The sequence below is a fragment of the Geothrix terrae genome, from assembly GCF_022808775.1.
GTDB lineage: Bacteria > Acidobacteriota > Holophagae > Holophagales > Holophagaceae > Geothrix > Geothrix terrae.
In genome coordinates, this window is the sequence record NZ_JAKZLA010000009.1 from 1 (window position 1) to 167,804 (window position 167,804).

At 64.3% G+C, this 167,804-nt stretch carries 142 protein-coding genes, 36 tRNA genes and 1 pseudogene; 80 read left to right on the forward strand and 99 right to left on the reverse strand.

The features are described 5' to 3' along the window. Positions 1-95 precede the first annotated feature (95 nt). The 3 genes and pseudogenes from groEL to MLE42_RS14760 form a co-directional block, all read right to left on the reverse strand. A pseudogene (gene groEL / locus MLE42_RS14750) lies at positions 96-272 on the reverse strand (chaperonin GroEL); the annotation flags it as partial. A 168-nt stretch (positions 273-440) separates the two neighbouring features. Further along, positions 441-2,066, reverse strand: coding sequence for a chaperonin GroEL (gene groL, locus MLE42_RS14755; protein ID WP_243288641.1), 1,626 nt, complete (start codon positions 2,064-2,066; stop codon positions 441-443). Positions 2,067-2,151: 85 nt separating this feature from the next. Then, positions 2,152-2,439, reverse strand: a complete 288-nt coding sequence (locus tag MLE42_RS14760; protein WP_026852886.1) for a co-chaperone GroES — start codon at positions 2,437-2,439, stop codon at positions 2,152-2,154. Positions 2,440-2,651: 212 nt separating this feature from the next. Here MLE42_RS14760 and MLE42_RS14765 point away from each other — a divergent pair, with 212 nt between their 5' ends. From MLE42_RS14765 to MLE42_RS14800, 8 genes are all read left to right on the forward strand, one after another. After that, on the forward strand, positions 2,652-3,350 hold the full coding sequence (locus tag MLE42_RS14765; RefSeq protein ID WP_243288642.1) for a zinc ribbon domain-containing protein: 699 nt from the start codon (positions 2,652-2,654) through the stop codon (positions 3,348-3,350). Then, the gene (locus tag MLE42_RS14770) at positions 3,347-4,018 is read left to right on the forward strand and encodes a YggS family pyridoxal phosphate-dependent enzyme (protein ID WP_243288643.1); all 672 of its coding nucleotides are present in this window, start codon (positions 3,347-3,349) and stop codon (positions 4,016-4,018) included. The genes MLE42_RS14765 and MLE42_RS14770 overlap by 4 nt, the downstream gene beginning before the upstream one ends. Before the next feature lie 77 nt (positions 4,019-4,095). Next, on the forward strand, positions 4,096-4,518 hold the full coding sequence (locus MLE42_RS14775; RefSeq protein ID WP_243288644.1) for an SRPBCC family protein: 423 nt from the start codon (positions 4,096-4,098) through the stop codon (positions 4,516-4,518). 162 nt (positions 4,519-4,680) lie between these two features. After that, complete coding sequence (locus tag MLE42_RS14780; RefSeq protein ID WP_243288645.1) at positions 4,681-6,111, forward strand: DUF4139 domain-containing protein; 1,431 nt, start codon at positions 4,681-4,683, stop codon at positions 6,109-6,111. Between the two features lie 50 nt (positions 6,112-6,161). Next, the gene (locus MLE42_RS14785) at positions 6,162-6,926 is read left to right on the forward strand and encodes a DUF58 domain-containing protein (RefSeq protein ID WP_243288646.1); all 765 of its coding nucleotides are present in this window, start codon (positions 6,162-6,164) and stop codon (positions 6,924-6,926) included. An 86-nt stretch (positions 6,927-7,012) separates the two neighbouring features. Next, a complete protein-coding gene (locus MLE42_RS14790; protein WP_243288647.1) occupies positions 7,013-7,759 on the forward strand; it encodes a hypothetical protein in 747 nt (248 codons plus the stop codon). Next, a complete protein-coding gene (locus MLE42_RS14795; protein WP_243288648.1) occupies positions 7,756-8,712 on the forward strand; it encodes a VWA domain-containing protein in 957 nt (318 codons plus the stop codon). Before MLE42_RS14790 ends, MLE42_RS14795 begins: the two co-directional genes overlap by 4 nt. After that, entirely contained in the window at positions 8,709-10,241 is a 1,533-nt protein-coding gene (locus MLE42_RS14800; RefSeq protein WP_243288649.1) for a vWA domain-containing protein, read from the forward strand. The genes MLE42_RS14795 and MLE42_RS14800 overlap by 4 nt, the downstream gene beginning before the upstream one ends. A 74-nt stretch (positions 10,242-10,315) precedes the next feature. Here MLE42_RS14800 and MLE42_RS14805 read toward each other — a convergent pair whose 3' ends face one another. Continuing rightward, entirely contained in the window at positions 10,316-10,723 is a 408-nt protein-coding gene (locus MLE42_RS14805) for a thioredoxin family protein (RefSeq protein WP_243288650.1), read from the reverse strand. A gap of 168 nt (positions 10,724-10,891) precedes the next feature. Between MLE42_RS14805 and MLE42_RS14810 the strand changes: the two genes are divergently transcribed. Then, positions 10,892-11,239: a hypothetical protein gene (locus MLE42_RS14810; protein WP_243288651.1), complete on the forward strand. Its 348-nt coding sequence runs from the start codon at positions 10,892-10,894 to the stop codon at positions 11,237-11,239. A 231-nt stretch (positions 11,240-11,470) separates the two neighbouring features. Beyond that, positions 11,471-11,863 carry an acyl-CoA thioesterase gene (locus MLE42_RS14815; RefSeq protein ID WP_243288652.1) on the forward strand — a complete coding sequence of 131 codons (393 nt, stop codon included), beginning with the start codon at positions 11,471-11,473 and terminating at the stop codon, positions 11,861-11,863. Here the strand turns inward: MLE42_RS14815 and MLE42_RS14820 are convergent. Continuing rightward, positions 11,851-12,495: a GAF domain-containing protein gene (locus MLE42_RS14820; RefSeq protein ID WP_243288777.1), complete on the reverse strand. Its 645-nt coding sequence runs from the start codon at positions 12,493-12,495 to the stop codon at positions 11,851-11,853. The two genes, MLE42_RS14815 and MLE42_RS14820, sit on opposite strands and share 13 nt — an antisense overlap. 56 nt (positions 12,496-12,551) lie before the next feature. Here MLE42_RS14820 and cysS point away from each other — a divergent pair, with 56 nt between their 5' ends. Beyond that, positions 12,552-13,994: a cysteine--tRNA ligase gene (cysS, locus tag MLE42_RS14825; RefSeq protein WP_275975954.1), complete on the forward strand. Its 1,443-nt coding sequence runs from the start codon at positions 12,552-12,554 to the stop codon at positions 13,992-13,994. A 60-nt stretch (positions 13,995-14,054) separates the two neighbouring features. Here the strand turns inward: cysS and MLE42_RS14830 are convergent, their stop codons facing one another. After that, positions 14,055-15,053, reverse strand: coding sequence for a PstS family phosphate ABC transporter substrate-binding protein (locus MLE42_RS14830; RefSeq protein ID WP_243288654.1), 999 nt, complete (start codon positions 15,051-15,053; stop codon positions 14,055-14,057). A gap of 312 nt (positions 15,054-15,365) precedes the next feature. Between MLE42_RS14830 and MLE42_RS14835 the strand changes: the two genes are divergently transcribed. Then, on the forward strand, positions 15,366-15,722 hold the full coding sequence (locus MLE42_RS14835; protein ID WP_243288655.1) for a cytochrome c3 family protein: 357 nt from the start codon (positions 15,366-15,368) through the stop codon (positions 15,720-15,722). Here the strand turns inward: MLE42_RS14835 and MLE42_RS14840 are convergent. After that, the gene (locus MLE42_RS14840; RefSeq protein WP_243288656.1) at positions 15,709-16,713 is read right to left on the reverse strand and encodes a glycosyltransferase family 9 protein; all 1,005 of its coding nucleotides are present in this window, start codon (positions 16,711-16,713) and stop codon (positions 15,709-15,711) included. The genes MLE42_RS14835 and MLE42_RS14840 overlap by 14 nt on opposite strands. A 38-nt stretch (positions 16,714-16,751) precedes the next feature. Between MLE42_RS14840 and MLE42_RS14845 the strand changes: the two genes are divergently transcribed. From MLE42_RS14845 to MLE42_RS14865, 5 genes are all read left to right on the forward strand, one after another. Beyond that, entirely contained in the window at positions 16,752-17,573 is an 822-nt protein-coding gene (locus tag MLE42_RS14845; RefSeq protein WP_243288657.1) for a hypothetical protein, read from the forward strand. A 151-nt stretch (positions 17,574-17,724) separates the two neighbouring features. Next, the gene (locus MLE42_RS14850; protein ID WP_243288658.1) at positions 17,725-18,612 is read left to right on the forward strand and encodes a hypothetical protein; all 888 of its coding nucleotides are present in this window, start codon (positions 17,725-17,727) and stop codon (positions 18,610-18,612) included. A gap of 29 nt (positions 18,613-18,641) precedes the next feature. Continuing rightward, positions 18,642-20,942, forward strand: coding sequence for a ribonuclease R family protein (locus MLE42_RS14855; protein ID WP_243288659.1), 2,301 nt, complete (start codon positions 18,642-18,644; stop codon positions 20,940-20,942). Beyond that, positions 20,939-21,433 carry a crossover junction endodeoxyribonuclease RuvC gene (gene ruvC / locus MLE42_RS14860; protein WP_243288660.1) on the forward strand — a complete coding sequence of 165 codons (495 nt, stop codon included), beginning with the start codon at positions 20,939-20,941 and terminating at the stop codon, positions 21,431-21,433. Before MLE42_RS14855 ends, ruvC begins: the two co-directional genes overlap by 4 nt. A 166-nt stretch (positions 21,434-21,599) precedes the next feature. Beyond that, a complete protein-coding gene (locus MLE42_RS14865) occupies positions 21,600-21,800 on the forward strand; it encodes a hypothetical protein (RefSeq protein WP_243288661.1) in 201 nt (66 codons plus the stop codon). A 59-nt stretch (positions 21,801-21,859) separates the two neighbouring features. Here MLE42_RS14865 and MLE42_RS14870 read toward each other — a convergent pair whose 3' ends face one another. The 4 genes from MLE42_RS14870 to MLE42_RS14885 all read right to left on the reverse strand — a co-directional run bounded on the left by MLE42_RS14870 (position 21,860) and on the right by MLE42_RS14885 (position 28,146). Beyond that, entirely contained in the window at positions 21,860-23,596 is a 1,737-nt protein-coding gene (locus MLE42_RS14870; protein ID WP_243288662.1) for a transglycosylase SLT domain-containing protein, read from the reverse strand. Next, on the reverse strand, positions 23,596-23,967 hold the full coding sequence (locus MLE42_RS14875) for a BlaI/MecI/CopY family transcriptional regulator (protein ID WP_243288663.1): 372 nt from the start codon (positions 23,965-23,967) through the stop codon (positions 23,596-23,598). Before MLE42_RS14875 ends, MLE42_RS14870 begins: the two co-directional genes overlap by 1 nt. A 334-nt stretch (positions 23,968-24,301) precedes the next feature. Further along, positions 24,302-26,032: an NAD-dependent malic enzyme gene (locus MLE42_RS14880; RefSeq protein ID WP_243288664.1), complete on the reverse strand. Its 1,731-nt coding sequence runs from the start codon at positions 26,030-26,032 to the stop codon at positions 24,302-24,304. 119 nt (positions 26,033-26,151) lie between these two features. Then, entirely contained in the window at positions 26,152-28,146 is a 1,995-nt protein-coding gene (locus tag MLE42_RS14885; RefSeq protein ID WP_243288665.1) for a thioredoxin domain-containing protein, read from the reverse strand. 103 nt (positions 28,147-28,249) lie between these two features. Between MLE42_RS14885 and ffh the strand changes: the two genes are divergently transcribed. The 6 genes from ffh (at position 28,250) to MLE42_RS14915 (ending at position 32,791) form a co-directional block, all read left to right on the forward strand. Further along, positions 28,250-29,608: a signal recognition particle protein gene (ffh, locus tag MLE42_RS14890; RefSeq protein ID WP_243288666.1), complete on the forward strand. Its 1,359-nt coding sequence runs from the start codon at positions 28,250-28,252 to the stop codon at positions 29,606-29,608. A 73-nt stretch (positions 29,609-29,681) separates the two neighbouring features. Continuing rightward, positions 29,682-31,130 (forward strand): tetratricopeptide repeat protein, encoded by a 1,449-nt coding sequence (locus tag MLE42_RS14895; RefSeq protein ID WP_243288667.1) that lies wholly within the window; start codon positions 29,682-29,684, stop codon positions 31,128-31,130. Positions 31,131-31,187: 57 nt separating this feature from the next. After that, entirely contained in the window at positions 31,188-31,430 is a 243-nt protein-coding gene (gene rpsP / locus MLE42_RS14900; RefSeq protein ID WP_243288668.1) for a 30S ribosomal protein S16, read from the forward strand. 60 nt (positions 31,431-31,490) lie between these two features. Further along, on the forward strand, positions 31,491-31,739 hold the full coding sequence (locus tag MLE42_RS14905; protein WP_243288669.1) for a KH domain-containing protein: 249 nt from the start codon (positions 31,491-31,493) through the stop codon (positions 31,737-31,739). A gap of 4 nt (positions 31,740-31,743) precedes the next feature. Further along, on the forward strand, positions 31,744-32,289 hold the full coding sequence (locus MLE42_RS14910) for a ribosome maturation factor RimM (RefSeq protein ID WP_243288670.1): 546 nt from the start codon (positions 31,744-31,746) through the stop codon (positions 32,287-32,289). A 16-nt stretch (positions 32,290-32,305) separates the two neighbouring features. After that, a complete protein-coding gene (locus tag MLE42_RS14915; RefSeq protein WP_243288671.1) occupies positions 32,306-32,791 on the forward strand; it encodes a DUF4442 domain-containing protein in 486 nt (161 codons plus the stop codon). On the opposite strand, the gene MLE42_RS14920 is transcribed toward MLE42_RS14915, so the two are convergent. The 3 genes from MLE42_RS14920 to MLE42_RS14930 are packed head-to-tail and all read right to left on the reverse strand — an operon-like array spanning position 32,788 to position 35,755. Further along, the gene (locus tag MLE42_RS14920) at positions 32,788-33,396 is read right to left on the reverse strand and encodes a MarC family protein (RefSeq protein WP_243288672.1); all 609 of its coding nucleotides are present in this window, start codon (positions 33,394-33,396) and stop codon (positions 32,788-32,790) included. The two genes, MLE42_RS14915 and MLE42_RS14920, sit on opposite strands and share 4 nt — an antisense overlap. Before the next feature lie 3 nt (positions 33,397-33,399). Next, complete coding sequence (sppA, locus tag MLE42_RS14925) at positions 33,400-35,172, reverse strand: signal peptide peptidase SppA (protein WP_243288673.1); 1,773 nt, start codon at positions 35,170-35,172, stop codon at positions 33,400-33,402. Positions 35,173-35,209: 37 nt separating this feature from the next. Further along, positions 35,210-35,755, reverse strand: a complete 546-nt coding sequence (locus MLE42_RS14930) for an NADPH-dependent FMN reductase (RefSeq protein ID WP_243288674.1) — start codon at positions 35,753-35,755, stop codon at positions 35,210-35,212. A 93-nt stretch (positions 35,756-35,848) separates the two neighbouring features. Between MLE42_RS14930 and MLE42_RS14935 the strand changes: the two genes are divergently transcribed. The 12 genes from MLE42_RS14935 (at position 35,849) to MLE42_RS14990 (ending at position 50,030) form a co-directional block, all read left to right on the forward strand. Further along, on the forward strand, positions 35,849-36,256 hold the full coding sequence (locus tag MLE42_RS14935) for a BrxA/BrxB family bacilliredoxin (protein WP_275975955.1): 408 nt from the start codon (positions 35,849-35,851) through the stop codon (positions 36,254-36,256). A gap of 43 nt (positions 36,257-36,299) precedes the next feature. Beyond that, positions 36,300-37,418: a CaiB/BaiF CoA transferase family protein gene (locus tag MLE42_RS14940; RefSeq protein ID WP_243288676.1), complete on the forward strand. Its 1,119-nt coding sequence runs from the start codon at positions 36,300-36,302 to the stop codon at positions 37,416-37,418. Continuing rightward, entirely contained in the window at positions 37,415-37,822 is a 408-nt protein-coding gene (locus MLE42_RS14945) for a DciA family protein (RefSeq protein ID WP_243288677.1), read from the forward strand. The genes MLE42_RS14940 and MLE42_RS14945 overlap by 4 nt, the downstream gene beginning before the upstream one ends. 46 nt (positions 37,823-37,868) lie before the next feature. Then, positions 37,869-37,945: transfer RNA gene (locus MLE42_RS14950), tRNA-Pro, on the forward strand. A 387-nt stretch (positions 37,946-38,332) separates the two neighbouring features. Next, positions 38,333-38,659: a divalent-cation tolerance protein CutA gene (gene cutA / locus MLE42_RS14955; protein ID WP_243288678.1), complete on the forward strand. Its 327-nt coding sequence runs from the start codon at positions 38,333-38,335 to the stop codon at positions 38,657-38,659. A 30-nt stretch (positions 38,660-38,689) separates the two neighbouring features. Beyond that, positions 38,690-39,670, forward strand: a complete 981-nt coding sequence (glpX, locus tag MLE42_RS14960) for a class II fructose-bisphosphatase (protein WP_243288679.1) — start codon at positions 38,690-38,692, stop codon at positions 39,668-39,670. Positions 39,671-39,686: 16 nt separating this feature from the next. Beyond that, a complete protein-coding gene (locus MLE42_RS14965; RefSeq protein WP_243288680.1) occupies positions 39,687-40,151 on the forward strand; it encodes a DUF4442 domain-containing protein in 465 nt (154 codons plus the stop codon). 29 nt (positions 40,152-40,180) lie between these two features. After that, entirely contained in the window at positions 40,181-42,205 is a 2,025-nt protein-coding gene (locus MLE42_RS14970) for a M13 family metallopeptidase (RefSeq protein WP_243288681.1), read from the forward strand. A 51-nt stretch (positions 42,206-42,256) separates the two neighbouring features. Further along, entirely contained in the window at positions 42,257-44,263 is a 2,007-nt protein-coding gene (locus MLE42_RS14975) for a M13 family metallopeptidase (protein WP_243288682.1), read from the forward strand. A 35-nt stretch (positions 44,264-44,298) separates the two neighbouring features. Next, a complete protein-coding gene (locus tag MLE42_RS14980) occupies positions 44,299-45,948 on the forward strand; it encodes a dipeptidase (protein WP_243288683.1) in 1,650 nt (549 codons plus the stop codon). Positions 45,949-46,067: 119 nt separating this feature from the next. Continuing rightward, entirely contained in the window at positions 46,068-47,846 is a 1,779-nt protein-coding gene (locus MLE42_RS14985; RefSeq protein WP_243288684.1) for a M1 family metallopeptidase, read from the forward strand. Between the two features lie 138 nt (positions 47,847-47,984). Further along, the gene (locus tag MLE42_RS14990) at positions 47,985-50,030 is read left to right on the forward strand and encodes an OPT family oligopeptide transporter (RefSeq protein ID WP_243288685.1); all 2,046 of its coding nucleotides are present in this window, start codon (positions 47,985-47,987) and stop codon (positions 50,028-50,030) included. 147 nt (positions 50,031-50,177) lie between these two features. On the opposite strand, the gene MLE42_RS14995 is transcribed toward MLE42_RS14990, so the two are convergent. The 3 genes from MLE42_RS14995 to MLE42_RS15005 are packed head-to-tail and all read right to left on the reverse strand — an operon-like array spanning position 50,178 to position 53,156. Beyond that, positions 50,178-50,954, reverse strand: a complete 777-nt coding sequence (locus MLE42_RS14995) for an inositol monophosphatase family protein (protein ID WP_243288686.1) — start codon at positions 50,952-50,954, stop codon at positions 50,178-50,180. 55 nt (positions 50,955-51,009) lie between these two features. After that, entirely contained in the window at positions 51,010-52,491 is a 1,482-nt protein-coding gene (locus MLE42_RS15000; RefSeq protein WP_243288687.1) for an SDR family oxidoreductase, read from the reverse strand. After that, entirely contained in the window at positions 52,488-53,156 is a 669-nt protein-coding gene (locus MLE42_RS15005; RefSeq protein ID WP_243288688.1) for an adenine nucleotide alpha hydrolase, read from the reverse strand. Before MLE42_RS15005 ends, MLE42_RS15000 begins: the two co-directional genes overlap by 4 nt. Positions 53,157-53,227: 71 nt before the next feature. Between MLE42_RS15005 and MLE42_RS15010 the strand changes: the two genes are divergently transcribed. The 5 genes from MLE42_RS15010 to MLE42_RS15030 all read left to right on the forward strand — a co-directional run bounded on the left by MLE42_RS15010 (position 53,228) and on the right by MLE42_RS15030 (position 58,522). Further along, entirely contained in the window at positions 53,228-53,770 is a 543-nt protein-coding gene (locus tag MLE42_RS15010; protein ID WP_243288689.1) for a NifU family protein, read from the forward strand. A 178-nt stretch (positions 53,771-53,948) separates the two neighbouring features. Then, positions 53,949-54,950, forward strand: coding sequence for a GAF domain-containing protein (locus tag MLE42_RS15015; RefSeq protein ID WP_243288690.1), 1,002 nt, complete (start codon positions 53,949-53,951; stop codon positions 54,948-54,950). A 186-nt stretch (positions 54,951-55,136) separates the two neighbouring features. After that, positions 55,137-57,104, forward strand: a complete 1,968-nt coding sequence (locus MLE42_RS15020) for an alpha-ketoacid dehydrogenase subunit alpha/beta (RefSeq protein WP_420843104.1) — start codon at positions 55,137-55,139, stop codon at positions 57,102-57,104. A 129-nt stretch (positions 57,105-57,233) separates the two neighbouring features. After that, a complete protein-coding gene (locus MLE42_RS15025) occupies positions 57,234-58,088 on the forward strand; it encodes an MBL fold metallo-hydrolase (protein ID WP_243288692.1) in 855 nt (284 codons plus the stop codon). A 140-nt stretch (positions 58,089-58,228) separates the two neighbouring features. Then, positions 58,229-58,522, forward strand: coding sequence for a hypothetical protein (locus MLE42_RS15030; protein WP_243288693.1), 294 nt, complete (start codon positions 58,229-58,231; stop codon positions 58,520-58,522). Here MLE42_RS15030 and MLE42_RS15035 read toward each other — a convergent pair. Both MLE42_RS15035 and MLE42_RS15040 read right to left on the reverse strand, forming a co-directional pair. Beyond that, positions 58,512-62,048 (reverse strand): serine/threonine-protein kinase, encoded by a 3,537-nt coding sequence (locus MLE42_RS15035; RefSeq protein WP_275975950.1) that lies wholly within the window; start codon positions 62,046-62,048, stop codon positions 58,512-58,514. The two genes, MLE42_RS15030 and MLE42_RS15035, sit on opposite strands and share 11 nt — an antisense overlap. 169 nt (positions 62,049-62,217) lie before the next feature. After that, a complete protein-coding gene (locus MLE42_RS15040; RefSeq protein ID WP_243288694.1) occupies positions 62,218-62,589 on the reverse strand; it encodes a response regulator in 372 nt (123 codons plus the stop codon). A 235-nt stretch (positions 62,590-62,824) separates the two neighbouring features. On the opposite strand from MLE42_RS15040, the gene MLE42_RS15045 reads away from it, so the two are divergent. The 5 genes from MLE42_RS15045 (at position 62,825) to MLE42_RS15065 (ending at position 66,913) form a co-directional block, all read left to right on the forward strand. Then, the gene (locus MLE42_RS15045) at positions 62,825-63,589 is read left to right on the forward strand and encodes a TetR/AcrR family transcriptional regulator (protein ID WP_243288695.1); all 765 of its coding nucleotides are present in this window, start codon (positions 62,825-62,827) and stop codon (positions 63,587-63,589) included. Between the two features lie 96 nt (positions 63,590-63,685). Then, positions 63,686-64,129: an ExbD/TolR family protein gene (locus MLE42_RS15050; protein WP_243288696.1), complete on the forward strand. Its 444-nt coding sequence runs from the start codon at positions 63,686-63,688 to the stop codon at positions 64,127-64,129. Beyond that, positions 64,126-64,941 carry a cell envelope integrity protein TolA gene (tolA, locus tag MLE42_RS15055; protein WP_243288697.1) on the forward strand — a complete coding sequence of 272 codons (816 nt, stop codon included), beginning with the start codon at positions 64,126-64,128 and terminating at the stop codon, positions 64,939-64,941. The genes MLE42_RS15050 and tolA overlap by 4 nt, the downstream gene beginning before the upstream one ends. Before the next feature lie 125 nt (positions 64,942-65,066). Then, entirely contained in the window at positions 65,067-65,627 is a 561-nt protein-coding gene (locus MLE42_RS15060) for a hypothetical protein (RefSeq protein WP_243288698.1), read from the forward strand. A 68-nt stretch (positions 65,628-65,695) separates the two neighbouring features. Further along, positions 65,696-66,913, forward strand: a complete 1,218-nt coding sequence (locus MLE42_RS15065) for a hypothetical protein (protein WP_243288699.1) — start codon at positions 65,696-65,698, stop codon at positions 66,911-66,913. Here the strand turns inward: MLE42_RS15065 and MLE42_RS15070 are convergent. Next, positions 66,900-67,415, reverse strand: coding sequence for a hypothetical protein (locus MLE42_RS15070; protein WP_243288700.1), 516 nt, complete (start codon positions 67,413-67,415; stop codon positions 66,900-66,902). The genes MLE42_RS15065 and MLE42_RS15070 overlap by 14 nt on opposite strands. A 220-nt stretch (positions 67,416-67,635) precedes the next feature. Between MLE42_RS15070 and MLE42_RS15075 the strand changes: the two genes are divergently transcribed. Next, a complete protein-coding gene (locus MLE42_RS15075; protein WP_243288701.1) occupies positions 67,636-68,079 on the forward strand; it encodes a cupin domain-containing protein in 444 nt (147 codons plus the stop codon). A 24-nt stretch (positions 68,080-68,103) separates the two neighbouring features. Here the strand turns inward: MLE42_RS15075 and MLE42_RS15080 are convergent, their stop codons facing one another. From MLE42_RS15080 to MLE42_RS15115, 8 genes are all read right to left on the reverse strand, one after another. Further along, positions 68,104-68,628, reverse strand: a complete 525-nt coding sequence (locus tag MLE42_RS15080; protein WP_243288702.1) for a dihydrofolate reductase family protein — start codon at positions 68,626-68,628, stop codon at positions 68,104-68,106. Positions 68,629-68,721: 93 nt separating this feature from the next. Beyond that, positions 68,722-69,327, reverse strand: coding sequence for a TlpA family protein disulfide reductase (locus MLE42_RS15085; RefSeq protein ID WP_243288703.1), 606 nt, complete (start codon positions 69,325-69,327; stop codon positions 68,722-68,724). A 133-nt stretch (positions 69,328-69,460) separates the two neighbouring features. Continuing rightward, positions 69,461-69,946 carry a hypothetical protein gene (locus MLE42_RS15090; protein WP_243288704.1) on the reverse strand — a complete coding sequence of 162 codons (486 nt, stop codon included), beginning with the start codon at positions 69,944-69,946 and terminating at the stop codon, positions 69,461-69,463. 52 nt (positions 69,947-69,998) lie between these two features. Continuing rightward, entirely contained in the window at positions 69,999-70,859 is an 861-nt protein-coding gene (locus tag MLE42_RS15095; RefSeq protein WP_243288705.1) for a hypothetical protein, read from the reverse strand. Between the two features lie 140 nt (positions 70,860-70,999). Next, on the reverse strand, positions 71,000-71,437 hold the full coding sequence (locus MLE42_RS15100) for a hypothetical protein (protein WP_243288706.1): 438 nt from the start codon (positions 71,435-71,437) through the stop codon (positions 71,000-71,002). Positions 71,438-71,600: 163 nt separating this feature from the next. Then, positions 71,601-71,975, reverse strand: a complete 375-nt coding sequence (locus MLE42_RS15105) for an energy transducer TonB (RefSeq protein WP_243288707.1) — start codon at positions 71,973-71,975, stop codon at positions 71,601-71,603. Between the two features lie 251 nt (positions 71,976-72,226). Beyond that, positions 72,227-73,372 carry a lipid-A-disaccharide synthase gene (gene lpxB / locus MLE42_RS15110; RefSeq protein ID WP_243288708.1) on the reverse strand — a complete coding sequence of 382 codons (1,146 nt, stop codon included), beginning with the start codon at positions 73,370-73,372 and terminating at the stop codon, positions 72,227-72,229. Further along, positions 73,369-74,055 (reverse strand): hypothetical protein, encoded by a 687-nt coding sequence (locus tag MLE42_RS15115; RefSeq protein ID WP_243288709.1) that lies wholly within the window; start codon positions 74,053-74,055, stop codon positions 73,369-73,371. Before MLE42_RS15115 ends, lpxB begins: the two co-directional genes overlap by 4 nt. 28 nt (positions 74,056-74,083) lie before the next feature. Between MLE42_RS15115 and MLE42_RS15120 the strand changes: the two genes are divergently transcribed. The 5 genes from MLE42_RS15120 (at position 74,084) to MLE42_RS15140 (ending at position 76,795) form a co-directional block, all read left to right on the forward strand. Beyond that, entirely contained in the window at positions 74,084-74,446 is a 363-nt protein-coding gene (locus MLE42_RS15120) for a DUF2203 family protein (RefSeq protein WP_243288710.1), read from the forward strand. A 4-nt stretch (positions 74,447-74,450) separates the two neighbouring features. Continuing rightward, positions 74,451-74,813, forward strand: a complete 363-nt coding sequence (locus tag MLE42_RS15125) for an MGMT family protein (protein WP_243288711.1) — start codon at positions 74,451-74,453, stop codon at positions 74,811-74,813. Between the two features lie 31 nt (positions 74,814-74,844). Continuing rightward, positions 74,845-75,081: a phosphoribosylformylglycinamidine synthase subunit PurS gene (purS, locus tag MLE42_RS15130; protein WP_243288712.1), complete on the forward strand. Its 237-nt coding sequence runs from the start codon at positions 74,845-74,847 to the stop codon at positions 75,079-75,081. Then, positions 75,081-75,779, forward strand: a complete 699-nt coding sequence (purQ, locus tag MLE42_RS15135; protein ID WP_243288713.1) for a phosphoribosylformylglycinamidine synthase subunit PurQ — start codon at positions 75,081-75,083, stop codon at positions 75,777-75,779. The genes purS and purQ overlap by 1 nt, the downstream gene beginning before the upstream one ends. Positions 75,780-75,937: 158 nt before the next feature. Further along, positions 75,938-76,795, forward strand: coding sequence for an AraC family transcriptional regulator (locus MLE42_RS15140; RefSeq protein WP_243288714.1), 858 nt, complete (start codon positions 75,938-75,940; stop codon positions 76,793-76,795). A 106-nt stretch (positions 76,796-76,901) separates the two neighbouring features. Here MLE42_RS15140 and MLE42_RS15145 read toward each other — a convergent pair whose 3' ends face one another. The 3 genes from MLE42_RS15145 to MLE42_RS15155 all read right to left on the reverse strand — a co-directional run bounded on the left by MLE42_RS15145 (position 76,902) and on the right by MLE42_RS15155 (position 79,471). Beyond that, positions 76,902-77,258: a hypothetical protein gene (locus MLE42_RS15145; RefSeq protein ID WP_243288715.1), complete on the reverse strand. Its 357-nt coding sequence runs from the start codon at positions 77,256-77,258 to the stop codon at positions 76,902-76,904. A 37-nt stretch (positions 77,259-77,295) separates the two neighbouring features. Then, on the reverse strand, positions 77,296-77,775 hold the full coding sequence (locus MLE42_RS15150; protein WP_243288716.1) for an Ada metal-binding domain-containing protein: 480 nt from the start codon (positions 77,773-77,775) through the stop codon (positions 77,296-77,298). Between the two features lie 85 nt (positions 77,776-77,860). Then, entirely contained in the window at positions 77,861-79,471 is a 1,611-nt protein-coding gene (locus tag MLE42_RS15155; protein WP_243288717.1) for an amidase, read from the reverse strand. A 126-nt stretch (positions 79,472-79,597) separates the two neighbouring features. Between MLE42_RS15155 and MLE42_RS15160 the strand changes: the two genes are divergently transcribed. Next, positions 79,598-79,792, forward strand: coding sequence for a hypothetical protein (locus tag MLE42_RS15160; protein ID WP_243288718.1), 195 nt, complete (start codon positions 79,598-79,600; stop codon positions 79,790-79,792). Between the two features lie 90 nt (positions 79,793-79,882). Continuing rightward, on the forward strand, positions 79,883-80,071 hold the full coding sequence (locus tag MLE42_RS15165; protein ID WP_243288719.1) for a hypothetical protein: 189 nt from the start codon (positions 79,883-79,885) through the stop codon (positions 80,069-80,071). 25 nt (positions 80,072-80,096) lie between these two features. Here the strand turns inward: MLE42_RS15165 and MLE42_RS15170 are convergent, their stop codons facing one another. Together MLE42_RS15170 and purL are read right to left on the reverse strand one after the other, a co-directional pair. Beyond that, positions 80,097-80,600 (reverse strand): hypothetical protein, encoded by a 504-nt coding sequence (locus tag MLE42_RS15170; RefSeq protein WP_243288720.1) that lies wholly within the window; start codon positions 80,598-80,600, stop codon positions 80,097-80,099. A gap of 47 nt (positions 80,601-80,647) precedes the next feature. After that, a complete protein-coding gene (gene purL / locus MLE42_RS15175; protein ID WP_243288721.1) occupies positions 80,648-82,972 on the reverse strand; it encodes a phosphoribosylformylglycinamidine synthase subunit PurL in 2,325 nt (774 codons plus the stop codon). 139 nt (positions 82,973-83,111) lie between these two features. On the opposite strand from purL, the gene MLE42_RS15180 reads away from it, so the two are divergent. After that, positions 83,112-84,779 (forward strand): B12-binding domain-containing radical SAM protein, encoded by a 1,668-nt coding sequence (locus MLE42_RS15180; protein WP_243288722.1) that lies wholly within the window; start codon positions 83,112-83,114, stop codon positions 84,777-84,779. Here MLE42_RS15180 and pnuC read toward each other — a convergent pair. From pnuC to pyrF, 3 genes are read right to left on the reverse strand one after another with little or no spacing between them, the layout of a single operon-like run. After that, entirely contained in the window at positions 84,760-85,368 is a 609-nt protein-coding gene (gene pnuC, locus MLE42_RS15185) for a nicotinamide riboside transporter PnuC (RefSeq protein WP_243288723.1), read from the reverse strand. The two genes, MLE42_RS15180 and pnuC, sit on opposite strands and share 20 nt — an antisense overlap. After that, on the reverse strand, positions 85,368-85,910 hold the full coding sequence (locus MLE42_RS15190; protein WP_243288724.1) for a hypothetical protein: 543 nt from the start codon (positions 85,908-85,910) through the stop codon (positions 85,368-85,370). Before MLE42_RS15190 ends, pnuC begins: the two co-directional genes overlap by 1 nt. Beyond that, positions 85,910-86,635, reverse strand: coding sequence for an orotidine-5'-phosphate decarboxylase (gene pyrF, locus MLE42_RS15195; RefSeq protein WP_243288725.1), 726 nt, complete (start codon positions 86,633-86,635; stop codon positions 85,910-85,912). The genes MLE42_RS15190 and pyrF overlap by 1 nt, the downstream gene beginning before the upstream one ends. Positions 86,636-86,685: 50 nt before the next feature. Between pyrF and MLE42_RS15200 the strand changes: the two genes are divergently transcribed. Further along, positions 86,686-87,645 (forward strand): hypothetical protein, encoded by a 960-nt coding sequence (locus tag MLE42_RS15200; RefSeq protein WP_243288726.1) that lies wholly within the window; start codon positions 86,686-86,688, stop codon positions 87,643-87,645. 18 nt (positions 87,646-87,663) lie between these two features. Here the strand turns inward: MLE42_RS15200 and MLE42_RS15205 are convergent, their stop codons facing one another. Further along, positions 87,664-89,610: a M1 family metallopeptidase gene (locus tag MLE42_RS15205; RefSeq protein WP_243288727.1), complete on the reverse strand. Its 1,947-nt coding sequence runs from the start codon at positions 89,608-89,610 to the stop codon at positions 87,664-87,666. A gap of 92 nt (positions 89,611-89,702) precedes the next feature. Here MLE42_RS15205 and MLE42_RS15210 point away from each other — a divergent pair. Further along, positions 89,703-89,779, forward strand: a tRNA-Met gene (locus tag MLE42_RS15210). A gap of 69 nt (positions 89,780-89,848) precedes the next feature. On the opposite strand, the gene MLE42_RS15215 is transcribed toward MLE42_RS15210, so the two are convergent. From MLE42_RS15215 to MLE42_RS15225, 3 genes are read right to left on the reverse strand one after another with little or no spacing between them, the layout of a single operon-like run. Continuing rightward, positions 89,849-90,388, reverse strand: coding sequence for a hypothetical protein (locus MLE42_RS15215; protein ID WP_243288728.1), 540 nt, complete (start codon positions 90,386-90,388; stop codon positions 89,849-89,851). After that, positions 90,382-91,674, reverse strand: a complete 1,293-nt coding sequence (locus MLE42_RS15220; protein ID WP_243288729.1) for a recombinase family protein — start codon at positions 91,672-91,674, stop codon at positions 90,382-90,384. Before MLE42_RS15220 ends, MLE42_RS15215 begins: the two co-directional genes overlap by 7 nt. After that, positions 91,661-92,197, reverse strand: coding sequence for a DUF2924 domain-containing protein (locus tag MLE42_RS15225; protein ID WP_243288730.1), 537 nt, complete (start codon positions 92,195-92,197; stop codon positions 91,661-91,663). The genes MLE42_RS15220 and MLE42_RS15225 overlap by 14 nt, the downstream gene beginning before the upstream one ends. A 1,373-nt stretch (positions 92,198-93,570) precedes the next feature. On the opposite strand from MLE42_RS15225, the gene MLE42_RS16235 reads away from it, so the two are divergent. Next, positions 93,571-93,702: a hypothetical protein gene (locus tag MLE42_RS16235; protein WP_275975951.1), complete on the forward strand. Its 132-nt coding sequence runs from the start codon at positions 93,571-93,573 to the stop codon at positions 93,700-93,702. 37 nt (positions 93,703-93,739) lie between these two features. Here MLE42_RS16235 and MLE42_RS15230 read toward each other — a convergent pair whose 3' ends face one another. Next, positions 93,740-94,057: a hypothetical protein gene (locus MLE42_RS15230; protein ID WP_243288731.1), complete on the reverse strand. Its 318-nt coding sequence runs from the start codon at positions 94,055-94,057 to the stop codon at positions 93,740-93,742. Between the two features lie 219 nt (positions 94,058-94,276). On the opposite strand from MLE42_RS15230, the gene MLE42_RS15235 reads away from it, so the two are divergent. From MLE42_RS15235 to MLE42_RS15260, 7 genes are all read left to right on the forward strand, one after another. After that, positions 94,277-95,266: a hypothetical protein gene (locus MLE42_RS15235; RefSeq protein WP_243288732.1), complete on the forward strand. Its 990-nt coding sequence runs from the start codon at positions 94,277-94,279 to the stop codon at positions 95,264-95,266. 643 nt (positions 95,267-95,909) lie between these two features. Beyond that, complete coding sequence (locus MLE42_RS15240) at positions 95,910-96,209, forward strand: hypothetical protein (protein WP_243288733.1); 300 nt, start codon at positions 95,910-95,912, stop codon at positions 96,207-96,209. A gap of 966 nt (positions 96,210-97,175) precedes the next feature. Further along, the gene (locus MLE42_RS15245; protein WP_243288734.1) at positions 97,176-97,487 is read left to right on the forward strand and encodes a hypothetical protein; all 312 of its coding nucleotides are present in this window, start codon (positions 97,176-97,178) and stop codon (positions 97,485-97,487) included. Between the two features lie 590 nt (positions 97,488-98,077). Then, the gene (locus MLE42_RS15250) at positions 98,078-98,701 is read left to right on the forward strand and encodes a hypothetical protein (RefSeq protein WP_243288735.1); all 624 of its coding nucleotides are present in this window, start codon (positions 98,078-98,080) and stop codon (positions 98,699-98,701) included. A 127-nt stretch (positions 98,702-98,828) separates the two neighbouring features. Further along, on the forward strand, positions 98,829-99,419 hold the full coding sequence (locus tag MLE42_RS15255) for a hypothetical protein (RefSeq protein ID WP_243288736.1): 591 nt from the start codon (positions 98,829-98,831) through the stop codon (positions 99,417-99,419). A gap of 181 nt (positions 99,420-99,600) precedes the next feature. After that, positions 99,601-99,933: a DUF4160 domain-containing protein gene (locus MLE42_RS16405; protein WP_420843105.1), complete on the forward strand. Its 333-nt coding sequence runs from the start codon at positions 99,601-99,603 to the stop codon at positions 99,931-99,933. A gap of 349 nt (positions 99,934-100,282) precedes the next feature. Next, the gene (locus tag MLE42_RS15260) at positions 100,283-100,564 is read left to right on the forward strand and encodes a hypothetical protein (RefSeq protein ID WP_243288737.1); all 282 of its coding nucleotides are present in this window, start codon (positions 100,283-100,285) and stop codon (positions 100,562-100,564) included. A gap of 236 nt (positions 100,565-100,800) precedes the next feature. On the opposite strand, the gene terL (MLE42_RS15265) is transcribed toward MLE42_RS15260, so the two are convergent. The 10 genes from terL (MLE42_RS15265) to MLE42_RS15310 all read right to left on the reverse strand — a co-directional run bounded on the left by terL (MLE42_RS15265) (position 100,801) and on the right by MLE42_RS15310 (position 116,502). Further along, positions 100,801-102,321 (reverse strand): phage terminase large subunit, encoded by a 1,521-nt coding sequence (gene terL / locus MLE42_RS15265; protein WP_243288738.1) that lies wholly within the window; start codon positions 102,319-102,321, stop codon positions 100,801-100,803. Positions 102,322-102,326: 5 nt separating this feature from the next. Beyond that, entirely contained in the window at positions 102,327-102,731 is a 405-nt protein-coding gene (locus MLE42_RS15270) for a DUF5681 domain-containing protein (protein WP_243288739.1), read from the reverse strand. Continuing rightward, positions 102,724-104,052, reverse strand: coding sequence for a site-specific DNA-methyltransferase (locus MLE42_RS15275; RefSeq protein ID WP_243288740.1), 1,329 nt, complete (start codon positions 104,050-104,052; stop codon positions 102,724-102,726). The genes MLE42_RS15270 and MLE42_RS15275 overlap by 8 nt, the downstream gene beginning before the upstream one ends. 678 nt (positions 104,053-104,730) lie before the next feature. Then, positions 104,731-105,627: a DUF3187 family protein gene (locus MLE42_RS15280; RefSeq protein WP_243288741.1), complete on the reverse strand. Its 897-nt coding sequence runs from the start codon at positions 105,625-105,627 to the stop codon at positions 104,731-104,733. 711 nt (positions 105,628-106,338) lie between these two features. Continuing rightward, positions 106,339-106,926 (reverse strand): outer membrane beta-barrel protein, encoded by a 588-nt coding sequence (locus MLE42_RS15285; protein ID WP_243288742.1) that lies wholly within the window; start codon positions 106,924-106,926, stop codon positions 106,339-106,341. A 167-nt stretch (positions 106,927-107,093) separates the two neighbouring features. Next, positions 107,094-107,828: a TetR/AcrR family transcriptional regulator gene (locus MLE42_RS15290; RefSeq protein ID WP_243288743.1), complete on the reverse strand. Its 735-nt coding sequence runs from the start codon at positions 107,826-107,828 to the stop codon at positions 107,094-107,096. Continuing rightward, positions 107,825-112,255 carry an efflux RND transporter permease subunit gene (locus tag MLE42_RS15295; RefSeq protein WP_275975952.1) on the reverse strand — a complete coding sequence of 1,477 codons (4,431 nt, stop codon included), beginning with the start codon at positions 112,253-112,255 and terminating at the stop codon, positions 107,825-107,827. Before MLE42_RS15295 ends, MLE42_RS15290 begins: the two co-directional genes overlap by 4 nt. A gap of 2 nt (positions 112,256-112,257) precedes the next feature. Beyond that, the gene (locus tag MLE42_RS15300; RefSeq protein ID WP_243288744.1) at positions 112,258-113,337 is read right to left on the reverse strand and encodes an efflux RND transporter periplasmic adaptor subunit; all 1,080 of its coding nucleotides are present in this window, start codon (positions 113,335-113,337) and stop codon (positions 112,258-112,260) included. Between the two features lie 25 nt (positions 113,338-113,362). Next, positions 113,363-113,647, reverse strand: coding sequence for an STAS domain-containing protein (locus MLE42_RS15305; protein ID WP_243288745.1), 285 nt, complete (start codon positions 113,645-113,647; stop codon positions 113,363-113,365). Positions 113,648-114,828: 1,181 nt separating this feature from the next. Beyond that, the gene (locus MLE42_RS15310) at positions 114,829-116,502 is read right to left on the reverse strand and encodes a sigma 54-interacting transcriptional regulator (protein ID WP_243288746.1); all 1,674 of its coding nucleotides are present in this window, start codon (positions 116,500-116,502) and stop codon (positions 114,829-114,831) included. Between the two features lie 332 nt (positions 116,503-116,834). Between MLE42_RS15310 and MLE42_RS15315 the strand changes: the two genes are divergently transcribed. The 8 genes from MLE42_RS15315 (at position 116,835) to dsr1 (ending at position 134,157) form a co-directional block, all read left to right on the forward strand. Continuing rightward, entirely contained in the window at positions 116,835-118,211 is a 1,377-nt protein-coding gene (locus tag MLE42_RS15315) for an outer membrane beta-barrel protein (RefSeq protein ID WP_243288747.1), read from the forward strand. An 844-nt stretch (positions 118,212-119,055) separates the two neighbouring features. Then, positions 119,056-119,838, forward strand: a complete 783-nt coding sequence (locus MLE42_RS15320) for a hypothetical protein (RefSeq protein ID WP_243288748.1) — start codon at positions 119,056-119,058, stop codon at positions 119,836-119,838. Positions 119,839-119,867: 29 nt separating this feature from the next. Further along, positions 119,868-121,238 (forward strand): cyclic nucleotide-binding domain-containing protein, encoded by a 1,371-nt coding sequence (locus MLE42_RS15325; RefSeq protein WP_243288749.1) that lies wholly within the window; start codon positions 119,868-119,870, stop codon positions 121,236-121,238. 6 nt (positions 121,239-121,244) lie between these two features. Further along, complete coding sequence (locus tag MLE42_RS15330) at positions 121,245-123,905, forward strand: patatin-like phospholipase family protein (RefSeq protein ID WP_243288750.1); 2,661 nt, start codon at positions 121,245-121,247, stop codon at positions 123,903-123,905. A 1,148-nt stretch (positions 123,906-125,053) separates the two neighbouring features. Further along, positions 125,054-127,414 (forward strand): EcoAI/FtnUII family type I restriction enzme subunit R, encoded by a 2,361-nt coding sequence (gene hsdR / locus MLE42_RS15335; RefSeq protein WP_243288751.1) that lies wholly within the window; start codon positions 125,054-125,056, stop codon positions 127,412-127,414. After that, positions 127,404-129,173 (forward strand): type I restriction-modification system subunit M, encoded by a 1,770-nt coding sequence (locus MLE42_RS15340; RefSeq protein ID WP_243288752.1) that lies wholly within the window; start codon positions 127,404-127,406, stop codon positions 129,171-129,173. Before hsdR ends, MLE42_RS15340 begins: the two co-directional genes overlap by 11 nt. Further along, complete coding sequence (locus MLE42_RS15345) at positions 129,170-130,339, forward strand: restriction endonuclease subunit S domain-containing protein (RefSeq protein WP_243288753.1); 1,170 nt, start codon at positions 129,170-129,172, stop codon at positions 130,337-130,339. The genes MLE42_RS15340 and MLE42_RS15345 overlap by 4 nt, the downstream gene beginning before the upstream one ends. A 2-nt stretch (positions 130,340-130,341) precedes the next feature. Then, a complete protein-coding gene (gene dsr1, locus MLE42_RS15350; RefSeq protein ID WP_243288754.1) occupies positions 130,342-134,157 on the forward strand; it encodes an anti-phage defense-associated sirtuin Dsr1 in 3,816 nt (1,271 codons plus the stop codon). 345 nt (positions 134,158-134,502) lie between these two features. On the opposite strand, the gene MLE42_RS15355 is transcribed toward dsr1, so the two are convergent. Together MLE42_RS15355 and MLE42_RS15360 are read right to left on the reverse strand one after the other, a co-directional pair. Continuing rightward, positions 134,503-135,801 carry a recombinase family protein gene (locus tag MLE42_RS15355; protein ID WP_243288755.1) on the reverse strand — a complete coding sequence of 433 codons (1,299 nt, stop codon included), beginning with the start codon at positions 135,799-135,801 and terminating at the stop codon, positions 134,503-134,505. Then, on the reverse strand, positions 135,788-136,324 hold the full coding sequence (locus MLE42_RS15360) for a DUF2924 domain-containing protein (RefSeq protein WP_243288756.1): 537 nt from the start codon (positions 136,322-136,324) through the stop codon (positions 135,788-135,790). Before MLE42_RS15360 ends, MLE42_RS15355 begins: the two co-directional genes overlap by 14 nt. A 37-nt stretch (positions 136,325-136,361) precedes the next feature. Here MLE42_RS15360 and MLE42_RS15365 point away from each other — a divergent pair, with 37 nt between their 5' ends. The 4 genes from MLE42_RS15365 to terL (MLE42_RS15380) all read left to right on the forward strand — a co-directional run bounded on the left by MLE42_RS15365 (position 136,362) and on the right by terL (MLE42_RS15380) (position 140,690). Next, positions 136,362-137,204 (forward strand): hypothetical protein, encoded by an 843-nt coding sequence (locus tag MLE42_RS15365; RefSeq protein ID WP_243288757.1) that lies wholly within the window; start codon positions 136,362-136,364, stop codon positions 137,202-137,204. An 82-nt stretch (positions 137,205-137,286) separates the two neighbouring features. Then, entirely contained in the window at positions 137,287-138,627 is a 1,341-nt protein-coding gene (locus tag MLE42_RS15370; RefSeq protein ID WP_243288758.1) for a site-specific DNA-methyltransferase, read from the forward strand. Continuing rightward, positions 138,620-139,042 carry a DUF5681 domain-containing protein gene (locus MLE42_RS15375; RefSeq protein WP_243288759.1) on the forward strand — a complete coding sequence of 141 codons (423 nt, stop codon included), beginning with the start codon at positions 138,620-138,622 and terminating at the stop codon, positions 139,040-139,042. Before MLE42_RS15370 ends, MLE42_RS15375 begins: the two co-directional genes overlap by 8 nt. A gap of 79 nt (positions 139,043-139,121) precedes the next feature. Continuing rightward, positions 139,122-140,690, forward strand: coding sequence for a phage terminase large subunit (terL, locus tag MLE42_RS15380; RefSeq protein WP_243288760.1), 1,569 nt, complete (start codon positions 139,122-139,124; stop codon positions 140,688-140,690). A 45-nt stretch (positions 140,691-140,735) separates the two neighbouring features. Here the strand turns inward: terL (MLE42_RS15380) and MLE42_RS15385 are convergent, their stop codons facing one another. Next, entirely contained in the window at positions 140,736-141,695 is a 960-nt protein-coding gene (locus tag MLE42_RS15385) for a protein NO VEIN domain-containing protein (RefSeq protein ID WP_243288761.1), read from the reverse strand. A 301-nt stretch (positions 141,696-141,996) separates the two neighbouring features. On the opposite strand from MLE42_RS15385, the gene MLE42_RS15390 reads away from it, so the two are divergent. Beyond that, positions 141,997-143,013: a ParA family protein gene (locus MLE42_RS15390; RefSeq protein WP_243288762.1), complete on the forward strand. Its 1,017-nt coding sequence runs from the start codon at positions 141,997-141,999 to the stop codon at positions 143,011-143,013. Continuing rightward, positions 143,013-143,882 (forward strand): SIR2 family protein, encoded by an 870-nt coding sequence (locus tag MLE42_RS15395; RefSeq protein WP_243288763.1) that lies wholly within the window; start codon positions 143,013-143,015, stop codon positions 143,880-143,882. Before MLE42_RS15390 ends, MLE42_RS15395 begins: the two co-directional genes overlap by 1 nt. Positions 143,883-144,010: 128 nt before the next feature. On the opposite strand, the gene MLE42_RS15400 is transcribed toward MLE42_RS15395, so the two are convergent. Then, positions 144,011-145,078, reverse strand: a complete 1,068-nt coding sequence (locus tag MLE42_RS15400) for an HNH endonuclease (protein WP_243288764.1) — start codon at positions 145,076-145,078, stop codon at positions 144,011-144,013. A gap of 195 nt (positions 145,079-145,273) precedes the next feature. Between MLE42_RS15400 and MLE42_RS15405 the strand changes: the two genes are divergently transcribed. Continuing rightward, the gene (locus MLE42_RS15405; protein WP_243288765.1) at positions 145,274-146,527 is read left to right on the forward strand and encodes an endonuclease NucS domain-containing protein; all 1,254 of its coding nucleotides are present in this window, start codon (positions 145,274-145,276) and stop codon (positions 146,525-146,527) included. Positions 146,528-146,698: 171 nt separating this feature from the next. Here the strand turns inward: MLE42_RS15405 and MLE42_RS15410 are convergent, their stop codons facing one another. From MLE42_RS15410 to MLE42_RS15420, 3 genes are all read right to left on the reverse strand, one after another. Next, a complete protein-coding gene (locus MLE42_RS15410) occupies positions 146,699-147,463 on the reverse strand; it encodes a hypothetical protein (protein WP_243288766.1) in 765 nt (254 codons plus the stop codon). Then, positions 147,460-148,794 carry a hypothetical protein gene (locus MLE42_RS15415; protein WP_243288767.1) on the reverse strand — a complete coding sequence of 445 codons (1,335 nt, stop codon included), beginning with the start codon at positions 148,792-148,794 and terminating at the stop codon, positions 147,460-147,462. The genes MLE42_RS15410 and MLE42_RS15415 overlap by 4 nt, the downstream gene beginning before the upstream one ends. A 1,641-nt stretch (positions 148,795-150,435) precedes the next feature. Further along, positions 150,436-151,935: a transglutaminase domain-containing protein gene (locus tag MLE42_RS15420; protein WP_243288768.1), complete on the reverse strand. Its 1,500-nt coding sequence runs from the start codon at positions 151,933-151,935 to the stop codon at positions 150,436-150,438. Between the two features lie 1,771 nt (positions 151,936-153,706). Here MLE42_RS15420 and MLE42_RS15425 point away from each other — a divergent pair. Then, on the forward strand, positions 153,707-154,105 hold the full coding sequence (locus tag MLE42_RS15425; protein WP_243288769.1) for a hypothetical protein: 399 nt from the start codon (positions 153,707-153,709) through the stop codon (positions 154,103-154,105). A gap of 337 nt (positions 154,106-154,442) precedes the next feature. On the opposite strand, the gene MLE42_RS15430 is transcribed toward MLE42_RS15425, so the two are convergent. The 41 genes from MLE42_RS15430 to MLE42_RS15630 form a co-directional block, all read right to left on the reverse strand. Next, complete coding sequence (locus tag MLE42_RS15430) at positions 154,443-155,450, reverse strand: endonuclease/exonuclease/phosphatase family protein (protein WP_243288770.1); 1,008 nt, start codon at positions 155,448-155,450, stop codon at positions 154,443-154,445. 277 nt (positions 155,451-155,727) lie between these two features. Next, complete coding sequence (locus tag MLE42_RS15435) at positions 155,728-156,597, reverse strand: GIY-YIG nuclease family protein (protein ID WP_243288771.1); 870 nt, start codon at positions 156,595-156,597, stop codon at positions 155,728-155,730. A gap of 164 nt (positions 156,598-156,761) precedes the next feature. Further along, positions 156,762-157,265, reverse strand: coding sequence for an HNH endonuclease (locus MLE42_RS15440; protein ID WP_243288772.1), 504 nt, complete (start codon positions 157,263-157,265; stop codon positions 156,762-156,764). Positions 157,266-157,277: 12 nt separating this feature from the next. Then, a tRNA-Leu gene (locus MLE42_RS15445) sits at positions 157,278-157,355 on the reverse strand. Between the two features lie 2 nt (positions 157,356-157,357). Then, positions 157,358-157,431 (reverse strand) — tRNA-Thr (locus MLE42_RS15450). Between the two features lie 33 nt (positions 157,432-157,464). Beyond that, a tRNA-Thr gene (locus MLE42_RS15455) sits at positions 157,465-157,540 on the reverse strand. An 84-nt stretch (positions 157,541-157,624) separates the two neighbouring features. Then, positions 157,625-157,698, reverse strand: a tRNA-Gly gene (locus MLE42_RS15460). A gap of 49 nt (positions 157,699-157,747) precedes the next feature. Next, positions 157,748-158,839, reverse strand: coding sequence for a slipin family protein (locus MLE42_RS15465; protein WP_243288773.1), 1,092 nt, complete (start codon positions 158,837-158,839; stop codon positions 157,748-157,750). Between the two features lie 472 nt (positions 158,840-159,311). Continuing rightward, positions 159,312-160,478, reverse strand: a complete 1,167-nt coding sequence (locus tag MLE42_RS15470) for an RtcB family protein (RefSeq protein WP_243288774.1) — start codon at positions 160,476-160,478, stop codon at positions 159,312-159,314. A gap of 89 nt (positions 160,479-160,567) precedes the next feature. Next, positions 160,568-160,644, reverse strand: a tRNA-Pro gene (locus tag MLE42_RS15475). A 3-nt stretch (positions 160,645-160,647) separates the two neighbouring features. Further along, positions 160,648-160,723 (reverse strand) — tRNA-Lys (locus MLE42_RS15480). Positions 160,724-160,729: 6 nt separating this feature from the next. Then, positions 160,730-160,805 (reverse strand) — tRNA-Glu (locus tag MLE42_RS15485). A gap of 1 nt (position 160,806) precedes the next feature. Then, positions 160,807-160,881, reverse strand: a tRNA-Val gene (locus MLE42_RS15490). 4 nt (positions 160,882-160,885) lie between these two features. After that, a tRNA-Val gene (locus tag MLE42_RS15495) sits at positions 160,886-160,960 on the reverse strand. A gap of 1 nt (position 160,961) precedes the next feature. Continuing rightward, positions 160,962-161,039, reverse strand: a tRNA-Pro gene (locus MLE42_RS15500). A gap of 3 nt (positions 161,040-161,042) precedes the next feature. Next, positions 161,043-161,118: transfer RNA gene (locus MLE42_RS15505), tRNA-Thr, on the reverse strand. A gap of 2 nt (positions 161,119-161,120) precedes the next feature. Continuing rightward, positions 161,121-161,197, reverse strand: a tRNA-Arg gene (locus MLE42_RS15510). Between the two features lies 1 nt (position 161,198). Then, positions 161,199-161,272, reverse strand: a tRNA-Arg gene (locus MLE42_RS15515). A 1-nt stretch (position 161,273) separates the two neighbouring features. Further along, positions 161,274-161,352, reverse strand: a tRNA-Phe gene (locus MLE42_RS15520). Positions 161,353-161,356: 4 nt separating this feature from the next. Next, a tRNA-His gene (locus tag MLE42_RS15525) sits at positions 161,357-161,430 on the reverse strand. Between the two features lie 28 nt (positions 161,431-161,458). Then, positions 161,459-161,533, reverse strand: a tRNA-Asn gene (locus MLE42_RS15530). Between the two features lie 49 nt (positions 161,534-161,582). Further along, a tRNA-Arg gene (locus MLE42_RS15535) sits at positions 161,583-161,659 on the reverse strand. Between the two features lie 11 nt (positions 161,660-161,670). Further along, positions 161,671-161,742, reverse strand: a tRNA-Arg gene (locus MLE42_RS15540). A 1-nt stretch (position 161,743) separates the two neighbouring features. Further along, positions 161,744-161,837, reverse strand: a tRNA-Ser gene (locus MLE42_RS15545). A gap of 86 nt (positions 161,838-161,923) precedes the next feature. Beyond that, positions 161,924-162,001: transfer RNA gene (locus tag MLE42_RS15550), tRNA-Ile, on the reverse strand. An 81-nt stretch (positions 162,002-162,082) separates the two neighbouring features. Then, positions 162,083-162,176 (reverse strand) — tRNA-Ser (locus tag MLE42_RS15555). Positions 162,177-162,271: 95 nt separating this feature from the next. After that, a tRNA-Leu gene (locus MLE42_RS15560) sits at positions 162,272-162,350 on the reverse strand. 42 nt (positions 162,351-162,392) lie between these two features. Next, positions 162,393-162,466: transfer RNA gene (locus MLE42_RS15565), tRNA-Leu, on the reverse strand. A gap of 6 nt (positions 162,467-162,472) precedes the next feature. Then, positions 162,473-162,548: transfer RNA gene (locus MLE42_RS15570), tRNA-Lys, on the reverse strand. Between the two features lie 8 nt (positions 162,549-162,556). Then, positions 162,557-162,630, reverse strand: a tRNA-Gly gene (locus MLE42_RS15575). Between the two features lie 2 nt (positions 162,631-162,632). Further along, a tRNA-Pro gene (locus MLE42_RS15580) sits at positions 162,633-162,707 on the reverse strand. 2 nt (positions 162,708-162,709) lie between these two features. Continuing rightward, positions 162,710-162,794 (reverse strand) — tRNA-Tyr (locus tag MLE42_RS15585). 4 nt (positions 162,795-162,798) lie between these two features. Beyond that, positions 162,799-162,875, reverse strand: a tRNA-Leu gene (locus MLE42_RS15590). An 8-nt stretch (positions 162,876-162,883) separates the two neighbouring features. Continuing rightward, positions 162,884-162,958, reverse strand: a tRNA-Glu gene (locus tag MLE42_RS15595). A 5-nt stretch (positions 162,959-162,963) separates the two neighbouring features. Beyond that, positions 162,964-163,039 (reverse strand) — tRNA-Ala (locus MLE42_RS15600). A 5-nt stretch (positions 163,040-163,044) separates the two neighbouring features. After that, positions 163,045-163,123 (reverse strand) — tRNA-Asp (locus MLE42_RS15605). A 216-nt stretch (positions 163,124-163,339) separates the two neighbouring features. Further along, a tRNA-Ser gene (locus MLE42_RS15610) sits at positions 163,340-163,432 on the reverse strand. Positions 163,433-163,442: 10 nt separating this feature from the next. After that, a tRNA-Gln gene (locus MLE42_RS15615) sits at positions 163,443-163,516 on the reverse strand. An 11-nt stretch (positions 163,517-163,527) separates the two neighbouring features. Continuing rightward, positions 163,528-163,603 (reverse strand) — tRNA-Gln (locus MLE42_RS15620). A 543-nt stretch (positions 163,604-164,146) separates the two neighbouring features. After that, positions 164,147-164,650 carry a DUF5681 domain-containing protein gene (locus tag MLE42_RS15625; RefSeq protein ID WP_243288775.1) on the reverse strand — a complete coding sequence of 168 codons (504 nt, stop codon included), beginning with the start codon at positions 164,648-164,650 and terminating at the stop codon, positions 164,147-164,149. 884 nt (positions 164,651-165,534) lie between these two features. Further along, positions 165,535-167,804, reverse strand: a 2,270-nt coding sequence (locus tag MLE42_RS15630) for a formylglycine-generating enzyme family protein (protein ID WP_243288776.1), incomplete at its 5' end; no start/stop codon positions are given.

Sequence of the window (167,804 nt, forward strand, 5' to 3'; positions counted from 1 at the left end):
CGTCGGAGAAGCCCTCCAAGCTCTCATCTCTCCCTGCATCACCAAAAAGGCCCCGCAACCGCGGGGCCTTTCCACGAACCGCAAGTCGCGGCTGATCAATACATGTCTTCCATGCCGCCCATGCCGGGGCCCGCGGGGGCGGGCGCCTTGGGCTCGGGGAGCTCAGTGATGATGGCTTCGGTGGTCAGCATCATGGCGGCCACGGAGGCGGCGTTCCGCAGGGCGGACTTGGTCACCTTGGCGGGATCGACCACGCCGAACTTCACCATGTCGCGACCATGTGGGTCGCGAAGCAGGCTCCAGTGGAGCCTGCGAAGCGGGGCCCCACAGGGAGCGAATCACCACCGTCGGAGAAGCCCTCCAAGCTCTCATCTCTCCCTGCATCACCAAAAAGGCCCCGCAACCGCGGGGCCTTTCCACGAACCGCAAGTCGCGGCTGATCAATACATGTCTTCCATGCCGCCCATGCCGGGGCCCGCGGGGGCGGGCGCCTTGGGCTCGGGGAGCTCAGTGATGATGGCTTCGGTGGTCAGCATCATGGCGGCCACGGAGGCGGCGTTCCGCAGGGCGGACTTGGTCACCTTGGCGGGATCGACCACGCCGAACTTCACCATGTCGCCGTACTCGTTGGTGGCGGCATTGTAGCCGTAGTTGTCCTTGCCCTCGCGGACGGTGTTCACGACCACGGAGCCTTCGACGCCGGCGTTGTTGGCGATCTGGCGGAGGGGCTCCTCCAGGGACTTGCGGACGATCTCGACGCCGGTGGCCTGGTCACCCGTGGCCTTCAGTGCGGTGAGCTTGGGCAGGCTGCGGAGCAGCGCGACGCCTCCGCCGGCCACGATGCCATCCTCGACGGCGGCCTTGGTGGCGTGCATGGCGTCTTCCACGCGGGCCTTCTTCTCCTTCATCTCGGTCTCGGAAGCCGCGCCCACCTTGATGACGGCGACGCCGCCCACGAGCTTGGCCAGGCGCTCCTGCAGCTTCTCCTTGTCGTAGTCGCTGGTGGAGACCTCGACCTGGGCACGGATCTGCTTCACGCGGCCCTGGATGGCCTCGCTGGCGCCGGCGCCCTCGACGATGGTGGTGTTCTCCTTGTCGATGACGATCTTCTTGGCGCTGCCGAGGTCAGCCAGCGTGAGGTTCTCGAGCTTGAGGCCCAGGTCCTCGCTGATGGCCTTGCCGCCGGTCAGGATGGCGATGTCCTCGAGCATGGCCTTGCGACGGTCGCCGAAGCCGGGGGCCTTCACGGCGGCCACGTTCAGGGTGCCGCGGATCTTGTTCACCACGAGGGTGGCCAGCGCTTCGCCATCCACGTCCTCGGCGATGATCAGCAGGGGGCGGCGGCTGTTGACAACCTGCTCCAGCAGAGGCAGGAGGTCACGCATGTTGGAGACCTTCTTCTCGTAGGCGAGGATGTAGGGGTTCTCCAGCTCGACCTTCATCTGGTCGGGGTTGGTCACGAAGTAGGGGCTGAGGTAGCCGCGATCGAACTGCATGCCCTCGACCACCGTCAGCTCGGTGTCGCGGCCCTTGGCCTCTTCCACCGTGATGACGCCATCCTTGCCGACCTTCGCCATGGCTTCCGCGATGATCTTGCCGATCTCGGCGTCGCCGTTGGCGGAGATGGTGCCGACCTGGGCGATGGCATTGCCCTCCACGGGCTTCTTGATCTCATCGATGGCGGCCACGACGGTGTCGACGGCGAGGTCGATGCCCTTCTTGATCTCCATGGTGTTGGCGCCGCTCACGACGGCCTTGATGCCTTCGCGGTAGATGGCGCGGGCCAGCACGGTGGCGGTGGTGGTGCCGTCACCGGCGATGTCGGAGGTCTTGGAGGCGACCTCGCGCACCAGCTGGGCGCCCATGTTCTCGTGCTTGTCCTTGAGCTCCACTTCCTTGGCGACGGTGACGCCGTCCTTGGTCATGAGCGGGGAGCCGAACTTCTTCTCAATGAGGACGTTGCGGCCCTTGGGGCCGAGGGTGACCTGCACCGCGTCGGCGAGCTTGTTCACGCCGCGCAGGATCGCCTGGCGGGCATCTTCGGCATAGATGATGGACTTGGCCATGTGTGTCTCCAGATTGGAAAAGGTTGGAATCGGATCGGAATCAGGCTGTCGGCCATCAGCTGATAGCTGAGAGCCGAGGGCCCCGTTAGCCGACGATCGCGAGGATCTCGTCTTCGCGCACGATCACGTGGTCGACGCCGTCGATCTTCACTTCCGTGCCGCTGTACTTGCCGATCAGCACCTTCTGGCCGGCCTTCACGGACATCGGATTGCGAGTGCCGTTCTCGTTGATCTTGCCCTCGCCGACAGCCACCACCTCGGCCTCCATGGGCTTCTCCTTGGCGGTGTCGGGGATGATGATGCCGCCCTTGACGGTCTCGGCGGCGTCGACGCGCTTCAGCACGACGCGGTCGGAAAGAGGCTTGATGGCCATGGGACCTCCTTGGAAAGAAGAGAAAGAAACGAATGGGACTGTTAGCACTCAGCCACAGCGAGTGCCAAGTCTGTCATCGGCCCACGACCTGGTCAAGCAGGATCTTCCCGAATTGTCCAAAATTTTAGTGTATTCAATTCATATTTTCTTCTATCAAATGTCAGATATCCAAATGCGAACCAGGAGCCTCGGCAGGGTGTAGCCTCAATTTCATGGAACACCTCGCCATCCTGCGCGACCTGCAAGCCACCCTGGACTATCTTCGGACCATTGAGCGCGACCTGTCGGCCCTGCCTCCTGATCTGGCGGTCCTGGACACTCGGCTCAAAGCCATCGAGAAGCAGACGGCGGAAAAGACCAAGGCCCTGGATTCGGCCCGGATCCACATCCAGGTGAAGACCAAGGAATTGGCCCAAGCCCAGAAGGAAGAAGACCGGGCCCGCGCCGCCGTGAAGACCACCAGCCAGAAGGTGCAGTACGCGGCAGCCATCCGCGAGCTGGACGAGAAAGAGCGGCTGAAGGCCTCCATCGCCAAGCCCCTGAAGGCCCTGGAGACCGAGGCGAAGGCCCTGGAGCAGGCCCTGGAGGCTCTGGAAGCCGAGCGGGCCACCCTCAAGGTGAAGTTCGACGAGCTCCACTCGGTGTTCCTGGGCGAGCATGCCAACCAGGTGGAGGGACGCAAGCAGCTCCAGACCAAGCAGGCGCAACTGGAAGCGAAGCTCTCGGCTCCGGAGGTCACGCGCTTCCATCGGCTCGCCGGCGCCCGTCAGGGACGGGTGGTGGTGCCCGTGGAGAACGGCGCCTGCACCGGCTGCCACGTCAAGCTGCGCGGCCCCTTCCTCTTCCAGCTGAAGGAGGCCAAGGGTCCCGTGGCCTGCGAATCCTGCCAGCGGATTCTCTTCCTGCCGTGAGCCTGGCGGACCGGGTCGAGGCCCTGCAGGCCCGCATCACCCGCGCCTGCGAGGCTGGGAGCCGGGATCCCGGAAGCATCGAACTCCTGCCCGTGTCGAAGAAGCAGCCGCTCGCGCTGATCCAGGAGGCCGCCGCCCTCGGTTTCACGCGGTTCGGCGAGAACTACGTGCAGGAAGGCGCCGACAAGGCTGTGGTCCTGCCCGATCTGGCCTTCATCCTCCTCGGCCCGCTCCAGCGCAACAAGGTCAGGCCCGCCCTCCAGCACTTCGCGGAAATCCAGAGCCTGGACCGCCCCGAGCTGGCGGAACGCCTGCGCCGGCTGGCGGAGGAGCTCCAGGTGGTGCGCCCCGTCTGGATCCAGGTGGACCTCTGGAACGAAGCCACCAAGCTCGGCGGCTGCGCCGAGGCGGATCTGCCCGCCTTGATCGGGGCCCTGGGCGACGATCCCCGCTTGCCCCTGCGCGGGCTCATGGCCATCCCCCCGCCGGAAGACGACGGCGCCTTCGCCCAGCTTGCGGCCCTGCGGGACCGGCTGCAGCAGGATCTGGGCCGGCCCCTGCGCCTCAGCATGGGCATGAGCGCCGACCTGGAGGCGGCCATCGCCGCGGGATCGGACCAGATCCGCATCGGCACTGCGTTCTTCGGCGAGCGGGTGTACGCCCGGTGAGCCATCCTGTCCGGAGGTAGGGCCTCGCGGCCCTGCCCGCTTCGTGGTTCGATGATTCCTTCGTCCCCGGAGTCCCCATGACCACGATCAAGACCGCCACGGCCTCGCTGCCCGTCTCCGCTGAAGCGCTGTACGCCTTCCTCTCGGACCTGTCGAAGCACCGCGCCTTCCTGGAACCGGCCGCCATGAACTTCCAGGGGGAAGCCGACCGGCACAGCTACGTCATCGAGGTCATGGGCATGAAGATGCCCCAGGAGCTGGTGGTGAAGGAGCGTGTGCCCGGCCAGCGGGTGGTGCTGGTGCCCGGCGCGAAGAAGATGTTCGACCACGAGCTGCGCTTCGAGATCGTCCCGGCCGGCGAAGGCTGCACCCTGCGCCTGGTGGACGAGGCCGACATCCCCATGATGATGGCCATGATGGGCGCCGAGAAGCTCCTCCAGGCCCAGCTGGACAGCGGCCTGGCCCGCATCCAGGAGCTGGCGGCCAGCGGAACCCTTTAAACACCCGCAGAGGATGCGGAGGATGAGCCTTTGCCTTCTCCGTATCCTCCGCTTCCTCAGCGATCTCCGCGAAAGTTTTTATCTTTCCCGTGAAAGGCGCCTCTGTCTCGCGACATCACCAGGTATCGTGCCCTAGCCCGGCACCCATCTCCTGGAGGTCCCATGCGCCCCACCCTGCTGCTTGCCGCCCTGCCCTCGCTCCTGATCGCCCAGGAGTCCGTCACCACGCTGAAGGACCAGAAGGCCCTGGCGGTGACCATCTACAACGACAACCTGGCCCTGGTGAAGGACACCCGGGAGGTGCGGCTGGGGAAGGGCGAGTCCCGCCTGGCCTTCCAGGAGGTGTCGGCCCAGATCCGGCCCGAGACGGCGTTGCTGCGGAACCTCACCCACCCGAAGGACTTCTGGGTGGCCGAGCAGAACTTCGACTTCGACCTGCTCACGCCCCAGAAGCTGCTGGAGAAGTATGTGGGCGAGAAGGTGACCGTGGTGCGCGGCGTGCCCAACGAATCCGGCGCGGGGGCGAGGGAGGTCCGCGAGGAGGCCACGGTGCTGGCCACCAACAATGGCACGGTGCTCCAGTTCGCGGACCGCATCGAGACCAGCGTGCCCGGCCGCCTCGTCTTCCCCAAGGTGCCCGGCACCCTGCGGGCCCGGCCCACGCTGGTGATCAGCCTCAACAGCGGCGTCGACCGGGAGCAGAAGCTGGAGCTGAGCTACCTCACGGGTGGCCTCTCCTGGCGGGCCGACTACGTGGCCAACCTGGCGCCGGACGAGAAGACCCTCGACCTCAGCGGCTGGGTGACCCTCACCAATCAGAGCGGCGCAGCCTACCCCAACGCCACGCTCCAGCTGGTGGCGGGGGATGTGAATCGGGTCCAGCAGCGTCCGGAGCGTGCCTATGCCGCCGTGGAAGTCCTGGCCAGGGCCGCTCCCGCCCCGCCGAAGATGGCCGAGGAGAGCCTCTTCGAGTACCACCTCTACACCCTGGACCGCCCCACCACCCTGGCGGTGAACCAGACCAAGCAGGTGGCCCTGCTCAGCGCCAGCGCCGTGCCCGTTCGCAAGGAGTACCTGCTCCAGGGGCAGACCTACTACTACACCGGCAGCTACGGCGACCTGGGCGACAAGCAGAAGGTGGGCGTGTTTGTCGAGTTCGACAACAAGGAAGCCAGCCGCCTGGGCATGCCGCTCCCCAAGGGCATCGTCCGCGTCTACAAGCGGGATAGCGAGGGCCGCGCGCAGTTCGTGGGCGAGGACAGCGTGGACCACACCCCGAAGAACGAATTGGTCCGCCTGAAGCTGGGCGATGCCTTCGACGTCACGGCGAGGCGCAAGCAGACCGACTACAAGAGCCTGGGCCGGCAGGGGAAATACGGCTTCGTCCACGAGTCCGCCTTCGAGATCGAGCTGAAGAACGCCAAGAAGGAGCCCATCACCGTTACCGTGCTGGAGCCCATGCCAGGCGACTGGGAGGTGCTCCAGAGCAGCCACCCCTGCACCAAGGCCGCCGCCGGCACCGGAAAGTTCCAGGTGGCCGTCCCGGCAGAAGGCAAGGCCACGCTGACCTATCGGGTGCGGGTGAAGTGGTAGGCCGAAGAGGGGCATGAACGCGACGCGATCCTCGGCCATACTGAACCCCCATGCCCCTCCCCGCCCGCTTCCTCGCCCGCCTGCGACGCCTGCCTCTGCGCCTCCGCGGGCGGCTGGGCGGCGGCACCGAGGGCCTGCATCCTTCGAAGCTCAAGGGCGCCGGACTCACCTTCGTGGAGAACCGGCCCTACGTGCCCGGGGACGACCCGCGCTTCATCAACTGGCCCCTGACTGCCCGCACGGGCGAGCCGATCATGAAGCGCTTCGAGAGCAGCCGCGACCTGGTGCTCTGGCTGGTGGTGGATCCCTCGCCCTCCATGTTCCTGGGTGATCCCGTTTCGCCGCTGCGCTGGGCCCTGGAGCTCTGCGGCGCCGCCTTCGCCACCCTCCAGGCCACCGGCGACCGCCTGGGCCTCATCGTCCCCGGCGACGGCCGCACCCCGGCCCTGCGCATCGCACCCAAGCGGGGCCGCATCCACGGCCTGCGCATCCTGGAGACCCTGGCCGAGCGCGGCCCCTCCATTCCCACGGAGGCCGCCTGGCGCGAGGCCCTGGGCCACTGGGGTGAGCATGGCAAGGGGCACCGCCTCTGGCTCTTCAGCAACGGCGCGGGCCTGCAGGGCCTGGCGCCCCTCCTGAAGCCCCTGGCCACGCGGCACCGGCTGGTCTGGTTCCAGCCGGAGACGCCCGAGGGGCCCAAGGCCCCGACCTGGCCCGACCCGGGCTTCTCCCCTGCCATCGAGCGGCAGCGCTGGAACCTCCTGGAGGATCCCATCGTGAAGCTGAACGCCTGGCTGCGGGCGGGGGGGGCCTAGGCATGGGTGGTTCCGTCCATCGCCCGTCCTGGTTCGGAATCCGCGCGCGGATTCCGGGATATCAAAAGATCACATGCTTGATGGCGATGGGCCTCTGGGCCGGGGCCGCGCCCGCCTGGAAGGCGCCGGGTCAATTGAAGCTCGGGGAGTTGCAGGTGCTGGAGCTGCGGGAGGAGGATCCTGCGGCGCCCGCCCCGCCGCGGCCCACGGTGGAGGATCGCCTGGGGCCCCTGCGCCTGCGTTCCATGGAGCCCCTGCCGGACGGGCGCGGCTGGCGCTTCCAGGTGCAGGCCCTGGAGCCGGGGCTGGCGGTGATCCCCGCCCTGGACCTGGGCAATGGCCAGCGGGCTCCGGAGCTGCGGCTGGACGTGCCCCGCACCATCCCCTACGGCGGGCCCTGGGTGGGCTTCGGCGGCGGGAACGAGGATCTCCTGCCGGCCATCCCCTTTCCCTGGGCCTGGGCCAGCCTCCTGCTGCTGCCCCCGCTCGCGCTGGCCTTCTGGGCCATCCGCCGCTGGCGGAAGGGCTCGGCCAAGCGCCGCCTGCACCACGCGGCCCAGGTCTTCCGCCGGCACTGGCCGCCGGCCCAGCGGGACCGCACCGCCCTCGACGCCGCCCACGCCTTGGGCCGCGACCTGCTGGCCGCCCGCTTCGGGGACGCCGCCCGCGCCTGGGGTCCCGCGGAGTTCCAGGCCCGCAACCTGGGCCCCTGGGACCAGTGGACCAGGAGCCTGGATGCGGCCCGCTTCGGCCGGACCGAACCGCCCTTCCCGGCCCCGGAGCCGCTGGTGGCCGCCCTGGATGCCCGCGGCGACCAGAAGGGAGACGCATGATCGCCCTGCGCCAGCCCCTCCTTCTGCTGGTGGCCGTGCCCCTGCTGGTCTGGGCCTGGCGAGTGGTCTACCGCTGGGGCATCCCCTCGTCGCGACCCTCCAGCGCCCTGGCGCGCCTCAGCTCCCACTGGCTGCCGCCGGTGTTGGCCCTGGCCCTGGGCCTGGCCGCGGCGGGTCCCGAGTGGCGCCGACCCGTGCGGGGCGAGGCCCCCGTGGTGGACTTCGCCGTGGTGCTGGACGGCAGCAGCAGCATGAAGATCCTCGACCGGCCGGACGAGGACCGCTGGCACGCGGCCCGCCGGACCCTGGCCCAGTTCGTCCAGCGCCGGCCCGATGACCGCTTCGCCCTCATCCTCTTCAGCGCCCATCCGGTGACCCTGAGCCCCCTCACCGCCGACCACACGCGCCTGCTCCGCATGCTGGCCCGCCTCGACCTCGACAGCCGCGACGACGGCACGGCCATCGGCTCCGCCCTCATGACCGCCGTGCGGCGCCTGGAGGACAGCCCCGCCCGCAGCCGGGTGATCCTCCTCATCACGGACGGCGTGCAGAACCGCGGCCGGGTGACGCCCGTGGAGGCCGCGGAAGAGGCCCAGCGCAACGGCATCCGCATCCACGCGGTGGCCATCGGCACCGACGGCGAGAGCCTGGTGCCCCTCGAGGGCGGCGGCTTCGCCCGCCTCCGCGTGGAGGTGGACCATGCCACCCTGAAGCAGGTGGCGCACCTCACCGGTGGCGAGTCCTTCAGCGCCGAGGATCCCGGCGGCCTGGCCCGCAGCCTCGCCTCTGTCGACCAGCTGGAGAAGACGCTCCTGCCCGTGGATCAGCCCACGGAAGGCGAGCCCCTGGCGCGCTGGTTCCTCCTGGCGGCGGCCCTCCTGGCGCTGCCCCTGGCCGCGGACCTCGCCTTCAAGCGCGGCAAGCCGCGGCCCGCCTGGGTGGAGGGACCATGAACCTGCCCTTCGCCCTACCCTTCACTCACCCTTGGTTTCTGGCGCCCTTCGGCGCCGCGGCGGCCGTGGCCCTCGCCCTCGCCCTGCGCGCCCACCTGCGGCCGGGCCTGGGCGTGCAGGTCGTGGGCCAGCGCCCGCTCTGGCAGGGCCTGGGCATGGCGTTGATGCTGGCGGGCCTGGGGCTCGGCCTGGCGGAACCCCGCTGGGGCCTGCCGGAGTTCCCGAGGCTGACCGTGCACGTGGTGCTGGACGCCAGCCGGTCCATGACCGTGCCCGATGCGGGGGGCCGCTCGCGCTGGGACGCCGCCGTGGCCGCCCTGGACCGCATCTGGTCCCAGCCCCAGGCCGGCCTGCGCTGGAGCCTGGATCTGCTCACCGGCGACGACATCCCCCTCCAGCCCCCTGGCGAGGACCGCACCCTGCTCCGCGAGGCGCTGCGGGCCGTGGTGCCCGGCGAGGTGGGCTCTCCCGGCACCAGCCTGGGCCGGGGCCTGCCCCAGGTGGCCGCCCAGGCCGACCGGGACACGCCCGCCGTGATCCTCCTGCTCAGCGACGGCGAGGAGACCTGGGAAGCCCCCGAAGCGGCCATGGACCGCGCTGTCGAAACCTTGAAGAAGGCGAAGCTCCCGGTTTGCGTGCTGGCCTTCGGCGACGGCCAGCCCCACGCCGTGCCTGCCAAGCCCAGCCCAGAGGGCCAGCCTCCGGCCCAACCCACCTCGGCGGAACCCGCCGTGAGCACGGCCCATCCGGAGTTCCTGGCCCGCCTGGCCCAGGCCACCGGGGGCCAGGTGTTCACGAACGGCGAGACGGCCGCCGCGGGGCTCCAGTCCCTCGCCGCCGGCAAGCTGCCCCTGCCCGCCCGGCGTTCCCTCCAGCCCGCCCATCCCGAGGTGGGTGCCTGGCTGGCCCTGGCGGGACTGGCCCTCTGGCTGGCCTTCGCCGGCAAGCCCATGGCCCGGTGGCGGCCCGCCCTGCTCTTCCTGCTGGCCCTGGCCGCGCCCCTCCGCGCCCAGTCCGGGAAGGCCTGGGCGCCCCCCAGCGTGAAGGCCTGGTTCGCCCAGCGGGCCCTGGAGAACGGGGATCTGCCCGGGGCCCGCCGGTGGCGTCCGGACGACGCCAAGCCATCTCATGTGCTCTTGGCCGCCCAGATCGACCTGAGGACCGGCCTTCCCGAAGATGCCCTGAAGGCGCTGTCTCCCCTGGTGGGCCAGGGAGCCCCGCGACCCCTGCCGCCCTGGCGCACACCCGCCCTGCTCCTGGCTGCCCGGGCGCACTGGTCGGCCAACCGCCCCGCCGAGGCCCGGGCCCTGCTGGAACGCCTGCTGCTGGAGCATCCGGGCCAGCCGGACGCCATCCACGATCTGCAGACTCTGGTGAAGGACGCCACGCCGCCACCGCCCAATCCGAAGACCCCTCCGCCGCCCCCGCCGCCCCGTCCCAGCATGGGCGCCCAGCAGGACGAGCTGGAGGGCATCAAGCAACGCCTGCCCAAGCCCCCGAAGACCCCGGGAGGCGTGAAGGATTTGTAAGGCTGTCAGCTCTCAGCTAATGAAACGGCGGCCCGTAGGCCGCCGTGCTTTGACCGATGGCTGACAGCTGATAGCTACTTCTGTCCCAGCCAGGCCGCGAACTCGGCGCCGGTGCGGAAGGCGCCCACCTGGCGGCGGACCTCCTTGCCGTTGGCGTCGAGGATCACCATGGTCGGGAAGGCTTCGAGGCCGAACTTGTCGGCCAGCTTCTTCCCCTCGGGCAGGGGGGTGCGGTCCCGCTTCTCCACGAGGGCGGAGAAGGGCACCACCTTGGCGAGGGCGGCCTGGCCCTCGGCGCTGGGGAAGACGCTCTTCTGGAGGTACTGGCAGGGCGGGCACCACTCGGTCCAGAGGTCCATGAAGATGACCTTCTTTTCGGCCTTGGCGCGCTTGAGGGCGGCCTGGTAGTCGTGCTCCCACTTCACGGGTCCCTGGGCCACCAGGGGCGCGGCGATGAGCAGGAGGGCGGCGAGAGCTTTCATGCTGGAACTCCGGAGAGAGGGCGGATGCACCGCACAGGACGTTGGATGGAGCCAACCGGGCTTCCGTTCCATCTCCCAGGATACCCGGGCTAATCCGGCGGGTCAGAACCCCGTAATCCCAGGTGAATCGGCGAGTGCCGAACCCCTTTCCTTCCAAGGAGGCCGCCCATGCGCGCCGTCATGATCCCGCTGGCCCTGGCGGCCAGCCTCAGTCTTCCTCTGGCCGCGCAGACCGCGCGGTTCCTCAAGGTGGACATCGTCTCCAAATCCTTCCAGCACCATGCCAGGCACAAGGACATGGACGGCCCCACCGAGGTGCATGTCCGCATGCCCATCAGCCTGGCGAGCGGCATCCTCGACATGGCCGGACAGGGTGAGATCAAGATCAACGGAGAGACGAAGAAGGGCATGAAGCCCGAACAGCTCCAGAAGCTGTTGGCCGACGCCAAGCCGGGCGACCTGCTCCTGGAAGTCACCACGGACAAGGGCGATCACATCCGCGTCACCATCGAGTAGCCGGGAGCCCCTCCGTGCATCTCAAGGCCCCGCCAGGCGGGGCCTCTTTGTGTCCGCTGGAGCCGTGGAATCGCTGACCGAACTCCGAGTGCGCTATGCCGAGACGGATGCCATGGGCATCGTCCACCACGGGGCCCCATCCGCGATCGCAAGCGCAGCGCCGCGGGAGCGGGAGGACAGCGCGGGGCGCTGTCCGATATGGGGGTAGTCAGAGTGGTGGATAATCCAGCCATGGAATCGCTGACCGAACTCCGAGTGCGCTATGCCGAGACGGATGCCATGGGCATCGTCCACCACGCGACCTACCCGGTGTGGATGGAGCTGGGCCGCAGCGATTTCCTGCGGGAGCTGGGCCAGAGCTATGCGGATTGGGAGGCCCGGGGCGTGCGCCTGGTGGTCAACGAGATCCGCGTCCGCTTCCGCTCGCCGGCGCGCTATGACGAGCTGGTGCAGGTCCACACCTTCCTCCGCGAGGCTGGCCGGCGCCGCGTGGTGTTCGGCTACCGCATTCAGCGGGACGGGACGTTGCTGGCCGAGGGCGAGAGCACCCACCTGGTGGCCGGCTCGGACAACCGGGCCCGGGTGCTTCCGGATGATCTCCTGGAGCTGATTCAGCGCCCCTGAAGCTCCGTCTGCAGGCACAGGCAATTGGACATCAGGGCCGCCAGGGCATCCATGACCCCCCGCCGGCTCTCGCTGAAGGCATCGGTCTGGAAGCTCTGGAAGCTCACCAGACCCACAGGCCGCCCGCCCGTTCCCAGCGGGATGCCGTACCAGGAATGGGGGATGAGGCCCGTGGCCTGTTCCGCGGCGGTCAGCAGGCTTCCGGCCGCCTGCCCCTCCTCCATGGTCCGGATGTAGATGGCCCGGTGGCCGGAGAGCACACGTTCGGACAGCCCCGCCCGTTCGGAGAGCCGGCGCGAGGGATGCTGCCGGACGCGCCCGCCTTCGTGGTAGAGCACGAAGTCCAGCTGATCGTGGTCCCAATCCGCGAGGGCCACGTAGAAGCAGGCCAGGCCCAGGGGCTTGAAGCAGACCTCCATGAGGGCCTCCCCCAGCTCGCGGGGGGAAAGGCCGGGGCGAAGGCGCTTCGCGGCGCCCAGGAGGAGATCCCGATCCTCGTCCAGATGCCGCACCAGCTCCTGGGTCTCCTCCATGCGGTTCCGGAGCGCCCGGTTCTCCTCCTCAAGCTGACGCAGCCGCTCCTCCCGTCCCACCGACGCGAGGTCCCTGGTCTTTCCGCCGAAGAAACCCATGGGGCACACGAAGCCTTCAGAAGAACCGATAAAGATGGTTACCTAGTGCCATGAAGATGCGGCGGCCGATCTCCCTTTTCAACACCCTGACCCGAAAGATCGAACCCGTGGTGCCTGTGGTGCCTGGGTCACTCTCGTTGTACACCTGCGGTCCCACGGTCTACAACTACGCACATATTGGAAATTTACGGACGTTCCTCTTCCAGGACCTGCTCAAGCGGACCTTCCAGGCCGCTGGCCATGAGGTCCGCCACTGCATGAACATCACGGATGTCGAAGACAAGATCATCCGGGATTCCCAGGGTGGCCTGCCCGCGGACGCCTCCAACGAGGCCCGCCACAGGGCCATGACGGCCCTCACCGAGCGCTTCACGGCCATCTTCTTGGAGGACCTGGACACCCTCCGCATCCGGAAGGCGGACTTCCTGCCCCGGGCCACCGCCTACATCCCCCAGATGATCCGCCTGGTGCAGGACCTCGAAGCCAAGGGCCTGGCCTATGCCCGTGAAGGCAGCGTCTACTACCGCATCGCCGGCCTGCCCCAGTACGGCTGCCTGGCCCACCTGGACCGGGAGGGCATGCAGGCGGGCGCCTCCGTGGACGCCGACGAATACGAACGGGACTCCGTCACCGACTTCGTCCTGTGGAAGGCCGCCAAGCCCGGCGAGCCCTCCTGGGACAGCCCCTGGGGGCCCGGCCGGCCCGGCTGGCACATCGAGTGCTCGGCCATGGGCATGGAGCTGCTGGGCGAGCGGGTGGACATCCACAGCGGGGGCGTTGATCTGATCTTCCCCCACCACGAGAACGAGATCGCCCAGAGCGAGGGCTGCCTGGGCCACCGCTGGGTGAACCACTGGGTCCACGGCGAGTTCCTGCTGGTGGAAGGCCAGAAGATGTCCAAGAGCCTCGGGAACTTCTTCACCCTGCGCGACCTCATCGCCAAGGGCGTGGACCCCATCGCCCTGCGCTACGCCATCCAGAGCAACCACTACCGCAAGGTGCTGAACTTCAGCTTCGAGGGCCTGCGCGCCGCCGATAACTCCCTCAAGCGCATCCGGGCCTTCCGCAAGCGCATGGAGGGCGAGGGCCAGGCCGGCGGTGGCCCCTGGGCGGAAGCCATCGATCCCATGACCCGCCTGGACCAGGCGCGTGAAGCCTTCTGGGCGGCCATGGCCGACGACCTCAACACCCCCGAGGCCCTGGCGGCCATCTTCACCCTCATCAGCGACTTCAACGCCCAGGACGACCACGTGGCCCTCACCCGTGAGGAGCGCGGCGCCGTGCTGGCCTTCCTAGACGAGGCCGATGCCATCTTCGCCGCCTGGCCTCACGAGGAGGCCAGCCTCGACGCCGAGGTGGAGGCGCTCATTGAGGCCCGGAAGGCCGCCAAGGCCGCGAAGAACTGGGCCGAAGCCGACCGCGTCCGCGACCAGCTCAAGGCCATGGGCATCGTGCTGGAAGACCGCAAGGACGGAACGGTCGGTTGGCGGAAGGGGTAGTCCTTCCCCACGCAGAAAGGCCCTCGTGCCTGGGCACGAGGGCCTTTCTGCGCGACGGTCTCAGCGGCTGAGGCGCTTCAACGCGATCTGGATGAATTCCGGGGGGCCGGGGAGGAGGCCGGAATCCGCCACGGCGTTCTGGCCCTCCTGGGTCAAGAGGAAGTGGATCACCTCGTTGACGGCGGGTGGGAGGGGCTGGCCGGGGGTCCGGTTCAGGTAGGCGTAGAAGAGCCGGGGCATGGGGTACTTGCTGGTGGTGACCGCCTCCTGGTTCGGGAAGCGGGCGTCTTCGATGTGGTAGGGCGTCACCGGCAGCACCTTGTTGGCGAAGTACCAGGAGGCCATGGTGCCGAAGGCGATGCCCGCCCGGTCGGTCATGACCGCCTCGGCCAGCGCCGAGGAATCGCCGCGTTCCTGGATGCCGGGCCGGTACTCGCCCTTGAGCATGGCCTGGGTGGCGAAGGAGGTGCGGGTGTTCGTCCCCTCGGCCCGCGCATAGGCGACGATGGGCATCTTGGCCCACTCCCCCTTGACTCCGAGGTCACCCCAGGTGAGGGCCGGCGCCTTGCCGCCGCCGAGGCGGGTCCGGGAGTAGATGGCGTCCAGCTGCTCCATGGTGATGGAAGTGATCGGATTGGCCTTGTTGACGAAGACGATGTTCGCGTCCAGGCAGACGGGGATGCGCATGGGCATGTAGCCGAACTTCGTCTGGAAGGCCTTGGTCTCTTCAGGCGTGAACTCGCGGTCGGCGAGGATGAGCAGGGCGGTGCCGTCCTGGAAGTCCTTGACCGCCTCCTTCGTGAGCTTCGACCGGTAGATCAGATTGGCTTCGGGATGGAACTTCCGGAAACCGGCGGACCATTCGTCGCCGAGATCCATGAGCTCGTCCGCCCCCGGCAGGTCGATGGGGCCTTTCACCGCGGCCTGGGCCTGGTAGCGGGGAATCGAGACGGGCACCTTCGCCCGGGTCTGGGCCGTCTGGGCCTTGAGCCCAGTGAAACAGCACATCCCCAGTGCCACGGCCATGCCCGCGACGAGGTAGGTGTGATTCCCTCTCATATGGACCCCTTGTTGAATCAGGCATTCCGACCGGGATCCCCCCCTGCCGGTCCCCTGAGTGTTCCCTGGTTAACTACCAATGACCTGGAAAGATGCCGCCATAAATGCCCTTTAGGTCGCCATCGTACACCCGAACCCCAATCCCCCCGGTCCCCACATGGAAACGTGACCCGGATCACGCCGGAGGCAAAAACGCCCTCCAGGTCTGCATCTACGGAACCGCCCTGGATTCTGTCCTCTGGATCGGGATCCAGCCTCCGGTAGACTGCTCGTGAATCTGGCGGCCCCGCCCCGCCGGCCCGAGGGATCGCCATGGCACTTGCCCGTTGTCTAGCCAGTCTGCTCTGCGGCCTGCTCATGGCGGCTCCGATGTCGGCCCAGGATCCAGCCACCCACAAGCTGCCGGAGCACCATGCGAAGGCGGGCGTCCACTGCTTCGACTGCCACCACGAGGAGAAGCCCACCAAGAAGGCCGTGGCTTCCGATTCGTGCATGACCTGCCACGGCGACTACCCCGCCATGAAGGCCATGACCAAGGACGTGAAGCCCAACCCCCACGATTCGCACCTGGGCGAGATTCCCTGTACGGAATGCCACCGCCAGCACCAGGCTCCCAAGGTGAAGTGCCTGGAATGCCACGAGGGCAAGTTCAAGTTCAATATCCGCTGAGGTTTCCCGGCGGTTCCAGGAGGGCTGCGCGCACCACCTCCGGGGCCAGTTCCTCCAGGCACTGGCGCCGCTGGCAAGCGCGCTCCCGGCACGGGGAGCAGCTGATGCCTGTGCGGAGCACGCGTCCGGCACCCACGGGCAGGCCGGCCACCACGGGGTCGCTGGAGCCGTAGAGGCCCAGGGCCGGCACGCCCAGGACGACCGCCAGGTGCAGGAGGCCCGTGTCCGGCGCCACCACCCGATCCGCCTGCCGCAGGGCCGCCGCCAGCTGCCAGAAGCCCAGGCGGGGCAGGGATGGAACTCCTGTCTCTCCAGGCAGCCAGCCGCGGAGGTCCTCCTCCTCGGGGCCCAGGGACCACCGCAGGTCCCACCGGTCCTTCAGCATCCGGGCGAGGGTGATCCAGTGGCGCAGGGGCCAGCGCTTGATGGCGCCGCGGCGGGAGGCGCCGGGCACCAGCACGGCCCGGGGTCTGGTCCCTTCCGACCAGGCCTCGCCAGGATCCGGCAGATCCACCGCCTGGAGCACGGGCCTGAAGCGGCCCAGGCCCGGAACGCCCCGGTCCCGCCCGAAGGCCTCGGCCAGCCCCAGGGCCTGGTCGTACCGGGTCTGACGGCGGAAAGGAAGCGGATGAGTCTGGAGCGATCCCCCGAACTCTTTGGTGACGCCATCGCCCCAGCGCTCGGGGATGGCCGCCAGCTTCGGGATGAGGGCCGCCTTGAGGATGCCGTGGAAATCCAGGCTGGCTTCGGCATCCCGCACCAGGCCTGCCACGCGCCGCAGCTCCGGCAGGGCCGACAGGGGGTTCGAGAGACGCTTCCGGCGCACGATCACTGGTTCCAGCCAGGGGAGCGGTTCCAGCAGGAACGCGTGGCGGTCCTCCACCACGGCCCGGAAGCGCGCTCCGGGGAAGGCCTCCTGGAGGTTGGCCCAGGCCGGCATCACCCGGAGGATGTCGCCGAGGGCGGAGAGGCGGAGCAGGACCAGATCCATGTCCCCATGCTACCTGCGGCTTTCGTTACGCTGGTGGCATGAAGCCCTTCGCCATGGACCAGTCCAAGAATCCCCCGGCCCTCAACGGGTTGGACCGCCTGCTCCGCCGCTTCGGCAGGAGCGCCTACATGGTGGCGGTCCTGCTGATGTACGCCCTCGTCTCCACGGCGCTGGGCCTCGCCTTGGCGCCGGCCCTGTGGGCCTGGGCCCAGGTCCATCCGGGATTGCAGAGGCTCCCCGGCGTCCTGCCCTGGGTGGCCCAGGGGATTGTCCTGGCCGTCTGCTTCTTCATCTTCGGCCTGACCCTGCTGGTGGTGGTACCCCTCTACAACTGGCTGCTACCCACCCGGGTGAAGCCCTTCAAGGGCGGCTACTACACCTTGCATGCGGTGCCCTGGTTCCTCCACAACGGGCTCTTCTACCTGGTGCGCTACACCTTCCTGCCCTTCGTGACCCTCACGCCCTTCGGGGTGTGGTTCCTCAAGGCCATGGGCATGAAGGTCGGGCGCCATGCCTTCATCAACACGGAATACATCAGCGACCCCCAGCTCATCACCATCGGCGACGACGCGGCCCTCGGCGGCAGCGTGCGCCTCTGCGCCCATTACGGCGGCGCCGGGAATCTGGTCATCGCCCCCGTAACCGTCGGAAACCGCGCCACCCTCGGCCTGGCCTGCTGTGTCATGGGCGACGTGGTCATCGGCGACGACGCCACCATCCTGCCCGAGAGCGTGGTGTTGCCGGGAAGCCGGGTGGGGGCGGGGGAGACCTGGGGCGGTGTCCCCGCGCGGAGGATCGAGCGCGAGGACATGGCGAGGATCAAGGCCGAGATCCGGGGCCTGCCTGAAACCACCAGGTGACACCGCCTGCGGTCTCCGATGCTCACCGCTCGCCGGGTGCCCGAAGCTTTGGGATAAGCCGAGATAAAAGGCAGGCTAGTCAAAGCTGGACCATGGAACCACAATGGACGTTTTCCCCCGGGGGACGCCCCCTCAACTTTGGGTCATGCTGATGCGTACATTCGCCCTTCTTCCTGCCCTGCTCCTCCCCGCCGCCCTGATCGCCCAGGCGCCCGCCGCGTCCCTCGGGGACCGGCTGAAGGCAGAACGCCCGGCCGTGGACAAGCTGGTGGCGGACCTCCAGTACCCCGAGGCCATGAAGCGGGCCGAGAGCCTCCTTCCCGCCACCAAGCCCGCGTTCGACAAGACCAACAACCAGACCATGGTCCAGAGTGCCGTGACCTACATGGACCTCGGCCAGGCCTACCGGATGGCCGTGGAGACCGCAGACGCGGCCGGCTACTGGGAAAAGGCCCTGGAATACGCGAAGACCGCCAAGGCCCTGGCCGTTGAAAGCTACGAGGCGATCAAGGAGCCCTTCGGCCAGACCGTCACCTACTACACCCAGGCCGGCGCCCGGGCCAAGCAGGTGCTCGAGGAGAACGACGCCCGCATCAAGGAGCTGAAGGGGAAGAGCGTCCTCGATCCCGGCGAGCGCCAGGAGCTGGACCTCGCTCTGGGGGTGGAGAAGGAACAGGCGGATGACGCCAAGTGGGTGAAGTTCTTCCAGACCTATCTCGACGTCACCAAGCGCGAGACCGAGGCCTATGATCCCCTGGTGAAGGTCATGGAGGAGAAGCTCAAGGGCGAGGCCAACCAGGTGGAGGAGTACAAGGCCGGCAAGGGCGACAAGCTCAAGTGGGTCGAGGCCGTGGTCTCCAGCCCGGCCTACCTCGAAGCCCAGGGCGACAAGGCTGGCAAGGCGCGCTTCCTGTACCGCCTGTCCGTCGTGGACCCCGAGAGCAAGAAGGTCCAGCACCAGCTCGACGTCCTGTTCGGGAAGGCCCCGGCCACGCCCGTGAAGCCCGCCAAGCCCGTCAAAAAGGGAAAGAAGGGCTGAACCCCTCCTGGGCCTTGTACCCTGAGGACATGGCCCGCCGTTCCGCCTCCCGCATCCCCGTCCGTCCCCCGGCCCGCACGCCCGATCGGCGGGAAGCCCCGAAAGCCCCGCGGCCTGCCGCGGGGCTTCGTCCGTACGAAACCTTCGAGGCCACCTTCCTGGGCCATCCCGAAGGCGCCGGAGGGTTCCTGCGGCTGGCCGGAATGCCCAAGGGCCCGGGCATGGATCTCCTCGTGGACTGGCGGGATGCCCACGGCGCGATCCATGGCGACAGGGTCCTGGCCGAAATCTGCGGCGAAGGCTGGGATGGGCGCCTCAAGGCCCGGGTGCTGGAGGTCCGGGGCCGCGGCGAGATCCCCCTGCCCGGCACGCTCCAGAAGCAGCCCTGGGGCTGGCGCGTGGTGCCTCTGGAACCGCGGCTCTCCCAGATCATCTCCGTGCCGCCCACGGACCTGGCCGAGGACGGCGAGCTGGTCAGCGTTCGGCTGGATCCCGATCCCGAGGCCAAGCAGCTGCGCGGCACCGTGGTGGCCCGCCTCGGGAAGAAGACCGACCTGAAGATCGAGAACAAGCTCACGGCGGCCCTCTTCAACCTGCGCACGGCCTTCCCGGACGCCGTGATGAAGGAGCTGGCGCCCTTCCCCACGGCCATCCCCACCGAGTGGACCCAGGGGCGGGAGGACCTGCGGGAGACGCTCACCTGCACCGTGGACCCGCCCACCGCGAAGGACTTCGACGACGCCATCAGCCTGGAGGCGCTCCCCAGATCCGAGGGCGGCGGCTGGCTCCTGGGCGTCCACATCGCGGACGTGAGCCACTACGTCGCCGAGGGGGGGCCCCTGGACGAGGAGGCCCGGCTGCGGGGCACCTCCGTCTACTTCCCGGACGAGGCCATCCCGATGATTCCGGACCGCCTCAGCGGCGATCTGTGCAGCCTGCGCGAAGGCGTGGACCGGCTGACCATGACGGCCTGGATGACCATCTCGCCCGAGCTTGACGTGGTGGAGACGCGCCTCTCCGAGAGCGTCATCCGCAGCGCGAGGCGCCTCACCTACGACGAGGTGAAGGAGGCCAGCATCGATCTCTCGACGCGGAAGCGCGCCGACCTGGGCGAGGATCTCTGCGCCCTGCTGGACGAGTCCCTGGTGCTGTCGCGGCGGCTCACGGAGGCCCGCCTGGGCCGGGGCGCCATGAACCTGGACACCGAGGAGGCCGAGTTCATCTTCGACGCGGAGGGCCGCCCCGTGGACGCCCGCCGCTATCCGCGCCACGACGCCCACCGCATGATCGAGGAGTTCATGCTGCTGGCGAACGAGACCGTGGCCCAGTTCTTCACGCGGAAGAAGGTTCCCACCATCTACCGCATCCACGACGAGCCCGACCCGCTGAAGCTGGAGATCTTCGCGGAGGTGGCGCGCACCTTCGGGCTGCTGAAGCCCAAGGAGACGCCCACGCCGGAACACCTCAACGCCATGCTCGACAAGATCCGCGGCGGCCCCCTGGAGGCCATGATCAACACCCTGCTGCTGCGCAGCCTCAAGCGGGCCGAGTACAGCGCCGAGAACATCGGCCACTCCGGCCTGGCGCTCCAGGACTACCTGCACTTCACCAGCCCCATCCGCCGCTACCCGGACCTCATCGTCCACCGGCTGCTGCGCAAGGTGCTTCGCGGCGAGCGCCTGCCCGAGTCCCTCCAGAGCCACCTGGCCGTGCTGGCCAAGGGCGCCAGCGACGCCGAGCAGAAGGCCACCGAGGCCGAGCGCGAGAACGACAAGTGGAAGGCCTGCCTGCTGATGAAGTCCCGCATCGGGCAGCGCTTCAGGGGCCGCATCCAGGGCTTCTCCGCCAAGGTGGTGTTCATCACCCTCGACGCCCCTTTCGTGGAGGTGGGCGTGCCCCTGGCGGCCCTGGGCGGCGGCTTCTGGATCGACGAGCACCGCACCAAGGCCACGGGCCTTCGCGGGTCCGTGGTGCTCACCATCGGCGATGCCGTGGAGGTGGAGCTCACGGCCGTGGACGAGGATCTGCGACGCATCAGCGCCTGGATGACCGAAGCCAAGGCCCAGGACGCCCACGGCAAGGCCTTCACCTTCGTGCCGACGCTCGCGGCGCCTGCGACGCTGCGAGAAGGGGACTTCGAAAAACCGAGGCGGGGAGGCGGGGGCCGGGCGAAGGAGCCCAGGGCGCGCCACGAGGCGCCGAAGGGCCGGCCACCGAAAAAGGCCCGGGCGGGTGGGAAGGCCCGCGAGGTGGGCGGGAAGCGCCGGGAAGCGAGCCCCAAGCCTCCGAAAGGCAGCGTCCTGGGCACCGGCAAGCGGAAGGGTCGATGATCGTCGCGCCCTCCCCCGTGCGCTGCCTGGGCGTGGACCCGGGCTCCCTGGCCTGCGGCTGGGCGGTGGTGGAGCGCTTCGGTTCGCGGCTGACCTTGGTGGAGGCGGGCGTCATCCGCAGCCCCCGGGGCGCGGATTTCGATCAGCGGGCCCTGCGCATCCACGAGCGCCTGGCGGAGGCCATCGCGGCCCACGGGCCGGGCTTCATGGCCGTGGAGTCCCCCTTCGTGGAGAAGAACGCCGCCACCGCCCTGAAGCTGGGCCAGATCCGGGGTGGCATCCTGCTGACGGCTGCGCTCCACGGCCTGCCCGTGGGCGACTACAACCCCATGCAGGTGAAGAAGGCCGTCAGCGGCTACGGCTGGGCGGACAAGACCCAGGTGGGGAAGATGGTCATGACCCTGCTGAACCTGCGGGAGCCGCTGGCCGCCGATGCGGCCGACGCCGCCGCCGTGGCCATCGGCCATCTCCTGGCCACCCGGCGGGTCTGATCCGCCCCGTTGACAACCTGAATGTCATGTTTTTCAAGGGCTTCCGGAATTGTCATGGCGACCATGACAAAAATGTTCGTAACTCGTGACATTTCTTGTGATGTCTATCACTAGCATTGGGAATCATCAAAGACGATGATGATGTCCAGCAAGCAGTGGAGTGGCCATGCACATGGATGCCAGCGTTCGACAGCACAACCCCGCCTTCTGGACCACCGCCGAGCGGCTGCACGAGGTCTTCAACCAGCTCGAATCCAAGATGAGCGCCTCCCCGCGCGGCCTCGCCGTCCTCCGCCAGGTCCAGGCCCTCGAAGCCGAACTCGAGGCCGAGGTCATGCACCGCAGCCATCGGACCTTCGCGGCCTAAGACCGATTTCGATGCAGAACGGCCCGGCGATGCCGGGCCGTTCTGCGTACGGGAAAGCCTTATGGCTTCTTCATCTGGAAGGTGAAGGTCTTCCAGGGGCCATCCAGCGGCACATGCGTCTCGCCCGACCAGCCCGAGTCCGGATCCTCACAGCGGATCACCAAGTGCGCCCCGGCTTCTGAAGTGTCCAAGACCACGTTCGGCCTGGATTCGATCCAGACCTCCGGTCTGGTGCTGATTCCTCCCTGCGGAAGGCCGATGTGGATGGTCCCGAGCACGCGATCAGCTTCGGATCGGACCTCCGTGAGGAGGCCCCCCCTGTGGCTGGCGCGCAGCGTGAGGATCACCCGCCCCTTGGCGCCGCGAAGCACCCCTTGGACTTCGCCCTCGGCCAGCGGAGCCTCCGGCTGCACGGCCTTCGCGGCCAGCACATCCATCACCAGCGCCCGGTAGCGGGTGGCCTCCTCGGTGATGCGCCCCTCGTCCAGGGCCTTTTCGCCGCAGTTGTAGGCGGCCACCGCCTTCTGGACGTCCCCCTGGTAGCGGTCCAGCAGGAAGCGCAGGTACTTCGCGCCGGCCGCCATGATCTGGGCGGGATCGTCCAGGTCCATCGCGCCGTATTTCCGGGCTGTCTCGGGCATGACCTGGAGCAACCCCGTGGCGCCCCGGGGGCTCTTGGCCTTGGCGTTGAAGCCGCTCTCCACCCAGGCCATGCTGCGGAGCAGCTGGGGATCCAGGCCCTCGCGGACCGCCAGGGCATCCAATTGGGCGATCGCCGCGGCCGGAGCCCCGATGGGTGGGAACGCCGGAGCCGCCGCCCGCAGGGCGAGCGCCAGGCCGGGGATCAGCAGGAGGGCCAGGGTGCCTCCGAGGGGGCCCCTGACAGGTTTCGGAGAGAGCAGACGCTCGATGCGCGTGAGCAGATGTCCTCCTCGGGCCGCGAGGGCCGGGAACAACAGGTGGGGAAAGGGTCGCTGGAGGTCGTCCAGCGCGTTGAGGGCCAAGGCCAGGCGCCGCGGATCGCCGAGCATCTCGGCCGCCAGGTCATCGGAGAGCTCTTCGCGTTCAGCCCGGATCCTGGCCGAAATCCACCAGACGGCGGGATGGAAGAAGAGGAGGGTCTCCGCGATGCCCTGGAGGAGGTTGGCCAGGTAGTCCAGGCGGCGCACGTGAGCCAATTCATGGGCCAGGAGGGCCTCAAGGTAGCCAGGCGGGAGGCCCGTGAGCAGGGTCGCCGGCAGGAGCACCACTGGCTTCCAGAGCCCGAGGGCCACGGGCGATTGGCCCTGCCCTACCAGGAGAAGCCGGACCTTGCGCAGGATTCCCAGGCGTCGGGCCAGATCATCGAGCCTGCCCTGCCAGTCGCGGGGGGCCGGGACGCCCCTCCGCTTCCAGCCCAGGCTGAGGGCATACCCGCCACCCAGGCGAACGGCCATGAGACTCGCTCCCACCGCCCAGAGAACCACCAGGAGGGGCAGACGGGGCTGGAGCGCGGCCTCCAGCCGCACCAGCAGGGGTCTGGAGGCCCTGTCCGCCCGGGGCAGGAACGCGGCCGGGCCGCCTTGCGCGACTTCGGCCACCTGGATCGAACTGGCCCCCAGCGGGGCCGCACGGTGGAAGTGCCAGGCCGTGGCCGCAGGCAGCCCCAAACAGAGAGCCAGGATCAGGCCATTCATGGCGTGCCGGGCGCGACCTCGGAAAACGAGCCCGCCCAGGGCCGCCAAGGCCGCCAGCAGGCCGTCCTCCCAGAGGGCGTGGACGAGGGCCCATCCCAGGAGCTGCACGACGGCGGCCATCACTCCTCCTTGCCCAGCAGCTCGCGGATGCGGGCCTTTTCTTCGGGACTGACGGGGCCGGAGCGGAGAGCCGCCAGCACCAGCGCGGCGGCGGACCCCCCGAAGAGGCGTTCGGTCAGGTCGGCCACCAGGCCCCCCTCCATGGCCGCCCGGCTGTGAGCCGGGGCGTAGACATGGCTGCGCTGCCGCTCGTCCCGGGTCACCAGGCCCTTGTCCAGCATCACCTGGAGCATCCGCAGGACGCCGGTGTAGGCGTACTCCTCCGTGAGGTTCAGGCGGGCATGCACCTCCTTCACGGTGGACGGCCCCAGGTCCCAGAGGACTCGCAGGAACTTGAGCTCCACGTCGGTCGGCTTGATCGGTCGCTTCATGGGGATCCTACACAAGATAGTGTAGACCATTTTGTGTAGATTCATCCCGTTGTCAAGGACCGCCCGGAGACGAAACGCCGTTGGGCCAGGGAAAGTGCAAGCCCGGCGTTGCCGGGCTTGCACGCGGGGGCCCGGGGGGATGCGCGCCAGCGCGGAACCCCCGGACAACAAAAGGGCACCCCGAAGGGTGCCCAATTGTCTCGGCCACTAGGATCACGGGCCGGAAGGGGCTGGCGTGAACGGTCGCCCCGTGGGAGGAAAGAGAAACTCTTCCCGACTCACAGGCTAGGCCGGCCTCCACCCCTCTCAAGGGGAAAAACTGTCCCGGCAGCCATCAGTCGATCAGGCCCGGCGCGCCGGCCCGGTAGGTGGTGTAGTGCGGCTCCCACTGGGCCTTGGTGACGATGGACTCCAGCTGGTCGTCGTCGAGCAGACGGCCGAGGCCGGCATTCCTGGCCTCGATGCCCACGGCCTTGGCCACGGCGGCGGAGACCTGGCGGATGTCCTTCATCTCCGGCAGCAACAGGCCGGTGGCTTCCTGCGCCGGCGTCACGAAGGTGCTGATGGCCTTGCTGGCCGCCAGGAACATGCTGTCCGTAATCCGGGTGGCCTTGCAGACCAGGGCGCCGAGGCCCACGCCCGGGAAGATATACATGTTGTTGCACTGGGAGGCCTGGAGGGTGCGGCCCTTCCAGTCCACGGGCGCGAAGGGGCTGCCCGTGGCCACCAGACCCTTGCCGTCCGTGGCCTTCCAGACCGCCTCCGGCGAGCATTCGCACTTGTGGGTGGGGTTCGAGAGCGCCAGCACGATGGGCCGTTCGGAATGCCTGGCGGTCTCCGCCAGGATGGCGTCGTCGAAGAGGTTCGGCTGGGCGGTGACGCCGATGAGCACCGTGGGATGCGCGTTGCGCACCACGTCCCGGAGACCGATGCGGGAGGGTTCGTCCAGCTTCCAGCCCTCCACGGCGGACCGGCACTGGGCCAGCGGCAGCTGCGGGCCCTCCAGCAGCGGATCGCCTTCGATGAGCAGGCCCTGCATGTCCACGGCGTAGATGCGCTTGCGGGCCTCCTCATCCGAGAGTCCTTCCGCCTTCAGCGCGGCGCGGATATTCATGGCGATGCCGGTGCCGGCCTGGCCCATCCCCACGATGACGTAACGCTCGTCCTGGAAGCGGCTCTTCTTGATGCGCATGGCCGTCATCAGCGCCGCCAGGGCCGTCGAGCCCGTGCCCTGGATGTCGTCATTGAAAGAGAGGATCCGCTCGCGGTACCGGTCCAGGTTCTTGAAGGCCGTGTGCTTGGCGAAGTCCTCCCACTGGAGCAGGGCGCCGGGGAAGTTGCGCTTCACGCCGAGGACGAACTTCTCGACGAGTTCCTCGTACTCCGCGCCACGGAGCCGGGGCTTGCGGATGCCCAGGTAGAGCGGATCCTCCAGCAGCCGGGGGTTGTTGGTGCCCACATCCAGCGTGACGGGCAGGCAGACACCCGGGTGGACGCCGCCGGCGGCCACGTAGAGGCTCACCTTGCCCACCGGGATGCCCATGCCGTCCGAACCCAGGTCCCCCAGGCCCAGGATGCGCTCGCCATCCGTCACCACGATGAGGTTCACCTGGGGCTGGGAGAGCCCGTGGAAGATCTGGTCGATGTTCCCGATGTTCTCCGGCGTGATGTAGATGCCCCGGTAGCGCCGCTGGATGTGGCTCAGCTGGAGGCAGGCCTGGCCGACGGTGGGCGTGTAGACGATGGGCACCATCTCGTCCAGATGGTCCACCAGAAGGCGGTAGAAGAGGACCTCGTTCCGGTCCAGGAGGCCCGACAGGTAGATGTACTTCTCCAGGTCGTCGGTCTTGCGCAGGAACGCCTCGTAGGTCCGGTCCAGCTGGGATTCCAGGGTGGAGATGCCGGGCCGCAGCATGCCGTCCAGGCCCAGCCCCAGGCGCTCCTCCTTGGTGAACGCCGAGGCCTTGTTCAGATGCGGATTGTTCAGCAGCTGCCGGCCCCGGACGTAGACCTCGTAATATTCCTCGCCCGTCAGCGGGTCGATCTTCAGCGTGAAGGTCTTCATGGCAGCCCCTATATCACATGATCGCGCGAACGCGCCGGCATCCCGTGGATACTCACGCGAATGACCACCCCAGTGTAGCCAATCCACCCCAGGGCAAGGGGTCACATCCGGAAGGCCGGTCAGTGGAGGAGTGAGGCCAATTCCACCGGTGATGTCACAGGCCGGGCGCAGGTGCGGCCCCGGCAGACGAAGGCGAAGGGGCCCTCCTTGGAGGCGGCGCGTTCCTCATGCAGGGGGAGGAGCTGATCCTCCGACACAGACAGGACCCGCCCGGGCAGGTGGCAGCGATGGACCTCAGCCAACAAGGCCTGCACCGCGGAGCTCCGCGGGTTGCCGGAGATGGCCACCTCCACCGGCTCGCGCAGCGCCAGGTCGAACACGCCGAGCATTCCCAGGAAAGCCCGGGGCGCCCGTCGCATCCAGGGCGCGAAGCAGCGGAGCGCGCCCTCGGCGGCCTGCCGGAAGTCCTCCCGCTGGAGGTGGCGTGACAATCGCAGCAGGGCCCGCGCCGCCAGCGTGTTGCCTCCCGGGATGGCGTTGTCGAACCCCGGCTTCAGGCGGAAGAGGAGGTCCGCCTGATCCGCCTCTGTGCTGAAGAAGCCGCCGTCGGCCTGATCCTGGAACCGCGCCAGCAGCCCCTCGGCCAGCGATTCCGCCCAGCGCAGCCAGGCGGGGTCGAAACCCGCTTCATAGAGGTCCACCAGCCCTTCCACCACGGCGGCGCTGTCCTCCAGGAAACCCGGGGTGTGGGCCTGCCCTCGCCGCCAGACGCGCAGCAGATGCCCGTCCCGCCAGAGTTCCCGGCGCAGGAAGGCGGCGCAAGCCGTGGCCGTCTCGAGGTAGCGGGCCTCGCCCAGGACCTGGAAGCCCCGGGCCAGGGCAGAGAGCGCCAGCCCGTTCCAGGAGGCCAGCACCTTGTCGTCCTTGCCTGGACGCACGCGGCGGTCGCGCCAGAGGCGCAGCTTCTCGCGCAAAGCCCGGTCCTCGGCCTCCGGCAGCCGCGCGCTGGCCGGGCAGGAGAACCGGTGGACCACGCTGCGGCCATGCTCGAAGGTGCCGCCCTCCGTGATGCCGAAGACCGCGCAGAAGCGCGGGCCATCCACCTCACCCAGGGCTTCGCGGACCTCGGCGGGCGTGAAGACGTAGAACTTCCCCTCCTCGCCCTCGCTGTCCGCATCCTCGCTGGAGTGGAAGCCGCCGGCGGGATCGCGGAGTTCCCGGAGCAGGTAGTCCAGCGTGTCGCGGGCCACCTGGCCGTAGCGGGGCTCCCCCGTGGCCTGGAAAGCCTCCAGGTAGGCGCAGGCAAGCTGGGCGTTGTCGTACAGCATCTTCTCGAAGTGGGGAACCAGCCACTGGCCGTCCACGCTGTAGCGGGCGAAGCCGCCGCCCAGGTGATCGTACATGCCGCCCTCCCACATGGCGTCCAGCGTGCGCAGGGCCATGGTCCGGTCCTCCGCCGCGCCCCGGGCCAGGATCAGTTCCACGGCCATGGACTGGGGGAACTTGGGAGCCGGGCCGAAGCCGCCCCAGCGGGGGTCGAACGCGGCCCGCAGCTGGGCCAGGGCCTCGTCGAGCACCGCCTCGCCCGGAAGCTCCGCGCCTGATTCCACCCCCGCCTGCCGCCGCAGCTCCGTCGTCAGGCGGCCCGCCTGTCCCACCACGCCCGCCCGGTCCTCCCGCCACGCCTCGGCGATGCGCCGCAGCAGGGGGACGAATCCCGGCATGCCGCCCCGGGGTTCCGGCGGGAAGTAGGTGCCCCCGTAGAAGGGCTCCAGATCCGGCGTGAGCCAGACGCTCATGGGCCAGCCTCCCCGGCCGGTCATCGCCTGCACGGCGTCCATGTAGAGATCGTCCAGATCGGGCCGCTCCTCCCGGTCCACCTTGATGCTCACGAAGTGGGCGTTGAGCACCTCGGCCACGGCCGGGTTCTCGAAGCTCTCCCGCTCCATGACGTGGCACCAGTGGCAGGCGCTGTAGCCGATGCTGAGGAAGATGGGTTTCTCTTCGGCCCGGGCCTTGGCCAAGGCCTCCTCTCCCCAGGGAAACCAGTCCACAGGGTTGTGGGCGTGCTGGAGCAGATAGGGGCTCAGGCTTCCAGCGAGATGATTGGACATATCCGGCTCCCCCGGACCGGATTATGCCCGAGGAAGCCTTTCACGACAGGGAAATGCCCGGCCACACCGGTAGAATGGAATTTTCGTGCCGCTCCGGAGTCCCATGTTCGACAGCCTCACCCAGAAACTCAGCCAGGCGATGAAGGCCCTCCGGGGCCAGTCGAAGCTGACGGAAGCCAACCTCGAAGCCGTGCTGCGCGAAGTGCGCATGGCGCTGCTGGAGGCCGATGTCCACGTGAGCGTGGCCCGCACCTTCCTCCAGCGGGTGAAGGAGAAGGCCCTCGGCGCCGAGGTCATGCAGGGCCTCAACCCCGCCCAGGCCTTCATCGACATCGTCCACCGCGAGCTGGTGGAGATCATGGGCGGCCAGGCGCCCGAGCACCCCATCGCCTTCGCTTCGAAGCCGCCGACGGTGGTGATGATGGTAGGCCTCCAGGGCGCCGGCAAGACCACCACCTGCGGCAAGCTGGCGGTCTTCCTCAAGAAGCTGGGCCGCTCGCCCCTGCTGGTGCCTGCGGACGTCTACCGCCCCGCCGCCATCGAGCAGCTGCACGTGGTGGCCAAGGATGCCGGCGTGCCCTCCTTCCGCACGGAGGAGAAGGATCCCGTGGCCATCTGCGCCGCGGCCCTGGCCGAAGCGAAGCTCAAGGGCTGGGACACGGTCATCCTCGACACCGCGGGTCGCCTGCACCTGGACGACGTCCTCATGGACGAGCTGGTCCGCATCAAGGGCTCGGTCTCCCCGGACGAGATCCTCTTCGTGGCCGACGCCATGACGGGCCAGGACGCGGTCCGCAGCGCCACGGCCTTCCACGAGAAGCTGGGCATCACAGGCGTAGTGCTCACCAAGACCGACGGCGACACCCGCGGCGGCGCGGCCTTCAGCATCAAGCAGGCCACCGGCCAGCCCCTGAAGTTCGTGGGCGAAGGCGAGAAGCTGGAGGACTTCCAGCGCTTCCACCCGGACCGCATGGCCCAGCGCATCCTCGGCATGGGCGATGTCCTCAGCCTCATCGAGCACGCCAAGGACAAGATCGACGAGAAGGAAGCCGAGGTCATGGCCAAGCGCCTGGCCAAGAACCAGTTCACCCTGGAAGACATGCGCAAGCAGTTCCAGCAGGTCCAGAAGCTGGGCTCCATGAACAAGATCCTGGGCATGCTGCCGGGCCTGGGGCAGATGAAGGACCAGCTCGCGAGCGTGGCCACGGACAAGCGCATCAAGCACCTGGAGGCCATCATCAATTCCATGACCCCCGCCGAGCGCGCCAACCACAACCTGCTGGACGGCAAGCGCAAACGCCGCATCGCCGCGGGCTGCGGCCGCCCCGTGAGCGAGATCAACCAGCTCATCAAGCAGTACGTGGAGACGAAGAAGATGATGGGCCAGATGAACGATCCCAAGTTCATGGCCCGCATGCAGCGCATGGCCAAAATGGGCGGTGGGCCGAACCTTCCCTTCTAGCCCTCCCTTCAAGCCTTCCCTTCCAGAGGTCCACCTGGTGCTTCCCCGGCCCCTGACGTCCGCAAGAACCTGGATGGTCTTCGGGGTGGTCCTGGCTGTCTGCCTGACCGGGGCATGGCTGTGGCGGTCCAACACCCACTCCGCGGGGGCGCGGCGGGTGCTCATCATCAGCTCCGAGCCTTCCCAGCAGACCGAGGTGGACCTTGGTCTCGAAACCTTGATCTCGGACCACTTCGAAGTGCTGGCGGGGATCACGGTCACCCACGCCGCGGCCGTCCCCGCCCCGTCGGACCTGCGGAAACTTCCGTCCGATCTCGCCCTGTTCCGCTTCCACGGACGCCGGGACGGCCAGCGGCTGGCCCTGACCACCCAGTGGACCACCCCCGCGGACCTGCTGGCGGGTCGCCCCTGGCGCCGGGACGCCCAGCCCCCCATGGATCCGGCCCAGGCCATGGAGACCTGGGTGGCACGGTGGCCCCTGGACCGGCGCCACCGCTTCCGGGCCGAACTCTACCCCCGGGACCCCGGGCGGTTCTGGCAGCTCCTGCAGGCCATGGCCATCCGGGACGACCGGGAAGCCACGAGCCAGCTGCCCGCCACCCAGGCCCTGGCCGAAGCCGAACCCATGTGCGCCACGGCCTGGACCACGCTGGGAGATCACCTCTACCGCAGCCTGTGGGTGGACCCCGCCGAGGCCGGCATCGGCCTCAATTCCCGCACCCACAGGGCGTTCCAGCGAGCCGTGGAGCTGGTCCCGGGCCACCCCCGCGCCACCTTCCTCTGGTCCCTGATGCTCACGGACACCGGAAACCAGGATGTGGCCCTGCGGGTCCTCGGCGAGGCCATGCGCCTGCGCCCGGAGGTTCCAGACATCTTCCTCGGCCTCACCTACGCCGGCCGAACCTCGGGCCTGCTGGCCGGAGCCCGGTCGGCCATGATCCGACGGCAGGAGCTCCTCACCCCCTTGTCCCCCGCCTCCTCCTGGACCGTCGAGACCACCAACCTCTACATCGGTGACTGGTCGGCCTTCGAGCAGGACGTGCAGCAAGCGAGGACCCTGCGCGAGGATTCAGGCGTCCTGTTCTACCTGGGCTACCTGGCCCTGCTGAAGGGCGACCGCAAGACGGCCCTCGGGCGCATGAAGGACGCCGAGACGGCGGGGGGGTTCAGCCCCTTCCAGGACCTCGCCCGGGTCTACCGCGCCCTGCTGGAGGGGCGGACCGCGGACGGCCTGGCCGAGCTCCGGCGGATCGATGATGTCCGCGGGAAGCTCCGCATTCCCGACGGGGAACTGACCTTCAAGCATGCGGAGGCCTATTCGCTCCTCGGCGATTCGGATCGGGCCGTGGATTGCGCCACGCGGGCCTTCGTCCAGGGGTTCAGCTGCGCCCGCTGGTACGAGTCCTCTCCCTTCCTCGAGAAGATGCGGACCCACCCCCGCTGGCCGACCCTCCGGCGGAACGTCCGGGAACGCCAGGCCGTCATGGAAGGCAGCTTCCCGCCCTCAAGCTTCGAGCCCTGAATTAGCGCTTGGGAACGGTGGAATTCCGCGATACACTCTCCTGCTCAGGGAGTGCCCATGCTTTCGATCCGACTTGCTCGCAATGGTGCCAAGAAGCGCCCGTTCTACCACATCGTCGTCTCCGAGAATGACCGCATCCCCACCGGCCGCGCCGTGGAGGTGCTGGGCTTCGTGAACCCCATCGCCGGCTCGGGCGAAGAGGTCCGCATCGACGCCGAGAAGGCCAAGTCCTGGCTCCAGAAGGGCGCCCAGCCCTCCAAGACCGTCCTCGATCTGTTCAAGAAGAACCAGATCCTGTAGCCGGTTTCCGTTCCCCGAAAGCCGGGCCAGGGTCCGGCTTTCTTTGTTCGTGGAGCGCCCATGAATCCCGAAGCCTTCCTGCGCGACGTGCTGACCCCCCTGCTGGACCATCCGGAAGCCCTCCGGGTCGAGGTCAGCGGCGAGGGGCGGAAGCGTGATGTGCTGGTCTTCGCGGACCCCAGGGATCGCGGGCGCATCATCGGCAAGCACGGGCGCATGATCTCGGCGCTGCGCACCCTCTGCAAGGTCGCGGGCGAGAAGGCGGACCTGGTGGTGAACCTCGAACTGGATGACGAGGACGAGGCGTAGCGCCATGCTGCTGGCAGGTCATCTGGCCAAGGTCCAGGGGCTCAAGGGCGAGTTCCTCTTCCACGCCGTCATGGACGAGCCGGAGCGGCTGGACGGCATGGCCGGACTGGTGCTGGCGCCGCCTCAGATGGACCTTGAGCATGACGAGGCGGCCGCCCCGGCGCGGCCCGTGAAACTGCGGGGCTTCCGGTGGCACCAGGACCGCCCCTGCCTCGCCTTCGCCGAGGTGCCCGACCGCACCGCCGCCGAAGCCCTCAAGGGCTGGGCCCTGTGGATGCCTGAAGCGGCCGCGACCCTGGAGGAAGGCGAGAGCTTCCGGCACCAGTGGATCGGCTGCGAGGTCTTCATCGGGGGACGCAAGGTGGGCGAGGTGCTGCGCCTGGATCCCGGCCCGGCCGGCTACGACATGGTGGTGATGCGGGACCTGCGGCCCGGCCGCACGGGCCAGCGCGACATCCCCTACATCAAGGCCTGGTGGACCCTGGACCTGCCGAACCGCCGCCTGGACCTGGATCCCCCGGAAGGCCTGCTGGACGTGAACCAGGTCTGAGCCTGACAATCGGAGGATGTCCCCCCGATTCGAACGCATGAAACAGACCTTCGGCATGCGCCTGTTCGGGTGGCTGAAGATCCCCCTTCTGGCCTCGGTGCGCCCCAGCGTCGTCGAGCTGACGGACACGCGCTGCGTGGTGCGGATCCCGCTCCGCCGGTGGACGAGAAACCACCTGGGCTCCATGTACTTCGGCGCCCTGGCCATCGGCGCGGACTGCGCCGGGGGGCTGCTGGCCATGGACCAGATCAAGCGGTCCGGCCAGGCGGTATCCCTCGTCTTCAAGGCCTTCCAGGCCACCTTCCTCAAGCGCCCCGAGTCCGATGTCTACTTCATCTGCGAGGAGGGCGCCGCCATCCGCGACCAGGTGCGCCGCGCCCTGGCCTCCGAGGAGCGCCTCACGGAGCCCATGCACATCCAGGCGGCGGTGAAGCTGCCGGACGGTTCCTTCGAGCCCGTGGCGGAATTCGCGCTGGAGCTGAGCCTCAAGCGGAAAGCCTAGGCCGCGCGCAGCTGCAGCACGAACTTCTGGATGCCCGCCAGCAGCATCTCGATGGCGATGGCCGTCAGCACCAGGCCCATGAGCCGCTCGAAAGCCAGGGTGACCTTCTCCCCCAGGAACGCGGCGATCTTCTCCGCGAACCCGAGCACCACCGCCGAGATGGCCATGGCCACGGACAGGGCGCCCAGCCATTCCCAGAGCCGATGGGGTTCGCGGCTCACCAGCAGCAGCACCGTGGCGATGGCCGATGGCCCGGCGATGAAGGGGATGGCCAGCGGCACGAGGAAGGGCTCCCCGTGCACGGGGAGATCCGCCGGGCCCTCCGAGTGGGGGAACACCATCTTCAGCGCGATGAGGAAGAGGATCACGCCGCCGGCGATGCCCAGCGACGTGTCCGTCAGGTGCATGAGGCGCAGCACCTTCTGGCCGAAGAGCGCGAAGAAGAGCAGGATGGCGAAGGCGAACAGCACCTCGCGGATGATGATCCGCTGGCGCCGGGCCGGATCCACCTGGCGCAACAGCCCGATGAAGACCGGGATGTTGCCCAGGGGATCGGTCACCAGCACCAGCAGGACGATGGCCGAGACGAAGGAGGCCGAGTCCACGGGCTATTTCAGCTCGAGTTCGAAGGGCAGCCGGGCGTAGACGCCCTGCGGGTCGTTCAGGGCGGTCAGGAGGTCCAGCTGGTGGCGGAAGGAATCCACCAGCCCATCCACCGGGCCGGGCTTGGCGAGCTTCCTGGGCTTGCCGCCCAGGTTCTTCAGGATCTCCCGGAGGGTGTCCGGCTCCCGCTCGGGCCCCACGACCTGGTAGTCGTCACCCGCCTTGATCCGGCCGGCCGCGTACTTCACCGCCGCATCCAGGCCGCCGACCTCGTCCACCAGGCCCAGCTTCACGGCCTCCTGGCCGGACCACACGCGGCCCTGGGCGATCTCGTGGACCGCCTCCTTCTTCATCTTGCGGCTGTCGGCCACCTTGGCCACGAACTGCTCGTAGATGCGGTCCACCAGGCCCTGGATGCGGGCCAGCTCCAGGTCGTTCTTGGGCCGGGCCAGGGTCATGGGGTTGGCCAGCTTGGCCGTCTGCACGCTGTCCCAGGTGATGCCGTGGTCGTTGGCCAGCTTCTTCACGTTGGGCAGCAGGCCGAAGACGCCGATGGAGCCCGTGATGGTGCTGGGCTCCGCGAAGATGCGGTCTCCGTAGGTGCTGATCCAGTAGCCGCCGGAGGCCGCCAGGTGGCCCATGGAGACCACCAGGGGCTTCACCTTCTTGGTGAGGATGACCTCGCGCTGGATGAGCTCGGAGGCCGCCGCGCTGCCGCCGGGGCTGTTCACGCGGAGGACCACCGCCTTGATGCGGTCGTCCAGGCGCAGCTTGCGGAGTTCGCGGCTGAGGCGCTCGCCTCCCACCTGGTTGGCCTTGCCTTCGCCATCCACGATCTCGCCTTCGGCCACGACCACGGCGATGCGGGTCCTGCCGGTCTTCGCTTCCCCGGGGATGCCCGCATAGGTGGCCAGGGCGATCTGGGGGAAGTCCTTGTCCTTGGGCTGCTTCCCGGCCAGTTTCTTCAGCTCGTCCAGCACCTCGTCATAGGCGGCGACGCGGTCCACCAGGCCCAGCTTCTTGGCTTCATCGGCCTCCACAAGCCCCTTCTCGTCGGCAATGGTCTGGAGATCGTCGGGCGACTTCTTGCGGTCCTTGGCCACCGTCGTCTTCCACTCGCCCCAGATGTCCTCCAGCAGCTTCTGCACCTGCTCGCGGTTGGGTTCGCTCATGCGGTCGGTGATGAAGGGCTCCACCGCGCTCTTGTACTTGCCCACGCGGGTGACCTGCACCTCCACGCCGTACTTCTTGAAGGCCTCGCCGAAGAACATGGGCTCGCTGGCCAGGCCGTTCACCTCCATCTCGCCGAAGGGGTTGATGAACACCGTGCTGGCGCCCGCGGCCAGGTAGTAGTCCCGCTTGCTCCAGCCCTGGTTGTAGGCCAGCACGGGCTTCTTCGCCTTGAAGCGCTGGATCGCCTCCCTCAGCTCCCGGAGCTGGGCGGGGCCGGCCCCCTGAAGGTTGCCCGTGAGGAACAGCGCCGTGATGCGGCTGTCGGAGGCGGCCCGGTCCAGGGCCTCAATGGCCGCCGGCAGGGACTGGGCATGCCCACCCCCGCCGCCCAGGGCTTCGCTGAGCGCCTCGCTGGGCTCGGGCTCGCGGTCCGCGTCGGACAGGCTGGTGTCCAGGTCGAACACCAGCACGGCCTTGCTGGGCACCACGGGCTTCCCGGAGGAGCCGAGGGCTGCCAGGACGCCCAGGAACAGGACGAAGGCCAGCGCACCGGCCACCATCAGGGCCAGCAGGGCGGCGAAGAAAGTCTTGAAGAAATCCTTCATGGCGGCTCCGGAGAGGACAGTTCAGGATCGCACGAACTCACTCGGGGTGAAGCCGGGCCGCCAGGGCCAGGAACCCCGCCAGTGTCTTCGAGACGGAGGCGGCGGTGCGGGGATCGGTCGGGGCGCCGTGTTCATCGAGCTGCTGGTCCGCGTGCGGGACCGTGATCGCGCCGGGGTAGGCCAGCGCCCCCATGTTCGCCAGCGTCGCCCGCCACGCCACCAGGCCACGGGCCCCGCCGAAGGCACCCGGGCTCGCGGCGCACAGCAGCACCGGCAGCCCCTGCCAGGGACTGGGGGCCATGGTGCTGAGCCAGTCCACGGCATTCTTCAGGTGGCCTGGGATGCCCGAGTTGTACTCCGGCGAGACGATCACCAGGCCCTGGGCCTTGGTGAGGGCGCTGTGCAGCTCCCGGAGATCCGCCGTCGGCGCCTCCCCTTCTTCGTAGAGCGGGAGGCGGAGCGCAGGCCCGGCGAAGCTGGAAACCTCGTGGCCGTGAGCTTCCAGGTCGGCCGCCAGGTGATTCAGGAATCGGGTGTTCAGGGATGCGGGACGCAGGCTTCCACCCAGCAGGACCAGTCGCATGAGACCTCCGGAAATGTGATCTGGATCAATCTTGACTTGATAGGTAAACTTTTAGAACCCCTGGAGGCTGTGGTGTCGAACTACCCGGAATACATGGTCGCTCCGATGCGCGAGGAACTGGTCCAAGTGGGTTTCCGCCAGCTTCTGACGCCGGCGCAGGTGGACGAGGCCCTGCAGCTGCCCGGCACGACCCTCCTGCTGGTGAACAGTGTCTGTGGCTGCGCGGCGGCCGGGGCCCGGCCGGGCGTGACCGAGGCCCTCCGGACCCAGGGCCTGCACTTCGATCACCTGGTCACGGTCTTCGCCGGCATGGAGAAGGAAGCCACGGCCCAGGCCCGCGAGTACTTCGAGGGCGCCATGCCCACGAGCCCCCAGGCCGCCATCTTCAAGGACGGGCAGCTGGTCCACCTCATGCAGCGCCAGGATTTCCTGGGCCACGAGCCCGGGGACATCGCGGCCACGCTGGTCGCGGCCTACCGCCGCACCGTGGCCGCCAGCTGATCGCGGCCGGACACATGAAGTAGGCTGGGGATCGGAGAACCCGATGCCCAAGCCCTTGTCCCACATCAGGATCGTGGATCTGTCCTGCGTGCTCGCAGGCCCCTTCTCGACCCAGCTGCTGGCGGATTTCGGGGCGGAGGTCCAGAAGCTGGAGCCCCCGGGCGGGGACCCTTCGCGGGGCTGGGGACCACCCTTCGAGCATGGCGAATCCGGCGAGAGTGCCTACTTCCGCTGCGCCAACCGCGGCAAGCGCAGTCGGGCCATCGATCTCCACACGGAGGACGGCAGGGCCGCCCTCTTCGAGTTGCTGAAGGACGCGGACGTGCTGGTGGAGAACTTCCGCGCCGATTCCGCGGATCGCCTGGGGCTCGGCTGGAAGCGCCTCCATGCCAGGTTTCCCAAGCTCATCCTGGCCTCGGTCCGCGGGTTCGCCTCGGATGTCACGGCCTCCCGCCGGGCCGGGTACGACTTCATCATCCAGGCCGAGAGCGGGTGGATGGCCATCACCGGCGAGCCGGAGGGCCGCCCCATGAAGATGGGCGTGGCCCTGGTGGATGTGCTGGCGGGCCTCTACTGCGCCAATGGCATCCAGGCGGCCCTCCTCCACCGCGAGCGCACCGGCGAGGCCCTCCACATCGAGGTGCCGCTCATGGAGGCGGCCCTCGCGGGCCTGGTGAACGTCGGGGCCGGCGCCCTCATGACCTGCAAGACCCCGCAGCGCTGGGGCAACGCCCATCCCCAGATCGTGCCCTACCAGACCTTCCGCTGTTCCGATGGCGACGTGGCCATCGCCGTGGGCAGCGACCGCCAGTTCGAGGTGCTGGCCATGTGGCTGGGCCTGGACCTGGACGCGCGGCCCGAGTGGCGGCAGAACCGGGGCCGCGTGAAGGACCGGGAGGCGCTGGTGGCCCTCATCGAGGCCCGCACGCTGGCCAGCACCGTGGACCGGGTGCTGGCCTTCTGCGAACCCAACGCCATCCCCGCCAGCCGCATCCGGACCGTGGACGAGGTGCTGTTCCGCCAGGGCGGCGAGCTCCACAACCTGCTCCAGCCCCTGTTCGAAGCCGAGACCAACGCCATGGTCCCCACCCTGGCCTCGCCCGTGCTGCTCAACGGCGAGCGGGCCTGCGCCCCCCTGCCCCCGCCCCGCTGGAAGCCATGAGCGCCGACCGCCGCCGCACCCCCCGTCTGGTGCCCCTGGGCGCCCGCCAGCCCGATCAGAAGGCCCTGGCGCGCCTGCGCGCCGCCTGGGCCTTCGTGGTGGGCCCCGCCCTGGCGGATCGCACCCGTCCCCTCCGGGTGGAGCGGAACGTGCTCGTGATGGGCTGCTGGGAGCTGACCCGGATCGGCCCTCTGCGAGAGGCCACCACCGCCGTATGGCCCCAGATCCGCGATCGCATCCAGCGGGCCCTGAACCTCAGCCTGACCGGCCTCCAGATCACCCCCTGCGACCCACCCGTGGAAGCCCCCGCCCAGCCGGAGGATCCCGATCCCCTCCGCCGCGCCCTGCACCTCCTCGAAGCCCGCCGCCGGGAGCGCATCCGCCTCGGCCTGGAGTCCGACTAGGCAGACTGGACGCCTCGTTCCATTTCCAGTACAGTCAAACCTTCGTCGGGGCGTGGCTCAGCCTGGTAGAGCGCTCGGTTCGGGACCGAGAGGTCGGAGGTTCGAATCCTCTCGCCCCGACCAGATAGGCAAAGGGGGTGCCCGCAGGCACCCCCTTTGCCTATCTGGATGAAACGAAAGGAGGATTCGAACCTCCGAGTGGGATTTCGAAGGCGCCACTAGATGTGGCGCCGGAGAAAGACCGGCGGCTGGCGCAGCCAGACGCGTTCGAATCCGGGGCCCGGGTGGGTCGAAACCTCGGAAGGGTAAGCGGCCAACTTCCGAGTGGGCTTTCTCTGGCGGCGGCTCCCAACCGATGGTCCCCCAACGGACATCGCCCCCGACCTCCGAACCGCTGTGGTCAGACCGCGCGGAAGCCGCCACGACCCAAGCCAGGCGTTCGTGATCAACGGCGCCCCTGCCGGCACGATACAATGGCGGGTTCCGCCCGCCGGGCGGGGAGTCCACCCGATGAGCGACGCCTGCACCATCATGACCACCTGCGGCAGCGAGGAGACAGCTCTGACCATCGCCGCGGCCCTGGTGGATCAGGCCTATGCCGCCTGCGTGAACATCGTCCCCAGCATCAAGAGCTACTACTACTTCAAGGGCGAAACCCACCTCGACGAAGAGGTGATGCTCATCATCAAGACCACCAGGGAATTCTTCCCCCAGGTGTCGGAAGTGATTTCGGACCTCCACACCTACGAAGTCCCGGAGATCCTGATGTTTCCCGTGGAAGCCGGGTCCGAGGGCTTCCTCGACTGGATCCATCAGAGCGTGAACCGGCTCGCCTGAGCCCATCCGACCAGCCTCCCGGAGCCCCCCATGGAACAGACCCTGTCCCTCGAATTCCTGCGCGTGGTCGAACAGGCCGCCATTGCCTGCGCCTCCTCCGTCGGCCACGGCCGGCGGAAGTACAGCGACCAGCTCGCAGTGGAAGCCATGCGCCACGCCATGGAGACCGTCCGCATGGACGGCACCATCGTCATCGGCGAGGGCGAGCGGGACGAGGCACCCATGCTCTTCATCGGCGAGAAAGTGGGCATGGGGGCGGACATGGATGGGGACCACCCGGCGGTGGACATCGCCGTGGACCCCCTGGAAGGCACGAACCTCTGCGCCACCGGCGCCCCCAACGCCATCGCCGTGCTGGCGGCCACGGAAAAGGGCGGCCTGCTGCACGCGCCGGACCTCTACATGGAGAAGCTGGTCGTGGGTCCGGCCGCCAAGGGCAAGGTGAGCCTCAACGCGCCCGTGCAGGAGAACCTGGAGATCATCGCGAAGTCCCTAGACCGCAAGGTCGAGGAGATCACCGTCACCGTCCTCGACCGGGAGCGCCACGCCCAGCTCATCGCCGACATCCGCAAGGCCGGCGCCCGCATCCAGCTCATCGGCGACGGCGACCTCAGCGCCGCCATCAGCGCCGCCGTCAGCGGCACGGGCATTCACGCGGTCATGGGCACCGGCGGGGCCCCGGAGGGCGTGCTCTCCGCCGCCGCCCTCAAGTGCCTCAACGGCGAGATCCAGGGCCGCCTCAAGGTGGACACCAACACCGCCAGCCGCGAGAAGGCCGAGGCCATGGGCGTGGACTTCGACCGCATCTACTTCACGGACGACCTCTGCCCCGGCAAGCAGATCGTGTTCGCGGCCTGCGGCGTCACCCACGGGAACCTCCTGAAGGGCGTGCTCCACTTCGGTCACGGCGTCCGCACCCAGAGCCTGGTGCTCACCTACCAGGACCGGAAGGTGCACTTCATCGACACCGTGCACATGAAGGAAGGCGAGAAGGTCACGGTCCGCTTCTAGCCTCCTCCGGAATCTCTTGCGCGAATCCCTCCGCACCCGCCTCTTCCGCTGGGTCTTCAACTTCTGGCCCTGCTACCGGGGCACGGGGGCCCGGGTGGCCTTCATCGCCTCGGACTGGTCCGAGGTCCGCGTGCGCCTGCCCCTCTCCTGGCGGACCCGGAACTACGTGAGCACCATCTTCGGCGGCAGCCTCTACGCCGGAGCGGATCCCATCTACATGCTCATGCTGATCCACCGGCTCGGACCGGAGTACGTGGTGTGGGACAAGGCCGCCTCCATCCGCTTCCGCAAGCCGGGCCGCAGCGCCCTCTTCGCCACCTTCCGGATCGACGAGGCCGAGCTGGCCGAGATCCGCCACCTCCTCCGGGATCAGCCCAAGGTGGACCGCACCTACCCCGTGGAATGGCGGGATGCGGAAGGCACCATCCATGCTGAACTGAAGAAAGTGGTTCACATATCACTTCGGAATCCTTCCTGGTAGGCTTTTAGCCTCAACTTACGAGGTTATTCATGGCTTCCTCCCTGCGCGCCTCCCTCGGCCTTTGCCTGGGCCTTGCGGCCTTCTCCCTGGTGGCCCAGCCCAAGCCCGGCGTCGATCCGGCCAACCTGGACACCACCGTGAAGCCCTGCGACGACTTCTACCGGTTCGCCAACGGCGGCTGGCTCAAGTCCCACAGCCTGCCGGCGGACAAGTCCCGCTACGGCGCCATGGAAGAGCTGAGCGAACGCAACCGCGCCATCCTCCATAAGATCCTGAACGAGACCAGCACGAAGACCACCTGGGCCAAGGGCAGCGTCCAGCAGAAGGTGGGCGATTTCTACGCCTCGGGCATGAACGAGGGCGCCATCGAGGCGCGCGGCCTGGCACCCATGAAGCCGATCTTCGCCACCATCGACGGCCTCAAGGACACGAAGCAGCTCCCCGCCCTGCTGGCGAAGCTGCACGCCCAGGGCCTGCCCGGCGGCTTCGGCTTCTTCGTGCGGCAGGACGCCAAAGCCTCCACCCAGTACCTGGGCTACCTGGGCCAGGGCGGCACGGGTCTGCCCGACCGCGACTACTACCTGAAGGATGACGCCCGCAGCCGGGACATCCGCGCCAAGTACGAGGCCCACATCGCCAAGATGCTGGAGTTGACCGGCGACGCGCCGGACCTCGCCCGGGTCCGCGCCAAGGTCGTGCTGGATCTGGAGACCCGCCTGGCCCAGGCCCAGTGGACCCGCGTGGAGCTGCGGAACCCCCAGAAGACCTACAACAAGCGCACCCTCGACCAGGTGGCGACCGAAGCCCCCGGCTTCGACTGGAAGGCCTATTTCGCGGCCCGCGGCGTGAAGCTCGCCGACCTGAACCTCAGCCAGCCCTCCTTCTTCCAGGCCTTCGGCAAGCTGGCCTCCGAGGTGCCTGCCCCCCAGTGGCGCACCTACCTGCGCTGGCATGCCCTCAGCGCCACCGCCAACCTGCTGCCCAAGGCCTTCGGCGAAGAGGCCTTCGCCTTCCACGGCAAGGTCCTGAACGGCACGCCCGAGCGGGAGCCCCGCGCCAAGCGCATCGAGGCCATGACGGACGGCACCCTGGGCGAGGCCCTGGGCCAGCTCTACGTGAAGGTGGCCTTCCCCCCCGAATCCAAGAAGAAGGTCCTGGAGCTGGTGGAGAACCTCCGCGTCGCCCTGCGGGAGCGCATCACGAACCTGGACTGGATGAGCCCCGAGACCAAGCAGCAGGCCCTCACGAAGCTCAATGCCTTCGGCGTGAAGATCGGCTACCCGGACAAGTGGAAGACCTACGCCTTCGACGTGAAGCGGGACGACTTCTTCGGCAACGTGCGCCGTGCCGCCGCCTTCCGCGTCCAGGAGAACCTCAAGAAGCTCGGCAAGCCCATCGACCGCACGGAGTGGGGCATGACGCCGCCCACCGTGAACGCCTACTACAGCCCCACCATGAACGAGATCGTGTTCCCGGCGGGCATCCTCCAGCCGCCCTTCTTCGACGCCAAGGCTGACGACGCGGTGAACTACGGCGCCCTGGGCTACGTCATCGGCCACGAGATGACCCACGGCTTCGACGACAGCGGGAGCCAGTTCGACGCGGAAGGCAACCTCAAGAACTGGTGGACCGAGGCGGACAAGAAGGCCTATCAGTCCCGCACGGACCTGGTGGTGAAGCAGTACGACGCCTACGAGCCCATCAAGGGTGAGCACGTCAACGGCAAGCTCACCTTGGGCGAGAACATCGCCGACATCGGCGGTCTCAAGATCGCCTTCGCGGCCTACCAGAACAGCCTCAAGGGCAAGCCCGCCCCGGCGTCCATCGACGGCTTCACCGGCCCCCAGCGCTTCTTCCTGGGCGCCGCGGCCGTGTGGCGCAACCACATCCGCGAGGCCGCCCTCTCCGTGCGCCTCAAGACCGATCCCCACAGCCCCGGCCGGGAGCGCGTGATCGGCCCCCTGTCCAACCTGCCGGAGTTCTACGACGCCTTCGGCTGCACCGATGGCCAGCCCATGAAGCGGGACGTCAAGGTGCGGCCGGCCATCTGGTGATCCATGCTCCGGAATGCCGCGCATTCCGGAGATAGAAAATAAGGGAATGGTATGAAGAACCGCTCTGTACTGCTCGTATTGGCGCTGATGGCGCCACTCTCGGCCCAACTGCCCTACAAGGGCTTCAACCCGGCGAACCTCGACCCCACCGTGAAGCCCTGCCAGGACTTCTTCCAGTACGCCGTGGGCGGCTGGGCCAAGCGCACGACCATCCCCGCCGAATACGAGCGCTACGGCGTGGACCAGGAGATCGACACCCGGACCCACCAGATCCTGCGGGAGATCATGGAATCCGCGGCGGCCGCCAAGGCCGCCCCGGGTTCCGAGACCCGGAAGGTCGGGGACTTCTATGCCAGCGGGATGGACGAGGCGGGCATCGAGGCCGCGGGGCTCAAGCCCCTGGCTCCGCTGTTCGCGCGCATCGACGGCGTGAAGGACGCGGCCTCCCTGGTGGCCGTGCTGGCGGACCTGCACCGGCTGGGCGCCTTCGCGGGCTTCTATTTCGGCGTCGAGCAGGACGACAAGGAGAGCAGCCGCTATTCCATGGTGCTCGCCCAGGACGGCCTCGGCCTTCCGGACCGGGATTACTACCTGAAGGACGACCCCAAGTCGAAAGAGCTCCTCGCCGCCTACCGCGCCTATGTCGCGAAGATGATGGCCATGGCCGGCTTTCAGGCCGGGGATGCCGACCGCATCCTCGACCTGGAGACGCGCCTCGCCAAGGCCAGCATGACCCGGGTGGAGCAGCGGGATCCCAACGCCGTCTACCACGCCATGACGCCCGCCCAGCTCAAGGCTGCCGCGCCCGGGTTCCCCACGGAGCTCTACCTGAAGGCCCTGGCAGCTCCTGCGCCGGACCGCTTCGTGGTGCGCCAGCCCGCCTTCATGGCCGAGCTGGGCCGCATGATCCAGGAGGTCCCCGCCGACCAGTGGCGCACGTACCTGCGCTGGACGCTTCTCAACGACGCCGCCCCGGGCCTGCCCAAGGCCTTCGAGCAGGCCTCCTTCGCCTTCTACGGCACAAAGCTCCAGGGCACCACCGCCCAGCATCCCCGCTGGAAGCGCGTGATGTCCGCCGCGGACCGCGGCCTGGGCGAGGCCCTGGGCAAGCTCTACGTCCAGCGCGCCTTCCCTGCCAGCAGCAAGGCCAAGGTGCTGGAGATGGTGGAGAACCTCCGCACGGCCCTGAAGACCCGCATCGACGGCCTCGCGTGGATGAGCGGCCCGACCAAGGCCAAGGCCCGTCAGAAGCTGGCCGCCATGCGGGTGAAGATCGGCTATCCGGATGTCTGGCGCGACTACACCCGGCTCGAAGTCAAGCGGCAGCCGTACGTGCTCAACCTCCTGGAGACCCGCCGCTTCGAGTTCCAGCGGCGCCTCGCGAAGCTCGGCGGCCCCATCGACCGCAACGAGTGGAGCATGACGCCGCAGACCAACAACGCCTACTACAGCCCCACCATGAATGAGATCGTCTTCCCGGCGGGCATCCTCCAGCCCCCCTACTTCGACGCGACGGCCGACGACGCGGTGAACTACGGGAACATCGGCGCCACCATCGGCCACGAGATGACCCACGGCTTCGACGACGAAGGCCGCCAGTTCGACGCCGACGGCAACCTCAAGAGCTGGTGGACCCCCGAGGACGAGAAGGCCTACAACGAACGCGCCGAGCTGGTGGTGAAGCAGTTCGATGCCTTCGAGCCCCTGCCCGGTCTCCACCTCAACGGGAAGCTCACCCTGGGCGAGAACATCGCCGACCTGGGCGGCCTCAAGATCGCGTGGGACGCCTGGAAGCTGAGCCAGAAGGGTAAACCTCCCGTGGGCAAAATCGGCGGCTTCACGCCTGGTCAGCGGTTCTTCCTGGGCTACGCCGAGACCTGGCGCACCCTCACGCGCGAGGAGGCCTTGCGCCTCCGGACCGTGACCGATCCCCACAGCCCGGCGAAGTTCCGCGTGAATGGCCCGCTCTCCAACCTGCCGGAGTTCTACGAGGCCTTCGGCTGCCAGGACGGCGACCCCATGAAACGGCCCGAGAAGGACCGGCCGGCCATCTGGTAGCATCGCCCTTTCGTCCCGATTTCCAAAGGATCTCCATGCGCATCCGCCCCCTCGTCCTCCTTGCCACCCTCCTGACCGCCGGCGCGGCCCTGGACGCCTGCACCAACCTGCTCGTGACCAAGGGCGCGACCAAGGATGGGTCGACGATGATCACCTATGCCGCCGACAGCCACACGCTCTATGGCGAGCTCTACTTCAAGCCCGGCGGCAAGCACAGCCCCGGCGAGGTGCGCGTGATCCGGGAGTGGGACAGCGGCTTCACCTTCGACACGGGCAAGGTCCTCGGCAGCATCCCCGAAGCCCCCGTGACCTACACCCGTGTCGGCAACATGAACGAGCACCAGGTCACCATCGCCGAGACCACCTTCGGCGGCCGCAAGGAGCTGCAGGTCCCCAGCGGCATCATCGACTACGGCAGCCTCATCTACATCGGCCTGGAGCGCGCGAAGACCGCCCGCGAGGCCATCCAGGTGATGACCACCCTCGCCGAGCAGTACGGCTACGCCTCCGAGGGCGAGAGCTTCTCCATCGCAGATCCCAACGAAGTCTGGATCCTCGAGATGATCGGCAAGGGCAAGGGGCAGACGGGCGCCCTCTGGGTGGCCTACCACCTGCCGGACGGCACCATCAGCGCCCACGCCAACCAGTCCCGCATCCGCCAGTTCCCCCTGAACGACCCCAGCACCGCCATCTACAGCAAGGACCTCATCCCCTTCGCCCGCGAGAAGGGCTACTTCAAGGGGGCGGACAAGGACTTCAGCTTCGCCGACACCTACGCGCCCCTCACCTTCGGGGCCCTGCGCGCCTGCGAGGCCCGCGTGTGGAGCCTGTTCCGCCGCGCCGCGCCCAGCCAGAACCTCTCCATCGACTACGTCAAGGCCGTGAAGGGCGCCAAGCCCATGCCGCTCTTCATCAAGCCCGACCAAAAACTGAGCGTGCATGACGTCATGCAGCTCATGCGCGACCACTTCGAGGGCACCGAGTTCGACATGACCAAGGACGTGGGCGCCGGTCCCTACAAGCTGCCCTACCGCTGGCGACCCATGACCTGGAAGGTGGACGGCCAGGAGTACCTCCACGAGCGCGCCATCAGCACCCAGCAGACCGGCTTCTCCTTCGTGAGCCAGGCCCGCGGCTGGATGCCCGGTCCCGTGGGCGGTGTCCTCTGGTTCGGCGTGGACGACACCTACACCACGGTCTACCAGCCCATCTCCTGCGCCATCACGGCGCCCCCCAAGGCCTTCGCCATCGGCACGGGCAACTTCGATTCCTTCAGCTGGGACAGCGCGTTCTGGACTTTCAACTTCGTCAGCAACTACACCTACACCCGCTGGAGCGACATGATCGTGGACGTCCAGAAGGTGCAGCAGGAGCTCGAAGGCCGCTATCTGGCCGACCAGGCGGAGGTGGACCGCAAGGCCCTGGAACTCTACAAGCAGGATCCCGCCCAGGCCCAGGCCTACCTCACCCAGCGCGCCGCCGCCAACTCCGAGGAACTGATGGGCCGCTGGAAAAAGCTGGGCGAATCCCTCATCTGGAAGTACCTGGACGGCAACGTCCGCAACGGGAAGGGCGAGGTCACCCATCCCAAGGCCCCCGAGGACTGGCTTCGCTGCATCGTCAAGGACCACGGCGACACCATCAAGATGCGGAAGGTGGAGGGGTTGGCGCCGGACGAGGAATAGGCCCGGAAGGTCTGAAAACCTGCAATTTTCAGCTAGGAGGCCCCGCTCGCGGGGCCTCCTAGTTGTGACGCTTGCCAATCCATACCCCGTGGGATGATGGCCGGTCTCCCGAGGTCCCCATGCACCGCCCTGATCCGCATTCCCACTACGATGCTGCCCAACCGAAGGCCCGGCGGCTTCGCCTGAAGCTGGAGGTGGACTTCGCCGCCAAGCGCATCGCTGGGGAGGTCGTGCTGGAGTTCGGCGGCCCGGTGTCGGGCCCGCTGGACCTGGACACCAAGGGGCTGGAGATCCTCGCGGTGGACGCGCCGGGCAAGGGGTCCCTCCCCTGGGAGCTGGGGGAAGCCGATCCCATCCTGGGCAGCCGCCTGCGGGTGACGGCGCCCGCGGGCACGCAGGAGGTGGCCATCCGCTACCGGACGGCCCCAGACGCCATGGCCCTCCAGTGGCTGGATCCGCAGCAGACCGAGGGCAAGGTGGCGCCCTACCTCTTCAGCCAGTGTCAGCAGATCCACGCCCGCACCATGGTGCCCTGCCAGGACACGCCCATCGCGCGCGTCTCCTACCAGGCGGAAGTCACCGTGCCGGAGGGTCTCACGGCCGTGATGTCCGCGGGCCCGGACGGCGATGAGGCCACCGGCGATGGCCGCCACGTCTTCCGCTTCACCATGCCCCAGCCCATCCCCAGCTACCTGCTGGCCCTGGCCGTGGGGCGCCTGGAGTCCCGCGACCTGAGCCCCCGCAGCCGCGTGTGGGCGGAGCCCGAGACGGTGGAAGCCGCCGCCTGGGAGTTCGCGGGCGTGGAGGAGATGATCGTCAAGGCCGAGGGCCTCTTCGGGCCCTATCCCTGGGACCGCTACGACATGCTCGTGCTGCCGCCTTCCTTCCCCTACGGCGGCATGGAGAACCCCCGCATGACCTTCCTCACGCCCACCCTGCTGGCGGGGGACCGCAGCCTGGTGGACGTGGTGGCCCATGAGCTGGCCCACAGCTGGACCGGCAACCTCGTCACCAACGCCAGCATGGAGCACTTCTGGCTGAACGAGGGTTTCACCGTCTGGGCCGAGCGCAAGATCCTGCGCACCCTCCACGGGGACGACGCCGCGGCCCTGGGCTGGGCGACGGGCCAGAAGGCCCTGGAGGACAGCCTGGAGCGCTTCAAGAAGGAGCCCCACCTCACGGTGCTGCGGATGCACCTCGAGGGCATCGATCCCGACGACGCCTTCTCCAGCATCCCCTACGAGAAGGGCGCGCGCCTGGTGGCCGCCCTGGAGCGCGAGGTGGGCGAGGCGCGCTTCCAGCGCTTCCTCCGCGAGTACATGGACGCCTTCCGCTTCACGTCCATCACCACCGAGCAGTTCTGCGCCTTCGTGGGCGAGAAGCTGCCCGGCGCCCTGGCGGCCGTGAACGCCACCGCCTATCTGGGCGAGCCCGGGATGCCCGCCACGGCGCCCCAGTTCCACAGCGCCCAGCTGGATGGCCTCACGGCCCTGGCGGAAGGATGGGGGGGAGGTCAGCGACCCACCGAGGCCCAGATCGCGGCCTGGACGCCTTCGGAGCTGCTGGTCTACCTCCAGAAGCTGCCCCGGCAGCTCACCCAGGCCGACTGCGCCTGGCTGGACGCGCACTTCAAGCTGATGGATCGCGGCAACCACGAGATCCTCGTGGAGTGGCTCACCTTGGCCGCGGCCGCCGACTACGAGCCGGCCTTCCCGCGCATCCGCGAGGTGCTGATCCGCGTGGGCCGCATGAAGTACCTGCGGCCCCTCTACGGCGCCCTGGGCCAGCACGCCCGCACCCGCGCCCTGGCCCGCGAGATCTTCGCCGCCGCCAGTCCCGGCTACCACGGCCTGTCGCGGCGCGTGGTGGCATCCGTGCTTGAGTCCTACCCCAGCTGAAAAACACTCGCGGAGATCGCAGAGAAAGCGGAGAACCCAGAGGAGACAGCCATGTTTCTTTTCTCCGCAATCTCCGCCAGTCTCCGCGATCTCTGCGTGAGTCTTTGCCCTTCCATGGCCTGAACCCCAGGAGCCTCCATGTCCCACGGATCCGAACCCCAGGAGATCAAGGGCCTGCCGGCGAACGCCCGGCGCGCCCTGTCTCCCGGCGAGAGCTACGTCCCCCTCGTCCCCCAGGACGGCGTGCCGGAGACCACGCCCCGGGCCATCACCATGGGCCTCATCTTCTGCGCCATCTTCAGCATGGCCGCCGCCTACCTGGCCCTGAAGCTGGGCCAGGGCATCGAGGCCGCCATCCCCATCGCCATCCTGGCCGTGGGCCTCTCGCGCTTCTTCCCCCGCAAGAACACGATCCTGGAGAACGTCATCGTCCAGAGCATCGGCGCCAACAGCAGCCATGTGGTCAGCGGCGCGGCCTTCACCATCCCCGCCCTCTACATCCTGGCCCAGACGCCCGGCAGCGGCGTGCCCACGCCCACGCTGTGGCAGGTGGTGCTGGTGAGCTTCCTGGGCGGCTGCATCGGCATCCTGTTCCTGGTGCCCCTGCGCCACCACTTCATGGTGGAGAACCACGGCATCTTCCCCTGGCCCGAGGCCACCGCCACCGCCGAGATCCTCGTGACCGGCGAGAAGGCCGGCAACCAGGCCAAGGAGCTGGCCATCGCCGCCGGCATCGGCGCCCTGTACGACGGCATCACCTCGATCTTCCGCGGCATGGGCGAATACCTGCGCCTCGACCACGTCTGGGTGGGCCGCGCCCTGCGCGACAAGTTCATGAGCTTCAACTTCCTGAACAGCGCGGCCACGCTGGGTATCGGCTACATCATCGGCCTGCGCTATTCCGCCGTCATCGCTGCCGGCTCCTTCTTCAGCATGTTCGTGCTGGTGCCCCTCTTCCACGCCATCGGCCAGCATGTGCCGGTGATCGTGCCGCCGGGCGCCAAGCTCATCGCCGACATGACGCCCGAGCAGGTCTTCTTCGCCTACGTGCGCATCATCGGCGTGGGCGCCATCGCGGGCGCGGGCGTCATGGGCGTGCTGGCCTCCATGCCCAACATGATCCGCAGCATCATCAGCAACATGAAGGCCCTCATGAACCGGGACGCGGCCGCCGAGTCCCCCAAGGCCGCCATCCGCACGGAGCGCAGCCTGGCGGGCTCCATGATCGCCGTGGGCCTCGTCACCAGCATGGTGGGCACGATGGCCTTCCTCAGTTTCGGCCTCGGCATCAAGCAGGCCCTGGTGCCGGCCCTCATCGCCACCCTCGTGGTGATGGTCATCTCCTTCTTCTTCGCCCCCGTCGCCGCCCGGGCCATCGCCACCATCGGCACCAACCCCATCAGCGGCATGACCATGCTGACCCTCGTCATCACCGGCGTGCTGATGCTGAGGCTGAACTTCACCGGCGGCTACGGCATGTTCCTCACCATGATGGTGGGCGGCATCGTCTGCACGGCCCTGGCGGCCTCCGGCGCCTTCAGCACCGACCTCAAGATCGGCCACTGGATCGGGGCCACGCCCGCGCGCCAGATCGGCTGGAAGTTCGTGGGCACCTTCGTGGCGGCCCTCTTCACGGGCATCGCCATGTGGCTCATGGCCAAGCAGGTGAACCTGGACGGCACCATGGCCCTGGGCACCTCCATCCCGGCGCCCCAGGCCAGCGCCATGAAGGCCATCCTCGAAGGCATCTTCGGCACCGTGTCCATGCCCCTGCGCTGGTACGCCTTCGGCCTCGGCGTCATGCTCTCCCTCGTGCTGCGCATGGTGGAGCTGCCCGCCCTGGGCTTCGCGCTGGGCATGTACCTGCCCATCGAGCTGAACACGCCCCTCTTCCTGGGCGGCATCCTGGCGCACCTGGTGAACCGGGCCAAGCCCGGTACCAGCGAAGCCGACGCCAAGGCCCGGGAGAACCGCGGCGTCCTCATCGCCAGCGGCCTCATGGCCGGCGGCGCCATCATGGGCGTGGTGGCCAGCTTCGTGAAGCTCAAGTGGACCGAGGGCTTCCCCCTCCTCAGCACCCACCAGGCCGAAGGGGCCCTGGGCGAGTGGCTGGGCCTCGCCGCCCTCGTGGCCCTGTGCCTCTACGTCGTCGTCTACAGCCGGCGGGCCAAGGGCGAGGCGTAGCCGTTCGTCAGTCGAAAAGAATCCGATAAGCGGAGGAGGACAGAGAAGCTGAGGAAAGCGGAGAAAAGGTTTCTGGGTTGCTTTTCCTCCGCTTTTCTCTGTTCCTCGGCCGCCCTCCGCTTACATCACGCCTTCCCGCGAAGTCGCTCAGCCCTCCAGAGTCTCCAGCAGATCCTGCGCCACGCCCCGGGTGCCCACCACCAGGTTCCCGCTCTGGAACCAGCCCTGCCCACCGTTCCAATCGGTGATCACGCCGCCGGCCTCCTGCACCAGCAGGGCGCCGGCGGCGAGGTCCCAGGGCTTGAGGCCCAGCTCGAAGTAGCCGTCGAAGATGCCGCAGGCCACGTGGGCTAGGTCCAGGGCGGCGCTGCCGGCGCGGCGGATGCCCTTGGCCCTCGGAAAGACGCGACCCAGGGCGGCGTTGAAGGTCGGCCAGCGCTCGCCCAGCTGGAAGGCGAAGCCTGTTGCGAGGAAGGCACCATCCAGGCCCTCCTGCTGAGAGACGTGCATGGGCTGGCCATTCCAGGTGGCGCCCATCCCACGCACGGCCAGGAAGCAGTCCTCCCGCAGGGGATCCAGCACACAGCCCACCACGGGGCCTTCCGCGTCCCACAGGGCCACGGACACGCACCAGTGGGGGAAGCCCTGGACGAAGTTCAGGGTGCCGTCCAGCGGATCGACAATCCAGCGGCGCTCGGTGTCCCCGGAAGCACCGCCCTCTTCACCCATAAAACCGTATTGCGGGAAACGGAAGTCCAGCTCGGCGTGGATGGCGGTCTCGGCGGCGCGATCGGCCTCGCTCACCATGTCGTTCTTGGTCTTCTCGGTGATGGTGGCCGGATCGAGTTTCCGGAAGTAGCCGAGCAGCACCTTTCCCCCGGCCTGGGCCGCAGCCAGGCAAGCCTCCCGTTGCGCGTCGTACATGTCAGGCTCCCTGGAGAAGTCATGACAAGACGCCACGGGGCCTTGTCATGACCCCTCAGATTCTGTCATGGGCCTCCGCCCGCTTCTTCAAAGCCCGGATCATGCCGGGGAACACGAAGAGGTGGAAGGGCAGCACGGAGTACCAGTAGATCAGACCGAGCACGCCGTGGGGCTCGAAGAAGGCGGTCTGCTCCAGGCGCGAGCCCGTTCCCTCGGGTCGCACGGTGAATTGGAGCCAGGCGTGGCCATCCAGCTTCATCTCGGACCGCAGGCGCAGGAGGCGGTCCTCCTCGACAGCCTCGACGCGCCAGAAATCCACGGGATCGCCCACCCGGAGCTGCCGCGGGTGCCGCCGCCCCCGGCGCATGCCCATGCCGCGGAACAGCCGGTCCAGGAAGCCGCGGATCTGCCACAGCCAGTTGCCGGCGGGCCAGCCGTTCTCGCCGCCCAGCGCGCAGAAGGTCTCGAACACCACGTGGGGCCGCGCTTTGACGTGCCGGTGGTGACGCTCCAGGAACATGCCCTCGTGGGAACCCAGGACCTCCTCCTCCTGCTCGCGGGAGAGGCTCGTGGCCCACGTGGTCTCCACCGCGTCCTCGTCCAGGCGCTGCAGGGCCAGGGCCAGGGCCTCCTTGTAGGCCATGGGGCGCACCCGGAAGACCTCCAGGGCGCGGGGGTCGCGCACCACCACCTCCGTGGTCATGCCTTCGATGAGGGGCTTGGCCAGAACCAGCGGGATGGGCGTGACCAGGTCCACCCACAGGGCCGACAGGATCGGCAGCGGCACGCGCATGGGGAGGATGTAGCGGCGCAGGCCCCGGGCCTCGGCGTAGCCCAGCATCATCCGCCGGTAGTCGAGGACGTCGCGGCCGCCGATCTCGAAGATGCCCGACACATCGGGATGCTCCAGGGCCTCGGTCAGGTAACCCAGCACGTTGCGCACGCCGATGGGCTGGCAGCGGGTGTTGACCCAGCGCGGCGTGATCATGACGGGCAGGCGCTCCGTCAGGTGGCGGATCATCTCGAAGCTGGCGCTGCCGCTGCCCACGATGACGGCCGCCCGGAACTCCAGCACCGGCACGCCCGTGGAGCCCAGGGCCGCGCCCACCTCCTGGCGGCTGGCCAAGTGCTCGCTGCGCTGGCGCGCCGGATCCCCCAGCCCGCCCAGGTAGATGATCCGCTGCACGCCCGCCTTGGCGCAGGCCGCGGCGAAGACCAGGGCATGGCCCAGGTCCCGGTCCCGGAAGTCCGGCCGGTCCTCGCCCATGGCATGGACCAGGTAGTAGGCCTGCGACACGCCCTCCAGGGCCACCGCCAGGGAGGCCGGATCGCTCACGTCCCCCTTCACCGTCTGCACCCCCGGCCAGCTGCGCCCCGCCAGCCGGTCGGGGTTGCGCGCCATGCAGCGCACGCGGTGGCCCGCCGCGAGCAGACGGGGCACCAGGCGTCCACCGATGTAGCCCGTGGCGCCGGTCACGAGGATGAGCGGCCGGCCGGGGTCCATCAGGCTCGCGCCCGTGGGCTGCGGCGACGTCATGCGGGCACCAGGTCCGCGAAGACGAACCCGTCCCGTTCCACCACTTCGCCCCGTCGGACCGCCACCGGATGGCTGAACATGGGGCCGTCCCAGGCGAAGGTGTGGAACTCGCCCCGTTCCCCACAGGGATCCACGCCGGCCGGCAGGTCCGCCAGCAACCCGGCGTCGAAGGCCCGGCCCGCGAAGGAGGCATCCAGTGCCCGGAGGTCCACGCAGGTCAGGGTGGCCTTCAGGCCCGCGGTCACCATGGTCCGGGAAACCTCCGCGGTATCCGGATCCCAGATGGGGAACAAGGGCGCCAGGCCCGTGCCTGCCAGCTTCTGGATGCGGTAGTCCCGCACATCCTCCAGGAACAGGTCCCCGAAGGCCATGGCGCCGATGCCTGCGGCCACGGCCTCGGCGCAGACCTGGGCCATGCGGGCCTCGTAGGCCTCGTTGGGGCATGGCCAGGGCAGCGGCACCTTCCAGAGGGGCAGCCCCGCGGCCTCGGCCTGGGCCTCCAGCAGGGATTCCCGCACCGCGTGCATGGCCACCCGCCCGAAGGCCTCATTGGTGGTGGTGAGGAGCCCCACCACCTCCACGTCCCCGGCCTGGCGGAGGGTGTGGAGGGTCCAGGCGGCGTCCTTGCCGCTGGACCAGCTCAGGAGGACCTTCGTCCGAGTCATGGGATCTCCGGGTCCAAGTATGGGCCCTCGAAAATCCTGACGAATTTGGTAAACTTTCCTGGGAGCCTTCCATGCCCAAGGTCATCAACATCGAACCCACACCCAATCCCGATGCCCTGAAGTTCCTGGTGCACCCGGCCATTCTCAAGGCCGGCTCCCGGTCCTTCAAGGATTTCGGGGCGGCCGTGGGCGATCCGCTGGGCTCGGCGCTCTTCGCCCTGGGCAAGGTGACCTCCGTGTTCTACATGGACCGCTTCGTCACCGTGAACAAGGACCCCTCGGCCGAGTGGACCGATCTCATCGACCCCATCTGCGAATCCATCGAGGACCTGAAGCTGCCCGAGAACGACACCGGCGATGTGGCGCTGACGCCGGGCGGCGACGCGGACGCGACGCTGGAGCGCATCAACCAGCTGCTGGACTCCCGCATCCGGCCCGGCCTGGCGGGGGATGGCGGCGGCCTGGAGGTGATCTCCTTCGACGGCCAGACCCTCCAGATCAGCTACCACGGCGCCTGCGGCTCCTGCCCCTCCTCCACCAGCGGCACCCTGCGCTACATCGAGGGGCTGCTCCAGGAGGAGATCAGTCCCAGCCTCCGCGTGGTGAGCTGGTGAAAGGCCCGTCAGAGGCCTGGCCCATTCCCCGCCCACGGCGCCTCGGTCATGGCCGGAGGCCATGCCGAGTGGAGATCAGCCCCAGCCTCCGCGTGGCGAGTTGGTAGATTCCTTCCAATCTCGACTCTTGCGTGACAGGGAAAATCCGGCACTCTAAGGATACCGACTGGAGACATGCGTGAGCCCTGGGAAGGCGGTCAAGCGTCGCAGTGCCAAGGGGAACCATCTTGCCGCGCTGGCGGACCTGCTCAACGCCAGCCGGGAGGACCCGGCCCGGCTCTTCGAGCATGGCCTCGCCCTGCTGGTGGACCGCCTCAATGTGGACCGCGCCCTGCTCACCCGGATCACTGGGCTGGGCTACGAGGTGTTCTGGTGGGCCGTGGCGGAGGGCGCCAGCATGAACGGCATCTTCGAGGCCCCCGAGAAGGGCTACTGTCCCTGGGTGATGACCCACCCGGACCGTCCGCTCACCATCCGGGACGCCTCGCTGGAACCGCGCTGGCGCAAGAGCCCCGGCTACCTGGAACTCGGCATCCGCGCCTACTCCGGCGTGGCCCTGAAGGAAGGCGACAACGTGGTGGGCACCCTGTGCGTCCAGTGCCACGCCCCCAGGACCTTCGACCGCGGCGAGACCGAGCTGATCCGCGCCATGGGACACCTCATGGCGCGCACCCTCGAATCGGAGAGCATGAAGCAGGAGCTCCGGGGGGCCCTGGACGCGCTGGAGCTCAGCGGCGCCATCGTGGAGGACAGTGCCCTCCAGAGCGCCCGCTCCGGCCTGCCCAACCGCCGCTACCTCGACATCTGGCTCCGCGCCTCGCTGTTCATGGCCCGCCGCCGCAAGGAACCCATCGCCCTCGCCCTCTGGTCCCAGCCCCTGGTGACGGGCACCCGCGGCCGCCTGGCCGCCGCCGCCTCCCATCTGCGGGGCGAGGATCTGCTCATCGAGCTGTCGGCGGACCAGTACCTGCTGATCATGCCCCACACCAGCGAGGAGGGCGCGGAGGTCCTGCTCACGCGGCTTCGCGGGATCGTGGGCGAGCATCCCACCGGGGCGACGCTGTGGTTCCCCGGGGATGACGACATGACCTTGAAGTCGGCTTTGACGCGCGTCGGCAAAGCCTTCACTGAAGCCAATCGCGAGGGTACGAGCCTGATCTGGAGCCACCGCCGAGGGTGAACGGCGACACGCACGCTGGCCCGTCGGGCAGGTCCATGGGAAGATGAAAAGCTCTGGCACAGCCGGTGGAACCCGGCCCCGTGGAGGTGGATGTTGGAAACTCCGACCTTGGTGAAAGCGGCCCTCAATGCGCTGGAGGGCCCGGGCGCCCCCAGCCGCGAGGACCTCGCCCGATGGTACGAACTGATGCACCTCGGGCGCATCCTGGATGACAAGGCTCCGAACTACCTGAAGCAGGCCATCGGCTGGTCGTACCACGCCCCCTGCGCGGGCCACGACGGCATCCAGCTGGCCGCCGGGCTGGCCTTCCGCGCCGGCCAGGATTTCCTGTTCCCCTACTACCGCGACATGATGACCTGCCTCGCCGCGGGCCTCACGCCCGAGGAGATCATCCTCAACGGCATCTCCAAGGCCACCGACCCCGCCAGCGGCGGCCGCCACATGAGCAACCACTTCGCGAAGCCGTCCATCGGCATCCAGAACGTGTCCAGCCTCACGGGCAACCACACCCAGCACGCCGTGGGCCTCGCCCGCGCCGTGAAGTACTACGGCCGTGACAGCGTGGTGTTCTGCAGCCAGGGCGAGTCCTCGCTGTCCGAGGGCTACTGCTCCGAGAGCATCAACGGCGCCGACCGCGAGCAGCTGCCCGTGGTCTTCATCGTCCAGGACAACGGCTACGGCATCTCCGTGCCCAAGCACGACCAGAGCGCCAACGACTACATCTGCGACAACTTCAGCGGCTACTCCAACCTGAAGATCATCAAGTGCGACGGATTGGACCTCCTGGATTCCATGCGCGCCATGGCGGAGGCCATCGCCCATATCCGCACCGGCCAGGGCCCGGCCATGGTCTACGCCATGTGCGTGCGCATCGGCAGCCACTCGAACTCGGACCGCCACGAGCTCTACCGCGACGACGCGGAGCGGGCCGAGGCCAAGGCCAAGGATCCCCTGCCGCGCTTCCGCGCCTACTGCCTGGCGCACGGCCTCGCGGAGGAGGAGCTGAAGGCCATCGAGACGGAGAACCAGGCCCGCTACCTGGCGGCCCACGACCAGGCCATGGCCGCGCCGAATCCCGATCCCGCCACCATCCACGACTTCGTCATCCCCGAGGGCTGGATCTCCGCGCAGTATCCGGACGGCACGCACCACGCCGAGGGCAGCCCCGTCAGCGTGATCACCGCCCTCAACCAGACCCTGAAGGAGGAGTTCCGCCACAACCCCGACACCTTCATCTGGGGCCAGGACATGGCCAACAAGGAGAAGGGCGGAATCTTCAACGTGTCGAAGGGGATGCAGCAGGAGTTCGGCGAGAAGCGGGTCTTCAACGCCCCCATCGCCGAGGACTTCATCGTCGGCACCGCCAACGGCTTCTCCCGCCTGGACGACAAGATCCGCGTGGTGGTGGAGGGCGCCGAGTTCGCCGACTACATCTGGCCCGCCGCCGAGCAGATCGTGGAATGCAGCCACGACTACTGGCGCAGCAACGGCCAGTTCGCCCCCAATGTCACCATCCGCCTGGCCTCCGGCGGCTACATCGGCGGCGGCCTCTACCACTCCCAGAATGTCGAAGGCTGGCTCACCACCCTGCCCGGCATCCGCGTGGTGGTGCCCGCCTTCGCCGACGACGCCGCGGGCCTCCTGCGCACGGCCCTGCGCAGCCGCGGCACCACCCTCTACCTCGAGCCGAAGTTCCTCTACAACGCGAAGATGGCCCAGGCCGTGGTGCCGCCGGACTTCGCCGTGCCCTTCGGCAAGGCTCGCGTCCGCCGCGAGGGCACGGACCTCACCATCCTGGCCTACGGCACGCCGGTCCACTTCGCCCTGGAAGCCGCCGCCAAGCTGGAGAAGGAAGGCAAGTCCGCCGAGGTGATCGACCTCCGCAGCCTCAGCCCTCTGGACACGCCCGCCATCCTCAAGTCCGTCAAGAAGACGCACCGCGTGCTCATCGCCCACGAGGACAAGGTCTTCGGCGGCTTCGGCGGCGAGCTGGCGGCCATCTGCGCCTCCGAGTGCTTCGTCTGGCTGGACGCGCCCGTCGAGCGCGTGGGCTCCGAGTTCACGCCCGTGGGCTTCAACCGCATCCTCGAGCGCGCCATCCTCCCCAACGCCGACAAGGTGCTGGCCGCCGCGCGCAAGGTGCTGGCGTTCTGATTTGATTGAAAAGCAAACGACTCTCGCCGAGGGTCGCAGAGAGAGCGGAGGAACGCAGAGGAAGGCTGCTGTGGCTTTCTTCCCCGTGTCCTCTGCATCCTCCGCGAGTGTTTTCAAACAGGAGTCTCCATGCAGTTCGGTCCCTGGGATGTCCAGATCGTCAGCGGCGGCACGTTCCGGCTGGATGGCGGCGCCATGTTCGGCACCGTGCCGAAGGTCGTGTGGAACAAGCTCTACCCCGCCGACGAGGAGAACCAGATCCTCATGGCCACCAACTGCCTGCTGATCCGCGGCGAGGTGGGCGGGAGGAGGCACGTCATCCTCGTGGACAACGGCAACGGCGACAAGGAGAGCGACGACTTCATGGCCCGCTTCAAGTTCGAGGGCCGCGGCGTGCTGGACGCGAACCTCGCGAAGCACGGCGTGAAGCCGGCGGACATCACCCTCTGCATCCTCACCCACCTGCACTTCGACCACGCGGGCGGCAGCACGCGCTTCGGCGCCGACGGCAAGCCCGTCCCCAGCTTCCCCAACGCCCGCTACGTCGTGCAGGCCAAGGATCTCGCGGACGCGAAGCACCCGCACCTGCGCGTGAAGGCCAGCTACCTCCCCCAGAACTGGGAGCCCCTGGAGGCCGCGGGCCTGCTGGAGACCGTGGACGGCATCGCCGAGCTGCTGCCCGGCATCTCCGTGCGCCCCGCCCCCGGCCACATCGAGGGCCTGCAGAACGTGATCGTCGAGGGCGGCGGTCGGCGCCTGGTCTATCTGGCGGACCTCATCCCCACCGCCCGCCACATCCAGCCCGCCTGGTGCATGGGCTACGACCTGGACGTGGTCACCTGCGTGAACGAGCGCCAGAAGCTGCTGGATGAAGTGACCGGCACAGACACGGTGTGCGTCTTCGAGCACGACCCCGAGTTCCCCGCCGGCACCGTCAGCCGGGACGCCAAGGGGAAGTACCTGGTGGCGCCCGTCGGTTTCTAATCGAGCCGCATAAACCGGCTGTCCCGACAAATAGATTCGATTTATTCCAGGATTGGACTAGGCTGGATCGCCGTACCCGATCAGCCAGGGTCCACCCTGGGCCTTTGGCATCCCTCCCAACCTTTCTCTCTGGAGGCGTCATGGCCACCAAGCAGATGAACGTCAAATCCGACGGGTTCAATCCGGACACGCTGTCGGTGAACAAGAACCAGGACTCGGTGCACTTCGTGCAGAGCGGCCAGGGGGCGCCCACCACGGTGACCCTCAGCAGCTCGGCGCTCTTCGGCCAGACCACCTGCACAGTGGACCCCAACACGACCGGGACGAACATCTACCCGGTGCTGGCGACGGTCACCGACGGGGACTACATCGTGTCCCTGCCGCCTTCACCCAAGCTGACCAAGGACAGCGGCACCATCAACGTCACCGGCTGAGGCGCACCACGCCGGCCGTCGCCGGTTCCCCGCGCTCCAGCCGCCGGGCCCGGTCCTCCCAGGAGGCGAGAACCCGCGCGAGATGCGGGTTCTCGCCCGTGGACGCGGCCAGGTCCTTCAGGGCCTCCCGAGCCCCTTCCCGGCGCCCCTCCCGCGGGGATCGCTCCGCTTCAAGCAGGCGCAGCGTGGCCCGGAGGGCCAGGGCCTCAGCCCAGCGGGGACGGGCCCGGAGAAGGGACTCCGCCTTGGCCCGCCCCTGGGCCAGGGCCGGGCCCGCGTCCCGTCCCCAGGCCTGTTCCCATTCGGCCTGGGCGCGCCAGAGCTGCCCGAGCGCCAGCAAGGATTCCTGCGAGGCGGGATCCACGGCCAGCGCGTGATCGAAGGCTTCCCGTGCGACCACGAAATCCGCGTCCACCGCCCGGGCCCAGGTGGCCTTCCACTGGGCGTAGGCGGCCCGGAGCTGTCCCAGGTTGTGCCAGGTGTCGCGGTTCTTGGAGTCCATGGCCAGGGACTGGGCCAGGATGGTCTCTCCCGCCTGCACCTGGGCGCGGGGATCCGCCCCCGTGCGGACCGCCCAGGCCACCCGCAGGGCGCAGCAGTGACCGGCATTGTCGAGGAGCCCCTGGCTCCCCGGAGCCGCGCGGCGCCCCTGCTGCACCACCGCCTCGGCCTCCGCCAGGGTCCGCGGGGAAGCCGACCACCGGCTCTCGGTGATGAGCTGGTCGGAGAGGTTCAGGTAGCCGTAGGACTGGGCCGGGGCCGCCTGGATCGCCCGCCGGTAGCAGGCCTTCGCCCGATCGCTCCAGGAAGCCGGATCCTCCCCCCGCTCCCAGGCCTCCCGGGCCAGCTCGGACCAGGCCATGCCCTCCCCGTTGTGGAGGTTGGGGATCGCCGCATTGATGGCCAGCCCCTGGCGGTTCAGCTCGGCGGCGCGCTGCAGCAGCGGCCGGGCATCCTCCCCCCTCGCCCGGGCCCGGAGGGCCTGGGCATAGGCCACCTTCCCCAGCAGGAAGTAGGGGACGAAGTGTTTGGGATTCAGGGCGCGGGCCCGCTCCAGGACCTCGGCGGCGTCCTGGAGGTCCGCCTCGGGCCGGGTGGCGGCGGGAAGCCCGGCCCGCTGTTCCAGGCAGGCGCCGAGGTTGATCCAGGCCGGCAGGAGGTGCGGCTCCATCCGGGTGGCGGCCCGGAACCCCTCGATGGCCGCGCCGAGGTGCACGGAGGGATCCCGGCCCTGGCTGTCCTCGAACTGGGCGAGGGCCCGGCGCACCAGGCCGATGTGGTTCCACACCGAGTAGTCGCGCTTTTCCTCCGAGAGCCCGTCAAAGGCGGCGAGGGCCCGGGAGAGGGGCTCCGTCGGGTCGAGGTTGCGCTGGAGACGGGCATTCCCCAGCAGGTAGTAGGCCTTGCCCAGGGCCACCCGCGCGTCCGCCCGGGCGGGGCCCGCGGTCACGGCCTTCCAGCAGGCCGCCACCGCCTCCTGGGCGAGGTCCACGGCATCCTCGCCGCGGGTCGCCCGCACGTCCGCCAGGTTGCCCTGCAGCGCGGCCTGGAGGATCAGGGAAGGCACATGGTCCGGCTGGAGGCGCAGCGCAGTATCCAGGGCCGCCATGCCGCGGTCGAAGGGCCCCTGGACATCCCCCTGCCCGTACTTCTCCATGAAGAAGGCGTTGTTCTCCAGATCGGCGGCCGTGGCGAACACCGCGGGCACGCTCCGCCCCGTAACGGCCGCGGCTCGCAGGGCCTGGCGCCCTTCCTCGAAGTCCCGATGCGCGCCCTCCCGGTCGCCCCGGTTCCACTTCTGCCAGGCCCGGGCCTGCAGCAGGGAGCCGCGCAGCAGCGGGGCCTCGTAGAACCAGGGCAGCTCGGTCCCCAGCGCCTCGAGCCGCGCCAGGGCCTCGTCCAGCCGCCCCTCGTAGAAGGCCAGCAGGGCCTCCAGGTAAGCAGGGGAGGGCACGTCCGCACCCCTGGCCTGGCGGAGGAAGGCGAGGGCGGGATCCCGCAGGGTGCGCTCCACCTCCCGCAGGCGGGCCTCCCGCTGATCCGCGGAGGCGATGCGCTCGGCCTCCAGCAGCTGGTCCCGGTACTGCCGGCCGAGGACCAGGCTCAGGGCATAGGCCACGCGGGGCTCCCGGTAGCCGGCGTCCCAGGCCATCTGCAGGTGCTCCCGGGCCTTCTCCACGTCATCCAGCGTCCAATGGCCCAGGCCCAGAGCGTAGTGGCCCGGCCCATTGGCGATGGCGCCGGCCCGAGCCAGCTCGGCCTGGAGCTGGGTCATCTGCTCCCGCACGGCCTGCAGGTCTGGCCGGATATCGTGGGGCGGCGACAGGGCGGAGTAGCGAGCCAGGGAATCGATGCGGCCCGTGGCCTCGGTGAACTGCTGGGCGAGGCGCTCCCGGCGGCCGGCGTCGCGTCGCGTCTTCACCGCGACGCCCAGGGCCACCAGCACGGCCAGCGCGGCCGCGGCGCCCACGGCCGCCAGCTGCCGGTGCTTGCGGAGCTTGCGCTGGACGCGGTACCAGAGCCCCGTGGGGCGGGCGAGCACCGGGTCCCCGGCAAGGAAGCGGTCGAGGTCCTCGGCGAGGGCGCGGGCCGACTCGTAGCGGCGGCCGCGCTCCTTCTCCAGGCACTTGAGGGTGATGGCTTCCAGGTCCCGGGGAATGTCCAGGCCCGGCCCGCGCATGGGCGGGACCTCCGCGGAGGCGATGGCGCCCAGGATCTCCAGCGGGTTGGCTCCGGTGACCGGCGGCCGCCCGGTCACCGCGTGGTAGAGCGTGGCGCCCAGGCTGTAGATGTCCGTGCGGCGGTCCAGGCGCGAGACCTCTCCGCGGGCCTGCTCCGGGGACATGTAGGACGGCGTGCCCAGCACCGAGCCCGTCTCGGTGACGTCCTGGTCCCAGTCCCGGGCGAGCCCGAAGTCCATGACGAAGGTGCGCAGAGCGCCGTCCTCCGTGCGCTCCACCATGATGTTGGAGGGCTTGAGGTCCCGGTGGATGATCCCCACCCGGTGGGCCTCCTGGACGCCCAGGGCCGCGTCCCGCACCACCATCGCCCGCTGCTCCAGCGACAGGTCGGCGGCCGCCAGGTCGAAGGGCCGCCCGCCGAGGCACTGCATGGCGATGAAGACCCGGCCCTCCACCTCGCCCACTTCGAAGACCTTGCACACGTGGTCGTGGTCCACCCGGGCCTGGGCCCGGGCCTCCAGCATGAAGCGCGCGAGGTGGCGGTCGTCGTCCAGGCGCACGAACTTGATGGCCACCATGCGGCCCAGGCGCCGGTCGCGGCAGCGGAACACCTTGCCCATGCCGCCCTGCCCCAGGAAGCCCAGGCACTCGTATCGGTCCCAGCCCGGCACCGGGAAGGCCGGCGGCCCGGATCCGGCCGCGGGGACGGGCGCGTCCAGGGTCAGGCCGCTCCCCGCCGCGGGCCCAGGCCCGGGCTCAGGTTCGGGCTCGGGCTCGCGGCCGTCCAGGGTCTCGGCCCGGGACCACAGGGGATCCATCTGGCGCGCCTTCGGGTCTTCATCCATCTGCGCAGCTCCCAGGGCGAGAAGTTGGCGGCGGAGACCGATATTCAGAATCGAATCATGGCACGTTAGACCCACTCCATATCAATGGTCAATTTGTTAATTTAAGACCATGCGATCAGCGACCGTGCCGATCGGGACGGCCGTCCTTGTCTCCCACTCGCTCCTGCCATCAGGCGAGGTGGCTCCTGAGGTCGGCCAGGCTGAAGGGCTTCGGCATCAGGCGCACCCCGGGGTAGCGCCCCACCAGCTCCAGGACGGCGTGGTTGACGCGGCCGGTCGAGATCACCACGGGAAGGTCCGGACGGAGGGCGCGAAGGCGTGGCAGCGTGCCAGCCCCGCCCAGTCCGGGCATATCCATGTCCAGGATCGTCACCACGGGCTGGAGTCCCCCCTCCAGGAGGTCCAGCGCCGCTTCCCCCGTGGCGGCTATGACGGGCTCGAAGCCCAGGAAATCCAGGATGGCGCCCACGGAATCCTGGATGGAGGCATCGTCGTCCACAAGGAGGACCACGGCGCGCGAGGCAACGCGCGCACCAGGCAAAGCCGTCTCCGGGTCAGGCTCGGGTTTCCCGACTGCAGGCATGGGGGTCTCATCGATCTGTTGTCCAGTCTATCGTTAGGGTCCGAATGGCTCGATTCCAGGGTCACCGGGACTGTTAGTCTTGTGATTATCGGCATTTACGTTGACGCCCCCAACAGCCGTTCTAGAAACCAGAGGCCTCGCCAACCGTATGGTGGGGACGGTGGAGAGGGGGGATCTCGTCATGGACGAGCGGATGCGACTGTTGCGGGGCCTCGAGCCCAAGCACGCGGGCCAGGCCTCGTACACCGCCATCCTCGAGGCGGCCGCGGGCCTGTTCCGGCAGTTCCCCGCGGACGCCATCGCCCTGCGGGACATCCTCGCCCTGTCCGGCGTGGGCAACCAGACCCTGTACAACTACTTCCCCGCGGGGCGGGACGACGTGGCCATCGCCCTCTTCGACCGGCTCCGGCGCGCGGACGAACGGGCGTTCCGCCACCACGTCCAGACCGTGGCCTGGGATTCCCTGACGGAGGCCGAGGACATCACCATGGCGCTCAGCGCCGCCCTCGCGCGGGCCACGGTCGGGAACCTGAAGGGGAGCCTGCAGCTCCATGCGACGGTGAACGCCTACCTGAAAGCCCATCGCCTGGGTTCCCTGGCCACCCCTGTCGAGGGTCTGGAGGAGGCCCTCCGGCAGGAGATCCTCCTGCGCTACGGAAGCCGCTTCTCCGAGCGCGCCCTGGCTCCAGTCGTGCACCTGAGCCTGCATGTCGTGCATGGCGTCGCCGACGTGGCCATGGCCCATCCCGCCTGCCCCCTCGGAGACCTCGAATCCATGGCGCGGAAACTTCTCCGGCCCATCCTGCAGTCCGGGCTGAGGCGCGAAACCCCGGTGAGTGGGGACCACCCGTTCGCCGCCGACGCGCCCGCCCCCGTGGCCATCACCGGGGCCCCGGTCGGCCCCTCCAGGCGGGAGGCCATCCTGGCGCGGATCTTCAAGCGCCAGCGGCCCCGGTAGCCCCGCGTCCGATCCGGAGCCGCCAACCACGGTTCCAGCCGCGCCGACAGCAGACCTGGCAGGCGGTAGACTGGTACCCAGACGTGCGAGGTCCCCGTGTCATTCACCCCAGGCAGCAGGCGCGGCGCCATGGCCGACATCAACATGACCCCCCTCATCGACGTGATGCTGGTGCTGTTGATCATCTTCATGATCGCGGCCCCCATGATGATGACGGGCGTGGACGTGAAGCTGCCGGAGAGCCGCACGGGCCGGAACCTGGAGAGTGAGGCCCTGACGGTCTCCATCACCTTCGACGGCCGCCTCCAGTTCGACCAGGCCTTCATGGCCCTGCCCGTGCTGGCCAACCAGCTGAAGGCCCGGGCCCAGTCCGGCGGCAAGCGGCCCGTGCTGGTGCGGGCCGACCACAACGTGCCCTACGGCCGCGTCATCCAGGTGGTGGACGCCATCCGCGAGGCGGGCTTCACCCAGGTGGGCTTCGTCACCGCCGCCGCGCCCATCGCCGCGCCCACCGCCGCGTCAGCCACTGGAACGAAATGAGCCAGGACCTCCAGGCCTACCTCCGCAGCCGCGCCCACCTGGGCGAGCTCCGCTGGGGGCCTGGGCTGGCCCTGAGCCTGGCCCTGCACCTCACCATCGGCGTGGCCTTCTTCTGGCCCCGGGGCGGCGGCGGCGAGAAGGCCGAGGAGGTCAAGGTCACCTGGGTGAACCTGCCCGCGGCCATGGGCGGCCAGTCCGGTGGTTCCGACGCCATGGAGGTGGGCAAGACCGGCGAGCGCCTGCGGCGGGTGGAGGAGGTGGCCCCGGTGCGGAACACCCCGCCGTCGGCGACGGCCCCGGATCCCTTCGCCACGAAGACCACCAAGTCCGCCGCCAAGGGCGACAGCAAGGATGCCGCCAGCACCGGCACGGGCACCACCGCCGCCAAGGGCAAGACCGCCACGCCCAACCCCGTGGCCGGCGCCGTGGGCTCGGGCAACGGCGCCGCCTTCGGCGCCGGCTCGGGCATCCCGGGCCTGAACCCCACCTCCGGCGTCCAGGGCGGCGTGGGCCTGGTGGGTGGGGTGGACGGCAACTTCCCGTTCGTGTGGTACCTGCAGCAGGTCCAGGCCCGCATCACCTCGAACTGGAACCGCGTGTCCAGCACCCAGGGCCGCGTGCAGATCTACTTCCGCATCGCCCGGGACGGCAGCCTCGACCGCGTGCGGGTGGAGATCCCCAGCGGCAACGCTGCCATGGACGAGAGTGCCCGCATGGCCGTCCTCCGCGCCGCGCCCCTCCAGCGCCTGCCGGACGGCTACGACGGCTCGTACCTGGGCGTGCGCTTCTGGTTCACGTACCTGGGGAACTGACCAGGAACCCCGACTCGCTGGCCCCCTGCCTGAGGCGGGTCGGTCGAAGTTGCCCCTTCCCTCCAGGGAGCCGTTCCAGGCCTACCTTTGGGGTGTGCGCACCAGCGCCCCAGAAAGGGGGATTTATGCCAGCGCTCATCAACCTCACATCCGCCTCTCTCGCTTGGAAGAAGACCGGCGGGACCGGTCCCACCTTCAGCCTGGAGACCAGGGAGGGAACCGCCGCCACCCTCGCCTTCCTTCCCGAGGATCCCACCCTGGCCCGGGTGGAAACCTCCGGCGGAGCCTGGACCCTCAAGCACAGCCGCTTCCCGGCCAGTTCCGTCACCCTCCGCCAGGCAGGCTCCAAGACGGACCTGGCCATGTTCCATCCCCACCTGGTGGGAAACGGGAAGCTGGTCTTCCAGGGTGACGAGACCTTCGACTGGGTCCGCATCGGAGGCATCCACCCCGGCGCGGCGTTCCTGGACGCGGACGGCCTGCCGCTGGTCCAGCTCACCGTGAACCCGGACGGCACCAGCCGGTCGGCCCCGGAGGACACCCCCCTCGCCCTGGTGGACATCTCCCAGCCCCACCGGCGCCTGGCTGATCCGGCCCTGCTGGCCGCCATCGGGTGGTACCTCCTCCAGCTCGAGACCCTGCTGGAGGACCCGGGCGTGGCCGCGGAAACCAGCCTGAGGATGTAGGGACCCGAACCGGTGACGTCTGACAAAACGCCAGGGCGCCGGGGGATCGGGTGCACTAAACTCCCCTGATGCGCTCAGCCCTCTGGATGACGGTGGCCCTCGGGTTTCTTCAGGCCCAGCCGCCCTGCACCGTGACCGCCGAGCCGCGCGAAATCCGCCCGGGCGAATCCGTGCTGTTGGCCTGGACCTGCCCCCAGTCGGCCCAGGTGCGCCTGGAACCCGGCGGCATGATCCTGCCGGGACGGTCCCAGGTGACGGTGCGTCCCGCCTATACGACGAGGTACACCCTCTTCGACGCGAGGTCCGGCGCCGAACCCGGCGGGGCCGAGCTCGGCCACGCAGAGGTGCGCGTGACGCCCGGGATGCCCCTGGGCGAGGCCGCCCGCATCTGCGCCTTCGACGCCAGCACCAGGGCCGTGCTGCCCGGCGAGCCCGTGGTGCTGAAGTGGGAATGCGCGGGCAGCGCCAAGGTGCGCCTGGAGCCCGGCGGCCTCGAGCTCGATGGCAAGAGCGAGGTGACGGTCACCCCCCTGGAGAGCACCCGCTACACCATCACCGCCAACAACGCCGCCGGCGGCCAGAGCCGCACGCTGGAGGTGGCGGTGCTGGGGCACCGGGCCATGGCGGCGGCCCAGACGCCCATCGCCAGCGTCTGCAGCTTCGAGGCCAGCCGCACTGTGGTGAAGCCCGGCGAGCAGGTCGATCTCAAGTGGATCTGCCAGGGCGACGCCAAGGTGCGTCTCGAGCCCGGCGGCCTGGAGCTCGACGGCCAGTCCAGCATCGCCGTGGTCCCCGACAAGACCACGGTCTACACCCTCAGCGTCAGCAACCTCATGGGCGGGTCCTCCCGCAGCCTCGAGGTGCAGGTGGAGGCCCCGCGCCGCGTGCTCACGGAGAAGGACCTGGCCGATCCGGAGGAGGCCGTGAAGCCGCTGGAGCGCATGGACCTCCAGGAGGCCCTGCACCGGGGCGCCGCCCAGCGGGCCGCCGCCCCGCAAGGCGCCTGGACCCTGCGCTTGGTGGTCTCCGGCCGCGCCGAGGGCCTCAAGCAGGTGGCCAGGGCCGCGGGCCCCAAGGCGCCGGACGTGCTGGTGCTGCCCTACGTGCGCCCCGACGGCTTCCGCTGGTGGCAGGCCTGCTATGGAACCTACCCCACCCGCGCCGCCGCCCTGAAGGCCTGGCGGAGCGCCCCGGAAAGCCTGCGGAAGACCTTCCGCGACGCCCTGCCCCTCCGGTTCCAGCACCTCCCCGGGGATTCGCCAAAGGCCGGCCCTAGTTCCGGGTGACCTCCAGCGTGTAAGGCTCGCCGACCATGTTGGCGTCGAGGGTGTCGACGATGAAGTAGATGGTGCGCGTCTCCTTCGTGGGGTTCTCGTATGTGGCCTGGGGCTCGCCGGTGGGGATCCGGTTCTGGAGCAGCCCCGGCTCGTCCCGCCCCCAGGCGTTCACGGCCAGCACCCGGAACCAGGCCTTCCGGCCCTCCACGACCTGGGCCTTCACCTTGCCGCCCGCCGGCACCTCGATGGCGAAGGCCCGCCGCCCGCTCATGTCAGGGACCTTGTCCGTCACCCGGACGCTGCCCGCGGGCAATTGGAGGGCCGGGATGGACGGCCCTTTCCGGGCCCCGTGCCGGCTCTCGCCCAGGATGCTGGCCTCACCGCCGGGATCCGGGCGATGCGGGGTCATGGGACCCCGGGGGGCATTGGGAAGGTCCTTGGCCTCCACCACCGGCAGGGGCGCCGGGGCCTGGAGGACCACCATGGGAAGCATCAACAGACTGAGAAGCATCGGCACCTCCGCGCACATCCATCTCTAAGATGCTCCCAGCCCGGGATGGGTTTAGGAGCATCACAAGCGCCCAGGACATCGCCTCTGGAAAAGCCTTCCCCTGCCCCCCCCTCTTGGCGGGGGAATCGGCCTCTGCCGCCGGACAATCCACCTGTTGCGACAGACAAGGCGAGGGACTATCGTCGGACAGCCCATGCGGGCTTTCTACCAGGAGGAAGCAATGAAGATCTCACCTTCCGGGCTGGTCGTGCTTTCCGCGGCCTTGGTTGCCGGCACCCTTTCCTTCGCCCACGGCGGCGAGAAGCGCAGCGGGGAGGTCACCCTGGCCGCCGACAAGCTCCCGTGGGAGGAGCTGGCGGCCAAGGGCGTCGGCGTGATGGTGGCCGATGTCGAGGGCCTTCACGCCAAAGGGGCCTGGCACGGCTTCGTCAAGTTCCCCGTCGGCAGCAAGAGCGCCGTCCACGCTCACTCCAGCGCCCTGAGGCTCGTGGTGGTGTCGGGCACCTTCCGCTACGGGAGCGACCCCGACCACGAGCAGCCCTACGGTCCGGGCTCCTACGTCTTCATCCCGGCGAACCATCCCCACTCGAACAGCCAGCCGGACGGGGCCGTGGTCTACGTCGAGCAGCCCGGCAAGTACGACAACAAGCCTGTGGGCCACTAAGCCGAACCGGGGCGCGCCACCCGGTCAGCGGAGCACCTGGTACTCGCTCTGGACCAGGCCGCTCGGGAAGGACCGGGTGGCGACATGGCGCAGGTGGATGTCGTGAGGCAGGGTGCTGAAGAGGGGGATGCCCTCGCCGATCAGCACCGGAACCCGGGTGATGATGAGGCGGTCCACCAGCCCCGCCCGCAGGAACCGCTGGATGGTGATGCCGCCATCCACGTAGAGATTCGTGGCCCCGCGCTCCGCCAGCCGGGCCACGATCTCCGCCGGCGAGCCCGCCATCTGCTCCACCGCGCTGCCGATGGCACTCGGCAGCCGGAGCGGCTGGCCGCTCAGCACCACCACCCGCTTGGAACCATAGGGCCAGGGATCGAAGGTCAGCACCTTCTTGAAGGTCTTGCGGCCGATGACCAGGGCATCGATGCCCGCCAGGAACTCCTCGTAGCCGTGCGCCTCCCCGCCCCCCTCCGGCAGCCAATCCAGGTCGTGGTTCAGGCGCGCGATGAACCCGTCCACGCTCGCCCCCACAAAGACGGATACCGTCATCGGGCCCTCCCCACCTTTTGGGTGGCGCGGAGTGGGTGAAAGTGACCGGATTTGCCTGCGGCCAGGCGCTTTTCAGAAGCCCGGATCAGGGCCTCAGCCCCCGGTCGAGGGGCTTGCCGGCGCTCCGAGCACCTGGCCGAGGGAGATCTCCAGGTCCCGGCTGATCTGCTCGCTCCCGCCGGTGCTGGCCACGGCAAGGTTCCCCTGGCGGTCGATGATCAGGTGCGTCGGGAACGCCACGCTGGACCCCGACATGGCCAGCTGCTTGAGCGCCACGAACGGGATGCAGGCCACCGGGAACTGGAAGGGCCGGGTTTTCAGGAACGCCCGGACCTTCGACTCGTCGTCGTAGGCCAGGGCCAGCATGACCAGGTCCGGATGGGATCCGAGCCGGGCGTGGAGGGCATTGAGGTCGGGGATCTCCTTCACGCAGGGCGGGCACCCCGTGAACCAGACGTTGAGGTAGACCACCTTCCCCCGCAGGGCCGCCAGGGACCACGTCTTCCCCTGCAGGTCCGCGAACTGGACGTCGGCCACCGGCTGGCCGATCCTGGCCTTGAACGCCTCGGCGGGGCGCAGCCCCTGCGGAGCCTGGACGGGGGCGACGGAGGCCCCCTCGGACTTGGAGGCGGGCGGGGCCTGGCCCAGGAGCGCCAACGTCGAAAGCCCCGCGGCCAGCAGAAGTCGTGTGGAAGTCATGGAGATGCCCTCATGGGTGGGCCCCGATCGTGGGGGCGCGGAAGGTCGAGTCAGGACTCGGTGCAGCAGAAGAAACGACAGGAAGCGGAGCGCGTGGAAGGCCACGTAAGCGGGACTCGGGCCGATGGGGCGGTCAGTCGAGCCGGAGGACGCCCCAATGGTTCAGGAGGAGGTACGGCGGAAAGACCACCAGGCAGAAGGCGAGGAATGACACGAGAACGACGCCGGTGACGTTCCAGCCGGAGCGACGCTGGTACTGCTCCGAGGCCTCGAGCTGCGCTTTGGAGAGCTGCTTGGCGCTGGCGACGCCGCCGGCGGCAATGGAATAGAGCAGCGGAATCACCTGCCGCGGAAAGCGCTCGGGCAGGAAGGGCAGCAAGGCCAGCAGCGCCACGTTGAAGGCGATCCCCAGTCCCAGCGTCAGGCGTTGGCCCCGGGTGTCTTGCAGCGCCTTGAAATTCTGGTGGAGGGTGAACACCGCCGCGAACGGGCCCCCGAGGAAGGAGGCCAGACGCACCTGGAACGGGGTGTAGATCGGCCGTCGCTCAGAGGCGACCTCCGCCCCCGGTTCTGCGAGCAGGGCTTCCGGCGGAGCGTAGGGATTGGAAATGTCATCCATGGGAGATCCTTTTTGTCGAGATGCAATCCGGGTGGATGGTCAGGCTTGTGTGCTACGGCTTGAAGCTGACTTCATAGATCCGCCAACTGCCTGCAAACTGGGCGAAGACGATCTCTTTAAGAACAGCACTCTTCGGAAATTTGATGACATGGAAGACCCCGCTCTCGGAGAGCCTGATCTGGGGGTCTTCCTGGGCGTCTTTTCTTGACAGTGCATCATTGAGACCCAGCGGGCCGTAGATGACCTCCTTGATCTTGGGGTTGGAGCGAACTTCATTTTCGGAGGGGCCATTATAAGAAATGATGTTGTCGCCCCTATAGAATTCGAAATCTGGCGTAAGCATGGCTTCCAGAGCCGCCGGATCCTGCTTTGCTAGGATCTTCTTCAAGCTTTCAGAGGTGGGTAGAGGCGGAACCTCTTTCGAGAAGCCATCGAATCCCAGAATCCTGATGCTGACAACCAAGCCCTCATGATTGAGCTCTAAGCTGTAGTTTCGATCGGCGTAGTCGAGGCGCGTATATTCCGTGCCGTCATCCAGATACTTCGATTTCGACTTGGGCGGACCGAGCGACTTGAGCACCTCGCTTTCGGTCGAGCCGAGCGTGACCCCGGGGAGGCCCCCATCCCCCGGCGTCGGCTTTCCAAAGAGCTGGATCGCGGTGATGCGATCCTTCTTGGGCGCTGCGAATTCGAAAATCAGCAGGTGCTCATGTTTTTCAGAGGTCCAGAAGGCCTTGATCAGCCAGCCATCCGAGGTGGTCCGCTCCTCATAGGGTTTCCCGAGGGCTGCTTCAGCCACCCTGGCAACCTGGCCCAACTGGAACCCACCTAGTTTCAGTTGACTCGGTAATTCTTGGCCAATAGCGAAGGTGGAAGCAAGAGCCAGCAGGATTCGGAGGGGCTGTTTGAGCATGTTCCTATCTCCAGAAGGCCTGAGGAAGGAAGCAACCGGCCCCACCTGAGCCGAGGCGAGGAGCGGAGACGAGGGAGCGAGAGGTTGAGAGAGGGCAGACGGCAATGTAGGTGGGGTCCGAGTTGAGCGGAGGGTCAGGTTCACCTGTTGGTTGGATTCAAACCGAAATATGAATACGCAGCTGAGACAGCCAATCCCAGCCACGCCTGACCAAGTGTCGTGAGTTGTGGAACTTCTTTGGGGTGGTAAAGGCCAACCATAAAAGCGGTAAGCCCGGTGGCGACCCACACAATTACGTAAGATACGGACACAATTGATAGGAGCTTGATGGCCCAAGGTGAGGCTTCTTGTTTAAGGGCACGCCTTGCTGGCACTTCCCCTGGCTTTGCGATGGCAAGCTCGGCGACCACAAGCGCTGAGACGAGGCCTCCGATGACAGAGAGGGCTTGTGCCATGCCTTCGGTGAATGCGAGTCCGGCCGTAGGTAGGCTATAGACGATCTTGATGGCTGCGCGCACAAGATGAACATAGATACCAAGGAGAATTACCGAAATGAGACCCCCAAAAAGCAATTGCATTGTGGACCTCCTATGAGTGAGTGAAGGGACCCAACGAATGAAGCTAAGCGGCCCCGCCTGCACCGAGGTGATGAACGGAGCCGAGAAAGCGGGATGTTGAGAGAGAGCGGAAGGCAGCGCAGGCGGGGTCCGAGTTGAGCGCAAGGTTAGGCTGAGCGGTTGTCTACTTGGCTTGATTGGTCATTCTCAACCTGAACGGCATGCTCAGTTTGAAGCGAGCATATTGAGGTACACCGTTCAAAGTACAGGGTGCAAATTTCCATTTGAGTGCATATGCCTCAGCTGTTTGGCGAAGCTCAATAGGGCCTTCTAATGCTATTGCTGAATAAGGAATACCCTTAGTATCAACAGTCAATTGAACTACGACAGTACCTTGGATACCGGCTACTTTCGCTTCAAGAGGGTACGGTGGAGCAGGAGGTTGATAGATGACTCGTATTTGACTGAAATCAGTATAGAGACTGATCTTTTGATCATTTGTTTTGGGGGGCGTGCAACCTAAAGAGATGGCGAGGGTTAGGATGAAGCATCTCTTCATTGGAACTCCGAAAGAGAAGGGGGAATGCGGCCTAACTTTTTGAATTAGACGACCAAACCCGTCCTGAGCCCGTCGTCTGATATGAATGAAGGAACGATACCGACATTGTAGATCACCGGGTCCTTTCCCCGCCGAACGGTGGCAAAACCTGGGGCGAACGGGAATGCCCCGCCCTCCCGACGCCGGGTGGGGTGGGAAGCAGGGATCGCCCAATCGGTAGTCCCGCTCTCAGGCTCTCTTGGCAGCGCCCCTCAGGCCTGGAGCTTCGCCAGCAGATCTTCGGCCACGCGGCCGGCGGCGCCGGGCTGGCCCAGGTGGCCGCGCACCTCGCCCAGCTCGGCGCGGATGCGCCTTGCTGTCTCGGGGTCCAGCAGGCGCGCCAGCTCCAGGCCCAGGCGCTCGGGGTTCACCTCGCCCTGGAGCAGCTCGGGGGCCACTTCGCGGCGGGCCACCACGTTGGCGAGGCCGAAGTGGGGGACCTTCACCACGCGCTTGGCCAGTTCAAAGGTGAGGGCATTCAGCTTGTAGACGATGGCGAAGGGCGTGCCCAGCAGGGCCGTCTCCAGGGTGGCGGTGCCGGAGGCCACCAGGGCCGCGTCCGCGTGGGCGCGGGCGGCATAGGGGCGGTCCTGCACCAGCGCCACGGGGGCCGGATCCTGCGTCGGGCCCAGGTGCGCGCGCACGAAGGCGGGCTCCAGCGTGGGGGCCACGGGCAGCACCCACTGGACCTCGGGCCGGGCCGTGCGCCAGCGCCGGGCCAGCTCCGCCATGGGCGGCAGCAGGCGCTCGATCTCCCCCTTGCGGCTGCCGGGCAGCAGGGCCACCAGGGGCCGCATGGGGTCGAGGCCGGTCTCGGCGAAGAAGGCGGCGCGGTCGCACTCGGGCTTCACCACCTCCACCAGGGGATGGCCCACGAAGCGGGCGTCCACGGGATAGCCGCGGAACAACTCGGGCTCGAAGTCGAAGAGGCAGTAGAGCGTGTCCAGCACCGTGCCCAGCTCGGGGATGCGCCCCTTCTTCCAGGCCCACACCTGGGGGCACACGTACTGGTGCAGGGTCACGGCGGGCAGCTGCTTCCGCAGGGCCTTGGCCAGCCGCAGGTTGAAGCCCGGGTAGTCGATGAGCAGGGCGCCGGCGACCTGCTCCTCCGCCGCGGCGGCCAGGATGGCCTTGAACAGCCGGTTCAGGCGCGGCAGGTGCTTGATGACCTCCACGAAGCCCACCACGGCGAGATCCTTCACGTCCGCCAGCTTGAGGTCCAGGAAGGGGCTCATGCGCGGGCCGCCCACGCCCACGAGGCGCAGGTCGGGCCGGCGGGCCTTCAGCTCGCGCAGCAGCTCCGCGCCGTGCAGGTCGCCAGAGTCCTCGCCCGCGATGACCAGCAGGGTCTTCGTCATGAACGGTTCCCCGTGGGATCCCAGTGCCGCCCGAAGGCGAAGCCCTCCGGCGGCTCCGCGGCGCGGTCCAGGCCCGGGGGCAGGATCTCCTCGGGGAAGATCACCTCGGGATGGGCGGCGGCCAGCGCGGCGGCCTGCGCCTGGAAGGTGGCGGGATCCTCCGCGGGCAGGGCCATGTCCCACCGGTAGCCCAGCTTCTGGAGCGGGCGCAGGTCCGAGGCCGGCCCGCAGACGCCGCACCAGAGGCGGTCCGCCAGGCGCTCCGCGTCCACGGTGCCCGGGTGCCAGCAGAAGCCCACCGCGTCGGCCTTGGCCTGGGCCAGCAGATCCAGCACGGCGGCCTCGGCCCCACCCTCGATGCTCAGGGCGATCTTCGCGCCGCGGCCGCTGGCGGCCTCCAGCAGGGTCTCCAGGTGGCCCAGCAGGCGGAAGCCCGCCTCGCGGTTCTGCGGGCGGGCGGCGGGCAGGATGAGGAAATCCGGGCCGAGCGAGGCGTGGAGCACCGCGAGCCCCTCGTCCACGGGCGACTCGCCGGACAGGTGGACGGCGTGGATGGCCAGGCCTCGCCGGGCGAGGATCGACCAGTCGGGATGCAGGCCGCCGTCCCACCGCAGGGTCAGGGGCGCCAGGGGAACCCAGGGACCGGGATCAACGTGGGAAGGGATCTGGGGCACGAACCGCATCGGCTTATCATGGAGCATCGGAGGTGCCATGGGCCGCATTTTCACCCTGGACGAAGCGCGGGCCCTGATGCCGCAAGTGAAGGCATTGACGGAACCTGTCTACACACTGGCCGCCAGCCTCGCCGAGGAGCTGACCCAGGCGGAAGAGGCCCGGGACGAGCGCCGGGTCGAGGAGCTGCGCGAGCGCCTGCAGGTCCTGGTCAAGTCCTGGCAGCAGAGCATGCAGGACCTGGAAGCCGACGTGAAGGGCCTGTGGCTGGTGGATTTCGATGCCGGCGACGGCTACTGGTGCTGGGCCTACCCCGAGGAGGCCCTCGACCACTGGCACAGCTACGAAGGCGGCTTCCGCTCCCGCGTGCCCGCCGACCAGCGGCCCGGCGTGCGGGCCTGAGCGCATGCCCAGGCCCAGACCTGTGAAGCGCATCGAACCCGACGCGCCGCCCACGGACTTCCGCGCGGCCGTCCTGGCGGTGGTGGCGCGCATCCCCAAGGGTCGCCTGGCCTCGTACGGCCAGGTGGCCCTGCTGGCGGGCTTCCCCCAGCGCCCCCGGCAGGTGGGCATGGTGCTGTCGGGCCTGCCGGAGGGCACGGCCCTGCCCTGGCACCGCGTGGTGAACACCCGGGGCTACGTGCCCAGCCGGGGCCGCTGGTGGGGCGCCATGGAGCAGATCGGCCGCCTGCGGGACGAGGGCATCGAGGTGGACGACCAGGGGAACCTGGACCTGGAGGCCCATCGGTGGCGGCCCCGGGGCCGGTGACCATCAGGTACACTGGAGGGCGGAGGGCTCCATGAAGGTGCGCGTGTCGGTGCAGTTGAAGCCGGGGATCCTGGATCCCCAGGGCAAGGCGGTGGAACAGGGGCTGCACGGCTTCGCCTTCGAGGTGGAGCATGTCCGCATCGGCCGGCTCATCGAGATGGACATCCCGGGCACCGACCCCGCCGAGGTGAAGGCCAAGGCCCAGGCCATGTGCGACAAGCTGCTGGTCAATCCCGTGATGGAGAAGGCCTCCATCGAGGTGTTGTGATGCGCGTGGCCGTCCCGGTCTTCCCGGGCTCCAACTGCGACCACGACGCCCTCCACGCCTGCGGCACCGTGATGGGCTGGGACACGATCCCCGTCTGGCACCGGGACACCCGGCTGCCGGAGAACACGGACCTGGTGTTCATCCCCGGCGGCTTCAGCTACGGCGACTACCTGCGCTGCGGCGCCATCGCGGCCCTGGCGCCCATCATGGCCGACGTGAAGCGCCACGCGGACCAGGGCGGCCTGGTGATGGGCGTGTGCAACGGCTTCCAGATCCTCTGCGAGGCCCAGCTGCTGCCCGGCGCCCTGCTGCGCAACGAGTCCCTGCGCTTCATCCACGCGGAGGTCTACCTGCGCGTCGAGCGGGCCGACCTGCCCTTCACCCGGGCCATGAAGGCCGGCGAGGTGTTCCGGGTGCCCATGGCCCATGCCGAAGGCAACTTCACCCTGGAGCCCGCGGACCTGGCGGATCTGGAGGCCCGGGGCGGCGTGGCCCTGCGCTACTGCTCGGCCCGGGGCGAGATCGGCGCGGACCACGTGCCCAACGGCGCCATGAACGGCATCGCCGGCATCGTGAACCTGAAGGGCAACGTGCTGGGCATGATGCCCCACCCCGAGCGGGCCGTGGACCCCAAGCTGGGCCCCACGGGCGGCATGGGGATGTTCCGGAGCCTGGAGGCGGCCTTCAGCAAGGTCTGAATTGGGTCTGAATCGGGCCTGAATCGGGTGGGGATGAGGCTTTGCCGGCAGCGTGGAAAAAAAACAGCCTTGGCTTGTGAAATTTTCACGCGTGCCGAAAAGTTTTCCTGTCATCCTTCCGGAAGGCCCCGATGGGCACCTCTGTTTATTCCTGAGCCATGAGCGTACCTGAAGCCAAGAACCTCCAAACTTATACCAGCGGACCTCTCCGCCTGGCCGTCCTCAAGCGCGACCCCGTGCCCGCGAAGCTGCTGCCCGCGCGGGACGCGTGGACGCTGCTCCAGCCCACGCATGCGGTGCGCGTCTGCACCAGCGAGGACCGCGAGGAGGGCGTCATCCGCTCCGGCGACCTGGCCCTGCTGCTGCCGGGCTTCGGCCACACCCTGAAGCGCCACCACGCGAACGCCCCCTTCGGCTTCACGGCGCTGTTCATGGAGGGCCCCTTCCCCGAGCCGCTGCTGTCGTCGCTCCAGAACCCGCCCCGCAAGTGGCAGGAGTCCAGCTTCGCGGTGCTCCGCAGCCTCAGCCTCAAGCAGCTGTTCAGCATCTTCACCCAGGAGCTGTCCAACCCCGACGGCGTGCAGCTGATGACGCGCGAGCTCTTCCTCATCCTGCTGGGCGCGGAGCTGTCCCGCCTCACGGAGAAGGAGGACCGGGGCCGCTTCCCCTACCGCCTGAACCGCTCCACCCTGCAGCTGGTGCTGGACCACATGGAAGTCCACATCGGCTCCAAGAACAGCGTGCCCGAGCTGGCCACCATGGCCCGCTGCACGCCGGACCACTTCATCCGCCTCTTCCGCGAGGCCACCAGCACCACGCCCCACCAGTACCTCATCGAGCGCCGCCTCCAGCGGGCCGTGACGCTGCTGGCCAACGGCGAGCGCCCCAGCGACGTGGCGAAGATCCTGGGCTTCTACGACGCCAGCGCCTTCACCCGCGCCTTCAAGCGCCGCTTCGGCGTGCCCCCCAGCGAGTACGCGCAGGAAGCCTACGAGCGGCAGTTCCCGAAGAAGTAGAAACGTCCTGGGCCTTCCCTGGTGGAGGCGAAGCAAAAGCCCGGCTCTGCCGGGCTTTTGCTTCGGGGTTCCGGAGGTGTGCGCGCAGCGCGGGACCCCCGGATCATCACTTGGCAACCTTCTCAGTGACCGCCTTGGCCTTGTCGGCGCCTTTCGTGGTGCCCTTCTTCGACTTCGCCTTGGCCTTGGTGGTGCCGGTCTTGGCGGCGCCCTCGCCCTTGGCGGTGGCGGCCTTCACGTGCTCGCCGGCCACCGGGACCGTCCCGGCCTTGGCGTCCGCCTTGGCTTTGGCGTCCGCAGCCTTCTTGTCGGCCTTGGCCTTGGCTTCATCAGCCTTGGTATCCGCCTTGGCCTGGCCCTTGTCCACCGCCGCATTCGCGGCGCCCTTCAGATCATCCTTGCCGGGAACCTGCGCCACGAGCGCCAGCGAAGCGCCCAGCATCAAAGACAGAACCACGCTCATAGGAATCTCCACTGAGGCCGGAGCGGAGGATCGCCCCCTAGGGCTTGCACACCTTGCAGGCCTTGTAGCCGGCCTTGTCGGCCTCGGCGGCGGAGGCGAAGGAGACCTTGTTGGCTTCCTTCATCTTCGAGGCCAGCTTGCAGTCGGCGCGGTGATAGATCTTGGAATCCTTGTTGGCGATGATGGCAGTCGAGGTCGCCGCGGTCTTGGGGGTCGCGGACTTCGCGGCGGCGGCCGCTGCGGCCGCTGCGGCGGGGGCGGCCGGGGGCGCGGGAGCCGGCTTCGCCGCCGCCGGTGCAGGCATGGGCTTCGCGGCAGGTGCGGGAACTGGCTTCGCAACAGCGGCCTTGGCCTCCGCGGCCTTCTTCTCCGCTTCCGCCTTCTTGGCCTTCTTCTCCGCCTTCTTCTCGGCCTTCAATTCAGCGGCGGTCTTGGGTTCGGCTGGCTTGGTCTTGGGTTCCTGGGCCACAGCCACCAGGGAGGCAGCCAACAGGAGGGCGAACAGGGCGCGGTTCATGGATGCTCCTTGAATGGGAGGACAAGCGTGGTCTTGGGAGCCTCCGCTGTCAACAGGACTGTCCACGGGGCTGTCAACGGATCAGTCAGCGGGTCAGGCGGCAGGACGGCGCGAAGCGTGGCGGCCGGCGGGCCCTGGAGGCCTGTTCATAGGCGTAGGCCAGCTTCAGCAGGGTGCCCTCCTGCCAGGGCGCGCCCACGAAGGACAGGCCCAGGGGGAGGCCCGCGGCGAACCCGGCGGGCACAGTGATGTGCGGGCAGCCCGCCACCGCGGCGGGGCTGGAGAAGCTGAAGCCCGAGCTGTCGCCGTTGAGGTGGTCGATGAGCCAGGCGGGACCGCCCGTGGGCGCCACCAGGGCCTGCACCGCGTGCTTCTCCAGCAGGCCCAGGATGTCCTTCCGGGCCTGGGCGCAGGTCTCGAGGGCCTTCCGGTAGGCGGGATCCGTCAGCGGCCCCTTGGCTTGGGCCTGCAGGACGATCTCCTGGCCGAAGAAGGGCATCTCCCGCGCCTTCTCGCGCTCGTCGAAGGCCATGAGCCCCGCCAGATCCTTCACGGCGCCGCCCCGGCCTGCCAGGTAGGCGTTGAGGCCCGCCTTGAACTCGTACAGCAGCACCTCGAACTCGGCGTCATCGTAGGCGGCGGTCTTCAGCTCCACGTCCACGAGCACGGCCCCGCGGGCCTTCAGCAGGTCCAAGGCGGGCTGGATGACGGCGTCCACGTGGGCATGCACGCCCAGGAAGTTCTTCGCCACCCCGAGCCGAGCCCCTTGGAGGCCCTCGGCGGCGAGGAACTGGGTGTAATCCTTCTCCCGGCGGGCGGCGGGATCGCCGGTGGCGGCATCCTTGGGGTCGGCGCCGACCAGCGCGTTCAGCAGGAGCGCCGCGTCCCGCACGGTGCGCGCCATGGGCCCGGCCGTGTCCTGCGTACTGGAGATGGGGATGATGCCGCTGCGGCTCACCAGCCCCACAGTGGGCTTCACGCCCACCAGCCCATTGGCATTGGAGGGGCTCACGATGGAGCCGTCGGTCTCGGTGCCCACGGCCATGGCGCAGAGGCTGGCGGCGGCGGCGACTCCGGAGCCCGAGCTGGAGCCGCTGGGGCTGCGGTCCAGGGCATAGGGGTTCCGGGTCTGCCCGCCCCGGCCGCTCCAGCCGCTGCTGCTGCGGGTGGAGCGGAAGTTGGCCCACTCGCTGAGGTTGGTCTTGCCGAGGATCACCGCGCCCGCTTCCCGCAGCCGCTTCACCACGAAGGCGTCCTCCTTCGGGGCCGGGGCCTCCGCCAGGGCCAGCGAGCCCGCCGTGGTCTTCATGCGGTCCGCGGTGTCGATGTTGTCCTTGATGAGCACGGGGATGCCGTGGAGGGGCCCGCGCAGGCTCCCCGCCTTCCGCTCGGCGTCCAGCGCCTTCGCGATGGCCAGGGCATCGGGGTTCAGCTCGATGACCGCGTTCAGCTTCGGCCCCGCCTGGTCCAGGGCCCGGATGCGCGCCTGGTACCGCTTCACCAGCTCCACCGACGTCCAGCGTCCGTCCGCCATGCCCGCCTGGAGGGCATCCACCGTGGCTTCCTCCAGCACCAGGCCCTTGCGGACCGGGCCCACCTTCAGGTCGCCCCCCACCAGCGCGGCCGCGCCCGTGGCCAGGCCGGCCCCCAGGAAGGCACGGCGATCGAGGGACAGGGAATCATCTCGGCGTGGCATGGGCTTCCTCTGGGTGGGTGTCAGTGGATCATATCCTCCCGCGTCCGGCCGGTCCGCAACGAGCGTTGACCGGTCCCGGCCGCCACCCCGGGCCGGCCGGCCCCATCCTGGCCCCGGGAGGCTTCCATGGCCGCGTTCCTGCTTTGGCTCATCCTGCTGGTGGTCTGCTGGCCCCTGGCCCTCCTGGCGCTGATCCTCTACCCGCTGGTCTGGCTGCTGCTCCTGCCCTTCCGGCTCCTGGGCTTCGCCGTCGATGGGGTGTTCGGGCTCATCAAGGGCCTCTTCCTGCTGCCGGCCCGGCTGCTGGGCGGCCGGCCCTAGAGAGCCGGGGCTGGCATAAGGGCCGCCGGGACCTGATATTTGGCCACGGCCACGGCCCGCCGGGACGCGGCCAAGCCGGCGGGAGGGACCATGGAACTCTACCTGGACGCCAAGGAAACCGAACTCCTCATGCGGATACTGGACCACAGCCTCGACGAGATCCGGCGGGAGATCCACCACACGGACCACGCCGCCTTCAAGGCCACCCTCAAGGCCGACCAGGAGCTGATGCAGAAGATCGCCGCGAAGCTCAAGGCTCCGGCCGCCATGGGGATCTGAGTCGGACGGCTGTCTCTGGAGGATCCTACTTCGGCACCGTTTCCGGCTCGGGCTTGGGCGCGGGTTCCGGCTTGGGAGTCGGCTTGGGCGCCACATCGGCCTTGGTCGCCGGCACCTCCTCGGGCTTGGCGGCCGGCTTCGCGGACTTGGCCGGCTTCGCCTTGGCCCCCTTGAGGTTGGCCACTCGCTGCTGAGCCTCGCGGGCCTTCACGCGGGCCTCGCTGGCCTTGTCGGAGGCCGCCTTGGCCTCGGCCTCCGCGGCCTTGGCCCGGGCCTCCGAGGCCCGGATCTGAAGGTCCGCCACGCGGGTCTCCGCGTCCTTGGCCTTGGCTGCCGCCGCCTTCGCCTGCGACTCCGCCTTGGCCGCGCCGGCCTTCAGGCGCTCAGCGGAGGCCTTGGCGCGCTTCGCCTCGGCTTCCAGGCGGGTGGCTTCGGCTCCGGCCGCGGAGGGCTTGGTCTTCGCGGCCTTCTGCGGAGCGCCGGCCACGAGGAACGTGGAGGCCAGAAACAACAGGATGGGCAGACGCATGGGGCCCCCGGGGAATGTCCCAGGGTTCCCGGGGCCGTGGTGCCCTGTCAACCCAGGGCGCGCTCCAGGGCCCCGGCGTGGAGGTCCCTCAACTCGGCGGCATCCGCGTCCAGCAGGGGCTGGCCATCCACGGCGACGGTGACGCGGGCGCCGCCTGTGGTGCCGATCTTGGCGACGGGCACGCGGTGGGTGGCGCAGAGGGTGGCCAGGCTGCCCTCGGCCTCCGGGCTCACGCTCACGACGATGCGGCCCGCGGTCTCGCCGAAGAGCAGGCTGTCCAGACGCAGGGCGCCCTTCGTGAGCATCAGCTGGCAGCCCATGCCCTCGCCGTCCCCCTCTCCAACATTGGCTCCGAAGGCGCTCTCCAGCACGGCCGCCATCAGGCCACCTTCGCTGGTGTCGTGGGCGCTGCGGATGAGCCCCAGGCGGATGCCTTCGCGCACACAGGCCTGGAGCCGCAGCTCCTCGTCCAGGCGCAGCTCGGGGCAGGCACCCTGGACCTTGCCCGTGCGCAGCTTGAGATACTCGCTGCCGCCCAGCTCATCCCGAGTCTCGCCCAGCAGGAAGATGCCGTCGTGGGCGGCCCGGAACCCGGATCCGCAGAGGCGGTTGCCCACCTTGGAGAGGGCGGTGGCGTCCGGCGCGTCGAGGACCACCTGGCCCGCGCAGTCCTCGATGAGGCCCACCGCCGCGATCATGGGCGTGGGGGCGATGCTCTGGCCTTCGGTGTCGTTGTAGAGGCTCACGTTGCCGCTGACGATGGGCACATCGAGGGCCAGGCAGGCCTGGCGGATGCCCAGGCAGCCCTGCTCGAAGGTCCACATGTTCTCGGGCTTCTCGGGGTTGCCGTAGTTCAGGCAGTCCGTGAGGCCGATGGGCTCGGCGCCCACGCAGGCCAGGTTGCGGCAGGCCTCGGCCACCGCGTGGGCCGCGCCCCAGAAGGGATCGAGGTAGCAGAAGCGGCTGTTGCAGTCGCTGCTCATGGCCACGGCCTTGCCCGTGTCCTGCCCCGCCTCGTCCTTCACGCGGATGATCCCCGCATCGCCGCGGCCCATGCCCAGCAGGGTGTTGCTGCGGACGGTGCCGTCGTACTGCTCGAAGATCCACCGCTTGCTGGCCACGGTGGGCGCCGCGAGGATCTGGCGCAGGGTGCGCTCCGCCTCGGCGGGCTTGAGGTCCGCCGGCAGCGGCGCGGCATTGACCGCGTCCAGGTAGCCCGGGCGCTGGCGGGGCCGGTCGTACTTCGGCGCGGCGTCCACCAGCGGCTGGATGGGCAGGTTGATGACGGGCTCCCCGTGCCAGCTGCCGATGAAGCGGCCGCTGTTCGTGACCTCGCCCACCACGCAGGCGTCCAGGCCCCACTTGTGGAGCACAGCGATGATCTTCTGTTCGCAGCCCGGGCGGGCCACCAGCAGCATGCGCTCCTGGCTCTCGCTGAGCATCAGCTCGAAGGGCGTCATGCCCTCCTCGCGCTGGGGCACCTGGTCGAGGCGGATCTCCAGGCCCGTGCCGGCGCGGCTGGCCATCTCGAAGCTGCTGGACGTGAGGCCCGCGGCGCCCATGTCCTGGATGCCGATGACCCAGTCGGTCTGGAAGATCTCCAGGCAGGCCTCAAGCAGGAGCTTCTCCGTGAAGGGATCGCCCACCTGCACCGTGGGGCGCTTCTCCTCGCTGCCCTCGCCGAACTCGGCCGAGGCCATGCTGGCGCCGTGGATGCCGTCGCGGCCGGTCTTGGAGCCGATGTACATCACCTTGTTGCCGATGCCGGAGGCGAAGCCCTTGAAGATCTTGTCGCTGCGCAGCACGCCGAGCGTGAAGGCGTTCACGAGGATGTTGCCGTTGTAGCTGGCGTCGAAGGCGCAGTCGCCGCCCAGCATGGGGATGCCCATGCAGTTGCCGTAGCCCGCGATGCCCGCGGCCACGCCCTTCACGAGGCCCTTCATGCGGGGGGCATTGATCTCCCCGAAACGAAGCGAGTTCAGGTTGGCGAGGGGCCGGGCGCCCATGGTGAACACATCGCGCAGGATGCCGCCCACGCCGGTGGCCGCGCCCTGGTAGGGCTCGATGAAGCTGGGGTGGTTGTGGCTCTCCATCTTGAAGGCCACGGCCCAGCCGTCGCCGATGTCCACCACGCCCGCGTTCTCGCCGGGGCCCTGGATCACGCGGGGGCCTTCCGTGGGCAGGTTCTTCAGGTGGACGCGGCTGGACTTGTACGAGCAGTGCTCGCTCCACATGGCGCTGAACACGCCCAGCTCCGGGTAGGTGGGCATGCGTCCGTCCAGGAGGCGCAGGAGGACCTGCCACTCGTCCTTGGACAGGCCCAGCTCCAGAGCCAGGGATTCGGTGACGGCCGGTTCGTGGGCAACGGACATGGAGGCTCCGGAAGCCTTGATTCTAGCGGTTCCGGGCGCTCCAGACGAGGCTTGACATGCGTCGGAGAACCAACCGCGGAATGTCCGCTTCCCTCGGGAATCCCTTTCCGTACACTGGAAAGTCACGCCCTTGGAGCCCATGACCCCTCCCCGCACCCTGCTCGCCTACAGCGCCCCCCGCAGCGGCTTCGGGGACGAGTGGATGACCTTCCTCCCCATCGGGCTGGGCTACCTGCAGGCCATGCTCAAGGCCCGGCACCTTCCCTGCCGGGTGGCGAACCTGAGCGGCAAGGGGCGCAAGGAGGTCCTGGCCTACCTGAGGGCCCAGAACCCGGCGGTGGTGGGTGTCTCCATGTTCACCTTCAACCGGAAGCGCTCCTACGAGCTGCTGGCCTGGGCCCGGGAGGCCTGCCCTGGCGCCATCCTCCTGGCGGGCGGGCCGCACCCCACGCACCTGGCCGATGAAGTCTTCGAGGACTGCCCGGCCCTGGATGCCATCGTGCAGGGCGAGGGCGAGGCCGTGCTGCTGGGCATCGCGGAGCGCCTCAAGACCGCCCCCGGTTCGGACCTGTGGAAGCGCACGCCGGGCCTCATCCTCCGCGAGGGGCGCACCCTGCCCCAGCCGCCCCTGGAGGACCTGGACGCCATCGGCATCCCCGCCGAGCACCTGGAGGCGGACTTCCTCAACGATGTGGGCCAGCTGGCCTACCTCAGCACCAGCCGCGGCTGCCCGGCCACCTGCAACTTCTGCAACACGCCCGAGTTCTGGGGCACCTCCATCCGCTTCCGCAGCGCGCCCTCCGTACTGCGCGAGATGCGGCTGCTGCGCGAGCGGCACGGCCTCACCTACTTCAGCTTCCGGGACGACACCTTCACCGCCAACCGCGACCGCGTGCTGACCCTGATGAAGGGCATCCAGGAGAGTGGCCTCCACCCCCTCTGGAACTGCCAGAGCCGCGTGAACCTGGTGGACGAGGATCGGCTGGTGGCCATGAAGCGGGCCGGCTGCGAGTTCATGCAGTTCGGCGTGGAGCACGGCAGCGAGCGGGTGCTGCAGTTGCTGGACAAGGGCACCAACCTGCGGCATGCGCGACGGGCGCTGGGCCTGGTGCGCAAGGTGGGCATGAACCTGGGCATCTACCTCATCACCGGCATCCCCGGCGAGACCTGGGCGGATGTGGAGGAGACCGCCGCCTTCGTCCGCGACACCCGGCCCCAGGACTGCCAGATCAGCCCCCTGGCGCTGTATCCGGGTACCCGCATGTTCGACCAGTACCGCGCCGAGGGCCGCATCCGGAAGGACTTCTACCGCGCCTCGGGCGATGCCGAGATCTTCGCCCGGGTGGACGCCCACACGGAGAAGGCCCTGCGCCACATCGACCACGTCGCCCAGCAGGCCCGGGCGAAGTCGCGCTTCAGCCCCGCGGAGTTCGCCGAGCAGAAGGCCTGGCTGGGCTTCTGCGCCGTCACCAACCTGCTCTGCGGCGAGGCCGCGGAGGAGGAGGGCCGCTTCACGGAGGCCGAGGCTGAGTACGCCGAGATCATCGCGAAGGAACCGGCCAATCCCTGGGGCTTCATGAAGCGCGCCCTGCTGCGGGAGAAGCTGGGCCGGGCGGGGCAGGCCCGGGCGGACCTCGCGGAAGTGCTGGCCCTCGCCCCCGGCAACCCCGAAGCCATGGAACTGGCGACCCTCTGGGGCCTGAAGCGGACCGATGCTCGTAAGGGGGCCCGCCCGAAGAAGCCCGCCCACGGGCCCACGGCCGAGATGAAGGGCGCCGAGGCCTACCTCAGCCGGCCGAAGATGTGACCTCCACCGGCTGCCCCGGCACGGGGATTCCCGCCCGGAGCGCCCGCCGCCAGGCCACCCAGCCGAGGACGCAGAGCACCTGGTAGACCAGGTAGAGCCCGCTGGTGACGTAGAGCCCCTTGTAGATCAGCAGGCCCACCGAGATGCAGTTGGCCGCGATCCACACCAGCCAGTTCTCGAGCCACTTGCGGGTCATCATGAACTGGGCCGCGAGGCTGAGGGCCGTGATGAGGGAATCCAGCACGGGCACGGTGCTGTTCGTGAAGTGGCGCAGCAGCCAGGCCAGCACAGCCGTGGTGGCGGCCACCGCCAGGGCCAGCAGGACCGCCGGAAGCGGGGAGATGCGGCTCACGGTCAGGGCCCCGTGGTCCCGTCCGCCGTGCAGCCAGCTCCACCAGCCATAGATCGAGATGGCGACGTAGAAAGCCTGGAGCCCGACGTCCGCGTAGAGGCCCGCGCGGTAGAACAGGGCGATGAACACCAGGTTGTTGGCGATGCCGATGGGCCAGTTCCAGATGTTCTCCCGCACCAGCAGCGCCACGCAGGCCGCGCCCGTCAGGAACCCGAAGACTTCCATTCCGCCCGGCATCAGTCCTCGTGCTTCAGGTTCGGACTGCGTTCCAGGATCATCATCACCAGCCGCTCGAGCTGGTCCACCATGAGGAACCGCAGGGTCGGATCCTTCGGGCCCTCGTGGCCCGGCTCGCCGCCCCCCTTCACGACGAAGAAGGGGCCGGAGCGCTCGAGGTGCGTGATGCGCTTCCAGAGCAAACGGCCTGCCCCCAGCTTCCGGGCCAGGGGGGCCGGCAGGGCGTTGTGCTCCACGGCGAGGCCCAGGTCATCCACCAGCACCTGGGAACCTTCCACCAGGAGCAGGCCGAAGAGGGTGCCCAGGAGCAGCAGGCTCCCCGCCACGACGGCGCCGATGGCGGCGATCACCGCGACCCAGAAGGACCAGGTGGGTTCTTTGGCGGCCTCGGCCACCTTCATGGAGGCGCGCAGGATGGGCAGGCGCTCGAGGATCTGCGCCAGGGCGCGGACCCCCACCATCCAGGAGCCCGCGAACAGCAGCACGGCCATGGCCCGTTGGGCGAAGGACGGACGGAAGACCAGGGGGGAGCCGACACTCATCAGGCTTCCATCTCCGCGACGATGGCCTCGGCGGCCGCGGCGGGATCCGCGGCGTGGGTGATGGGCCGTCCCACCACCAGCCAGGTGGAGCCCTGCTTCAGCGCCTGGGCCGGCGTCATGACGCGGGCCTGGTCCTGGGTGGCGGCTCCGGCGGGACGGATGCCCGGCGTGAGGCGATGGAAGGCTTCGCCACAGGCCTCGCGGATGCTGGCGGCCTCCCAGGCAGAGCACACCACGCCGTCGCAACCGGCGCGGTGGGCCAGCTTGGCGTAGGCCAGCGCCAGGTCCTCGGGCCGTCCCGCGTGGCCCAGGGCCGCCAGGGCCTCCCGGTCCAGGCTCGTGAGCACGGTCACCGCCAGCAGCTCGGTCCGGCCGCCCGCGGCGCGGTGGGCGCGCACGGCTTCCACCGCCGCCTCCAGCATGACCGGGCCGCCCTGGGTGTGGACGTTGATGAGGCGGGGGTCCAGCTTCAGGACGGCCTCCAGGGCCCGGCGCACGGTGGTGGGGATGTCGTGGAGCTTGAGATCCAGGAAGACCGGCACCTGCTTCTGCAGGTCCCGGACGAAGGCCGGCCCCTCGGCGCAGAACAGCTCCAACCCCACCTTCAGCATGCCCACGCGGCCCGCCAACCGCTCCGCCATGGCCAGGGCCTCGCCGGCCGTGGGCAGGTCCAGGGCCACCACGAGGCGGTCCCGGGGCGTGAGAGATGAGGGGGCTGCGTTCAAGGAGGACTCCCGTATGATGCGGAGGACCATTCTGCCACCAAGGTGACCCCGTGCCACTGACCGCCCCGCCGCCCACTCCTCCCGCCGAGGTCCGTCCCGCGCCGCCCACCGCGGCCCAGCTGCAGGACCAGGCGCTGGACGCCTACGACTGGGGCCGCCCCCTGCCTGCGGCTCCCCGGGGCCCCGGGGCCGCCGCCTACCGGTGGCTCCAGGCCGCGGCCACCTTCGACCCCCTGGCGACGCCGCCCGCCGCCCCCTTCCCGCCTGGGGCCGCGCGCCGGGAGGCGGAGGCCCTGAGGGCCCTGATGCAGGCGCCCCAGGCCCGGCTGGCCCAGCGCCTGGCCGCCCTGCCCCTCCGCCAGGCGGGCACGGCCCTGGCCCTGTGGCGGTGGGGCAAGGCCCAGGTCCGCGAAGGCCGGTTCACGCCGGCGATCCGGCAGGCCTGGGAGGACCGCCTGCTGGCGAAGGGGCCCGCCCTCACCCGGGGCTATGCCCTGCGCCATGCCCTCTGCTGGGCCCTGGCGGACCAGGACGAGGCCCGGTTCGCCGCGCTCAAGGCCCGGGCCGAGGAGCCCGCCGAGCCCATCCTTTCCCAGTTCCAGCGCCTGTTCGGCCTGCTGGGCGGACCTTCCCCGGTCCTGCGCCTGTGGGCCCTGCCCAGCCAGGAGTACCAGGACCTGCGGCTGGATCAGCTGGGCGCCCGCCGGATCTGGATCTACCCCGCCGGAGAGGGCGCCTGGCCGGAGCTGCCCGCGGATGTGGCCTGGGTCATCCCCAGCCTGGAGGCGGGCATGGACGAGCGCAGCGCGAGCATCCCCGAGGGGCTGGCGGCCGAGGCCCAGGCCCTGTCCGCGCGGCTCCAGACCGCAGGGCGGACCGCGCGCTACGTCCCCAGCCGGGCGGCCTTCGAGGTCCTGGGCCTGGCCTGGTTTCCCATCCTCATCGACCTGGACGCACAGGGGAACATCCAGAGGGTGCGCATGGGGGACGCGGCGCCGCGGAAACCCTAGGCTGACCTGGCGGGCGTCCTAGCCGATCCCGCAGCCCTGCAGCCACCCCGCCACGGCGCCCCAGACCATCTGCGACCAGTAGTAGAAGCCGCGCTTGATCGGCTTCGGCGTGTAGCTGGCGTGGAGCCGGTCCTTCAGCATGGGGTAGTTGCCGTCGGGATCCAGCACGGCGGCGGCCACCGGCGAGTCGAACTCGTAGGTGATCCAGCGATCCTGGCCGTCCCACACGAGCCGCTGCTCTTCGCGGTTCTCCAGGCGCACCCAGAGCGTGATCGGCACCTTCAGCCCGCCCTTCCGCTCGAGGGTGATGGAGCCGACCCGGCCCGGCGCCGCCGGCTGCGGCGCCGCGAAGACCGGCGCCTTGTCCGAGAACAGCCAGCCGCCCTGGGTGACCTCGCGGCTCTTCACGCAGCGGATGGCGTAATCGAGCACCTCCGTGCCTTCCACGAAATCCCGCCAGAAGGCCGAGAGATCGCGGCCGGACACGCGCTCCGCGATCCGCTGGAAATCGTGCCGGGTGGGGTGGCGGAAGGCCATCTCCTGGGCGTAGGTCCGCATCACCTGCTCCATCACGGGCCGGCCCAGCATGGCCTCCAGCTGGTCCAGCACCAGGGTGGGCTTGCCATAGGCCGTCACGAAGTAGCTCTGGAGGTTGACCGTCTTGAAGCCGGCCCGCGTGAGGGGATCGGCGGAAGGCAGGGACCAGTACCCCGCCCACTCCACGAACTCCGTGGGGATCTGGAACCTCCGCCCGCTCAGCAGGCTGTGGTAGCTGCGCTCCATGGCCTTGCGGGTGAACCAGCTGGTGAAGCCTTCATCCAGCCAGGGTTCCTCGAACTCGTTGCTGGCGAGCATGCCGTAGAAGTACTGGTGCCCGTACTCATGGACGGACACCACCTCGGGCACGAACCGCTGCTGGATGGGATCGAACGGCAGCGAGCCGGCGGTGATGAGGGTCGGATATTCCATGCCGTCGGCCCCGGAGGCGTCCTTCGGGGTATCGATCACCGTCAGCGTGGGGTACGGGTACTTGAAGAACCACTCCTCGCTCCAGCGGAGGGCGTTCTCCACCGCCCGGCGCTGCCGCTGGAAATTCTCCCGGTTGCGGTCCGCGGCGTAATAGAACACCTGCACGCCGCGATACTCGAACATGGCCGGGTTCCGCCAGCTCTCCCGGGGCATCACCGCCCAGGCGAAGTCGTGGACATCCTCCGCGTGCAGGCGCCAGATCACGTTCAGCGGGCGCTTGGGATCCTGCTCGATCTCCGTCACGAAGTTCGTCTGGGTCCCCGTGTGGGCCAGGCCCAGCGCGTTCGGCAGGGACAGGGATACCTCGTAGACGCCGAAATCCGCGAAGAATTCGGTGTTCGCGTGGTAGGCGTGGCAGTTCCACCGGTCGCCCTGGTAGACGCCCACCTTGGGGAACCACTGGCCCGACATGAGGAAATCCTCCGACCACCCGCTGCGCGCGAAGACCTTGGGGTAGCGGTTCTCCCAGGTGATCTCCACCTGGATGGTCTCCCCGGGCGCGACGGCCCGCGGCAGCTTCAGCCAATGGACGGTCTCATCCTCGCCCGCGTGGCCGGGGAGGTCGTGGCCCTCCATCCGGGCGCTGATGAGGCGGCAATAGCCCCAGGACGACGGCTCCGCGGGCCGATCCTGGTGGTCCATGCGCAGGCGCCCGCCGCTCTCCTGAACGAAGAGGCTCTGGGGCCCCTTGAAGGCATTGAGGTACAGATGCAGCGGCAGCTCCTGCGTGGGCGTCGTGCCCGTGTTCCGCCACGACAGCGTCTCCGTCGCCTCCAGCGTCTTGTGCTCGAAGTCCAGCACCGCGTCGATCCGGTAGTTGGCGATCCGCGGCGACTTCGGCTTGTCGAACCACTTCTCCGGCGTCCACGTGCGCGGCGCCGCGCCCAGACCGAGGGCCGCGAACAGCACCAGCGCAGCCACCATACGGCGTCCCATCGGATCCTCCAGAGCGTCCGTCGAGTCTACCAACTCCCGTCCACCATGCGTCCTTGCCACGCCCGAGATCCCTGCTACACTTGATTTCCTACCGCGGGGTGGAGCAGTCCGGTAGCTCGTTGGGCTCATAACCCAAAGGTCGCAGGTTCAAATCCTGCCCCCGCTACCAAATGCAACGGCCGACTACAGTCGGCCGTTTTTGTTATCGGATCGAGAATCGCGGGGAACCCGCTGGCCCCTAGGCTGAGAGTGGTTCGACTGGGCGCTTGCGCGGTGTCCGCTTGACCTGCCGTTCCCCGCCTTCACCCCCCTTTTGGGCACGCACAGTCCCAACCTGAGACGGATTTGGGCGAGATTCCACCTGAAATTCGGGGGTCGCATTAACCATCCGAGAGGTTCTGCCCCAATCCCTCTCACCACAGGCCGTATTCACCGCGAGGATTTCCTGCTCCCTCCAGCCATCGATCCGCGCCAGCTTGAGCAAGGTCCGGAACCCCATGCCCTCCTCTCCAGCCAGAATGGACTCTTGAATCCTTGGGGATAGAAAGGTCAATGCCACCAGCATGGACACCCGAGGCTGGCTCACCCCCATACGCTCGGCGACCTCACCATAGCCCTGGACTTCGCCGTTTTCAACGGCCTGCACAATCCGATGCCCCAGGACCAAACACCGGGCCATGGGGGAGGCTTTCTGGGGGAGCGGCAGCTGTCTGAACTCGCTGAACCCGATCCGGCCCCCCAACCTCACCCTCACCAGTGGCACCTCGAAGGTCAGCATGAGGCCTCCGCCTCGATCCGGATTTCAGCAAGGTTCTTCAACCGCACCGACAGCTTCCCCACCCGCTGGTCGACCCGAACCTCTTCCACCAGGAGTCGGACGAGCCGCTGCCGGTTGGGGAGCGTCATGGCCTCCCAAACCCCGGAGAACCCTGTCCCCGTGGCCTGCAGGCCCAGCTGCGCCAGGTAGGGCTTTGCGAACCCCTGAAGCTCCGGCTGCTCCAGATACCCCCGTACCCTGTCCACGACAAACCCCTCGATGGCATCGGCCGGCATCTGCACGGTGGGACACACTGCCTTCCCCTGCTTGTCCCTGGTACTGCATCGGTAGTACCGGTGGAGCCGCCCGCTTCGGAAGGTGCTGGCGCTGGTCATCTGGTACCCGCAGATCCCGCACTTCAGCGCCCCCCGAACGAGGTAGACGGGGTTCCGGCACTCCTGCCGGGTCCGCCTCACCTTCGGCTCCAGCATGTGCTGGACCTGGTCGAAGGCCTTTTGATCGATGAGCCTGGGGTGCTCGGCCACTACGAACTCTCCCTGGCAGGAGAGCTCGCCCAGGTAGATGCGGTTCCGCAGGATTCGAAGCACAAGGTCCTTGGTCCAGGGGTTCGGCCGGGGGGTCTTGGCAGTCTTGAGGGGGAGGCCGGCGGCGTTGAGCCGCTGGGAGATCTTCAGGGCACTCACCCCCTCCAGATACCAATCGAACACCTGACGCACCCAGGGAGCCTCCTCCTCGTGGACCAGGAGCCGGGCCTTCTCTGAGCGGTAGCCCAGGGGCGCATGGCCCCCGGTCCACCGGCCCTTCCTCCGCTGGGCCCGGATCTTGTCGCGAATCCGCTCGGCGATCATCTCCCGTTCGAACTCGGCGAAGCTCATGAGCATGTTCAGGGTCAGGCGCCCCACCGGGTCTGTGGTGGAGAAGTGCTGGGTCACGCTGACAAACCCCACCCCCTGCCGGTTGAAGTGCTCCATAACCTGAGCGAAGTCCGGCAGGGATCTGGAAAGGCGGTCCACCTTGTAGACCACCACTACATCCACCTGCGCCCGGCCCACCCAGCCCATGAGCTTCTGGAATCCGGGTCGCTCGGTATTGGCTCCGGTGTACCCCCCGTCGTCGAAGGCCTCCGGCAGCAGGGTCCATCCCTCGTGCACCCGGGTCCGGATATAGGCCTCACAGGCCTCCCGCTGGGCGTCCAGGGAGTTGAAGTCCTTCTCCAGGCCCGCCGCCGTGGACTTGCGAGTGTAGATCGCGCAGCGCACCCCTTTCGGGAGTTCAGGCTTGGCCATCGACCCGCTCCTTCCCCAGGCCGAAGAAGGTGAACCCGTTCCAGGGGGTGCCGGCAATCTCCTTTGCGATGGCCGACAAGCTCCGGTAGTCCCGGCCCCGGTAGCGGAAGCCCTGCTCCAGGACCTCCACCTCGTGGGCGAATCCCTTGTGCTCGCGGGAGAGCACCGTCCCCGGTGCCGGGAGCCTAGGATCCCGGATCTTGGAGGGGGGCATCCTGGGGGGGATTTCGCACTGCACCTTGGCCCGCCTCCTACCCTCCGGCAGGGTGGGCGGGGCCAATTCCTCGATCCGGGCCCTGGCCGCCGGAGAAAGGCCACCATTCACGCGCTCCTGCAGCCGGAAGGCCAGCCGTTTCCGGAGGTAGGGTAGGTTCTTGGAACGGGCCTCCTCCCCGAACAGCTCCAGGTGCTTGTCACGCAGCTCTGACAGCCCCATCTCCTGCAACTCGGCCAGCTGGAGCCCCAGCTTCTGCATTAGCGCCGCCTCCTGGGCCAGGGCTTCGCCGTGGGCTTGTTTCGCCATTCAACACCTCCGTGGGTTAACCCCGTTCTCGGGGTCACCCATGGACGCTCTCTGGAGCCCAAATTTCAACGAGAAAGGAACTAAAAAAGAATGAATCTGAATTTCGTTAGGACTGAAGAATGGATCCAAGCCCCTAGGTGCATCGGCCTTGACCCATCCGGTGTTTTATAGTCTGGCTAACCCGTGGGGTGCTAAATTAGCCCCACGGTTCTATCAAGACTTACATTCGTCTCTCACCTGTTTAGGCGAACTCGATGCCATGCACCCTGGTTCGCCTAATATAAAGTTAGGCCTTACCACGAACACTTAGATACCACTTAATCCACTGGAGGTTGCAATGGCAACAAGGTTTTCTATTTCAGCCGTAGCGCTCTCTGTTCTGCTCATGTCTGCCTGCAAGGCACCAATCCCCACAATTAACTCCCACCCGTTCTTACCCGATGCCCAAGCTGAATGTATTCAGGGTGACGGGAAGGTTTGGCTACAACTCACTGTTCCTCACGAACCTTCCGAGGGGCAGTGGGTTATTGATTTCCGAAATGGTACGCCAGAAGGTTTTAACGCCACTCCGGCGAATTCAAGCACCCAATTCAAGTGGTTGGTCCCCCCAGACAAAGTTACGATTGGCGGCCTTCCTGGGTTCCCTCTGACTCTGAAAAATGCCAAAAAAAGCTATGAAATCATAGTCACTGTTCGCCCGACATACTCGGTCGTTCTTCAGGGAATGAAATTCCCCATTTGACTCCGACAGTCGGCCTAACCCTTAGCTCAACTCGGACCCCGCCTGCATTGCCTTCCGCTCTTTCTCTTCATCTCGCTTCCTCGGCTCCGTTCGTCGCCTCGGTGCAGGCGGGGCCGGTTAGCTTCCTTCGTTAGCCCTCGTTCGCCTGTCTATTTCTGTCTGCTGGGTGAGCGCGGGGATCGGCGGGTTCAACCGTTGGTTCGCGAATTCATGGCAAAGCCTCATCAGGTCTCAGTCTTCAGCGTTCAAGGAATAGGGTTATCGCTTACTCATCAACCGTCGGCCCATGGATTTCTGCCATCATCGAGGTCACTTCACCAGCTCGGCCTTCACGTTCACGCGATAACTCCGGTGTTCTCCTTTTGGGCTCGTCGGCATGAACCTTCGCTCTCGCTCAAGCAGGCTCAAACCTAAGCGCGCCGCGTGCTCGGGAGGCTACTGCTTAGGGCTCGGTCTAACTCTCTGCTCAACTCGGACCCCGCCTGCATTGCCTTCCGCTCTCTCTCAACTTCTCGCTTCCTCGCCTTCGTTCAGCGCCTCGGTACAGGCGGGGCCGGTTAGCTTCATTCGTTAGGCGCTCACCATCCACGTCGAGTGGATTCTTAATCGGCAGAGCCAAAAGGAGAAAACCATGGGAATCAAACCGGGTCCAAAAAGAATCGCCAAATCAACAGGCAAGCCAGATAAGCGTCAACATGACAACAAAGAAACTCCAAAGAACACGCCATCGCTCAAGCCTCACAAGCACAAGAAAGGCGATTAGTTTGGGTGTAGGCTCCTATCGAGGAGCCACACAGGACCTACCATCTTCCGGCGATGAAGAAGGCGATAGTAACTGCCGCGAATACGATCCCGGTATGCCAGTCTTTCACTCCCCCAGCAGCGCCGAGAAGAATTAGCCCTCCGAAGAACAGAACAACAAGCTGGTTGCCTCTTGATTTCGAGGCCTGACGGGATTGGGTGAGTTCGGCTTCGAGTTCATCAATTCGTTTCTGGCATTCGACAAGAGTGGGTTCAAAGCCCCAATAATCACGACGGCGCAGCGCCAGCTGAGCTTTCACGTTGGCCTCAATTTTATCCTGAGAGTCTTGTTGGGGGCTCCGTTCATCGTTCGTCATGGGGCCTTCCTTTGGGGAAATGCTACCGCTGAAGGAGGGCCCGGGGTATTTTCTTCCCTTAGCCGCACACGTCCAACGCCTAACCCTGCGCTCAACTCGGACCCCGCCTGCATTGCCTTCCGCTCTCTCTCATCGTTCCGCTTCCTCGGCTTCGTTCAGCGCCTCGGTGCAGGCGGGGCCGGTTAGCTTCTTTCGTTAGGCGTCATAAGGCACACCCGAATGCCCAAACCATGGCAACAAGCTCTGCTCTCCTCAGGCCTGCCTCTGGAGAATGATTTGCGCGGCTACCTCGAAGAGAAGGGGTGCATAGCGAGCTTCGAGTATTCATATCTCAAGCCTGACGAGCACACTATCGAGCGTGAGTTCTCATATGACCTGGATGCTTCTTACATCAAGGGCCTTCACTTCATCGATCTTATGGTCGAGTGCAAGTATCGGTACCCAGGAACAAAATGGATATTTACGCCTGGTGAGTATGGCGGCCCAGGTGAGCTTTACCCAAATGATTTCATGCATCCCTTTGACCATTTCATCAAGGGTAAGTTCCAATTTGGTGGTAACTTTCCTCGGCAACTCGCTCCCGTATGCAGCAAAGCAGTCGAACTCCTTCCCGATGGTGCAAACGAGAAGAGTATTGCTCAGGCTCTACACCAGTTGTCCTATGCATTCGCTCCAAAACTCATTTCGGCTATTGACCATCAAGTTAATCGTTGGCTGGTACATGATCACATCTTCTACAACGTACCTATAGTTGCAACAACTGCCCAGCTCTTCAGGCTACGAGATGGCATGCGAATTCAGCAAATTCGCGAGGCCAAGGAACTTGAAGAAGTGGCATCTGTCGAATCCTGTCTAATCATGAATTACACGCCTGGCGCGGAGCTTCATCGATACAACATTAATAACTTCAACTCATTTCTAGCTCGTTCAGACCAAAAAAAGCTTTTATCTTCATTGCACTCATTCACTACGGACCTCTCACACTTTTTTTCTGTCTTAGCAAACAACTACTGCCCTCGAGCAGTGGTCTTTGTCACAGTAGACGAGGCCCAGAGTGGGTTCGAGAAGCTCTTTCAATATATTGGTGAATTAGTCAATCCAAGTGCAGATCTTCTTGCTGAGCTTGCGGATCAACAAAGGAACTTCGAAGAGCTCCTTGCAACCTTTCAAAAGGATCGCCAAAAGATGTCTAAGAAACCGGGCGCCTAACCCTTAGCTCAACTCGGACCCCGCCTGCATTACCTTCCGCTCTCTCTCAACTCCTCGCTTCCTCGGCTCCGCTCCGCGCCTCGGTGCAGGCGGGGCCGGTTAGCTTCATTCGTTAGGGCGCTCCCCATGAGGCTCCAAATTCCACTGATTTCACTCTTCGCCGCGTTTGCGGTCTTCAGTCCCGCATGCCACAAGCAAGAATCTGCAGAAGTCAAAATGCTGAGGTGGGTCCAGACTGCTGACCCCGCTGTTGAATACAAAGCGGCCTTGGCTCGGGGTGATCACAGGCTCTTGGCAGTTAGGGGCCTGATCGTCTCCCTACCTGGGGTGGATTCACTGGACACCGAGTTCTACCGCCAAAATTACGGGGTCAGAGAGATCGAGGGAACGACCGATGGCCTGGTAAATGAGGAGCACCGGCGCCTAGTCCAACGGGCAATCGATTACGCCAAGGCTTATAACCTCATGATGGTCCATGCCTACAAACCCAAAGGTCATCCATGAGCGTCCTAACCCTCCGCTCAACTCGGACCCCGCCTGCATTCCCTTCCGCTCTCTCTCATCGTTCCGCTTTCTCGGCTCCGTTCAGCGCCTCGGCGCAGGCGGGTCCGGTTAGCTTCATTCGTTAGGCGCCCCGACTCACATGCCGGATCTATTCTTCACGCTGATGTCTTGGATTGCTTCGATCAGGAAGCTTTTCCTCGATTTGGGCAAATCCCTCGCTGGATACGGCTATCTCAGTCTTACTATGTTTACGGCCTTGCTCCTGTTTTTCGCATTGGATTTTATTGACGGCTACCTACATGGGCATTTCGATTTCGTCGATCTGATCATTGATGAGCCAACCGCCTTTATGTGTCTTCTGGCAGTTCCAATCCCTCTCTTTGGTATTGTCTATAAACTCAAATATCCAGCCGTACCACCGGAGAACTCGAGCGCCTAACCCTCAGCTCAACTCGGACCCCGCCTGCATTGTCTTCCGCTCTCTCTCATCCACTCGCTTCCTCGGCTTCGCTCAGCGCCTCGGTGCAGGCGGGGCCGGTTAGCTCGAATCGTTAGGCCTCACCATGAATGTCATCCCAGACAAATGGCCATTCGATCAGGGTCCGAGGGTGGCTTGTCTGACAACTAAGCAGGTCTTCGATCTCAATTACCCAATTCTGAGCGTCACTCACTTCTCGGATGAAGAAGATTGGGCATTCACATGCGGCACAACTGCCGCCGACGATGACGCCATGCTGGTAGCCATGGAAGAGGCGTACGCCCGTGATCCAACCATTGCTGAAGTAGCCGACCTACCTCCAGGTTGGCGTGCACATCGCCAATATGTTGGTGGGCCGTGGTCACGCCAAGCTGACTCTTCGGCCTAACCCTTAGCTCAACTCGGACCCCGCCTGCATTGCCTTTCGCTCTCTCTCACCTTCCCGCTTCCTCGGCTCCGCTCGTCGCCTCGGTGCAGGCGGGGCCGGTTAGCTTCATTCGTTAGGCCGCTGTGATTGGTCCACTTGCATGAACTCCTCATTCCACTGGTCACGACTTGCTTGTGCCTTTTTCGGCGCAGTCATCATTAATGCTATTGGTTTCTGGGCTTTCCTCAGTTGGGTTCATAATCCAACCAAGCTAATAACTTTCATTGAGATTGTCTGTTTACCAATCTTCCAGATTGGTAGCCGCAAAGGGTTTTTCTGGGCATCCATCGTGGCTGATAACATCCTTTGGACCTTCCTCCTCTTCAGGCTCTTCACTTTCGTTTCGCAGCACGGGCGAAAGCAACCATCGGCCTAACCCTTAGCTCAACTCGGACCCCGCCTGCATTGTCTTCCGCTCTCTCTCATCTTCCTGCTTCCTCGGCTCCGCTCGTTGTCTCGGTGCAGGCGGGTCCGGTTAGCTTCATTCGTTAGGCCGCCCCATGAACCACTTCACAGTTCTGAGCAAATTTGGAACCGAGGGAATAGGTCTTGCTCTGGCTCTCGATGAGCAAACAAAGGTAAATCCAGATCTGATCAAAATCCTTCAGGCACATGTGCCGGGGTTCACCATCGAAGAGGATTGGCCAACAGAAGAAGGGCATATTTGGGAGTGTTCATTTCCCACTGGTGCATTCGTCATTTCGATTGACCTTGAAGGGGTTCACATCTTGGCCACCGAGGGCAGGCCAACAACCACCTTCCAATTGGCCTCTTCCCTCGAACTTTCCCACCAATTCGAGCGAAAACCATGAGGGCAAACCTGGTCAGCCTAACCCCTAGCTCAACTCGGACCCCGCCTGCACTGCCTTCCGCTCTCTCTCAGCTTCTCGCTTCCTCGGCTCCGCTCAGCGCCTCGGTGCAGGCGGGTCCGGTTAGCTTCATCCGTTAGGCGCTACCAATGCACCTGGCCAAACTCATCGAATCGATGTCTCTCTTCCAAGGTATCTTCGTCGTTGCAGCCATCTCTGCATTGATTGCATTTGCCACCTCGCGAATTAGGCCACCTCGTATTCGATGGGGCGTCCTCTGCGGGGTCCCAGTTTTCATCTCCTATTGTTTGTATTGGCTGCCGGTTTGGTCGGGTGTTACTCATTCTGATGAATATGCCGCGTGGCAGTTCGTTTGCATCATCCCTTGGTCTGGCTCGGGCATTCTCGCTTCATCAATTGTTGCGGACTATGTTCAGCGCTTGCTTGGTGCAAAGTCCCGACCAAGCGCCTAACCCTCCGCTCAACTCGGACCCCGCCTGCATGGCCTTCCCTCTCTCTCAGCTTCCCGCTTCCTCGGCTCCGCTCAGCGCCCCGGTGCAGGCGGGTCCGGTTAGCTTCATTCGTTAGGCGCCATGACTCGAATCCTTGCATTTCTCCTAACAGGTCTGCTGCTAATTGCCGCAGTGATCGGAGTGTTTTTCAAATTTGAGTATCTGGGGAAACCGGCCTTATCTGATGGCCAGTACTGGGCGCTATTCGGAACCTACTTCGGTGGTGTAGTCGGGCCGTTGCTAACATTTTTAAGTGTTTTACTTATTGTCTATACGATCAATCAGCAGAGCAAACAAATTGCATCTGCAGACCACGAAACCCTAAAGCGAGACCTTCTCGCTCACATCACAAAAGCAGATGATGAAATTGACCGTTGGCTTCAGCGTCAATTACCTATGCCAAGACCTAGTGGTCTTACAGTTGAGTTCGGCGACATCGTATGGGGTCTTGCAAAATCAGATTGTGCTTCCTTACCAGAATTTCGAACTGCAATTGCTCGGCTTCACTATTTAACAAGTCTCTACTGCGAAGCGCTCGGGTTATACAGAGACAACATTAATCCTCATTTCATCTTCACCTACCACCGTAAGAAGGCTGAGTCTCTTCTAGCCTTCCTTATGAAACATAGTGATCATCTTGATCCCATGTCTGGCCCGTCATTAGCCTTTTGCCAGATGAATCTTGATAGCCAGCGCAAGGCTTAACCCTCAGCTCAACTCGGACCCCGCCTGCATTGCCCCCTGCTCTCTCTCAACTTCACGCTTCCTCGGCTCCGTTCAGCGCCTCGGTGCAGGCGGGGCCGGTTAGCTTCATTCGCCAGGCATCTTACATATGCAAACCATCATCAATACCCTAGAGATTGGACAGAAGGGGAAAGGCATCCCCTATGGCGGTTTGGGTGAAATTCGGGAGGATGGGGATGCCAACTATGGATTCAAATACCTTAAGGGCAACGAGCAACTCCTCGGAGAGATCCCAGAGTTGAAGCGCGACGAAGCCCTGCATCGCCTCGTTCGCGCAATAAATTCCAATCACACAGGTCTGTTTTCAGTTGGTTGTGTTAGCGGGATAGTGCAAGACGAGAGAGGTTTTCGGTATTCTGGATATGTGGAATTCTCGTGGGATTCCATTTCGATGGTTGCTGATGCACAGCACTATTTCCAACTGTTTTTTCATTTTGATAGATATTTGAGAAAATTAGAATTTCTAACTCGCGTCGCATTCGTCTGGGAGCTTATGCCTGCGTCATTTATTGACGCCAAGGCCAATGGCTTCTCATGCTCCATCACAATCAACACCGATTATTCAGAAACAGAGGAGTCAGCAGTGCAGGCATGGTCTCAGGCCCTCGCCGCGCTTGAGATCTACCTTGGTAGCATCCCTCCGCAAATGCCAGATCGCATTCCGTTCCGCGATGCCTAACCTTGCGTTCAACTCGGACCCCGCCTGCATTGTCTTCCGCTCTCTCTCATCGTTCCGCTTCCTCGGTTCCATTCAGCGCCTCAGTGCAGGCGGGTCCGGTTAGCTTCACTCGTTAGGCGCCATGAATTCAGCTTATTTCGAGCAACGCTTAGAATTGAGTGAATCGCTCGATGATCTGGCAATGGTGCTCGAAATCCTTCTCAGTGGCGGATATGGCGTCGGAGAAGGGAATCAGGTTTACAGCATTAGGCAGCTGGTTGATAGCGTTAACGGGTTACGCATTGAAATCTTCTCCCGAGAACACGCCCCACCTCACTTCCATGTTTCAAAAGGCAATACCAACGCGACTTTCTCAATAACGGATGGGCACCACCTCAATGGGGAAATAGGGAGTAGAGAGAAAGCCCTCGTCCAATGGTGGTTCGCTCGTTCTCAAGCCAAACTGCTTAGGATCTGGAATGAAACTCGTCCAAGCGGCTGTCAGGTTGGGCCCATCCATATCTCCGGCGCCTAACTCCTCACTCGACTCGGACCCCGCTTGCATTGTCTTTCACCTTTTTCAACGCACCACTCCCACCATTACCCTCATGCACGCTCGGATGACCACCTGGGTGTCCCAGGTTAACGATGCGACTGGCTTCCTCCGTCGCCTCTATACGGACCTCAAGGACCCCGACCAACGCGCCCGCGCGGACGCGGCGGGAGCATTTGCCAAAGAACAGCGACGCGCGGCTGGCCGACGACCCTCCACTACACCTACACCCTGGGTTGGCCTCCCTGCCGACCAAGCCGAACGCGCTGCTTGGACCTGTGCGGTTCGCGGCCTTCTGGGCCTCAATCTCCTCGTCGCCCTCGGCGACCCGTTGAGCTCCGGCCCCCGGGCCCGCCCCCTACGTCAGCGCCTGAACCAGGATCTTGCCTCGGCCCTCCGGGGCTTCGCCACGGCCTTCCCCCGGGACATCGTCGAGGCCGACCTTGACGCCCTATGCGAGGAGGCCATCCAGGAGGCCTCCGAGGTCGCCGAGACCGCCTGGAAGGAAGTCCGCTCGCCTGGCGAGCCCCACGTCGAGGTGGGCAACGCCCTCCGGGCGGAATGGCTCCAGGAGGTCCGGCCAAACCTCCAGGCCATGTTGACGAAGCTCTAACGGGCCCGCGACATGGCCCCCAGCACACCAACCTTCGAGACTTACCCCAATGTGAAGGCCCGACGGTCCTGAGGCCCCCCTCAGGTACCGCCGGGCCATTCAGCCTCTTGCTGGGCCCCTTCTTGGCCACAAGGCCCGGGGCCGCCTCTGAGACCACCCTGCCCTACCCGCCACCGCGTGCTCGGGTCCCCGGAGGTGGGCCCCAAATATGAGCCCACCCGCCCCCCCCTGTCTCCTCACAGATCGAAATAGCTCAAGGAGCCGTGGACATAGCTATGCATTGCGGCTGAATGCGAAATGCGGGTTCCCGCCCCACGGATCATGTCACTACTCACCCACCGGTTAGCCTGCGCCCAGGCCAGAACTTGCGAGGTCGAATCCACCTGGTCTTTGCGTTTTGAACGTGGGAAGGATTCGAGCTCCCGACGGTACTCCACCAGCCAGGGCGCCTCCACCGGCAGCAACACATTGCCGCCCTCGATCCACGTGAGGTGGGTGTAGAGCCGCGTGGCCTTGTCTCCCTCCGGCTTGCAGCTCTTGAGGCCCCGCATGCCCTCCCTGGGCAGTTCCTGGAGCAACGCGGTTCCTGAGGCCTTGTCCTCGATCAGGATCACGGCCGGCTTGTGCTTTTCAGCCTGCAGCTTCACGGCCCGCTTGAGGTCGGGGTAGTCCAGCTTCTCCCGGAATACGTCCAGGAGGTGGAGCTTCCGGTCCTTCATGCCCCAGGTCGTGCACACGCTGTAGTCGGCGAACTCGGTGCTCTTGCAGGCGGTGTCCCAGCTCTGAATCACCTGGTTGAAGGATTCGGGCCGACGCTCGTAGAACCGCCACCACGCAGCCTTCACCATCGCCCCGCCCAAAGGGACCGGGTTCTGCTGGTACTGGGCTGAGAAAGCGTACTCGCCCTGATTCTTCCGGAGGCGGTCCAGGGCCTCCCGGTCCAGGTGAGCTTCATGCAGGAGGTCCCCTGGGCGACGCACCACGGTCATCACCTCGCCTAAGGTTCGGATCTTATGACGCTCCTCCTCCTCGGCGATGGCCGGCAGGGAGAGCACCTCCCAATCGTCCTTTTCCAGCACGTGCCCCACGAGGTCATCCATGTGGAGCCGCTGCATGACGATGATGATTACGCCGGTCTTTTGGCTGTCGAGGCGCGAGTACAGAGTCCGATCAAACCAGTCATTCACGTTGGCGCGCTGAACATCTGACGCGGCCATGTTCGGGTCCAAGGGATCGTCCACGATGATGATGTCCCCGCCCCGGCCCATCAGGCCACCCTCAACCCCGAGCGATAGACGATAGCCCCCTTCGGTGGTCAGGAACTCGCCCACAGCGTCCCGCTTGGCCGACATTCGGGTCAGGGGGAAGGCCTGGCGATACCATGGCGCCCCCATCACCTGCCGGCAGCTCCGGGCCAGCTTGTTCGCCAGGTCCTGCGTGTAGCTGGCGCAGACGATCTTGGCGGAAGGATCCGTCCCCAACCAGAACGCGGGGAGGGCGATGGAGGCGAACAAGCTTTTGAAATGCCGTGGAGGCAGGTTGATGATGAGCCGCCGGCATTCACCCCTCATGCAGGCTTCGAGTTTGTTCGTGATGAGCACCTGATGCCAATTGGGCAGGAATTCTGTTTTTTTCTCGAGCTCTCGGAAGCACTGGACCGTGAACGCATAAAGGTCCTGACGCAGCAAGGCGTTGAATTCGTCCTTGGTGAACGGATTGCCGCCGGCTGCCATCGCTGCCCGGTGTTTGTTGGCCATCCCCGTCATTCGGCCCCCTTGGGACCAGAATCACCCTTGGCCAGCTCGGTGCGCATTCTCAGCAGGATCCCTTGGAGGTGGGCCTGGTCCCGCTCCGTGCTGGGGGTTTCCTCCCCGAGGTCTGCCAGTCCTTGCTCGGCAATTCTGAGCACCAGAGGTGCGGCTTTGAGATCTCCAGAGGCCGCCTTGTTCACCAGTCGGCGCAGGACCACCTCCATCATGGGCATCACCTTCTTCTGGCCGCCCTTCTCAACCACCGAAATCCGCTCGGCCATGAGCTCCTGCATGAGGGTGGCTGCGTTCAGGCTGCCCTTCGGCCGGCCCTTGGGGTTCCCGGACTGACCCTTCTGGAACTGGGTGACCTTCGGAGGCCGGCCGTAGCCCACCTGGTAATCCTTCTCCTCAGCCATTGACCACCTCCTTCAGGTCGGTCGCCTGGCGCTCCGCCTGCACCTGCTCGAAACCCGCCCCGCCCTCCGCGAGCACCGCGGAATCTCCCGTCAGCTTCTGCCAACGCCGAATGATTGTGTCCACGTAGAGGGCGTCCAGCTCCATGCCGAAGCAGGCCCGCCCTACCCTTTCCGCCGCCATGAGGGTGGTGCCGCTGCCGAGAAAGGTGTCCAAGATGATCTCGCCCCTCCTGGAGCTGTCCAGAATGGCGTCCGCGACTAGCGCCACCGGCTTCACCGTGGGATGCAGCGCCAGAAGGTTGCCCTCCTCGGTAGCCCGACCAAACGAGTTCACGCCCGGATACCGCCAGACGTTGCTGCGGTAGCGGCCATGCTGACCCAGTTGCACGTGGTTCTGGTGAGGAGCCTTCCCATGCTTGAACACCAGCACCAGCTCGTGCTGGCTGCGGTAGAAGGAGCCCATGCCGGCGTTGTCCTTGGCCCAGACACAGAGGTTCTTGAGTTCGGTGTAAACCTGGTGGCCGGCGTCGAGGACCTCCGGCAGGTGGCGCCAGTCCATGCAGACGTAGTGCAGGGCCCCGTCCTCGCTGCAAGCTACGAGGCGTTCCATGGCGGTCTTCAGGAAGGCCGTGAACTCGGCCACGCTCATTTCTCCGGCGGCCATGGCGAATTCGCGGTGCCTCACGGAGCCGAGGCCGGTGCAATGTCCATCGATGGGCACGTTATAGGGCGGATCCGTGAACACGGCTGCCGCCTTCCGCCCATCCATCAGCTTGGTCAGATCCCCCACCTCAAGGGCATTCCCACAGAGCACCCGGTGACGGCCCAGGAGCCAGAGGTCACCCGGACGACTGACCGGGGCCTCTGCGGAGATCCCAGGAACCTCGTCGGCGGGGTCCGGCTTGTCCTCCCCGGGCTCCCGAAGGTCGAGGCTTTCGATCCGAACGTCGATCTCCCCCATCTCGAAGCCGGTGACCTCAAGGCTGAAGTCCAGGTCGACCAGCGAGAGTTCCTTCAACTGCTCCGCCAGGAGCTGGTCGTCCCACTCCGAGATCTCCGTCAGACGGTTGTCTGCGATGCGGTAGGCCTTGGCCTGGTTCTCGGTCAGGTGCTCCAGCATGATGGTCGGCACCGCCTCCCACCCGAGTTTTTGTGCCGCCTGAAGGCGCCCATGTCCAGCCACGATCTGACCATTCCGGTCGACCAGAATCGGAACATTGAACCCCCACGTCTCGATGCTCCGAGCGATCTTCGTGATCTGCCGTGGGGAGTGCTTCCGAGGGTTGCGTGGGTCGGGACTGATCTCCCCCAACGGCCGCATAACCACTTGAAGAGTCGTATTCCCACAACTTGATGCCCTACACGGGTCCAGCCCAGTTACGAGCGTTGATGCCTTGCCCACCATGATGATGATCTCCGATGCAACATCCCCACGATGGGGCTGTGCAATCAGATGATTTCAGATGACCTATGTTTTGCTTGTTCGCCTAGGCGAAAAGAATTCTCAGCTGGCTTCAGATAGAATGCCGGACCATTCCACCAGGTACCTGCACACCGAGAACTAGGTGCTCGTGGGCAAGGGTGGAACGGTGTAATCGTAGGCAGCCAAACCACCCGTGGCTTGACGAATGCTTCACCGGCCAGCAGATACCTGCTTGATATCCGCACTGGACCAGCGAGCTCGGACGACTGAGTCATTCCGGCTGGATCCTTGGAGGCCGGGGTATCTGCGCGAGGCGCTAATCCGCACTCGCTGTGGAAACCAAGTAGGCTTCCAGCACCAAGTCCTTGGAGGGATAAGCCCTCGGGCGTTGCCCTCCTGGCGAGGCGGCAAAAATGCCTAGATCTAAACACAAGAATGCGTGGCTCTCGCCGGAGATCTATGGAAGTAGAACGGGAAAGCAGAAGGCCCGCCCCAAGGGCGTACAGGTCTTCTGCTGTTCCACGGAATTCATGATTCGGCCCTCTGGAGGTAGCCAGATTCCCAGTCAATTCCAGATCAGAAGGAGGCCGTGAGGCTTGCCCCAAACCCCATGTCGGCCGTGTTCTCGTTGTGGGTGATGTTATTGAGATACCGGAATGTGAAAACCAAGTCCTTCTTGATCTGCCAGTGAAATCCCAGATCGTGCTGAAGGCTGGGCCGGTCCAACTTCTGATAGGGCTGTTTCGGGAGGAAGCCACTCTGAAGATAGAGTTGGAGGAAGGGGCGAACCTTGTGCCATCGACGGTATTCCCAAGCGACATGGGTGCCCCATGCGTCGCGGAAACTGCCAAATGCCATGGTGTTGTACGCAGCAGATCCACCGGGTCGATGAATGAATCCGAATCCGCCGTAGAAGACGTGTTGCAGGCTGGGCTGCCACCTACCTGTGAGCCCAAGAGACTGATCCCAGCCGGAGCGAAAGACATCATAGGTTGTGGTCAAGGGCGGCTTGATTGACAGATAGGTGGACAAGGTCCAGGTTGGCCCTTCTGACAATCGGTGGAGCAGCCCAATCGTCGGATCCTCCGTCTTCCCCCGGATGTGTTGATCACTATAGAAAACCAAATGGCCATGGGTCATCACCATGAGCGTCACTTGGTTTTGCTTCACCAGATCTCGCCCGAACTGCTCAAATCCAAGCTTATGAAAATCCTCGATAACACCATCCAGGAAACCACCCCCTTGGCTCTGGAAAGGAAGCTCGGCCCAAACCTCGGTCTGGTCCGTGAGGCCATAACGAACCCGAAGTGAGGTCCGGGCAGTCTCCTCATCGAAGAAGAAAACGAGGGGGATCGAGGCGTACTCTGAGGCATGCGCGAGCACGAATTCTCGGGTAATCGCAAGCCGACCCTGAGCATCACGCGGCGCCTGGTCCTTCAGGATGTCTGAGAATTCAAACGTGTTCGCCTGCATGTGATCCAGAGAGATCCGCCAGCGTCCCCGCCCTACGGGAGTGGGGTCCACCGGTTGGTAGACCATTGGGAGCAAGAAAAGAGGGAACATCTCTCTCGTCGGGGAGGGGCCCATTTCCATCGGCTGCTGGGCACAGAGAGGGATGAGACTTCCCGACATGAGTGCCAAGTGAAAACCGAGTCTTTTCACCCAAGTGGCTGATGATGCCTGGTTGGATCGCATGTGGCATTCTCCAATTCTCGCCAATCCTTTTCAGGCCAGAGCGGTGCTCCGTTTCTCGCAATCAGATGCCGTGACTCAAGACGAATGGGCCCTGTTGCTGAATGAAAGGCGCTGTCCTCCGAATTGCTTGTTGGTAGAGATGGCTCGAAGAGTTCGAATGCAGCAGACGAAATACGCTGAATGGCGGTGGACCGCCTCCTTCAGAACAACTTTTGAATTCCGTCTTGATTGATAATTTCTCTAAGAAGGCGTTTGAGCAGTCCCTGTATGATGGCCAACCGAATCGAGTCAGGCTAAAACATCCCCCCAGGCTCAACAGTGAGCAGATCCACGGCTGGACAGAAGATCAGGAATCGGTCGTGGAATTCGGTACAAGCCCCTGTTGGGGCGGCGGGGAGGGAGACGATCTGTGATCGCCTCCCTCCCTGCCTAGATCACGCCTTTGGAACGAGTTGATGGGTCAGCCTGCGTTCCTAAGAGACATCCTGTTCAGAATCGAAAGATGAAGCTCGCATTGATGGCAGGCGCATCTACCGTGGGCTTGCCGGTGTAACCCCGAGGAGCGAAATCGGCCACTTCGGGCTTGTACCGGCTCCAGGTGTAGCGCAGCTCGGCGCCCAGGTTCTTGGTGAACATCCAGCCTCCCTCCACAGCGCTGTAGACAGATTTCGGGGTGTCGCTGGAGGAATATCCGCGGCCGGTGAGCTCGAATTTGGCCAAGCCGAACCCGAGGCCGGCGCCAAGGTAGGGCCCCTCGTTCACCTTCCCGCGGAGGAAGTAGTTGTAGTCCGCGCCGATCTGATACGTCTGGACCTTGCGGTCCACCCCGGACTCCGACTTCTTGAAATAGGTGTAGTCGAACCGGGGCACGATGGCATGGCCTCCCTGGAAACCGATGACCATGTGGGCACCGATGCCCGCTCCTGGCTTACCGTCCAGCCAATCCTTACTGGACAGAGGGCCCACTGGGATGGCCGCAGAAACCTGCCCGCCGAAGCTTAAATCCTGGGCAGAGAGGGAGGCGCCGCTGATCACGAGCGCTGACAGGCCGAGGGCCAGGTGGTGGACTTTACGCATGATTCACTCCTTGGTGATGACACATCCCAGATTGGGATGAGGGGTTAATTCCGATCGCTGGATCGGAAGGGAAAAGAGGCATTCCTGTTAGGTCTTGATGGCGACCGTCTGTCGAAGGCACCGACCATCCATAGACAACGTCTATTGGGGATTCCGATGCTTCCGGTTCATGGCGACTCGGGTTCGAGGTAATAGTCTGGGATTCTCAATCCATTCAGGTTGAACCTGAGGAAGTGGGTCACCAGGCGCGGCACGTCGTCCTCGTCACAGGGCGGCTCATTCAGAAGCCGGGCAAGGATGTCCTGGTGGCAGAGGAAGAAGATCAACTGTGCATGAATGCTCATGCCCATCCGCACCAAGCCATCGTGATCCAGGTCGGATCTGAGAACGCGAAGGCAGCGGTTCAAATACTCAATGTGTGGCTGAATCGCTTCCATCAAACTGCTCATCGATTCTTCAGGTGGGTAGATCATGGATTTCGCGATGAGAACCAGGATGGCTCGTTCAAGTTCAGGATCTTTGTCGGGGGGCAGGTTGGACTTCTGGCGGAGGCTCATCCGGATGAATTCGCGAATGTAGGCTCGAAGTGCGGTGACCGCTTGTCGAAGCACCGCAGCCTTGCCCGCAAATGGGCCGACTGGCAATGGCGGCATTGGCAATGTCTTGGCGGTGTGTATCGCCATCCGAGAGGCGAGGTGAAGTGAGGCGGCATGCAGACCGGCCTTTCCTCCGAAGTGGAAGGAGATGAGGCTGCTGTTGACTCCTGCCGCATCGGCGATCTCTCGGATGGAGGCGCCTTCGAACCCCTTCTCGGCGAAGATGCGGATGGCGGCCTTCAATAGCATCAGTCTCGAGTTCGTGATCGGCGCAGGCGTGTTCAGGTTGTCTCTGGAGTCAGTCATTGGTTCAGGCCTCCTCCGAGCAGTCGATCCAGCTCGGCGCGCGTGAGATCAAGCCCCAGGCGAGCGGCGAGAAGTTCGGCCTCGGAAACATTGGCCTCGGCATCCGCTTCCAACTTTTTTGAGACTGGGATCAGTCCGGACTTGTGCTGATTCTCAGCCAGGCGGGCCTTTTCTGCGTTCATGGCATACGCATCTTCAGCGGCCTCTGACAGGATTCGCGCCGTTTCCACCTTACGGAGCAGCCGATCGAGATCGATCTCAGTACGGTTGCGCACCCGGTCGTAGTTGCTCGAGGCTTGGCTCGCAAGGGCAGCCCGCTGGTGGACCACACCGGATCGCTTGCCCCAGTCAAAAATGGTCCAACTCAGGGAGAGCCCGTAGGAGGTGGAGTTGGCTTGGACGAAAGGGAGTCCATCTTGGTGGGTCTGACGGATGAAGGCACCCAGTTCCGGAATGTATTCGGATTTGCCTGCCTTGAGGGCGCTGCGGCTCTTCTCGAGAGAGGCCTGGGCTACTGCCAGATCGGGATTGGACTTCCGGATCTGATCCAGCATCGCTTCACGCGCTGGAAGCGGCCGTGCTTCAGTGGAGACAGGGGCAAGGTCCAGACGTGTCTGAAGGGGTTCACCCATCAAGTCGTTGAGTTCCGACGTGAGATCAGAGGCGGTGGCCTGAGCGGTACTCAGCTTGTAGCGGTTCTGAAGGAGCTTTGCCCGACTCCCGATTTGCTGCACCTTCAGGGCATTCCCCGCTTTGACGGCATCTTGGGCATCCAGATCCTGGGATTCGGCCGCAGCCACGCCTGCCTGAGCAGCCGTGATTTGGGCCTGAGCGATCAGAAGGCCGTAGTAAGCCTGGCGTGTCTGATAGGCGATCTCGGTCTCCATCTTTCGCAGCTCGGCCGTTGCCACCCGCTCCTCGGCAGAGGCGACCTCGTTCCCATGGTGGATCTTGAAAAGCTGGGTGAGGGGCTGACTCAAGGTGATGTTCTGATAGAAAAGATGCGTCTTACCCTGGCCCAGATTGGCATCCTGGGTCGGGAAGGGCCCCAGGCCCGGCACGGTTCCGAGGGAGCCTGCTGGAACGGTCATGAATGGCTGATCGTTGCGCTTCAACCACGTGGCATCCATTGCGAGTTGCGGGAAGTAGTCGGCTCGCGCCGTGCGTTTCTTCCCCGCTGCCTCATCGACCTTGGCCCGGGCGATGCGGATTGCCGCACTGTGGTCGAGGGCGCTGGCCACAGCCTGCTCGAGAGTCAGGTGCTTCGGTTCCGACCCCCCCGCACTGAGCGGGGACGCCAGGACCAAGGCCAGGATGAACATCGGGACGACCGAAACCACCCGACTTCCAGTGGATGAGCTCTCTTTGGATCGGAACACGAGCACGTAGATGACGGGGACCACCAGAAGCGTGAAGAACATCGAGAAGATCAGACCGACCGCGAGGACGCTGGCCAGAGGGCTCCACATCTTCGAGCCCGAAAGAACCATGGGTGTTACGCCGACGGCCGCAGCCATGGTGGTGAGGAAGATGGGTCGCAGTCGACGCTCACCGGCGAGGGTGGCGGCCTCCACAAGGGGGATACCCTCGCGCAGCTTCTCCTTGATGTAGTCGATAAGGATGATGGCGTTCCGGACCACGATGCCGCAGAGGCTGATCATGCCCATGAAAGCCGTGAAACCGAAGGAATTGCGGGTTATGAGGAGGCCCACGACCACACCAAAGAGCGAAAGTGGAATGGAAGCCATGACGACCAGGGGTTCGACCAGGTTCCGGAACTGGATCATGAGGATGAAGAAGATGGCCAGGAGACTGATGCCAAGGGCCACAACCATCTCGGGCTGTGTTTCTTCCTGGTTGGCAAATTCGCCGCCCAGTTCGAGCCGGTACCCGGGAGGAAGCTTCAGAGCCTTCACCTTCGGCAGAGCGTCCTTGAGGATGGAAGAGGCATAGGTCCTCGGTGCCTGGAGGCAGCGGACGGTCAGGGTGCGCACGCCGTTCCTGCGCACGAGACGGCTGGTCTGCCAGGTGGGAGCAAGATCCGCGATGGCCCGCAGGGGTACCTTCCCGTTGGTGATGGAAGAACCGACGTACGTGTTTCGCACATCATCGAAGGTGGCACGGTGGGCAGGGTCGACCCTCAGGACGAGGTTCACCGCCCGGTCGCCCTCCCAGAACGTGCTGACGGGTGCACCATCGAAGGCGCCATAGAGGAGGTTCGACACGCCCATGTGGGTGATGCCCAGGCGGTTGGCCAGCTCCGTATTAAGGTCCACATTGATCATGGGGGAGTCGTTCCGGTAGTCGGTGTGGAGGAACTGGGCCCGGGGGTCTTTCTGGAGGATGTCCCCGATCTGCTCACCGATGGCTTTCAGCTTCGCCTCGTCATCCCCGGAGATCCGGAACTCGATGGGCGCCTCCATCACAGCTCCCTGCTGGAGTTCCTGAACCAGGACCATGCCCTCGGGCGCCAGACGTGCCAGGCGTGACCGGAGCTCCTCCACGAGCGCCGTGGTGGCCTTCACGTCCACCGTGTTCACGATGAACTGGCCGTAGGCAGGATCGGGCTGCTGTGGGTTCACGTTGTAGTAGAAGCGGGGGGAGCTCTGCCCCACGAAGCCGGCAAGGTGAGTCACCCGCTTGTCGCGGAGGAGTTCGCCCTCGATGCGCTTCATGGTGGCGTCCGTGGCCTCGATGCGTGTTCCCTGGGGCATCCAGAGGTCAACGACGAACTGGTTGCGTTCGGCGTTGGGGAAGAATTCCTGGGGGACAAACCGGAATAGGAAGGCACCCAGGACAATTCCTGCCACGCCCAGGCCGACCGCGAGCATGGGCTTGGACATGAAGTACGTAATGGCCTTCTTGTAGGCGACCTGGAGGAGATCCAGGGCATTGAACTTCTTGACGTGATCCGTGGGCTCCGCGTCGTGGTCGTGCAAACCTTTATGGATGAAGGTCCTGCAGAGGAGGGGGGTGACAAAGACCGCCACGAGGAAGGAGACGGAGAGGGCTACCGCCACGGTGATGGGGAGGGCCAGGATGAACTCACCGGCACTGCCTGAGATGATGATCAGGGGCAGGAAGGAGGCGATGATCGTGAGGGTCGCCGCCAGCACCGGCACGAGCACTTCCGTGGCAGACCGCCAGGCAGCTTCGGGTCGCGGGACCTTGTGATCCAGTAGCTCCACGTAGTTGTCGGCGATGACGATGGCGTCGTCCACGACGATGCCGAGCACCACGATCAGGGCTGCGATGGAGACCTGGTGGAGTTGGATCCCGAAGACGTTCATGACGGCGATGGTCGTCAACATGGTCGTTGGGATGGCCAGTGCCGCGATGAGCGAGACCCGGAACGGCAGCAGGAGGACCGTCACGACGATGACGCACCCGATAGCGATGAGGAACTCACGGCCCATGTGGGTCATCCGCTCTTCCACGACTTGCGGCTGGTTCGCGATGTAGTCCATGTGGAGATCGGGCGGGAGCATAGGTTTGACCCGGTGGTTGAGCACCTCGGTCACCTTGTCGCCCATCTCGACGATGTTGTGCCCTTTCTGCATCTCCACGGAGATCATCAGGGCGGGCTTGCCGTCGTAGCGGACCATGAATTCCGGATCCTGGTACCGACGCTCCACACTGGCGAAGTCCCCGATGTAGATTGGCTGCCCGGTCGGGGACATGCCGACCATCACCTTCTTGATCTGTTCTTCCGTGTTGAAGGACCCCGTCGTGTGGAGGGGGATCTGGCCGTTGTCCGTGCGGGCGTTCCCGGCGGCCTGAATCTCGTTTCTCTGATTCAGCGCTCCCACGATTTGCCGGGGATCCGTGAAGTACTGGCTCATGCGCTCGAGGCTGCTGGTCACCCAGATCTGTTCGTTCTGCCGGCCGTAGACCGCGATCTTACCGACCTCGGGCACGGTGCGAAGGGCATCCTGGATCGTGTCCACGTAATCGCGCAGCTCACGGTAGCCGTAGCGTTCGCCGCTCACGCAGATGAGCATGGCCACGGTGTCTCCGAAATCCGAATCCACCACCGGTCCCATCACCTCGCCCGGCAATTCTGTGGCCTTCACCAGGTTCATCTCGTGGCGCAGCTTCGCCCAGAACACATCCGGAGTCTTGACATTCTTCTCCAGCTCCACGTTGATGATCGCGAGGCCAGGTCGGCTGGTGGAGTAGGTCTTCTCCTTACGCACTTCCTGGAACTTGAAGATGTGCGATTCCAGAGTCTTGGTGACCTGCTTCTCCACCTGTTCCGTGGTGGCACCAGGATACATGGCGGCGACGATACCGGTCCGGATGGTGATGCTCGGGTCCTCGGTACGAGGCATGCCCATCAGGGCGTGAATCCCCAGCGCCACGGCCATGATGACGAGAATGGCCGTGATGGTCGGGTAGCGTAGGAAGGCTTTGATGGCTTTGTTCATGGCTACTTACCCCCCTGGACGGGTTCGGCGCTCATGCCGTTACGCAGGGTGTTCTGGCCGGCCACCACGATGGATTCGTTCCCTGTAAGGCCGGATCGAATCTGGATGCTGCGCCCGTACACCGCCCCCACTTCCACTCGCTTTGAGTAGACTCGCTGCTGATCGGGGAAGAACTGAAATACCTGGGTGGCGCCTTGGGGATCCCGAACGATGGCTTCGGAGGGCAGGGTTAGCATGTCCAAATGCTGCGATCCGGTGATGGAGACCTCGGCAACCATGCCCACCTTGAGCTCACGTTGCGGATTGGGGACGCTGACGCGAGCCATGTAGGTGCGCGTCGCCGGATCGGCTGAAATGTTCACCACCCGCACGCGGCCCTGGAAGAGGCGGCCGGGTAAAGCGGGAATCGTGACCGAGGCGGACTGCCCCACCTTCACGAGCCTTACGTCGGTTTCTGGGATTCCGACGTTCACCTCAATGGGATCCAGCTGCGCGATTTCGAAGACGGGCTGGCCTGCGCCCACCATGACGCCCGGCTCCACCATCCGCCGCGCGATGAAACCGTTGATGGGTGCCACCAGTCTGGCTTCGGCCAGGTTCTTGCGAGCCACGCCTTCCCCAGCGATCGCCTGCTGAAGCTGCTCGCGGGAGGCGTCCCGGGCCGCAGTAAACTTTGCGAAATCATTGGGCGCTAGGCTCTGAGTGTCGAACAGCTGCTTCATGCGGCGGAATTCCTGGTCTGCCTGGTCCGCTCCCGCCCTTGCAGCCGCCACCTGGGCACGGGCTGCTTCCACTGCATGGGCGAGGTTCTCGGCATCTAGGACGGCCAGGAGCTGTCCCTTCCGCACTGGCTCGCCTTCCCTCAGAAGGACCTGAACCGCCCGGCCCGGCACCTGAAAGGCCACCATGGAGGATCCACCCTGGGGCGTCAGGGTGCCGCTGACGCCAACGCGTTCCAGTTCCTGGACACGGGTGGGCTGTGCCACCGAGATATTGACCTTGGCGGTCTCGACGGCCTCCCGGTGGCTCCCGCAGGCAAGGATCAGGCACAGAGGAGATAGGATGAGAAGTTTGCGTTGCATGGAATTCTCCTGAAATGGGAAAAGGTCAGTCCTTGGAAAGGGATTCGACTTCCTCAATGACGGCTTCGATGAATGGAGTTGGACCTTGCAGCAAACACCCGGCTCGGCGCATGGCCGCGAGCATGGCTTTGCCACGGGCATCCACAAAAGAAACCTCCGATAAGTCCACGACTACTTCCCAGTGACCGGGAATTCGGGGGGAGGCATCCATCCACACCCTGAAGAGTTCGTCCACCCATGGATGGATGACCTTCCCTTCTAGGCGCAGCCGCACAGTTTCTTGTTCAGATTCAACATGGATTCTCAGCACACAGAACCTCCATTCACGGAGCCCTATGCGCACACTTGATGCCAGTTTGTTCAAATTTTTTAACTCTTTTTATATTAATATTTGTATCAACAGATCCTGCCTCTGCTCCGAAGACGACATCGTCGCCACGAGACGACATGGAGTCTCGCGACTTCATGTCGTCAGTTGGCTCGGCCAAAGCGAGTCATTGTGTCTCGGCGTGAGAGATGCCGTGTTTCAGCCCAGGAAGGGCGTCGATGCCTCCGGCTCACCCAGGCAGTGGAGGCACAGCGGGCTGGGTAGAACGAGCCGTATGGGAAGTCCTTCCCCAACCTCCCTAGTGATCATGTTCCCGTACGAGTTCCGAAGGGCCCGAGGCCCCATAGGCCTCATGCAGCAAGGATCCCTTCACCCTTCGATTCATGAAGAGAATTTGAACCTTCGATCAAGGAAGGAACCACTTCGCGTCAATCCCGAAGCATGGAGCGGGATGGGGTGCGATCGGATTCAGTGTGGGGTGGTATGAGGTCCAGCAGCCCCGTCAAAGCGGGTTGATTCCTCACCCCTTGTCTCGGATCCAGCTTGTAAGGAATCTCGGCGTGCCCCCACCAGAGCTTTCGTGCGCCGTGTCGCTCGAATATCTCCATGACTGGAACCCGGGTGCGTGGGGACGACTCCTCAGTGAACGTGGTCAGGACAATTTGAAAATCCGCCTCCTGAGGCAGCGCCATCCGGTAACCCTTCTCCATGAGTCGGTCAGACACCAATGGCTTCAACTCTTCGAAGGGAATGGTCCGCATATTCCAGATGCAAAGCGCTGAATCTGGCTGGCTATCGATGCAGAATGTCTTCAGGGTGGTGAGGCGATCCTCCTCCAGGGAGGTGCCGGTGAAATTGAGCCTCCTGCATGAGAGCAGTGCCTGGAGTAGAAGCAGAGCACACAGGAACGCCACACCTCGAATCAGCGTTCGCACTGCTTGACTCGGAGGAGCACTGGCCCGCCTTTCGGCCTGGTGCCCTTTTTCATCGTGGATTCGTGGCACCTCGGGCCTCCAATCATGAAGCCCTTGAGCACACACGATGCCAATCTTCCAATAGCACTCAAATCGCTAAATCAATGCGATTTAGCTCGTACCTGTCGACTCCATTCATGGACCATTCTGCTTTGGCGAGACGACATGAAGTCTCGCGACTTCATGTCGTCATTTGGGCCGATCGAGTCCGAGGCGCTTCATCTTGGAATTCAGGGTTGTGCGTTTCAGGCCAAGGCGCGCAGCTGCGCCGTGGGGCCCCCCCACCGCACCCCCGCTCGCCTTCAGAGCCTCCAGGATGCCCTGGCGTTCCAGGTCTTCGTAGGTCTGGGCAGCGGCGACTGGCGAGTGGACCGCCGGCAGGATCATCTCACCCATGGGCACATGCAGGTCCGGACCTGGGCTGAGGATCACCGATCGCTCCACCAGGTTCTGCAATTCCCGGATGTTTCCAGGCCAAGGCCATCGAACCAGGAATTCCATGGTTTCGGCAGGAATGCGCACGATGCGCTTGTCCATGGCCCTGGCAAACTTCTGAGTGAAATATCGGACCAAGTTGGGAATGTCCTCCTTGCGATCACGCAGCGGCGGGACTCGGACCGGAAACACATTTAGGCGGTAAAACAGGTCCCGGCGGAAGGTCCCATTCTCGACCATCTGTGCCAGGTCCTGATGAGTCGCGGCGATCAGCCGCACGTCGACTCGAAGGGTTCGGGTGCTGCCCAGGCGTTCAAATTCTCGCTCCTGAAGGGCGCGTAGAAGCTTTGGCTGAAGCTCCAGGGGGAGGTCACCAATTTCGTCCAGGAACAGGGAACCCAGGTGGGCCAACTCGAATCGGCCGACCTTTCTGGCGATGGCTCCTGTGAAGGCCCCTCGTTCATGGCCGAACAGCTCGCTCTCCACCAGACCCATGGGGATGGCCGAGCAATTGAGTTTGATAAAGGTGCGCTCCTTCCGTTTGCTCCGCTCATGGATGGCTCGCGCCAGCAGTTCCTTGCCAGTTCCGGTTTCTCCCAGCAGGAGGACCGTGGCGTCGGAGGGGGCCACAGTTTCAATCTGCTGCAGGACCTTTGCGAAAGATGGGCTAGCACCGACCATCTCTTGGGTTGCGAAGTCCTGGGCCCTTTCCTCTTCCAGATAGAGCTTTTCCTCCACCAGTTTATCGTGTGAGTGGCGGATGTCCTGGAAGGCCATGGCATTGTCCAGGGCGAGGGCAATCTGGCCCGCCACGAGTTCCAGCAGACGCAAGGTGGGGCCCTGGAAGGCATTCTCCTTTTGGCTCCCAAGGCTGATCACCCCGAGCGCTTTGCCTCTGGAGTGCAAGGGAATGAGGCAGATGGACTGGATGTGCTCCTGCTGTAGCAGTCGGGCAAGCTCAGGCGGTTGAAGAGCGGCGATCCGCGCCGGATCGAGGATATCGATCTGCTTGGTGTCCAGGGCCCTGCTAGCCAACTCCAGGGATTCAGGGACCTGATCGCCAATTCTGAACTGCCCCCGAGAGCGAGTGAAGTCCAAGAGCCGAAGACGCTCCATGGTACCTTTCGACTCCAGTGTGCTCAGGGTCATGAAATCGTGGTGCGTGCGCTCCCATAAGGCCGACGAGATGGCCACGAAAAGCTGCTCTGGGTCCAGGTTGTTCAGAAGAAGCTTGTTGATGTGCAGCACGAGTCGCAGCTCGTCGCGTTCTTGCGCCAGCTGATCCAATCGACGACGGAGCCCCTGGAGCACCATCAGTTTGCGAGATACACCTTGCCACCTGCGGTGACCCGCGAATTTCTCTCCCGCCGCGTTCTGATTCGGACTCCGGCCATGGTGGGAGGGGGGTGTCACGTGGTCGTCTTGCATGGGACATCCTTCTTCGGGGTTACATCATCGGGGCAGGATGGAGATCTGCAAACCACTTTTCCCGAAACCCTTCGGTTCGAAATCCAAGAGGTTGGCCCGCCAGGCGAAGGTGGGCTGGTATCGAGGTAGTCACCCTTCCCCTCCAAACGAATCAAGTGTCGGCGTCCGCGCGTTAAGGCGGTGTTGGGATGCGGGCGTTCGGCATTAAGAACTCATGAAGAGTCATGTTCCTAATGCCATCTTTACGAGATCTAGCTCCATTTTAGCGCTGCTTTAACGCTGGCCATGGGCACCTTGTTCGGCTGGCGTTTGGCGCCTGTGTTGGAGCCGTGATGAAAACCCCCCTTCTGCCACTCATCCTTGTCGGGCTTCCGAGCATGGCGCAAACCGCCGCAACGCCTCAGGCGACACCGGTTCCCGCGGCTCCGGCCGCTCAATTGGTCAAGCCCGCCGAGCCATTTGCGTTCGCCGATTTCACATGGCTCAACGGGAACAGTCGCCAGAAGGACGCCATTCTCGATTCCAAATATTTCACCGGCGAGTTCCGGGCAGACCTGAACCTGGTCTACGACTTCAACCACCCCAAGGACCATACTCTGGGGGGCTCCAGCGAACTTGGCCGCACCAACGAAGTGCACGTCCAGCAGCTGGGCATCGGTGGGGACTTCCACTGGGAGAACGTGCGAGGACGGCTCATGACCCAGTTCGGCCTGTACTCCACCATGACGCCACGCAACGATGCCAGCACTGCTAACGGCCAGTGGCAAACGGACAACGCCTATCGCTACGTATCCGAGGCCTACGGTGGCTACCACTTCAATGTGATGAACGGTCTCAACCTCGATGCCGGCATATTCATGTCCTACATCGGCCTCTTCAGCTACTACAACTTCGATAACTGGGCCTATCAGCCCTCGTACGTGTCATCCAACACACCTTGGTTCTTCAACGGCATCCGCGTCCAGTTGTTTCCCAGCGACAAGCTGAAGCTGGAGTTGTGGCTCACGAACGGCTGGCAGTCCTACAACACCTTCAACAACACCCCGGGCATCGGCGGATCGGTGACCTACCGGCCCAACGGGAACTGGTGCTTCATCTCCAATGATTACTTCCTGGGGGCCGACACCCTCGGCAACCAGAAGCGCACGCGGCGCCACACCGACAACAGCATCGAGTGGAAGTACTGGGACAAACCGGAGCATCTCCTTTCCAAGATGGCTACGTCCTTCACCTTCGACCTCGGTGACGAACAGGGCGGTGGCGTGAGCCGGAACAGCCACGATCCAAACAACCCCAAACAGTATTTCGTCGGGTGGATGCTCTACCAGCGCTTCTGGTTCGACCATGACCGCCAGGCCCTCACCTTGGGCGGCGGCGCCATCACCAACCCCGGTCGCTACCTGGTGCTGATGCCACCCATCAACGGGGCCACCGCCGCCTCGGGCACCCCGTACTTCACCCAGAACCCCGGGGATACCTACCATGCCTGGGATTGGTCTCTCACCTACGACGTCATGCCGAACCAGTGGATCACCTTCCGCGGAGAGTTCAACCGCCGCGGCGCCAACGTGCCCTACTTCTCAGGCCCCGGTGGCGTGACACCTCCCGGCGGCAACCAGGGCGCACCGGGTTCGGCCGTGGCCGGATGGACCCCAGACCTTCGCAAGACCGAGAGTCGCCTCACCCTCGCCATGCTTGTGAAGTTCTAGGAAGCGCGGCAGTGGGTTACCTAACGTCTCACCAGCCATTCCCCCATTCCCAAACGACTTGAACCCGGTCATGGCTCGTGGCCACGATGAAAGACTTTCCCGTGACGAAATAAAGTCGTTAAGACGAAATGAAACCCTCAAATCATGGATTGACTCGTGAGTGCTTGGCTTTTGTCTTTTATAAACATTTAAATATTTATAGTTACAAATCGAATTCCATTTGGCATCTTACCTGCTCTGATCGCACCGACCCGATTGGGAGGTGAGTTGTGCGGGAGATTCATGAGGGAACTCTGGCAAGGAACAGGGGGCGCGGCCTTCAGCGTACCCCAGGGGGACTCCCAATCCGTGGATTGAGGTTTCTGCCGCTGATCGCCTCGGCCCTGGCCGCCGCTTCCAGCCTCACCGCTCAGCCTCCTGGTCAAGGCGACCGGGCGGCTGAACGGATGCAGGCGACCAGGAGAGTTCCCAAGCAGCCGCAGGCCAGGGACCAGGACAGGGAGCGGGCCAACCTCGCCCTTCGCAGCGTCTCGTCTCGGAGTACCGGTCCCACAGTACGTTTCCTTGTGGATGCGGGGCCTGTCTCCAACGTCATCACGATGTTCGTGGACCTGAACGGGATGATGGTTCAGGGATCCCTCGTTCCTGTGCAGGCCGCTAAGGCGCCGAGCGAGATTCAAGATCTAAGTAACAGGGACCGCCTAGAGGACGGTGCCCCCCGATGCGTCCGGCGTGAAGCAGGCATTCGGACCACCTGCAGGTTCTAGGGAAAGCGAAAACACGGTTCCCTGGCCCTGAGGCAAGGGCAGGGAATGCCATCTGGATTCAAAAAAAAAGGACGCTCATGCGAACAGTTCTGCCGTCGATTCTTGCGATCATGCTCTCCGCCGCCAGCCTCCTGGCAGCCGATCTCACACTGACCCAGACCGGCGTGGGTCACGGTCATGAATGGGAACAGATCCAGCTTTGGTCGTCCCGATACATGCGTATCAACCAACCTGGAAACCAAGTGGATTTTCTGGTCGATTTCACCCAGGGAGTTTCCTACCACATCGATCACGACAAGAAGCTCATCCAGAAGATGAACTGGGATGACCTTGAAATTGCAGCGAAGGTTCTTGGAGAGAAGTTGAAGAACCTGCCTCCCTTGATTCAGAAGGCGTTGGGTGCCAACGATGCTCCCGTCTCCGTGGTAGACCAAGGTTCTGAGATCATCCTCGACCGCGAGTGCCACAAGTGGAAGATCGTCGTGGGCCCGACGACCATCGAGACCAGCAACGATCCGTCGATCACTCCTCCGGTTCCCGCGATCCCCTATCAGCGCTTTCTCAGGCTTCATAACGTCATCGGCCAGCCACAGACCAATGCTGCCCCACTCCTCAAAGCCGGTGAAGAACTGACCAGAGTGCAAGGCCTCGCGCTGAAGTACTGCATCGTACTACCCATTGCCGGGCAGACGACCACCCTCACCACTCATATCGAAGAAGGGCCCATCCCTCCCTCAGCCTTCGAACTGCCTTCGGACTACCAGGTGGAAGACTCGGGCAAGAAGGTGCTGGAGAACCTGGGCGTATACGTCAGTCATTCTGTTCCTGTAAGCCAGGTCCAGCCGTGTTCAGGGATTTGAGGACCGTTGTCAGCCCGTGGCGGCGATGGGTGGCCATTGGCCTGCTACTGACGGCAGGCGTTCTGGCCGTCTCAGCACTGGGCGATGGCCACGGCTACCCTGTGCTGGTGCGGGTGCGTGAGCTTGTGGTCTGGGCTCTGGGCTCCTATCTGGGAATCCGGGTCTTCACCCACGTGTTGCTGGACCCGCTGTTGAGCCACTGGCGCACCTCCACCCCTGGGTTCGCCCGGGATCTGGTGGTGGTGACCCTGTATTTGGGTACCGCCGTGTTCCTGCTTCACAAGTCGGTAGGCGTGAACCTGGGCACCCTGATGAGCACCGGTGCCATCGCCGCCGCGGTATTGGGTCTTTCCATGCAGGAGACTTTGGGCAACCTGTTCGCCGGCGTCTCTATGAGCCTGGCCCCGGCGTTCCGCGTGGACGACTGGGTGGAGGTCACAGGCAACCTGAGGGGCGGCAGCGGTCAAGAGACCTTCATCGGTCGCGTGGATGCCATGACCTGGCGCACGGTCCAGATCATCACCGAGAACGGCGACACCAGCATCTTTCCGAACCGGATCCTCGCCCAGGCGGTGGTCACCAACCTCTATGCCCCTTCCGGTCTGCACCGGCGCACCCTGAAGGTGACCGTGGCGCCCCACGACACCATGGTAGCCACTCTGGCGGCCCTGGAGCAGGCCCTGGGTGGCATCCCCCACCCTCCAGACCACAAGCCCGAGGTCAGATCCCACAGCTTCGACATGGGCGGGGTGGTGTTAGAGATTCGGTTCTGGGCCCTGGGTTGGCGTCACGGCCGGGCCGCCAACTTCCAGGCGGTGCGCCTAACCCAGACGGTGTTGAACCGCCTGGGGGTGCCTCTGCTGGGACCTCACGGGCCCACCCCCACCAGGACCCACCCAGTGTTGCTCCAGGACGGGGTCTTGGAGGACATCCTGGAACGCTTCGGGCTGCCGGGAGAGTTGGCCCAGGAGCTCAAGGAACGTGTGGTCCTGCGCCGGACGGAACCAGGCGAGGGAGTAATCCGGGAAGGGGATCCGGGCGAATCCCTATTCATGGTCATGGCCGGCACTCTTCAGGCCATGAAGGTGGTCGAGCGCTTCGAGCCCTACACCGGGCTGTTCTGGGAGGGGATCGGAGAACTCGGTCCCGGGGACTGGTTCGGCGAAGGGTCCCTGCTCACGGGCGCCCCCCGCCGGGCCACAGTGGTGGCTGCGACGGTCTGCGAGCTGGTGGAGGTGCCCAAGGCCGCCTTCGAACACGTCCTGCGCAGCGCCCCCCATCTGGTGGAGGGCCTGGTCGAACTGAAGGAATCCAGGTCCGGACACATGGCTGACTTGCCCAAGACGGCCAATCGCCGAGACTTGGCGCGGGTGGAGATCAAGCGCTGGTTCGGGCTCTAAATCCATATGCGAAGTTTCCTTGCCATCCTCTTCCTGAGTTTCTGCTTCGGGGCGCAGGCCCAGGAACGCCTCGCGCTGACCGTGAGTCCACCGGACCAGCGGTTCCGTTTCCTGCCGGTGCTCCACGCCCCCGGCGAGCGCCCCCTCGTGCTGGCTCTGCGGGGCGGGAGTGCCAAGGGCTTGGCCCATGCCGGCGTGCTGCGGCGCCTTGAGGAGGAAGGCTGGCACCCCGAGGGAATCGTGGGCACCAGCGCCGGCAGCTTCGCGGCGGCGCTCTACGCCAGCGGTTTCGGTGGGGTCGGGGCCGAGCGGATCTTCTTGCGCCGGGACTACTCCCTGGTGCTCGATGATCGACGGCGGACGCCGGGCCTGAGCGCCTCCGAGGACGAAGAACGGCACGGCACCTTGATGGGACTCTCCTTCGTCGGCGGTCGACCCATCCTTGTGCCCGGCGAGGACCGAGCGCGCCGCCTGCGGATCGCCCTGTTCGAAACCCTGGCCCGGGCTCAGGCGCTGGGTGGCTCGGACTTCGACCGGCTTGGTTCACGCCTGCGGATTGTGACTTCCAGCCTCACGCGGGGCGAGGCCCGAATTCTGGCCCAGGGGGACCTGGTGGATGCGGTGAAGGCCTCCATGTCCATTCCGGGTTTGTTGGCCCCCGTAGCCATCGGCGATGAGCGCCTGGTGGACGGCGGCCTAGTGGAGAACCTGCCCGCCATGGCAGCCCGCTCGGCCTTTCCCGGCGCTCGCATCCTCGCCGTGAACATCGGGCGCACCTGGGATGCCACACCACCTTCCGACATCCTAGCCCTGCTGGACCGCAGCCTCGACCTGGCCATGCGGGTCACCGAAGCGCGGAGCGAGGCGAATTCGGATCTGGTGATCCGGCCCGAGACCGACAAGGTGGACGAGTTCGCCTACCGGGGCAAGGAGTCCCTGCTCTTCGAGGCTGGCGCGACCGCCCTGAGTGGCGCCCTGCCCCAGTTGGAGTCCCTCCTGATGTCGGATGCCGGGGTTCCGGCCGCAGCCACCCTGAGGGTGGATGGCCCCGGCCATCCTGATCTGGCTGGGTTGCTGGCAGACACCCGACCGGCCGCCGGTCCCTGGTGCCGCGCCGACCTCTGGCGCCTGCTCCGCCGCGCCCACCGGAGGCTGCCTCTGGACCGGGCCTGGGTGGACCTGCCCGCCACTCCTGAAGGCGAGGCGACCTTCCACTGGGAGCCTGCGGATCTCATCCGGCGGGTACAGTTGGACCTGCCCGCGGACTGGGCCACGGCCTACAAGGCCCGAGTGGCCCAGAGCCTGCATGAGCGGGGCCTGGTCCCGGGGCAGCCCTTCCACGCCGCACGCTTCGGACTGGCTGAACAGGAACTCCTCGCCGAGGCCGTCGGCAAGGGCGCAGCCATGCTAGATCTGCGGGGCAGCGGTTTCGCCAATGGGGTGCTCACCCTCGCGGTGCGTGAGCCCCGCCTGGTGCGCGTCGAAGTGGAGCCTGGCCCCGTGGCAGCCCCTACCCATGCCATTGCCCAGGGACTGGAAGGTCAGGCGCTTCGCGCCTCGGAACTGGAGGAGGTGCTGGGACGCGCCCAGGACCGCATGGGCATTCAGCGGCTGGAGACGCGCCTCCAAGAGCGCGAAGAGGGCCTTGTCCTCAACCTCCGCCCCGTGGGCAGCCAACCCACCCTGCTGAACCTCACCCTGGCCTACGAAAGTGACTGGGGCCCGCACGGCGGCGTCCTTATGCGAGGCCGGAACCTCTTCGGCGGCGGCGAGAGCGGCTCCATCGAAGCGGTGGCCGACAACCTCCAGAAGCGCCTGGAGGGACACGTGGCCTGGAGCTTCCCCTCCCTTCCGGCCTTGTCGCTGGGGGCCTTCGGCTCCTGGTCGCAAAACGACGTGCGTGGCGGCGTCCTGTTCGTGGAGCCCATGGCGGACCTAGCCTCGCGCTTCACCCGGAAGGAATTGGGCGTGGAGGCCATCCTGCGCTGGGGCAAGGAGGATCGAGCCCGCTTCGGCCTCGCGGCCTTCCAGCACAGGGGCACCTTCACCCGCGCAGGGACCGACATCGACACGCCGAATGCAACGGTGGTGAGGGGCTGGCTGGAGTGGGACGATCTGGACTTCCACACCATCCCCACCGAAGGCACCCTCCTGCGCTTTTCGGCGGATCGGAGCCTCTCCGTGGAAGGCGAGGCCTACCCGTACTGGCGCAGCTATGCCCGGGCCAAACGCCACCAGCCCCTGAGTTCCAACTGGGGACTGATGGTGGACACCGAAGTGGCCCTGTCGAAGGATGCGCCGCCGGATCGCCTGTGGATCGCGGGCGGCAGCGATTCCTTCATCGGCACCCGAAGTGCCGCCTACCTAATGCCGAACTTGGCGGCCCTAAAGATCGGCCTGCCCTACACCAAGGCTTCAATGGTGGGCACGGGCTGGCAGATCGGCCCCCGCTTCGACCTGGGTCGGGCCTCTGACCAGCCGTCCACCCTGGGCGATGGCCTGCGCATCGAAGGGTTGGGCCTGGTGGCCAGAACCGGCTTCCGGGAATTCTTCATGGAGCTATCTGCCGGCCGGGTGCACCTCCATCGAGGCTCCGCCTCCCAGCACGAGAACCGCGTGTCGATCCTCCTGGGCGCCCGGCCATTCGATCTCTGGCGGCGGAAGTAGACGAAGCTATGAATGCTGCCTGGATCTCGAGCCTGATCGGGGCCGGTGTCGGGGCGATTCTGGCGAACGCTGCAACAGATCCCGGGAAAGCCCGGCGATAGGAATCCCCAAGTCGTTAGAGGTGGCCACTTGACAGGGTTACAGAAATAGTCGCGTAATTCATTGCATCCAAGGTGCTCATCACCTTGGGACAACCCTCCTTTGCCGGTTAACCCGGCCCTCCGGAGACAACCATGATTGACCGCGCCGAAAGGCCCGGGGTCCAAGCCGAAAGCGCTTGTGGAACTCCGGTGCAACCGATGCTCTTCGCCCCCAGAGAACTTGGCCTCACTGATCCGTGGGCCGACTTCCTGGATGATCTTCGCACTGGAAATGTCGACACTCTGCCAGCCGCATAGAATGGCCACCCAGATCGAGGAAATGGCGCGACATCGCATTCCACTTCGAAGGCAGCGCCATGAACAGCCCTGATGGTGGGGTTTGTCCAATTCCCTGTATTCCCTGCTCTGGCCTCGAAATTCCCTGCTCCGATGTATAGGGAATTCAGACTGTCTGTGCCCGGAAACACAGCCTGGGGCGCGCTTACTGGTTTCCGTTCCTTGGTCCGTTGCCCTTGAAATGAGAGAAATCCCTGCAGAATTCCCTGAAACGGGAATTTTCTGGCCGACGATCAGTCTGAAGGATTCACTGCACTACCAATCAAAAGGGCCGACTGCATGTCGGCCCTTTTGATTAAGTTACGAGAACCCGCCAGCCCGTAGGCTGAGACCCGACCAAACAAGATTTGAACATCGACCATTCCGGGGTGATTGAGCCAATTTTCACCTACGGAATCCCTGGATCTGCGGAATTCTCGGGGGCCTTTGGGCGCCAGAAAGTGCTCTGAGTTAAGGATCCGAGAGTTCGCGCCCGGATCGCTCTCTAGGCAGTTCATCCTTAACACGACTCCTGTCACCTTTCTGTCACTCACTGGGCCAACCCAAGTGATTCAAAGTAGGAAAGGGCGAACCGTGAGAACTTCACAACAATCCCCCTTGAGTGAGGTATGAGGTCTGGACGAGATGGGCGAATAGGTTTCCATTCCCCATCTAATTGAAGATAAGGTGATTAGGAAATTCATTCACCTTTGAGATGGTCGTCAACTCATCATGCCCACCGAAGCCGACACCTGTAGAAAGCACGTCGTGCCCCTCCTGCAGGCGGCGGGTTGGGATTCTGAGCCTCACTCCATCGCAGAGCAGCGATCCATCACGGATGGCCGGATTGTTCCCGTGGGTAAAGGGTTCATTCGGCGTCCCCCCAAACGAGTGGACTACTTGCTCCGCTTCCGGCGGGACTTCCCCATTGCCGTTGTGGAGGCAAAGGCCGAGTACAAATCCGCGTCAGACGGACTTCAACAGGCCAAGGATTACGCGGAGATGCTGGGCCTGAAGTTCGCCTATGCGACCAATGGCCCAGACATCATCGAGTTCGACTACTTCACGGGGCTAGAAACCCATCTGACGAGCTACCCCACACCTGATGAACTCTGGCGTCGTTACCAACAGGGAATCGGACTGGCTGATGGAACAGCCGAACGGATCCTCGAACCCGGCAACCATTCGGTAGGCAAAGGGGAGCGCTACTACCAACAAATCGCCATCAACCGAACCGTTGAGGCAGTCATCAAGAGCCAGAGCCGGATGCTCCTGACCATGGCTACCGGCACAGGTAAGACGGCCGTCGCGTTCCAGATCTGCTGGAAGCTCTGGAACGCCCGATGGAACCGCACCGGCGAGTATCGCCGCCCCAAAATCCTCTACCTGGCCGACCGGAACATTCTGGTGGACCAGCCCAAGGACGGCATCTTCGCGGCCTTTGGCGATGCCCGGTGCAAGATCGAATCAGGTGAGGTGCTGAAGAGCCGGGAAATGTACTTCGCCATTTACCAGGCTCTGGCCGAAGACGAGCGCCGGGATGGTCTCTTCAAACAGTTCTCACCCGATTTCTTCGACCTTGTGATCGTGGACGAATGCCACCGGGGCAGCGCGCGGGACGACAGCTCGTGGCGAGCGATCCTCGATTACTTCGAACCGGCCTTCAAGCTCGGTATGACGGCCACCCCCCTGCGGGAAGACAACCGGGATACGTACAACTACTTCGGTGAGCCTCTCTACACCTACAGCCTGCGCCAGGGCATCGAGGATGGCTTCCTCGCACCCTACCGCGTCCACCGGGTCATCACGGAATGGGACGCAGCCGGCTGGAGACCCAGCCAGGGCGACCTGGACCGCTACGGGCGCGCTATTCCCGACGAGGAGTATCAGACCCAGGACTTCGAGCGTGTGGTGGCCCTTCGGGCTCGCACGGAAGCCATCGCCAAGCATCTCACCCAATTCCTAAAGAGCACGGATCGTTTCGCCAAGACCATCATCTTTTGCGTGGACCAGGAACATGCCAGCGAAATGCGGGGCTGCCTGAACAACCTCAACGCGGATCTCGTCACCCAGTACCCGGATTATGTCTGCCGCGTCACTTCAGACGAAGGCGACATCGGCAAGGGCCATCTCGGACGATTCCAGGACGTGGACACCACCACGCCAACCATCCTCACCACATCCCAGCTCCTGACCACAGGCGTGGATGCCCCCACCTGCAAGAACGTAGTGCTGGCCCGAATCGTGAATTCCATGAGCGAATTCAAGCAGATCGTAGGCCGCGGCACCCGGGTCCGTGACGACTACGGCAAGCTCTGGTTCAACATCGTGGACTATACCGGCAGTGCCACGCGCCTGTTCGCAGATCCCTCCTTCGATGGGGACCCAGTCCGCGTCACGGAAGATGAGACTGATGCAGAGGGCACGGTGACAGAGACTACCGTCATCACCGAAGCCTGTGATGCGGAGGACAACCCTGAGAGCCGGGCAGGCGAAGTTATCGAGCCCGCGTACACCGATCGCCGGAAGTTCTACTACGACGGCGGACAAGTCGAGATCGCGGCCCACCTGGTCTATGAGCTGGATCCAGACGGCAAACAGCTCCGGGTGGTGCGTTACACCGATTATGCCGCCGACAAGGTTCGATCCCTATGCGCCACGGCTCCGGCGCTGCGGGCCGAATGGGCTGATCCTGTCAAGCGGGCCGAGATCATCCAGAAGCTGGCGGAACGCGGTGTGGATTTTCAGGCGCTGGCCGAGTCCGCGAACCAGCCGGAGGCCGACCCCTTCGACCTCCTCTGCCATCTGGCCTTCAACGCCCCCCTGAAGACCCGGCGTGAACGGGCGCAGGCACTTAAATCCGAGCGAATGGACTTCTTCGACCAGTACGCCCCGGAGGCCCGTGCGATTCTGGAAGAACTTCTGGAAAAGTACGCCGAACACGGCGACGCCCAGTTTGTGCTGCCCGATGTGCTGCACGTCCCGCCCATCTCTTCCCATGGAACGCTGGGCGACATCCTCAACCTCTTCGGGGGCGCCGAGAAACTCCGCGCCGCCGTGAATGCTCTCCAGGCCGCTCTCTATGCCGCGTAAAGCCAAAGATGCCCCCAAGACCACCACCCAGGCCCTGGGCAGTTTGCTCAAGTCCGCCCGGGACATCATGCGCAAGGACAAGGGTCTGAACGGCGACCTCGACCGCCTACCCCTCCTCACCTGGATCATGTTCTTGAAGTTCTTGGATGACCTGGAGCGCCAGCGCGAGGATGAAGCCACCCTCAGCGGAAAGAAGTTCCGCCCGGCCATCGATCCGCCCTATCGCTGGCGGGATTGGGCCATCAATCCCCAGGGCATCACCGGAGATGAGCTGCTGGCCTTTATCAACCAGGATGAGGCCATTCGCCCCGATGCCACCAAGGGAGCGGGCCTCTTCGCGTACCTTCGGCAGCTCACCAACGCCAATGGTGATGATCGCCGCGAGGTGATTGCCACGGTCTTCAAGGGCGTGGATAACCGCATGAAGAGCGGCTATCTGCTGCGGGATGTCATCAACAAGGTCTCCGACATCCACTTCACCTCCAGCGAGGAACTACACACCCTCGGCGCCCTGTATGAATCCATGCTGCGGGAAATGCGGGACGCTGCCGGGGATTCCGGCGAGTTCTACACGCCCCGCGCCGTCGTGCGCTTCATGGTGGCCGTCACCGACCCACAGCTCGGCGAAACGGTCCTGGATCCAGCTTCGGGAACCGGCGGCTTCCTGGTGGAGGCCTACAACCACCTGGCCGCCCAGGTGAAGACTGTCCAAGACCGCAAGACGCTCCAGGAGCGCTCGCTTCTGGGTTGCGAACCCAAGTCCCTCCCCTACCTGCTTTGCCAGATGAACCTCCTCCTGCACGGCCTCAACGCCCCGCAGATCGATCCCCATAACGCCTTACGATTCAAGCTCACGGAGATCGGTGAGAAGGATCGGGTGGATGTGATCCTCACCAATCCCCCCTTCGGCGGCGAGGAGGAGAAGGGCATCCAGGGCAACTTCCCTGACGATCGCCAGACGGCGGAAACGGCGCTGCTCTTCCTTCAGCTCATCATGCGCAAGCTGCACCGTCAGCCCACCAGCGTGGGACGTACTGCGCGAGCCGCCGTGATCGTTCCTAATGGAACCCTCTTCGGTGATGGCGTCTGTGGTCGGATCAAGGAAGAGCTGCTCAAGAGCTTCAACCTTCACACCATCGTGCGGCTACCCCAGGGGGTCTTTGCGCCCTATACCGACATTCCCGCCAACCTGCTGTTCTTCGAAGCCGGCGGCCCCACCCGAGACATCTGGTATTACGAACTGCCTCTTCCGGAAGGGCGCAAGAAATACAGCAAGACGGCTCCTTTGCAGTTCGAGGAGTTCGCGCCTGTTCTGGATTGGTTGAAGGCTCGCGAGGAAGGCCCCCAGGCCTGGAAGGTGGATTTCGCCGCCAAGCGTGCCACGGCTTTGGAATCGGCCACACCCCTGTGGGAAAAGGCCGAGGCAGAACGATCGTCCAGCGCCAGCTTGTCCAGGTCCATCCGCGAGCTTGAACAGCAACTCGCAACCGCCATCGGTTCCACGGGCGACCGGCCCGCCTCCTTGCGCGACCTCAAACGGCAACAGCAAGCCCACGATCAAGCCGCCAGAACGGCCCAGGCGGAGGGGGATGTCGCCTACTGGCCCATCTATAACCTCGACCTGAAGAACCCCAACACCCGAGCCGGCCTTGAACATGCAAATCCTAAAGCCCTGGTCGCTTCCATGCGCAGCCAGGAAGCCGAGGTTATGCGCCTACTGAGCGAGATTGAGAAGCTGGTGGCCGAGGTCGAGGCATGAGCAGGTGGACGAAAGTCGCTCTAGGGGATCTGCTCCGCCGATCCGATGAGCCTGCCATCATTGATCCAGACGCCGAATATCACGAAGTCACGATTAAGCTTTGGGGGAAAGGCGTCGTCAGTCGGAGGAAGGTGCGCGGAGGCGAGGTTCTCACGCCCCGTCGTGTGGCTCGCACCAATCAGTTGATACTGTCCAAGATTGATGCCCGGAACGGTGCCATCGGCTTGGTTCCTCCAGAATTGGATGGCGCCATCGTCAGCAATGATTTCCCATCCTTCGACTTCAAAGACCCCTCCCGATGCCATCCTGGTTTTCTTGGCTGGCTGGTTCGGTCCGCTCCGTTTGTGGAGTTGTGCAAAGCCTCCAGCGAAGGAACTACCAACAGGGTGCGAATCAAAGAAGATCGCTTCCTCAGCCAGGAAATCCGGCTTCCTCCTTACGACAAGCAAGAATCCCTGTACGCCCAACTCGAGGTCTTGGCCGAGAGAACCCGGCAGATCGAAGCGCATCTGGACGCCGTCGAAAAGGACTCCTTGCGCCTACTGGTAACGATGGCGACTCGCTTCGATATAAGCGGTGAACAGCGACAGATATCTGGCTGGCGACAGAGAACCATCGCTGACATTGCTGCAATGGCGCTATGTCCAGAGACGGTGGATATAAATCGATCCTACCCAAACGTAGGCATTCTGAGCTATGCAAAAGGCATTTTTGGAAAGGCCCCTATTGAAGGAGCGACCACCAGCGCCAAGACCCTGTACCGGATCAAATCCGGTCAGTTCATATATAGTCGTCTATTCGCTTTTGAAGGGGCGTATGCATTGGTACCTGACAAATTCGATGGATGCTATGTCTCCAACGAGTTCCCCACCTTCGATGTCAATGAGGATCTCGCATCTGCGAAGTTCCTCATGACTTTGTTCATGTCCGAAAACGATTGGCATGAAATGCGAGCGTCGACGAAAGGAGTCGGCGACCGCAGGCTCAGAATTCAACCGGAGCACATTCTTTCAAGGGCGATTTTGCTTCCGCCGCGGAGCGAAATGGCCCGTATCGACGCCCTGTTTGATTGCCACTTTGACCTCAAAGCCAAGCATGCCGCCATCCGCCAATCCAATGCTGCCCTGCTCCCGGCCACGCTGGAGCGGATGTTCGCCTCGGCCTGACCATGCAGTTCATCGCCCAGGGTCCTGACGTTCCCGAAGCGCTGTTACAGGCCCAGGAAGAGGGACGCGTGGCGTTCTTCTGCGGCGCGGGGATTTCATACCCTGCCGGACTGCCCGGTTTTCAGGGGCTGGTTGATGGGATCTATCGCGAGGTTGGAACGAAACCAACTGCAATGGAGCAGGGAGCCTACGAAATCTACCGGTACGACGCCGCCCTGGATTTGCTTGAGCGGCGCCTTCCCGGCCAGCGATTGGCCGTTCGCACCAAACTGGCCGAGGTCCTGAAACCCAAGCTACGCCGAAAGGGGGCTATCGACACCCATGCGGCGCTTTTGCAGTTGGCCCGGAGCCAAGAGGGTGCCCTGCGCTTGGTGACGACAAACTTCGACCGAGTGTTCGAAGCGGCGGCCAAGCGCACCAAGCAGTCGATCCAAACCTATGCCGCACCGATGCTCCCCATTCCCAAGAACAGCCGATGGAATGGACTGGTCTACCTGCATGGGGCTCTGCCCCAACGCCCGGACGAAAGTGCCCTGAATCGGCTGGTGGTCACGAGTGGTGATTTCGGATTGGCGTACCTCACCGAGCGCTGGGCGGCGCGCTTCGTCAGTGAGTTGTTTCGGAATTTTGTGGTCTGCTTCGTTGGGTACAGCATCAATGACCCGGTGCTGCGCTACATGATGGATGCCCTCGCAGCGGATCGCATGTTGGGGGAAGCGACCCCCCAGGCCTACGCGTTCGGCGACTGCGCACCAGGTCAGGAAGCCCTCAAAACCACAGAGTGGGAAGCCAAGGGTGTTGTCCCCATTCTCTACGATCCCGCGAACAGCCACTTCGCACTGCATGAGACCTTGAAGGCCTGGGCTGCAACTTGGAGCAACGGCACCCTGGGCAGGGAGCGCATCGTGGTCAATTACGCGATCACACGACCCTCCGCCAGCACGAAACAGGACGATTTTGTGGGGCGCATGCTTTGGGCGATGGCAGACGATACGGGTTTGCCCGCCAAGCGCTTCGCGGAATTCAACCCGGCGCCGTCGTTGGAGTGGCTGGAGGCATTCTCGGAGGAGCGGTTCCGCCACGCGGACCTGGCACGTTTCGGAGTCCCACCTCGTACAGAGGTGGGCACCAAGCTAGCCTTCAGTATGATTCGCCGCCCCGCACCTTATCTCTTGGCACCCCGGATGACTCTGGTCTCTGGTGGCACCGAGGAAGGCGGATGGGACGCCGTAATGTTCCACCTGGCACGCTGGCTCCTGCGTCACTTGAACGACCCGAAATTGATCCATTGGGTGGCCCAACGAGGGGGGCAACTGCATCCCCGCTGGGGGCTTCTTATCGAGCAGGAACTTGACCGCTTCTCCCGCCTGAAACAGGAAGGCAAAACGGCAGAATTGGACGAAGTGCGGACGCAGGCCCCCAATGCCATCCCGGATGCCATGCTCGGCACCCTGTGGCGATTGCTGCTGACCGGGCGTATCCAGTCATTCAGGGGTGAGTTTGGCCTCTACCAATGGAAGGACCGCCTGAAACGAGAAGGCCTCAATGCCTCGCTTCGGCTGGAATTACGTGAATTTCTCGCGCCAAGGATCGCCCTTAAGAAACCCTTCCGATGGAGTGAGGAAGAAATACCAACCGATGCGCCAAGGAGTTTCCGCCAGCTTGTGGACTGGGAACTCGTCTTAGCTGCCGACCATGTCCATTCGGCCCTTCGTGATTTCGCGGATGAACACTGGCAAAGATCTTTGCCCCTCCTCCTCGAAGACATCCAGCACCTGTTGCGGGATGCCCTTGACCTCCTTCGCGAGCTCGGCGAGGCCGAAGACCGCAACGACCGATCTCCCTGGGACCTACCTTCGATTTCTCCACACTGGCAGAACCGTGGCTTCCGAGATTGGGTGACTCTAATCGAACTCCTTCGCGACAGTTGGCTAGCGGTTCGTAATACAGATCCAGACCGTGCAACGCGAATCGCCCAAGCCTGGTTCGATATTCCCTATCCGACCTTCAAGCGCCTTGCATTATTTGCGGCCAGCCAGGATGGCTGCGTTTCACCAGATCAATGGGTGGAATGGTTATTAGCGGACGATGCGTGGTGGATGTGGACCGTGGATTCCAAACGAGAGGTCATGCGCCTCATGGTGCTTCAGGGGAATCACCTCGCCTCACAGACACAAGCAAGGCTGGAAGAGGCCATCTTGTTGGGGCCGCCTCGCAAGATGTATCAGGAAAATCTCGAAAGTATGAGTTGGCAAGAAATTGTCGATCGGTCGGTGTGGCTTCACTTGGCGAAACTGAACACTTCGGGCATCACGTTGGGGTCGGAAGCCAGTGTTCGATTGAAAGCCTTGTCGGAGGCCAATCCTGAGTGGAGAGTTGCCACCGACCAAAGCGACGAATTCTCAAGCTGGATGAGCGGTACCGGTGACCCAGACTACGAGGAAAACCGAGACGTCGATATCGCCCCCAGGAAGCGACACGAACTTGTGCGCTGGTTGACAAAGCCACCGCCGGAACGGCGACCATTCTACGAGGACACCTGGGGCGATGTTTGTCGGACCAGGTTCTTTCACAGTCTTTACGCGTTATGCGATCTGTCGAAGGAAGGCGTGTGGCCCGTGGGCCGCTGGCGGGAGGCACTCCAGGAGTGGAGCAAGGATGATCAAGCGGCTCGTTCTTGGCGCTTTGCCGCGCCGCTTCTCTCATCCATACCAGACGATGTTTTCCAAGAACTTACCCGCACCATCACGTGGTGGATGGAGGCGAATTCCAAGTCCTGTGACATCCATGAATCCATTCTTGTGGGTCTGTGTCGCCGGGTTCTAGACCTGCCCTTGGAGGCGGGTACTGGGATTTTGAGGAATGGGGAACCATTGGATGAAGCCGTCAGCGAAGCCATCAACCATCCGGTGGGCCAAGTCGCGCAGACTTTGCTGAACCTCTGGTTCAAGGGGCACCCTAACGACAACGATCGACTGGCGTCTCCGTTCGAGCCCCTATTCACCCAGCTCTGCGACACGCGAGTGGAACGGTTCCGCCACGGGAGGGTACTGCTGGCCTCGCAACTCCTCCCGCTATTCCGTGTGGATCGCACCTGGACGGAAAGCTATCTCCTTCCGTTGTTCGATTGGAATTCGGATGCGACAGAAGCAAGGGCTGCCTGGGAAGGATTTCTCTGGGCTCCTCGCCTCTACCCGCCCCTATTGGTGGCGATCAAGCCTCAATTCCTAGAGACTGCAGGCCATTTTGAGGAACTCAAGGAGCACCGGAACCAATTCGCGGCCTTCCTGACCTATGCGGCCTTGGATCCGGTGGAAACCTATACACCTCAAGACTTTCAAACCGCCATTAGCAACCTTCCCCTGGAAGGTTTGCAGCAGGTGGCCCGTGCGCTCTCTCAAGCCCTCGAAGGTGCCGGAGAACAGCGGGAAGGCTATTGGAAGAACCGTGTCCTTCCCTTCTGGCAGAACATCTGGCCAAAGTCCCGTGAACTGGCTTCTAAAGAAATCTCTGCTTCATTTGTACGGCTATGTATTGCAGCGGGTGCCGAATTCCCCGTCGCATCGAAGACAGTTAAAGACTGGCTGCAACCGATTGACCACATGCACTATGAAGTTGGCCTGTTGGATGAATCGGGGTTGTGCGGGAAGTTCCCAACCGAAGCCCTGGAGTTGTTGCACACCATTACAGATGACCAGCCATGGCCATCCGAAGAATTTGGTAAATGTTTAGCTGCGATAGCCAAGGCTGATCCTTCCTTACTCAACGATGCCCGGTACCGTCGCCTAGACGTCTATTTTCGACAAAACAGAATTTAGAAAATTGTTCTTTGAACCCTCCAGTCTGAGGTTCGCGCGGGAACTAGCAATTGATGAGTATTCGGTCCTTCTCCAGCAATCCCGGCCCAAAGGATTTTCTCCTGTATATCAGGCGCTAAGAACGTCAACGCCACCAGCATGGATACCCGAGGCTGACTCACCCCCATCCGCCGAGCCACTTCCGAGAAATCACGAACTTCCCCGGTTTCCACCGCTCTTACGATTCGGTGTCCCAGAGCCAGAGCGCGGGCAGCGGCGCACACCTTTTCAAGAGCCAGAGGATGCGCCTCCTGTCGCTCTGCAAAGCCCACACACTTACCTCTGCGGACGCGAATCAGAGGGACTTCAAAGGTCAGCATCGAAGGCCTCGTCAGGCGGCAGAGCTCTCAGGTCCCGAAATCGGACACTGAGCTTGCCCTGGAACTGGTCCACTCGGGCCTCCTCGACCAACAGGCCAATCAATCTCCGGCGATTCGATAAGGTCAAGGCCTCCCACAGACTGGCCAGCCCCAACTTCGGGGGCCGCAGCCCAATTGCATCCAACTGTCTCTCAAGCAAGGGCCGCATCTCCGGGTCCACAAGGGCGTCCTGAACCCGGTCCACCACAAAGGCCTCAATGGCTTCTGCCGGTAGCTGCCGAGTCTGACAGGCCTTCTTGCCCTGCTTGTCCCGGTTTGAGCAGCGATAGTAACGATGCAGCCGCCCCAGCCTGAAGGTGCTGGCACTGGTCATGGCCGAACCACAGAGGCCACACCGGAGGGTCCCCCGCATGAGGTAGGTGGGGTTCCGACATTCATGACGCAGCCGGCGATTCTTGGGCACAAGCATGGCTTGGACGCGGTCAAAGGTCTTCTGGTCGATGAGGTCAGGATGCTCAGCTACAACGAATTCTCCCTGACAGGAAATTTCCCCAAGGTAGAGCCGATTCCGAAGGATGCGGAGCACCAGGTCCTTAGTCCAGGGGTTGGGTCGGGGCCGTTGGACGGTCTTGAGGGGCACCCCGGCTTCATTGAGGCGCTGGCCAATGTTCAGGGCGCTTACCCCATCGAGATACCAGCGAAAGACCTGTTTCACCCAGGGGGCTTCTTCTTCATGAATCAGGAGGTGGGACTTCTCGGAACGATAGCCGAGAGGTGCGTTTCCACCCGTCCATTGCCCTTTCCGCCGTGTCGCCCTGATCTTGTCGCGAATGCGCTCGGCGATCATCTCCCGCTCAAATTCCGCAAAGCTCATGAGCATATTTAGGGTCAATCGCCCCACGGGATCAGTGGTGGAGAAGTGCTGGGTTACACTTACAAATCCCACTCCGTGCTTGTTGAAATGCTCCATCACCTGGGCAAAGTCCAATAGTGACCGGGAGAGACGATCCACCTTGTAGATCACCACCACGTCCACCCGCTTCCTAGATACCCAATTGAGCAATTTCTGGAAGGCAGGCCGGTCGGTATTGGCCCCGGTATAGCCACCGTCATCGAAGGACTCCGCTACCACTTCCCAATTTTCGTGGGCGTGAGTCTTGATGTAGGCCTCGCAGGCCTCCCGTTGGGCATCGAGTGAGTTGAAGTCCTTCTCCAAACCAGCGGAGGTGGACTTCCGGGTGTAGATGGCACACCTCACAACCTTCGATGGCTCATTCTTGGCCATCGGACTTCTCCTTCTTCAGGCCGAAGAACCCGAATCCATTCCAGGGGGTTCCTGTGATCTCCTTGGCGATGCTGGACAAGCTGGTGTAGGTTCTTCCGCGATACCGGAACCGGTCCTCTTCGACTTCCACCTCGTAGCTGAAGCCCTTGTAATCACGCCTCAACACAGATCCTGCTTCAGGAAGCCTGGGGTCCCTGGGCTGAGGGGGTTTCGGTTCGGGTGGGGGTACCTTGACCCGGCCAGCTCGAGCCTGTGCTTCCGGAAGTGTCACAGGCGCCAGTTCCTCGATTCGAGCCAAGGCAGCGGGCGATAGACCGCCTTCAACCTGCTCCTGAAGCCGGAAGGCCAGTTTCTTTCGCAGGAATGGCAGATTCTTCGAGCGGGCCTCCTCGCCAAATAAGGCCTTGTACCGCACCCTCAACTCCGCGAGAACCATCCCCTCTAACTCTTGTAACTGACGACCCAATTGCCGCAGGATCCCGGCCTCCTCGGCCAGGGCTTCGCCCGGGTTCTTCTGACCCATAATTCACCTCCGTGAGACCCCGATCTCGGGGTGACACATGGACGCTCCCTACCTAGAGAAGATCAAGCTCTTTCCGAATCAAGGCCAAACCGCGGACAATCAACCTATGCCCAAGGTTAAATTCACACCCCCAGTTACCGACTGGGATGCCATAACTCTCATTGCGATTCGACATTGGCCCACGGACGAGGCCAAACAGCTGAACCTGCTAAGAGCTTGCTTCCCAAAATTCCTAGCTATCCAACAGCAGACGAACCCCGAGAGCTATGCGACGAAGGAATCCTGGGATCGGGTCAACTATCTCTGTGGTGCCTTGGGTGGCTGGGAGGCCATTGCCGATGCGCCTCGCTATTCCGAGTTCAAGGAGGAAATAGCGGGACTAAGTGAGTCAGGGGCAATTACGGGGATAGCCCTGGTACTTGCCGAACAACTCATCTCTCAAGGAGTCTCCCCCGAATACGTATCTCTCAACCGGATGGCATACCTCCTGGGTGAGTTCGGAGAGCACCTTATTGGGAAGTCGATTCCTGAGGACACCTTCATGAGGGCCTGGATAAATTTCAAGCCAGTGGCTCATCTCTGGGCAGGTTTCCTGACCGGATCTGGCCTCTGGGATGGTGGGCACCTTCACGATCCTTTGGAGCCGTTGAGTGGGCTGGGACAACAATTTGAACGGTCCATGCTTAATCAATTCCTGTATTCTCAGCAGTTCTACCGCTTTGGGACTTCCTACCGACCTCCGAAGGGACGGTCAACCATTCTGGATCCCAGTACGGCCTATGAGCTGGAAGCCGAGGTCGAAGGGGACCCTTTCAAGTTGGCGCCCCTCCACCCCGTTCTCATCGAAGCCTTGAAGGCCTATCCGAAGACCAAACACTGACTGGTGCGCAAGCTCGCGCACCAGTTCCGGGTTACCCCAAGCTGCTCCCGCCGAACAGTCGGCCATTTGACAGGGAGAAGCCATGGCAACCCACCTCTGCATCCAGCAGGTTTCGATTGGTGATCTGCACCCATCCAGCTCGAACCCCCGCGTCCACACCCGGAAGCAGGTCCGCCAGATCGCCGAGAGCATCAAGGCCTTCGGCTTCAATGTGCCCGTGCTGGTGGATGGTCAGAACCGGGTCATCGCAGGCCATGGACGCCTCCAAGCCGCCACCCTGCTGGGTTGGACGGAGGTGCCCACCATCTGCCTGGAGCACCTGACCGAGGCCCAGGCCAAGGCGTTCATGGTGGCCGACAACAAGCTGACCGAGAACGCGGCCTGGGATGACCGCCTCCTGGGTGAGGCCTTCCGGGACCTGTCTCTCCAGGAGCTGGAATTCAGCCTGGAGACCACGGGCTTCGACATGGGCGAGATCGATCTGCTCATCGAAGGGTTGGAAGAGGCGCCGCCTGGAGACGACCCCGCCGATGATTTGGGGCCCGCGGCCGGACCCGCGGTCTCGTGCCGGGGGGACCTCTGGCTCCTGGGCCCGCACCGCCTGCTCTGCGGCAGCGCCTTGAAGAGCGAAGACCTCGATCAGCTCATGGATGGGAGCCAGGCCTCGGTGATGTTCACCGACCCGCCCTACAACGTGCCCGTCCAGGGGCATGTGAGCGGCCTAGGGCGAATCCAGCACCGGGAGTTCGCCATGGCCTCGGGCGAGATGGACGCGGCCCAGTTCACGGAATTTCTCACGACCGCCTGTGGCCTCCTGGCCCAGCACTCGGTGAACGGGTCTCTGCATTACCTCTGCATGGACTGGCGCCACGTCGGCGAATTGTTAGCCGCAGGCAAGGCGACCTACACCGAGCTTAAGAATCTCTGCGTCTGGGCCAAGGACAACGCCGGCATGGGCTCCTTCTACCGCTCTCAGCATGAGCTCGTCTTTGTCTTCAAGAACGGCACGGCCCCCCACCAGAATCACGTTCAGCTGGGCCAGTACGGCCGGTATCGCTCCAACGTCTGGCGGTACGCCGGGGTCAACTCCTTCAGCCGGGCGACCGAAGAAGGCAACCTCCTCGAGCTGCACCCCACGGTGAAGCCGGTGGCCCTGGTGGCAGACGCCCTGAAAGACGCCTCCAGCCGGGGTGAGATCGTCCTGGATACTTTCCTGGGGAGCGGCACCACCCTCATGGCCGCCGAGCGGACAGGCCGGGTGTGCTGTGGGCTGGAGCTGGATCCCCTGTATGTGGACGTGGCCGTCCGGCGCTGGCAGGCGTTCACCAATCAGGCGGCAGTTCATTCGGAATCCGGCCTAACCTTCGACCAGGTTCAGGCAGAGCGCCTGCCGGGTTCCGGCCACGAGGTAGGCCATGTCTGACCCGGGCTACAAGGTGGGCTACCGCCGCCCGCCCATCGCCACGCGCTTCAAGAAGGGCCAGTCGGGCAACCCGAAGGGTCGGCCCAAGGGGTCCGTGAACCTGGATACGACACTGGAGCGCGAGCTGAACCAGCGGGTCACGGTCAAAGAGCACGGCCAGACCCGGACCATTACCAAGTTCGAAGCCTGCATCAAGCAGCTGGTGAACAAGGCTGCCTCGGGCGACGCGAAAGCCATCCAGTTCCTGATCAGCCTGCTGAATCTCTCGGCGGGGGGTACGGGGGCGGACCAGGCGCTCGCCCTCTCCACTGAAGCCGACCAGGCCGTCATGGCCACCCTCCTGCAGCGCTTCGGCCCGCAGGCCCCTTCCACTCTCACTTCATCCAAGGAGGCCCCTCATGAACCTGGACCCTGAACCGCAGCGCCGGCCCAAATTATTGGGAGGGCCTCCCCTCACCCCCGAGGTCTACGGAGTCCTGCTGCGGCAGGACTTCATGACCTTCACCCAGCGGTGCTTCTTCCAGCTGAACCCCCAAGGGGGGTATATGCACAACTGGCACCTGGACCTGATCGCGGATCAGTTGGAGGCCTGCCGGAGGCGGGAAATTCGGCGGCTCATCATCAACGTGCCGCCCCGGAGCATGAAATCCATTCTGGCCTCGGTGGCTTTCCCGGCCTTCTGGCTGGGGCACGACCCCTCGGCCCAGATCCTCTGTGCCAGCTATGGCCAGGATTTGGCTGAAAAGCTGTCCTTGGACTGTCGCCAGGTCATCGGCAGCGATTGGTTCCGCGCCATCTTCCCCACCCGCCTGTCTCGGACCCGGAATGCTGCCCATGAGTTCATCACCACGGCCAACGGCAGCCGGATGGCCACCTCGGTGGGAGGAGTGGTCACGGGGCGCGGGGCCGACCTCATCATCATCGACGATCCCCTGAAGCCCGAGGAGGCCGTCTCGGATCTCCAGCGGCAGAAAGTGAACGACTGGTACGACAGCACCCTGTTCAGCCGGCTGAATAGCAAGGATCAGGGCGTCATCGTGGTCATCATGCAGCGGCTTCACCTGAACGATCTTGTGGGCCACCTGGCCGAGCGTGGGGGGTGGGAGGTGCTGAGCCTGCCCGCCATCGCGGAGGGGCCGGAGGAGTGGCATTTCAGGACCATGCAGGGACCACAGTGCCATATGAGGACGCCGGGAGACCTGCTTCACCCGGAGCGCGAGTCACAGGCCGTTCTGAACGAGCTGAGGTCCAACCTAGGGGAATACGACTTCGCCAGTCAGTACCAGCAGTCCCCAGTTCCGAAGGGGGGCGCGTTGGTGAAGGAGAACTGGCTCATGGTCTACGACCCCCTCCAGCAGCCCGAGCATTTCGACCAGATGATCCTAAGCTGGGACACGGCCAACAAGCCCAGTGAGTTTGCCGACTTCAGCGTGTGCACAGCCTGGGGAGTGAAGGGCAAAGCCATCTACCTGGTGGACGTGCTCCGCAAGAAGCTCGACTACCCGGGGCTCAAGCAGGCGGTGAAGGAGATGTCTGAGCGATGGCGGCCCACGAAGGTGCTGATCGAGGACAAGGCCTCAGGCACCCAGTTGGTCCAGGAACTGTTCAGCGAGGGAGTTTCGGGGGTCGAGGGGGTCAAGCCCGAGGGCGACAAGATCATGCGCATGCACGCCCAGACTGGGTTCTTTGAACAAGGCCGAGTCTATCTGCCCAGCCAAGCGCCGTGGCTCGAGGACTACCGGAAGGAGTTGCTGTCCTTCCCCGTCGGCAAGATGGACGACCAGGTGGACGCCACCTCGCAGGCCTTGAAGTGGATCCACCAGCACGGACAAGAGGCCGGGATCATGACCTATTATCGGTCGGAAGCGAGAAAGATGTTTGAGGCCGGTGAACTCGGCATCAAGAACGAGGAAGAGATCAATGCCATGTATGAAAACTTCTGGGAGTCAGAGGAAGACCACGTCAAGAACCGCGACCACCGCGGCCCCGACAATCGGCTCCTGCCGCACTTTTACCCGCCGGGACACCAACTTTGGAAGCCGAAACCTCCGAACGTCGCGTAGAAATCAGCAGGTTGGACGAGGGCGGGAAACCGCCCTCGTAGTTGATTAGGCCAGCGGGGGGACGCTGTAGTCGAAGGCGAGGGCATCCAGATCCGCGGAGTCGATTTGCCATGGGGAAATGATGCGCAGGGTGCCGTTCCTGGCCTCCGGGGCCTCCTTGGTGCCGCGAAGCTCGATGCCGGAGACAATCACCAACACCGAGACGGCGGCGGTGCTGTGGTGGTGCTTGACCTCTCCCCTGGTCAGGACCACTTTCTCCCCGGTCGTACAGGTGCCCTTCACTTCAACATGCATCTCCTCTCCGGACCGCCGCGCGCGCATGTCGAAGGGGTTCCCCTGGCTCGTATCCTCGACCTTCCAGCCCTCGCTCTCCAGGGCCTGCCTGGCGGCCTCCATGGCGCGTAGCTCGATGGCCTTCTTCTGGGCAGCATTGAGGCCCGGGGCAAAGCCTCGCCCCTTTCGGGGCTTGCCCAGGAATGCCGAGAGCTCCTGCTCCACTTCGTCCCCAGGGGAGGGGGTGCCTAGGAGCTGATCAAGCCGGTCACCATCGAGCGGGCGGATGGCGTTCTGCACAGCCTTGTTCGCGAAGGGGATCTCAAAGGTATCCCGCGAGAAGGGTGGGTCAAAGGGTGCCCATTGGGGCCCATAGAAAGCCCGGAATTCGGTCACCACCTTGGTGATGGTTTTCGGGGCATCCCAGACCTTCTTGCAATTGCTGCACCGCGAACCAGGTTTCGTCTTCCTGGGACTCAGGGTGGCGGTCTCGCACTCGGGGCAGACCTTCATGACCTTGTTGGCGGAGCCGGAGGTGATCTTGTCGATCAGGGACGTGCCATAGACCAGGTTTCTGTCGATGATCAAAATCCGATCGCCTTCTTTTACCCGCAGCGAGTTCGCGACTTGGTTGTCGAAGGAGAGGTACTCGCCGAGTTTGTCCTCATAGCCCTCATTGCCCTGAAAGGACCGCTCACCGTCCTGGCTGGAATACAGAGCCCACGTCTTCATAAATTCTCCAAGATCAGTTCAACACGCATCCGGGTTAAAGATGTTTGCTACACAGCGACCACGTTTCCAAGTCAATCCCCACGCGTCAAAAGCTCCCATCCTTGTAGCGATAAGTTACAAACCCGCTGGTTGAACATTGAGTATCAGCAACCCAGGAAAGGTCCGAACATTTCCAACCTGGTTCCGCAATCAGTCGTTGTGCGAAATATGCCTACATGCTTACAATGCCTGGAGTATTCGCTTCAATGACCTATTGCTCTTCTCCGCAGATCTGGGTACAAAAAATAAGAAAGAGGTCTATATGAAATCGATTGTATTTTTTAACAATAAGGGTGGCGTTGGTAAAACAACGCTTTCTTGCAATGTCGCATACGCAATCGCCTCGATGGGGCGAAAAGTACTCGTTATTGATTGCGACCCACAATGCAATGCAAGCCAACTGATTTTATCGGACGACCAGTGTGAATTAGTGTATGAAAAAAACATCGGCTTTCCTACAATTAATGATGTTATACAGCCAATTGTAACTTATGGCGAATCTCGAATTCAAAAACAAATAGATTTCTCGGACTGGCCGAATAATCGTTTTGGAGTTTCTTTAATCGCTGGTCATCCAAGACTTTCCTTTTTTGAAGATGAATTAAGCAAGGCTTGGGCTGATGTTCCAAGTGGCAATCCTGGTGGGATGATAAAAACAAATTGGTTTTTTTCATTACTTCATTCTTATGGAAGGGATTATGACGTTGCAATCATTGATGCAAGTCCGAGCCTCGGCGCTTTAAATCGAACGCTATTACTCGGTTGTGACCATTTTCTTACCCCAATGGGTTGTGATGTATTTAGCCTAATGGGAATAAGGAATATATACGATTGGATCAGCACTTTCTCACGCGATTATCGAAATGGGTTATCACAATGGGATGAACGTCATGCAGTTGATGATTTGTCAGGTGATATTCGACGAATTATCAACATTGAGAACGGATATATTGGATATACCATACAGCAGTATAGTTCAAAATTCGACAAAGATGGTCAAAGAAGACCGATTAAAGCCTATGAACGCATTCACCAGCGCATCCCTTCAGAGGTAAGCAGTACTCTCGCTAGTTTCGCACCTAAAGATATTTCCTTACGTTTGGGCGATATACATCATATGTATAGTCTCGTGCCCCTTGCTCAAATCAAGCATTCACCGATTGCGGGTCTAAAATCTGCTGATGGTCTAGTTGGAATGCAATTTGGAGCTGTTGCGGATGCAAAGGAAGCACTCGAAGCTTTAGCCGTCAACATTCTTTCTAACATTGGGGTTCAATAATGAGATACCCAACGTTGGTTGAAGAACTTGCTGGAAGACGTGCGATAATTGTTATAGGATCTGGTGTATCTGCAGGATGTAATAGCCATATTGATACAAGCAAAAAAATGCCAACCTGGAAAGAACTGCTCAATGCGCTTTCCGGAGCCGCTCACCTAACCCCAGAAGATAAACGAGAATATGATGAACTATTGTTAAAAGATAAATTTTTGGAAGCTGCTGAAATAATTGAATCAAAAATGTCGTCAGCCGATATCTCAAGAGTTTTATCATCTCTGTTTATTTCACCAAAATTCATACCATCAAAATGGCACCAAATTTTAACAAAATTTGATCTTAAAATTTATATCACGACAAATTATGATAATTTATTTGAAACAGCTATTTCGGACGCTGGATCTGTAGATGGTTTCAAATTCTATTCCATTAATGAAAATGGTCTTGTTTCGGGATTGCGATCTAGTTCAAGGCTTGTAATTAAGGCCCATGGGTCCTTGACATCGCCAGATGTTAAAATTATTTTATCGAAATCAGGTTACTTCACCGCTAAAAAGCAATTTGGTACTTTTTATGAAATTCTCGATGCTCTATTCTTAGTAAATACAGTGTTTTTTGTTGGTTGTGGCATGTCCGATCCTGATTTTTTGTTACTTATGGAAAATTCAAATATTCGTGTTCCCCACGACTGTCGTCATTATGCTCTCGTTCCGGAGGGCCGCCACTCCGCGATTCGTGAAGCAATGAAATTTGCTTATAACCTCGAATTAATTGAATATTCGATTGCTGCAGATGGTTCGCATGATAATGGATATGATATATTGGCGGAATTACTGGAGCAAGTTGAAGATCTACGAATAATTCCTAGTTGATATTATTGATTACAACTCGGAGAAATGTATTATATTTCATTCATGATTATAGTTTCTATCGACCATTACAATAACAAAAAGTAACCGTGCAGTGGTTCTGATTCGAACCCCCGGTTACATAACACTAGCTATGCAAAGTGAGCTTTTCGATGGCAATTAGGACAAGCCGCCACAGCGTTCTGTACGCTGTCCTCTCCCCCATCTGATAGCTGGATCTTGTGATGAACTTCCAAATAGGGGCTCCCGTCCTTTTCCCTTAGGAAGGGTGCTTGTTTTTTGCAAATCTCGCAGTACCCCTTGGCTCGAAACAAAACCTCAGCGATGACATCAGGACTCCGTAGGTAGCCCTTGCTAACGATTCGAATTTCCTTGGGGATAGATGAGGCGAGAGCAAGCCGCTTGGCGCGTTCAGTCTGAGAGTCCTGTGACGCGGCTCTGACTTTCTCGCCAAGCTCAGCTTCGTAATGAGCCCTGTCTTCCAAAACCTGGAGGGGTACCTGGTCCCATTTGACCAGCTCGAACCATTTAGATTGATCCTCCTCCACATGAAGAGCCTCATTCCTGAAGATTCCTTCAAGAAGGTAGGCTCCTTCGGTGGTCTCCCGCGTGAATACATACACCGGAACATTCGGGAACTCGAGGACAGCTCTGTTCTCCACGTGCGCGGGATCGAACACCACTACCCCAGTGTGGGGATTGGTTCGGCTCTTGAGGTAGGCCTTGAGGCGTTGACCAGGCTCGAGCCAGGCATTGGGATAACTTTCGCCCGAAAGATTCACCTTCAGAAAAACCGCCTCATGATTCGGCACCTGGCCAATCACTAGAATTCCGCCGGAGCGGTTGTCATAGGTCTTCGTAAAAATGGCGAGATCAAAGGAGGAGTAGGACTTCCCAACCACAAAATCCGCAAGCCGAGTTTGGTCTTCCTTCCATCGACCAAACCGACGATCGAATTCTGGCCAGAGAGATTCAAAGGTCTTCAGGCCTGCCTGGGTGAGTTCTCTGTAGACTTCACTGCTGCTTGGAGTCTGAAACCGCTCCAGGTACGTCCAGAGATCTCCCACGCGCTGGAATTTGGGGATCCACTGCTTGGAACGCTTGACCGCGGCATGGGCCTTCTTGCTCAAGGAGGGTGCATTGATCGCTGGATCCAGGACCTCCGAAATGACGAATACCTTAGCTAGTTCAACATCCATGATTCCCATCCCGAAGCTAAGCTTGGTGAAACAATCCCATAATAATTCCGCAATAGGTCAAGTATCTATAGAATCCCTAAATATAGATCTTTCACCTACCACACCCCACCTGATCTTGCTCCTTGTCGTAATTCGACATGAAGGAATCGTGCGTTGACCTCATCTACTTATTCTTATTCGTCCTGAAACAGCATAATGATCATGGTGCCGCCCATGCTTGAACGAGAGATCCAGGATTACCTCTTCCAGCACCCCAACACCCTGTTTCCTGGTCAAGTAATCCAGGAAAAGCAGCGGGAGTACTCCATTCAGGGGAAACGAATCGACCTCCTTTTCCGGGTGGATGACGTTCGCTACATCGTGGAGTTGAAGCGAAACACCATTGAACGTGATCACATCGGTCAGATCGTCGAGTACTACGGATTAATGCGTGAGGTGCTTCACTCAGAGCAGATTCGAATGATCTTGGTTGCCCCGAAGATCCCCTCCTTCCGAAAGGTGTATCTCGAAGAACTTGGCATTCGATGCGTCGAGCTCACCATGCCTCTCGAAGCCCCCAATGCCTCGAAACAGCTCATGGCCGAGAGCGTTTCATACCGAAAATCCTTTGACGCCCGTCAAAGCCTTGAACATCTGTTCCCAGAAGGAAGCTCGATCACTTTTTCCGAACTCAGCCAACCGGCGACCCCACTCGCCTTGGCCATGACCCACAGAGTCCTGAGGGATTCCCTCGAAAGTGTCCGGAGGACATTCCAAGGGTATGAAACCGTTCCCATTCGAATGATTCATTCGAGCTCACCAGACCAGATCGCGTGGCCTGCACCTATGAGGCTGGAGAAATTGCCCACGTTTCTTCGTGGGGGAGCTTGGTGGGCCTATGCCTTTGGCCAATCCGACACGATGCCGAAAAACGATGTCCCCAATATCTCGGTCGCGAGCATGCCAGGTAGCCTCGATCTCACAGTGAACTCAGAGCTCCAGACTTCCCAGCGCGTGCTGATCAACCAAATCACCAAATCACCGGCGGAGTTTGACCGTCTTCTCCAAGCCCATGGAGGCTTGGACCTTCAGGCGTGGCTGAAGCTTGAGCATCAACCACGCTTTTACCATTGGATTCCCGTCTGTACGGCCGCGGCCGGAACCTGGGACGCTCGCCACCTACTCTCAAATCACAAGAACCTTGAGGCCCAATTTAAGGAACTCCGAGGGCAGTGGATCACCTGGCTCAAAACGCACCGACCAGACCTGACATCAGGTCAGCGATCCCACATGGAGAAATCCAACCGTAGCCTGAATGTCGCGCTCCGGCTCGCGAGGCCATTTCGTAGCAGCGATCCCATATGGAAGCAGGACTACAAGGACCAAATCAGAACCCTTGAGAAAGAAATCGCCCAGCTCAAACCGTTCATTGATTTCTTTGTTGGCAATGCGGCAGGACTTCGAAATTGAAGCCGATCCTACACCAGACGTGACGCCCCCCCCCCCATCTGCGACAAGGCTGCCCGATAGCCCCCTGACCCCCTCGCGGTGACCATGTAGAAGCGCTCCATGCCGGGACCCGGCACGGGCGTGCGATGCCACCCCCATTTACACCAAATTAAAAGCCTCAAACCTACGCAGCTAGAACGTGAAATTCAGCCCCACGATGATCGACGATTCGTCCTTCTCCACGATGCTGGGGTGGCCGATGCTCCGATTGATGCTGCCCTCAAGGAAGAACCCACCTTCCAGCTTGCCCTTTATTTGGGTTTGGCTCACGAGGCGCCCCCGGACCAGGAACCTGCTCTGGGCCTGCGTGTAAAACTCGTCTTTGAGGTAGGCTATTTCGACGAAGGTGCCTCGGTATGAGGTGTCGGGTTTATCATTCCGGAGCTGGATCCCGAATTTTCCGGAAGAAATGGAGCGGTCTATCCAGGTGTTCGTGACGGCCCCGGTGGAGGTATTGAACTCCGTCTGAGTCACATTCCTGAAGGTCACCGATGTCACGAGGTACAGGCGCGTCACGGGACGTGCGAGGCCTCCATCCCCTTGCGGGAAGGGCGCCCAACGCAGACCGACTTCCGCCGAGTAGTTGCCGGTCTCTTTCACCACGGATTTTGAGTAGCCCAACACCTCCGAATCGGCACTCGGGGTGTAAGCAGCCTGGTTCTTGCCTTCCAGGATGATGGAGCCGAACAGGGCCAGGGGCCTTGTGTTCGCTGACCAGGTACTTTGGGTCTCGACCATGAAGAACCCGCGCTGGCCAAAGAAGTTGTCACCCTGGCTGTTGTCCCGGTAGTAGTTCGAGGCTTTCATGCCGAAGTAGAAATTGGCCTCGAAGGCTTGAGGATCCCCGGCGAACGCGGCCAAGGCGATAAACCCGAAAAGTAGGGATCGGAATCTCATGATTGGGGCTCCTTGGAACAGAACATCCAGATGGGGTCCAGATCCAGGCGCTCACCTTGGAAGAGCCGTCGACCGATGTATTCGCCCAACCGGCGATAGCTCTCCCACTGGGCCTCGTTGTAGAACTGGTTCTGGGTTCCTTCATGGGGGAAGTCGGGGTGGTGCTCGTGGTACTTCCTCACGTCCAGCGGGAGGCCGTCATGGACCTGGCCCGCCTTGAGCAAAGTCGGTTTGATGTAGAGGATCCAGCTTCCGCCGGCGGCCATCTCTCGGTAGGTCACTCGGGCCAGGGACGCATGGCAACGGGAGAAGCCTTGGCACCCCTCCTTGGCCAGCATCTCGCCATCCCAGTCTCCACGCCGCAACCAGTCCAAGGGACCAAGAATGGCTTGCCCCTCGACGACCTCAACAAAGGGCTTTAGGGGGGAGTCCTTCCCATCCTGTCCACTGGCGAAGGTTTTGAGTTCCTCGGCGGAGAGGAAATGAACGTCGGCATCCAGGTCCACCCGGGCCAAGCGAACGAGGTTTTCCAGATCTCCGAGGTCTGATTTCGGATCGGCGCCCGCGTCCACGGAGATGATGAACGGGACCCGCCTCCGCAGCAGCTCATGGAGGCCCAGATTCTCGAAATGACCTCCATCGCTTACTGGCCATAGCTGGGTAGAGGTGCCGGGGAAGCGCCCCAGAAATTCATCCAGGATGTGCAATTGAACAGAAAACGCCGTTCTGAAAGGACGAACCAGAAGCCGCTTGCTCATGCGGAGCATGCGCAACCTCGGACGGATGCCGCTGTCCCACCAGTGACCCAGCCGCGCGTTCAAGATCCCGAAAAGAAACGAGAGGCCCCGGTTGCTGGCATGTCCCATCCCCGTCCCGACGGCGGCACCCGAAATCCCCATCCACTGGCCCACCGTGAGTTTTTCCGGGTTGAAAGTCTCGTCTCTCCTTACCTGGAAGACCCCGTAGGCTCCAGATCCTCCTTTGGGTAATGGCTTCTCCCATAAGGCGTGGTGCCTCACCCCAACGCTCACGCCCGCCGGACCCACCGCCAGCGCCATGCCTTTGCGGTCTCGCTGGGTGACCTGGGATTCGCCCCCGGTGGTCTCGTTGAGACAGACGTTGATGAGGTGAAGCGGTCCACCATGTTCATGGGGTCGGTAATCTCGCCAGGATAGGTCGTCCCCATCCACGACGTACGGGGCGCTTTCCGCCCCCGCGTGGCGGACTCCGTTGGACGCGCCCAGGTAGGCGCGGGTGAGCATCTCGGTGTAGAAGGGCCCCAAGGTTGACTGGTTCAGGAAGGAGAACGTGCGTCCGAAGGCGACGCTCAAGACGAGCGCCACGAGGATGAGGGGCCACAACCGGTCGATGGATTCCTCCCCGAGGAAGGTCCAGCCGGAACCCAGCCCATGGGCCAAGTAGGCCAGGATGGCCAGGATGAGGGTCGCGAGAAGGAACGCGAGGACCCCCGCGAGCAGGCTCCACGGGACCCGGATCCGGCCTTGGGGAGCATCCTGCACCTTCTTTGCGAGGAATGTGCGGATGGACTGGGTCTTGGAGGCGAGGACACCCAGGACCGCCACCGCGGTGCCGATCATGGAACTCACGGAGTGCCGGGCGTGGTGGCCGTACAGGGCCAGGGCGAGTGTGTCGATCAGCGTCAGGAATAGTCCCCCAAGGATGAGGAAGAAACCCCACCTCAGGACCGACGTGAGCCTGTGCCTGGGGCTCAACTCGGCATGCTCGTCGGCCTGTTCCGAACGGTGGGTCAAGGTCCGCGTTCCCCAATCGATTGCCAGCCAGAGGAAGGCCAGAAAGGCCTCGAGGGCCAAGAAGAAGCAGAGGCCAGTGGTCCAAGGACCCAGAACGGGTGTCACATACCCCGCCCAGGAAAGGTAGCCCAGGATTGAACCGGCTAGGCCGAGCGCAAGGGCCGTGGCCCAGGCCGGAGGCCGGAAGGGTTTCCAGGATCCGAAGTCTCCGGCCAACCAATACGCCCAGCCCGCGGGAATGGCCACGAGGGTGGCTGCCAGGCCCGGGAGAAGGATCCAACCACTGAGCTCAACTCCCCAGAGGCAGTACGCACGTTGCAGGGAGAAGTGGCCGGTGACCAGGGCCAGGACCAGGTCCAGGCAGAGGAACCAAAGGAAGGCGAAGACGCCCATCACGATATGGAGGGCCACGAAGTTCCGGATGGCGACCGCCGCTGCCCTCATGAAATCCCCGGAACCCCCGGGGGTGAGATAGCGCCCGTTTTCCCGTAAGAATCTGAGGGGCGTGCTATGAGGATCACGAAGGCCATCCAGCACCTGTTCAGCCTTCTCGCGGGGTTCCCCTATCTCCTGACTTTTGTGCCCGCCGTTTTCCGCTTTCCGCGCCAGGAAGAGCCCGCCGAGGAACGAACCGATATACCCGCCACCGCTCACGGTGGAGAGGATGTCGATGGCCAGCAACCTGGAAGGCTCCTTCTTTAGGGGGGAAGCCAAAGCCTGGAGAATGCCTAGGGAAAACGTGGCGCTCCGGATGCCGCCTCCTGAGAGGGCCAAACCGACCTTGCCCTTCCAGGGCGAGAGATCCCCCTCCGCCTTGTCCGGATCCAGACCCCTGCGTTTCGCGAGACATCGGGCTTCCGCCTTTCGGAGCCCATCCGGGTATCTGGAAAGCTCTAGGACTGGGTCCTCCATGCCGCTCGTCGTTCCAGTTTTCTCCTGAACCATGTCGACCTCCTCCTCAACAGGAAGGTTCTTCGCGTCATCGCCTGAAGAAAGGGGACACCGGCAAGCCTTTGAGACCCTTGTGTTTGGAGCGAACGCGAGGGAGGCCGGAGGTGTCTTGGGAGCAGTGTTTCTGCGTGTTGGGGAGATGTGGGGCTATACCCGCGAAGGCTGAGATCTCAGACCATCCAAGGGACATCGTGTTCGAACCTCACATCACGAAATCAGGCTAGGTGACTTCAAAGGCGAGACGGCCCTCTAGCGGGGGAATCTCTTGACCCAATCGCTGGCAATGCGGCCCAGATGCGCAGTAGCAGCGGCCACCCGGGCGTTGAATTGAACCTTGTAGACGTCCGGTGGGTACAGGACGTGACTCTTCTTTGGCGTGGAATTGTCCACGGCAATCTCGTCGTGGTGAGGCAGAGCACCACGATCCGGGTAATCAGGCCGATCACGCAGGACCTTCGGAATGTAGGTGAAACGCTCAGCGTCCAACCAACCCTGCTTCGGGTCGCCGTTCTGTGCGAACCGCCCACTGATAATCTGCCCCGCCCACCTGGCTACAGCCTGATCCTTTGTGCCCTTCCAGATGGCTGGATTCACACTGAACTCTGCCCTCCGAAGATCGAAGGGCTTCTCCATGTAGGCCGGCGGCCCCGAGAGGGCCTTGGCTGGATCCTGTCCGAACTTGCCATTGTCGAAGGGCGGGATGGAGCCTCCTTTGATTGCAAAGTGCCCATAGGACGTGTGGGCGTAGAAGTCGCCGATCCCGTGCCCGGCAAGCGCAAAATCATGCAGGCTCCCGGTGCTCAAACGATCAGCGATTCGTGCCCAGCTCTCTTGGACAAATGCATTATCGAAATGGTCCCGCGAGTCGTAGCCGAGGAAGTTGGCATCGACGGCGAGGCTGGTCGCCTTGATGAACGCCAGCTCCGCCTCACTGAACATGGAATGTAGGGCACTATCGAAGATGTCGTTGTGCGCTTGAACGCCAAAGGCCGGATCAAATCGGGTCCAGAAGCGGCGATTGGAGATGTAGTCCCTGAGCCCACCCTCAAGGCCGGATTGATACACCTTCCACAGGTGCGCATCGTTGAACACGAAGTGGGGAACGTATTCAAGCGCGGTGGATCCTTTGGGGCCAGCATTCAAATCATTCACGGCACGCTGCTGAGTCCTCACGTCGACTGCCTGAACGGTATGCAGCAGGGGATCCAGAAGGAGCCATAGGCCGGCTTCGCTTTTGTACATGACCCAGGCATGGTCATGAGGAGCTTTGTTCGGTTTCGCCAAATCGCGAACTTCGCCGAGCGCGACTCGGATCACGTAGCCGCTGATCCCCATGGCCAGGAGAAACGAGGCAAGGAGAAAGGCCAAGTCCTCGCAATCCCCGCCACCGTTTGCCAGGGTCTCGTCCGGGTACATCCACGTGTCGTATCCTCGGCTCTTCCCCTTCTTGTATTTCACTCGCGTCATCAGGTAGCCCAACGCCTGGCGGACCCTCTCGTCATAAGTCCCCGGTGAGACGGAGGAGAGAAGGTCCTGTTTCTTGGGTGGGAGACCATGCACCAGATCTGCGATTGCTTTTCTGAGCACCGCGTTCCGAGGAAGGGACAGGTACTCCCGGATGTCGACTGGGTATTCCCTCGAGGTGCCCGGTATCTGCCTCCCTCGTTCGATGATGCAGTCGTTAACGATTTCGCTGCCTTCCCAATTCCATTGGCTAGAGGAGCGAACGGATGAGGTAGCGAGGCACATTTGGTTCCCCCGGTTCAGCCAAATCTATTGAGGCGATCCAGAAGCTTTCCTTCAGTTGAACAAAGCGTGAAAAGGCGAGGACGCTGTCGAGGTGTTACCCACGCAATGCAACCAAGAATCGCTTCAGAGATCCTTGGGCCTTTGGCGGCTGCACGGGCTTTCCTTTGGGCGCAGGTTTCTCTGCTGCCGGAGCCGGCGTACCATGCCCTGGTTCTCCACCGGCAACGCCTGCTTGGGAGGTGCGTGCTTGATCCTCGGGAGGTGGGGGAGGTGGGGGAGGCGCGGCAAGGACCGGTGCGGGAGCTGGGGTCCGGAGCAACAGGTGCTGTGGATGGCTTTGAACACCTCCCATCGTCCCGGGCTGCGCCGGGGCCTGTGGGACGGACTTATCGGCGGACGGTGCACTTTGTTCTTCGCTCGATGCTTGACTAGGTGCAAAGACTGACGCTCCGTCTTGCGAAATAACCCCACGAACGAACCCGGGAGCGATGACTCCAGCGAGAAAAATGGCTTTCGCGGTTTTGAGCGTGGTCTTCATGAAGACTGCGACCATCCCCCCAAGCGCGAACAGCGCTCCGGTCCGAATGCACCATCCAAGCAGGCCTTCCGCAGAGGGGTGCGTGAAGTACTGGAGATCTTTCCCGACTGCGAGCGTGTACAGCGTCGGGAGCAGGGACCCAAGCCCTCCGTATGCGAACCGACGTGTGCTTGGGATGGTGTGCCCGTTCATGGCGACCTCCCTATAGGTGAAGTGACCTTCTGGTGACGCCTCCATCCGGCTCTTTGAGAGGGAGAAACCCTCCTGTTGTCCCGAGATGGCCTCCCGAGGCCGTCTCTAGCTTCGTTTTTGGAAACGACGGTACTTGAGAGGAATTGGCGAGGACTTGTTGGTTTGGTGTTCTTGTTCAGCGGGTAAAGATAGGTCCAAATTCGCCTGGGTATGAATCGAAAGGGCCGAACGGGCTATTTTTGGCTCCGAACGGTAGACCCAAACTACCCATATCTAAGGATTACTAGGTCCATTAACCCATAATGCCTACTATTTGCTACAGCAGCTGACTCGAAGCAGTCACGCAGTCACTCACTCACCGATGGGATGGAATACCTCGCCCTGCTGCTAGATCTGAGGCAAGAAATGGTGAGTTCATTACTATATGCAATATTTATAAATAATTATAAACAAATTATTTAACATATATTCAACTCCAGGAGTTACCCATCAATTGTGGCCCTGACTCAACCAATCAAGCCGGAAGGTCATGTTCTTTTCATTGGCCGCATCAATTTTATCTAAGAAATCCAATCTAAATCACAATATCAATCATTACTATACCTACATTATGACGGCTAAATTTAGGCACTTCGCGAGCAAGAATCCTTTGAGTCAGCGGTTGAAGCGCCCCAGGAAGTGACTGCCTTTTTCGTACTTGTTGGGAGGGTGAAATGCGAATCCGGAGGGAGCTTCTGACTTGGTAGTCCCGATGCCACCATTTCTAGATAGACCCTGTGCTTCCGACGAAGATCCGATCCCGGAGCGGCGAGCTTGATCAGTTTTGCCTTGATGTCTGGGGTCAGGTTCGTCCCCTCCAGAACATCGCTGTCCTTCGTCCCTCGCACATAGGTCGTCTGAATCATCAGGGCAGCGGAGCCGATGATGCTCAGCCGGATCTTCTCGGACCCGGTCCATCCCACCGCCGATCTAGATCCTTGATCAAGTTCCTAATGGGCGACACGGCTGGCTTTCAATGCTTCGAGGAAATCCTCGTTCTGAATGCTCGTCACGATTCCCCATCCGACTGTGACTGTGGAATCTCAATCGGCGTTGCTGCGTATGACCGTCGCCTCGGGGTCACGTGCGCTTTCGCTTCGGAGGCCGTGGCCGTTCACCAGCCCTGCGAAGGGCATCCTCACCTTCCCGCAGGGCCACAGGATCGCCGGCTTCGCGAAGCATTCGGCGTTCGATGGGATCCCGAGGCTTGCGGGCGGCGCTCTCAGCCAGCCGATCTCCGTAGCCGGTCAGTACCTCCTTCAGCGCGATGACCGGCCGGGACCGGTTTTCCTGGATGCGTCGAATGGCATCCAGGGTGCGCGCGACCGTGCGCGGGCGGAGACGCCGCAGCGGCTGTTCCTGACGGCTGAGCATGGGCTGACTGATGCGCAGGGCCTGTGAGAGATCCGACTGCGTGATGCCCGCCGCTTCTCGGGCCGCACGGATGGGGTTCACCGGGAGGGCTAATTCCAGGCAGGTCGCCGGGCTTGCCGTCAAACGCACCAACGCAACCCCCCTCTTCCTTGGTGGCAGGTGGACTGGGTTCGAGCCGGCGCCGACCCGAGGGCACCTCCTGGGCCACGGGCACGAGGGCCAGGATGCGCCGCCCCTTCTCGTCCGTGACATAGCCCACCGGTTGCACGTCGACCTCCGGAAGGATTTATAACCTTTTTTCCAGGCCGGAATCCCGGTGCCTGACCCCCCACGAGCCGCGACATGGCCCGCCCCCGCTTGGCGGTCAGACCTTCTTCCCCTTCCGCCCGCGGCTGAGAACCTGATCCAACACCGCGTCCGCATGATCGGTGTTGACGTGAATCCAGAGCGGCAGGTGATCGGACAGTTCGTAGGTGAGCCCCTTCGAGCTGGTGCCCTTGATGCCTTGGTAGAGGTCCTTCAGACCCTGGACCCCCGCCGGCCCCGCGAAGTCCAGGACCCCGCCCTTCCCTGTGAACGCTTCCTCGAACACCTTCGAGGGGAGATGCAGCAGCTGGTCGTACCGCTTGTCTTTGGCCAGGTTGCTGCCGGTGACGCCGCGGAGGGCTTTGGGGATCTGGAGCCCCGTGGAGGTGATGGCCTTGAAGGCGGGTCCCGTGACCGTGGGAATGTTGAAGTCGCCGAGGATCACCAGGTCCTTGTCCGTGACGTACTTCTCCTTGGCCTTGGCGCCCACCCACTTGGCCAGCTTGGTCAGCTCCCGGGCCCGCGCCTCCTCCCCGGGGTTCCCATCGCCTCCCCACCGGATGTGCGCCACCACGAGGATGAAGTCGAAACTCCCCGCCTGGAATCCGGCCAGATACGGGGGCCGCCACCAGTCGATGTCCGAGACGTAGTCCTGTTTTGCGTTCTTCGTGCGATCGGAGGCAACCACATGGCTGGCCAGCCCCGTGAACGTCACCGCGCGCGTGTCATGGATGAACGCCAACCGCTCGTGGTTCCCTCCCGGATCCGCGGAGTAATCAGAGTAGACCACGTCCCAGTAGGGGCCGAGGTACTCCAGCACCGTTCGGAGTTGCTGGAGGTTGTCCCGAAGCTCGACCACGGAGACCAGATCGAACTGCCCGAGAATCTCGGCGATGTAGTGGAGGGAGGCCTCCGTGCGCGGCCCGGCCCCGAATTCGCGGATGTTCCAGGTCGCGAGGTTGATGGTTTCGTCCAGCTTGGAGGAGGGGATCCTGGCGTCGACGAGACGAGCCCGCAGGCGCTTCAAGCCGGCGGCAATGGCTGGAGAGATCGTTCCGTGGTGCACGGGAACCTCCCGGAAAGAGCCACATGGGATCGAGCTGGAGAAGCGTCTGGATCATACTCCCATCCCCGCTCGAGGCGCGACCGGGGTCCGGCCGCGCCCGCCACCGGAAGGGGTCCCCGCCCCTTTCGCGATTCGCGAAACGCGAAAGCCGTTGGTTCAGACGAAACGAGTTATTTCCAACAGCGCGCCAAACGGTTCAGGAATCAAAGGTTGAACGAAGGAGTCGAAGCCAGCTTTCGATAACGCCAAGGGTGTCGCATGCGCTTACGAGGGCTTGCTAGTTCGCATTGAGCCCGAAAGGCTCCCGGGTGTGTAAGCGATCTTTCCAACTCGATTCCAACGCAATGACATCTTCGGCGGGCATATCCGGCGCAACCAGTTGGAGGATGGTGAATCGAAAGCCGATAGGGTCTCGGGCCTTTAGGTGCTTGTTCCCACCATGTCCTGAGGCCGCGTAGTTGGTCCATCGCCCCAATAGGTTCTGACGACCATAGGCTGATCCCACATAACCCTTGCCGTCGGCCTCGTCGAAGATCAGGTAGATTCCACGCCACTGCCTTAGGGCTTCTCGCCACTTCCCCGGCAGAAGGCTCAGTTCTTCCCATGCGAGTGAAATCTGATTCCAAGCAGCCATCTCGGGGTTCAATAAGTCTTCCTCAAGAATGGCAGAGATGGGTATGTGGTTACGTTCGGACCATCGCCACCAAGAGCGATCGATGCCGGGCCAGTCCACGATCAGCTTCCCGGCCCATTCGGAATAGAACTTCATCCGTTCAAGTTCAAACCAGAGAATTGGATCGCGGCCCCCTTGGTAACCAGTCATGCCAAATTTCTTGAGTTCCTTGTGGCAGGGGAGTTCCCAATATTGTTTAAAAGTCAGTGGGAGTGAACCCGCATTTCGATAAAGCCCTACGAAAAAAGCTTTCCCAGCGCTGTGTCCCACAAAAGAAGCCACATAGGGAGCTTTCAGCATGGCCGCTTGTACCTGCGGGGTCTGGGTCTGTTGGTATGCGTTGTAAAGGTCCGGGCGATCAGCAGCCATTAAGGGAAGGGCCCTATGCAGCCGTGGTTCCTTGGGCCGATGCCGCAAGACGAGCACCTGTTTGGGATCGATGTTCTGCTTGGCCAGGAGGTCATTGAATTCCATGGATCCCTCTAAGGTGTCTTGGTGGTACAGCAAGCAGTCGGCCCTCATCATGCATCAAGAGCCAACTAATTCCCGTCGGCCCAAATTATCGCCGGCACCTCAAGGGTGAAGGCCAGTGGTCTAGGAAGATGTCTCTTCACCAGCCACTGGCCATGCATTCAAGTTCATCCGTCTGTCAGTGCATGGAAGCGTTCCATCAGGAGCGCGCGTTGTGAACGAATGGCCGATCGGAGTTGCATCCCTGCCTGCTCTGGAGTCCTGCCACCTTTGTGAGCATTGCATTCGCGGCAGCACGCGACCAGGTTTGCCCAGGTGCTCGGCCCGCCCTGGCACCGGGGGATGACATGGTCCACTGTGGTCGCCCGCCGCGTACACCCCAGGTACTGGCAGCGGTGACCATCACGCCGGAGGATGCTGGCATTGCCACGCCCGAACCCGAGCTTCGATTCAGTCACAGCCTTGGCCTTCGAGAAGACCACGGCGTGGAAGGGCTGTGAAGCCACGTCCTGCAGGCCGAGCTTCGACCAGGTCTTGAGGTCGAGCGCATGGGCCCGGCCTGTGGCCATGGCCTTCAGCGCCTTCCGGCGGGACATCTCAACCATGGGCATGAAGTGACAGTCCAGGGCGAGGACGGTCTGGGTGTGGTGCTTCTTGGTGTGTCTTGACATGGGGACCTCGGTTGGTGCGGGCGGTGGGAGTCGAACCCACAGGAAATCCAGGTTTGAGCTGGAGGCGTATGCCAGTTCCGCCACGCCCGCGATGGAGCCTTCTCCGGGAATCCAACCCGGCCTTCCGCCTTACGAGAGCGGCGTCACGGCACGTGACCAAGAAGGCAAACTTCACATCGGGATAACTGCTGGTGGAATTTGGAGCCCAAGGCCGGATTCGAACCGGCGGCCGCCCACTTACCAAGCGGGTGCTCGACCAACCGAGCTCCTCGGGCGAATGGAGCATCAGGAGGGACTCGAACCCCCTAAGACGGAATTTGCAGTCCCGCGCTTCGTCCGCTTCGGCTTCTGGTGCAGGGTGGAGCGGGTCAGGGGAGTTGAACCCCTCTCTTCGGCTTGGAAGGCCGAGGCCCGGCCGCTGGACCAGACCCGCGAGGGTGGGGGGTGCAATGGATGGACTCACACCCCCCGGATAAAACGCCTCAATCCTTGTTCAGGCCTCCCAGGCTGCGAAGCAGGTCCGGCTGGCCCATCACGAGGGTGAGGTTGGGGATCGCGGACGCGATCTCCTTGAAGGCTTCCAGTTCCTTCAGGCGCAGGAGCGCAGGGTTGCGCTCGAGCATCTGAGCAGTGTTCGCCATGGAACGGGTCGAGGCAACTTCCTCGCGACGCATGATGACCTGCGCCGCGGCCTTCTTCTCGGCCTCGATGACCTGGTTGAGGAGCAGCTTCATCTCGCCGGGGAGGACCAGGTCCTTCACGTCGAGCTTCAGCACCTCCGCACCCCAGGACGCTGCGCGTTCCCGCAGGGCTTCCGCCATGGGGGCCACGGCCTCTGAGCGGCGCTCCAGGAGCTGGTCCAGGCTCAGCTCGGCCACGAAGTGCCGGGCGGACATCTGGGCCTCGCTGTACAGCGCATCCCGCAGCGAAGCCACGGACTGCACAGCCTTCACCGGGTCGGTGACCCGGAACTTCACGACGAGGTTCAGGCGGAGGGTGACCTTGTCACGGGTCATGAGCTCCTGGCCGAGGATCTGCACTTCCTGCTCGCGCAGGTCCACCCGCATCACCTCAAGCTTGCGGTTGAGGGTGCTGTAGATCGCGCGGCCCTCGGAGAGGACCTCGCGAAGCACACCGTCGACGTGGACGAGGGCGCGCTCGAAGGGCAGAACCAGAACGGTCTGGACCTGGGCGGTGGGCACCAGGGCCCAGAAGCCTTCGGGGATCGAAGGGCGCAGGGGCTCGAGGCTCACCACGTCCAGGGTCACCTTGGACGCGAGCTGCCAGAGCAGGTAGCGGCCAGGCTGGAGGACGGCCTTGGGCACGCCGTCCGCCCGCAGGAGGCCCAGGTGGGTCTCAGGCACGAAGGCCTCCACGGCAGCGCCAGAAGGGGCCACGGCCATCAACTCCGGCGTGAACAGGGTCTGGAGGGTGTCGCGGTTGAAGAGACGCAGTTCCAGGCGGGACAGGCCCCGGAACACCCGGTGGCGGCCGGGTTCCAGCCAGCGGACAAGCTGACCGTTGCGGACCAGGAGACCACGCTCCTGGTCAGAGATGACATAACGCTGATACATCGTTGGATTCCTTTCTTGGTGAGACTTCAGCCGAGGCCCCGGGGGTGTCTCGACGGGGCCTCCGGCGGGATCTGGACCTGGGCGCGAAACGGCATGCGCCTGAAGATCCGGGGCCGGCCCCTGCCCACATGGGCAGGTGGAGACCGCTGGCCGGGCTGCCCCCTGCCCTCGGGACGAATCCCTCGGGCTGGGGCCTGGGCAGAAGTGGTGGGTGGTTCCGAGCGCTTCTTAGGCGCATGCAACCAGTGCACGGATTAACAGTCCGTTGGGGAGTCGAACCCCTGATCGTGGGAATGTGCGTCTTCCCCGTACGGGAGGGCTCCTCCTGGTTCGAATCGCGGGACACCACCGGCCGACCAGGAACCCATGAGGTTCCGTGGGCCGGGGATGCCGCACTTGCCAGGCCCCCCCTCCTGACCCACGCCCAGGTTGGAAGCCCAGGCGCGGGTGGTCTTCTTGCTCCAGGAAGGGACTACCCCTTCACGCAGAGCACCTGCTTCAGTTCGAACCGGATGTCGACGAGGTCAGCCTGGTTGCGCATGACCTCATCGATGTCCTTGTAGCAGCCTGGAATTTCATCCAGCACACCAGCATCCTTCCGGCACTCGACCCCTTCGGTCTGACGGGCGAGGTCCTGCACGCTGAAGTGCTTCTTGGCGGCATTGCGGCTCATCTTTCGGCCGGCGCCGTGGGACGCCGATTCGAAGGATTCGGGGTTCCCCTTGCCCTGGACGATGAAGCTGCGGGCGCCCATGGAACCCGGGATGATGCCCCATTCACCGCGTCCGGCCCGGATGGCTCCCTTGCGGGTCACCAGGACCTCCTCGCCGAAGTGGACTTCTTCCGACACGTAGTTGTGATGGCAGAGGATGGGAGGCTCGAAAGCCACTTCGGGGAAGTGGGCCTTCACGACATCCTTCACTTGGGCCAGCATGGCCTCGCGGTTGAGGAAAGCGTACCGCTGGGCCCAGAACAGATCCCGGCGGTAGGCCGCCATCTCCTTCGTGCCCTTGAGGAACACGGCCAGGTCACGGTCAGGCAGACCCTGGTTGTGGGCCAGCTTCTGCGCGACCTCGATGTGGATCTTGGCCAGCTCGTTGCCGATGTTCCGGCTGCCCGAGTGGAGCATGATCCACACGCCCTGGTCCTGGTCCAGGCAGACCTCGATGAAGTGGTTGCCGCCTCCCAGGGTTCCCGCCTGACGGCGGGCCTTTCCGAAGAGGTTCTGCACCCGTGCATCCAGGTCCTCGAACTCGTCCCAGAGGGGGTTCCGTTCGATGGCATCCAGGGGATCCCGGTACTGGTTGAATCCCACAGGAATGGCCTGCTCGATACTGAGCCGCAGGGCCTTGAGGCTTTCAGGAAGATCCGAGGCCCTGAGGTTGGTCTTCAGAGCGGCCATGCCGCAGCCAATGTCCACGCCGACCGCGGCAGGCGCGATGGCGTCCTTCATGGCGATGACGGATCCCACCGTGGCGCCCTTCCCGAAATGGACGTCGGGCATGACGGCCACATGCTTGAACACCCACGGAAGGGCCGCGATGTTCTTGAGCTGGGTGAGAGCCTGGGATTCGACTTCGTGGACGGGGGTCCACATCTTGATGGGGGCGACAGCCCCCTGGAGGGTTGCGAGGGACATGGTCGCCTCCTTTCGTAACAGGGTTTTGGATTGAAGCCCACACATTGCGGGCCGGGTTGGCTCACCACGGAGAGGTCCCGGATGAGATTTGGTCGGCGTGGCCAGGATCGAACTAGCGACCTCCTGCTCCCGAAGCAGGCGCGCTCCCAGGCTGCGCTAAACGCCGGATTGGTACCGCAGGCCGTAGTCGAAACGGCGCGCTCCCGGGTAAGAACCGGGTGCTCTTCCACCTGAGCTACTGCGGTGTGGATTGGCGAACCGTGAGGGACTTGCACCCTCTTTCACCAGCTTGAAGGGCTGGCCGCTTACTCCGACGCGTCACGGTCCATGGTGCCCTCGGCTGGTGTCGATCCAGCCGCCTCCCGCGCGTCGGGCGGGCGCTCTGCCGATGAGCTACGAGGGCGAAGTGGTACTCCCGGGGGATCTTGAAACCCCGACCTCCTGGGTGTGGGCTAGGCGCTCTGCCTCTGAGCTACAGGAGTGTGGTCAGCCCGGCCCGATTTGAACGGGCGCTCTCCGGTCCCCCAGACCGGCGCTTTCGCCTGGCTAAGCTACAGGCTGATGTGGAGCCGCCTCCCGGTCATGATCCGGGTGCCCCCCGCTTACAAGGCGGGCGCTCTGCCAGATGAGCTAAGGCGGCACTGGTGTCCTCGGGCGGATTCCAACCGCCAACCTGCCCCTTAGGAGGGGGCTGCCTCATGCAGTTCGGCTTCGAGGACCTGGTACCCCCACCGGTTTCGACACCGGGACCTCGGCCTTCGGAGAGCCGCGTTCTTCACCTGAACTATGAGGGTGTGGTGGGCTGGGTCAGAGTCGAACTGACATCCTCCGGATTTTCAGTCCGGCGCTGCATCCACGTTTCAGCTTCCAGCCCGTGGTGGTGTGACGTAACGGAATCGAACCGATGCATCCGCGTTCACAGCGCGGTGCTCTGCCACTGAGCTAACGTCACCGTCTGGGGGCCCATCACTGGGCCCGATTGGCGAACTGGACGGGATTCGAACCCGCATCGGGCGCCTTAACAGGGCGCTGCTCAACCATTGAGCTTCCAGTCCACTGGTTTGGATCGGTCAGGGTTGATGCTTCAAACCGATCTTGCGTGATTGGTGCGCCCGGAGGGACTCGAACCCCCATGAACCCAGCTTCGTAAACTGGTGCTAATCCCGTTCAGCTACGGGCGCGTGAATGTTGGTGGTTCCCCGTACAGGAGTCGAACCTGCCGTTCGGGTTTAGAAGACCCTGGCCCTCCCTGGGACGGGGCAGAATGGCGGCGAGTGGGAGACTTGAACTCCCAGACCCTCGGGGCAGAGGGCCAGTCCGCTTTCGGGGCGGGTGCGATACCGTTCCGCTCAACTCGCCTTGAATGGTGGATCCACCCGGAGTTCAACCGGGTTCTCGCGGATGCCATCCGCGTGTGTCACGCCGCAACACCTTGGACCCATGAATGGTTGCCGCCCTGGGGATCGAACCCAGACCCTCTCGCTTATCGGGCGAGCGCTCTACCAGATTGGAGCTAGGCGGCACTGAGGATGGCGACCCACCGGGGAATCGAACCCCGCCCGGCTGGATTTGGAGTCCGGCCTGCGCCCTGGCGCGCGAGTCAGTGGAGGTGAGTCCCGGATTCGAACCGGGACGCCCTCAGGACAGAGGGCGAGACCGTCTTCCAGACGGATGCGATGCCATTCCGCTCAACTCACCTAGGTCTTGACGTGACCCGATCGGGGACGGCTGGTCGTGTCCCTCACGATCCCCCCAGAGCCCCACACTGAAGGGAACCGGACGGGCCGTGCGATTGGTACCCCAGGTCCGAGTCGAACGGACAGAAACACCACTTTCTGAGAGTGGCCGCGATACCTGATAGCGTACTGGGGCATGGTTCCTGGGCTGGATGCGTTGACCTGGCCCTGGGGAGATTGGTTGCGGGTGAGGGAGTTGAACCCTACTTCCACCTTTGGGTTATGAGCCCAAGGGCCACCACTGGACCCGCATTGGATTGGTGCCTCCAGCGAGCCTCGAACTCGCTACCCACCGGTTAAAGGCCGGTTGCTCGTCCACATGAGCTTTGGAGGCGCTTGGATTGGAGAGGCTGACGGGATTTGAACCCGTGTCTGGGCGATGGCGGCGCCCGATCCTGCCGCTAGACGACAGCCTCATTGGTCTGGGTGACAGGATTCGAACCTGTGTAGGCCTGCTCCCAAGGCAGGTGGCCAACCGCTGGCCCACGCCCAGAATGGTGCCGCCCCAGGGAATCGAACCCTGTTGCATCTCTGCGCCGGGTTTACGGTCCGGTGCCCCGCCCAGTGAGGCGCGAGCGGCATGATGGTACGAGTGGAGGGATTCGAACCCTCATGACCACGGCTCTCAACCGTTGGTGTATGCCGTTTCCGCCACACTCGCATTGGACTTGGCAGGAGCAGCGGGATTCGAACCCGCGGTTGCCTGGCTGAGAACCAGGTGCCTTACCGTTTGGCCATGCTCCCTAGACTGGTGGATCCGCCGGGGATCGAACCCGGCCCTCCTGCTTGCAAAGCAGGCATGCCACGCAACAACACTTCGGACCCGAATTTGGCGGAGCGTACGGGATTCGAACCCGTGATGTGTGCATAGACAGTGCACCGAGGACGGCCAGGCTCCTCCAACGCTCCCGAGAACCCTGTCGGTCATGCCGACAGGGGTACTGCGGGCAGACGAACGTCCTCACTTGCCGGTGATGCGCCCAGGTATGCCTGAAGCGGTGATCTGCCGGGTCAGAAGGCTCTCGCCTGCCCTTGATTCCACCTTTCCGATCATCCTCAAACGACCAGAAATAGCAGTTATCCAAAATATGAAGTTTTCAATGAACAAGAATTGATGAAATGCAATGGCGGTGGGGTTAGGATCGAACTCACATGGAGATATAACTTCCCCAACCCGGATAGCAACCGGGGCCGATACCGATTTCGGTTGACCTCACCGTGGGTGGATTGGCTGGGGGACCTGGAATCGAACCAGGGTCTCGGGAGCCAAAGGCCCGCGTCCTGCCGCTGAACGATCCCCCATCAGTGGATGGTGGTAGGGGCGAGAGGACTCGAACCTCTGATTGCCTGGATCAGAGCCAGGTGCCGTAGCCGCTGGGCCACGCCCCTATGGGCCGTTCGCTTCAACCATGTTCCGGTATGCCTGATGCTGCGGACCCATGCCCCTGGGTTCTTCAGGTCTTCCGGTGGCGCCAGTTCTGGGGTGTGAACCCGGCCTGGAAACGCCTTACACGGTCGGAATCAAGTTCCCTTGACTCTTTAGGTGGCGATAGCCCCTTCGGGACTTCGGTTCCTGGGAACCTGACCACTCCGAGCACCGGGTATCAAATCCCAGCGCCGTGAGCATCGCCACGCGACGCGCGGGTGCGCTCGCTGTGCCATGCAGGCTGAGGTGGGATTTGAGGAACACGGTGAATCTCCTTTGAGGGCCGGTTGACAACCAGGCAGATTCAGAATGTAGCCGATCGAATATCGTTCAGTCAATATTTTTTGGATAATTTTTTTCTAACTTAGTTTCAAGCCGACCTTCCTGCTGGCCACTCGGGTTCTAGCTATCAACGTTGGCTATGGACCCTAGGCTCTACGGGCAAGGCTGCACGCCCCACAGGGTACTCTTGGCATTGTCAGAGTCACGAACAGTGCAATGGGGACCTATCGTTTTCGAGCCTCAAGCAGGTGGCTCTGGAGTTCAAGGGAGAGCTTCCGAGCGGCGAGCCGACTCTCCATGCCGATGCCGAATTCACAGATCCATTCCATCACCTCGCGGAACGCAACGACATCTCCTTCAAGGGCCTTCATGACCATGGCCCGCACCATGGCTTCCAAGTTGGTGCATGCCCGGCTCCGGGTTGCTGCGGTAGGCGCTGTGGCACTGAACAACACCTTGCTAAGGATGGATTCAACGAAATGTCTTTCTGCTTTCCTGCCGTAGGGGTTCCCAGATACTCCTTTCCTGAACTGCGTTGACCTGGGCGGCTGCTTGAATCCGATGTCATAAGTTGTGGTCAGTTCGTCTGCTTCGCTCGAGTTGGAAGGGGCCCCTTGGGGTCTCCTTCCCAGCGGATTTCCAGAAACCCCTTTCTGGAACTGAGTGTTCTTGGGAGGCCTCCCGAAGCCGACCTCGTAGGACTCGGATGGATCATCTGCGTCGGTCATTTCACCCTCCGATCCATGTCGTCGCTCCAACCGAACCAAAATGGAAGTGGATAAGTGCTGATCAATTCGATCACCGGGGGCCCCTTCTACCTTGCGGATGCCGGGTAGGGCTCGAAGGCGACAGCCAGGCTCTATCCCCGGGAAGGATCTGTGATTCGATCCGCCCCGTGGTTCGGAATCAAATTAAAGCTCCAGGCTGGGCGGCAGCGCCTGGAGGTAGCTCCTTGATGCCGGCGCTGGATTCCTTGATCAGTGCAGGGACATTCCCTGATTGAGTTGATAGGGAATCCCGTTCCGAACAGTCCCAAAGGCCCGCCCTACCTGCATCCGAGAAGTGGGTAATCCTCGAAGTAGGTCGGGAAAGCGCGCGATCCCTGTAAATTTCCCTGAAACAGGCAATCCGGGCCCATCCTCAGTGCAGGGATCAGTTAGTAGGATTCGTCACACTACCAACCAAGAACGCCGCCGTCATTGAGTTGCGGTTTTTTTTATCTGCGTGACCACAAGGCATCAGGCGCGGCGATACTCCGGGATCACTCTAGGAAACTCAATTCAGACACTTCTAGTGATGAACCTAAGGACGGCTGGATACACCCCCTTCTGAATCCAGTTCCACGGCCCCGCCATTGATCCCAGGTTCAAGAACCGCCGAGCCGGGGTGTGGATGCAGATGGCGGAATGGGTCAAGCGTGGCGGTGCGCTGCCCAATATGCCCGAGTTGGTGGGTGATGCTTGGCGGGAACCGCAAAACCAGTCGAAAGTCCCGATCCCCGGCCGCCCCTGCCAGGAACTGAGGCCGGAAACAAACGGGGATCGGGTATTCAGGAAGGCGTCAAACCTGTGTCGGCCCCGGAGCAAGTGCGCCGGGGCCGGAGGGGTAAGCATCAAGGTAGCGGCAGGACCACGCGGAAACCTGAGTATTCGTTGGCGGGAGTGGGAACTGGATTGATGGGATAGGCCCCACGTCGCTTGGACTGGCCATCGCTCGCGGGACCGGCCCAGGACCCGCCCTTGTAGGAGTGCTGGATGTTCGGCGTGGCATCCAGCCAGGCACTGCCATCAATCGGGAGCGGGGGGATGCCTGCTCCAGTGACGGAATAATCGGCGTGCCAATCATCCCGGTTGAGCTCCCACACGTTGCCGATCATGTCGTACAAGCCCCAGGCGTTGGGGAGTTTCTTGGCTACCGGCTGAGTGGTCAGGTTGCTGTTGTCGGTACACCACATGTACTGTTGGATGAGCAGGATGACGGTCGGGTCTCCACCACCCGGATCATAGGAGCCGAAATAGTAATTATTGTCCAAGGGATTTGGGACGTTCAACACGGTGGATTCACTCCCGGCCCGGCAGGCGTACTCGTACTCGGCTTCCGTGGGCAGACGGAAGGAACTGCCCGCTAGTGGGCCCGTCAGAACCGACGCCGCGGCCGAGTTCAGCATGTCCAGGAAGCCTGTACCGGTGGTGGTGATGGCGTTGAAGTCCACTGTTTCCACAGGTCGAGTCAGCTCGTCCGGATCCGGGAATCCATTGCCCGTTGTGAAATGCGCGGGGTTGTTGTTCATGATGGCCACCCACTGGGCCTGGGTGCAGGGCACCTTCGCGATGTAGAACGCCTTGCCCAAGGTCACGCCATGTGAAGGCTGTGTCGAGGGATCTGACCCGACAACAGACTCTGTTTCGCCCATGGTGAAGGTTCCCGCCGGGACCAGGACCAAGTCGATCGAGGTGCTGAGGATAGGCACCGCCGGGTCCGCAGGTACCGTTACGGTCAGGTACGGGGCGGGATAATCCACGGCCACCGTGGCGGTATTGGTGCCAGCGAGGGCGAGGGTCTGGGTCAGTGAAAGCACGGCGGGGTAGCGTTGTAGGTTGGCGGGTCCCAAGGTACCTGGAGTGCCGGTGCCATCCGCGCCTCGCCCCTGGCCAGGTTGGCTCGGGTCCGTGACAGTAGCGGGGGTGATCGTATAGACGCCGTCCGCCAGGCCCGAAAGCGTTTGCGTGGCAGCGGTAAGCACCGCGCTGGTGTAGCCGCTGGGTCCAGTGACAACCACGTTGCCTGGCAGGTTGCCCAGACCCGTGATGTTCACGGTGAGGGTGTTGCCCACGGTCACGGTGGCCGTGGCTGTGGCTGTGGCGGGAGTGGTCGCCGTATTGGCCACGGTCAAGGTGAAGGTGGTCGTGGTCGTCAGATTGCCCGTAGTCTCGGCAACTGCGGAAGTCACGGCACCGACGCCATGGTCAACAGAGCCCGTTCCGCCGGTGAATGCCCCGGTCAGGGTCGTGCTGGTGCCCGAAGCGATGGGCGAGTTCGCGGCCGTGAAGCTGGTTATCACGGGCGGGTCCACCACATTCACGGTCACCTGCGCTGTAGCGGGAGTGCTCACGCCATTGGTCACGGTCAGGGTGTAGGTCGTGGTGACTGTCGGGCTCACATTCTTTGTTCCGAGGCTTGTGACGGAGCCCACGCCCTGATCGATGGAACCCGTGCCTCCACTGAAGGTGAACGACAGGGTGGTGCTAAAGCCATTGGTGATGGTGATGGTGCTGAGGCCGCCACTTGCGGTGAAGTCGGTGATGGCAGGAGCGGCCACGATGGTGCAGGTGGCTGTTCCGGCAGTGGAGGCCGTGCCGGCCGCGTTGGTGACGATGCAGGAGGGGATGGTGCTGCCTGAGGCTCCCGCCGTGAACGTGATGCTGGTCGTGGTGGCACCGGCCGTGATGCTTCCATTCGTGATGGTCCAGGCATAGGTGCTACCTGCCTGAGCCGGGACCGACGCGGTGTAACCGGCCTGGCTGGCAGTCACATTGGCTGGGGCCGTGACCACCGGAGTCGCCGGCGCGGCCACGATGGTGCTGGTGGCTGTTCCCGCAGTGGAGGCCGTGCCGGCCGCGTTGGTGACGATGCAGGAGGGGATGGTGCTGCCTGAGGCTCCCGCCGTGAACGTGATGCTGGTCGTGGTGGCACCGGCCGTGATGCTTCCATTCGTGATGGTCCAGGCATAGGTGCTACCTGCCTGAGCCGGAATTGACGCGGTGTAACCAGCCTGGCTGGCAGTCACATTGGCTGGGGCCGTGACCACCGGAGTCGCCGGCGCGGCCACGATGGTGCTGGTGGCTGTTCCGGCAGTGGAGGCCGTGCCGGCCGCGTTGGTGA

Coding starts and splice junctions, on each gene's coding strand:
- groL (WP_243288641.1), bottom strand. CDS start 2,066: ATGGCCAAGTCCATCATCTATGCCGAAGATGCCCGCCAGGCGATCCTG.
- MLE42_RS14760 (WP_026852886.1), bottom strand. CDS start 2,439: ATGGCCATCAAGCCTCTTTCCGACCGCGTCGTGCTGAAGCGCGTCGAC.
- MLE42_RS14765 (WP_243288642.1), top strand. CDS start 2,652: ATGGAACACCTCGCCATCCTGCGCGACCTGCAAGCCACCCTGGACTAT.
- MLE42_RS14775 (WP_243288644.1), top strand. CDS start 4,096: ATGACCACGATCAAGACCGCCACGGCCTCGCTGCCCGTCTCCGCTGAA.
- MLE42_RS14780 (WP_243288645.1), top strand. CDS start 4,681: ATGCGCCCCACCCTGCTGCTTGCCGCCCTGCCCTCGCTCCTGATCGCC.
- MLE42_RS14785 (WP_243288646.1), top strand. CDS start 6,162: ATGCCCCTCCCCGCCCGCTTCCTCGCCCGCCTGCGACGCCTGCCTCTG.
- MLE42_RS14790 (WP_243288647.1), top strand. CDS start 7,013: ATGGGCCTCTGGGCCGGGGCCGCGCCCGCCTGGAAGGCGCCGGGTCAA.
- MLE42_RS14795 (WP_243288648.1), top strand. CDS start 7,756: ATGATCGCCCTGCGCCAGCCCCTCCTTCTGCTGGTGGCCGTGCCCCTG.
- MLE42_RS14800 (WP_243288649.1), top strand. CDS start 8,709: ATGAACCTGCCCTTCGCCCTACCCTTCACTCACCCTTGGTTTCTGGCG.
- MLE42_RS14805 (WP_243288650.1), bottom strand. CDS start 10,723: ATGAAAGCTCTCGCCGCCCTCCTGCTCATCGCCGCGCCCCTGGTGGCC.
- MLE42_RS14810 (WP_243288651.1), top strand. CDS start 10,892: ATGCGCGCCGTCATGATCCCGCTGGCCCTGGCGGCCAGCCTCAGTCTT.
- MLE42_RS14815 (WP_243288652.1), top strand. CDS start 11,471: ATGGAATCGCTGACCGAACTCCGAGTGCGCTATGCCGAGACGGATGCC.
- MLE42_RS14820 (WP_243288777.1), bottom strand. CDS start 12,495: ATGGGTTTCTTCGGCGGAAAGACCAGGGACCTCGCGTCGGTGGGACGG.
- cysS (WP_275975954.1), top strand. CDS start 12,552: ATGCGGCGGCCGATCTCCCTTTTCAACACCCTGACCCGAAAGATCGAA.
- MLE42_RS14830 (WP_243288654.1), bottom strand. CDS start 15,053: ATGAGAGGGAATCACACCTACCTCGTCGCGGGCATGGCCGTGGCACTG.
- MLE42_RS14835 (WP_243288655.1), top strand. CDS start 15,366: ATGGCACTTGCCCGTTGTCTAGCCAGTCTGCTCTGCGGCCTGCTCATG.
- MLE42_RS14840 (WP_243288656.1), bottom strand. CDS start 16,713: ATGGATCTGGTCCTGCTCCGCCTCTCCGCCCTCGGCGACATCCTCCGG.
- MLE42_RS14845 (WP_243288657.1), top strand. CDS start 16,752: ATGAAGCCCTTCGCCATGGACCAGTCCAAGAATCCCCCGGCCCTCAAC.
- MLE42_RS14850 (WP_243288658.1), top strand. CDS start 17,725: ATGCGTACATTCGCCCTTCTTCCTGCCCTGCTCCTCCCCGCCGCCCTG.
- MLE42_RS14855 (WP_243288659.1), top strand. CDS start 18,642: ATGGCCCGCCGTTCCGCCTCCCGCATCCCCGTCCGTCCCCCGGCCCGC.
- ruvC (WP_243288660.1), top strand. CDS start 20,939: ATGATCGTCGCGCCCTCCCCCGTGCGCTGCCTGGGCGTGGACCCGGGC.
- MLE42_RS14865 (WP_243288661.1), top strand. CDS start 21,600: ATGCACATGGATGCCAGCGTTCGACAGCACAACCCCGCCTTCTGGACC.
- MLE42_RS14870 (WP_243288662.1), bottom strand. CDS start 23,596: ATGGCCGCCGTCGTGCAGCTCCTGGGATGGGCCCTCGTCCACGCCCTC.
- MLE42_RS14875 (WP_243288663.1), bottom strand. CDS start 23,967: ATGAAGCGACCGATCAAGCCGACCGACGTGGAGCTCAAGTTCCTGCGA.
- MLE42_RS14880 (WP_243288664.1), bottom strand. CDS start 26,032: ATGAAGACCTTCACGCTGAAGATCGACCCGCTGACGGGCGAGGAATAT.
- MLE42_RS14885 (WP_243288665.1), bottom strand. CDS start 28,146: ATGTCCAATCATCTCGCTGGAAGCCTGAGCCCCTATCTGCTCCAGCAC.
- ffh (WP_243288666.1), top strand. CDS start 28,250: ATGTTCGACAGCCTCACCCAGAAACTCAGCCAGGCGATGAAGGCCCTC.
- MLE42_RS14895 (WP_243288667.1), top strand. CDS start 29,682: ATGGTCTTCGGGGTGGTCCTGGCTGTCTGCCTGACCGGGGCATGGCTG.
- rpsP (WP_243288668.1), top strand. CDS start 31,188: ATGCTTTCGATCCGACTTGCTCGCAATGGTGCCAAGAAGCGCCCGTTC.
- MLE42_RS14905 (WP_243288669.1), top strand. CDS start 31,491: ATGAATCCCGAAGCCTTCCTGCGCGACGTGCTGACCCCCCTGCTGGAC.
- MLE42_RS14910 (WP_243288670.1), top strand. CDS start 31,744: ATGCTGCTGGCAGGTCATCTGGCCAAGGTCCAGGGGCTCAAGGGCGAG.
- MLE42_RS14915 (WP_243288671.1), top strand. CDS start 32,306: ATGTCCCCCCGATTCGAACGCATGAAACAGACCTTCGGCATGCGCCTG.
- sppA (WP_243288673.1), bottom strand. CDS start 35,172: ATGAAGGATTTCTTCAAGACTTTCTTCGCCGCCCTGCTGGCCCTGATG.
- MLE42_RS14930 (WP_243288674.1), bottom strand. CDS start 35,755: ATGCGACTGGTCCTGCTGGGTGGAAGCCTGCGTCCCGCATCCCTGAAC.
- MLE42_RS14935 (WP_275975955.1), top strand. CDS start 35,849: ATGGTCGCTCCGATGCGCGAGGAACTGGTCCAAGTGGGTTTCCGCCAG.
- MLE42_RS14940 (WP_243288676.1), top strand. CDS start 36,300: ATGCCCAAGCCCTTGTCCCACATCAGGATCGTGGATCTGTCCTGCGTG.
- MLE42_RS14945 (WP_243288677.1), top strand. CDS start 37,415: ATGAGCGCCGACCGCCGCCGCACCCCCCGTCTGGTGCCCCTGGGCGCC.
- cutA (WP_243288678.1), top strand. CDS start 38,333: ATGAGCGACGCCTGCACCATCATGACCACCTGCGGCAGCGAGGAGACA.
- glpX (WP_243288679.1), top strand. CDS start 38,690: ATGGAACAGACCCTGTCCCTCGAATTCCTGCGCGTGGTCGAACAGGCC.
- MLE42_RS14970 (WP_243288681.1), top strand. CDS start 40,181: ATGGCTTCCTCCCTGCGCGCCTCCCTCGGCCTTTGCCTGGGCCTTGCG.
- MLE42_RS14975 (WP_243288682.1), top strand. CDS start 42,257: ATGAAGAACCGCTCTGTACTGCTCGTATTGGCGCTGATGGCGCCACTC.
- MLE42_RS14980 (WP_243288683.1), top strand. CDS start 44,299: ATGCGCATCCGCCCCCTCGTCCTCCTTGCCACCCTCCTGACCGCCGGC.
- MLE42_RS14985 (WP_243288684.1), top strand. CDS start 46,068: ATGCACCGCCCTGATCCGCATTCCCACTACGATGCTGCCCAACCGAAG.
- MLE42_RS14990 (WP_243288685.1), top strand. CDS start 47,985: ATGTCCCACGGATCCGAACCCCAGGAGATCAAGGGCCTGCCGGCGAAC.
- MLE42_RS14995 (WP_243288686.1), bottom strand. CDS start 50,954: ATGTACGACGCGCAACGGGAGGCTTGCCTGGCTGCGGCCCAGGCCGGG.
- MLE42_RS15000 (WP_243288687.1), bottom strand. CDS start 52,491: ATGACGTCGCCGCAGCCCACGGGCGCGAGCCTGATGGACCCCGGCCGG.
- MLE42_RS15005 (WP_243288688.1), bottom strand. CDS start 53,156: ATGACTCGGACGAAGGTCCTCCTGAGCTGGTCCAGCGGCAAGGACGCC.
- MLE42_RS15010 (WP_243288689.1), top strand. CDS start 53,228: ATGCCCAAGGTCATCAACATCGAACCCACACCCAATCCCGATGCCCTG.
- MLE42_RS15020 (WP_420843104.1), top strand. CDS start 55,137: ATGCACCTCGGGCGCATCCTGGATGACAAGGCTCCGAACTACCTGAAG.
- MLE42_RS15025 (WP_243288692.1), top strand. CDS start 57,234: ATGCAGTTCGGTCCCTGGGATGTCCAGATCGTCAGCGGCGGCACGTTC.
- MLE42_RS15030 (WP_243288693.1), top strand. CDS start 58,229: ATGGCCACCAAGCAGATGAACGTCAAATCCGACGGGTTCAATCCGGAC.
- MLE42_RS15035 (WP_275975950.1), bottom strand. CDS start 62,048: ATGGATGAAGACCCGAAGGCGCGCCAGATGGATCCCCTGTGGTCCCGG.
- MLE42_RS15045 (WP_243288695.1), top strand. CDS start 62,825: ATGCGACTGTTGCGGGGCCTCGAGCCCAAGCACGCGGGCCAGGCCTCG.
- tolA (WP_243288697.1), top strand. CDS start 64,126: ATGAGCCAGGACCTCCAGGCCTACCTCCGCAGCCGCGCCCACCTGGGC.
- MLE42_RS15060 (WP_243288698.1), top strand. CDS start 65,067: ATGCCAGCGCTCATCAACCTCACATCCGCCTCTCTCGCTTGGAAGAAG.
- MLE42_RS15065 (WP_243288699.1), top strand. CDS start 65,696: ATGCGCTCAGCCCTCTGGATGACGGTGGCCCTCGGGTTTCTTCAGGCC.
- MLE42_RS15070 (WP_243288700.1), bottom strand. CDS start 67,415: ATGCTTCTCAGTCTGTTGATGCTTCCCATGGTGGTCCTCCAGGCCCCG.
- MLE42_RS15075 (WP_243288701.1), top strand. CDS start 67,636: ATGAAGATCTCACCTTCCGGGCTGGTCGTGCTTTCCGCGGCCTTGGTT.
- MLE42_RS15080 (WP_243288702.1), bottom strand. CDS start 68,628: ATGACGGTATCCGTCTTTGTGGGGGCGAGCGTGGACGGGTTCATCGCG.
- MLE42_RS15085 (WP_243288703.1), bottom strand. CDS start 69,327: ATGACTTCCACACGACTTCTGCTGGCCGCGGGGCTTTCGACGTTGGCG.
- MLE42_RS15090 (WP_243288704.1), bottom strand. CDS start 69,946: ATGGATGACATTTCCAATCCCTACGCTCCGCCGGAAGCCCTGCTCGCA.
- MLE42_RS15095 (WP_243288705.1), bottom strand. CDS start 70,859: ATGCTCAAACAGCCCCTCCGAATCCTGCTGGCTCTTGCTTCCACCTTC.
- MLE42_RS15100 (WP_243288706.1), bottom strand. CDS start 71,437: ATGCAATTGCTTTTTGGGGGTCTCATTTCGGTAATTCTCCTTGGTATC.
- MLE42_RS15105 (WP_243288707.1), bottom strand. CDS start 71,975: ATGAAGAGATGCTTCATCCTAACCCTCGCCATCTCTTTAGGTTGCACG.
- lpxB (WP_243288708.1), bottom strand. CDS start 73,372: ATGACGAAGACCCTGCTGGTCATCGCGGGCGAGGACTCTGGCGACCTG.
- MLE42_RS15115 (WP_243288709.1), bottom strand. CDS start 74,055: ATGCGGTTCGTGCCCCAGATCCCTTCCCACGTTGATCCCGGTCCCTGG.
- MLE42_RS15120 (WP_243288710.1), top strand. CDS start 74,084: ATGGGCCGCATTTTCACCCTGGACGAAGCGCGGGCCCTGATGCCGCAA.
- MLE42_RS15125 (WP_243288711.1), top strand. CDS start 74,451: ATGCCCAGGCCCAGACCTGTGAAGCGCATCGAACCCGACGCGCCGCCC.
- purS (WP_243288712.1), top strand. CDS start 74,845: ATGAAGGTGCGCGTGTCGGTGCAGTTGAAGCCGGGGATCCTGGATCCC.
- purQ (WP_243288713.1), top strand. CDS start 75,081: ATGCGCGTGGCCGTCCCGGTCTTCCCGGGCTCCAACTGCGACCACGAC.
- MLE42_RS15140 (WP_243288714.1), top strand. CDS start 75,938: ATGAGCGTACCTGAAGCCAAGAACCTCCAAACTTATACCAGCGGACCT.
- MLE42_RS15145 (WP_243288715.1), bottom strand. CDS start 77,258: ATGAGCGTGGTTCTGTCTTTGATGCTGGGCGCTTCGCTGGCGCTCGTG.
- MLE42_RS15150 (WP_243288716.1), bottom strand. CDS start 77,775: ATGAACCGCGCCCTGTTCGCCCTCCTGTTGGCTGCCTCCCTGGTGGCT.
- MLE42_RS15155 (WP_243288717.1), bottom strand. CDS start 79,471: ATGCCACGCCGAGATGATTCCCTGTCCCTCGATCGCCGTGCCTTCCTG.
- MLE42_RS15160 (WP_243288718.1), top strand. CDS start 79,598: ATGGCCGCGTTCCTGCTTTGGCTCATCCTGCTGGTGGTCTGCTGGCCC.
- MLE42_RS15165 (WP_243288719.1), top strand. CDS start 79,883: ATGGAACTCTACCTGGACGCCAAGGAAACCGAACTCCTCATGCGGATA.
- MLE42_RS15170 (WP_243288720.1), bottom strand. CDS start 80,600: ATGCGTCTGCCCATCCTGTTGTTTCTGGCCTCCACGTTCCTCGTGGCC.
- purL (WP_243288721.1), bottom strand. CDS start 82,972: ATGTCCGTTGCCCACGAACCGGCCGTCACCGAATCCCTGGCTCTGGAG.
- MLE42_RS15180 (WP_243288722.1), top strand. CDS start 83,112: ATGACCCCTCCCCGCACCCTGCTCGCCTACAGCGCCCCCCGCAGCGGC.
- pnuC (WP_243288723.1), bottom strand. CDS start 85,368: ATGCCGGGCGGAATGGAAGTCTTCGGGTTCCTGACGGGCGCGGCCTGC.
- MLE42_RS15190 (WP_243288724.1), bottom strand. CDS start 85,910: ATGAGTGTCGGCTCCCCCCTGGTCTTCCGTCCGTCCTTCGCCCAACGG.
- MLE42_RS15205 (WP_243288727.1), bottom strand. CDS start 89,610: ATGGGACGCCGTATGGTGGCTGCGCTGGTGCTGTTCGCGGCCCTCGGT.
- MLE42_RS15215 (WP_243288728.1), bottom strand. CDS start 90,388: ATGCTGACCTTCGAGGTGCCACTGGTGAGGGTGAGGTTGGGGGGCCGG.
- MLE42_RS15220 (WP_243288729.1), bottom strand. CDS start 91,674: ATGGCCAAGCCTGAACTCCCGAAAGGGGTGCGCTGCGCGATCTACACT.
- MLE42_RS15225 (WP_243288730.1), bottom strand. CDS start 92,197: ATGGCGAAACAAGCCCACGGCGAAGCCCTGGCCCAGGAGGCGGCGCTA.
- MLE42_RS16235 (WP_275975951.1), top strand. CDS start 93,571: ATGGGAATCAAACCGGGTCCAAAAAGAATCGCCAAATCAACAGGCAAG.
- MLE42_RS15230 (WP_243288731.1), bottom strand. CDS start 94,057: ATGACGAACGATGAACGGAGCCCCCAACAAGACTCTCAGGATAAAATT.
- MLE42_RS15235 (WP_243288732.1), top strand. CDS start 94,277: ATGCCCAAACCATGGCAACAAGCTCTGCTCTCCTCAGGCCTGCCTCTG.
- MLE42_RS15240 (WP_243288733.1), top strand. CDS start 95,910: ATGCCGGATCTATTCTTCACGCTGATGTCTTGGATTGCTTCGATCAGG.
- MLE42_RS15245 (WP_243288734.1), top strand. CDS start 97,176: ATGAACCACTTCACAGTTCTGAGCAAATTTGGAACCGAGGGAATAGGT.
- MLE42_RS15250 (WP_243288735.1), top strand. CDS start 98,078: ATGACTCGAATCCTTGCATTTCTCCTAACAGGTCTGCTGCTAATTGCC.
- MLE42_RS15255 (WP_243288736.1), top strand. CDS start 98,829: ATGCAAACCATCATCAATACCCTAGAGATTGGACAGAAGGGGAAAGGC.
- MLE42_RS16405 (WP_420843105.1), top strand. CDS start 99,601: ATGGTGCTCGAAATCCTTCTCAGTGGCGGATATGGCGTCGGAGAAGGG.
- terL (WP_243288738.1), bottom strand. CDS start 102,321: ATGGCCAACAAACACCGGGCAGCGATGGCAGCCGGCGGCAATCCGTTC.
- MLE42_RS15270 (WP_243288739.1), bottom strand. CDS start 102,731: ATGGCTGAGGAGAAGGATTACCAGGTGGGCTACGGCCGGCCTCCGAAG.
- MLE42_RS15275 (WP_243288740.1), bottom strand. CDS start 104,052: ATGCGGCCGTTGGGGGAGATCAGTCCCGACCCACGCAACCCTCGGAAG.
- MLE42_RS15280 (WP_243288741.1), bottom strand. CDS start 105,627: ATGCAGGCGAACACGTTTGAATTCTCAGACATCCTGAAGGACCAGGCG.
- MLE42_RS15285 (WP_243288742.1), bottom strand. CDS start 106,926: ATGCGTAAAGTCCACCACCTGGCCCTCGGCCTGTCAGCGCTCGTGATC.
- MLE42_RS15290 (WP_243288743.1), bottom strand. CDS start 107,828: ATGACTGACTCCAGAGACAACCTGAACACGCCTGCGCCGATCACGAAC.
- MLE42_RS15295 (WP_275975952.1), bottom strand. CDS start 112,255: ATGAACAAAGCCATCAAAGCCTTCCTACGCTACCCGACCATCACGGCC.
- MLE42_RS15300 (WP_243288744.1), bottom strand. CDS start 113,337: ATGCAACGCAAACTTCTCATCCTATCTCCTCTGTGCCTGATCCTTGCC.
- MLE42_RS15310 (WP_243288746.1), bottom strand. CDS start 116,502: ATGCAAGACGACCACGTGACACCCCCCTCCCACCATGGCCGGAGTCCG.
- MLE42_RS15315 (WP_243288747.1), top strand. CDS start 116,835: ATGAAAACCCCCCTTCTGCCACTCATCCTTGTCGGGCTTCCGAGCATG.
- MLE42_RS15320 (WP_243288748.1), top strand. CDS start 119,056: ATGCGAACAGTTCTGCCGTCGATTCTTGCGATCATGCTCTCCGCCGCC.
- MLE42_RS15330 (WP_243288750.1), top strand. CDS start 121,245: ATGCGAAGTTTCCTTGCCATCCTCTTCCTGAGTTTCTGCTTCGGGGCG.
- hsdR (WP_243288751.1), top strand. CDS start 125,054: ATGCCCACCGAAGCCGACACCTGTAGAAAGCACGTCGTGCCCCTCCTG.
- MLE42_RS15340 (WP_243288752.1), top strand. CDS start 127,404: ATGCCGCGTAAAGCCAAAGATGCCCCCAAGACCACCACCCAGGCCCTG.
- MLE42_RS15345 (WP_243288753.1), top strand. CDS start 129,170: ATGAGCAGGTGGACGAAAGTCGCTCTAGGGGATCTGCTCCGCCGATCC.
- dsr1 (WP_243288754.1), top strand. CDS start 130,342: ATGCAGTTCATCGCCCAGGGTCCTGACGTTCCCGAAGCGCTGTTACAG.
- MLE42_RS15355 (WP_243288755.1), bottom strand. CDS start 135,801: ATGGCCAAGAATGAGCCATCGAAGGTTGTGAGGTGTGCCATCTACACC.
- MLE42_RS15360 (WP_243288756.1), bottom strand. CDS start 136,324: ATGGGTCAGAAGAACCCGGGCGAAGCCCTGGCCGAGGAGGCCGGGATC.
- MLE42_RS15365 (WP_243288757.1), top strand. CDS start 136,362: ATGGACGCTCCCTACCTAGAGAAGATCAAGCTCTTTCCGAATCAAGGC.
- MLE42_RS15370 (WP_243288758.1), top strand. CDS start 137,287: ATGGCAACCCACCTCTGCATCCAGCAGGTTTCGATTGGTGATCTGCAC.
- MLE42_RS15375 (WP_243288759.1), top strand. CDS start 138,620: ATGTCTGACCCGGGCTACAAGGTGGGCTACCGCCGCCCGCCCATCGCC.
- terL (WP_243288760.1), top strand. CDS start 139,122: ATGACCTTCACCCAGCGGTGCTTCTTCCAGCTGAACCCCCAAGGGGGG.
- MLE42_RS15385 (WP_243288761.1), bottom strand. CDS start 141,695: ATGAAGACGTGGGCTCTGTATTCCAGCCAGGACGGTGAGCGGTCCTTT.
- MLE42_RS15390 (WP_243288762.1), top strand. CDS start 141,997: ATGAAATCGATTGTATTTTTTAACAATAAGGGTGGCGTTGGTAAAACA.
- MLE42_RS15395 (WP_243288763.1), top strand. CDS start 143,013: ATGAGATACCCAACGTTGGTTGAAGAACTTGCTGGAAGACGTGCGATA.
- MLE42_RS15400 (WP_243288764.1), bottom strand. CDS start 145,078: ATGGATGTTGAACTAGCTAAGGTATTCGTCATTTCGGAGGTCCTGGAT.
- MLE42_RS15405 (WP_243288765.1), top strand. CDS start 145,274: ATGATCATGGTGCCGCCCATGCTTGAACGAGAGATCCAGGATTACCTC.
- MLE42_RS15410 (WP_243288766.1), bottom strand. CDS start 147,463: ATGAGATTCCGATCCCTACTTTTCGGGTTTATCGCCTTGGCCGCGTTC.
- MLE42_RS15420 (WP_243288768.1), bottom strand. CDS start 151,935: ATGTGCCTCGCTACCTCATCCGTTCGCTCCTCTAGCCAATGGAATTGG.
- MLE42_RS15425 (WP_243288769.1), top strand. CDS start 153,707: ATGCTCGTCACGATTCCCCATCCGACTGTGACTGTGGAATCTCAATCG.
- MLE42_RS15435 (WP_243288771.1), bottom strand. CDS start 156,597: ATGGAATTCAATGACCTCCTGGCCAAGCAGAACATCGATCCCAAACAG.
- MLE42_RS15440 (WP_243288772.1), bottom strand. CDS start 157,265: ATGTCAAGACACACCAAGAAGCACCACACCCAGACCGTCCTCGCCCTG.
- MLE42_RS15465 (WP_243288773.1), bottom strand. CDS start 158,839: ATGTATCAGCGTTATGTCATCTCTGACCAGGAGCGTGGTCTCCTGGTC.
- MLE42_RS15470 (WP_243288774.1), bottom strand. CDS start 160,478: ATGTCCCTCGCAACCCTCCAGGGGGCTGTCGCCCCCATCAAGATGTGG.
- MLE42_RS15625 (WP_243288775.1), bottom strand. CDS start 164,650: ATGACCGACGCAGATGATCCATCCGAGTCCTACGAGGTCGGCTTCGGG.